The 185,417-nt window shown below is 66.5% G+C and carries 187 protein-coding genes, 6 tRNA genes and 4 pseudogenes; 157 read left to right on the forward strand and 40 right to left on the reverse strand.

Features of this window, described 5'->3' with window-relative positions; translation table 11 throughout:
• The 5 genes from QME70_07870 to QME70_07890 all read left to right on the forward strand — a co-directional run.
• The coding region (locus tag QME70_07870; protein MDI6894510.1) for a sugar ABC transporter substrate-binding protein at positions 1 to 975 on the forward strand (975 nt) is incomplete at its 5' end.
• A 41-nt stretch (positions 976 to 1,016) separates the two neighbouring features.
• Positions 1,017 to 2,531 carry a sugar ABC transporter ATP-binding protein gene (locus QME70_07875; protein ID MDI6894511.1) on the forward strand — a complete coding sequence of 505 codons (1,515 nt, stop codon included), beginning with the start codon at positions 1,017 to 1,019 and terminating at the stop codon, positions 2,529 to 2,531.
• Positions 2,528 to 3,517: an ABC transporter permease gene (locus QME70_07880; GenBank protein ID MDI6894512.1), complete on the forward strand. Its 990-nt coding sequence runs from the start codon at positions 2,528 to 2,530 to the stop codon at positions 3,515 to 3,517. The genes QME70_07875 and QME70_07880 overlap by 4 nt, the downstream gene beginning before the upstream one ends.
• A gap of 35 nt (positions 3,518 to 3,552) precedes the next feature.
• Entirely contained in the window at positions 3,553 to 4,455 is a 903-nt protein-coding gene (locus QME70_07885) for a glycyl-radical enzyme activating protein (protein MDI6894513.1), read from the forward strand.
• An 8-nt stretch (positions 4,456 to 4,463) separates the two neighbouring features.
• Positions 4,464 to 6,824: a glycyl radical protein gene (locus QME70_07890; GenBank protein MDI6894514.1), complete on the forward strand. Its 2,361-nt coding sequence runs from the start codon at positions 4,464 to 4,466 to the stop codon at positions 6,822 to 6,824.
• Between the two features lie 402 nt (positions 6,825 to 7,226).
• On the opposite strand, the gene QME70_07895 is transcribed toward QME70_07890, so the two are convergent.
• Positions 7,227 to 7,601 carry a CPBP family glutamic-type intramembrane protease gene (locus QME70_07895; protein ID MDI6894515.1) on the reverse strand — a complete coding sequence of 125 codons (375 nt, stop codon included), beginning with the start codon at positions 7,599 to 7,601 and terminating at the stop codon, positions 7,227 to 7,229.
• Between the two features lie 755 nt (positions 7,602 to 8,356).
• On the opposite strand from QME70_07895, the gene QME70_07900 reads away from it, so the two are divergent.
• The 7 genes and pseudogenes from QME70_07900 to QME70_07930 all read left to right on the forward strand — a co-directional run bounded on the left by QME70_07900 (position 8,357) and on the right by QME70_07930 (position 16,567).
• Positions 8,357 to 8,530: a hypothetical protein gene (locus tag QME70_07900; GenBank protein MDI6894516.1), complete on the forward strand. Its 174-nt coding sequence runs from the start codon at positions 8,357 to 8,359 to the stop codon at positions 8,528 to 8,530.
• A 454-nt stretch (positions 8,531 to 8,984) separates the two neighbouring features.
• A complete protein-coding gene (locus QME70_07905; GenBank protein ID MDI6894517.1) occupies positions 8,985 to 9,386 on the forward strand; it encodes a tyrosine-type recombinase/integrase in 402 nt (133 codons plus the stop codon).
• Between the two features lie 134 nt (positions 9,387 to 9,520).
• Positions 9,521 to 10,480, forward strand: coding sequence for a glycosidase (locus QME70_07910; protein ID MDI6894518.1), 960 nt, complete (start codon positions 9,521 to 9,523; stop codon positions 10,478 to 10,480).
• A 29-nt stretch (positions 10,481 to 10,509) separates the two neighbouring features.
• Positions 10,510 to 12,819 carry a glycosyltransferase family 4 protein gene (locus QME70_07915; GenBank protein MDI6894519.1) on the forward strand — a complete coding sequence of 770 codons (2,310 nt, stop codon included), beginning with the start codon at positions 10,510 to 10,512 and terminating at the stop codon, positions 12,817 to 12,819.
• 406 nt (positions 12,820 to 13,225) lie between these two features.
• A pseudogene (locus QME70_07920) lies at positions 13,226 to 13,333 on the forward strand (integrase).
• Between the two features lie 318 nt (positions 13,334 to 13,651).
• Complete coding sequence (locus QME70_07925; protein ID MDI6894520.1) at positions 13,652 to 13,939, forward strand: DUF2283 domain-containing protein; 288 nt, start codon at positions 13,652 to 13,654, stop codon at positions 13,937 to 13,939.
• Between the two features lie 510 nt (positions 13,940 to 14,449).
• Positions 14,450 to 16,567: a copper amine oxidase N-terminal domain-containing protein gene (locus QME70_07930; protein MDI6894521.1), complete on the forward strand. Its 2,118-nt coding sequence runs from the start codon at positions 14,450 to 14,452 to the stop codon at positions 16,565 to 16,567.
• A 401-nt stretch (positions 16,568 to 16,968) separates the two neighbouring features.
• On the opposite strand, the gene QME70_07935 is transcribed toward QME70_07930, so the two are convergent.
• On the reverse strand, positions 16,969 to 17,262 hold the full coding sequence (locus QME70_07935) for a hypothetical protein (protein MDI6894522.1): 294 nt from the start codon (positions 17,260 to 17,262) through the stop codon (positions 16,969 to 16,971).
• Positions 17,263 to 17,677: 415 nt separating this feature from the next.
• On the opposite strand from QME70_07935, the gene QME70_07940 reads away from it, so the two are divergent.
• From QME70_07940 to QME70_07985, 10 genes are all read left to right on the forward strand, one after another.
• Positions 17,678 to 17,866 (forward strand): hypothetical protein, encoded by a 189-nt coding sequence (locus QME70_07940; protein MDI6894523.1) that lies wholly within the window; start codon positions 17,678 to 17,680, stop codon positions 17,864 to 17,866.
• A 293-nt stretch (positions 17,867 to 18,159) separates the two neighbouring features.
• The gene (locus QME70_07945) at positions 18,160 to 19,353 is read left to right on the forward strand and encodes a hypothetical protein (GenBank protein ID MDI6894524.1); all 1,194 of its coding nucleotides are present in this window, start codon (positions 18,160 to 18,162) and stop codon (positions 19,351 to 19,353) included.
• A gap of 45 nt (positions 19,354 to 19,398) precedes the next feature.
• On the forward strand, positions 19,399 to 19,632 hold the full coding sequence (locus QME70_07950; protein ID MDI6894525.1) for a hypothetical protein: 234 nt from the start codon (positions 19,399 to 19,401) through the stop codon (positions 19,630 to 19,632).
• Positions 19,633 to 19,907: 275 nt separating this feature from the next.
• A complete protein-coding gene (locus QME70_07955; GenBank protein ID MDI6894526.1) occupies positions 19,908 to 21,278 on the forward strand; it encodes a hypothetical protein in 1,371 nt (456 codons plus the stop codon).
• Between the two features lie 64 nt (positions 21,279 to 21,342).
• A complete protein-coding gene (locus QME70_07960) occupies positions 21,343 to 22,770 on the forward strand; it encodes a PQQ-binding-like beta-propeller repeat protein (GenBank protein MDI6894527.1) in 1,428 nt (475 codons plus the stop codon).
• 126 nt (positions 22,771 to 22,896) lie between these two features.
• Complete coding sequence (locus QME70_07965) at positions 22,897 to 23,331, forward strand: hypothetical protein (protein MDI6894528.1); 435 nt, start codon at positions 22,897 to 22,899, stop codon at positions 23,329 to 23,331.
• 49 nt (positions 23,332 to 23,380) lie between these two features.
• On the forward strand, positions 23,381 to 24,184 hold the full coding sequence (locus QME70_07970) for a hypothetical protein (GenBank protein MDI6894529.1): 804 nt from the start codon (positions 23,381 to 23,383) through the stop codon (positions 24,182 to 24,184).
• A complete protein-coding gene (locus tag QME70_07975) occupies positions 24,181 to 24,327 on the forward strand; it encodes a hypothetical protein (GenBank protein ID MDI6894530.1) in 147 nt (48 codons plus the stop codon). The genes QME70_07970 and QME70_07975 overlap by 4 nt, the downstream gene beginning before the upstream one ends.
• Positions 24,328 to 24,607: 280 nt before the next feature.
• Positions 24,608 to 26,026 carry an HD domain-containing protein gene (locus QME70_07980; protein ID MDI6894531.1) on the forward strand — a complete coding sequence of 473 codons (1,419 nt, stop codon included), beginning with the start codon at positions 24,608 to 24,610 and terminating at the stop codon, positions 26,024 to 26,026.
• 690 nt (positions 26,027 to 26,716) lie between these two features.
• Entirely contained in the window at positions 26,717 to 27,358 is a 642-nt protein-coding gene (locus QME70_07985; protein ID MDI6894532.1) for a PilZ domain-containing protein, read from the forward strand.
• Here QME70_07985 and QME70_07990 read toward each other — a convergent pair.
• The 5 genes from QME70_07990 to QME70_08010 all read right to left on the reverse strand — a co-directional run bounded on the left by QME70_07990 (position 27,348) and on the right by QME70_08010 (position 33,377).
• Complete coding sequence (locus QME70_07990) at positions 27,348 to 29,657, reverse strand: PAS domain S-box protein (GenBank protein MDI6894533.1); 2,310 nt, start codon at positions 29,655 to 29,657, stop codon at positions 27,348 to 27,350. The genes QME70_07985 and QME70_07990 overlap by 11 nt on opposite strands.
• A 3-nt stretch (positions 29,658 to 29,660) precedes the next feature.
• Positions 29,661 to 30,752: an FIST C-terminal domain-containing protein gene (locus QME70_07995; protein MDI6894534.1), complete on the reverse strand. Its 1,092-nt coding sequence runs from the start codon at positions 30,750 to 30,752 to the stop codon at positions 29,661 to 29,663.
• A 468-nt stretch (positions 30,753 to 31,220) separates the two neighbouring features.
• The gene (locus QME70_08000) at positions 31,221 to 31,574 is read right to left on the reverse strand and encodes a DUF5615 family PIN-like protein (GenBank protein ID MDI6894535.1); all 354 of its coding nucleotides are present in this window, start codon (positions 31,572 to 31,574) and stop codon (positions 31,221 to 31,223) included.
• Entirely contained in the window at positions 31,574 to 31,861 is a 288-nt protein-coding gene (locus QME70_08005; protein MDI6894536.1) for a DUF433 domain-containing protein, read from the reverse strand. The genes QME70_08000 and QME70_08005 overlap by 1 nt, the downstream gene beginning before the upstream one ends.
• 346 nt (positions 31,862 to 32,207) lie before the next feature.
• Positions 32,208 to 33,377 (reverse strand): putative sulfate/molybdate transporter, encoded by a 1,170-nt coding sequence (locus QME70_08010; GenBank protein MDI6894537.1) that lies wholly within the window; start codon positions 33,375 to 33,377, stop codon positions 32,208 to 32,210.
• Between the two features lie 314 nt (positions 33,378 to 33,691).
• On the opposite strand from QME70_08010, the gene QME70_08015 reads away from it, so the two are divergent.
• From QME70_08015 to QME70_08040, 6 genes are read left to right on the forward strand one after another with little or no spacing between them, the layout of a single operon-like run.
• Complete coding sequence (locus QME70_08015) at positions 33,692 to 34,879, forward strand: aminotransferase class V-fold PLP-dependent enzyme (protein MDI6894538.1); 1,188 nt, start codon at positions 33,692 to 33,694, stop codon at positions 34,877 to 34,879.
• Complete coding sequence (locus tag QME70_08020; GenBank protein ID MDI6894539.1) at positions 34,851 to 35,018, forward strand: hypothetical protein; 168 nt, start codon at positions 34,851 to 34,853, stop codon at positions 35,016 to 35,018. Before QME70_08015 ends, QME70_08020 begins: the two co-directional genes overlap by 29 nt.
• Before the next feature lie 3 nt (positions 35,019 to 35,021).
• A complete protein-coding gene (locus tag QME70_08025) occupies positions 35,022 to 35,549 on the forward strand; it encodes a (Fe-S)-binding protein (protein ID MDI6894540.1) in 528 nt (175 codons plus the stop codon).
• Positions 35,533 to 36,336 carry a [Fe-Fe] hydrogenase large subunit C-terminal domain-containing protein gene (locus QME70_08030; GenBank protein ID MDI6894541.1) on the forward strand — a complete coding sequence of 268 codons (804 nt, stop codon included), beginning with the start codon at positions 35,533 to 35,535 and terminating at the stop codon, positions 36,334 to 36,336. The genes QME70_08025 and QME70_08030 overlap by 17 nt, the downstream gene beginning before the upstream one ends.
• A 21-nt stretch (positions 36,337 to 36,357) precedes the next feature.
• On the forward strand, positions 36,358 to 36,633 hold the full coding sequence (locus QME70_08035; protein MDI6894542.1) for a MoaD/ThiS family protein: 276 nt from the start codon (positions 36,358 to 36,360) through the stop codon (positions 36,631 to 36,633).
• 11 nt (positions 36,634 to 36,644) lie between these two features.
• Entirely contained in the window at positions 36,645 to 37,139 is a 495-nt protein-coding gene (locus QME70_08040) for a thioredoxin family protein (GenBank protein MDI6894543.1), read from the forward strand.
• A gap of 130 nt (positions 37,140 to 37,269) precedes the next feature.
• On the opposite strand, the pseudogene QME70_08045 reads toward QME70_08040, so the two are convergent.
• The 6 genes and pseudogenes from QME70_08045 to arsB form a co-directional block, all read right to left on the reverse strand.
• Positions 37,270 to 38,162: pseudogene (locus QME70_08045) on the reverse strand (permease).
• Between the two features lie 27 nt (positions 38,163 to 38,189).
• On the reverse strand, positions 38,190 to 38,375 hold the full coding sequence (locus QME70_08050; protein MDI6894544.1) for a hypothetical protein: 186 nt from the start codon (positions 38,373 to 38,375) through the stop codon (positions 38,190 to 38,192).
• Positions 38,344 to 38,748 (reverse strand): PadR family transcriptional regulator, encoded by a 405-nt coding sequence (locus QME70_08055; GenBank protein ID MDI6894545.1) that lies wholly within the window; start codon positions 38,746 to 38,748, stop codon positions 38,344 to 38,346. The genes QME70_08050 and QME70_08055 overlap by 32 nt, the downstream gene beginning before the upstream one ends.
• A 157-nt stretch (positions 38,749 to 38,905) precedes the next feature.
• Complete coding sequence (locus QME70_08060) at positions 38,906 to 39,595, reverse strand: cytochrome c biogenesis protein CcdA (protein ID MDI6894546.1); 690 nt, start codon at positions 39,593 to 39,595, stop codon at positions 38,906 to 38,908.
• A complete protein-coding gene (locus tag QME70_08065) occupies positions 39,596 to 39,964 on the reverse strand; it encodes a thioredoxin family protein (GenBank protein MDI6894547.1) in 369 nt (122 codons plus the stop codon).
• A 150-nt stretch (positions 39,965 to 40,114) separates the two neighbouring features.
• On the reverse strand, positions 40,115 to 41,185 hold the full coding sequence (gene arsB / locus QME70_08070) for an ACR3 family arsenite efflux transporter (protein MDI6894548.1): 1,071 nt from the start codon (positions 41,183 to 41,185) through the stop codon (positions 40,115 to 40,117).
• Positions 41,186 to 41,346: 161 nt separating this feature from the next.
• Here arsB and QME70_08075 point away from each other — a divergent pair, with 161 nt between their 5' ends.
• From QME70_08075 to QME70_08205, 27 genes are all read left to right on the forward strand, one after another.
• Positions 41,347 to 41,718 (forward strand): metalloregulator ArsR/SmtB family transcription factor, encoded by a 372-nt coding sequence (locus QME70_08075; protein ID MDI6894549.1) that lies wholly within the window; start codon positions 41,347 to 41,349, stop codon positions 41,716 to 41,718.
• Positions 41,719 to 41,759: 41 nt separating this feature from the next.
• Entirely contained in the window at positions 41,760 to 41,996 is a 237-nt protein-coding gene (locus QME70_08080) for a thioredoxin family protein (GenBank protein MDI6894550.1), read from the forward strand.
• Between the two features lie 109 nt (positions 41,997 to 42,105).
• Positions 42,106 to 43,260 carry a permease gene (locus QME70_08085; protein ID MDI6894551.1) on the forward strand — a complete coding sequence of 385 codons (1,155 nt, stop codon included), beginning with the start codon at positions 42,106 to 42,108 and terminating at the stop codon, positions 43,258 to 43,260.
• Positions 43,261 to 43,285: 25 nt separating this feature from the next.
• Positions 43,286 to 43,765, forward strand: coding sequence for a permease (locus tag QME70_08090; GenBank protein ID MDI6894552.1), 480 nt, complete (start codon positions 43,286 to 43,288; stop codon positions 43,763 to 43,765).
• Positions 43,762 to 44,286, forward strand: coding sequence for a permease (locus QME70_08095; GenBank protein MDI6894553.1), 525 nt, complete (start codon positions 43,762 to 43,764; stop codon positions 44,284 to 44,286). Before QME70_08090 ends, QME70_08095 begins: the two co-directional genes overlap by 4 nt.
• 84 nt (positions 44,287 to 44,370) lie before the next feature.
• Positions 44,371 to 44,847: a putative zinc-binding protein gene (locus QME70_08100; protein MDI6894554.1), complete on the forward strand. Its 477-nt coding sequence runs from the start codon at positions 44,371 to 44,373 to the stop codon at positions 44,845 to 44,847.
• Positions 44,847 to 45,665, forward strand: a complete 819-nt coding sequence (locus tag QME70_08105) for a DUF169 domain-containing protein (protein ID MDI6894555.1) — start codon at positions 44,847 to 44,849, stop codon at positions 45,663 to 45,665. The genes QME70_08100 and QME70_08105 overlap by 1 nt, the downstream gene beginning before the upstream one ends.
• A 125-nt stretch (positions 45,666 to 45,790) precedes the next feature.
• A complete protein-coding gene (locus QME70_08110) occupies positions 45,791 to 46,153 on the forward strand; it encodes a hypothetical protein (GenBank protein MDI6894556.1) in 363 nt (120 codons plus the stop codon).
• Entirely contained in the window at positions 46,153 to 47,103 is a 951-nt protein-coding gene (locus QME70_08115) for a (Fe-S)-binding protein (GenBank protein ID MDI6894557.1), read from the forward strand. Before QME70_08110 ends, QME70_08115 begins: the two co-directional genes overlap by 1 nt.
• A 144-nt stretch (positions 47,104 to 47,247) precedes the next feature.
• Positions 47,248 to 47,643: a helix-turn-helix transcriptional regulator gene (locus tag QME70_08120; GenBank protein ID MDI6894558.1), complete on the forward strand. Its 396-nt coding sequence runs from the start codon at positions 47,248 to 47,250 to the stop codon at positions 47,641 to 47,643.
• Positions 47,644 to 47,670: 27 nt separating this feature from the next.
• Positions 47,671 to 47,862, forward strand: coding sequence for a hypothetical protein (locus tag QME70_08125; protein MDI6894559.1), 192 nt, complete (start codon positions 47,671 to 47,673; stop codon positions 47,860 to 47,862).
• Between the two features lie 127 nt (positions 47,863 to 47,989).
• Positions 47,990 to 48,469 (forward strand): permease, encoded by a 480-nt coding sequence (locus QME70_08130; GenBank protein MDI6894560.1) that lies wholly within the window; start codon positions 47,990 to 47,992, stop codon positions 48,467 to 48,469.
• The gene (locus QME70_08135) at positions 48,466 to 49,041 is read left to right on the forward strand and encodes a permease (GenBank protein MDI6894561.1); all 576 of its coding nucleotides are present in this window, start codon (positions 48,466 to 48,468) and stop codon (positions 49,039 to 49,041) included. Before QME70_08130 ends, QME70_08135 begins: the two co-directional genes overlap by 4 nt.
• 33 nt (positions 49,042 to 49,074) lie before the next feature.
• On the forward strand, positions 49,075 to 49,389 hold the full coding sequence (locus tag QME70_08140; GenBank protein ID MDI6894562.1) for a cupin domain-containing protein: 315 nt from the start codon (positions 49,075 to 49,077) through the stop codon (positions 49,387 to 49,389).
• Between the two features lie 289 nt (positions 49,390 to 49,678).
• Positions 49,679 to 51,157 (forward strand): radical SAM protein, encoded by a 1,479-nt coding sequence (locus QME70_08145; GenBank protein ID MDI6894563.1) that lies wholly within the window; start codon positions 49,679 to 49,681, stop codon positions 51,155 to 51,157.
• A 57-nt stretch (positions 51,158 to 51,214) separates the two neighbouring features.
• A complete protein-coding gene (locus QME70_08150) occupies positions 51,215 to 52,300 on the forward strand; it encodes a DegV family protein (GenBank protein MDI6894564.1) in 1,086 nt (361 codons plus the stop codon).
• A gap of 119 nt (positions 52,301 to 52,419) precedes the next feature.
• Positions 52,420 to 54,177, forward strand: a complete 1,758-nt coding sequence (locus QME70_08155) for an aldehyde ferredoxin oxidoreductase C-terminal domain-containing protein (protein MDI6894565.1) — start codon at positions 52,420 to 52,422, stop codon at positions 54,175 to 54,177.
• 294 nt (positions 54,178 to 54,471) lie between these two features.
• Positions 54,472 to 55,671, forward strand: coding sequence for an SPASM domain-containing protein (locus QME70_08160; protein MDI6894566.1), 1,200 nt, complete (start codon positions 54,472 to 54,474; stop codon positions 55,669 to 55,671).
• An 81-nt stretch (positions 55,672 to 55,752) separates the two neighbouring features.
• The gene (locus tag QME70_08165; GenBank protein ID MDI6894567.1) at positions 55,753 to 56,523 is read left to right on the forward strand and encodes a prolipoprotein diacylglyceryl transferase; all 771 of its coding nucleotides are present in this window, start codon (positions 55,753 to 55,755) and stop codon (positions 56,521 to 56,523) included.
• 44 nt (positions 56,524 to 56,567) lie between these two features.
• Positions 56,568 to 57,527: a glycosidase gene (locus tag QME70_08170; protein MDI6894568.1), complete on the forward strand. Its 960-nt coding sequence runs from the start codon at positions 56,568 to 56,570 to the stop codon at positions 57,525 to 57,527.
• A gap of 47 nt (positions 57,528 to 57,574) precedes the next feature.
• A complete protein-coding gene (locus tag QME70_08175; protein MDI6894569.1) occupies positions 57,575 to 59,893 on the forward strand; it encodes a glycosyltransferase family 4 protein in 2,319 nt (772 codons plus the stop codon).
• Positions 59,894 to 59,993: 100 nt separating this feature from the next.
• On the forward strand, positions 59,994 to 60,386 hold the full coding sequence (locus QME70_08180) for an amidohydrolase family protein (GenBank protein MDI6894570.1): 393 nt from the start codon (positions 59,994 to 59,996) through the stop codon (positions 60,384 to 60,386).
• 354 nt (positions 60,387 to 60,740) lie between these two features.
• Complete coding sequence (locus QME70_08185) at positions 60,741 to 60,983, forward strand: hypothetical protein (protein ID MDI6894571.1); 243 nt, start codon at positions 60,741 to 60,743, stop codon at positions 60,981 to 60,983.
• Positions 60,984 to 61,078: 95 nt separating this feature from the next.
• Positions 61,079 to 61,759, forward strand: a complete 681-nt coding sequence (locus QME70_08190; protein MDI6894572.1) for a DUF6431 domain-containing protein — start codon at positions 61,079 to 61,081, stop codon at positions 61,757 to 61,759.
• Between the two features lie 229 nt (positions 61,760 to 61,988).
• The gene (locus QME70_08195; protein MDI6894573.1) at positions 61,989 to 63,575 is read left to right on the forward strand and encodes a Mu transposase C-terminal domain-containing protein; all 1,587 of its coding nucleotides are present in this window, start codon (positions 61,989 to 61,991) and stop codon (positions 63,573 to 63,575) included.
• Between the two features lie 5 nt (positions 63,576 to 63,580).
• Positions 63,581 to 64,381 (forward strand): AAA family ATPase, encoded by an 801-nt coding sequence (locus QME70_08200; protein ID MDI6894574.1) that lies wholly within the window; start codon positions 63,581 to 63,583, stop codon positions 64,379 to 64,381.
• A 321-nt stretch (positions 64,382 to 64,702) separates the two neighbouring features.
• Entirely contained in the window at positions 64,703 to 65,629 is a 927-nt protein-coding gene (locus tag QME70_08205) for a helix-turn-helix domain-containing protein (GenBank protein MDI6894575.1), read from the forward strand.
• Between the two features lie 12 nt (positions 65,630 to 65,641).
• Here QME70_08205 and QME70_08210 read toward each other — a convergent pair whose 3' ends face one another.
• Together QME70_08210 and QME70_08215 are read right to left on the reverse strand one after the other, a co-directional pair.
• Complete coding sequence (locus QME70_08210) at positions 65,642 to 65,980, reverse strand: ATP-binding protein (protein MDI6894576.1); 339 nt, start codon at positions 65,978 to 65,980, stop codon at positions 65,642 to 65,644.
• An 82-nt stretch (positions 65,981 to 66,062) separates the two neighbouring features.
• A pseudogene (locus tag QME70_08215) lies at positions 66,063 to 66,833 on the reverse strand (IS21 family transposase).
• A 331-nt stretch (positions 66,834 to 67,164) separates the two neighbouring features.
• On the opposite strand from QME70_08215, the gene QME70_08220 reads away from it, so the two are divergent.
• The 5 genes from QME70_08220 to eda all read left to right on the forward strand — a co-directional run bounded on the left by QME70_08220 (position 67,165) and on the right by eda (position 69,472).
• Positions 67,165 to 67,452: a hypothetical protein gene (locus tag QME70_08220; protein ID MDI6894577.1), complete on the forward strand. Its 288-nt coding sequence runs from the start codon at positions 67,165 to 67,167 to the stop codon at positions 67,450 to 67,452.
• A 50-nt stretch (positions 67,453 to 67,502) separates the two neighbouring features.
• The gene (locus QME70_08225) at positions 67,503 to 67,685 is read left to right on the forward strand and encodes a hypothetical protein (protein ID MDI6894578.1); all 183 of its coding nucleotides are present in this window, start codon (positions 67,503 to 67,505) and stop codon (positions 67,683 to 67,685) included.
• Positions 67,686 to 67,903: 218 nt separating this feature from the next.
• The gene (locus QME70_08230) at positions 67,904 to 68,134 is read left to right on the forward strand and encodes a type II toxin-antitoxin system HicB family antitoxin (GenBank protein ID MDI6894579.1); all 231 of its coding nucleotides are present in this window, start codon (positions 67,904 to 67,906) and stop codon (positions 68,132 to 68,134) included.
• A complete protein-coding gene (locus QME70_08235; GenBank protein ID MDI6894580.1) occupies positions 68,131 to 68,358 on the forward strand; it encodes a type II toxin-antitoxin system HicA family toxin in 228 nt (75 codons plus the stop codon). Before QME70_08230 ends, QME70_08235 begins: the two co-directional genes overlap by 4 nt.
• A gap of 463 nt (positions 68,359 to 68,821) precedes the next feature.
• Complete coding sequence (gene eda, locus QME70_08240) at positions 68,822 to 69,472, forward strand: bifunctional 4-hydroxy-2-oxoglutarate aldolase/2-dehydro-3-deoxy-phosphogluconate aldolase (protein ID MDI6894581.1); 651 nt, start codon at positions 68,822 to 68,824, stop codon at positions 69,470 to 69,472.
• Positions 69,473 to 69,587: 115 nt separating this feature from the next.
• Here the strand turns inward: eda and QME70_08245 are convergent, their stop codons facing one another.
• Positions 69,588 to 70,754 (reverse strand): FAD-binding oxidoreductase, encoded by a 1,167-nt coding sequence (locus QME70_08245; GenBank protein ID MDI6894582.1) that lies wholly within the window; start codon positions 70,752 to 70,754, stop codon positions 69,588 to 69,590.
• A 282-nt stretch (positions 70,755 to 71,036) separates the two neighbouring features.
• Between QME70_08245 and QME70_08250 the strand changes: the two genes are divergently transcribed.
• From QME70_08250 to QME70_08470, 45 genes are all read left to right on the forward strand, one after another.
• Entirely contained in the window at positions 71,037 to 72,017 is a 981-nt protein-coding gene (locus QME70_08250; protein MDI6894583.1) for an SDR family oxidoreductase, read from the forward strand.
• A 316-nt stretch (positions 72,018 to 72,333) separates the two neighbouring features.
• Positions 72,334 to 72,795, forward strand: a complete 462-nt coding sequence (rimP, locus tag QME70_08255) for a ribosome maturation factor RimP (GenBank protein ID MDI6894584.1) — start codon at positions 72,334 to 72,336, stop codon at positions 72,793 to 72,795.
• Positions 72,796 to 72,807: 12 nt separating this feature from the next.
• Positions 72,808 to 73,854, forward strand: a complete 1,047-nt coding sequence (gene nusA / locus QME70_08260; protein MDI6894585.1) for a transcription termination factor NusA — start codon at positions 72,808 to 72,810, stop codon at positions 73,852 to 73,854.
• 17 nt (positions 73,855 to 73,871) lie between these two features.
• On the forward strand, positions 73,872 to 74,147 hold the full coding sequence (locus QME70_08265; GenBank protein ID MDI6894586.1) for a YlxR family protein: 276 nt from the start codon (positions 73,872 to 73,874) through the stop codon (positions 74,145 to 74,147).
• A gap of 16 nt (positions 74,148 to 74,163) precedes the next feature.
• On the forward strand, positions 74,164 to 77,337 hold the full coding sequence (infB, locus tag QME70_08270) for a translation initiation factor IF-2 (GenBank protein ID MDI6894587.1): 3,174 nt from the start codon (positions 74,164 to 74,166) through the stop codon (positions 77,335 to 77,337).
• A 21-nt stretch (positions 77,338 to 77,358) separates the two neighbouring features.
• A complete protein-coding gene (locus QME70_08275; protein ID MDI6894588.1) occupies positions 77,359 to 77,637 on the forward strand; it encodes a DUF503 domain-containing protein in 279 nt (92 codons plus the stop codon).
• Between the two features lie 16 nt (positions 77,638 to 77,653).
• Positions 77,654 to 78,037 (forward strand): 30S ribosome-binding factor RbfA, encoded by a 384-nt coding sequence (rbfA, locus tag QME70_08280; protein MDI6894589.1) that lies wholly within the window; start codon positions 77,654 to 77,656, stop codon positions 78,035 to 78,037.
• Complete coding sequence (locus tag QME70_08285; GenBank protein ID MDI6894590.1) at positions 78,030 to 79,001, forward strand: bifunctional oligoribonuclease/PAP phosphatase NrnA; 972 nt, start codon at positions 78,030 to 78,032, stop codon at positions 78,999 to 79,001. Before rbfA ends, QME70_08285 begins: the two co-directional genes overlap by 8 nt.
• Entirely contained in the window at positions 78,998 to 79,804 is an 807-nt protein-coding gene (truB, locus tag QME70_08290; protein ID MDI6894591.1) for a tRNA pseudouridine(55) synthase TruB, read from the forward strand. Before QME70_08285 ends, truB begins: the two co-directional genes overlap by 4 nt.
• A gap of 45 nt (positions 79,805 to 79,849) precedes the next feature.
• Positions 79,850 to 80,893: a bifunctional riboflavin kinase/FAD synthetase gene (locus QME70_08295; protein ID MDI6894592.1), complete on the forward strand. Its 1,044-nt coding sequence runs from the start codon at positions 79,850 to 79,852 to the stop codon at positions 80,891 to 80,893.
• 73 nt (positions 80,894 to 80,966) lie between these two features.
• Positions 80,967 to 81,236 (forward strand): 30S ribosomal protein S15, encoded by a 270-nt coding sequence (gene rpsO / locus QME70_08300; GenBank protein MDI6894593.1) that lies wholly within the window; start codon positions 80,967 to 80,969, stop codon positions 81,234 to 81,236.
• Between the two features lie 139 nt (positions 81,237 to 81,375).
• The gene (gene pnp / locus QME70_08305; GenBank protein ID MDI6894594.1) at positions 81,376 to 83,583 is read left to right on the forward strand and encodes a polyribonucleotide nucleotidyltransferase; all 2,208 of its coding nucleotides are present in this window, start codon (positions 81,376 to 81,378) and stop codon (positions 83,581 to 83,583) included.
• 6 nt (positions 83,584 to 83,589) lie between these two features.
• A complete protein-coding gene (locus QME70_08310; GenBank protein MDI6894595.1) occupies positions 83,590 to 84,465 on the forward strand; it encodes a deoxyribonuclease IV in 876 nt (291 codons plus the stop codon).
• 15 nt (positions 84,466 to 84,480) lie between these two features.
• A complete protein-coding gene (locus tag QME70_08315; GenBank protein ID MDI6894596.1) occupies positions 84,481 to 84,933 on the forward strand; it encodes a dUTP diphosphatase in 453 nt (150 codons plus the stop codon).
• A gap of 196 nt (positions 84,934 to 85,129) precedes the next feature.
• Positions 85,130 to 85,321 carry a hypothetical protein gene (locus QME70_08320; protein MDI6894597.1) on the forward strand — a complete coding sequence of 64 codons (192 nt, stop codon included), beginning with the start codon at positions 85,130 to 85,132 and terminating at the stop codon, positions 85,319 to 85,321.
• A gap of 91 nt (positions 85,322 to 85,412) precedes the next feature.
• Positions 85,413 to 85,739 (forward strand): hypothetical protein, encoded by a 327-nt coding sequence (locus tag QME70_08325; GenBank protein ID MDI6894598.1) that lies wholly within the window; start codon positions 85,413 to 85,415, stop codon positions 85,737 to 85,739.
• Between the two features lie 173 nt (positions 85,740 to 85,912).
• On the forward strand, positions 85,913 to 86,383 hold the full coding sequence (locus QME70_08330) for a hypothetical protein (GenBank protein ID MDI6894599.1): 471 nt from the start codon (positions 85,913 to 85,915) through the stop codon (positions 86,381 to 86,383).
• A 301-nt stretch (positions 86,384 to 86,684) separates the two neighbouring features.
• Entirely contained in the window at positions 86,685 to 87,476 is a 792-nt protein-coding gene (lgt, locus tag QME70_08335; GenBank protein MDI6894600.1) for a prolipoprotein diacylglyceryl transferase, read from the forward strand.
• A gap of 41 nt (positions 87,477 to 87,517) precedes the next feature.
• Complete coding sequence (dpsA, locus tag QME70_08340) at positions 87,518 to 88,414, forward strand: dipicolinate synthase subunit DpsA (protein MDI6894601.1); 897 nt, start codon at positions 87,518 to 87,520, stop codon at positions 88,412 to 88,414.
• A 4-nt stretch (positions 88,415 to 88,418) separates the two neighbouring features.
• Positions 88,419 to 89,051: a dipicolinate synthase subunit B gene (locus tag QME70_08345; GenBank protein ID MDI6894602.1), complete on the forward strand. Its 633-nt coding sequence runs from the start codon at positions 88,419 to 88,421 to the stop codon at positions 89,049 to 89,051.
• A gap of 5 nt (positions 89,052 to 89,056) precedes the next feature.
• Positions 89,057 to 90,073, forward strand: coding sequence for an aspartate-semialdehyde dehydrogenase (locus tag QME70_08350; GenBank protein ID MDI6894603.1), 1,017 nt, complete (start codon positions 89,057 to 89,059; stop codon positions 90,071 to 90,073).
• Positions 90,074 to 90,113: 40 nt separating this feature from the next.
• Entirely contained in the window at positions 90,114 to 91,331 is a 1,218-nt protein-coding gene (gene dapG, locus QME70_08355; GenBank protein MDI6894604.1) for an aspartate kinase, read from the forward strand.
• Between the two features lie 99 nt (positions 91,332 to 91,430).
• Complete coding sequence (gene dapA, locus QME70_08360; GenBank protein MDI6894605.1) at positions 91,431 to 92,324, forward strand: 4-hydroxy-tetrahydrodipicolinate synthase; 894 nt, start codon at positions 91,431 to 91,433, stop codon at positions 92,322 to 92,324.
• 168 nt (positions 92,325 to 92,492) lie between these two features.
• Positions 92,493 to 94,163, forward strand: a complete 1,671-nt coding sequence (locus tag QME70_08365; protein ID MDI6894606.1) for a ribonuclease J — start codon at positions 92,493 to 92,495, stop codon at positions 94,161 to 94,163.
• 60 nt (positions 94,164 to 94,223) lie between these two features.
• On the forward strand, positions 94,224 to 94,421 hold the full coding sequence (locus tag QME70_08370; protein MDI6894607.1) for a DUF3006 domain-containing protein: 198 nt from the start codon (positions 94,224 to 94,226) through the stop codon (positions 94,419 to 94,421).
• Positions 94,422 to 94,451: 30 nt separating this feature from the next.
• On the forward strand, positions 94,452 to 95,444 hold the full coding sequence (locus QME70_08375) for a ComEC/Rec2 family competence protein (GenBank protein MDI6894608.1): 993 nt from the start codon (positions 94,452 to 94,454) through the stop codon (positions 95,442 to 95,444).
• Positions 95,445 to 95,903: 459 nt separating this feature from the next.
• A complete protein-coding gene (locus QME70_08380; protein MDI6894609.1) occupies positions 95,904 to 97,361 on the forward strand; it encodes a putative sulfate exporter family transporter in 1,458 nt (485 codons plus the stop codon).
• Positions 97,362 to 97,394: 33 nt separating this feature from the next.
• Positions 97,395 to 97,571 carry a hypothetical protein gene (locus tag QME70_08385; protein MDI6894610.1) on the forward strand — a complete coding sequence of 59 codons (177 nt, stop codon included), beginning with the start codon at positions 97,395 to 97,397 and terminating at the stop codon, positions 97,569 to 97,571.
• Positions 97,572 to 97,802: 231 nt separating this feature from the next.
• A complete protein-coding gene (locus QME70_08390) occupies positions 97,803 to 97,991 on the forward strand; it encodes a 4Fe-4S binding protein (GenBank protein MDI6894611.1) in 189 nt (62 codons plus the stop codon).
• A gap of 87 nt (positions 97,992 to 98,078) precedes the next feature.
• Positions 98,079 to 98,396 (forward strand): TusE/DsrC/DsvC family sulfur relay protein, encoded by a 318-nt coding sequence (locus tag QME70_08395; protein MDI6894612.1) that lies wholly within the window; start codon positions 98,079 to 98,081, stop codon positions 98,394 to 98,396.
• Positions 98,397 to 98,417: 21 nt separating this feature from the next.
• Positions 98,418 to 99,038, forward strand: a complete 621-nt coding sequence (locus tag QME70_08400; GenBank protein ID MDI6894613.1) for a hypothetical protein — start codon at positions 98,418 to 98,420, stop codon at positions 99,036 to 99,038.
• A gap of 16 nt (positions 99,039 to 99,054) precedes the next feature.
• Complete coding sequence (locus tag QME70_08405; protein MDI6894614.1) at positions 99,055 to 100,398, forward strand: (Fe-S)-binding protein; 1,344 nt, start codon at positions 99,055 to 99,057, stop codon at positions 100,396 to 100,398.
• A gap of 57 nt (positions 100,399 to 100,455) precedes the next feature.
• A complete protein-coding gene (locus QME70_08410; protein MDI6894615.1) occupies positions 100,456 to 102,138 on the forward strand; it encodes an FAD-dependent oxidoreductase in 1,683 nt (560 codons plus the stop codon).
• A gap of 90 nt (positions 102,139 to 102,228) precedes the next feature.
• The gene (locus tag QME70_08415; protein MDI6894616.1) at positions 102,229 to 102,492 is read left to right on the forward strand and encodes a TusE/DsrC/DsvC family sulfur relay protein; all 264 of its coding nucleotides are present in this window, start codon (positions 102,229 to 102,231) and stop codon (positions 102,490 to 102,492) included.
• Positions 102,453 to 104,390, forward strand: coding sequence for a hypothetical protein (locus tag QME70_08420; protein ID MDI6894617.1), 1,938 nt, complete (start codon positions 102,453 to 102,455; stop codon positions 104,388 to 104,390). Before QME70_08415 ends, QME70_08420 begins: the two co-directional genes overlap by 40 nt.
• A complete protein-coding gene (gene cobB / locus QME70_08425; protein ID MDI6894618.1) occupies positions 104,390 to 105,820 on the forward strand; it encodes a hydrogenobyrinic acid a,c-diamide synthase (glutamine-hydrolyzing) in 1,431 nt (476 codons plus the stop codon). Before QME70_08420 ends, cobB begins: the two co-directional genes overlap by 1 nt.
• Positions 105,811 to 106,839, forward strand: a complete 1,029-nt coding sequence (locus QME70_08430; GenBank protein ID MDI6894619.1) for a helix-turn-helix domain-containing protein — start codon at positions 105,811 to 105,813, stop codon at positions 106,837 to 106,839. The genes cobB and QME70_08430 overlap by 10 nt, the downstream gene beginning before the upstream one ends.
• A 12-nt stretch (positions 106,840 to 106,851) precedes the next feature.
• Complete coding sequence (gene hemA, locus QME70_08435) at positions 106,852 to 108,249, forward strand: glutamyl-tRNA reductase (protein ID MDI6894620.1); 1,398 nt, start codon at positions 106,852 to 106,854, stop codon at positions 108,247 to 108,249.
• Positions 108,242 to 108,967, forward strand: a complete 726-nt coding sequence (locus QME70_08440) for a bifunctional precorrin-2 dehydrogenase/sirohydrochlorin ferrochelatase (protein ID MDI6894621.1) — start codon at positions 108,242 to 108,244, stop codon at positions 108,965 to 108,967. Before hemA ends, QME70_08440 begins: the two co-directional genes overlap by 8 nt.
• Positions 108,968 to 108,973: 6 nt before the next feature.
• Positions 108,974 to 109,900 (forward strand): hydroxymethylbilane synthase, encoded by a 927-nt coding sequence (hemC, locus tag QME70_08445; protein ID MDI6894622.1) that lies wholly within the window; start codon positions 108,974 to 108,976, stop codon positions 109,898 to 109,900.
• Positions 109,901 to 109,906: 6 nt separating this feature from the next.
• A complete protein-coding gene (gene cobA / locus QME70_08450; protein ID MDI6894623.1) occupies positions 109,907 to 111,700 on the forward strand; it encodes a uroporphyrinogen-III C-methyltransferase in 1,794 nt (597 codons plus the stop codon).
• A gap of 41 nt (positions 111,701 to 111,741) precedes the next feature.
• On the forward strand, positions 111,742 to 112,716 hold the full coding sequence (gene hemB, locus QME70_08455; GenBank protein MDI6894624.1) for a porphobilinogen synthase: 975 nt from the start codon (positions 111,742 to 111,744) through the stop codon (positions 112,714 to 112,716).
• Positions 112,717 to 112,733: 17 nt separating this feature from the next.
• Complete coding sequence (hemL, locus tag QME70_08460; GenBank protein MDI6894625.1) at positions 112,734 to 114,017, forward strand: glutamate-1-semialdehyde 2,1-aminomutase; 1,284 nt, start codon at positions 112,734 to 112,736, stop codon at positions 114,015 to 114,017.
• 117 nt (positions 114,018 to 114,134) lie between these two features.
• Entirely contained in the window at positions 114,135 to 114,662 is a 528-nt protein-coding gene (locus QME70_08465; protein MDI6894626.1) for an OsmC family protein, read from the forward strand.
• Positions 114,653 to 115,066, forward strand: coding sequence for a Rid family detoxifying hydrolase (locus tag QME70_08470; protein MDI6894627.1), 414 nt, complete (start codon positions 114,653 to 114,655; stop codon positions 115,064 to 115,066). Before QME70_08465 ends, QME70_08470 begins: the two co-directional genes overlap by 10 nt.
• Positions 115,067 to 115,122: 56 nt before the next feature.
• Here QME70_08470 and QME70_08475 read toward each other — a convergent pair whose 3' ends face one another.
• From QME70_08475 to QME70_08495, 5 genes are all read right to left on the reverse strand, one after another.
• On the reverse strand, positions 115,123 to 116,082 hold the full coding sequence (locus QME70_08475) for a PIG-L family deacetylase (GenBank protein MDI6894628.1): 960 nt from the start codon (positions 116,080 to 116,082) through the stop codon (positions 115,123 to 115,125).
• Between the two features lie 54 nt (positions 116,083 to 116,136).
• On the reverse strand, positions 116,137 to 116,706 hold the full coding sequence (locus QME70_08480; protein ID MDI6894629.1) for a VTT domain-containing protein: 570 nt from the start codon (positions 116,704 to 116,706) through the stop codon (positions 116,137 to 116,139).
• The gene (locus QME70_08485; GenBank protein ID MDI6894630.1) at positions 116,703 to 117,455 is read right to left on the reverse strand and encodes a phosphatidylserine decarboxylase; all 753 of its coding nucleotides are present in this window, start codon (positions 117,453 to 117,455) and stop codon (positions 116,703 to 116,705) included. Before QME70_08485 ends, QME70_08480 begins: the two co-directional genes overlap by 4 nt.
• Positions 117,446 to 118,507: a hypothetical protein gene (locus QME70_08490; GenBank protein MDI6894631.1), complete on the reverse strand. Its 1,062-nt coding sequence runs from the start codon at positions 118,505 to 118,507 to the stop codon at positions 117,446 to 117,448. The genes QME70_08485 and QME70_08490 overlap by 10 nt, the downstream gene beginning before the upstream one ends.
• Before the next feature lie 130 nt (positions 118,508 to 118,637).
• Complete coding sequence (locus QME70_08495) at positions 118,638 to 120,080, reverse strand: amino acid permease (protein ID MDI6894632.1); 1,443 nt, start codon at positions 120,078 to 120,080, stop codon at positions 118,638 to 118,640.
• 362 nt (positions 120,081 to 120,442) lie between these two features.
• Here QME70_08495 and QME70_08500 point away from each other — a divergent pair, with 362 nt between their 5' ends.
• The 10 genes from QME70_08500 to QME70_08545 all read left to right on the forward strand — a co-directional run bounded on the left by QME70_08500 (position 120,443) and on the right by QME70_08545 (position 128,117).
• Positions 120,443 to 121,213, forward strand: a complete 771-nt coding sequence (locus tag QME70_08500; protein ID MDI6894633.1) for a hypothetical protein — start codon at positions 120,443 to 120,445, stop codon at positions 121,211 to 121,213.
• Entirely contained in the window at positions 121,210 to 122,190 is a 981-nt protein-coding gene (locus QME70_08505) for a Clp1/GlmU family protein (protein MDI6894634.1), read from the forward strand. The genes QME70_08500 and QME70_08505 overlap by 4 nt, the downstream gene beginning before the upstream one ends.
• Before the next feature lie 44 nt (positions 122,191 to 122,234).
• Positions 122,235 to 122,498 carry a NifU family protein gene (locus QME70_08510; GenBank protein MDI6894635.1) on the forward strand — a complete coding sequence of 88 codons (264 nt, stop codon included), beginning with the start codon at positions 122,235 to 122,237 and terminating at the stop codon, positions 122,496 to 122,498.
• 70 nt (positions 122,499 to 122,568) lie between these two features.
• Positions 122,569 to 123,447 carry a DMT family transporter gene (locus tag QME70_08515; GenBank protein ID MDI6894636.1) on the forward strand — a complete coding sequence of 293 codons (879 nt, stop codon included), beginning with the start codon at positions 122,569 to 122,571 and terminating at the stop codon, positions 123,445 to 123,447.
• A gap of 6 nt (positions 123,448 to 123,453) precedes the next feature.
• Entirely contained in the window at positions 123,454 to 124,188 is a 735-nt protein-coding gene (gene pxpB, locus QME70_08520; protein ID MDI6894637.1) for a 5-oxoprolinase subunit PxpB, read from the forward strand.
• The gene (locus tag QME70_08525) at positions 124,185 to 125,210 is read left to right on the forward strand and encodes a biotin-dependent carboxyltransferase family protein (GenBank protein ID MDI6894638.1); all 1,026 of its coding nucleotides are present in this window, start codon (positions 124,185 to 124,187) and stop codon (positions 125,208 to 125,210) included. Before pxpB ends, QME70_08525 begins: the two co-directional genes overlap by 4 nt.
• A gap of 20 nt (positions 125,211 to 125,230) precedes the next feature.
• Positions 125,231 to 125,653 carry a DNA-binding protein gene (locus tag QME70_08530; protein MDI6894639.1) on the forward strand — a complete coding sequence of 141 codons (423 nt, stop codon included), beginning with the start codon at positions 125,231 to 125,233 and terminating at the stop codon, positions 125,651 to 125,653.
• A 110-nt stretch (positions 125,654 to 125,763) separates the two neighbouring features.
• The gene (locus QME70_08535; GenBank protein ID MDI6894640.1) at positions 125,764 to 126,489 is read left to right on the forward strand and encodes a SagB/ThcOx family dehydrogenase; all 726 of its coding nucleotides are present in this window, start codon (positions 125,764 to 125,766) and stop codon (positions 126,487 to 126,489) included.
• 67 nt (positions 126,490 to 126,556) lie between these two features.
• The gene (locus QME70_08540) at positions 126,557 to 126,802 is read left to right on the forward strand and encodes a hypothetical protein (protein MDI6894641.1); all 246 of its coding nucleotides are present in this window, start codon (positions 126,557 to 126,559) and stop codon (positions 126,800 to 126,802) included.
• 22 nt (positions 126,803 to 126,824) lie between these two features.
• Positions 126,825 to 128,117: an MFS transporter gene (locus tag QME70_08545; protein MDI6894642.1), complete on the forward strand. Its 1,293-nt coding sequence runs from the start codon at positions 126,825 to 126,827 to the stop codon at positions 128,115 to 128,117.
• Here QME70_08545 and QME70_08550 read toward each other — a convergent pair.
• Entirely contained in the window at positions 128,114 to 129,010 is an 897-nt protein-coding gene (locus tag QME70_08550) for a peptidoglycan DD-metalloendopeptidase family protein (protein ID MDI6894643.1), read from the reverse strand. The two genes, QME70_08545 and QME70_08550, sit on opposite strands and share 4 nt — an antisense overlap.
• 315 nt (positions 129,011 to 129,325) lie before the next feature.
• On the opposite strand from QME70_08550, the gene QME70_08555 reads away from it, so the two are divergent.
• Complete coding sequence (locus tag QME70_08555) at positions 129,326 to 130,924, forward strand: DUF3794 domain-containing protein (protein MDI6894644.1); 1,599 nt, start codon at positions 129,326 to 129,328, stop codon at positions 130,922 to 130,924.
• A gap of 127 nt (positions 130,925 to 131,051) precedes the next feature.
• Here the strand turns inward: QME70_08555 and QME70_08560 are convergent, their stop codons facing one another.
• Positions 131,052 to 131,384, reverse strand: a complete 333-nt coding sequence (locus QME70_08560; protein ID MDI6894645.1) for a type III pantothenate kinase — start codon at positions 131,382 to 131,384, stop codon at positions 131,052 to 131,054.
• A gap of 158 nt (positions 131,385 to 131,542) precedes the next feature.
• On the opposite strand from QME70_08560, the gene QME70_08565 reads away from it, so the two are divergent.
• The 6 genes from QME70_08565 to QME70_08590 all read left to right on the forward strand — a co-directional run bounded on the left by QME70_08565 (position 131,543) and on the right by QME70_08590 (position 136,506).
• Entirely contained in the window at positions 131,543 to 131,737 is a 195-nt protein-coding gene (locus QME70_08565; GenBank protein ID MDI6894646.1) for a dihydropteroate synthase, read from the forward strand.
• Between the two features lie 77 nt (positions 131,738 to 131,814).
• Positions 131,815 to 132,684, forward strand: a complete 870-nt coding sequence (locus tag QME70_08570) for a DUF2520 domain-containing protein (GenBank protein ID MDI6894647.1) — start codon at positions 131,815 to 131,817, stop codon at positions 132,682 to 132,684.
• Between the two features lie 16 nt (positions 132,685 to 132,700).
• Positions 132,701 to 133,531: a 3-methyl-2-oxobutanoate hydroxymethyltransferase gene (gene panB / locus QME70_08575; protein ID MDI6894648.1), complete on the forward strand. Its 831-nt coding sequence runs from the start codon at positions 132,701 to 132,703 to the stop codon at positions 133,529 to 133,531.
• A gap of 21 nt (positions 133,532 to 133,552) precedes the next feature.
• On the forward strand, positions 133,553 to 134,398 hold the full coding sequence (gene panC / locus QME70_08580; GenBank protein MDI6894649.1) for a pantoate--beta-alanine ligase: 846 nt from the start codon (positions 133,553 to 133,555) through the stop codon (positions 134,396 to 134,398).
• Positions 134,399 to 134,475: 77 nt separating this feature from the next.
• Positions 134,476 to 135,468: a P1 family peptidase gene (locus QME70_08585; protein ID MDI6894650.1), complete on the forward strand. Its 993-nt coding sequence runs from the start codon at positions 134,476 to 134,478 to the stop codon at positions 135,466 to 135,468.
• 357 nt (positions 135,469 to 135,825) lie between these two features.
• On the forward strand, positions 135,826 to 136,506 hold the full coding sequence (locus QME70_08590; GenBank protein MDI6894651.1) for a CAP domain-containing protein: 681 nt from the start codon (positions 135,826 to 135,828) through the stop codon (positions 136,504 to 136,506).
• A 126-nt stretch (positions 136,507 to 136,632) separates the two neighbouring features.
• Here QME70_08590 and QME70_08595 read toward each other — a convergent pair whose 3' ends face one another.
• The 6 genes from QME70_08595 to QME70_08620 all read right to left on the reverse strand — a co-directional run bounded on the left by QME70_08595 (position 136,633) and on the right by QME70_08620 (position 142,465).
• Positions 136,633 to 136,902 carry an alpha/beta-type small acid-soluble spore protein gene (locus QME70_08595; GenBank protein MDI6894652.1) on the reverse strand — a complete coding sequence of 90 codons (270 nt, stop codon included), beginning with the start codon at positions 136,900 to 136,902 and terminating at the stop codon, positions 136,633 to 136,635.
• A 103-nt stretch (positions 136,903 to 137,005) separates the two neighbouring features.
• Positions 137,006 to 138,244, reverse strand: coding sequence for a divalent metal cation transporter (locus QME70_08600; GenBank protein ID MDI6894653.1), 1,239 nt, complete (start codon positions 138,242 to 138,244; stop codon positions 137,006 to 137,008).
• A 4-nt stretch (positions 138,245 to 138,248) separates the two neighbouring features.
• Positions 138,249 to 139,520, reverse strand: coding sequence for a CBS domain-containing protein (locus tag QME70_08605; protein MDI6894654.1), 1,272 nt, complete (start codon positions 139,518 to 139,520; stop codon positions 138,249 to 138,251).
• 73 nt (positions 139,521 to 139,593) lie between these two features.
• Positions 139,594 to 140,151 carry a GerMN domain-containing protein gene (locus QME70_08610; GenBank protein ID MDI6894655.1) on the reverse strand — a complete coding sequence of 186 codons (558 nt, stop codon included), beginning with the start codon at positions 140,149 to 140,151 and terminating at the stop codon, positions 139,594 to 139,596.
• A gap of 68 nt (positions 140,152 to 140,219) precedes the next feature.
• Positions 140,220 to 141,701 (reverse strand): ATP-binding protein, encoded by a 1,482-nt coding sequence (locus QME70_08615; GenBank protein ID MDI6894656.1) that lies wholly within the window; start codon positions 141,699 to 141,701, stop codon positions 140,220 to 140,222.
• The gene (locus QME70_08620; GenBank protein ID MDI6894657.1) at positions 141,698 to 142,465 is read right to left on the reverse strand and encodes a response regulator transcription factor; all 768 of its coding nucleotides are present in this window, start codon (positions 142,463 to 142,465) and stop codon (positions 141,698 to 141,700) included. Before QME70_08620 ends, QME70_08615 begins: the two co-directional genes overlap by 4 nt.
• 195 nt (positions 142,466 to 142,660) lie before the next feature.
• On the opposite strand from QME70_08620, the gene QME70_08625 reads away from it, so the two are divergent.
• From QME70_08625 to QME70_08635, 3 genes are all read left to right on the forward strand, one after another.
• A tRNA-Val gene (locus tag QME70_08625) sits at positions 142,661 to 142,735 on the forward strand.
• A 43-nt stretch (positions 142,736 to 142,778) separates the two neighbouring features.
• Positions 142,779 to 142,856: transfer RNA gene (locus QME70_08630), tRNA-Asp, on the forward strand.
• Between the two features lie 10 nt (positions 142,857 to 142,866).
• A tRNA-Phe gene (locus tag QME70_08635) sits at positions 142,867 to 142,942 on the forward strand.
• Between the two features lie 212 nt (positions 142,943 to 143,154).
• Here QME70_08635 and QME70_08640 read toward each other — a convergent pair.
• Positions 143,155 to 143,718 carry a DUF2284 domain-containing protein gene (locus QME70_08640; protein ID MDI6894658.1) on the reverse strand — a complete coding sequence of 188 codons (564 nt, stop codon included), beginning with the start codon at positions 143,716 to 143,718 and terminating at the stop codon, positions 143,155 to 143,157.
• Between the two features lie 203 nt (positions 143,719 to 143,921).
• Here QME70_08640 and QME70_08645 point away from each other — a divergent pair.
• From QME70_08645 to QME70_08665, 5 genes are all read left to right on the forward strand, one after another.
• Positions 143,922 to 143,996 (forward strand) — tRNA-Gly (locus tag QME70_08645).
• 10 nt (positions 143,997 to 144,006) lie between these two features.
• Positions 144,007 to 144,080: transfer RNA gene (locus QME70_08650), tRNA-Cys, on the forward strand.
• Between the two features lie 4 nt (positions 144,081 to 144,084).
• A tRNA-Val gene (locus tag QME70_08655) sits at positions 144,085 to 144,159 on the forward strand.
• A 165-nt stretch (positions 144,160 to 144,324) separates the two neighbouring features.
• Positions 144,325 to 145,170, forward strand: coding sequence for a putative sporulation protein YtxC (locus QME70_08660; protein MDI6894659.1), 846 nt, complete (start codon positions 144,325 to 144,327; stop codon positions 145,168 to 145,170).
• Positions 145,171 to 145,293: 123 nt separating this feature from the next.
• Positions 145,294 to 147,918, forward strand: a complete 2,625-nt coding sequence (locus QME70_08665) for a ComEC/Rec2 family competence protein (GenBank protein ID MDI6894660.1) — start codon at positions 145,294 to 145,296, stop codon at positions 147,916 to 147,918.
• On the opposite strand, the gene QME70_08670 is transcribed toward QME70_08665, so the two are convergent.
• Entirely contained in the window at positions 147,915 to 148,361 is a 447-nt protein-coding gene (locus QME70_08670) for a hypothetical protein (GenBank protein MDI6894661.1), read from the reverse strand. The two genes, QME70_08665 and QME70_08670, sit on opposite strands and share 4 nt — an antisense overlap.
• A 25-nt stretch (positions 148,362 to 148,386) precedes the next feature.
• On the reverse strand, positions 148,387 to 148,713 hold the full coding sequence (locus tag QME70_08675) for a YtrH family sporulation protein (protein ID MDI6894662.1): 327 nt from the start codon (positions 148,711 to 148,713) through the stop codon (positions 148,387 to 148,389).
• A gap of 116 nt (positions 148,714 to 148,829) precedes the next feature.
• On the opposite strand from QME70_08675, the gene QME70_08680 reads away from it, so the two are divergent.
• The 4 genes from QME70_08680 to QME70_08695 all read left to right on the forward strand — a co-directional run bounded on the left by QME70_08680 (position 148,830) and on the right by QME70_08695 (position 152,101).
• Positions 148,830 to 149,165: a LysR family transcriptional regulator gene (locus QME70_08680; GenBank protein MDI6894663.1), complete on the forward strand. Its 336-nt coding sequence runs from the start codon at positions 148,830 to 148,832 to the stop codon at positions 149,163 to 149,165.
• 138 nt (positions 149,166 to 149,303) lie between these two features.
• On the forward strand, positions 149,304 to 150,116 hold the full coding sequence (locus tag QME70_08685; GenBank protein MDI6894664.1) for an extracellular solute-binding protein: 813 nt from the start codon (positions 149,304 to 149,306) through the stop codon (positions 150,114 to 150,116).
• 135 nt (positions 150,117 to 150,251) lie between these two features.
• A complete protein-coding gene (locus QME70_08690; GenBank protein MDI6894665.1) occupies positions 150,252 to 150,944 on the forward strand; it encodes an ABC transporter permease in 693 nt (230 codons plus the stop codon).
• An 80-nt stretch (positions 150,945 to 151,024) separates the two neighbouring features.
• Positions 151,025 to 152,101: an ABC transporter ATP-binding protein gene (locus tag QME70_08695; protein ID MDI6894666.1), complete on the forward strand. Its 1,077-nt coding sequence runs from the start codon at positions 151,025 to 151,027 to the stop codon at positions 152,099 to 152,101.
• Here the strand turns inward: QME70_08695 and QME70_08700 are convergent.
• Positions 152,083 to 153,087 (reverse strand): GntR family transcriptional regulator, encoded by a 1,005-nt coding sequence (locus tag QME70_08700; GenBank protein MDI6894667.1) that lies wholly within the window; start codon positions 153,085 to 153,087, stop codon positions 152,083 to 152,085. The genes QME70_08695 and QME70_08700 overlap by 19 nt on opposite strands.
• An 81-nt stretch (positions 153,088 to 153,168) precedes the next feature.
• On the opposite strand from QME70_08700, the gene QME70_08705 reads away from it, so the two are divergent.
• The 3 genes from QME70_08705 to corA all read left to right on the forward strand — a co-directional run bounded on the left by QME70_08705 (position 153,169) and on the right by corA (position 157,612).
• Entirely contained in the window at positions 153,169 to 154,188 is a 1,020-nt protein-coding gene (locus tag QME70_08705) for a GerMN domain-containing protein (GenBank protein MDI6894668.1), read from the forward strand.
• Positions 154,189 to 154,745: 557 nt separating this feature from the next.
• Positions 154,746 to 156,647: a threonine--tRNA ligase gene (thrS, locus tag QME70_08710; protein ID MDI6894669.1), complete on the forward strand. Its 1,902-nt coding sequence runs from the start codon at positions 154,746 to 154,748 to the stop codon at positions 156,645 to 156,647.
• Complete coding sequence (gene corA, locus QME70_08715; protein ID MDI6894670.1) at positions 156,635 to 157,612, forward strand: magnesium/cobalt transporter CorA; 978 nt, start codon at positions 156,635 to 156,637, stop codon at positions 157,610 to 157,612. The genes thrS and corA overlap by 13 nt, the downstream gene beginning before the upstream one ends.
• An 88-nt stretch (positions 157,613 to 157,700) precedes the next feature.
• Here the strand turns inward: corA and QME70_08720 are convergent, their stop codons facing one another.
• From QME70_08720 to QME70_08735, 4 genes are all read right to left on the reverse strand, one after another.
• Complete coding sequence (locus QME70_08720) at positions 157,701 to 158,306, reverse strand: hypothetical protein (protein MDI6894671.1); 606 nt, start codon at positions 158,304 to 158,306, stop codon at positions 157,701 to 157,703.
• Positions 158,307 to 158,607: 301 nt separating this feature from the next.
• Positions 158,608 to 159,891, reverse strand: coding sequence for a sporulation integral membrane protein YlbJ (gene ylbJ / locus QME70_08725; protein ID MDI6894672.1), 1,284 nt, complete (start codon positions 159,889 to 159,891; stop codon positions 158,608 to 158,610).
• Positions 159,892 to 160,111: 220 nt separating this feature from the next.
• A complete protein-coding gene (locus QME70_08730; GenBank protein ID MDI6894673.1) occupies positions 160,112 to 160,759 on the reverse strand; it encodes a hypothetical protein in 648 nt (215 codons plus the stop codon).
• Positions 160,760 to 160,933: 174 nt separating this feature from the next.
• Positions 160,934 to 161,191, reverse strand: a complete 258-nt coding sequence (locus QME70_08735) for an AbrB/MazE/SpoVT family DNA-binding domain-containing protein (protein MDI6894674.1) — start codon at positions 161,189 to 161,191, stop codon at positions 160,934 to 160,936.
• Between the two features lie 370 nt (positions 161,192 to 161,561).
• On the opposite strand from QME70_08735, the gene QME70_08740 reads away from it, so the two are divergent.
• From QME70_08740 to QME70_08760, 5 genes and pseudogenes are all read left to right on the forward strand, one after another.
• On the forward strand, positions 161,562 to 161,750 hold the full coding sequence (locus tag QME70_08740; GenBank protein ID MDI6894675.1) for a hypothetical protein: 189 nt from the start codon (positions 161,562 to 161,564) through the stop codon (positions 161,748 to 161,750).
• Positions 161,751 to 161,909: 159 nt separating this feature from the next.
• Positions 161,910 to 162,557 carry a response regulator transcription factor gene (locus QME70_08745; protein MDI6894676.1) on the forward strand — a complete coding sequence of 216 codons (648 nt, stop codon included), beginning with the start codon at positions 161,910 to 161,912 and terminating at the stop codon, positions 162,555 to 162,557.
• A 405-nt stretch (positions 162,558 to 162,962) separates the two neighbouring features.
• Positions 162,963 to 164,235 (forward strand): annotated as a pseudogene (locus QME70_08750) (3-isopropylmalate dehydratase large subunit).
• 62 nt (positions 164,236 to 164,297) lie between these two features.
• Entirely contained in the window at positions 164,298 to 164,801 is a 504-nt protein-coding gene (locus tag QME70_08755) for a 3-isopropylmalate dehydratase small subunit (protein ID MDI6894677.1), read from the forward strand.
• Positions 164,802 to 164,826: 25 nt separating this feature from the next.
• Positions 164,827 to 165,594 (forward strand): MmgE/PrpD family protein, encoded by a 768-nt coding sequence (locus QME70_08760; protein ID MDI6894678.1) that lies wholly within the window; start codon positions 164,827 to 164,829, stop codon positions 165,592 to 165,594.
• A gap of 192 nt (positions 165,595 to 165,786) precedes the next feature.
• Here the strand turns inward: QME70_08760 and QME70_08765 are convergent, their stop codons facing one another.
• Positions 165,787 to 167,163: an MmgE/PrpD family protein gene (locus tag QME70_08765; GenBank protein MDI6894679.1), complete on the reverse strand. Its 1,377-nt coding sequence runs from the start codon at positions 167,161 to 167,163 to the stop codon at positions 165,787 to 165,789.
• Complete coding sequence (locus QME70_08770; protein MDI6894680.1) at positions 167,163 to 167,822, reverse strand: lactate utilization protein; 660 nt, start codon at positions 167,820 to 167,822, stop codon at positions 167,163 to 167,165. The genes QME70_08765 and QME70_08770 overlap by 1 nt, the downstream gene beginning before the upstream one ends.
• 191 nt (positions 167,823 to 168,013) lie before the next feature.
• On the opposite strand from QME70_08770, the gene purB reads away from it, so the two are divergent.
• From purB to QME70_08820, 10 genes are all read left to right on the forward strand, one after another.
• The gene (purB, locus tag QME70_08775; GenBank protein MDI6894681.1) at positions 168,014 to 169,393 is read left to right on the forward strand and encodes an adenylosuccinate lyase; all 1,380 of its coding nucleotides are present in this window, start codon (positions 168,014 to 168,016) and stop codon (positions 169,391 to 169,393) included.
• Between the two features lie 86 nt (positions 169,394 to 169,479).
• Positions 169,480 to 171,141, forward strand: a complete 1,662-nt coding sequence (locus QME70_08780; GenBank protein MDI6894682.1) for an ABC transporter substrate-binding protein — start codon at positions 169,480 to 169,482, stop codon at positions 171,139 to 171,141.
• A gap of 106 nt (positions 171,142 to 171,247) precedes the next feature.
• On the forward strand, positions 171,248 to 172,216 hold the full coding sequence (locus QME70_08785; protein MDI6894683.1) for an ABC transporter permease: 969 nt from the start codon (positions 171,248 to 171,250) through the stop codon (positions 172,214 to 172,216).
• A gap of 13 nt (positions 172,217 to 172,229) precedes the next feature.
• Positions 172,230 to 173,147, forward strand: a complete 918-nt coding sequence (locus tag QME70_08790) for an ABC transporter permease (protein MDI6894684.1) — start codon at positions 172,230 to 172,232, stop codon at positions 173,145 to 173,147.
• Positions 173,144 to 174,178, forward strand: coding sequence for an ABC transporter ATP-binding protein (locus QME70_08795; GenBank protein ID MDI6894685.1), 1,035 nt, complete (start codon positions 173,144 to 173,146; stop codon positions 174,176 to 174,178). The genes QME70_08790 and QME70_08795 overlap by 4 nt, the downstream gene beginning before the upstream one ends.
• Before the next feature lie 74 nt (positions 174,179 to 174,252).
• Entirely contained in the window at positions 174,253 to 175,236 is a 984-nt protein-coding gene (locus tag QME70_08800; protein ID MDI6894686.1) for an ABC transporter ATP-binding protein, read from the forward strand.
• Positions 175,237 to 175,263: 27 nt separating this feature from the next.
• Positions 175,264 to 176,664 (forward strand): M20/M25/M40 family metallo-hydrolase, encoded by a 1,401-nt coding sequence (locus QME70_08805; GenBank protein MDI6894687.1) that lies wholly within the window; start codon positions 175,264 to 175,266, stop codon positions 176,662 to 176,664.
• A 136-nt stretch (positions 176,665 to 176,800) separates the two neighbouring features.
• Positions 176,801 to 178,054, forward strand: coding sequence for a M20/M25/M40 family metallo-hydrolase (locus tag QME70_08810; protein ID MDI6894688.1), 1,254 nt, complete (start codon positions 176,801 to 176,803; stop codon positions 178,052 to 178,054).
• 8 nt (positions 178,055 to 178,062) lie between these two features.
• Positions 178,063 to 179,454, forward strand: a complete 1,392-nt coding sequence (locus QME70_08815; GenBank protein ID MDI6894689.1) for an MmgE/PrpD family protein — start codon at positions 178,063 to 178,065, stop codon at positions 179,452 to 179,454.
• Between the two features lie 91 nt (positions 179,455 to 179,545).
• Entirely contained in the window at positions 179,546 to 180,289 is a 744-nt protein-coding gene (locus tag QME70_08820) for a GntR family transcriptional regulator (protein ID MDI6894690.1), read from the forward strand.
• A gap of 694 nt (positions 180,290 to 180,983) precedes the next feature.
• Here the strand turns inward: QME70_08820 and QME70_08825 are convergent.
• Positions 180,984 to 181,256 carry a hypothetical protein gene (locus tag QME70_08825; protein ID MDI6894691.1) on the reverse strand — a complete coding sequence of 91 codons (273 nt, stop codon included), beginning with the start codon at positions 181,254 to 181,256 and terminating at the stop codon, positions 180,984 to 180,986.
• A gap of 544 nt (positions 181,257 to 181,800) precedes the next feature.
• On the opposite strand from QME70_08825, the gene QME70_08830 reads away from it, so the two are divergent.
• From QME70_08830 to QME70_08850, 5 genes are all read left to right on the forward strand, one after another.
• Complete coding sequence (locus QME70_08830) at positions 181,801 to 182,670, forward strand: tyrosine-type recombinase/integrase (protein ID MDI6894692.1); 870 nt, start codon at positions 181,801 to 181,803, stop codon at positions 182,668 to 182,670.
• Between the two features lie 306 nt (positions 182,671 to 182,976).
• Entirely contained in the window at positions 182,977 to 183,735 is a 759-nt protein-coding gene (locus tag QME70_08835) for a transcription termination/antitermination NusG family protein (protein MDI6894693.1), read from the forward strand.
• A 58-nt stretch (positions 183,736 to 183,793) separates the two neighbouring features.
• The gene (locus QME70_08840) at positions 183,794 to 184,717 is read left to right on the forward strand and encodes a DUF86 domain-containing protein (protein MDI6894694.1); all 924 of its coding nucleotides are present in this window, start codon (positions 183,794 to 183,796) and stop codon (positions 184,715 to 184,717) included.
• Positions 184,710 to 185,030 (forward strand): nucleotidyltransferase domain-containing protein, encoded by a 321-nt coding sequence (locus QME70_08845; GenBank protein ID MDI6894695.1) that lies wholly within the window; start codon positions 184,710 to 184,712, stop codon positions 185,028 to 185,030. The genes QME70_08840 and QME70_08845 overlap by 8 nt, the downstream gene beginning before the upstream one ends.
• A 95-nt stretch (positions 185,031 to 185,125) precedes the next feature.
• Positions 185,126 to 185,362, forward strand: coding sequence for a DUF433 domain-containing protein (locus QME70_08850; GenBank protein ID MDI6894696.1), 237 nt, complete (start codon positions 185,126 to 185,128; stop codon positions 185,360 to 185,362).
• Positions 185,363 to 185,417 lie beyond the last annotated feature (55 nt).

Below are 185,417 nucleotides of genomic sequence, written 5' to 3' on the forward strand. Positions count from 1 at the left end.
TGGGTTCTACTCTCGCCAGCGTTCCCACATGTGCCTCTCAACTGTCGAACTCGGGACCAGAAGCCCGTCCGTATCGCCATGTTCATCCTGGTGCGGGCCAACGCCTATGATCAGGCCCGCATCGACGGGGTGAACAGCAAGCTGAAGGAGTTCAACGCCGAGGTTGACTTTTTCTCGTGCGAGTTCAACACGCAAGAGCAGATCAACCAGATCCAGGACGCGATTACCGCGGGCAAGTACGACGCGTTCATCGTGCATCCTAACGACAGCAACGCGGTTGTGCCGGTGATCCAGGAGGCGCTGAAGAAGGGCATCGTCGTCATAGGGGCAGATGCGCCGATTGGCCCGGACACGCGGTCGCTGAAGCCGTATCCGCCTGGGGTCAAGTGTGTGGTAGGCCGGACCGGTTGGTCCACCGGCACCTGGCTGGGCAAGGCCGTGGTAAAGGCGTCCGAAGGTAAGAACCCCTGCAAGGTTGCCTACCTGATTGGGGCGCAGTCGCTCACCATTGACCAGGACCGCTACGAAGCTCTCAAGCAGGTCATCAAGGACTATCCCAACATCCAGATTGTTGCCTTCCAGGAGGCGCAGTACCGCCGGGATGTGGCCCGGGAGATCATGCAGAATGTCTTCCAGGCCCAACCGGACATCAACGTTGTGGTTTCCTCTGGCGATCAGATGACTCTGGGAGCGTATGACGCGGCCAAGGAAGCCGGCCTCGAGAAGAAGATCGCGTTCGTCGGTAACGGATGCAGCAAGGAGGGTTGGCAGGCCATAAAGGACGGGCAGCTGTCTGCCAGCTATGCCGACATTCCGTACACGCAGGGGCAGCTCCTGGTCGAGGTTGCCGCGAAAGCGGTACGCGGGGAGCCTGTGCCGGAATTCATCAATCTGGAAGACAGGCGACCTCCTCTTCCAGCGGAAGGTCCCATCATCACTCCCGAGAATCTGGACAAGTTTCAGCCGCAGTGGTAGGTACCAAGGTGACTTCTGCCGATGGGGATCCGTGACGCGACATGGGCAATCAGCCGATAGCGATCCTGCGGTCCATAAGTAAGCGATTTGACGGCGTCGAGGCACTCAGGGACGTTTCCCTTGCCATCGAGCGCGGGACAATCCACGCCCTGGTGGGCGAAAACGGGGCGGGCAAGTCGACGCTCGGGAAAATAATGGGCGGAGTGTATCGGCCTGACAGTGGTCAGATCCTGGTGGAGGGACGTCCCGTCGCTTATGGTTCACCGCGGGATGCGTTGGCGGACGGCATTGCCCTGATCTCGCAGGAGGTTGCGCTTGTCTCTCAGCGAACAGTGTTGGACAACGTTTTCCTGGGCATCGAGAGCATCCGGCGGGGGTTTGTGCAGAATGGTGAAATGCGTAAGCGGTACGAACAGTTGACAACTCACTCAGGGTTGTACATCCCTCCGGATGCTCTCGTGTCTTCCTTGCGCCTAGCTGAACAAAAGAAGGTGGAAATCCTTCGGGCTGTTGCGCGGGATGCCCGGCTGATTATCATGGATGAGCCCACGGCTGCTCTGTCCGCGGAGGAAACCCAGAGGCTGTTCTCCCTCATACGGAGGCTGAAGGCGATAGGCACCACCATTGTGTACGTGTCTCACTTCCTCGAAGAAGTACTCTCCCTCGCGGATACAGTGACCGTACTCCGCAACGGCCAGTGCATCAGGACCTCGCCGGTGAGCCAGGAGACACCGGAGAGCCTGGTTGAGTCAATGCTCGGCCGGTACGTCTCCCTCGGTTTTCCGGAGAAGATATACCCCGCGGCTAGAGCACCTGTTGCGCTGTCGGTAAATGGTTTGGACCGGAATGGGGCGTTCGCGGACATTTCTTTTGAGATCCGCGCGGGAGAGATCGTCGGGCTGGCTGGGCTGGTTGGCAGCGGCCGGTCGGAGGTGGCCCGAGCCATCTTCGGGGCGGATCGGCGGACCGCAGGAACGATCCGGGTTCGGGGGAAGGTTGTGAACCCACGCTCGCCCCGGGAAGCGATCGAGGCCGGTATTGCCTTGCTACCCGAAAGCCGGAAACTTCAAGGCCTCATCCTAAAGCTTCCGGTGGGGCACAATGTCTCGCTACCGTACCTTCGGCAAGTGGCGTGGGGGCCCTTTGTACGGTCGCATATTGAGCATCGACGGGTGGGGCAATTGCTCTCGGAACTGGATGTCAGGCCGGCAGATCCTCGGGTCGAAGCCAGATCACTGTCGGGTGGGAACCAGCAGAAGGTCCTCTTTGCAAAGTGGCTCTTCGGGCAGCCGTATGTATTGATAGCTGATGAGCCGACCGCGGGCGTGGACGTTGGTGCGAAGCGTGCAATATACCGACTAATCCATTCCCTCGGGCGCGAAGGGGTGGCCGTTTTGCTGATCTCCTCTGACCTGGCAGAGGTGCTTGGCCTCGCCCACCGGGTCCTCGCGATGCGTCGAGGCCGCATCGTTGGGGAGTTTTCAGGTTCCGAGCTAACGCAAGATGGGGTGATGCATGCGATCTTTGCCGCAGACCAGGGTGGTGCCGACGAATGACCAAAGCAGCGATGGATTGGGCGAGGGTGTGCGCAAGTAAGCGCGGGCTGTCAACGATCCGGACGATCCTGCGCAATTATGGCATTATCCTGGCGTTCGTCTCATTGTTCGTGGTTCTTTCTTTTTCAACTCCGGCGTTTCTAACTGTTAGGAACCTGCATAACATTGTGGACCAGTCAGCCGAGGTTGGTATTGTGGCTTGTGCGATGACTCTAGCAATCATTAGCGGCAACTTCGATCTTTCGGTAGGGGCCATCTTCGCCTTTGCGGGATGCTTAGCAGCGATGGTTGCCGCCAATGGGTACGTGGGGGCGGGGTTGATACTGGGCGTGCTGGCTGGTCTTCTGTTTGGGCTGATAAATGGCTCTATTATTGCGGGATTTCGTGCTCATTCGTTCATCGCTACCCTGGCTACGGGTTACATGATCCGGGGGTTGGCGATGATTCTGACGGGTGGCCGGCTGATCATAGTGGGCAGCCCGGCGTTCAAGACCCTCGGCCAAGGCAGTTTCATGGGTATCAAGTACCCCATCTTCGTGCTGCTTGTCTGGGTGGTGTTCACCTGGATGTTGCTTTCGAAGACCACGTTTGGACGGGCGGTTTATGCCATCGGCGGCAACGCTGAAGCCGCTCGCCTGTCCGGCATCCGGGTGGACCGGGTAAGGACTCTCATATTCGGGCTTAACGGCATCAGTGCTGCACTTGCAGGGCTCCTGACGGTGTCACGCATAAGCCAGGGTCAAGCGGATATCGGTTCGCTGGTGGATTTGCAGGCGATCTCGCGGGTGGTCATTGGTGGTACCAGCATCCTGGGGGGAGAAGGTGCTATCTGGCGCACCGTTTTCGGGGTCTTGTTAATGCGATTAATGGCCAACGGGTTCAATATCCTTAACGTTTCGCCGTTTTACCAGCGCGTGTTCGAAGGGGCAGTGATCCTCTTTGCCGTCGCCCTCGACACGCTGACCCGCTCCCGGCGTCAAAGCTAAGAGTGAAGACGCATGCAGCGGAGGTGGCCGCCCCGGTGGCGGGGGTAATCTTCGACATCATGAGGTATGCCATCCACGACGGGCCCGGAATTCGGACGGTGGTGTTTCTAAAGGGCTGTCCGATGAGTTGTTGGTGGTGCCATAACCCTGAAGGCCAGAGGCCTGGCCAGGAGATCATGTTGTGGGCGGGAAGGTGCATTGGTTGCGGCGAGTGCCTTAAGGTCTGCCGGCACGGAGCCATAATCAACCAGGGTGGTACCGTGCTGGCGGTTACCGAGAAGTGCACACTGTGTGGAGATTGCGTGACAGTTTGCCATGCCGGGGCGCGGACGATCGTGGGCAGGGAGGTCACTGCGGAGGAGGTCATGGCTGAGATCCGGAAGGACAGGGATTTCTACGAGGAATCGGGGGGCGGAGTAACCTTCTCAGGGGGTGAACCACTGGCACAGCCAGGTTTTCTAGAGCTTCTGCTGAAGAGGTGCAAAGAAGAAGAGTACCGCACGGCTGTCGAGACCACGGGGTTGGCCAAGCTGGAGGATCTTCTAAGGATAAGCGAGACGACCGACCTGTTCTTGTACGACCTGAAACTGATGGATGACAAAGAGCACAGGAAGTTCACGGGTACCTCCAACAGGGTGATACTCGACAACCTTAAGGCCTTATCACTCTATCACGAGAGCATCATAGTACGAGTTCCCATTATACCTGGGGTGACTGACAGCGAACATAACCTCCTCAGGCTGGGCGAGTTCCTGTCAGGCTTGAGGAGCGTGAGAGAGGTGCATTTGCTCCCGTATCACAGGCACGGCGCTGACAAGTACACGCGGCTGAGCAGGCGCTACAGTCTACCGGAAATGCGGCCGCCGGACGACGAAACGATGAACAGGATTGCGGAGAGGCTGAAGGCTGCTCACAAGAGGATCAAGATCGGGGGGTAGGCCTGATCATGAACGAGCGGGTTGCCATACTGAGGCGGCAGAGTCTGGATCTGAAGCCCTTCATAACCAGCGAGAGGGCCGAACTGGTGACGCGGTTTTATCGGGAGTATGGTGCAGCGGTTTCCGTTCCCGTCCGCCGGGCGCTGGCGTTCAGGTACCTAATGGAGAACAAGGCCATTTACATCGGGGAGGGAGAACTGATAGTAGGGGAGAGGGGTCCTGGCCCCAAGGCTACGCCTACGTATCCGGAACTCTGCTGCCACAGCCTGGAGGACCTCGAGATACTCAACTCCAGGGAGAAAGTACCCTTTGCGGTGAGTGCCGAAGTGAGGGGCGTGTACCGGGAGGAGATCATACCCTTCTGGAAGGGCAAGTCGATGCGGGACATGATATTCGCGGAGATGTCGGATGAGTGGAAGACCGCGTACGAGTGCGGCGTTTTCACCGAATTCATGGAGCAGAGGGCGCCTGGTCACACCGTCCTGGACGACAAGATCTACCGTAAGGGTTTCCTTGACTTCAAGAGAGATATCCAGGCCAGCCGCGACAGGCTGGACTACCTGAACGATCCCGAGGCGTATGTCAAGCGGGAAGAATTGAAGGCCATGGCGATATGTGCTGACGCGATCATCAGGTTCGCAGAGCGGCACGCCGAGAAAGCGAGGGAGTTGGCCGGAAAGGAAAGGGATCCCCACAGAAGGGAGGAACTGGAGCAGATCGCGGAGGTTTGCAGCCGCGTGCCTGCTTATCCCCCCAGGAGTTTCTGGGAGGCGTTGCAGGCGTACTGGTTCGTTCACCTGGGGGTTATCACCGAGCTGAACCCCTGGGATGCCTTCAACCCGGGGCGGCTCGACCAGCATCTTTATCCGTTCTACAAGAAGGGGCTTGAGGACGGCACGCTGACTGTGGAAAAGGCAAGGGAGTTGCTGCAGTGCTTCTGGATCAAGTTCAACAACCAACCTGCGCCACCCAAGGTCGGCGTAACTGCCGCGGAGAGCGCCACATACACGGATTTCGCCAACATCAACCTGGGTGGTCTCAAGCCCGATGGTTCCAACGGGGTTAACGAGCTCACGTATCTCCTTCTCGAAGTGATCGATGAGATGAGATTGGTACAGCCGAGCACGAACATCCAGCTGAGCAGGAAGAGCCCAGACCGGTTCCTCAAGGCAGCGTGCAGGGTGATCCGCAAGGGCTGGGGGCAGCCGTCGATATTCAACTGCGATGCGATCATCGAGGAACTTCTGCGCCAGGGCAAGTGCCTTGAGGATGCGCGGAACGGCGGTGCAAGTGGATGTGTCGAGACCGGTGCATTTGGGAAGGAAAGCTACATCCTCACCGGCTACTTCAATCTCGTGAAGATACTGGAGCTCGCTCTGCACAACGGTGTTGACTCGCGGACCGGGAAGCAGGCTGGTCCGAGGACAGGGGATGCCTGTCAATTCACGAGCTACGAGCAACTTTTCCACGCCTTCAGGGCCCAGCTCAGGTACTTCATAGACATCAAGATCAAAGGGAGCAACATCATTGAAAGGATGTTCGCTCACTACATGCCGGTGCCTTTCCTGTCCATTCTTATTGACGACTGCATCCAGAAGGGCAAAGACTACAACGATGGCGGGGCGCGTTACAACACCAACTACATCCAGGGGGTTGGTTTGGGAACGGCGACGGACAGCCTTTCCGCGATCAAGTATCACGTGTTCGACGAGAGAAACCTGACCATGAGCCAGTTGCTGGAGGTGCTGCAGGCGAACTTCTCGGGCGAGGAGAGAGTGCGACAGATGCTGCTTCACAGGACGCCCAGATACGGCAACGATGATGACTACGCCGATTCCGTCATGACTTCCATATTCAATGCGTTCTACGAAGCAGTGGATGGAAGGGGTAACACGAAGGGAGGGGTGTACCGAATAAACATGCTTCCGACCACGTGCCACGTGTACTTCGGTTCGGTCGTGGGAGCCACGCCGGACGGGAGAAAGGCCTGGCAACCGCTCTCCGAAGGCATTTCGCCCGTGCAGGGTGCCGACCGGCGCGGGCCCACGGCGGTCATCAAGTCTGCCGCCAAGATGGACCACGTGCGTACGGGTGGCACCCTGCTGAACCAGAAATTTACTCCCCAGATCGTCGAGGGTGATGAGGGAATTGACAGGCTGGCCAACTTGGTGCGGACCTATTTCCGGCTGGGCGGCCACCACATCCAGTTTAACGTGATTGGCGTGGAGACCCTGCGTGCTGCGCAGAAGGACCCGGAGAAGTACAGGCACCTCATCGTCCGTGTGGCGGGGTACAGCGATTACTTTTGCGACCTCAGCAAACCTCTCCAGGACGAGATCATAGCCCGGACGGAGCACAGCTCTTTTTGAGCCGAGGCGCTTTGGAAAATGGACTTGTCCTGGCATGCTGGGAGCAGGTGGTATGAGCTGAAGGAGACGAGGCTAGAGTGTTATCTTCTGCTGGTGGGGTACTGCTACTGGGTAGGGTTCTCCGGCCGGCGAAGCCGCTGGCGCAGCTAATTGCGGGCGAGTAGCCGGACATGCCTGTCTGTCCCCTACTGCTTTGCGCAGGGTGAGTTGATACTGGAGCCGGCGGTGGTGTGAAGTCCGCCGGTGGGGCGAGTACCCAGACCGGCTTTCGACAGTTTGTAGGAAGACATGAGGCGTAGATTGGCTTCGCTCAAAGGTTTCCGGGCTGGAAGTTTCTCCGCGTGTAACTACATTTGTCAGGTTTTCGGCTCCGCCAGGAGCACGAGCGGTGGTTCCTTCACGTTACCCGAGGCCTGGTGCACGAGCATCGGGGCCAGGAGGTTCCGGTCCGAAAGGTTGTATGGAGTCGATCACAAAGGACGCCGCCACCATCGAGACATAGCCGTGGAGCGATGGGTACACGTCGAAAGCTATGTTCATGGGCTGGTGCCAGAGCAACCAGTAGGAACCGACGACCAGGCTGGCCGGCTCCCGAGGGAGCCTTCTCTGGAGTTCGACCAGGGCAAATCCTCGCCATCCCGGCTCCTCAAGGAGCCGGCTCGTGAAAATCGCGGTCGCAAAGCGGATGGGGATGGTGATCACCAGCCACCATCCCAACTCGTCGGGGCCCGGCTTCAGGAGCTTGAGCGCCGTCTCATTCCCGTCAGCGAAGTTCATGAGGGTTCCGGCGCCGTGACAAGAGGGAACGCGAGGACGGAACCCGTGAGCCATCTGCTGCGGGCGTTCCTGATCCCGACCTGCCTGAACACATTCTCCAGTTTGAACTGGCCTTTGGAGAGTCTCTCGGTTACTGTTACGTACAGGGCCAGGAGGGGGCGAGGCAGCTCCCAGGGTCGAGAGGATTATGGTACGGAGCTGGTCGCCGCCATCATGAGAATCCAGGGCGCCCATGCCAGGGGGACGGTCAGGAGGAAGAGCAGTTTGTTTTTGAGCGGTCCCGGTGTGGTCACGAGAGTTGCCCCCCTTACCACTCGGCGAATGCACCCGGGGCTGTGTCGGCGGATGCACCGATCCGTTCCCCGCCGTGGGGGTGTGAAGGGCGGCGGCCAGATCCTCGGGACCGAGGCGGTGCTCGAAGAGGGCGAAGCGGTGTCGCCTGAGCAAGGCGGGTTTTCGCGGATGGCCCGCAAAAACGGCGAGCGGCACGCGCCCAGGAGGCCCACTTCGCAGAGGTTATCGCAGGAAACGGGCACGAAGGGGCAGGGCTCCACGCCGCCCTGGGAGTTGATGTGCAGGGAAGCACGCCCCGCCGCCGAGCAGCGGTTTCCCGGCCATACTCGTCGGGCAGGAGCTGCACCAGGACGATGGGCTCGCGCCGCCGGAGCTTCAGGACCGGCTGGCGGAATGCCTGCCGCCGAGCCTCGTCCAGCATCCAGTCCTCCCTCGGGTTCTCATCGCAGGGGACGTACTCGGTGAAGAAGCCGACCGAGCAACCGAGCAACATCATCCTGTCGACGAACTCGTCGCTCCGGAGGTGGGCGGTGTTGGCCGCTGTATCGGCCCGTCCGACGTTTGCAGCGGCGTCGTTTGGCGCGTCGTACTTCCAGCCTGTTGTCTCTGGCGCAATCCTTTCGGGAAGGAGGTGAAGCTCGTGGCGGTAGCTATCGCTGAGGACATCGACCGTGTTCTGGATGAATTCGCGGAAATGTGTCGGGCACGTGCGGCGATTCGCCGAGTGGTACGAGCAAAGCTCCGGACCTTTTGACCCGGCGGCGGTCACACCGCTTGACGTGGCTGAGCACAGGCGGTGGCTGCAAGGTCGCGGACACAAGGCCGCCACGGTGAATCTCGCCCGGGTAGCGCTGGCGAGGTTTTTCTCCTGGGCGGCTGGGGCTGGTTTGAGCTCTCTCAACCCCGCTGCCGGTGTGAAGAGGGTGCCCGAGCAGGTCCCGGGCCCCAGGTGGCTTGACCGCAGGGCGGTGGGCGCGCTGATGCGGGCGGTCATGGGGTACGGTACCGTGCGGGACCGGGTGTTGATCATGCTTTTGCTGCACACCGGCCTGCGCGTGAGCGCGGCCTGCGGGCTGCGGGTAGACGACCGTGGAGCTCAGGGAGCTGTCGCGCCGGGTGCGGGTAAGGCACGGCAAGGGCCGCAAGTACCGCGAGGTGCCGCTGAACGTGACCATCCGCAAGGTGCTCAAGGAGTACCTGGAGTCCGGCCATCCGGGTGGCGAGTGGCTGTTCCTGAACCGCTACGGGGAGCGGCTCAACGAGCGTTCCGCGGAGCGGGTGGTGCGGAAGTACGCCCGGCTCGCCGGCCTGGACCGGGTCACCGTGCATACGCTCAGGCACACGTTCTGCAAGATGCTGGTTGACGCTGGCGAGAGCCTGGACCGGGTGGCAGCGCTGGCGGGGCATGCGAGCCTGAACACGATGGCGCGGTATACGAGGCCGTCGTTCAGGGATCTTGAGAGGGCTGTCGGCCGGCTTGCCTGGGCATGATGTATCGACTGTGGGCAGCCGCCCCGTGCAGCGAACATCTGCGGGGCTGCCCCTGCTGCCAGCCCGGCAAGAGAGGAGGTGCCAGCCCGGCAGACGAAGTACTATTGAGAACCTTGATCGAGGAGGTTGCCGGGATGTCCGGCCCATGCCGGCTTGACTTTGACCCCACATCTTTGTTCCGAAGGTACGAGGGGAACCCCATTCTGACCCGGCACAACTGGCCCTACCCGGCAAATGCAGTCTTCAACCCCGGTGCCGTGGAATGTGGCAGTCAGACAGTCCTCCTGGCCCGGGTTGAAGATTTGAGGGGCTATTCCCACCTCACCGTTGCCAGGAGCCCGGACGGGAGGTCCGGCTGGGAGGTGTCCTCCCGGCCAACCCTCGAGCCGGATCCTTCCTATCAGGAAGAACGCTGGGGGATCGAGGACCCGCGGATAGTGTGGATGGACGAGCTGGAGGAATGTGCGGTGACCTGTGTGTCCTTCTCCAGGGGAGGCCCTGTGGTATCGCTATACACCACCAGGGACTTCGAGGAGTTCAGGCGATATGGGCCGCTTCTGCCGCCGGAGGACAAGGATGCTTCTCTCTTCCCAAGACGGGTTAACGGACGGTTCGTGCTGATACACCGGCCCATCATCAGGGGTGAAGCCCACATCTGGATAGCCTTTTCCCCGGACCTCAAGTACTGGGGGGACCACAGGGTCGTGATACCCGCCAGGCCGGGTTCCTGGGATGGCTCCAGGGTGGGCCTGGGTCCTCCCCCCATAGAGACGCGCCAGGGCTGGCTGGTGATGTACCACGGAGTGAGGGTGACGGCAGCAGGCAGCCTTTACCGGCTGGGCTTGGCCCTGCTGGATCTGGAGGAGCCCTGGAGGGTCCTCCGGAGGAGCGACGAGTGGGTATTCGGCCCCCGTTACAGTTACGAGCATGTGGGGGACGTGCCGGGTGTGACCTTCCCCACGGGGGCCATCGTTGACGAGACCACCAGGGAACTGAGGATATACTACGGGGCGGCCGACACCGCGATATGCCTGGCATCCGCCAATATAGACGAGGTGATGGAGTACATGAGGGGGTGTCCGTCCCCCGGGTAGACGGAGCGGCCAAGCGAGGAGGTAGAGCCATGACCAGAGCTCCCAGGGTGGCCATCGTGTCCACGTATCCTCCACGCCAGTGCGGTCTGGCCGTCTTCTCCCAGCACCTGTTCAACAGCCTTAGGGAGCTCGGGGGGGCCCGTGAGGTGGACGGCCAGCGCCTGCAGGTGGTAGCCATGGATCCCGGGCAGTACCACCGGGACTACGCTCCGGAGGTCCGCCTCCAGATCAGGGTACACCGTTGGACCGACTACCGCGAGGCCGCCGAGTTCCTGAACCTGTCTCCCGTGGATGTGGTTTCCCTCCAGCATGAGTATGGCATCTTCGGAGGGGAGGACGGAAACCTTGTCATCCACCTTCTGAAGGGCATGAAGAAGCCGGTGGTGACCACCCTCCACACGGTGTTAGAGCAGCCCACCCCGGGCCAGCGGGTCACGCTGAAAACCATCTGCGCCCTCTCCACTGCGGTGGTGGTGCAGGCCGGGAGGGCGGTCGACATGCTGGCAGACGTGTTCGATGTGCCCAGGGAGAAGATCGTCATGTTCCCCCACGGTGCCCCGGACGTACCCTTTCTGGATCCTGCCTTTTACAAGAAGTGCTGTGGAGCCGAAGGCCGCCGTGTCCTGCTCACCTTCGGGCTGATGAGTCCTAACAAGGGGATCGAGTACGCCATAGAGGCCGTGGCCCGCCTGGCTGAGGAGTTCCCCGACCTGCTCTACATCGTGCTGGGAGCCACTCACCCTGAGGTCAAAAAGCGCCACGGCGAGAGCTACCGCCTCTCCCTTGAGCTGCTGGTGAAGGAGAGGGGCCTCCAGAACAACGTGGTGTTCCATAATCGCTTTGTATCCGAAGAACAGCTCCTGGAGTTCCTGGTCTCCGCGGACATCTACCTCACCCCTTACCTGGGCAAGGAGCAGATCGTTTCGGGTACCCTGGCCTATGCGGTGGCCTGCGGTAAAGCGATTGTCTCCACCCCCTACTGGTACGCGGGGGAAATCCTGGCGGAGGGCCGGGGAGTCCTGGTCCCGTTCCGGGACCCCGCCGCCATGGCGGATGGCCTGAGGCCGCTCCTCTCAGACCATCTTCTGAGGGACAGGATGCGCAGCAAAGCCTACACCTTCGGCCGCAGAATGACCTGGCCGGTGGTGGCTGGATCATACATGGAGGCGTTCGTGGACGCCTTCCGGGCATACGGCCCTCAGGCGGCCGAGGCCCGTCGGTGGGCAAGAGCGACGTATCAGCCTACCCTTCCCGAAGTGAACCTGGGACACCTCAGGACCCTTACCGACGATGTGGGCCTCTTGCAGCACGCCTGCTACTCAACGCCCCATCGGTTCCATGGCTACTCCACGGATGACAACTCCCGGGCTCTCCTGGTGACCGGCATGAACTGGCAACTCATGGCCGATGAGAGTATCTGGCCGCTCCTCCGTACCTACACGGCCTTTGTGAACCACGCGGTGGATCCCGAGACGGGCAAGGTCAGGAACTTCATGTCGTATGACCGCAGGTGGCTGGAGGAGGCAGGTTCCGACGATTGCCACGGGCGGACCCTCTGGGCTCTGGGCCACTGCGTGAACCACATGCCCGTCGAGCCGCTGTTCAGGCTGGCGGCCAGGCTCTTCAACCGGGTTCGATCACCCGCGGCGGCCATGAGGTCACCCCGGGCCTCTGCCTACGTTGTATTGGGCTGCATCGAGTACCTCCGGCACTTTGCCGGCGACACCGAGGTCAGGACGCTGGCGATGAGCCAGGCCTCGTGGCTGGCCCACCTCCTGAGGGAGAACTCCACCGGGGACTGGACCTGGTTCGAGGACGCAGTGACATACGATAACGGGCGTCTTCCGCAAGCGTTGATCGTGGCGGGCTCACACCTGAAGGACGATGGCTTGCTAAGGGACGGGCTCAGGGCGCTGGACTGGCTTATCAACCTTCAGACAGACCCGGAGGACGGTCACATCTCGCTGGTGGGAACGGACGGATGGTGCCGCAGGGGACAGGAGCGCGCCCGGTTCGACCAGCAACCCGTTGAGATACCCGCCCTGATGGATGCGTGCTACGAAGCCCTCAGGGCGAGCGGGGAGAAGCGCTGGCTGGCTTCTATGGAGAACTGTTTCTCGTGGTTTCTGGGAAGGAACGACGTCCACAGTGCCCTGTGCGATCTCAGCACGGGCGGTTGCTTCGACGGCATCCACCACATGGGCGTCAACCAGAACCAGGGAGGGGAATCTGCCCTCTCGTGGCTGATGTCTCTTCACCGGATGCACCTTGTCCACAACGAGCAGACGCTGAAGGCCACGCCCGGTAAGGACGATGAGGTTGCGGCTACCACTCGCTGAACTTGATGCCCTATGGTTCGGGAATAGAAATCTCAAGTTGCAGCCTCGTCCCGTCCCACCGGGGAATTCGCCGCGCAATTCGGACCCGGCTCGAGTCCCTTTTGGGGGCAGTCCGGTCGCGGGCGTTGTCCGGACTGTCTTTCGGGTTTTATCACTAACTACGGGGACTGTGTGATGCCGGATCGGGCCGCGACCGGGTGCCAGTGGCTGTTCCCGGCACCCGCTCCGTGACATGAGGCTTTAGGCGCAATTTCTGGAGACACCGATGGTATCAAGCTTGTGAGAGCCCAAACTGAACATCGGCCTTGAAATGATGCGGGTTTGCAAGGACATTCTTCATTAGGGACCCCGCGTCGGTGGCGGAATTGGGATTTCATACGTGAAGATCCTGCACACCGGCCTGCGGGTGGACGACGTGGAGCTGCGGGAGCGTTCTGGTCGGGTGCGGGTGAGGCATGGGAAGGGTGGTAAGTACCGTGAGGTACCGCTGAACGTGACGGTACGGAAGGTCCTCTTCCTTGCTGTTAACAGGAGAAGCCGGGAACGCGATTTGTGAGGGCCCGAAGTGGGGAGTCGTCCGGTCATCCACAGAATCTACACAATCCGCAGGGTCAGGGGACGATGGTAGATGACGGGGTGCGGGGTGGTTCCCCGCGGTCCGTTGGTGGTATTGCTACGGCGTAGGCAGGGGGCGCGGGCGTGGGCTCGCTTGCTGCCACGCGACAATCCGCTCGGCTGGGTCGGTCGTGCTCTGTCGTGATGAGGAGGCGGCTTGCCCGTCTGGCGGATGTCGCTGCTCGGCCTCAGCAGCTTGACATAGGAGGAGCCTTGTGTGGCCGCTGCAGCAGAAGTGGTTTCGCTGGCCAAGGTCTTGGCCCGTGCAGCCACGCGTTTGGTGCGGGGAAATGAGGCTTTGGTGGCGAGGTACGACCGGGAGGCCGACGTGCTTTATGTGAGCGTCGGTGCGCAGGAGGAAGCCGGCGATGCGGAATTGACCGACGAAGACATTGTGCTCAGGCGGCGGGCGGGGAAGCTGGTCGGGTTTTCCCAGTCGTTTCGGGCTGGAGCCGGAGAAGTAGTCTCCTCCCGCCCCCAAGGGGCGGGAGGAGACTGCCTGTGACAATTCGTGCCCCGTTGTCCTTCTGTTTGCCATAAAGAATGCTTCTTAGCCGACGCTTCTCGGACTTGCCCCATGAAGTTGTCGGTCCTGCGGCATATCCGCGTGGAAAAACGTGAGCCGTTACCGGTATCCGAGTCTACCGTAACGTATACAGCGGGGCGGCGGGACCTAGACGTCAAGGTCGTGCGCCGGAAGGATGTAGGGTTTCTGCCCGCGAAGGAAAAAGGTGCCAGGTCGCTGGGCTTAATCGTGCGCAGCCGGCATACTGTTAAGGCGGTCCGTTTTTCAGGGCTCACTGGCGTCCCCGTCGGCCGAAGCTTTGGGTGGTGCGCTATTATCGTCATGAATCATCCGGAGAACGGTGCCCGGGCGATCAGCCTGGTGTGACGGAGGTGGGGAGGAGTGAGCCGGAAGAGTTCAATTGTGCGGTGGCTGCTGATTGGGGGCCTGGCGTGCTGGGCAGGCCTTTTTTCTGCGTTGGCTGGCCCGCAGCGGGTTCTGGCTGGCGCCGTGCCGACGCAGGCAATGGAAATCAGGTTCACCATCGGGGAGAGGCGGTATTTCGTTAACAGTGGAGAGCGGCTCATGGATGCCTCGCCGTTCGTCAAAGAAGACCGGACCTATGTGCCGGTTAGATATCTGGCTGAGCCTATGGGTGCTCTGGTGGAATGGGAGGGTACCCTGCAGCGTGTCACTCTTACGTTTCCTGGCAAGAGGGTGGAGCTTTTCATAGGCAGGCCCGTCGTGGTGGTGAATGGCGAAGAAAAGCCCATCCCGGTGGCCCCCCTGCTGAAGGAGGGCCGAACCTACCTGCCGGCAAGGTTTGTGGCCGAGGCGTTCGGGTACAAGGTGGATTGGGAACCCCGTACGCACACCGTTGTCATCTCAAGGGCGGACTGGGCCAACCCATACAGCCTCTGGGTTTTCGATCAACCACCGCTCGAGTACCTGAAGGAGGTGGGCGCCACTGGTACGGCCTGGTCGGTGTTCTTTTGGGGCCGCAATCCTGAAGATGAAGCTTACGTCCGGCAGCTCCATGGGGCTGGTTACCGCGTGCTCTCCAACCTCCCCAGTGACCAAGGCCCACAGTGGCTCAGCGAGGAAGGCTGGAAGGGACTTGACCCAGCGCTCATCGAGGCGGGAGCCTGCCGGAGAAACGATGGTTCTATCGTCTATTTCGACCTCGGCAGCGACAGAATAAGGTCTGCCTACATGGATCATAACAGCCCCGCCTGGCAAAACTACCTCGAGACCATGGTCAGGGAGCACATCGAGGGCGGCGCCGATGGCATCCTGATCGACGGGCTGCAGGGGCCGGCGGTAAGCGTTTTCTACGGGGGCAATTTCTCCCGGGATACCATGGCCGGTTTCAGAGATCATCTGGCCCGGAAATTCTCTCCGGACGTCCTCATGGCCAAATTCGGCATTGGCGACATCAACGACTTCGATTACGGGCGTTACCTAGCTGCCAAAGGGATCAAGTCCGCCTATGACGACCCCAACCCCGAGCTTCTCCAGGAGTATCTCCGTTTCATGTACGCCAGCCGCATCTCGTATCTCCAAAGACTGGTGGGGCAGGCCAAAGAGCAGGCAGGACCCAACCTGATGATCGCGGGCAACGCCTACCAGTTCGGCCCGAGCTACCAACCCATCCTGCCCCTCCTCGACCTCGTCGTCTCCGAGCTGCCCATGGGGACTTTACCGGAGGGAAAGCAGGCCGGCTTGTATCTTCTGGCCAAGTCCATCATCGGTCCCAAGCCTATGGTCGGGTTCCCGGATATTTACACCCTGGCAACCCTCTCCCCTCAAGACTACGGCCTGTGGCGTCACTGGCTGGCGGAAGCCCTCTCCTGCGGGGGGACCTTTATGGTGCCTCACAACGCCTTCACCATGGGCGGGGGCAGTTTCACCTTGCCGGCCGGAGAAATCGCCCCGTACACGCGTTTCTTGCGGGCGCACCCGGAGGTGTACACGGCGGAGGCCAAGAGTTTGGCCAGGGTGGCCGTGCTCTACGATCTGGGCTCGACCCTGTTTGACTGGAATGCCTGGCAAAGCTACCTGGACTTGACAAAGGCGATGCAGGAGCAGCACGTCCCTTACGATGTGTTATTCCTCGGCGATGGTGAGTTGGCTGCTGGGGGGGTGTCGGGGGAGGATCTGCAGCGGTATTCGGCCGTGGTGGTTCCTCCACTGCACAAGTGCCTTGCTGCCGGAGAAAGCCTCCCGGCTTATGCGTCTTCCGGTGGAAAGATCCTGCGGGTACAGCCCGGCACCATCGGCCAGGTCGGCCTGCTCTTGCGGCAGATGGGGGTTAACCCCGGGCTGGAGACCGATGCCCGGCCGTCCCTTGGCGTGTTCCCCTATGTTACACCCTGGGGCGGGGTTGTCCATCTCGTCAACTATGCCTACGACTATGCGCGACACGATTTTCAGCCCCAAACCAACATCACGCTGAAGGTGATGGTGCCTGCTGGTGCGGATGTTTCGGGGATGACCCTGAAGCTGATGACCCCCGACGGGAAAGATGGACCAACGGAGACAGTCCTGCCCTGGAAGCTCGAGGGTGGCACGATTGCCTTCACGGTGCCGGAGGTGCGCTGTTACGCGGTAGTGGCGCTTGGAAGGTAGCTGCGCGGCGCAGGTTAGGGTGTCCGTGCCGGGCAAAATTGTTGCCAGCTATGTGGGGGCTCAAGGCACCTTGTACGGCACTTCCAGGCGTTCGGTGACGGGAAGAGGGGGTCTGCGAACCGTATTAACGGCGGTGGCTAGCGTTGGTAACAACGGGCTGCCGTCCAGCGCAGTTACCATGGCTTCTTCTATTTGCAGAGCCCTCGACTGCGCCGCGAACACGCAGCCCAGCGGCACGGGTTCCGTGAAAACAATGTGAGGAGGGCGCGGCAATGGAACTAGCTTGGGTTCCAGTTGGTGCACCTTCATGCTCTCACTCTCCTTCCGCCGCCGGGAGGGCAAAGTGCTGCTGGCCGTGCAGGAATACCCCCACCACGCGGCTGCCATCCCGCTGCCTGATGTCAATGGGCCGTCCGTCCATCCGGTTGCCGAGGATGTTCTTCGCCCTGCGGTACCTGGGGTCGCCGTAGGCCAGAGCACGCTCGCAGGCCTGCGTCCGGGCGGTTGTGCAGGTCGGCGAAGTCCGTCTGCGTCTTGCCCGGGGGGACGCGCGGATGGGTCTTGACGATCTCCTCGCCCTTGAAAAAGAACTGCACCATGTTCTCCTTGATGCAGACCTGCAGTTGGGAACCGATCAGGCGCGAGGGGACCGAGTAGAAGGCCTTGGCCACGTGGCAGTGGGCATCCGGCGCCACCTTTGCAGGCCTGCCAGTGCTCGAAGATTTCCACGATTTCGCGCACAGTGAACTCCCCCGTGCCACCTCGGGCGCCTCCTGTCTGGGTGGGCTCCAAGGTGGCCAGGCTTTCAGCTGTGCGCCACATGTCCTCCGAGGTAGGTGAATTGTTTGACGTGGGGGTGGGTGAATTAATTGGCGTTTTCGGGGGTCAGGTGCGTGAATTACGTGACGCCCAACACCAATGCGTGTGCTACCGGTCGGGTTGGCTGTTGCGCACGGAGGAGGCACTTTCTACTCAGTGTGCGGGGGAGCATGCAACGGAGGCCTTCGGCCTGACGTCTTCTGTGCAGGTAGGTGCTGGTTGCGGTTGTCGGCGTACTCGGGTTGGGTGGGGGGCCGACAGGAACCAGTAGTGTTCGAGGGGGTAGGCCGCTTGGGTATCGACGTGGTGCTGGTGCATCCCGACTACACAGTAGTGGAGAGTTTGGTCCGGCCCGGGAAGTACCACGTAGAGGAAGGAGGGTGGTACGCGGAGGGCCTTGCCCGGCTGCGGCACCTCCTGCAGGTGCGCCTGCCCCGCCTCTACCGGCTACTCCGGGCCTTAAAGTGCAGCGTAGGCTGATCCCGGGTGTTCGGAGAGGGGGCGGCGATGCTCGGAAAAGGGGCCTGCCCGGTGGCCTGGAGTACCGGGTCAGGGTGCTCCAGGTGAAGGAGCGGGAGGGATAACCGGTGGGGATGGTGGCATTGCAGGGTCGTCACGAGAGATGGCGTAAAGCCGTGGTGCTCGGCGCGTTGGCCGTCCTGGGGGTATTGGCTGCCTCAGCAGCATCCCGTTTTCTGGCCCCTGCACTTCCGTATCCAATATGTGCGATGATAGCGGAGCAGCCAGGATACCCGCAGTACCGGATCAGCGGCTTGAACCAGGCAGAGATCGTGTTCGAATGGCTGGACCGGTCCGGGGGGTCACAGTTCCTCGCCGTGTTCACCCGCCAGCCGCGGTCCACCGTGGGGCCGATTTCGCCCTTGTCCCTCGGCGGGCTGGACCTGGCCCGCACCTACGGACGCGTAATATGCAGCTCCTTGCGTCCCGACGCCGGGGAGTTCTTGAACTCGCACCGGTTGCCCGGGCCCGCGGTCTATCGGCCCACGGACAAGTACGTCTCCCTTGGAGAAGTGCTCTCGCAGATGAAAAGGGAGCGATGGCAGGTGTCGCCGGCCGAAGGCTGGCGCCTGTACCGGAGAGATTCCAGCTCTGGCGGCCCGGCTGCGCCGTACGGCCGGAACGGTTCTCCGGCGCCGGAGGTGGTGGCCCGGAAGCTAGATGGTACCGAGGTGTTCTCCTGGCGCTGGAACGGCAGCTACTACCAGAGGCGGATTCACGGTGAGAGGGTAGGCGTGCAGGCAGTGGCCGTCCTCTTTGCGGACGAGGAGAGCGGACCCTTCGACTCCGGGAACTTCCCGGAAGGGGTTTTCGCGGGGGATCTGTCCAGGGCACTGCTCTACGTAGATGGCCGTGAGATCCCGGTAACCTGGTCGCGCAAGTTCTCCCAGCCGCTCTCCCTGGAGGAAGCCTCCCGTCCTGTGGCCGTTCCCCTTCCGCCGGGCCGGGTCTGGTTCCACATCGTGCGGCCGTATGCGGACTACACCGTGGAGCTGCACTGCCTACCCCCGGGATTCCGAGGCACCAGGGACTGTCCAGCCTGGCGGATCACGCGGGTCTGGGAGCTTGGTAACGGGCGGCGGCTCCTTGAGGAGAAAGAGTCCCCGGACAGTGTGGTTTACTGGTTGTGGGATCCAGCCGGACCCGCCCTCGAGGCGATAGTTGGGAACGACGACAACGCGCGCCTCCGGCGCGTGGAGGATAGCCGACTAGTGTTCTCCGCCAGGGGCGGGGGTGAGAGCGGGGCCCTCGAGTTCCCGTACGAAATCATCTACGACCTGGAGACCGGGAAGCGACACGAGCGTTCCCTGTACCTCCCCGTTTATCAGGAGGTAGTATTCGGAAAGCACGCATGGCCTCAGGTCCTCACCCGTGTGGTTTTCGAGGGCGATGGTGTTTCGTTCGAATTCCGGCCCAAGCCGGGTACGGTTCTGGCCGGCTTCCACTGACTCCCCGGCACGTCCAGCACTTACGACGATGAGCAGAAGGAGCTCGTGCTTACCTTCCGGGACGTGGCGTCCGGGCAGGGGGTCAAGCCGGGCCTTCCTCTTCGTCCCGCCGGGGGTTTGCTGCTGGAACATGTGGTGCTCAGGCCCATCGGAGACGACCTGGAGGCCAGGATAAAGGTGAAGCAGCAAGTGACCTGGAACGCAGAGATCCAATTGCTAGACGGTGACGGGTATGACAGCACGGTGCGATGCCGGCTGTCGTTTCGACCGGCTCACTAGCGTGTCCGATGTCTTCTGGGCCTGACGGGGGCGGGCGGCGAAGGGAGGAATGCTGTGTGCTCCGGGTTGCGCTGGTAGTGGCGATGGTTGCCTGCGTTGCGACGGTCTGCTCGTCGTGCCTTAGTGGGTGCGGGCCCGGTCCGGCTACCGGCCGGGAGCCGCCAGGAGGCAGCGAGCTAGGCGGGGGTGGGGCGCCTGGGCCTGGGCAGGCGCCGGGAGCGGGAGGGGGAGGCGGAGTTCCCGCGCGTGAGTGGACGCCCGGGGAGTCAGGCGTCGTGGAGGTGCGCACGGAGGCGAACGTGGCCACGGCCGGACCGTTCCGGCAACTGCTTGGTCTGAAGTGGGTGAACGAGCGCGAGTTCCTGGCGCTGGCGCGGCACCAGGGGGGCGAGTCCATCCTCCGGTTTTCATCCCAGTCCGGAGGTGCCTGGGAGGGCCGCGCGGTCCTGACCCTCAAGGAGGGTGTCACGCCGGAGCGTTTTTACATGTGGGCGCCCCTGGCAGGAGGCAAGTCGATCGTATTCACTTCGCTGCAGGACAGCGTGATGGGGCCTCTGTGGCGGTACGACACGGAACCCTCCGGTGCGGATGGGCGCGGGTTGTACAAGGTGGCCGAGCGGGCAAATGCGGTGTTCCGGATGTCGCCGGACGGCACAAGGGCTGTCCTTTACGACAACGATGGCGCCAGCGTGATGGATTTCCGCTCCGGGCAAAGGCTCAGGTTCCCCGAAGTTCCCGCCTACGAGTTCCCCTTCGTGGGGATCGGATCCAGCTGGTCCCCTGACAGTATTCACTACCTGTACCAGGTGGTCGAGGGCCAGGTGCAGCGGTGGTTCGGGGTGGTGAGGACGGATACGGGTGAGGCTGTGCGCAGGGTGGTCCCGGAGAAAGGGTGCGCGTTCGGGGCTGCCTGGTCGCCGGACGGGTCACGGGTGGCCTTCCTGGCCCTGGACGGCAAGGCTGATGCCTTTCTCGGTCCCGAGGATGAGCTGATTCCGCCTATCGCCCACAGGGTGGGAATCCTGGAGGTGAAGTCCGGCCGGGTGGAATACGTCAGCGTACCGGGGAAGCTGGTGTACGGCTTTCCGCTTTGGTCGCGTGGGGGTGACGCTTTGGCGTTCGGGGCGGGTACCGTGGAGGGTAACAGGAAGGGCGGTTTCAGTGTATCCTGCGAGGTGTATGTAGCCGAGGAGAGGGACGATAAGTGGATCGTCACCCGCGTTACCGGACCGGCCCAGGGGAACGGTGTGAAGCGTCCCCTGTCATGGGCTCCCGATGGTCGAGCCCTGGCGTTCTCCGCTCCTTGTCCTGATGATGAGTGCCTATTCTGGGTGGGTGTGACAAGGAAGACTGGTGGTGCCTGGTGCGCCCCGGTCATGCTCGGCGACGTCGACGAGGGGGTAGTCTGGCTTGGCAGTGACGCCCTTGCGGGGCGGGTTGTACTACCCGCCAGGGAGGCCCGTGCGGGTGAGATCCGGGTGTTTTCCCTCGATGGTGGGGTGGTCTCGGTCCTGGAGGCAGCGGGTGTCTTGCGTGCCGAGCTGGCCCTCTCGCCGGATGGCAGCTACCTGGCCTATACTGTAGAGACCCATGCTCCGGATGGGTCGGCGAGCGCGACATCGCTTAGGATACGGCGTACCAGATAGCAGAAGGTTTGCCATTCCCCTCTGGGCGGGGCACGGGTGCTGGTTCCCGGATCTGTGTTGCTTCGTGCTTTTCCTGGTAGCGGGCCTCGCGCTGGCGCTGGTTCTTTCCCCGCTCGGTGCCCGCCGGCTGGGAAGCCTGCAAGACCGTCGGGTGGGCTGCATTCTTGCCCTTTTCCTGGCCACGTTCTCCCTTGGCGTGGGCGTCGCGCTCGCACGTGCGTATCAAGCGCGGCCACCTGCCCCCGCCGGTCCGCGGCCGGAGGTCCTCTGGTCCCGGACGCCGTGGGAGGGGCTGTGGGCGTACCTGGCACCCCGTCCCTGGGCTCATGCCGGCTTCGCCCCGGCGGACCCGGCCGTGGATGGCGATGTGGTGGTATTCCTGGGCACGCCGGGGCAAGCGGACATCCTGGATTCCCGCGATGGAACGAGGATCTGGTCCGCCGCGGTGGAGCCTCCCCTGCGCCCGTTGCGGTCCGACACGGCCAGGAACATGTGGACGAGGCCCGTGGTTTCCGGCCGTCACGCCCTCCTGCGGCCGCAGGTAGGCACCCCGTTGCTGATCCTCGACTCGGGCTCCAGGAGGGTCCACCGGGTCGACCTCGGTGAGCCCGCGGTAGAGGTTCTCCCGGCCGAGGGCGGGGGGTTCTTCGTGCTCACCCCGGATCGGCTTTGTCTGCTGGATGGGAGAGGCGCGGTGGTATGGTCATACAGGCCGCAGGGGCCCGGTGCTCCCGAGGAGGAGATGGCAAGATTCTCGGTGAACGAGTTTTCGCCGCCCGGGCTTCAACGCCGTCTTGTGAGCACGCCCGCCGGGCTGGTGGGCATGAGTTCTGACTGGCTGTGCCTGTGCGACCCGCAAACAGGGGAAGCGAGGTGGCTCAAGTTCCCGAGGGGACGGTTCGCCGGCATGCAGGTTTCTCCTTCCGGGGACGTCGTTTACGTTGCCGAGGCCGGCTCGCAGGGACGGCGGATCATCGCGTATGACTCAAACGGTGCCCCGATGTGGTTCCGGGAGCTCCCTGCGGAGTGTTATGGCATGGTGTGGTCGGCAGCCCCGGACGGCCTCCTGGTCTGGGTGACGTTGCCGGGAGCAGGCGCCGCCGAGTACATAGGGCGGGACGGTCGGACCAGGTACCGGCTTCCCGTTCCGGAACGGGATCCCGTGACCGTACGGTACCTCGGGGGTGTGTTCCTCGTAGCGAGCCACAACGGGGTGAGTGCCTACCGGGCAGCCGATGGGCACCACCTGTGGACTATCACGGAGCCGCCGGGTTCCCGCTTGCCGGGGGGCTACCTCTACTACCTCGACTGGGCGGTGGTCGGGGCGGACCTCGTCATCCCACGCGCGGCGGGGCTCAGTGCGCACGACCTCCTGACCGGCTCCCTCAGGTGGGTGTACACGCCGCCGGGGGGTTTCTTTGGTATGGCAGCCGCGTCCGACGCGGTGTACGTCACCTCTGGCAGAGGGCTGTTCGCCTTGCGCTGCCGGTGAGGAAGGGCCTCTGGCAGTCTGCTCGGGGGAGGCCCGCGGTCCGGCGGCGAAGGGTGCCACCTGGTGGTGGTTCCCTGGCCTTCCCGGCGCCGGCCGCGGGCAATGAAGGTGTAGGGGTGATCTGCCTTGGGTTTCCTGGCACGAGGAACGCGGGCTACTGTGTGCCTTGCATTCCTTGCCGTCCTGCTTGCGGGCTGCTGGTGGTTAAGAGAGCAAGCGGCGGAAGCGCGCCCGCAGGCGGGTGAACTCGCATCCAGGGTGGCTGAACTGGAGGCGCAGTTGAGGTCCCTCAGGGAAGAACTGGCCGCCGAATGTTTGGGCCTGGTACCGGATGACGTCAACCTGAAGGAATATGCGGACCAACTGGAGCGGTCTGACGACGAGTTGCTCGAGTACTCGGTGCACGGGTATGAGATGATGGGCCGGGAGAATGCGGCGGTATATGTGAGCTACCGGGCGAGGTACCGCTCAAGCGGCCAGGTTTCGAGCTGTAAGCGGGAGCCGTGGTCTTGCATAAAGGAGAACGGGGTGTGGAAGGTGAGGTGGCTGCCGTGGCAGTGACGGTGGAAGTCGGGCACGTCGACACGCCGGGACGGCCGGGAGGGATTTCATGCGGCGCTGGAACACGTTTGCCGCCCACGTGCTGTTGATGCTTGCGGCGGGAGGGCTGGCTGTCCTCACGCTGGGGTTGCCGGTGGTTGTTTCGGCCGACCAGGCGAGCCTGGCATCGGTGTGCCTGGGGTGGCCGGTGTGGTTTGTGGTCCAGGACCAGAGCCAGTACACGCCGCCCGGAGAGCGATGGCGGACGCATTTCCTCTCCCCCTGGGAGTGTCCGTTCCAGGTGGTGTGGTGGCGCTTTCTGGTGTCGTGGGCGGCCGTGGCAGGCCTTCTCGAGATGGCGTGGCGCGCGGCAGTGTGGTGTGCCGGTGGCGGGCGGGGGGTGGCCGTGTGTGAGCGTGGGGAGGCTGGGGCTGTGGCGGGGCGGCGCAAAGGGATGTCTCGCTGGTACCTTGCCCTCGGCAGGGTTGCTGATTGCGGGTCTTTCGCGGGCTGGGATGGTGCTGCGGGACGGCAACTTGTTGACGGATTTGGGGTTTACCGTAGAAGAGGTGAAGGAGGGGGAGGAAGCGGGGGGAAGGTTTACGCGGCGGATGGGTTTGTGATCGAGGTGTATGGCAAGACGTACGAGAGGGCGGGGCGGGTTTGGGACCCGGATGGGGGGCGCTGGGTGCGGGGGTACAAAGTGGTGATCCTTTTGAACCTGGAAGAGGGCAGGGAGCGAATTGTGGGGGTAGCGATGGGGCCGGTGGGGACGGATGAGAGGGTGCTTCTTTGCGAGATTTTGGATGCCCTTTCTGAGCGGGTATGCTCTGTGCGGGAGATGTGCCCAAGCGGCGGATTTATGCTGCCATGACGGGACGCCAGTACGGAGCACTGATCGCTGCCATGGCTGAGCGCCGGGGGAGAGAGCAGGCGCTGCCCAGACTCGAACATTTCCTGGAGGAGGGGGTGCCGGTCAAGGAAGCGATTGAGCGGGTGAAGCGAAACCTCAACTGAACCAGAGGGGATTCCCTGGCCGACGCGTTGCCTCTGGCCTGATCCTCTGGCCACCTGCCCCGTTTTCTGGGGCTACTTTCGATACCTCTGGTTTTTGCAGGAGGGCTTGCCAACTGTTTGAGCGGGTGGTAGTATAAGGCGGCTGCGTTACCGGCACTGGCTCCCGGGGCTGTGGGTGCTCCGGGTGTTTGGGTTTGAGGGATAGAGCGGCTGATGGAGGACGGCAGGAGCTGTCCTCTTTGTTTGCGTGACCGCAGCGTGGCGGGGGGAGGTTTTTTTGTTGCCGGGTGGGTTGGACGTGTGGGAGGATGAGGTTTTGCGGGTTGTAGAGGCGGTGCACCGAGGACTTGAGGAGGCAGTGGGAGTACCGCTGCTCCTTGTGGACAGGCAGGGCAACGAAGTGGTGGGTACGGACCGCCTGCCCGAGCCGTGCCGTCTTTTGAGGAGCTGTACTGCTGGCGGCGGAGGCTGCCGGGAGTTCCTTGAGGGGCTGTCGTCGTACGTGGCGGGTTCGTTCAGGGAGGCCGCAGCCTACCGCTGTCCGGCGGGGGTTTTGTGCGCGGCGTGTGCCGTGGAGGTCAGCGGGCGGGCGCTCTGGGTGCTGGTTGGGCTGGGCGACCGGATTGGGATGCCGGCGGGGGGTGGTCTTGCGGTGAGGGCGGGGCGCCTCGTGCGGGCCGTGCGGGCGGTAGCGGGGGTAGCGGGTGCGGTGGCCAGGCTGGTGCTGTCCTCTGCGGTGCTGAGGCAGGCAGCGGTGGTTTCTGTTTCGGCGGATGCCGGCCTGGGGGTTGAGGCGACGTGCAGGCGCTTCGTGGAGGCGCTGGTGAACGAAGGGGGAGCAACCGGGGCAGCGGTGGTGAAGGTCTCCAACGGGGGTAGGCTGGTGGAGGTAGCCGCAAAAGGCGGGAGTGGGAGGCTTGCGCTGCGGGTGGCCCGCGCATCCCTCGATGGAAGGGAGCCGGTGCTTGCCGAGGAAGGTGGCTGCAGGGGGGCTGGGGTTCTCGTGCGGGTACGTGGCCGCCGGTTCGGGCTGGGCGTTGCCGTCCCGGCCGATGGAGTGGTGGAAGCTGCGAGGACGGCGTTTTCACTGGGAAAGGTGTTCGAGCTGGCCGTGGCCAACGCGGTGCTGCACGAGTCTGCCCGGAGCGCGCATGAGGGCACGGTCAGAGCGCTGGTGGCTGCTGTGGAAGCGCGGGACGTGTACACGCGAGGTCACTCCTTGCGGGTGGCGTCTCTGGCCAGGAAGTTGGCTGGCAGGCTGCAGGGGAACGTGGACTCGAAGGACGTCTACCTGGCCGGGCTGCTGCACGACGTGGGGAAGATAGGGTGGCCGGAATGGGTGCTGAGCAAGCCGGGGCAGCTGTCTCCGGAAGAGCGGGAGATGGTGCAGGGACATCCGGTCGTGGGAGCTGCGATCCTGAAGCGGGGCGGGTTGAGGCGGGCGGTCCTGCGTGCAGTCCGGCACCACCACGAAAACTGGGACGGCAGTGGGTACCCGGACGGCCTGAGGGGCCGGGAGATCCCTATGGCGGCGCGGCTGATCAGGGTTGCAGACGCGTACGACGCCATGTGTTCGGAGAGGCCGTACCGTCCGGCGCTGGCACGTGAGGCCGCCCTTCTCGAGCTGCGGAAGGGTGCGGGAAGGGAGTTTGATCCAGCTCTGGTGGCGGTGTTTGAGCGGGTGATGGGCGGCGGCTAGCGCCGAGGAGGGTGGCGCCGCATGCTGCCTCAGCGAGACCGACGGCGGGGTACAGGGCGTGCACCCAGGAAAAGCTGATCCACCACGCCTGTAAGGAGATCCACAGTGCGGCGGGCTGCGGTGCCGAGGGGCTGGGGGTTTTCAACGCAGGTACGGCCTCAGGTTCGCCGGGCAAGGGGGTGGGCCGGTTGGGCTGCCCGGAGACGCCAAACCCACCACCCGCCCTTCCGGGGCAACGCGGGTTCAAACCCAAACCCTTAGCCTCCTGGTTGAACCACGTGAATTACAGGGTTCAGTAGCTTCTTTGCTGCGCCTTACCCACAGCGGGGGTTGGGGTCGGAGAGGCCCGGCCACTCCCTCAGGCTGCACCACCTTGCGGTTAACTCCCGCAGCTCGGCAGGATTCTTTTCCTTGCGGCCTCCGAGCCGCCGGGCAGTCCTGGTCATGGTCGAAGTGGCACCGGACCGCGTCGCGCACGGCTTCCTTGAGTTCTGCGAGGGAGTCCGCCTCGGTGAAGATTGAGTAGCCAAGCGCACGCGCCTGGTAGCCGCCCTCGGGGGATACGCGGCCAAAAACGGGGACACCTCCGCCGCGTTGCGGAACGATGGCGGCGCTTTGCCTGCCTCCGGAGGGGTATAGGGCGTCCGGGCCGCCACCCGATATTTGAAGCGGAAAGGGTGGGTGGTGGCCGTGGATATACAGGAGCTGTACAGGCTGCACCTGGAGACCGGTTCGGGCGCGAGGGTGGAGGTGAGCAGCCGGGGTGGGGTGTGGGAAGGAAGGTGGGTGGTTTCGGATGGCGACTTCCAGGTATCCCTGGCGGCGGAACCGGCGGGCAACGCCGGCGAGAGCAGGGTGCCCGACCTGTTCCGGGCCGACCTGCGGGTGCATCTTGGGACCGGCATTCACTCCTTCCCTGCCCGGCTGCGGCGCCTGAAGGGCACGGTGTGGAGGGTTTCCCTCGCCGGCCCGGTGAAGGTCATGCAGAAGCGCCGGGCTGTCCGGCTGCCCGTTGACCTAGAGGTGCTGTGCCGGACCCGCGGGGAGGAGAAGGTGAGGGCGAAGGACGTAAGCCCGGGTGGGATACTGCTCCAGGGAGCGGGCGAACTGAAGGTGGGGGAAGAGTTAGAGCTTGCGTTTGCTGAAAAGCCGTGGTCGGAGCTGGGCCCGGTCAAGGGCGCGGTGGTGTGGACGCAGCGTGCGGGGGACGGCTGGACCTGCGGTGTTGACTTCCGGGAGCTGAGCTGGCAGCAGGAGCGGTTGCTCGTACACCTGGTGGCCAGGGGGCTGGCGAGCCGGGCGGCCCGCCAGGCCCGGCAGGTCAAGCCGTGACGGCGAGGAACTTCCGGACCAGTTCCGGGTCGAACTGCAGGCCCGCCATTCGGTGGAGTTCGTCGAGCGCCTCCCGGGGGCTGAGGGCCACGGGGCGGTAGGGCCGGGGGTTGGTCATGGCGTCGTAGGCGTCGACGACGGCCAGTATGCGGCAGGGAAGCGGTATTGCCGGCCCCTTGAGGCCCGCCGGGTATCCGGTCCCGTCCCAGCGTTCGTGGTGGTGCAGTATGTACTCGGCGACGGGCGCCAGCTCCGGCGTGGCCCGGGCGATGCGGTAGCCTATCTCCACGTGCTGTTGCATCAGCCTGCGCTCTTTGGCGGACAACCGGCCCGGCTTGAGCAGTACCCTGTCCGGCACCCCGATCTTCCCTATGTCGTGGACCAGCGCGAGGGTGGCCAGCGCAGGCTTGCGTGACTCGCTGAGGCCGCATGCTTCCGCCAGGCGGACGGCCAGGTCTTTGAGGCGCCTCGTGTGCTCCTCGCTTTCCAGGTCGCGTTCGGCCAGGGCCGAGAGCAGCGCCCGCACGAGGTGCCCCGGGGCACCCGACCCCGCGGCTGCCTTGCCGGTGTACATGGCGCGGTCCGCCGCCTTGAGGGCGTCTCCCAGGGGCTTGTCCGGCCACTCGGCCACGGCGGTGCCCACCGCCAGGGAGAGGGGCAGGTCTTCTTCCCGGATCGAGCTGTTGTATTCCCCGATGGCCTCATGGATGCGGCGGACGATGGCCTCGCCCTTGGGCTCGCATGTCCGGGGCAGGACGACGGCGAACTCGTCTCCCCCGATGCGCGCCACCAGGTCTCCCGGGCGGAAGCAGGCCCTGAGCACACCTGCCGCTGCCTGGAGCACCTGGTCCCCGCGGTCGTGCCCCAGCCTGTCGTTGATGGATTTCAGGCCGTTCACGTCCGCCACCATGACGACCATGGGGTACTGGGAGGGGTCGTCCTTCCAGGTCTGCAACTGCTGGTCGAAGAAAGCCCGGTTGTAAAGGCCCGTCAGCGCGTCGTGCGTGCTCAGGAACTCCATCTTCGCCTCGGCCAGCTTGCGTTCTGTGACGTCCATCAGGGACCCCAGCAGGCAGGGGCGGCCGTTGAGCTCGGCGCGGGTCCCCAGCACCTCGCAGGTGATGATGGTCCCGTCCCTGCGCAGGCCCCGGAAGGTGTAGCGGATTGACCCGGTTTCCCCGGCCAGCGTGCGCCTGAAGTTCTCCGCCACCGTTTCGCGGTCGTCCGGGTGGGTGAGGTCGAGCGGGCCGAGGCGGTCTATGATTTCCTCCGGAAGGTAGCCGAAGGTCGATGCCAGCGCGGGGTTCACGTAGCGGAACAGACCATCCTGGACCAGGTAGACGCCGACCAGGGTGTTTTCCGTCAGCAGGCGGTAGCGGGACTCCGATTCCCTGAGCTTTTGCTCGAGGGCCTTGCGTTCGGTCACGTCGATGACGATGCCCATGATGTGGGAGGTCTCGTTGCGGGCGCCGCTCAGGGTGGCGGTGACTTCGCCCCAGAACGTGCGGTCGTCCCGCCGCCTGAAGAGGATTTCGTGGCCCCTGACGGAGCCTTCGGCGAGGATGCGGTCGAGGAAGGCCCTGCGGTCGTCGGGGTTGGCGTAAAGGTCTGGCCAGGTGACCTCTCCCAGTTCGCGCCTGCTGTGGAAGCCGAACATGGCCAAAAACGCCGGGTTGGCGTCGAGGAACTGGCCGGCCAGCATGCTCCGGTATATACCCGCGTTGATGTGGTCGAGCACTTCGCGGTAGCGGGCTTCTGATCGGGCGAGGGCGTCCTCGGCACGCCGGCGGCCGCTGCGTTCCTCAGCCAGGCTTTCCTCGTACGCCAGGCAGGCCAGTGCCGCGGTGTGCACCCTGGGGGCGAGCCCCTCGAGGACTCCTGCCAGGTCCCTGGCGGCCCCGGTGCGGGAGAAGACGAGCTGCAGGACCAGCAGCCTTCCTACCGGGAACAGGAGAACCTCCTTTTCCTGGCCTGTCAGGTGGCCGCATGCGGCTTCGAATTCCGGGTCACCCTCAGCCTTCACGTCGGGCTGCCCCAGGGAGAGGACCTGGCGTACGGCACGCAGCGTGGCCTCCGGCGGGTGGGCCCTGTGCTGGCCCGGTCCGGCCGTCGCCGCCGGCTGCGGCTGCTTCCCCTCTCTGAGCAGCCAGGCTGTGCCCCGGTGAGCGCCCGATGCGCGGACCAGGGTCTTCAAGAGGTGCTCGAGCATCTGGTCGATGTCGAGGCTCTGCCCGATGGACAGGGCGATCTCGTAAGACAGCGAGAGGGCCCCCATGACCCTGACCAGGTCGGCGTCCACCCTTCATGCCACCCCCACGACCGTGGTCTTGTTGTAAAACTCCACGTAGCGGTCCCCCCGGGAGGCCACCTCTCCCAGGCTCAGGAACCCGAAGACGGGGATGCCAGGGGGAAGGGCGTCCCTTATGGCGCGGAGCTCGCGTTCCATGGCCTCTTCCAGGTACAGCACGCGGGAGATGCAGTCGATCACCAGCGCTGCCCTCGGCGGCGCGGCCGCGCGCCGGGCGTGGGCGAGGGTTGCCCGCCTGGCAGCCTCGCCCGCCGCTCTGACCAGATGATCGGGATCTCCCTTCATGAGCATCAGGACTGAGTTCTGGGGGACTTCGCCGACCAGGATCAGCGAGCCGTCTGGTTCGGTTCTGATGGGGTCCCTCACCACCACGCTGCCGTCAAGCCTGGCCATCCCCAGGGGAAAGCGCTTGGCGACGTCGAAGAAGTTGCCCTCGTGCAGGGTCTCTCCCGAGCAGCGCTCGATCGCCTGCCTGTACACCTCGAAAGCCGGTCTCCAGTTGAGCTCCTTCAGGCGGGTACCCTCGGCCCTGGTGGCGACGTAGGGTCCCTGGAATGCCTGCCAGCCGTGCTCGACCCCGACGGCCACGGTCTGGTCTGTGGCGGCCAGTATGGCTCCTCCGGCGAAGATGCCGTCGCGGGTGAACAGGCACGGTTCCCGGCGCAGGGTGAGCCTGCCTGCGCCGCCCCCGACGAACGTGGTCCCCGGGCCGCAGGAAGCGAACAGGCCGTGCAGGAAGTCGGATATATCGGCCGCCATGCCGTCGAGGAGGACGAGGAGCGTGGTGTTCTGCCCCTGCTCGAGCCGCGGTTCCCCCAGGCTACTGAACTGAAGAACGCGCACAGGGTCCGTGAACGCGCAGGCGACCGCCCCGCTCCTGTACCAGCGGTCGCCGAAGATGACCCCCGGGAAGACGCCTCCGAACACCTCGGCGTCGAGTTCCCGGAACAGAGGCGCCACCCGCTCGAACTCGAAGGGCGTCCCTTCAGCCACCATGACCATGATGCCCGGGGCGCCCCGGAACCCCGTCAGGAACTCCTCCCAGTCCACGTCGGGCCCCGGGCGCATGGCGGCTTGGGCAAACATGCAACCACCGCCTTCCTGCGTGTTCTCAGGTGCCCCGGGGCTGGAGGTACACGTGAGAGTGGTTAGGGGTGGAAGTGCCTGTGTGTCCGGGGCCGTGTGCAGGTATGTCTGTCGCTTCCCTGGATCGTCGTGTCGTGTGCGCTTGCCAAGTGGTATTTTCGCCCATGGGGCTGCAGTTCCTGCGGGGTGTCTTTGTGCTTTGGGCACGCCGTACATGGTATGGCAGCTAGTTCTCCCGAACTCAGTTCTCCCCACCTGCTGACGCGTGGTTCTGGATGGCCTCCGAGTCGGGGAGATGTTCCCTTGCCAGTTCAACGCGCTTTCTGGCGAGGCCGGCCCCTACCCGGTACTGGTGGTCCAGACCGCGACCCTTCCCGACCGTGGGCGGAACAGGGGTCCGCCAAGCGTGGTTAACGCCGTCGGCCAACGTCGGATAACAAAGGCGTGCTGCGTGGTTCCCGGACTTTGTTAGGTCCGAAAGCCAGTGAGCCACTGGATCCGGTCAGTAAACGGTTCACTTCCGATCTGGGCAAGCAGGCGCAGGGTTAACCTGAGGAGCTCCTTGAAGGGCATTTGGGGCGCAAGGGTGATCGCGGCGTGGGACGGGCGTGTGCGGGAGTATTCTTGCGCGAGGTGTATGTAATCGCGGACGTTATGCGTGAAAAGGACGCGGCCCTGGGACGTGGCGAAGTCGCCTTGCTGTGCGTCGGACCTGCCGATCATGCCGGCCTCTGCAGTGGTCAGGACATCGTACCCGCGATGGCGCAGTACTGCTGCCAGCAGTGGGCGGACGTCTTCGTCGAAGAGGCGGATGGTGGCCATCAGTTTCCTTCCTGCGAATCAGGGGCTGAAGGCACGGTACGTACGCACGTTTCCTGGTCGATTTCTTCCTTGTGATCGTAGTAGTACGAGAGGGCGTCGTACACCTGGGCCAGGGTCAGGTGGGGGAATTCGCGGACGAGTTCTTCGGGGGTCATTCCCTGCCGCAGGACGTAGAAGACTACCGAACTGACGGGGAATCGGGTGCCGCGTATGACCGGGCGGCCCCCGCAGCAACCGGGGACTCGGGTCACGTGGGGGTGGAGGACTTCAGGGCGGGGAAGAGCCAAGTCCGATCACCTCCCTGGTATTATACCAGGGCCTGCGCTCCCTGTTGCGCTGTTGCCGCTTCCGGGCAGCGCCGTTTGTTTTGGTCCACACAACGGGCATCGTGCGACGTGCATGGAAACCGTGGCCCTACCTGGGAGGACGGCCTCACCAACTTGATCTACCCAACCGTGAGAGGAGCACCACTCTTGGAACTCGTCCGGTTGGCCAAGACCCGGTGGTGTCGTTCTGGGAGACGCTGTCCAACCCTGGACGATCCCGCATGTGCGTGACGAAATACAGAGGTTGCTGGCTGCGTCGGCCGGTGTGCCGTGTGCGGTTAGGCGTGAGACGATGATATGGAGACAGTTAACAAGCTGGTGCCAGGTGCACCCACCGCCTCTTTGAGGCGTGCCAGAGGATAACGCCGACCAGGAAGGCGGTTCCCATGTTCCACATGGCCAGGGCAGTGGTGATGATGGCGAGAGGGAAGTCCCCGGCAGGCAGTTCCCAGATCTTGCTGGTTGCGGCCAGTTCGAGGCCGGAGAAGAAGAGGATCACACCCAAGACGCCGGCGGGGAACAATCTGAAGGCCACAGTTACGCCCTCACCGAAGAGAAGCGTAGCGGCCAGAAGGAGGCCTCCCAGGATCACCAGTGCGCCTCCCGTGCGGGCGCCGAACCGGACGTGGCCGGCCATTCCTCCCGCTCCGTGGCACATGGGGACCCCGCCGAAGAAGGGTGCCGCGAGGTTGATTATGCCGGTGGAAACTGCCACCTTCCGTACAGTGATGGGACGGTGCGGGAAAAGCTCGTTGTTCTCGGCGACTATCGCGATGATGGCGTTTCCCAGGGTCAGGGGAAGCTGGGGGAGGCCGAGGAGAAGGGTACCGGAGACGAAGTCGCTGAGGTGCAGCCGCGGGATCCCAAGATGCGGTAGGCGAAGGCCAATGCTTTGCGTGACCTGGGCGGCCAGGGCGGGATGGCGGGCCAGGCCGACGGCCAGACCCAGGATGAGCAGCGCGAACATGGCCGGCATCCGGCGGTTGGGGAGTAGCAGCAGAGCCGCCAGGAAGGCCGCCACGGCGACGACGGGGTCGGCATGCATGGTACTCAGGCCCTCGCGCATGAAGCTCAGGGCCAATCCGAGTACCATCCCCCTGACCACCGGCGGCCTGGCCAGTGCGGCGACCCTATCCACCGTGTTGGTAAGACCCAGGACCAGCCAGGTCAGGCCGGTGAACACTCCGGCTCCCCACACCATGGCCGGAGTGACGGAACCAAGTTGCATGGTGGAAGCGATTCCTATCGCTTTCATGGGCTGGATTGGTATTGGCGTCCGGTAGTACAGGCCGGCTACGATCTTGGCGAGGGCAAAGGCGAACAGCAAGCCTACCGGGTCCACCCGCAGCACGGTTACGTATGCCAGGACGAACGGCACCAGGGTACCCATGTCCCCGAACGCACCGGCCCATTCCATGCGGTCATAGCTGTTACCGCGCAGGCAACGAAGGAGGGTTCCTGCGGCCTTTCTTACCACAACCGGTCTTCCCCCGCCTTGAGTCGTGGAACTCTTTGGTGAGTGCTGCAGTGTACCACCCTCCTGGCGGCCAGGTGTTGGGATAAGCCAAGCTCCCGAAGTTGCCGCCTCGTCCTTGATGCCCAGGCTGGCCAGGCAGCTCTTCGCGGCGTCCGGGTCGGGGAAGTGTTTCTTCACCAGTTCCAGGTGTTCCTGTCTCGAGCGCGGTGCTGGTGCCGGTGGTCCTGGGAGCGACCCGCTGCGGTTGACCCCAGAGCGGCTGCGGTATATATTGCTTGTGGAGACTATTCCCCTTCCTTCCAGAGGTTTTGCTGGTGGAAATCTACCTGGACAATGCAGCTACGTCCTACCCCAAGCCTGAGTGCGTCTACCGGGCGGTGGAGGAGTTCATGCGGGGCGTGGGAGCGAGCGCCGGGCGCGGGGGCTACCGGCGCGCGCTGGAGGCCGACCGCGTAGTGTACGCTGCCCGCCGCGCCGTGAGCACGCTGTTGGGAGTCGAGGACCCGAAGAGGGTGGTATTCACCGCCAACGCCACTGCGTCTTTGAACCTGGCCCTGAAGGGGCTGCTCGGGGAAGGCGACGTGGTAATCACCAGCTCTTGGGAGCACAACGCCGTGTGGCGCACACTCAAGTGGCTCGAGAGAGCCCGGGGCGTCCAGGTGCGGGTGGTGCCTCCCGGTGGGGCGGGGCCCTTTGACCTCACCGTGTTCCGGGAGTGGCTGCGGGAGCGTCCGCGGTTGGTGGTCGTTACGGGTGCTTCGAACGTCACCGGCGTGCTGCTTCCCGTGCCCGAGATCGGCGAACTGTGCCGGGTTCAGGGGGTGCCGCTCCTCTTGGACGCCGCCCAGACGGCGGGCGCGGTCCCCGTCGACGTGGCGGAGTTGGGGGTGTGCCTCCTGGCCTTCACCGGCCACAAGGGGCTGCTGGGTCCCCAGGGCACCGGCGGGCTCTACATAGGGGAAGGAGTTGAGCCGGAGCCGCTCAAGCACGTGGGTACCGGCAGCGAGTCAGCGAGGGAAGACCAGCCCCGGAGCCTGCCCGACCGGTACGAGGCGGGCACCTTGAACGTCCCCGGCCTGGCGGGTTTGGGTGCTGGGGTGGAGTTCCTGCTCGAGCAGGGTGTGGAGCGGGTGGGCCGGCGGGAAGCGGAACTGGCAGCTCATCTGGCGGAAGGCCTGCGGAGCATCCCGGGGGTGGCGGTGTACGGCCACGACGGCGGGCCGCACGTGGGGGTGGTTTCCTTCAACGTGGAGGGGGTGCCCTGCGAAGAGGTGGCGTACGTGCTGGACCGGGTCTACGGGATCATGGTGCGGGCGGGGTTGCACTGCGCGCCGTGTGCCCACCGCGTGCTGGGTACGCTGGCCACGGGCACCGTGAGGGCTAGCTTCGGGTACTACAGCGGCGAATCGGATGTCAGTGCCCTGCTCGAGGCGGTGCGCGAGATCGCCGGGCGGGTGAGGGGGGGTGGGGGGCTTGGCCAAGGCCTTCGTGGTGGTGGGTGAGGAAGAACAGGTCTGGCTGCAGAGGATCTGCATAGACGCCGACGCCCGGGAGGCGCTGGAGTTCCTGCGCCGCGTAGTCCTGCCCCAGCTCAAGAAGGAAGTCCCGTGCATGCGGGGGAAGATCGGCACGGGGGAGTGAGGCGTGCTGCTGCGCAGCATAGACATCCTGTATATAGAACCGTGCACCGCGGAAGAGGGCAAGATCCGCCTGCGCGCGTCCCTGAGTGACGATGTGACGCCGGTGATGCCGTACCTGGGGAGCCTGTGGAGGGCGGCAGAGTACAACCCTGCCGGCCCCTCGGTGACGCTCAAGCGGGGGCCGAGGGTGATCGGGCTCCACCCCCGAGAGGTGACGGTTACCAAGCTGGAGAACACGACCGACGCGTGGGAGACGCTGGAGTGGCTCAGGAGCGCGATTAACGCCGCCTGGGAGAGGAGACACGAGCTGTCACCGGCCTGCCCGGACCGGCGGGCACCTGGCGCCCTGGAGGTGTGGAGGCTGCTGCCGCGCACCAACTGCCGGCGGTGCGGGGAGCTTACCTGCATGGCGTTCGCCGCGAGGCTGGTCATGGGGGAGCAGCGGCTCTCGGGCTGCCCCGCCCTGGGGGAGGCCGGGTACGCCTCCGCCCGGGAGGCCCTGGAGGAACTGGTGGGTGAGGGTGCGTGGTGAAGGGGCCCGGGGGAGGAGGGCCGTGGGGACCATGCCGCGAGCCGGATCCCGGGGGGCGGGAGCCTGGCGCCGGGTCGAGGAGATGCTGGCCGGGGACGGACCGGTGGTCGTGAGCCTGGCCCCCTCTTACGTGGCGGCGTTCGAGGCCTCTCCCGGGCAGGTGGTGGCGGCGCTGCGGTCGCTGGGTTTCCGGGTGGTGGAAGAGACCGCCTCGGTGCTGGGGGAGATGATCAGGCGGCGGGAGGAGATGGCGCGGGAGGCGGTCCCGGTCCTTTCGGGTTCGTGCCCGGTGGTAAGGCGCCTGATCGCCGGGGAGTTCCCGTGGCTGCTTCCCCGGGTCGAGCCGGCTTCCGCCATGGGGCTTCACCTCGCCCGGCTCAGGTACCGGTACCCGGGTGCGCGTGCGGTCTTCCTGGGGCCGTGCGAGGCCAAGCGCCTGCTGCCCGAGCCCGTGCAGCCGGACGCGGTGCTCACCTTCCGGGAAGTGGCGTCCTGGTGGTACGCCAGGGGAATCGACCCCGGGCGGTGCGAGCCCTCGGTGCCCGACCGCACGGCGGACGCCCTGGCCCGTATCTCGGTGGCCGTGGTTCACGCAAGTGGGCTGGAGGAATGCCGCCGGATGCTTTCCCGGGTCAGCGCCGGTCCCTGGGAGGGACTGCCCTACCTGGAGATCACCGCCTGCCCCGGCGGGTGCCTGAACGGGCCGGGGATGCCGCCGGCGGACGCAGGGGAGCGCCGGCAGAAGGCAGTGCAGTACGCCATGGAGGCGGAGTTGTGCCTCCGCTAAGCCGGCGGGAGGTGTGAGGTGTTGGCGGTAGCAAGGCTCAATGTCGAGCTGGGAGGGGGCCTCGGGCGGCTGGTGGGCAAGGAGAGCGTGGAAGTGGAGCTGGACCTTCCCGCGCGCAGGGAGGAGGTGATCTCCGCCCTGGCGGAGCAGGTACCGGAGTTGTCGCGCCTGCTGGGCACGGGGGAAGCGGCGAGGTCCCTGGTGGCCGTGAGCGTGGGGGGCGTGGTGCTGCGCGAAGGGCAGGAGGTCGGCCCCGGGGACTCCGTGTCGGTGTTCATGGCCTTTGCCGGAGGGTGAGGGGGGAGAGCGTGATACCGGGAGTGCGCCTGGTGGTGGTGGGGGGCGTGGAGGTGGGCCTCATCGGCCTGGACGAGGCCTTCGCGGAGCTCGAGGCGGCCGGGATCGTTGACCCCGAGGGACGCAAGGCTTTCCTGCTCTCCCGCGTCAAGGAGAAGAACTACGTGCCTGGGCGCAGGGAGGTGGCCTACGCGGAGGCGCTGCTCGAGGAGTACCTGGTGTGGAAGGGGGAGCGGCCGCCGCGGAAGAGTGCGGTCCCCAAGGTGAAGGTGCTGGGGCCGGGATGCCCCAACTGCCAGGCGCTGGAGCGCCTGGTGCTGGACGTCCTGGGCGAGCTGGGGGTGGGGGTTGACTTCGAGCACGTGCGCGACCCGCGGGAGATAGGGCGGTTCGGGGTGTTCGCCTCGCCCGCGCTGGCGGTGGGGGACCGCCTGCTCGTGTCGGGGCGGGTGCCGCGCCGGGAGGAACTGAAGAGGATGCTGCAGGAGGCCCTGGAGTCGCGCTGAGGGATCCTAACCCGGCACGTCCCGCAGCTACCGCGGCCCGGTACTGGCCTGTCTCTGGCGTCACACCTGACGGCGAAGGGTTCAGGGTACTACCGGCGCATCACCCGATGACACGGGCATCGGCAGAAGGTCAGCGCAGCGCCTCCAGCACCAGCCCGGTGGCCACCGCTACCAGGAAGACGGTGAGGGCGAAGGTCGCTACTGTTCTTTTCTTGAAGAGGGAACCCAGCAGGGCGAGCTCGGGGATGCTGGCCCCCGCCCCCCGATGAGCAGGGCGACCACAGCCCCCAGGCTCATGCCCTTGGAGGCGAGCACCGCCCCGATGGGGATGATAGTCTCGGCGCGGATGTACATGGGGACTCCGAGAGCAGCCGCCACCAGTATGGCGAAGGGATTGTGCGGTCCGGCCAGCCTGACGACGAGCTCCTGGGGCACGAATCCGTAGATGAACGCTCCGACCGCAGCGCCGACGAGGAGGTAGGGGAGCACCTGGCGGAACAGGCTCAGCGCGAACGCCAGGGCGGCGGCCAGGGCGCCGGGGGCAGGGCGCGACCCGGTCCCCTGCTCGTCGTCCCTCACGACCCTCACCCGCTTGACGTCGGCGGCGAGCCCCGCACGTTCCCAGAGGCGGCCCGAGATTACGCTGAGGGGGAAGACGAGGGCGGTGTAGGCGGCCGCGGTGGCCGGGCCCAGAATGGTGGCCATCATGGTGAGGATGACCGGGTTGAGGAGGGGTGAGGCGATGAGGAAGGCGCTGGCGGCGCCGAAGGGGACGCCCGCCCCCAGCATGCCCGCCAGGATGGGGATGGTGGAGCAGGAGCAGAAAGGCGTGACGGCTCCGAACGCCGCCGTGAGCACCGTGGCCACCCAGGCGTTCCTCCTGCCCAGGACGCTCTGGACCCTCTCGGGGGGAAGGAAGTGTGTGACGAGGCCCACCAGGAAGGTGACGGCGAGGAACAGTACCACCAGTTCGCCGGTGATGACGAGAAACCACCGGCCTGCCGCTGCCAGCGTGGATGTCATTTGTCGGGGCCCCCCGTCAGCGGAGTCTCAGCTGTCCTTCTCCTTCGGGTCGTCGGCCTGTCCGGCGCGCCCGGCGCCGGAGTCCTTCTGCTCCTTTGGCGCCTCCTCGGGTTCCTCGACGATGCGGACTCCGCAGCAGCAGGACCCGCCGCCGCCCAGGAGGCGCCGCCACAATCCTTGGTTACCCTTTGACTTCCCGGGCAAATCCGGCATCCACTTTCACCTCCACCGTCTCCCGTTCACCCTCGAGCGCCCGCTGCACGAGGGGTACCACCTCCGCCCAGGCCTGTGCCGCCGCCCGGTACGCCTGCTCCCCCCGCGGGGTGAGGCGGTACACCCGCCGCCGGCGCGCCCCGGTGAAGTCGGGCCGGCTTTCCAGGTAACCCTCCCGCTCCATCTCGTCCAGGAGGGGGTAGACCGTGGCCAGGGTGGGGGTGCAGCAACCGGAGGTCAGGGTGCTGAGCTCCCGTACCGCCGCGTAGGCGTGGCGGGGGGCGCGGTGGAGCACCATGAGGAGGAAGAACCGGGACAGGCCCAGGTTTATCTGGTGTTTCCAAAACTCCTTGCTGGTGAGCTCCGGCACCACAGCTTGCCCCCCGATATATAGGTATCCTACGCATCCCTTATACCACCGGCGACAGGGCATGTCAAGGCGGCTGCACAGTAGATGTACAGTAGAGACCGTCGTTGAGAGTGCCTGCAGGGTGCCGGGCGGCGGGGTTCTGCATGACGGCCGACACCGGCTATGCTGACCAGGCGTAGTAAAGGCCGAAGCCGATGAGCACTAAGCCGGCCGCCTTTTCGAGCCATGAGGTCCAGCGGGAGATGAGGGGCACCTGTTTTAGGGCTGCGGTGAAGGTGGCGGCCAGTGTGAGGGGCGCGCCCCTGCCCAATCCGTAGGCGAATAGCAGGCCGGTACCGAAGGCCAGCTTGCCCTGGGCCATGACAAGGGTGAGGATGGCTAGCAGGACCGGCGTTGCGCACTGGGAGCCGGCCACGCCGAGCACGAGGCCGAGGAAGAAAGCTCCCGCGAGGCCGCCGGCGGGGAAGCGCCTGAGCGAGCGCAATCCGACCGACGGCAGGGACACCTGCACTAGGCCGGCGAGGTGCAGGCCGGCGAGGATGCTGACGGCAGCCGCCAGGTAGTAGAGGACGGTTCGGGAAAAGCCCAGCAGGCCGCCCAGGGTGGCTGCGGCAACCCCCATCATGGTGAAAGTGACCGACGTGCCCAGGGTGAAGGAAACGCCCAGCCAGAACCCCTTCCACCCCGCCGCTTCGCGCTGCCCCGTGGTATACGCCACGAGGAGAGGGATGATGGAGAGGTTGCATGGACCCAGGCTGGTGACGAGGCCGCCGAAGAACGCGAGGGCGAAAGCAACGGCCGCATGGCCGCCGGTGAGGTGGGCAAGGTGGCGGGCCAGGGTGGCCTCCATCTAGCTGCCTCCCGCGAGTCGGGTCAGGGCAGCGCGCATCTCTTCAACAGGTATGACGCCGACAGCCCTGGCTACCACCTGTCCGGATTTATCGAGCAGGAACGTGGTGGGAATGAACTGAACGCCGTACTGCCGGACCAGATCCTCCTCCGTGCGGTCTTCCACGTTGACGGAGACGAACGCCACCCTGCCCTCGAACTCCGGGCGCAGGCGGTCAAACACTGCCTCCATCTCCTTGCACGGCTCGCAGTTGGAAGAGTGGAAGAGCAGCCATACCGGGAGGCCGCGCTGCCTGGCTGCGGCGAGCGCCGCCCGGGACGGACTGGATGGGCTTTCGGTTTCGCCCCGGTGAGCCAGCTGTTTTCCCACCACGATGGCGGTTAGGGCGAGGAGAAGGGCGAGCGGGACGAGGAGGCGTCCCGCTCTTGACCTGGCGAAGCTGCTGCCCGGCAGGTGGCATCACCCCTCTTACTTGGAAGCGGCTTCCCGGTGATCCCGGTGGGCACCCGAGGTGGCGCCTCACGAGCGCCACGCCGGGGTGACGTCCGGGCGGTAGTAGCGGCGGTGGAACGCGAGGGCCACGTTGACCAGCGCCAGCATCACCGGGACCTCTATGAGGGGACCGATGACGGCGGCGAAGGCCTGGCCGGAGTTGAGCCCGAACACCGCCACCGCCACCGCGATGGCCAGCTCGAAGTTGTTGCTGGCGGCGGTGAAGGAGAGGCTGGTCGTCTGCGGGTAGTTCACCCCGAGGCGCATGCTGAGGAAGAAAGACGCCAGGAACATGACGACGAAATAGACGATGAGGGGTATGGCTATCCTGACCACATCCAGGGGCAGCCTGACGATGTATCCGCCCTTGAGGGAGAACATGACCACGATGGTGAAGAGGAGGGCTATGAGGGCCAAGGGGCTAATGCGGGGGACGAACCGCTCCTCGTACCATTTCTCGCCCTTGAGGGGTGCGAGGATGGTCCTGGTGAGGAAGCCGGCCACGAAGGGGATGCCCAGGTAAATGGCAACGCTCTTCGCCACCTCGCCGATGGTGACGTGCACCACGGCACCTTTCAGTCCGAAGACGGTGGGGAGGATGGTAATGAACACGTAGCTATAGACCGAGTAGAAGAACACCTGGAAAAGGGAGTTGAATGCCACCAGGGCGGCGGCGTACTCGCTATCGCCCCGCGCCAGGGCGTTCCACACGATGACCATGGCGATGCAGCGGGCCAGGCCGATGAGGATGAGCCCCACCATGTATTCGGGGTAGTTGCGCAAAAAAGTGATGGCCAGGATGAACATCAGGATGGGGCCGATGATCCAGTTCTGGACGAGAGACAGGGCGAGCACCCGGGTGTTGCGGAACACCTTGCCCAGTTCACCGTACCTGACCTTGGCCAGGGGAGGGTACATCATGACGATGAGGCCGACGGCGATGGGGATAGAGGTGGTGCCGACTGACAGCCTGTCAAGCAGGTCAGCCACCCCGGGGAACACGTACCCCAACGCCACCCCGGCGGCCATGGCCAGGAGTATCCACAAGGTGAGCAGGCGGTCGAGCAGAGAGAGCCCGATGGTACGGTTCTCGGCCAACGGAGCTGCCACTCCTTTCCGAGTGTGCTTCTCCCGCCGGTCTGGCGGGCTATCACTCATTGAGCATATCTTCATCCTCTTCCTGTGTCAAGTGCTTGACAGGTTCCTCTCAGTAGAGTATCTTGAAGCTAAGCATATATTCCAAGATGGTGGTGGCTTCTGTGACGGAGGGTTTACTCGAGCAGATGGCGGCGGTGCTGAGAGCCCTGGGGCACCCGGCTAGGTTGCGGATCGTGGAGTTCCTGGTCGATGGCGACCTGTGCTCGGGGAGGGACTGCTCGGGGGAAAAGTGCGTCTGCGAGATCATCCCTGCCCTGGGCATGGAGCAATCGAGCGTGTCCAAGCACCTGGCCATCCTGCGGGACCGGGGTATCGTCAACTTCAGGCGGGAAGGGACGCGGACGTTTTACTCGCTTGCCGACCCCCGGGTGCTGGAGATACTCAGGCTGGCCCGGGAGGTGTGTATCGGCCACCTGAGCCGGGCGGAGAAGGTGCTTGCCGAGGCGCGGCGTGTTGACGGTAGCGGATTATGATGATATATTCATAACGCTAATCAAGGACAGGAGGTGCGGCGGTGAAGATCGAGGTTCTGGGACCGGGCTGCCAGAAGTGCCAGGCGCTGCTGAAGAACGTGACGGAGGCCCTGGCCGAGAGCGGCCGGGAGGCGGAGGTCGTGAAGGTCGAGGACGTGTTCGAGATCATGCAGCGGGGCGTCAACCACACCCCGGCCATAATCATCGACGGCGAGCTGAAGCTCCAGGGCCGGGTGGCCACGGTGCGGGAGATCACAGGCTGGATTACAGGAAAGTAAGGAGGTAATGGCCACCTGCGGGTGGCCTTTTACCGGCCCGCGATTATGAACGGTTTCTCATAGGGGAAAGAGGGCGGAGATCGTGGCAGAGTTACGCAAGTTCTTCTGGCTGCTCGGGGCATTCCTTGCCGCCTACTTCGTGCCGTTCGGGCACCCGCGGGTGTCAGGGGCCATCCTGGAAGCCTTCCACATGCTGCAGGAGTACGCGCGCCAGCACGTGCTCCTGTGCCTGGTGCCGGCCCTGTTCATCGCCGGGGCGATCGCGAACTTCGTGTCGCAGGCTTCGGTGATCAAGTACTTCAGCGGGCAGGCCAAAAAGTGGCTTTCGTACTCGGTGGCCTCGGTCTCGGGGACCATCCTGGCGGTATGCTCGTGCACGGTGCTGCCCTTGTTTGCGGGGATATACCAGCGGGGGGCGGGGCTGGGTCCTGCCATAGCGTTCCTTTACTCGGGGCCGGCCATCAACATCCTGGCCATCATCCTGACGGCCAGGGTGCTGGGGTGGAAGCTGGGGCTGGCGAGGGCGCTCGGTGCGGTGTTCTTTTCGGCGGTGATAGGGCTGATCATGGCGTACATTTACCGCCACGAGGAGAAGCAGCGCACGGAGGCGGTGTCGCAGCGGGTAGCGGAAGCGATGAGGCAGAAAGAGGCCCGGAGCGGGGCGCAGAACCTTTTGTACTTCGCGGCCATGGTCGGTATCCTGGTGTTCGCCAACTGGGGGAAGCCGGCGCAGCCGGTGGGGTTCTGGAACGCGGTGTTCGAGGTCAAGTGGTACATTACGGGAGCGCTCTTGGTCCTCCTCGCCTATATGCTGGCCAGGTGGTTCCGCCGGGCCGAGCTTTCTTCCTGGGTGAGCGCCACCTGGGGTTTTGCCGGGCAGATCATACCGCTTCTTTTTGCGGGTGTGCTGGCCGCGGGGGTTCTCATGGGCCGGCCGGGCACGGATGCCGGGCTGATTCCGTCGCGGTGGATCGAGGCTGCGGTGGGCGGCAACTCCCTGCGGGCGAACCTGCTTGCTTCGGTGGCCGGGGCGCTGATGTACTTCGCCACGTTGACGGAGGTGCCCATCCTGCAGGGGCTGTTAGGGTCGGGGATGGGGCAGGGTCCCGCCCTGGCCTTGCTTCTGGCGGGCCCGGCTCTTAGCCTGCCCAACATGCTGGTGATCCGCAGCGTGATCGGCACGAAGAAGATGCTGACGTACGTGGGCCTGGTGGCGGTGATGGCCACGCTCACGGGGATGATCTTCGGGGCGATAGTGGGCTAGCCCGGGTGAGCGGGAGGCGAGGCGGGTGGCGGAGATCGTGTACCTGGGCCTGGCCGGGGTGCTGCTTCTGGTTTCATGGAGGAAGGACCGGGGCACCACCCGGCGGGCACTGTCCATCACCCTGGCCACGTTCAAGAAGACCATGCCCTTCATCCTCCTCGTATTCGTGCTGATGGGCGTAGCTCAGGCTTACGTGCCACGTTCGGTCATCGCTGCCGTCCTGGGTGGTCACAGTGGACCCCTGGCCGTCCTCTACGGGGAGGCGGTGGGCTCGGTGGCCCTCATCCAGCCTTCTGCCGTTTTCCCCTTTGCCGGATATCTTCTGGCCAACGGGGCGAGCATAGGGGCCCTGGCGGGGTTCATCCTCACGGCCATACTGATCGGCGTCTCCACGCTGCCCATCGAGGTGAGCATGCTGGGGTTGCGGTTCACGGTGGCGAGGAACGTGCTGACGTTTGTGGCGGTCTTCCTGGTGGCGCTGGCGATGGGGGCGATCCTGTCATGAAGAAGCTTGACTCTTCCCTGGCCAGTCTGGTGGCGGCGGGCGTGCTGGCGGGATCGGTCTGGCTGGTTTCGCCGGCACGGGGCGCGGTGGTGGTGCATGTGGCCTGGAATGCTCTTGCCATCTCGTGGCTCATCATCCTGAGCGTGTTCGTTTACATCGGGCTCTTACAGGCCTGGGTGAAGCCGGCGGCCATGGCCAGGTGGCTGGGTAGGAGCTCGGGGGCGAAGGGATTTGCCCTGGCTTCCACGCTGGGCATATTCCTGGGCGGGTCGCTGGTGACGGTGTTCCCCCTGCTGGCAGCCTTGCGGCAGAAGGGGGCCAGGGTCGGTGTGCTGGCCGCGCTGGTGACGGCTTGGGGAGGGAAGGCTCCGCTGCTGCCGCTGGAAGGCCGGTTCCTGGGGTGGCAGTTCGCCCTGGTGCGCATGGTCATGGTGATGCTGATGGCAGCTCTTGTGGGGGTGGGAGTGGAAAGGCTTGTGGGAGAGCGGCAGGAAGGTGGCACCAGCAGCGTGCCCGGGTGACGCGCGAGATGCAGTCACCCAAGGGCAGACGGCCGGCAGGGGGACAGAGAAAGCAGTAGTTCTCACAGGGGAGGAGATAAGGAAATGACGCAGCCCATGGAATGGCAGCCCGGGATGGTCACGCACGAAAACGCGATCTTCGTGTGCTTCGGCGGCCTTTCGAACACGGGGTACATCACCGCCCTGGCGGGGATGGAAGCGGTGCGGAGGGTGGGTCTCAAGAAGGCGGCCATCTTCTGCCTGGCGGGACTTCCGGTGGAAGTGAAGATGGTGCTGGCCAAGGCGAAGGCGGCGAAAAAGATCATCACGGTGGATGGCTGTGCCAACAACTGCGCGAAGAAGCTGGTCGAGGCGGCGGGCTTTCCCATCACGAGGTCAATCACCCTGGCCGTGGACCTGGGGGTGAAGAAAGTGCCGCTGCACAGGGATCTGGACGGCGAGCCCAAGGATGTGATGGAGTACATCTCCCAGGAGGACGTGGCCAGGACGGTCGAGGCCATACTGGCAGCGATTGAAGGCGAGGAGCCTGCCGCGGCCTCCGCATCCGGGGGTGAAGCGTGATGCTGGCTGGGCCTGCCGGTGAACGCGCAGAGTGCGGGGGCGTCCTGCGGGATCTGTACGGCCACGTCATGTCTTCCCTGCGGCCGAAGACCTTTCCCTTCGGGGTCAAGCTTTACCGCAGCCTGGACGAGCGACCGCCTGGGCTTTTGTCCCCGCGGCACCCCATGAACGTGTGCCAGGTGACAGCTCTGGTCCGCTACTACGGGCGGTGCATGTACGCCACCTGGCAGGACATGGCGTGTGTGGTCGGCGCGGTGGCCCTGGGCATGATGGAGCCGCCGGAAAACATGCGGTCGGGGAAGATCGCCGAGATGCTGCACGCGGACCTCGATTCCGCGCGCCGCTTCACGGAACTGGTTCCGCGCATTCCGGCGGGGACTGTCAAGGCTTTTGCCGCGGCGCCGCTCGACCGGTTGACGTTTGAACCCGATATGGTGGTGATGTACGCGAACACGGCCCAAGCGGTGAGGGTGGTACAGGCCTATCTTTACCGGCGGGGAGGACGGGCGGCCTTCAGCACGGGTGGCGAATACAGCCTGTGTGCGGACATCATCGCGGAGACGTACACCAAGCACGACTTCGCTCTCGCCATCCCCTGTTTCGGGGACCGCAAGACGGCCCTGGCGCAGGACGAGGAGCTGACGGTGGCCTTCCCTGCCGACATGGCCCAGGAGATACTGGACGGCCTGGTGGGCACGGCGAAGACGGCTGCCTACCCGACGCCCGTGGACATAGGCTTTCCCCAGATGCCCGATTACACCCTGACGGATTGGGCGGTAGCCTTCCGTCGGGGGAAGGTGGGTTCCGGGCCCGGTTAGGGGGGAGGTTGCCGGGAGACCTCGGGGGGCAATCGGTCTTCAGTGGCGGGCGGGAGGCACGGCCAGTTGTGCCTCCCGGATCGCTATGGGGTCTGAGGTGCGCTGTGGCGGGAGGAGGCGATACCTTGCGGAGGCCGCGGGTCTTGCTGTGCGTGTGCCGGGGGTGTCCCGGTTTTGAGCGGGTCGATGCCTGGACCCTGGTTAATCGCCTTCGAGACAACCCTGACGTGGAATTCGCGGTGGCGCACCCCCAGCTTTGCGGTGACGATGGGCTGCGTTTCCTGGCCGACCTGGTTCGGCCGGCCGTCACGTACCTCGTGGGAGCGTGCGATCCCGCCCTGCAGCGCAAGATGTTGAAGGAAACCTTTACCGCTGCCGGTGTGAGCTTTGACGGGCAGGTGGTGCCCCTCGACCTGCGCAACATGACGACCGAAGAAGCTGCGGAGAAAGTGGCCGAGGCGGTGAGGGCGCTCAGGGCCGGACAATAGTGGCGGACCGGAAGGGGTACTGTGGACTGCTGGTTGAGGGGGGTACGTGCGGTGCTGGAGAAGTACTCGATCAGGATCGTCCTGCCGGAATGAATCCTGCCGCCCCCACCGTGAACGCCATCTTCGACCTGGAAGAGGACATATCGGAGTTGTTGCCGTACCTGAATGCGACGCTTCAGGGGTGCTTCTATGAACCTACCGGGCCTTATCTGAGGTTCATGAAGGAGGGCAAGGCTGTCACGCTGCATGCCCGGCAGGTTACCATCACGCGGCTGGAGGATGAAGAAGAAGCCCGGCGGGTCATGGAGTGGCTGGTGGAGGTTATCCGCAGCACGCATGCCAACCGTGACAGGATCCAGCCCAGCCACCGGCGGCGTGCTGAGTTGAAGGTGCTGGACGTTTACAGGCTGTTACCCCGGTCCAATTGCGGCCGCTGCGGCGAACCCGCCTGCCTGGCGTTTGCGGCGAAGGTGGCCTCAGGTGAGCGCGGGGCCCGTGACTGCCCGGTTCTCTGCGAGCCGGGAAATGAGGAAAGGCTTGCCCGGCTGGAAGAAGCGTTGGGCCAGGGGGAATGCTGGCCGGACCAAGGGGGAAAAGTGATGCATCCCGAGGAGTACAGGTACAGCAAGACGCACGAGTGGGCCAAGGTTGAGGGTGACCTGGTGCGGGTGGGCCGAGGCCCGGCTGGACTGGTCCGGGGCTGCCGGTCGCGACGGTGGAGCCTGAGGCGTGCCAGCAAACGGCGGAGCTGGCCCACAAAAGCGCCCGGGCTGGCCACGTGGTGCTTCGCGGGGTCGGGGGCGGGGTGGGGGCGTATGGCCATCACATCCCGCGTCGCGCCCGGCGTTCTGCATCGCTATACGCCCTGTGAGCTCGAGATCAACCGCGAGGCAGTGCACGTCATGGATAATCACCATGAGGGTGATCTGACACTTACTGGCAAGTCATAGGGTGGGACATGGTGCAGCGCTCCGGGGTGTTCCGCCGTAGTCACCGCGTCCTGGTGGGTTGCAGCAATGGTGTTGACGGCGGTGCCGGGACCGGGTATAATCGTGCTGATAAGTGTACATTGCACTTAGGAGGGTGAGCCACTGATGTGCGGCGAGCATGGCCGCGGTTTCCGCGCGGGCGCCTGCGGCTGTCATGACCGGCGGGGGGAGAGGTTCCTGGAAGCGTGGCTGCTTCTGCTTTTGAAGAGTGGCCCGTCCCATGGTTACCAGCTGGTGGAACGCCTGGGCCAGGTGCTGGGCGGAAGTGGGTTTCCGGACCCCGGTACGGTGTACAGGAACCTGCGGCGAATGGAGGAGGAAGGGCTGGTGAGTTCGAGCTGGGACCTCCAGGACAGCGGCCCGCCGCGCCGTCTGTATCGGCTGACCGAGCAGGGCGAGGAGTTGCTCCACGTGTGGGCTGCGAACGTGGAACATTACCGGGCCCGGCTTGACCGGTTCCTCGGGATGTACCGCGAGCTTGCGGGCGATTCCCGGGGCTAGGCCCGGTTCAAAAAGGAGGAGAGAGGTATGTGTGGTAGCAGGCAGCACGGCTGGCACGAGTTCGCCGGCGCCGGAGGGTGTTGTTGTGGCGGTGGCATGCGCCGCCGGTTCTTCAGCAAGGAAGAGCGGTTGGCCAGGTTGCGCGACTACCTGGAAGAGCTGAAAGCGGAAGCCCAGCAGGTGGAAAAAGTGATCCGCGAACTCGAGTCCGAAAAGTGAAAACCGGCCTCGAACTCACCGGCGGCATCCGGGCGGTCCTGGCGGCCGCCCGGAGCTTAATGCCGTTGGGTGCCGGGGTTGCCGTATTGCCACGGCAGGTTGGCGGCGGAGGGAGTGGAGTGGTAGCGTGGCGTTCAACCTGGCGCTGTATGCTGTGTCGGCAGTGGTGGTCCTTGTTTCCGCGCTGCGGGACCGGGGTAAGACACGCCAGGCGCTGGCCGTTGCCTGGCGTTCGTTTTGCCGGGTTGCCCCTTCCATGCTGGGCATCATGGGGCTCATCGGGCTGGTGCTGACTCTGACTCCGGCGAGCACGATAGTCACCCTGTTTAACAACCAGAACGTTTGGGGCATCTTGCTGGTTGCCGCCGTCGGGGCGGTGACGCTGATCCCCGGGATCATCGCCTATCCCCTAGCGGGTTCCCTGGTGCGCCAGGGAGCGGGGGTGGTGCCGATCGCGGCGTTCATGACCACTCTCATGATGGTCGGCGTGGTAACCGCTCCCCTGGAGAGCCACTATTTCGGCCGGCGTTTCGCGCTCCTCCGTAACGGCCTCAGTTTCATTGCCGCGTTGGCCATAGCGGCCGCCATGGGGGTGGTGCTGGGGTGAGCCCTGGCGGTCGATTGGGGACGAAGCTGGCGAGGCTGCGGCCGTACGCCCTCCTCATTCTCACGCTTGTGGGCGATCTGGCCCTGGGTGTGGTGAGGCCCGGGCTGGGGTGGCAGGCCGTGCGGACGTCCGCTTCTTACCTGTTGGAAATGCTGCTGGTGCTGCCCCCCATCTTCGTGCTGATCGGCATGCTGGAGGTGTGGGTTCCCCGGCAGACCATCGTGCGCAACGTGGGCCCCGGGTCCGGACTGCGCGGGCTGGCACTCTCTGTTTTGACCGGGTCTGCTGCTGCCGGGCCGCTCTACGGGGCCTTTCCCGTGGCCGAGTCTTTGCTCAGGAAGGGTTGTTCGGTATTCAACGCGTGCGTGCTGCTCTGCACCTGGGCGGCGGTGAAAATCCCCATGATCATGATGGAGGTGAAGTTCCTGGGCTGGCGGTTTTCCCTGGCCCGGCTGGCCTTCACGCTGCCGGCCATCGTGCTCATAAGCTGGCTGGTGGATCGCTTCACGCCTCGCCTGGGTGGGTTGTGCGGAGAAGACCGGCCTGGGGTGGGTCGGGAGATGCCGCGGTGACGTCCGGGGTGCGGGGTTAAGGAGGCAGGGGCAATGCACGTTGCCGACATACTGGCGGAAAGGGAATTCTCACCTCAAGACAAGGTGCGCAAGGAGATCTACCGTTCCGGAGCCGCCAAGGTCCTTTTGATCTGCTTTGAGTCCGGTCAGGCACTGGAACCCTGCGTCATGGGTGCCGAGGTAGTGTTCTACGTGGTAGAGGGAACCGGTCGCATCAGGGTGGAATCGACCACAGTGGACGTGCGCCAGGGTTCCCTCGTGGTCGTTCCTGCCGGGCTGGAGCGCCAGATCGAGGCGTGCTCCCCCATGGTGGTGCTGGCCCTGCAGGCCCTTGGCCAGGGGGGATAGGCTCTTACGCTCCTGCGGTGCGGGAAGCCTTGCGTTTGTGCCTGTGGGACTTACAGCACCGAATGACTGGTGCTCCACATGGTTACGAGGGTGCGGATTTGACCGGTTCCGCCGGGGGAACGCGGGGAGTTGGTAGACGGGGCGGCCGCTTCATGCTATAATTCGCATAAGGGCATGACCTGGCACCTGCTGTCGGCTCATTGCGTGGGGCATGGTGGGGTGGTCCGGCGTGTTCCGGCGAGGCGCCAGTGTGTGCCCGCAAGGACGGGGTGAAAGGGGATGGTGGGAGGTGGCGGTCGGAAGCGTGAGTTTGCGGGCCAAGCGGTATGCGGCCCGCCGGGCCATGGAGTGGCTGGTGGGGTACCTGCGGCGGGATCCGGAGCGGGCCGTCGACTCCATCCTCTCGTGGGGCAAGCGGCTGGCGGTGATGGAGGCGCACCGCCGCCAGGTAGAAGAGCTGGCGGTGACTTTGCGGGATAATCCCGCCATGATGCGGTTCGTGCGCCGGCTGGCGCTGGAGGTGCATCCCAACCAGCACCGGGGTGTGGTTTTCAACTGGTTCGTGAACAGCATCCTGCTCGGCCTCCCGGTCCAGTACGCCCTGGCGGAGAGGCTGGGTCACGGGGTTCCGCACTTCATCCTGGTGGACCCCACGGAGGCGTGCAACCTGCGGTGCGTGGGGTGTTGGGCGGGCGAGTACGCGCAGTACCACACCATGCCGTTTGAACTCCTGGACAGGATCGTGACGGAGGCGAAGGAGCTGGGGATATACTGGATAGTCCTGTCAGGCGGCGAACCGCTGCTGTACAAGCGTCTCTTCGAGCTGTTTGCCAGGCACCGCGATGTGGCCTTCATGGCTTTCACCAACGGCACCCTCATCGACGACCGGACGGCTGATCGGATCCTTGAGGTGGGCAACTTCGTGCCCTGCATCAGCCTGGAGGGGTTCCGGGAGAGCACGGATGGGCGCCGGGGTCCGGGTGTGTTTGACCGCATATCGGCGGCCATGGATCGGCTCAAGGAGCGGAAGCTGATCTTCGGGACGTCGGTAACCATCACGCGGCACAACGTCGAGGAGATCACATCCGATGGCTTCATCGACTGGGTCATAGACAAAGGTGCGTTCTTCGGCTGGAGCTTCCACTACATCCCGGTGGGCCGCGATCCCGACGTGGAGCTCATGGTGACGCCGGAGCAGCGGGAGTATCTGGTCTATCGAGTGAGGGAAATCAGAACTTCCAAGCCGTACCTCTGGGCTGATTTCTGGAACGACGGTTATCTCACGAACGGGTGCATTGCTGGTGGCCGCCGCTACTTCCACATTCTGGCCTCGGGGGAGGTTGAGCCCTGCGCTTTTGCCCACTTCTCGGTCGGGAACATAAAGGACCTGAGCCTGCGGGAAGTCCTGGCGAACCCCCTGTTCCGGGCCTACCAAAAGCGGCAGCCGTTCAACCCCAACCACCTGGCGCCCTGTCCCATAATTGACAACCCCCAGGCTCTGCGCGACATCGTGGCCGAATCGGGGGCGCGCCCGACGCACCCCGGTGCGGAGAGTGTGCTGCAGGGGCCGGTCGCTGCTTACCTCGACCGGCTGTCCCGGGAGTGGCGGGAGAGGGCCGAGGGGGTGCGGCGGCGCCTGGGGCTGGGTGATGTCCAGGTTGCGGCTTGCGAACTAGCGGTGCCGGAATCTGCTCACGGCGGGGAGGCCGGGCAGGAGGAAGGCCCAGTTGTGGCCGCGGGGCACGGGGTGGAAGGACCGGGAAGCTGAGCGCCCTGTCGTGCGCAAGGTGGGGAGGGTATCCCGGCGGGCGGGGGGTGGCCGTGGTTGGGCGGGGCGGGCCGGGTAGGGGTGGTCACCGATAGCTGCTCTGGTGTCTCTCCCGAGATGGCGCAGGCCCTGGGTATCGAGGTGGTTCCCCTCACGGTAATCTTCGGCGAGGAGGCCTTCCTGGACGGAGTGGATATCGATACTGCTGAGTTTTACGCGCGCATGGCGCGGGGGCCTGTGCTGCCGCGCACCTCGCAACCCTCGCCCGCCCGGTTCCTGGATGCCTTCTCGCGCCTAGCGGCTCAGGGGGCAAGCGGGGTGGTCGTGGTGACGGTGGCGGGTGCTCTGAGCGGTACTTACCAGTCGGCTTTGCGGGCAGCCGCGGACTTCTCCGGACTGCCGGTTGAGGTGGTGGATTCGGGCACCGCTTCGCTGGGGCAGATGTTCGCCGTGCTGGCGGCTGCCGAGGTTGCGCGCAAGGGGTCTGAAGTGGCGCAGGTGGTGCTCAGGGTGCGGGAAGTGGCGGGCAGGACTCGGCTGTATGGCGTGCTGGAAACCCTGGAGTACCTGCGGCTCGGGGGACGCATCGGTAGGGCCGCGGCGTGGACGGGCTCGCTCCTTCAGATCAAGCCCGTGCTGGCTCTTGGCAACGGGGACATCGTTCCGGTGGCCAGGCTGAGGACCAGGGCCCGGGCGGTGGAGTTCATGCTTTCCCGTGTGGAAGGGGACTTGCGTTCGGAGCCGGGTGGCACCTTGCGCATGGGTGTCGTGCACTCCGCCTGCCCTCGCGAGGCCGGTGAGCTGGCGGAAAAGGTAAGAGAGAGATTTGTGCCCGACGAACTGGTGGTATCGGAATTGACGCCGGTAATGGGTGCTCATGCCGGGCCGGGAGTGCTCGGGGTGGCCTTTTACCGCGACTGGTGCTGCGGGTCCGACTGGGAGTTACCGTCTGCCGGCGAGCGGCGGTGCCCTGCCGCGGTTCCCCAGGCGGGTGCCGGACGCGCCGTAACGCGGTGGCCCTGGGGCAGGCAGGAAAGTCCCTGTCGTTGGTCGAAGCAGTCGAATATAGGCATGGAAGCAACCGGGTCCGTTCGGGGCGTGGGTGCGGGGAGCTTGAGTAGGTGGCAGCGGGGGTGGGACTGAAAATACGGCGCTGTGTTCGAAGGTGGGTGCAGAGGCCGTTTCCTGGTGAGAGTCGGCGGGCCGATTTGTGTCGGGAGGCGAACTGACCCGGAGACCTGCAAGTGCAAGGAGGTGCCAGGATGCGCAAGCTGGTGAGGGTCAATATGACCCAGCGGACCGTGACTCTGGAGGATTTGCCCGAGAAGTACCGGTTCATGGGTGGGCGCTGGCTGACGTCGGCCCTGGTGGCCGATGAGGTGCCTCCCACGTGCCATCCCCTGGGGCCCAATAACCGGCTGGTGGTGGCCCCCGGCATGGTGACGGGGACGGCGGCTCCCAGTTCGGGGCGTGTGTCGGTGGGAGGCAAGTCTCCGCTCACCGGCGGCGTCAAAGAGTCGAATGCGGGCACGCCCGTAGCGCAGAGCCTTTCCAGGCTGGGAATCGCGGCTGTGCTGGTAGAAGGACAGCCCCGGGAGAAGGGGGCATTGTTTGTCCTCAGGCTGGGCAAGGGCGGAGGGGTACTTGAGCCGGCGGGGGACCTGGCGGGCCTGGGCATGTACGAGTTTGCTTCGCGTGTGCGGCAACGGTTTGGGGAGGTGGGCTTCATCGCCACCGGGCCAGCGGGTGAAAAGGGTATGGCCATGGCGGGGGTATGCTTCAACGACACCGAGTTTCGGCCGTCCCGCTATGCGGGCCGGGGCGGGCTGGGTGCCGTCATGGCGGCAAGGGGCCTGAAGGCCATCCTGGTGGACGATCAAGGTGCGCCGGGCGTTTCGCTTGCTAACCCGGATCTGTTCCGCCAGGGCCAGAGGAAACTCGCCGACGCCCTGCGCGAGCACCCCATCACCCGCCCGGGCGGCACTCTCAACTCCTTCGGCACGGCTGCCCTCATCAACGTGCTGAACGAGGCAGGAGGTCTGCCCACCCGGAACTTCAGTTCCGGCCGGTTCGAAGGAGCTGGGAGAATTGCCGGTGAGACCATCGCGGAAACGGTGAAGGCGCGGGGCGGGCAGGGCAGGATGGGGCACGGTTGCCACCCAGGGTGCGTGATCCAGTGCAGCAACATCTGGGCAAGGCCGGACGGGTCGGAGCACGTTTCCTGCCTGGAGTACGAATCGGTGTGGGCGCTGGGCGCCGATTGTGGTATAGACGACCTGGACGCCATAGCCGAGCTCATCTGGATCTGCAACGATAGCGGCCTTGACACCATCGAAGCGGGAGTCACGCTGGGGGTGGCCATGGAAGCGGGTCTGCTGCCTTTCGGCGATGCCAGGACGGCTGTGGAGTTACTGAAGGAATGCGGCCGGGGGACGCCGCTGGGGCGCATCCTGGGTAACGGAGCGGCCTTTGCGGGTCGGGGGTTCGGGGTCACCCGGGTGCCTGTGGTGAAGGGTCAGGGGATGCCGGCGTACGAACCCCGTGCGGTGAAGGGGATTGGCGTCACCTACATGACTTCCCCCATGGGCGCGGACCACACTGCCGGCTACACCGTGGCCCCTGAGATTCTCTCGGTGGGAGGCAAGGCAGACCCGCTGGCCGCCGGGGGCAAGGCCAAGCTTTCTGCCGATCTGCAGGCTGCCACCGCGTTCATCGACAGTACCGGATACTGCCTCTTCATCGCCTTTGCCGTCATGGACATTCCCAGCGGGTTCGAGGGCATGGTGGAGACCTGCAACGGCGTCCTGGGTACAGAGTGGACTGTGGCAGATGTGGCGGCCATTGGTGCCCGGATAGTGGCCATGGAACGGCGCTTCAACGAGGCGGCAGGGATTACCCGGGCCCAGGATCGCCCGCCTGAGTTCATGCGCTATGAACCCCTCCCGCCTCATAACCAGGTGTTCGATGTCTCCGACGAAGAGTTGGACCAGGTGGGAGTTCTGCTCGGGCAGGACAGGTGAGCCGGTCGCCTGGTGGGGTACGCCGAACAGGATGAAGCGGGTGGGGGGTTGCCGCTTAAGCGCAACCCCCCACCTCGGAGGGATTGGCTATGCCGCTGGTGAGGGTGCGGCTATATGCTTCCTTGAGGGAATACGCCCCGGAGGGTTTCCGGAGCGAGGGCTTCACCGTGCAGCTTCCCCCGGCGAGCACTGTGGCTGACCTTTACGCGCGGCTGGGCCTGCCTGAGGAACAGGTCAAGCAGGCGTTCGTGAACGGCAGGCGGGCGGAACCCGACAGGGTGCTGGAGGACGGGGATGAGGTGGGGGTGTTTCCACCCATCGCCGGGGGAAGCGGGGAGGAGCGGAGCTGGCGTGCTCGCCGAGCGGGTGTACAGGGAGGATATCGAAGGGGGAGTCCTGCTTCACCGCGCACGCCCGGATCTGCGCAGGCTGTACGTGGAGTTGACCAGCCGGTGCCGGGGCGGATGCGTAGCATGTGTGAGGAGATCGTGGGACGAGCCCGTGGGGGATATGTCCGTTGACCTGTTGCGCGAGGTCATTGCCGGGGCGGTCCGCGAGTCCCAGCTGGAACGGGTCCACTTCGGGGGCATCGGTGAGCCCTTCCTCCACCCGGGCGTCATGGAAGCCATTGCTCTCGTCAAAGGGGCAGGGTTGAAGGTCACCATCTCCACGAACGGATCTGATCTCAGGACGCTGGCGGGAGAGCTCGTCGCCATGCAGGTGGACGAGCTGGTCGTGTCCTGCGACAGCCCGGACCCCGGCCGGTACGGAGAGATCCGCGGCTCCTCGTTAGCTGCCTTGGAAGAAGGACTGGAGGCGCTGGGCCGGGCCAAGGCGCGAGCCGGCAGTGTTCTTCCTCGCCTGGTGCTGGAGTTTGTGGCCATGCGCGGCAACCTGGCGGACCTGCGTGACATGCCCCGCTTCGCGAGGCGCTGGGGAGCGGCGTCCCTGCTGGTGACCAACCTGCTTCCTTACACTCGTGCCATGGCCGGCGAGATTCTCTACACCGGTCCGAACGCACCCATGCGCCCCGCGGAAAGCGGCAGTCTGCGGCCTGATGCCTCCGCCCTGGTGTGGGCGGCTGCGGCCAGAGAGTGGTTCACCTGGGGCACGGTCGACCTTCCCCGCATGGCGTGGGGCGCGGCCCGCCGCTGCCGTTTCGTGGGGACTCAGGCGGCGGTGGTGGGCTGGGATGGCAAGGTGAGCTCGTGCATTCCCCTCTCGCACAATTACACCTTTTTCATCTTCGGCCAGCCCAAGTGTGTGCGGCGTTACACCCTGGGGGAGCTCGGGAGTCAGGATCTCTTGGCCATCTGGATGTCGGAAGAGTATGTGAAGTTCAGAAGCAGGGTGCGCCGTTACGATTTCCCCTCGTGCGTTGACTGTGCGCTGGGCGAGACCTGCGACTACCGGTCGGAGAACAGGGACTGCTGGGGAGGAGACCCTTCCTGCGCCGATTGCCTTTGGGCGCAGGACATCATCCGCTGTCCCTGAGCCCTGGCCTCGGCGCCCCACGGAGGCAGGACCACAGACCACAGGGCAGCGCAGGGGAGAGTTGGGGCGGGAGGGAAAGCAGTGCACCCCATAGCGTTTCGCGTAGGCGGCTTCGAGGTGTACACGTGGGGGATCCTGTTCGCGGCGGGCGTGCTGATCGGGGTCCTGGTGGCGGAGCGCAACGCCCGGCGCTTTGGTATGGCCCCGTACCTCTACCTGGAAGGTATCCCTTATGTGATCGTGGGGGCGATGGTGGGGGCGCGGCTGCTTTATGTGGCGGCGGAGTGGTCGTGGTACGCTGCCGACCCGCGGCGGCTGCTGTATTTTCGGGAGGGCGGGCTTTCCCTGTATGGGGGGCTTGCCGGCGGAGTGCTGGCGGCCTGGCTCGTCGCGCGGGCCCGAAAGGTGGGTGTGGCCCCGTACCTGGATGGGGGGAGCCCGGGCATCGCGCTGGCGACGGCCGTCAGCCGGGTGGGGTGCTTTCTGAATGGCTGCTGCTGGGGGGTCCTGACGGGTGGGACGTGGGGTGCAAGGACCCGGTTTGCTCCCGGTCTTCGCCACCCCGCTCAGCTGTATGAGGCGGCGCTGGACCTGGCCCTGTTCGCCGTGTTGTGGATGCTGGGGCCCCGGCTGGCGCGGCTGAAGGGCCATGTGTTCCTGGCGTATCTGGGTGGCTATTCGCTGATCCGCTTTGGAGTCGAGTTTGTCAGGGATGTGCCGCACATCGCGGGGTGGCTGACGGTGACGCAGCCGCTGGCGCTGGTTGTGGCCCTGGCGAGCTTTGGTCTGATGTGGTGGGGGAGGAAGAGGCAGCTTGATAGTTGCTGCTGGAAGGAGCCCGGCTCTGGGTAGCGGTGGTTGCTGGGGGAGACGCCTTGAATGAGGGGGTTGCCAGGATGTCCGGCCCGTGCCGACGTGACTTTGATCCCACCTCCCTGTTCCGGAGGTACGAGGGGAACCCCATTCTGACCCGGGAAGACTGGCCCTATCCGGCAAATGCGGTCTTCAACCCGGGTGCCGTGGAGTGTGGTGGCCAGACAGTCCTCCTGGCCCGGGTCGAAGACATGAGGGGCTATTCGCACCTCACCGTTGCCAGGAGCCCGGACGGGAGGTCTGGCTGGGAGGTGTCCTCGCGGCCGGCCCTTGAGCCGGACCCCTCCTGCCTGGAGGAGCGCTGGGGCATTGAGGACCCGCGGATAGTGTGGGTGGAGGAGCTGGGGGAGTATGCGGTGACCTGCGTGACCTTCTCCAGGGGAGGTCCCGTGGTCTCGTTGTACACCACCAGGGACTTTGTGGAGTTCAGGCGCCACGGGCCGCTTCTGCCGCCGGAGGACAAGGATGCCTCCCTCTTCCCGAGGCGGGTTGGCGGCCGGTTTGTGCTGATGCACCGGCCCATCATCAGGGGCGAAGCCCACATCTGGATGGCGTTTTCTCCCGATCTCAAGCACTGGGGGGACCACAGGATGGTGATACCCGCCAGGCCGGGTTCCTGGGACAGCTCGAGGGTGGGCCTGGGACCTCCTCCCATAGAAACGCCCCAGGGCTGGCTCGTGATGTACCACGGGGTGCGGGTGACGGCATCAGGCAGCCTTTACCGGGTAGGTCTTGCCCTGCTGGATCTGGACGAGCCCTGGAGGGTCATCCGGAGGAGCGAGGAGTGGGTATTCGGCCCCCGTTACAGGTATGAGCACGTGGGGGACGTGCCGGGCGTGACTTTCCCGACGGGGGCGATCGTTGACCAGAGCACGGGGGAACTGAGGATATATTACGGCGCGGCCGACACGGCCATATGTCTGGCCTTTGCTCACAAAGACGAGGTGCTCGAGTACATGAGTAGGTGTCGGTCCCCCGAGTAGACGGAGCGGTCGGGCCAGCAGGCAGGGCCGAGCGAGGAGGTGGGGCCATGACCAGAGTTCCCAGGGTGGCCATCGTGTCTACCTATCCCCCGCGTCAGTGCGGTCTGGCCGTGTTCTCCCAGAACCTGTTCAACAGCCTGAGAGCCCTGGGCGAGTTCGGGGAGGACCGCGAGGCGAACAACGCGCGCTTACAGGTAGTAGCCATGGAGCCCGGCCAGTACCACGGGGACTACCCTCCGGAGGTGCGCCTCCAGATCAGAGCGCACCGGTGGACCGACTACCGCGAGGCGGCCGAGTTCCTGAACCTGTCTTCTGTGGATGTGGTTTCCCTCCAGCATGAGTATGGCATCTTCGGGGGGGAGGACGGAAACCTTGTCCTCCACCTTCTGAAAGGCATGAAGAAGCCGGTGGTGACCACCCTTCACACGGTGCTGGAGCGCCCCACCCCGGGCCAACGCGCCACCCTGAAAGCCGTGTGCGCCCTCTCCACTGCGGTGGTGGCGCAGGCCGGGAAGGCCGTCGACATGCTGGTGGACGTGTTCGACGTGCCCAGAGGAAAGATCGTTATGATCCCCCACGGCGCCCCGGACGTACCGTTCCTGGACCCTGCCTTCTACAAGAAGTCCAGCGGAACCGAAGGCCGGCGCGTCTTGCTCACCTTCGGGCTGATGAGCCCCAACAAGGGGATCGAGTATGCCATAGAGGCCGTGGCCCGCCTGGTTGAGGAGTTCCCCGATCTGCTCTACGTCGTGCTGGGGGTCACCCACCCTGAGGTCAAGAAGCGCCACGGCGAGAGCTACCGCCTTTCCCTCGAGCGGCTGGTAAAAGAGAGAGGTCTCCAGGACAACGTGATGTTCCACAATCGCTTTGTATCCGAGCAACAGCTCCTGGAGTTTTTGGTGTCTGCCGACATCCACCTTACTCCCTACCTGGCCGAGGAGCAGATCGTTTCGGGCACCCTGGCCTATGCGGTGGCCTGCGGGAAAGCCGTTGTCTCCACCCCTTACTGGTACGCCCGGGAGGTCCTGGCGGAGGGCCGGGGAGTGCTGGTCCCCTTTCGGGACTCCGCCGCCATGGCGGACGGTTTAAGGGCGCTCCTCGCGGACCAGGTGCTACGGGATGGCATGCGCAGCAATGCCTACGCCTTCGGCCGCAGGATGACCTGGCCCGTCGTGGCCCGGTCGTACATGGAGGTGTTCGTGGACGCCTTCCGAGCATACGGCCCTCAGGCGGCCGAGGCCCGCCGGTGGGCGAAGGCGACGGATCACCCTGCCCTGCCCGAAGTGAACCTGGGACATCTGAGGACCCTCACCGACGACGTGGGTCTCTTACAGCACGCCTGCCACTCGACGCCCAACCGGTTCCACGGCTACTCCACGGACGACAATGCCCGGGCTTTGCTGGTGGCCTGCATGAACTGGCAACTTGTGGCCGATGAGAGTATCTGGCCGCTCGTTCATACGTACATGGCCTTCGTGAACCACGCGGTCGACCCTGAGACGGGCAGGGTCAGGAACTTCATGTCGTATGACCGCAGGTGGCTGGAGGAGGCAGGTTCCGACGATTGCCACGGGCGGACCCTCTGGGCCCTGGGCTACTGCGTGAACTACCTGCGCGTGGAGCCTTTGTTCAGGCTGGCACTGGGGCTCTTCAACCGCGTTCGCTCACCCGCGGCTGCCATCAGGTCACCCCGGGCCTCGGCCTACGTCGTCCTCGGTTGCGTCGAATATCTCCGGCACTTCGCTGGCGACACCGAAACCTGGACCCTGGCGGCCCACCAGGCCTCGTGGCTGGCGCAGCTCCTGAGGGAGAACTCCACCGCCGACTGGATCTGGTTCGAGGACGTGGTAACGTACGACAACGGGCGTCTTCCCCAAGCGTTGATCGCGGCGGGTTCATACCTGAGGGACGATAGCCTGCTGACGGGCGGGCTCAGGGCGCTGGACTGGCTCCTGGACCTTCAGACGGACCCGGAGGACGGCCACATCTCCCTGGTGGGGACAGACGGATGGTACCGCAGGGGGCGGCAGCGTGCCCGGTTCGACCAGCAGCCTGTCGAGATACCTGCCCTGATGGACGCCTGCTACGAAGCTCTTAGGGCCACCGGGGAGAAGCGCTGGCTGGCGGCCATGGAGAGATGCTTCTCGTGGTTTCTGGGGAGCAACGACGTCCACAGTACCCTGTGTGATCTCAGCACGGGCGGTTGCTTTGATGGCATCCACCACATGGGGGTCAATCAGAACCAGGGAGGGGAAGCTGTCGTCTCGTGGCTGATGTCCCTTCACCGCATGCACCTTGCCTGCAACGAGCAGACTGTGAAGGCCCCGGCCGGCGGGGACGATGAAGCTGCCTCTACCACTCCCTGAAGGATCGGGATTTCATGAACCTGTCGGGTTCCGCTGATCACCTCCTCCGGTCCCGCCCGGAGGGCTGAAGCCGCATGGCCAAGCCAGGAGTGGTTGGGGGGTGTCCCTGCCGGGCACGGCTTTATTGCCCGGGGAGCCGCACGCGCCGGCCTGTGACATGATCCGGGCGGGGGTGGCGGTGGCCCTGGCCACGGACTTCAACCCCGGCACCTGTCCCATCTCGTCCTTGCCTCTGGTCATGGGGCTGGCGTGTGCGGGGATGCGGATGGAGCCGGAGGAGGTTGTGGTGGCGGCGACTGTCAACGCCGCCCACGCGGCGGGTCGGGGTGAAGAGCTGGGCAGCCTGGAGGAGGGGAAGCAGGCGGACGTGGTGGTCTTTGCTGTGCCCGGCTACGGGCACGTTCCCTCCCGTATGGGAGGCGCCCCTGTCAGTCGGGTGGTGAAGCGGGGGAAGGTAGTGGTGGGGCGGGGCCGGCTGGTCGACGAGCGGTAAGGTTTTGCCGGCCGAGGCCAAAGACGTAACTCGGCTTGACACGTGGACAGCCATCGCAGAACGGGGCGTTGATGGTACAATCGGTGCAAAGGTGCCGGTGCGGGAGGTCGGTGGTTCACTGGTGCCGTGAGCCCGAGGGTGGAGTCTGACCGGAGCGCCCCCTGGGAGGCACCGACTGTGCCCGTGAGCACGCAAGGGAGAATCCAAGGGCTCCGGGGCGCTCCGCCGGCTCGAGGAGGGCGTTAGAGATGGCAGTGATGTACGAACGGTGCGCGGGCCTGGATGTCCCAAGAAGATGATCACCGCATGCCTTATCGTACCTGGCCCGGCAAGCCGAACAAAGAGACGCGGACCTTGCGGACGATGACCGGGGACATCCTCATGCTTTCGGACTGGCTCTCCCGGGCCGGGTGCACTCACGTGGCCATGGAGAGCACGGGGGTGTACTGTTCCGCCGAAAATCGAGATCACCCGCTCTTAGGCGGCAGCCTCCAGGTCCTTCAGTTCGACCTGATAGCCGAGCGATTCGAGCCGTTTCACCAGACGGCGGGAGACAGCATCGCGGTTTGTGTGCTGTCTCGCATTGATTTAGCCTGAAGGGGCTGGTTTGTCTCACATTGAGTTGGCCGAAGAGGAAAAACCTCTCGTTGAGGGGAATTGCCCCGCTGGGTTTCACCGAACCCAGAAAAGGCATGGCCTCTTGCCGACACACCACCCACGCAAGAGGCCTGCCTGCACCTGGTGGAACCCAGTCTGCATTGATCATCGTAACGAACCTGGGATCTGACGTCAACGAGTACATAAGTTGGTGGGAGCGGTACAGGGCCGGGGATGAGGAGGCCCGCCGGGCCCTGCCCAGAAAGTGCCCAAAGTGCAGGCACAGACTGCATAGCCACGGTTGGTACTGGCGCAAGATCGGCGTCCAGATCCACAGGCTACGCTGCCCCAGGTGCCGGAGAACCCACGCCGTGCTCCCGAGCTTCCTCGCTCCCCACCGGCCCTGCCTGATGGCCCTGGTCGACCGGGCATTCCGCCTCCGCCTGCAGCGATGCTCCTGGCGCCAGGTGGCCGACAACATCACAGAGGTTTCCCTCCCCACCCTGCAGCGCTGGCTACGCCGCATCCGCGACCTCGCGGAAACCGCGGTGGCCATACTCTCCCGGGATGCCCGCCGGCTTGACCCCGAACTCGACCTGGACACCCTCCTGCGCCCCTTCACGGGGGACCAACTGAAGCTGCTTGACGCCGCCATCGCCGCCTTCTACCTCGCCTGCCAGCGCCCAAGCCCCCACCTGGCATTCCCTACCGGCCAGCCCCTCGAGTTTGCCAACGTGCACCTCATCAACGCCGAACCCATCGGCGTCTGGTTCTGACCACCCCGGCAGGGGGAGCCCCGTCCCTTTCCCGCCCAGATGTTGCCGCCTGACCCAGTAAGCGGTTCGGACGGAAGACAGCGCCTGGGTCGGGGTGGTTCCCGTACCGGAACCAGGAAGACATTCGCCGTGCGGAAACCCCCCTTTGGGGCGCCCGTGTCCCACCAAACCTGAAGTTTTCGGCTACCGGCCCCCGGTGGTAGGCTCGGGACCGGGAGGCACCGGAGGGGTGGACGACGAGGAACGCAGGGTGGAAGTGGCCCTGTTCCGCTACGGTTGCATCGCGGAGCTCTTGCAGAGGAAGCTCCCCCGGGGCGAGCAGGCCCGCATCTTAGAGCGCCTGGCCGCCCAGGAGTGGGAGGGACCCGGCGGGGAGAAGGTGCGACTCTCCGTCTCCACGCTCAAATCCTGGCTGGCCCGCTACCGCAAGGGGGGCTTCGAGGCCTTGAAGCCCAAACCCCGGGAGGACCGGGGCAGGCCGCGGGCGCTGGACCCCGCCCTCATCGAGCGGGCCGCAAAGCTCAAGCGGGAGCTCCCCGCCCGCTCCGTCACCCAGGTCATCCGCATGCTTGAGGCATCCGGGGTAGCCAAAGGGTCAGTCTCCCGGGCCACCCTGCACCGGCACCTGCGCGCCCTGGGCCTCACCCGCAGGCAGCCGGGGTCGCGCCGGGTCTACCAGCGCTTCGAGCGGGAGGAGCCCGGGGAACTGTGGCAGATCGACCAGGCCGACGGCATCTTCCTCCCCGACCCCAGGCGGCCGGGGAAGTTCCGCAAGACCGTGTTGTTCCTCGTCATCGACGACCACAGCCGCTACTGCCCCCACGCCCAGTTCTACCCGGACGGCAAGATGCCGCGCCTTGAGCACTGCATGCGCCAGGCCCTGGCCAAGGCCGGCATCCCGCAGGCCATCTACGTGGACCGGGCCAGCATCCACGTCTCCCGGCACTTCCGCGCCGCCTGCGCCGCGCTGGGCATCCGGGTCATCCTGGGCCGCAGGAGGAATCCGGCCGCGCGCGGGAAGGTCGAACGGTTCAACCAGACCGCGCAGAACGAGGTCTACCCGGAGCTGCGCCTTTTGGTGGCCCGGGAAGAGGTCAAGACGGTGGAGGAGGCCAACGCCTACTTTTGGGCGTGGCTGGAGGAGGACTACCACCGAAGGCCCCACTCGGAGACGGGCGAGCCTCCCCGGGACCGCTACTTCCGCAAGCCGCCCCGACTGCCCGACCCCGTGGCCCTGGCCAACCTCTTCCTCACGCGGGAGACGCGCACGGTGCGGAAGGACGCCACCATCCGCATCGGGGGCAACCGCTACCAGGTGGACCCCGAACTCAGAGACCGGAAAAAGGTCGAGGTGCGCTACGACCCCTTCGACCTCACCCGGGTGGAGGTGTGGGTGGACGGCCGCTTCTACCAGGTGGCGGTCCCCCTGGTCCTCAACAAAACCTCCCTTTCCCGCAGCACGGAGACCGCCCCGGCACCCACCCAGCTCAGCATGAGCTACCTCAAGCTCCTGCGCGCCCAGCACGACCGCCGCCTCGCCGAGGAAGTCGAGCGCCTGCGCTTTTCCGACTTGCCCAAAAACCCGCTTCCCGGGGGCACGGGCGGAGTGGCCCCGTTCCTTGCCCTGCTGCACCTGGGCCTGGGCCGCGACCTCACCGAGGCCGAAACCCACGAGGCCCGCGAGTTCTGGGCCACCTACGGCCCCCTGGACCTGAAGCTCTGCCGGGAGGCCCTGGAACGGGCCTGCCGCGACCTGGGCACCGGGCGGCACATCTCGAGCTACCTTGAGGAAATCAGGAAACGGGCACGGAGGTGAGCACCGTGTACGAGAGCTTCTTCGGCTTCACCCGCACGCCATTTGGCCGGGACCTTCCCCCGGACCAGCTCTTTCCCTCCCAGGACCACCTGGAGGCGCTCGCCCGGCTGAACTGGGCCGTCATGCAGCGTGGCATGGCCCTCCTCACCGGGGACGTGGGCTCGGGCAAGTCCACCTGCCTGCGGGCCCTGCGCGCCGCCCTGGACCCCATCAGGTCACGCTGGCTGTATCTGCCCAACCCCCTCCTTCCCGCCCGCGGGCTGTACCGCCAGCTCCTCCTGGCCCTGGGGGTAGAGCCCCGGTATCACAAGTCGGACACCGTCAACCAGCTCGCCGGGACCCTGTGGTCGGTGTTCGAGCAGGGCAAGACCCCGGTGGTGGTCATCGACGACGCCCACCTCCTCCCGGAGGCTACCCTGCAGGAACTCAGGCTGCTCACCAACTTCGACATGGACAGCGCCTGCCCCATGGCGCTCATCCTCGTCGGCCAGACCCCCCTGCGGGACAGGCTCCGGCTCTCCTGCTACGACCACATCACCCAGCGGCTCACCGTGCGGTACCACATGCGCGGGCTCACCGCCCCGGAGACCAGGGAGTACATCGCCCACCACCTAAAGGCCGCCGGGCGTACCTCGCCCCTCTTCACACCGGAGGCCATCGAGGAAATCTTCCAGTACGCCCGCGGCATCCCCAGGCGGGTCAACCACGTGTGCGCCAATTCCCTGCTCGCCGCCTTCATCGAGCAGAAGGAGCTGGTCGACCAAAAGCTGGTACTACGGGTGATCCAGGACCTAAACGGCAACTGAACTCGGATCGGCAGCTGCCCTTCCCCTGGGGCAGCCTTCTTCGTGGCCCGAAAAAGTTATCTCAATCCGAGACAAGCCGGTCAAAACAATGTGAGACGGCACACCATGACCAGGGGGCCCGCTCTTACAGGAAAGAGCCTTCTGTCTGGCCTTTTGCGGTGCGCAAGGTGTGGCCGTAAGCTGCACGTCACCTATACGGGGGCCAATGGCAACGTGGTCCGCTATGCGTGCAACAGCGCATCAGTGAACCACGGTGCGGAACGGTGCATCTCCTTCGGGGGGCTAGCGGTTGACCGGGCCGTTGAACGTGAGTTACTGAAGGTGGTTGAACCTGCGGCGGTCCAGGCAGCCCTGGATGCGCTGGCCGAGCTCGAGGCCTCACGCGACGAAAGGCGCGCTGCCCTGGAACTTGCCTTGCGGCAGCCCCGGTATGAGGCGGACCGGGCACGGCGGCAGTACGATGCGGTGGAGCCGGAGAACCGCTTGGTGGCCTCAGAGCTTGAGCGACGCTGGAATGCGGCTCTTGAGGAAGTGAGGCGGCTCGAGGAAGAACTCTGCCGTCTGCTCCCATCGGATGCGAACCTGAGTGAGGACGAGCGAGAGGAACTTCTTTCCCTCTCCGAGGACCTGCAGAGCGTTTGGAACAATCCTCTTACAGACATGCGTACGAAGAAGCGCCTGGTGCGGACGGTGATCGAGGAGATCATCGCTGACGTGGACGAGGAGAGGGCTGTGGTAGAGTTGGTGATCCGCTGGGCGGGCGGGTACCATACCCGGCTCCTCGTAAAGAAGAACCGCACCGGCGAGCACCGCTTCCGGACGGACCGGAAAGCGGTCGAGGTGGTGCGCGAGTTGGCCAAGGTGACCCGTGACCGGGACATCGCGGCCATCCTGAACCGGCTGGGGATAAAAACGGGCAAGGGTAACACCTGGACCGAGGCCAGGGTGAGATCTCTCCGGAACGAGCACGGGATACCGGTGTTTACAGACGACGGAGAAAACCCAAAGTGGCTCACGATGAAGGATGCTGCCTCCCTCCTGGGGGTCAGCCCGACGTCAGTGCATCGGCTCATTCTGGAGGGAGTACTCCCCGCCAGGCAGGTAGTACCTTGCGCGCCCTGGATGATCGAAAAACACTCGTTGGAATCGGAAGCGGTTAGGCAGGCGGTGGCAGGCATCAAACAGGGCGGGAAACGTCCGCTACCACACCACCCCGATCAGCAAAAGCTAGATTTGAAGCCGATGTAGCGAGGTGGTGCATCATGTCGTGGGATCGGTTGGGCCCACGATTATGACCCCCTGGTGAGCCCGGATCCAATTGCCCGTGGCCAGGCTCCGCATGACCGCGCGGTCAAGGCCGCGGGGCACCTGGTAGTCGATGTCCTCCATGCACGCGGGCAGCCTCAGCTTGGCCGCCTTCAGCAACCTGGCCAGGCGCCGGTCCTGCCTGGAACTCCATTCGCGATCCACCAGCAGGCCGAAGCGCTCCTCGAAGGAAAGACCCTGCACGTCGGGTTCCTGTGCCTGGGCCAGGAAGGCCTCCGCCATCCCGTCAAGCCGCATCTCCCGCAGCCTGGCAACCGTCTGCTGGTCAAGCATGCGATGACCCCTCCCCGCTGTAGTACGAGGGGCCCCGCAGGTTGGGGTGCTCCCCAACCGCCCGAGCCTCCGGCGGGGACTCGAGCGGTAACCTGTCCAGCTTGTTCTCCAGGATCGACTTCACACTCCGGTAAGAGATGGCGCCGGTGGCCAGGGCCCTTCTTGAGGCGGCCTCCAGCCGCTCCTCGCCGTAGCGCTTGCCCAACCGCATGATCCCCAGGCAGGACCGGTAGCCCTGCTCGGGGTGGGGCTTGGACTCCATGATCCTCCGCACCAGCCGCCCCGTGTTCTCGCCCGCCTTCTCAGCCCATCGGACAAGGCGATCCGGGGTCCACTCGAGATGCTCCCGGTGGGAATGCGGGCGGTGCTCGGGATCGGTCACGAACTGCCCCTTGCGGTAGCTGCGCGGGTGGCTGGCCACGCGGCGCCCCTTGTGCAGGACCTCCACCGTGGTGGCCGTGTAGCGCACCTCCACCTGCTCCCTGATGAGCCCGTGAGGGACGCTGTAGTAATTGCCTTCCACCTCCACGTGGTAGTCGATGTTCACCCGGGCCTTCTTCCACTGGGCGAACTCGTACCTCTGCGGCGGCAGGGGTTTGAGGGCCGCCTTCTCCACCGTCTCGTACAGGGTGCGGCGGCTCCCCTCCATCTTCTGAAACGGCGCGTCGTTGAGCTTTTCGAGCAGTTCCCTGATCGCCTGGTTCACCTCCGCCAGGCTGAAGAAGGTGCGGTGGCGCAGGGCGGCCAGGATCCACCGCTCCACCACCTGCACCCCCGCCTCCACCTTGGCCCGGTCGCGGGGGTGCTTGGGCCGGGCGGGGATCACCACAGCCCCGTAGTGCTCCGCCATCTCAGCTTATCCCGACGTCAAGATAACAGGAGTTCGTCGAGTACTTTGGGTCGGACGTGGTGGTTGTGCCGCCGGGGGTGGTCGCCGAGACACTGGGGTCTTTCTTGGAGTGGTGGAACCTGCGGCTGCTCGAAGGGATGTCCGCTGAGGAGCGGCGGCGGGCCCTGGCGCAGGGGACTCGGCCCCGCACGAGGGTCCCGGAGGGATTGCTGGACTGCGAGACGGTGGGGATCGTGATGGATCCTGAGGAGGGATTGAACTTTTACGCCGAGTTGGCAGGTTCCTTGAGGTATTCGCCAAGCCGGAATCGTTCAGCGCCCAAGAGCGGCGCGACGTGGTGATGCGGTACCTCTGGAGCAACAGCATCTCGCCGCTGCCCTTCCGCAAGGTGGTGGAGAGGTATCCGGAGAATGCCCGGCTGGTGTTCGGTGAGATTTTCGGGAAGGACGCCTGGGACAACGAAAAGGACCTGGCTTCCCTGATGCGCAAGTACAAGGGGGTCTTTCTGAAGCGGAAGCCGCTGCCCGGCTTCATTCCGGTTGCCGCTGATGCCGTCGGCGGTGTAGCGGCCAAGCGGGTTCCGCCGTCCAGGCCTCGTCGGCGGGCAGGACCGCGGAGATGAAGAGCCGCGGAGACAGTGTGGGACTACCCGGAGGCACGGAGGTCAGGGGCGTGAACCCGGTCCTGCGCGTCCTCATAGAGGTGGTGGCGGAGGCCCAGATTAGGCGGCGCGATCCGCCCGAGGCGGAGGAGATCCTGGTTTCGCTGCTGGGCCCCGGTGGGGGTGCGAATGCGGAGACGAGGCAGGTGGCAGGGAAACTGTTGGCCGAGATCCGAAGCGGTACCACCGGCTAGTAATGTGATGACCCCGGGTGGGAGGGGTAAGCAGGGGAGGACCCCGAACTCTGGTGTGCCCGGGGTGGTGCCCTGTCTCCCGGGGGGAAGCTCCTGCGAAGAACCGCACTGTGCCAGGTAGGAGGCCATGGCAGCTCTCGGGCCGGCAGGTACTTGTTTGATGGGGCTCTCTTGAGCGCAGAAACCGGTGTGATACACTACGAGGTGAGGTGAGCCTTTTGAAGGCGAGGTTCAAGGTTCTGCTGGAATGGAACGAGGAAGGCGGAGGTTACACGGTAACGGTGCCAGCGTTGCCGGGGTGCTTGTCCGAGGGGGATACGGTTGAGGAAGCCCTTGGCAATATCCGGGAGGCGATTGAGGGGTATCTTGAAGCACTCAGGAAGCAGGGCAGAGCGGTACCTTCAGAAGACGTACGTCTCCTGATAGGCGAGGTGGAGGTTGCGGTATGACGAGGCTGCCCCGCGTCTCCGGCAAGGACGTGGTGCGAGCGTTACAGCGGGGCGGGTTCAGACTGGTGCACGTTCGTGGCAGTCACCACTACCTTGAGCCTCCAGGCGGAGGTTTGCTGGTTACTGTGCCAGTCCACGGTAGTCGGGTGCTGAAGCCCAAGACCATGAAGAGCATTTTGGATCAAGCCGGGCTGACGGCAGACGAACTGGCGAGGCTGCTTTGAGCGTTCATTTACCGACGTCCAGGGTGGTTGCGGCGTCGAGAATGAGCGGTCGGGCGGCCTGATAAGGCCATGACCTTGCGTCTGATAACGTTGCCGGCGTGTTCCCCTCCCTGGCGGGGAGGCTGGGGCGAGCCGGCTTCGAGCCGAGCGTTCTGGACAACTCCATGGCGGCACGCCCCTGCGCCTGCGGGGGCGTTCACTGTTGTTGGGGTGGAATACGGCCTCCGTGCGTGCAGATGCGCCACCGAAAGGAGGTGGGGCTGCACATTTGTACCACCGCGGGTAGGGATGTCCTTCAGCTCGGTCGCAGCAGGCGTGTCCATCGGGGTGTTGTCGCGCTGCGCTGTATTATGCAGGTTGGCTGAGGGCGGCGATTACCGCTCGATCGAGCGGTCCACGAAGAAATGAGGTAGGGTCGGTCAGCGCTGACTGGGGAGGGAATTGTTACTTGGGAAGGACAGAAGTGAGCGAACGTGTAGCGGCAGCCGGAATCATAGCCGTGTTGCGCCGAATCCCTGAGGAGTGCTTGCCTTCGGTCATCGAGGCCTTGGCCCTGGGGGGAGTGCGCATGTGCGAGATAACATGGGACGACGATCGGGCTCCCCGCCTGCTGGAGAAGGCGCTGGAGATCTCAAGCGCGGACTTTCTCTGGGGGATGGGAACCGTGACTGCGGTCAAACAGGCTCGCCGCGCCGTGGAGACTGGCGCGTGCTTCATCGTTTCGCCTGTCTTCGTCCCGGAAGTGGTTCATGCCTGCCTGGACATGGGCGTTACGTCCATTCCCGGTGCCTTTTCGCCCAGCGAGGTTCATGCTGCCTGGAAAACTGGCGGGGATTTGATCAAGGTTTTCCCTGCTTGCGTGCTGGGCCCCCGTTATTTCCACGAACTGCAGGGGCCCATGCCCGGTATCCCTTTGGTTGCCGTGGGGGGCGTAGATGTTTCGAATGCGGCAGCGTTCTTGCAAGCTGGCGCCCGGGCTGTGGCAGCCGGGGGCAAGCTTATCCCCCAAGATGCGGTTCGGCAGGGGCAATGGGAACGCATCACGGATACTGCAAGGCGGTTCGTCGCCGCCGTCCGGGAGGGAAAGGCTCTTGCTTGCAGTGGTGAGGGATAAAGCCCGTTGCATGATCTGCCGGAGATGGTCGGCCGTGACCCGAAGCGCACGCCTGCGAGGCGAACCGGACCGGGTAGGCCAGGAGCGGCGAGACCTTGGCGTGCAGCCGGGCCAATTATATGACCGCTTCTTCCACGATCAGTCTCCCGGTGGTGAACCTGGCCGGGCTCAGTTCGGAAAGGTCGACCGTGCGGTATTCACCCCATATGATTAGTTCGGCGAGACCCCTGCCGGCCGCCGGTCCCTGCATCAATCCGTGGCCGGAGAACCCGTTTATCAAGTAAAGCCCGGGTAGCTCCGGATGGCAGCCGATGATGGCGTTGTGGTCGATGGGGTTTTCGTCGTAAAGGCCGGCCCATCCGTTTTCCAGGCGGAGCGTATCGAAGCACGGCACCCTCGTGGCCAGGGCGGGCCATATCTCGTCCACGAATGCGGAGCGATCCCATGTCGCGTCGAAAGTCACGGTGTCGCTCGAAGTGGCGCCTCCGACGACGATGAGCCCTCCCGTCTCGCTGCGGAAGTGCACGCCTGTCATGTCCACCACCATGGGGAACTCACGCCCGGCGGCGGCCGGCACTCGACAAACGTACACCTGGCGGCGCCACGGCCGGACAGGCAGCTCCACCCCCGCCAGGCGAGCCAGTTCTCCCGCCCAAGCACCTGCTGCATTTACCACGGTGCGGGTGGCAATGGTGCGCACCGTCGTCCGCACTGACTTTGCGCCTGCCGCATCCCGCTCGATGGCGACCGCTTCCTCATATATGCACTCCGCGCCGAGGTGCCGTGCTTTTGCCTCGAACCCCTGGAGGACGGCGTAGGGGTCCAGGTATCCGTCTCGCGGGCAGAATGCGGCCCCCACCACTCCTTCGAGGTCCAGTTCGGGCACCAGTTCCTTTGCCTGTTGGGGAGTGAGCAGCGTGGCCTCTACGCCGAGGCGGGCCTGCAGTTCGTGACGCCGCAGGAATGCCGGCCAGGTCTTTTCGCTCGCGAGGAAAAGATATCCCCTCTGGCGGAGGCAGATGTCCGGCCGGCCGTCGGGCGTCTCCATGAGTTCAGCGAAGCTCTCGTAGAACGAGACCGAGTGGCGGACGATGCGGATGTTGATTTCGGTACCGAATTGCTGGCGAAAACCCCCTAACGCCAGGCAGGTAGAGGCGTGGCGGCGCAGGTGGTCCCGCTCCATGACCACCACGCGGCCCCGTAATCCGCCCACCAGCAGGTTGTAGGCGGTGCACCAGCCCATGATGCCGCCGCCCACGATTACGACGTCCGCAGTTTCCACCATAGCCCACTCCCTTCCCGGCTGCCCGCCCGGGGGTGAACGGCGGGTCGCATTTTCGCGTGACCGCGGATACCGGCCTGCAGGTTGGTTCGACAGCAGGTTCGTACGGTTCCTGCCGGCCTTCCCGGCAGCATGAGGTTCAATTGTGATGCAAGGTTATCCCTTGGCGCACCGCAGCATGCGCGCCCTGGTGCAAATCACTGGTTCTGCTTGGCGAAACGAGAGTGCCAGAGGTACAATGCTTACGCACCCTGCGGGGGACCGTCAAAGGGGGTTTGTTTGGTGGTTGTGGTCACGGGTGCCACGGGTCACATCGGCAACACGCTGGTGCGGGCTTTGCTGGCCAGGGGGGAGGAGGTGCGGTGTCTGGTCCTGCCCGGTGAGGACCTGCGCTCCCTGGAGGGATTGGACGTGGAGTTGAGCGAGGGGGATGTGCGGCACCGGGAGGTGTTGGACCGTGTTTTCCGCGGGGCCCGGGTCGTGTACCACCTGGCCTCGGTCATTGCCCTTCTGCCCCGATACGCCCGTGTCCTGTATGAGGTCAACGTGCGGGGCACGTGCAACGTCGTGCAAGCATGTCTGGCGTGCGGAGTGGAGCGGCTGGTCTACACCAGCTCCATACATGCCCTGGCGGAACCGCCCGAGGGGGTGACCATCGACGAGAGCGCGCCGCCTGATCCGGACCGGATACCTTCGCATTACGGGAAGTCGAAGGCCCTGGCCACACGGGAAGTCCTGGAGGGGATCAAGAGGGGCCTGGATGCCGTGGTGGTGAGTCCCACGGGTGTCATCGGGCCGTACGATTTCCGGCCTTCGGATATGGGCCGGCTGATCCTCGACTTCATGAGACGGCGACTGTGGGCGTACGTGGAGGGTGCCTATGACTTCGTAGACGTACGGGACGTGGCCGAGGGCCACCTGGCAGCCTGCGCGCAGGGGGGCCGGGGAGAGAACTACATCCTCTCGGGGGAGCGCATCACGGTGCGGCAGATGATGGAGTGGCTGGCGGAGATAACGGGGGTACCGGCGCCGCGGCTGTGTCTTCCAACCTGGGGCGCCCGAGTGGTGGCGGACGTTTCTTCCCTGTGGGCGGCGGTGATAGGAGGAGGGCTGCGGATCACCCGGGAGTCGCTCTACGTGTTGAGCAGTAACTCTCACGTCTCGCACGCCAAGGCCACGCGGGAGTTGGGGTACCGCCCGCGTCCGCTCCGGGAGAGCCTGGCTGACACGGTGGACTGGTTTCGCGAGGCAGGACGGGCGTAGACAGCATCACCCCGAGACCGGCCCGAGAGATTGGGTACGGGGCGGGCTTTCCAAACGGGGGTTCCCGGTGTGCAGCACTGGGCGCGGTGTGGGCAGGGGCGGTGTGGGCTGGTTGCGGGGGCCGGGCGGATGTGCTATACTGCCAGTGGTGTAGTGCGGTCGCCTGGGCGCCGATGGATCTCCGGGCGCTGCTGAGTGGGTTTCACGACCCACTCTTTGCGCGTATCGGCGCAGGTGCCCAAAGCGGGTAGGTCGGGGGTCGGCCGCTCCTGCGGCAGGCCCAGTTTTTTGGGGGGCCTGAGCGGAGGTGAGCGGCGTGAAGCGAGGGGAGCTGGAGGCTGAGGTGGCAGGCATGGCCCGCCAGGTCGCGGCCCCCATGGGGCTGTCCGTGGTGGATGTGGAGTTTTCCCCGCGGGGGAGACGGTCGCTGCTGCGGGTGATCCTGGATAGGCCCGGGGGTATCCTGCTCGACGAGTGCGCGCGGGTGAGCGAGGAGCTGAGCCACATGCTGGACGCGGCCGACCTCATCCCGGGGACCTACGTCCTCGAGGTGTCTTCGCCCGGGCTGGACCGGGTGCTGCGCCGGGATGAGGAGTTCGCCATCTTCCGGGGGCGCCGGGTGGCCGTGCACACCTACGCACCGGTGCAGGGGCAGAAGCGCCTGGAAGGCACGCTCCTGGGCCTGGAGGAAGACGGGGTTCATCTGGAAATGGACGGACAGGAGGTGCTGGTCCCCCGCCAGCAGGTAGCCAGGGTGCACCTGGTGGCAGAGATCTGAGGAGGGCCCGATGTGAACGGTGAACTGGTGACTGCGCTTGAGCAACTCGAGAGAGAACGTGGGGTTCCCAAGGAAAAGCTGACCGAGGCCATAGAGGCGGCTCTCATCTCCGCTTACCGGCGGAACTTCGGCGCCGGGCAAAACGTAAGGGTGGAAGTGGATCCCCGTACCGGGGCTATCAGGGTTTTTGCCCGCCGTCAGGTGGTGGAAGACGTGGCCGACCCCCGCCAGGAAGTAGCCCTGGAGGAGGCTCGCGCCAGCGATCCCGCCTACGGGGTGGGCGACGTCATTGAGCACGAGGTGACTCCCCGCGAGTTCGGCCGCATCGCTGCCCAGACCGCCAAGCAGGTGGTGCTGCAGAAGATCAGAGAGGCGGAGCGGGGGCTGATTTACGAGGAGTTTGCCAGCCGCGAGGGCGACATCGTGACGGGCATCGTGCACCGGCACGAGTACCGCAACGTGATGATCGACCTCGGGCGTACCGAGGGCATGTTGCCCCCTTCGGAGCAGATACCGGGAGAGGTTTACCGCCAGGGCGACCGGCTCAAGTGCTACGTACTGGAAGTGCGCAAGACCACCAGGGGGCCCCAGATCATCCTTTCCCGCACCCACCCCGGTCTGCTGAAGAGGTTGTTCGAGCTGGAGGTTCCCGAGATCCACGACGGCATCGTGGACATCAAGGGAATGGCGCGGGAGCCCGGCTCCCGCTCCAAGGTGGCCGTGTACACCCGTGACCCGGACGTCGACGCCATCGGTGCCTGCGTGGGGCCCAAGGGCATGCGGGTGCAGGCCATCGTCAATGAGCTGAAGGGGGAGAAGCTGGACATCATCCGCTGGGACGTGGACCCGGAGATTTACGTGGCCAATGCCCTCAGCCCGGCCCGGGCCATCCGGGTGTACTGCGATGAAGAGACGCGGGTGGCGCGCGTCATCGTCCCCGACTTCCAGCTTTCCCTTGCCATCGGCCGCGAGGGGCAGAACGCCCGCCTGGCCGCCAAGCTCACCGGGTGGAAGGTGGACATCAAGGGCGAGTCCCAGGCTCAGGGGGTGAGCGAGTGAAGCGCCGCCACGTCCCCATGCGCATGTGCGTGGGTTGCCAGGAGATGAAGCCGAAGCGGGATATGGTGCGCATAGTACGCACCCCCGAAGGCGAGGTGCTGGTGGATCCCACGGGCAAGAAGTCGGGGCGGGGGGTGTACGTCTGCCCCGACCACGGGTGTGTGGAGAAGGCGGTGAAGACCAGGAGGTTGGAGAAGGCCCTGGGCAGAGAGATGTCCCCGGAGGTGCTGGAGACCGTGCGCCTGAAGGTGCGCGAGAGCCCCGGTGCCGCTTCAGGATGCCTGCCCCATTGATTTCGGAGGTGTGTGGATGCGAGTTTATGAGCTGGCCAAACAACTGAATGTGGATTCCAAGATAATCCTGAATGTCCTCCAACATCTGGATATAGACGCCCGCAATCACATGAGCACCATGGATGAAGCCACCACTCAGCTGGTGACGGACATCATCGAGGGTCGCGTGCCCCTTGAGCGCAAGGATAGGCCCAGGCCCAAGGCACCCAAGCCCAAACCGGGACCGCGGGTGGTGGCGGCTCCCCCGCCCCCCGAGCCCAAAGTGGTGGCGGTGGGTCCCCAGCGGGGCAGGGGCAGGCGCGCAGGGCGCCCCGCCGATGAAGGCGCGGCTCCTGCGGGCGGGCAGTGGGAGATTGCGCCGGGAGCGGCCGTCCGTCCTGTCTTTCGTCAGGCCCCGGCGGCAACCGCTCCCGCGGTCCCGCCCACCGGCGTTCGCCCGTTGCAGGGCACGGCACCGCGGCCTGCGGCGGGACCGGTCGCCAGACCGGCGGGAGCGCCGGCCGGACCGGCTGCGCCTGCCGCCCCCGCCCCTAAGGTGGGGGCAGCGCAGGCCCCGGCTGCGAGGGCACCGGAGACTGCAGCCCCTGGTCGGCCCGTCGAAGCTCCCGCCCGTGCCGCCGAACCGGCGGCGCCCGCGGAGACAGGAGCACGGCCTGCGGCAGAGGCCCCCACCCGGCCTGCGGCGGAGACGCCGGCGCGTCCTGCGGCGGAGGCACCAGCTCGGCCCCGGGCAGAGACAGCGGCTCGACCTGCGGCCAAAGCCCCGGCGGCGGGGACGGTACCTGCTCGCGAAGAGGCGGCGCGGCCGGCCGAGGCGAGGGTGGCTCCTGCGGAGCGGGCGGCGCCGGGCGAGACGCCAGCGCGTGCCGTTCCCGAGCGCCAGCCGGATGCCGTGGTGCGGCCGGTCGCTCCCTCGTGGCGGCAGGGTGCCGGTACCCCGGTGCGCACGCGGGAAGGGGAGCGGAGGCCGTACGAGCGGGCTCCCGAAAGGCGTGAAGGTGGACCTGCACCGGCCTGGGGTCGCCCCGGGGCTGCTCCAGGTCGTCCGGGTGGTGCTCCAGGTCGTCCGGGTGGTGCTCCAGGTCGCCCTGGCGGTGGGCCTGGTTGGGCCGGAGGAGGACCCGGCCGGCCGGGAGGTCCGGGCCGTCCGGGAGCAGGTCCGGGCCGGCCGGGAGCAGGTCCGGGCCGGCCGGGCGGGATGGGTCGTCCCGGGGCAGGGCCGGGCCGGCCCGGCGGGGGGATGCGGCCCGGATACCGGGGGGCGCCGGCTCCCGCTGTGGCCCCGGGCAAGCCTGCGGCCAAGCCGGGGAAGAAGGCGCCTCCGCGCCGGGTGGAGCCCTGGCAACGCCAGGAGGAAGAAGAAGGCGTACGCCGTCTCAGTCATTATCGCCGCCCCGCGCCGGCCCGGGTGGAGCGCCGGCCGGTGGTGGCCAGGAAGGTGACCGTACGCGGTCCTCTTACCGTCAAGGATCTGGCTGAGAAGCTGAACGTACCGGCGGCAGACGTGATCAAGAAGCTGCTGGGGATGGGTGTGCTGGCCACCATCAACCAGGAGCTGGACCGCGAAACCGCCATGATCGTGGCCACCGAGTTCGGAGCCGAGGTCAAGGAGCCCGAAGTCACCCAGGAGCAGCTCCTGGTGGAAGATCGGCAAGTAGAAGAACCCGAGGACGAGGCCCTGCTCAGGCCCCGTCCTCCCGTGGTCACGGTGATGGGCCACGTGGACCACGGTAAGACGTCCCTCCTGGACGCCATCCGCCACACCCGCGTCACGGATCAAGAGGCCGGTGGGATCACCCAGCACATCGGCGCCTACACGGTGGAGTGGAGCGACCGCCGGGTGGTATTCGTCGACACCCCCGGCCACGAGGCCTTCACCGCCATGCGCGCGCGGGGGGCTAAGGTGACCGATATCGCCGTGCTGGTGGTGGCGGCCGACGACGGCGTCATGCCTCAGACGGTGGAAGCCATCAGTCACGCCCGGGCGGCCGGAGTGCCCATCGTGGTGGCCATCAACAAGATCGACCGGGGCGACGCCCGCCCCGACCGGGTGAAGCAGCAGCTCTCCGAGCATGGTCTCATCCCGGAGGACTGGGGCGGGGACACGGTGATGGTCCCCGTGTCTGCCCGTACCGGCGAGAACCTGGAACGGCTGCTCGAGATGATCCTGCTGGTGGCGGACATGCAGGAAGTCAAGGCCAACCCCGACCGTCCCGCCCGCGGCACCATCATCGAAGCCAAGCTGGACCGGGGCCGGGGACCGGTGGGCACGGTCATCGTGCAGGCAGGTACCCTGCGCGCCGGTGACGCCTTCGTGGCGGGACTGACCTGGGGCAAGGTTAGGGCCATGAGCGACGACCGGGGACGGCAGGTCAAGGAGGCCGGACCGTCCATGCCGGTAGAGGTGATCGGCTTCGAGGAGGTGCCCCTGGCGGGGGACATCCTGCGGGTGGTACCGGACGAGCACATGGCCCGCAGCGTGGCGGAGCAGCGCCAGCTGCGCCACCGCACGGAGGAGCAGCAGGCGCGCCGGGTGGGCCTGGAAGACTTCATGCGCCAGGCGAAGGCGGGCGAGGTACGGGAGCTGCGTCTGGTGATCAAGGCTGACGTGCAGGGCTCTGTGGAGGCCCTGCGCCAGGCTCTCGGGAAGCTGGAGCATCCCGAGGTACGGGTGGTAATCCTGCACGAGGGCGTGGGGGCCATCTCCGAGTCGGATATCATGCTGGCCTTCGCCTCCGGTGCCATCGTGATCGGGTTCAACGTCCGTCCGGATGTGAATGCCCGCCGGGCGGCCGAGCAGGTAGGCGTGGAGGTCCGCACCTACCGCATCATATATGAACTGCTGGACGAAGTGCGGGCAGCCATGCGGGGTCTGCTCAAGCCCACCCTGCGGGAGGTGTCCCTGGGCCGGGCCCAGGTGCGGGCTACCTTCCACGTGCCCAGGGTGGGGAACGTAGCCGGGTGTTACGTCACCGAAGGCAAGGTGCTGCGCGGTGCCCAGGTGCGGGTGGTGCGCGACGGCACCGTGGTGCACGAGGGCCGCATCGACTCCCTCAGGCGCTTCAAGGAAGACGCCCGCGAGGTTCCCGCCGGCATGGAGTGCGGCATCTTCATCGAGCGCTTCCAGGACGTCAAGGAAGGGGACGAGCTGGAAGTGTATACGGTCGAAGAGGTCCGTCCCGAGCTGTAACCGGCGCGGGGGTGAGGGGTTGTGGTGGTGGGAGTGGTCCGCCTGGAGTTGGCCCTGCCCGGGAACGGCTGCCTGAAGGACAAGCGCCGGGTTATTAAGAGCCTGGTGGACCGGCTGCGACACCGCTTCAACGTCTCGGTGGCCGAGGTCGACCACCAGGATGCCCATCGGCGGGCCACGGTGGCCGTGGCCTGCGTTTCCGGAGACCGCACCGTGTGCGGTCAGATCCTGGATGCCGTGGTGCGGTTCGCGGACGCCTCGGGTGCCCTGGTGCAGGACTACGAGGTGGAATTCTACTAGACGGAGGGTCGCAGGGGTGGGCGGTACGCGGCAGGAAAGGGTGGCTGAAGCCCTGCGGGAGGAAATCTCCTCGCTCCTTTCCGAGCTGAAGGATCCCCGGGTGGGGTTTGCTTCCATTACCCGCGTGGAGGTCTCCAGCGACCTCCGCCATGCCCGCGTCTATGTCTCCGTTCTGGGGGACGAGGCAGGGAAGAAGGCGACCATGGAGGGACTGCACAGTGCCACCGGGTTCATCCGCTCGGAGGTGGGACGCCGGGTGAGACTGTTCCGGACTCCGGAGATTTCCTTCCACCTGGACGAGTCCCTGGAGAAGGGGGCCCGGGTGCTGAAGCTTATCGCCGAGGTGGAGCGGTCCCGCTCCGGAGACGCAACCGGCGGCGGGGCGCGAGAGCATGGCTAGGGTGGGAGCCGCCTCCGAGGCGGCGCGGGCCCTGACTGCGGGGCGGCGTTTTCTCCTGCCCCTGCATCTGGCTCCGGACGGAGACAGCGCGGGATCGGTGCTGGCGCTGGCCCTCATCCTGGATCGCCTGGGCGCCGAGGCGGTGGTGACGTGGGAGCGCGACCCCCTTCCTCGCCCGTACGCTTTCCTGCCCGGGTCCGACCGGGTGATCCCCTTCGACAGGGTGCAGGGGGATTTCTCGGCGGCGGTGTTCCTGGACATGACTGACTCCGGGCGGGCGGGAGAGAAGACCTGCGGCTTCGTGCGAGATCTGCTCCTGGTGAACGTGGATCACCATCCCACCAATACCGGGTTCGGCGCGGTGCGTTTTCTCGATCCGGAGGCGCCCGCGGTGGGGGAGATGATCATTGCCGTCGCCGACTGCCTGGGGGTACCCCTCGACGGGGAGATAGCCACCTGCCTCTACGTGGCCCTGATGACCGATACCGGATCCTTCCAGTACGACAATGCCACCCCGCGGGCCTTCCGGGCGGCCGCCCGTCTGGTGGAGGCGGGGGCCATCCCCGCGGAAACCGCCCGGCGCGTGTACGAGAGCCGGTCTCGGGCCTCCCTGCAGATCCTTCACCTGGCCCTGGGGACGCTGGCCGTGGAATCCGGGGGCAGGGTCGCCCACGTCACCCTCACCCGCGATATGATGGAGCGCGCCGGTGCCGCGGTGGCCGACACCGACGGCCTCATCAACTACCCCCGTTCCCTGGAAGGGGTGGAGGTGGCCATCCTCTTCCGCGAGGAGGAAGATGGGCGGGTCAAGGTGGGTTTCCGTTCCCGCCATGTGGATGTGGGGGAGCTGGCGGCCTCCCTGGGCGGAGGCGGCCACGCCCGGGCGTCCGGCTGCCTGCTGGAGGGTCCCGTGGAAGCGGCCCGCGACCGGGTGCTCTCCCGGCTGAGGAGCGTGCTGGGATGAGCCGACCCCACGGGCAGGCAGCGGCTGGCCAGGGAGAGGCAACAGCCCGCCGGGGGGAACCGCCGGCCGGCGTCATCAACGTGCTCAAGCCTCCGGGGATGACCTCCCACGACGTGGTGGCCTGCCTGCGCCGCTGGCTGGGGGTGAAGGCCGGCCACGGGGGGACGCTGGATCCCGGAGCGGCGGGAGTCCTGGTGGTGGCTCTGGGAAGAGCCACCAGGCTGCTGCGCTTTCTCCTGGAGGGGACCAAGGAATACCGGGCCGAGGTGATCCTCGGTGCCCGTACCGCCACCGGGGATGCGGCCGCTCCCGAGGAGGAGGGCGGGGATGCCTCCTGCCTCACCCGGGAGCGGGTGGAGGAGGCGGTGCAGGCTCTCACCGGGGAGCTGGAGCAGGTCCCCCCCATGACCTCCGCCCTGAAGCACGCGGGTGAGCCGCTGTACCGGCTGGCCCGCCGGGGCGAGGAAGTCCCCCGCAGGGCGCGCCCGGTGACGGTGTTTTCCGCCCGGGTGGTGGAGTTCCACCCGGCGCGACGGGCCCGCCTTCTGGTGGACCTGGTCTGCTCTCACGGAACCTACGTGCGCACCTGGGCTCAGGACCTGGGCAATGCCCTCGGTGTGGGCGGCTACGTGGGATTCCTGGTGCGCACGCGGGTCGGCCCGTTTCGCCTTGAGGGTGCCCGCACGCTGGAGGAGATCCGCGCCCGGCCTGAGGAGGCAATCGAGCCCATGGCGCGGGTGGTGGAACACGTCGGAGCCGACCGGGGGAGCGGGGCAGGCGCGTCAGGAGGGACTGGCGGGTGAAGTTGGGCGGCTGGGGGCGCGAAGGCGCCAAGGGGTGGTCCGGGCGTGGAGCGGCGTGAGTTCTCTCTGGCCGACCCCCTGTGCGGGCGGGGGGAGCTGGCGGTGGCGGTGGGCACCTTCGACGGGGTGCACCTGGGGCATCAGCGGTTGATTCGCCGGCTGGTGGAGGAGGCGGGGCAGCGGGGGCTGCCCGCGGCGGTCCTCACCTTCGAGCCGCACCCTCTCGAGGTGCTGCGGCCCGGGAACGGGCCCGGGCGGTTGACCCTACCCGAAGAGAAGGCCGCCCTTCTCGCCACCCTGGGAGTGGACATACTCCTGGTGATGAGGTTTGATGGGGCTCTCGCCGGGATGGAACCGGCAGAGTTCTGCCGCCGGGTGCTGGAGGGCATGTTGCAGGCCCGCCGGGTGTGGGTGGGATTCAGCTTCACCTTCGGGCGGGAAGGCAGGGGTAATCCCGCCGGCCTGCGGCGTTGGGGGGAGGAGCGGGGGGTGGAGGTCGGGGTCCTGCCCCCCGTGCGGGTGGGCGGCCGGACGGTCTCTTCCACCGCCATCCGCGAGGCGGTGACCCGCGGGGCGGTGGGCCGGGCCCGCCTGATGCTGGGACGCCCTTACCAGGTGGCGGGGGTGGTGGTGCCGGGCGAGGGACGGGGGCGGGTGCTGGGGTATCCCACCGCCAACGTGGAATGCCATCCCGGTAAGGTGATGCCCGCCCCGGGCGTGTACGCTGCGCGCGTCCGCTGCCCGAAAGGTTCCCCAGCCGGGCTGGCCGGGTACCTGCCCGGGGTGGCCAACTTCGGTTGCCGTCCCACCTTCGGGGGCGGGGAACCGCGCCTTGAGGTGCACCTGCCCGGGGCCGGTGGGGACCTGTACGGCAGCCCCATCGAGGTGGCCTTCTGGCGGCGCCTGCGGGGAGAAAAGCGCTTCCCCGACGGGGCTGCCCTGGCCCGTCAGCTGGAGGCGGACACCCGGCGGGCCCTGGCCATGCTGGGTGAGTCGACGCCGCGCGGCGCGGGCTGCGTTGACCGGCGCGGGACGGCGGATGCGTGCGTTTACACCGGTGGGACGGTGTGCTACAATCGACGCGGTTGAACCCGCACGCGGCGGCGCGCTCCTCCGGCGGCCGGCTGGGTGCGGGGGATCGGCGGGGAAGGAGGAAGGTACGGTGGCCCTGGCGCGGGAGAAGAAGCAGTCCATAATATCGGAGTACCGCCGGCACGACAAGGACACGGGCTCTCCGGAAGTGCAGATCGCCCTGCTCACCAAACGTATTTCGGAGCTTACCGAACACCTCAGGCAGCACCGGCACGACTATCACAGCCGGCGCGGCCTGCTCAAGATGGTGGGGCACAGGCGCAACCTGCTCAGGTACCTGAGGGAAATGGACATCGAACGATACCGGGCCCTGGTGGAAAGACTGGGGATCCGTGGTTGAAGGTGCGGGCGGGAGGCCCGCCCTTCGTTTGCAGTGCCCCCGGAGGGAGACTCCGGGGAAGGGAGGAATCGTATTGAGCGAAGCTGCCGTTGAGCACACAGACACGAGGTGGGAGCCGGAGGGCTTCCGCTGTTTTGAGATGGAGTTCGGCGGCCGTCTCCTGCACCTGGAAGTGGGGAAGATGGCCAGGCAGGCGGGGGGCGCCTGCCTGGTGCGGTACGGGGATACCGCCGTGCTGGTGACCGCCACCGCCTCCGCCGAGCCGCGGGAAGGGGTGGATTTCCTGCCCCTCACCGTGGACTACGAGGAGCGCCTCTACGCGGTGGGGCGCATCCCGGGCAGCTGGCACCGCCGGGAGGGGCGTCCCAGCACGCGGGCCATCCTGAGCGGGCGCCTCATCGACCGTCCCATCCGGCCCTTGTTCCCGGAGGGGTTGCGCCACGACGTGCAGGTAATCGTCACCGTGCTGTCCGTGGATCACGATCACTCGCCGGAAGTCTGCGGCCTGCTGGGTGCCTCGGCCGCCCTCACGGTTTCGGACATCCCCTGGAACGGCCCGGTAGGCGGCTGTGAGGTGGGGCTGGCCGAAGGGCGGGTGGTAATAAACCCCAATCAGGACCAGCATGCCGCTTCTCCGCTGGGTCTGGTGGTGGCCGGCACCGAGGAAGCGGTGATCATGGTGGAGGCGGGTGCGCGCGAGGTGCCCGAAGAGGACATCCTGCGCGCCATCGCCGCCGGCCATGAGGAGTGCCGGAAGGTGTGCCGCTTCATCGCCGATCTGGCCCGGAAGGTGGGCAAACCCAAGCGGGAGTTTCCCCTGTTCCTCCCCGATCCCGAGCTCGAGCGCAAGGTCAGGGAGTTCGCCACCCCCCTGGTGAGGGAGCTCCTGGGGTATGCCGACAAGACCGAACGCGAGCAGGCCAGCGCCGAGCTGGAGGCGCGGGTGGTGGAGCACTTCCTGCCCGAGTATCCGGAAGGCGCTCCCCAGATCGCCGTCGTCCTCAAGAAGATCCTGAAGGAAGAGATGCGTCGCCAGGTGATCGAGCACGGGATCAGGCCCGACGGCCGTCATCCCGACGAGATCAGGCCCGTGTGGTGTCAGGTGGGGTTGCTGCCCCGGGCGCACGGCTCCGGGCTGTTCACGCGGGGGCAGACCCAGGTGCTCACCGTTGCCACCCTGGGGGCGGTAGGGGACGTGCAGCTCCTGGATGACACCGGCGAGGAAGAAGAAAAGCGCTACATGCACCATTACAACTTCCCGCCTTACTCCACCGGCGAAACCCGCCCCTTGCGCGGCCCTGGCCGGCGGGAAATCGGGCACGGCGCCCTGGCAGAGAGGGCGCTGGAGGGGGTCATCCCCTCGGAAGAGGCGTTCCCCTATACCCTGCGCGTGGTGTCGGAGGTGCTGGAATCCAACGGATCTACCTCCATGGCTTCCGTGTGCGGCAGCACCCTGGCCCTCATGGATGCCGGGGTGCCCATTTCCGCCCCGGTGAGCGGGGTGGCCATGGGTCTGGTCAAGGAAGGCGACCGGGTGGTAGTCCTGAGCGACATCCAGGGCATGGAGGATGCCCTGGGGGATATGGACTTCAAGGTGGCGGGGACCACGAAGGGGATCACCGCCCTGCAGATGGACATCAAGATCGCCGGGGTGACCGTCGACATCCTGCGCCGCGCCCTGGGGCAGGCCCGGCAGGGGCGTCTGCACATCCTGGACCGCATGCTGCAGGTGCTGCCTGCGCCCCGTCCGGAGCTGAGTCGCTGGGCGCCGCGCATCCTGAGCATCACCATCCATCCCGACCACATCCGGGACGTGATCGGGCCGGGCGGCAAGACCATCAACCGCATCATCACGGAGACGGGAACCAAGATCGACGTGGAATCGGACGGCCGGGTGTTCATCGCCGGTCCGTCCGAGGGTGCGGAGAAAGCGCTGGAGATCATCCGGGGTCTGACCGCCGAACCGGAGGTGGGGCACATCTACCGGGGCAAGGTCACCCGCATCATGAACTTCGGTGCCTTCGTGGAAATCCTGCCCGGCAGGGAGGGGCTGGTGCACATCTCCGAGCTCTCCGACCGGCGGGTGAACCGGGTGGAAGACGTCGTGAATGTGGGCGACGAGGTCGAGGTGAAGCTGACCGAGATCGACCGCATGGGGCGCCTCAACCTCTCCCGCCGCCAGGTGCTGCTGGCGGAGCAGGCCCGGCCCGGGGGCAACGAGCGTCGCGAGGGGCCTCCCGATCACCACCGGGGAGGCGCCGGGCGTCCGGGCCCGCACCGGGGAGGTGCGCAGGGGGCGGGAGCCGCTGCCCGGGGACGCGATGGACCCGACCGGGAGAGGCGGTGAGACCCGGTGCCCGTGCGCCTGGGAGCCCACCTCTCCATCGCGGGAGGCTGGCATCAGCTCATCGCCGATGCCGTCTCCCTCGGGTGCGAAACGGTGCAGGTGTTCTCCCGCAGTCCCCGGGGGGGCAAGGCCCGGCCCCTGGGGGAGGCGGAGGTGGCCGTGCTGAGGGAGGGGCTGGCGGGGGCGACCATCGCCCCCCTCATCGTACATACTCCGTATCTGGTGAACATAGGGGCGGCGGATGAATCCAGGTGGGAATACGCGATCCAGGTGCTGGCCGAGGACCTGGAGCGGGCGGCCCTGCTGGGGGCGCCCTGGGTGGTGGTACACATGGGCCACGCCCGCGAGCTGTCCCCGGAGGAGGGCCTGCGGCGGTGTGCCCGGGCTCTCGATCGGGCCCGGGAACGGGCCGGGGAGGCCGGCGCCGGGGTCACGGTGCTGCTGGAGAACACGGCCGGTGGGCTGGGCGAGAGCGTGGAGGGTCTGGCCTGGGTCATATCCCACTCGGAGCACCCCGATGGCCTGGGGCTGTGCCTGGACACCTGCCACGCCTTTGCGGCCGGGTACGACCTGCGTGCTGCCGCCGGCCAGGAGGTGTTCCTCGGGAAAGTGCGCGAGCTGGTGCGGTCCGAGCGGGTGAAGGCGTGGCACTTCAACGATTCCGCAGGCGCGTGCGGGTCTCACCTCGACCGGCACCAGCACCTGGGCGAGGGGCAGCTGGGGCGGGAGGCATTCGCGTTACTGCTTGGGCAGCAGGAGGTAAGGGGGCGGCCGGTCATCCTGGAGACCCCCGTCAAGACTCCGGAAGGGTACCGGCCCGACCTCGCCGTGCTGCGGGAATTGCGGGATCGGGCGGCGGGCGAAGCTCCCGCGCCCGCGTGATGGTGTTTGGGGCCGGTGGGGAGCGTGGGGCGCCGCTTCGAGATTGTTTCCGCATACCGGACCCGGGGGGTGGAGTTGCCCCGGCGGAGCACGCCCGGGTCGGCCGGATATGACCTGGCGGCGGCCGAGGATACCGTAGTGCCCCCGGGAGGGGTGGCCCTGGTGCCCACCGGGGTGAAGGTGTACCTGCCCCCGGGCGAGTTCCTGGCCCTGTACATAAGGTCCAGCCTGGCGGTGCAGCGGGGGTTGAGCCTGGCCAATGGGGTGGCAGTCATCGACGCCGATTACGCCGACAACCCCGCCAACGAGGGACACATCCTGCTTGCCCTGTGCAACCGCGGCCCGGAGCCGGTCACGGTGCGCAGGGGGGAGCGGGTGGCCCAGGGCATCTTCCAGCCTTACGGCCTCACGGACGACGACCGGCCGGGACCGCCCCGGCAGGGAGGGTTGGGCAGCACGGGCCGCTAGGCGCGTCTGGCGGCACCGCCCCGCGCCGGCAACGGCAGCAGCAGGCCCGGCCCGGCGCCGGTGCCGGGAGGCCGGCGTGGCCTGTCGAAATCTCGGGTTACGTGTCGACAAGTTTCTGAGCAGAATCCGCTGGTTCCCGCTATAATGGGGGTAATCAGACATCCCCTGCCCGGTCCCCACTGCAGGGGGAGAGTAGTTGCCGGGGGAAAAGAGCGAAGAAGACCTGCTGCGCGAGCTAGAGGAGTTGCGGCGGGAACTGTACCGGGTGACCGGAGGCACGCCCGGGCTTGAGGAAGAGGACCGCGAGCTGGCCGAGCGGATCAGTACCAGGCTGGATCGTCTGGTGGTCGAGGTGGTCAGGCGGCGCAAGACAGGGGGGCAACCCTGAACAAACCACGGGGACCGGGCCGGGGATATTGTATCGCCCGGGCGGCATAAGCGTTTGTGGTGAGAGCATATACAGTTAACCGGGGACAGGTTTGGACTGGTATCTCGTGGCAGTGGGGAGCACCGGCCTGCTGGTGCTCCTCTCCATCGCTCACAGGGTGAGGTTGATCCGCATGGCCCGCCAGCAGGAAGAGGCGGTGCCGCCGGTAAGTTCCCCGGTGGCGGAGGCGGTCAAGCAACTGGTGGGGGTGGCCGGGGGAGTGTACGTGGCCCTGGTGAGCCTGGCCGCCTTTCTGCGCCTGCCCGCCCAGCAGACGGTGGAGCTGTTCGGCATTACCTTCGATCCCGTCGCCCTGGCTGCCCTGATCATCGCCATCCTGCAGCCTTTCTTTGTACCCGGCGTCTCGCCTCGCCCGTAGGCGGCGCAAGACCCCGTCGTGCCGGCGGCGTCGCGCCCGCAGGGCCCGGTCGCCGCTGCGGCGTTACGCCTGCGGGCGTGCGTAAGACCGGGTGGCCGATGCGGCATACTACCATCTGCAGCGGGGCAGGCCGGTGGCCTGCGCCGGATGGCAGAAAGGGGGTAGGAAGCGGCATGGCCAAGACGGTGATCGGGGTATTCCGGAACCGGCCCGATGCCGACCGGGCGGTGGAAGAGCTCCGCCAGAAGGGATTTGGGCGCGAGATTTCGGTGATCACCCGGGGCGAAGGGCAGCGGGGTGCCGGTGAGGGCACGGTGGCCGAGGGGGTGGTCACGGGCGGGACCCTGGGGGGTCTGGCCGGGCTGCTGGCCGGGGCAGGAGCCCTGGCCATCCCGGGAGTGGGACCCATCCTGGCGGCGGGACCCATCGCCGGGGCCCTCACGGGGGCAGCCACGGGAGGTCTGGCCGGGGGCCTGATCGACTGGGGCATCCCCGAGGAGCGAGGGCGGTTCTACGAGCAGAAGGTACGGGAAGGCAACCTGGTGGCCATGGTGAAGAGCTCCGATCAGAAGGTGAACGAGGCCGCCGACATCATGCGGCGCCACGGCGCCCAGGACGTGGAGACCCACGTGGCCAGGGGCTGACCCGCGGGTCGCGCCCTGCGACGGGCACCCGGGCACGGCGATCTGCACGGGGTGCCCGGGCAGGCGGTCTCGCGCGACGAGCCATGCCGGGGGCGCTCCGCGACGGGCGGGGGAGGGGATATCCTTCCCCCGCCCGTCCTTGACCTTGCCCCGCTCATCCCTTCCCTGCCCCGGCTGCTCTGACCCAAAGCGGGCCTCGCCGCAGCAGGACCGGGCGCGGGCGGCGGGAGGCACCGCCGCAGCAGGACTGGCGGGGCAAAAGGCGAATACCGGGGGGTAGCCGTGGGAAAGGGGGAAGCGTGTGCATCCCATCGCTTTCAGCATCCGGGGATTTGAGATTCACATCTGGGGCGTTCTGTTCGCCCTGGGGTTCGGGCTGGCCATCTTAGTCGGCGAGTTGAACGCGCGCCGCGTGGGGCTACCCCCCTGGCTGTATGTGGAGTCCTCCCTGTACATCGCGGTGGCGGCCATCCTGGGCGCCCGGCTCCTCTACGTCGCCCTGGAGTGGGGGCACTACGCCGGGCAGCCCTGGCGCATGCTGAATACGCGCGAGGGTGGACTCTCCCTCTACGGAGGTCTGACAGGCGGGGTGCTGGCCGTCTGGTTGTTCACCCGCCTGCGCCGGATTCCCACCGGCCGCTTTCTGGACGGGGGTGCCCCCGCCATTGCCCTGGGCACGGCCATCACCCGCGTGGGGTGCTTCCTGGAGGGGTGCTGCTGGGGGGTCCCCACCGGGGGAGCCTGGGGGTTCCTCACCCGCTTCGCGCCCGGGCTGCGCCATCCCGCCCAGCTTTACGAGATGGTGCTGGACCTGGTGCTGTTCGCCGTGCTGTGGTACCTGGCCCCCCGTCTCGTCCGCCTGCCCGGCCAGCTCTTCCTGTTGTATGTGGCCGGTTACTCGGCCATCCGGTTCGGGGTCGAGTTCTTGAGGGATGTACCTCACCTGTGGGGCTGGGTAACGGTGACCCAGCCTGCTGCTCTGCTGGCGGTAGCGGGGAGTCTGGGGCTGGCGTGGTACCGCCGGCGGCGCTGGCGTCCCGGTTCACCCGACACCGGGGTCGGCGGGGTCACGGGAGGCGGGGGAGTCACATAACCTGTAGTGAGTATATCGGCCACCAGCAGGGGATGAGCGTGGTGCGGGGAGTGCAGGTGGCAGTGCTGGGCGGGGATCGCCGGGAGGCAGAGGCAGCCCGCCATCTGGCCGCGCGGGGGGCCCGGGTGCGCGTGTGGGGGCAACCTTCCGGCCGCCCGGCAGGGGATGTCCAGGCGGTGGCGCGGGCCGAGGAGGCCCTGGCGGGGGCGCGGGTGGTGGTGGGACCGGTGCGGGGAACTGACGGCCACGGCCGCATCTGGTCGGAAGCCGGCCCCCTGGAGCTGGACGAGACAGCCTGGGGGGCGCTGGACCCGGAAACCCTGTTTCTGATCGGGGTGGGCGATGCCACCCTGCGGGAGCGGGTTGCCTCCCGGGGGGCCCGCCTGGAGGAGTACCGGGAGCGCGACGACTTCGCCATCTGGAACTCGGTACCCACGGCGGAAGGAGCCCTGTTCATGGCGCTGAAGGAGCTGGACGTCACCCTGCACGGCTCTTCCTGCCTGGTGCTGGGACTGGGGCGCACGGGGACCACCCTGGCCCGGCTGCTGTGCGCCCTGGGGGCGCGGGTAACGGTGGTGGCGAGGAGGTCCGCCCAGCTGGCCCGGGCCGAGGAGATGGGGTGCGGCGGCGTGCCGCTGGGAGCCCTGGAAGAGGCGGTGGCGGACGCCGATGTGGTTTTCAACACCATACCCGCTCCCGTGCTCCACGCCGGCGTCCTGCGGCGGGCGCCGGCCGGGTGCGTGATCATCGACCTGGCCTCTGCCCCCGGGGGCACGGACTTCGCCTGCGCGGCTGCTCGGGGCCTGCGGGCCACCCTGGCACCGGGCCTGCCGGGCGTCAAGGCTCCGGTTACCGCCGGGCGCATCCTGGGGCGGGTGGTGGAGGAGGTCTGGCGGGAGGCCCGGGAAGCACCGGGAAACACCGCCCACGGGGGGTGATGAGGTGACGCTGACTGGTAAACGGGTGGGATGGGGAATCACGGGTTCCCTCTGCAACCTCCACCGCGTCTGGCCCCAGTTCGAAAAGCTGGTGGCAGCGGGGGCGGAAGTGGTGCCCGTGGTTTCCCGGGTGGTGCAGACGACCGACAGCCGGTTCGGCGCGGCGGCCGAAATCATGGACCGCATTCGGGCCATCGCCGGGCGGGAGCCCATCCGGACCATCGCCGAGGCGGAAACTCTGGGTCCGGCTCAGCCCGTCGACATCATGGTGGTGGTGCCCTGCACCGGCAACACCATGGCCCGCATCGCAAATGCCATCACGGACGGACCGGTCACCATGGCGGTCAAGGCCACCCTGCGTAACGGGAGGCCGGTCCTGCTGGCCATCAGCACCAACGATGCCCTGGGGCTCAATGCCCGCAACCTGGGCACTCTGCTCGCGGCGCGGGGCATCTTTTTCGTTCCCTTCGGTCAGGACAATCCCTGGGGAAAGCCCACCTCGCTGGACGCCGATCTGGAACTCCTGCTGCCAGCGATGGAGGAGGCCCTGCAGGGCAGGCAGATCCAGCCCCTGCTGGTGACCCGTCACAGGGGCGGCCCCCCGGGGGCGGTGCCATATGCCAGGGAGGGGGAGTAGACGAGTTGGGTTGGCGTGTGGGCGTACTGGGAGCGACTGGTGCGGTGGGGCGGGAGGTGGTGCGCCTGCTGGAGAAGCGCCGCTTCCCCGTCGATGGGCTGCGGCTGTGGGCCAGTCACCGCTCGGCCGGCGAGCATCTGGTGTTCCGGGGTGAGAAGGTGGGGGTGGAGGACCTGGCTACTTCCCCGGTGGAGGATGTGGATTTCCTTTTCTCCGCAGTGGGGGACCAGGTGGCCCGGGAAATGGTGCCGGCGGCCCGGCGGGCGGGGGCGGTGGTGATCGACAAGTCGGCCGCCTTCCGCCTGAACCCGGAGGTCCCCCTGGTGGTGCCCGAGGTCAACCCGGGTGATTTGGAGGATCACCGGGGAATCGTGGCCAGCCCCAACTGTTCGACCATCCAGCTGGTGGTGGCCCTGGCCCCGCTGGAGAGGGAGGTAGGACTGGAAAAGGTGGTGGTGAGCACCTACCAGTCGGTGTCGGGCACGGGACGGGAGGCGGTGGAGGAGCTGCGGGAGCAGGCCCGGGTGGTGCTGGAGGGGGGTACCCCCCAGCCCCGCATCTATCCCCTCCCCATCGCTTTCAACCTCTTGCCTCACATCGACGCCTTCGACGATTCGGGTTACTGCCGGGAGGAGTTGAAGCTGGTCCGGGAGACCAGGAAGATACTGCACCTGCCCGGCCTGGCCCTCACCGCCACGGTGGCGCGGGTTCCCGTGGTGGTGGGTCACGCTGAGGCGGTGTGGGTGCGCACCGCCAGGCCGTTGGAGGCGGGCCGGGTGCGCGAGATCCTGGCCGCGGCTCCGGGTGTGATCGTGAGGGACGAGCCGGCCCGCTGCGTGTACCCCACCCCCCGCGATGCCGCGGGGCAGGATGCGGTTATGGTGGGGCGCATCCGGGCGGACCTGGATGACCCTCACGGCATATGGATGTGGGTGGTGGCCGACAATCTGCGCAAGGGGGCGGCCACCAACGCCGTGCAGATAGCTGAGTTGCTGGCGGGGTCGGGGTCGGGGACCCCCTGAGTCCTGACTCCGCCCCGCGCTGGTGGAGGCATGGGTGGCGGTGCGTATCCTGGTGCAGAAGTTCGGAGGGACCTCGGTGGCCACGCCCGCGGGCCGGGAGCGGGTGGGTGAGCACGTGCAGCGGGCCCTGGAGGGCGGGTTCAGCCCCTGCGTGGTGGTCTCCGCCCTGGGGCGCTATCCGGAGCCCTACGCCACCGATTCCCTGATCCAGCTGGCCACGTCGGCGGGCGGGCGGGTCTCCCCCCGGGACATGGACCTCATCATGTCCTGCGGGGAGACCATCGCCACCGTGGTGGTCACCGCCTGCCTGGCCGCGCGGGGGATCGATGCCTGCGCCCTCAGCGGCGCCCAGGCCGGCATCGTCACCGACGGCGCCTTCGGCCAGGCGGAAGTGGTGCGGGTGGAGCCCATGCGTATCCTGCGGCTCCTGCAGGAGCGGCGGGTGCCGGTGGTGGCGGGGTTCCAGGGGGTCACCGAGGCGGGAGAGATCACCACCCTGGGACGTGGGGGCTCCGACACCACCGCCGCCGTGCTGGGCGCCGCCCTGCAGGCGGAGGCGGTGGAGATATACACGGACGTGGACGGGGTGAAAACCGCCGATCCCCGCCTGGTGCCGGGGGCGCGCACCCTGGGCGTGGTGACCTACGACGAGGTGGCCCAGATGGGCCACGAAGGAGCGAAGGTGGTGCATCCCCGCGCGGTGGAGATCGCCATGCGGTCAGGGGTGCCCATGCGCATCCGGGACACTTTCTCCGATTCACCCGGCACCCTGGTGACCTTCACCTTCGCGCGCCAGGGGTGGTCCCAGGTGCGGGACGGCCGGGTGATCACCGCCGTCACCCACATCCCGGCGGTGGCCCGGCTGCGGGTTCCCAACCCGCCGCCCGGGCCCGATGGCGCGGTGCAGGTATTCCGGTCCCTGGCCCGGGAAGGCATCAGCGTGGACATGATCCAGGTGGGGCCGGGCCACTGCGCCTTCATTGTGGGGGAAGAGGTGGCGGAGCGAGCGGCCCGCATACTGAGAGATCAGGAGCTGGAAGTCGAGATACGGGAGGGGTGTGCCAAGGTATCGGTGGTGGGGTCGCGCATGCGCGGCCTGCCCGGGGTGATGGCCAACGTGGCCGAAGCCCTGTGCGGGGCAGGAGTGGAGATCCTGCAGACGGCGGACTCGCATGTGACCATTTCCTGCCTGATCCGGCAGGAGGACCTGGAGAAGGCCGTGCGCGCTCTTCACCACCAGTTCGGGCTGGACGGCTAGCCCGCGCCCTTGCGGTCGCGGAGGCCCGGCCCGCTTCCGTCGGTCCGGGTGACCCGGCGCGCGGGCGCGAGAGCCGGACCCGTAGGAGGTGCACACCTGATGAGGGAGCCTGTGTTCGGGCGGGTGGTCAGCGCCATGGTGACGCCTTTCACCCGGCAGTGGGAGTTGGATGCCCCGCGGGCGGCGGAACTGGCCCGGCGCCTGGTGGATATGGGGTCCGACGGCCTGGTGGTGACGGGCACCACCGGGGAGTCCCCGGTGCTGGCCACAGAGGAGAAGGTGAAGCTCTGGGAGGCGGTGGTGGAGGCGGTGGGCGACCGTGTCCCGGTGGTGGCGGGCACGGGGACCAACTGCACGCGGGACTCCATGCGCCTGACCCGGCTGGCCGAGAAAGCCGGGGTGAAGGGGGTGATGCTGGTCACCCCGTACTACAACAAGCCTCCCGCCGAGGGATTGTACCACCATTTCCGGGCCGTGGCCGAGTCTACCTCCCTGCCCATCATCCTCTACAACGTGCCCGGCCGCACCGGGGTGAACATGACTCCCGGCACGGCGGCCCGCCTGGCCGAGATCCCCAACATCGTCGCCCTCAAGGAGGCCTCGGGCAATCTGGACCAGGTGACCGAGATCCTGCGCGTGGTCCCCCCGGGGTTTGCCGTGTACAGCGGAGACGATTCGCTCACCCTGCCCATGCTGGCGGTGGGGGCGGTGGGAGTGGTGAGCGTGGCCTCCCACCTGGTGGCGGGCGAGATCCGCAGCATGATCGGGGCCTGGCGGGAGGGCCGGGTGGAGGAGGCGGCGCGGATTCACAGGCGGCTTTTCCCGCTCTTCCGGGCCATGTTCATCACCACCAACCCGGTGCCCGTCAAGGCCGCCCTGCGGCTGGCCGGGTTCGACGTGGGGCCGGTGCGGCCGCCCCTGTGCGACGCCAGCGCCGGAGAAGAAGCCAGTCTGGCCGAGGTCATGCGGCAGCTGGAGTTGCTTGCGTCATGAGCACGGCGCGGATATAATAGGGACGGCGAGAGAAAGGTTCCGGTTCGGCACGGCCGGACCGTTTTTGTGGGATTTTGGGAATGTCGACCGGGCGTGGCCGGGCGCACGGCGGGCCCATGGTGGGGTTTTGCAGTTTTTCAAAGGGGCATCTGGAGGTGGTACTTTTTCATGGTGAGGAAAGCAGCCCGCCCCACCCTGCGCATCGTCCCCCTGGGAGGCCTGGGGGAAATCGGAAAGAACATGACCGTGATCGAATGCGGCGATGACATGTTGGTCATCGACTGCGGGCTGGCGTTCCCCGAGGAGGAGATGCTGGGGGTGGACATCGTCATCCCCGACATCTCCTACCTGCAGGAAAACGTGGACCGGGTGCGGGCGGTGGTGCTCACCCATGGTCACGAGGACCACGTGGGGGCCATCCCCTACCTGCTCCCCCACCTGGCCGTCCCCTTCTACGGTACTCCCCTCACCCTGGGGCTGGTGCGGGGGAAGCTGGTGGAGACGGGCATGGCCGAGCGGTTCGACGGCCGGGCCCTGCAGGCCGGGGAGAAAGCGGAGATCGGCTGCTTCGAGGTGGAGTTCTTCCGCGTCACCCACTCCGTTCCCGACGCGGTGGGGCTGGCCATCCGTACCCCTGCCGGGCTGGTGGTGCACACCAGCGACTTCAAGTTCGATCAGACGCCCGTGGACGGGCGGGTCTCCGACATCGGGCGCCTGGGGGAGCTGGGCCAGGAGGGGGTGCTGGTCCTGCTGAGCGACTCGACGGGGGGGGAGCGCCCCGGCTTCACCCCTTCGGAGAAGTCGGTGGGCAGGACCCTGCAGGAGATCCTCCGGGGTACCCGCTCCCGGGTGCTGGTGGCCTCCTTCGCCACCCACCTGCACCGCATCCAGCAGGTGATCACCGCCTCCTACCAGCAGGGCCGCTACGTGGGCGTGATCGGACGCAGCATGGAGGATACCGTCCAGGTGGCCATGACCCTGGGGTACCTGGACGTGCCCGAGGGCATGATGCTGGACATCGAAGAGCTGGAGGGCCTGCCCCCCGAGAAGGTGACCATCCTCACCACCGGGAGCCAGGGCGAGCCCATGTCGGCCCTCACCCGTATGGCGGTGGGGGAGCACAAGCGGGTGAACATCAACCCCGGCGACACGGTGATCATCGCCGCTTCCCCCGTGCCCGGCAACGAGAAGATGGTGGCCCGCACCATCGACAACCTCTACCGCCGGGGGGCGCGAGTGATATACGGGCCGGACGCGGGGGTGCACGTCTCCGGGCACGGCAGCCAGGAGGAGCTCAAGATCATGCTCAACCTGCTGCGGCCCCGCTTCTTCGTGCCCGTGCACGGCGAATACCGGCACCTGGTTCATCACGCCGCCCTGGCCGAATCGGTGGGTATCCCCCGCCGGAACATCCTGGTGGGCGACAACGGGTCTGTGTTCGAGTTCAGCCGGGACGTAGCCGCCATCACCGGGCGGGTCGACTCCGGCATCCTGATGGTGGACGGCCTGGGAGTGGGCGACGTCGGCAGCGTGGTGCTCAAGGACCGCAGGCAGCTGGCCGAAGATGGCATCGTGGTGGTGGTCATCGCCGTGGACCAGGAGAGCGGGGACCTGGCCTCCGGCCCCGAGGTGGTGACCCGCGGATTCGTGTACGTGCGGGAGTCCGAGGCTTTGCTCGACGAGGTGCGCGCCATCGCGCGGGATGCCCTGGCCCGGCGCAGCAACCATCGCCCGGACTGGCCCGTGCTCAAGAACACCATCCGCGAGACCCTCTCCAGGGAGCTGTTCGAGCGCACCGGCCGCCGTCCCATGATTCTCCCCATCGTCATGGAAGTCTGACCTCGCCGCGGTAGGATTCTGGAGGCGTTGTAGCAATAAGATGGGAGGGGTGAGCCCGGCGTGCTGATCGTGGACCGCTTCGAAGGCGAGTGGGCCGTGCTGGAGTGGGCGGGGCAGACCTTCTCCGTGCCGCGCGGCCTGCTGCCTCACAGCGCCAGAGAAGGTGACTCCCTGCGCTGGCGCATGGAGGTGGACCGGGAGGCGACGGCCGGGAGGCGCCGGCGCATAAGGAGCCTGCTGGATCGGCTTGAGCGGTAGGGCTGATCGCAGCGAGCCAGGAGGCGGTTGGTGTCGATCAAGGGGCACGCGCGGCTGAACATGCGGCTACAGGCCCGGGCTGCCTTGCTTGCCGTCCTGCTCCTGGCGCTCCTCGGGGGGGCGGTCGGGTGCCGGCACGAACCGGCCGGCCCGAGCGCGACTCCCGGTCCCGGACAGGGTGGCGCGGGAGCGGGCGAGGCGGCGTGGCGACCGGGATGGACGGCCGTGCACTTCATCGATGTGGGGCAGGGAGACAGCATCCTCGTCCAGTTTCCTTCCGGGTTCACCATGCTCATCGACGGAGGCAGCCGCGAGGCCGGTCCCCGCGTGGTGGCTTACATACGGTCCCAGGGTGTGGAGCGCCTCGACGCCCTGGTGGTGACCCACGGGCACGAAGATCACGTGGGGGGACTGCGCGCCGTGGTCGGTTCTTTCCCCGTGGGGCGGGCGTACCTTTATCCGGGGGAACACACCACCGCCTCCTTCGAGTCACTGCTGCGGGCTCTCCTCCGGGAGAAAGTCCCGGCGACCAGGGCCCGGGCGGGTGTGGTGATCCGGGACGAAGGCGGAGAGGCCGATCTACCGGCGGGTAGCGGGCGTGAGGCGGTGCCCGCCCGCGCGGTGGCGGTGGGCCCGGTGAAGGAGTACGAGGGGGAAAACGATGCCTCCCTGGTGGTGAGGCAGGAGGTGGGCAGGGTGGCCTTCCTCTTCACCGGGGATGCCGGTGGCCAGGCAGAGAAGGACATGCTGGCTGCCAGGGCGGAGGTCGGTGCCGACGTGCTCAAGGTGGCGCACCACGGCAGTGCCTCGTCGACGGGGGAGGCTTTCCTGCGGGCGGTGCGGCCGCGCTGGGCCGTCATCAGCGTGGGGGCGCAGAATCCCTTCGGGCATCCGGCCTCCTCGGTGCTGCACAGGCTCTCCCGGGCCGGCGTGACGGTTTACCGCACGGACCGCGAGGGTACGGTGGTGTTTTTCACCGACGGCCGTCAGACCTGGATAACCAGCGAGCGCAGCGGCCCCTGATTTCACTGGCGCTAAGTCTTCCCCGGGAAGCCGCGCAGGGCGCGAGTGGCGGGCCGGGGCGACAGCGCAAGCTCTTGTTAATACAAGTACAAGGAAATTGCAATGGGCTGGTAATAACGCGGCAAGCAGGAGTGGGGGAGGCGATGTCGAATACTTAGTGTAGGCGAACAGAGTCTCTGCATAGAGATGGTCGCCTTGTATTGGGGAGGATTTGTGAAGCGGTTCACGAGAGAAGGAAGGAGGTGAAGGCGCACAGCGGGTGGCACGTCGCGCAGCTGGTAACTCGTGTCTCTCGGAGAACTGGGAGGAGGTGGGACACGGAGACCGGAATACCGGTTCCGGGCGGCAGACGGGCAGCAGCTGGAAAGGCAGGTATGGAGGGAAAGAGACATTCCGGGCGGGGGGAATGAATCGCTCTCGCCGGAGGCATGGTAGCCGGGTTCGGAAAGGGGGAGGAAAATGTCGGCGACAACAAAGAGGCCCTCGCTGGTCAAGACGGAAGACTGGTGGGCAGTATGGTTGGGCCTCTTCATCTTCGTGCTCGGACTCCTAAAGATCGGCGGCGCCGACGTCATCGGCTGGGCTGTCAAGACCAATATTTGGCTGGACATCTCCAAGGCCCTGTCGCCTGTCTCCGCGGCGTACAAGGGCTTGCCCGGCGTGGTGTCGCTGCTCCTCACGTACGTGTTCCTCCTGGTGATTACGAGCATCGGTGTGGCCGTCATGGGTGGCAAGGTGGGGAAGTATGCCGTTGGCTTCACCATCATCTTCTGGATCACCTACCTGTGCTGGATGCTCGGTAGCTACGCTTATATTGCGGCTACCCCGGACCAGCTGGCCAAGTTGAAAATCCCCTGGTCCCTGCATCTAACGGGTGAGTCCGGTTTCATCATCGCCCTGGCTGCTGGGTTGATCCTGGGCAACTTTGCCCCCGGGTTCACCAGGTTCGTCCAGGAAGCCGTGAAGCCGGAGTGGTTTATCAAGACAGCTATCGTGATCCTGGGCGCGACCATTGGGCTGAAGGCCCTGCAGTCCACGGGGCTGGCCGGGCAGGTGGTGTTCCGGGGGTTCTGCGCCATCATCGAGGCATACCTGATCTACTGGCCCCTGGTGTACCTGGTGGCCCGGAAGTACTTCAAGTTCACGCCGGAATGGGCGGCGCCCCTGGCCTCCGGTATCTCCATCTGTGGTGTGTCGGCGGCCATCGCCACCGGCGGGGCCATCAAGGCCAGGCCGGTGGTCCCCATCATCGTGTCCTCGCTGGTCATCATCTTCGCGGTGATAGAGCTGATCATTCTGCCGTTCGCGGCCCAGGCGTGGCTGTATCACCAGCCCATGGTATCGGGTGCCTGGATGGGCCTGGCGGTCAAGACCGACGGTGCCGCTGCGGCCAGCGGTGCCATGGTGGACGCGCTGATCAGGGGTAAGGCGGCCACGGCCCTCGGGGTGCAGTGGCAGGAGGGCTGGATGCTGATGGCCGCCACCACGGTGAAGGTGTTCATCGACATCTTCATAGCGATCTGGGCGTTCATCCTGGCGATCATCTGGGCTTACAAGATCGATCGGCGGCCGGGGGAAAGGGTGAGCGCGTCTATCATCTGGGAGCGCTTCCCCAAGTTCGTTCTGGGGTACGCTGGCACCTTCCTGGCCGTGTTGCTCATCGGACAGGGGCTCACGGGCGGTGCCGTGAAGGCGCTCGGCGCCGGCGTCGGGCAGGCGGACGCTTTCCGGGGCATCTTCTTCTGCCTCACCTTCTTTACCATCGGGCTGGTCTCCAACTTCAGGAAACTCAGGGAAGAGGGTATGGGCAGGCTGGCACTGGTATACCTGATCTGCCTGTTCGGGTTCATCATCTGGATCGGGCTGGGCATCTCCTTCATCTTCTTCCACGGCATCACCCCGCCGGTCATCAAATAGCGGTGGCTGCTGTGAGAAGGGAGGTCATCAGGCATGACATCTGAACAAAAGGGCGGAAGCGGACCCCAGGCCGGGGTGCCGGAGCAGGAAGAGTGGTTCGACCTGCTGCCGGTGGAGAAGAAGCTGATCGCCTGGAGTCTGGGCCTGGGTGCGGCGCTGCTGGCGCTGTTGGTCTGGATGAGCTACTGTGTGATCCCGGTGCCTCACTAGACGGTAGAGGTTGCTGGCTCACGGACGGGTGGGCGTACGGACGCCGGGGTTTCCTGGGTCCTGTCGCCCACCCGGACCTGTTGAAATGACGCAGGAAATGATCAAGCCGGTCGCGAATACTTAGCGGGAGCGAATGCCGGCCGGCTGGTGAGCGCTTTCGCTAAGCGAGCCCCCGATGGGGTGCGGACTGGGTTCGGGCCGGGGGAGCAGGGAAGGGAAGTGGTGACGGCAGTGTACCTGGTCAACGTGGACAAGGACAAGTGCGAGGGATGCGGCCAGTGCGTGGAAGTGTGCCCGGCCTTGATTCTGGTGTTGGAGGATGGTAAAGTCGGGGTCACGGGGAACCCTGACGATTGCCTGGGTTGCCGTTCCTGCGAGGCGGTCTGCGAGCAGGCGGCCATCGTGGTGCAGGAGCTCTGAGCAGGGTGCTGCGGCGCTTCGGGCCGCAGCCGCCGGTCTCCCCGTCGGCCCGCGCCCGGGTCGGATAAGTGAATGGAGGTGTGAGGAGTGCCGGAGATCCAGTACAAAGACAAGAAGATCGAGGTAGACGAGGACGGGTTCATCCAGGACCCCGACCTGTGGAACCAGGATCTGGCTGGCTTCCTGGCGCAGGTGGAAGGCATAGAGAACATGACGGAGGACCACTGGAAGGTGGTCAACTTCCTGCGCGACTACTACCTGGAGTTCGGCATCGCTCCCATGATACGCAAGCTGTGCAAGGAGACGGGGTTCACGCTCAAGTACATTTACGAGCTGTTCCCCAGCGGACCGGCCAAGGGGGCGTGCAAGATCGCCGGCCTGCCCAAGCCTACCGGCTGCGTGTGACGGGCGGGGGTGGATATAGGGTTGCTTTCCATCGTGGAGAACGAAGTGCAGATCGTGGCCCTGACCCTGTTCGCGCTGCTGTACGCGCTCAAGCTGCGGTGGCTGCTTTCCCGTCCCACGGTGCGAGATTTCGCCCATCCCAAAGGCAGCGAAGGACCCGGGGTGGCGGCCGCCTTCTCCATCATGTTTCGTCCCTGGGCGATGCCCAGCACCCGCCAGCACTGGCTGCGCTGGCTGGAGTTCGGCCTCCTGCACCTGGGGGTGGGGACGGCCATCGGGTACAGCTTCCTGATCCCCTACGTGGACGGCATACTGCAATGGCCGGGCACCCGGGTCGCCGTAGTGGCGGTGGCCGCCGGTTTCGGGGCCGGTGTGGTCCGGCTGGCAAGGAGGGTGTCGCGAGCCGACGTGCGGGTGATAAGCTCGCCGGACGACTACTTCTCCCTGGCGGTGGTGGATCTGTTCCTCCTGCTGGGGGTACTTGCCCTCCTGGACCTGTATTGGGGGCGGTTGCTCTTCTTCAGCCTCACCGCCCTGTTGCTGGTGTATGTCCCCACCAGCAAGATTTCTCACTACCTGTACTGGCCCTTCGCCCGCGTATTCTACGGGGCTTACTTCGGTCGCCGGGCCGTGGTGCAGTAGGGAAGGGAGATGCCGGTTGAGCGGTCGCTTGAGCGAAGCCGCGCCCCCTGCGGTGGTGAGCCCGGAAGGCGCGGCCGGCGGCGGGCTGGATCTGGCCCGCGCCCGGGAGCTGTTCGAAAAGAAGATCACCAGGCAGCTGGTCACCTACTTCCACGCCTGCGCCCACTGCGGGTTGTGCAATGACACCTGCCACTACTACCTGGCCACCGGGGACCCCCGCATGGTCCCGGCTTACAAGGCGGACCGGTTCCGCAGGGTGTACAAGCGGTACCACGACTGGCTGGGCCGCCTGGCCCCCCGCTGGGTGGGTGCGGAGGAACTGTCCGAGGCGGTGCTCCTCGACCTGGCGGACAACGTCTTCGGAGCGTGCACCATGTGCCGGCGCTGCACCGTCAACTGCCCCATGGGCGTGGACATGGGGTTGCTTGCCCGCGCCGCCCGCGGCATGCTGGATACCCTGGGGCTGACACCGAAAGGGCTCAAGGCCACGGTGGATGTGCACCTTCGCACCCGTAACAACATGGGCATCAGCGAAGAGGACTTCGCGGACACCATCGAGTGGCTGGGGGAGCAACTGCAGGACGAGGTGGGCGATTCCCGGGCCCGCATACCCCTCAACAAGAAGGGGGCCCGCATGCTGTACACCCTGAACCCGCGGGAGCCCAAGTACTTCCCCCTGACCATCCTGGCGGCGGCCAAGATCATGTACGCTGCCGGCGAGGACTGGACGCTGAGCACGAACTACTGGGACGTCACCAACTACGCCCTGTTCTCGGGCAACGACGAGGCGGCCCGCACCATCGCTGGATGGCTGCGGGACGAGGCCGTCAACCTGGGAGTGCAGGAAGTGGTGATGGCGGAGTGCGGGCACGGTTACCGGTCGTTCCGCTGGGAAGGCCCCAACTGGCTGCGGGGCAGCTATCCCTTCCGGGTGCGTGGGTTTGTAGAGCTGATGGCCGGGTATGTCAGGGACGGTCGCATACGCCTGGACCCGGCCCGGAACGGTAAGCCGGTCACCTACCACGATCCCTGCAACCAGGCCCGCAGCGGCGGGGTCATCCAGGAGCCGCGGTACATCCTGCACCGGGCCGTGGCGGACTTCCGGGAGATGAACCCCCACGGGGCCCAGAACTTCTGCTGCGGGGGCGGCGGGGGCATGCTTTCCATGACCGAGTTTGCCGAACGCCGTATCCGGGCGGGAAAGGTGAAGGCCGACCAGATCCGCGCTACCGGTGCGGAAGTGGTGGCGACCTCGTGCCACAACTGCCTGGACCAGATCACGGAACTGAATAAGCACTACAAGCTGGGCGTCAGGATCTGCAACCTCTGCGAGGTGGTGGCGGAGGCCCTGGTGCTCTGAGGGCGGCGCCCTGGTATCGCAAGGGGGCCGGTCTCCCTCGGGTGAGGAGGGCACGGGGTGGGAACCAGGCGCATCGTGGTAATCGGAGGGGTGGCGGCGGGGCCCAAAGCGGCAGCCCGCGCCCGCCGGGTCGATCCCGAGGCCGAGATAACCCTGCTGGAGAGGGGCTCGCTCATTTCTTACGGCAGTTGCGGCCTGCCCCTGTACCTGGCCGGCCTGGTGGCACTCGAATCCCTGCGATCTACCCCGGCCGGGGTGCTGCGGGACGAGGATTTCTTCTGGCGGGAGAAGCGGGTGCGGGTTCTCACCGGCACCGGGGCGGAGGAGATCGATCCTGCCCGCCATGTGGTGTGGGCCCGGTCGGGCGGCGAGCGCTTCGCCATCGGGTACGATAGCCTGGTGCTGGCCACGGGAGCGGTGCCGGTGATGCCGCCCGTGATCGGTCTCGATGAGGAGGGGGTGTTCCGCCTCCACCGGCCCGAAGAGGCCGAGGCGCTCCGGCGTGCCCTGGCGCCGCGCCGGCGGGCCGTGGTGGTGGGCGGGGGTTTGGTGGGACTGGAGGTAGCCGATGCTCTGGCTACCCGGCGCCTGCAGGTTACCGTGTGCGAGGCGGGCGAGCACCTTCTCCCCGGGCTGCTGGACACGGACATGGCCCGGGTGCTGGAGACTCACCTGGGCGGTCAGGGCCTGACCGTGGTGACCGGCCAGCCGGTGACTGCCATCCGGCGGAGCAACGGGGGGCTCCGGGTGGAGGCCCCGGACTGGAAAGGAGAGGCCGACCTGGTGGTGGTGGCCTGCGGGGTCAGGCCGGAGGTGAGTCTGGCCGCCCGCGCCGGCCTGGAGATTGGCCCCACCGGGGCCATCGCCGTGGACGGGCGCCAGGCCACCGGGGTCCCTGATATCTTTGCCGCCGGCGACTGCTGCCAGGCCACCCATCTGGTGACGGGTGAGAAGACCTGGCTTCCCCTGGCCTCCACCGCGAACAAGCAGGGCCGGGTGGCGGGCACCAATGCCGCCGGAGGCGAGGAGCACTTCCCCGGGGTAGTGGGGACGGCCGTCCTGCAGGTGGCCGAGAGCAACGTGGCTCGCACCGGCCTGGGCGAGGGGGAAGCGCTCCGGATGGGGTACCAGGCGGTGGGGGCCGTGGTGGCTGGTTTCGATGCCGCTCACTACTATCCCATGCACGCTCCCCTGGCCCTGAAGGTGGTGGCCGATGCCCGGGACGGGCGGCTGCTGGGCGCCCAGGCGGTCGGCCCGGGGGAGGCGGTGAAGCGTGTAGACGTGCTGGCCACCGCCATATCCTGCGGTGCCACTCTGGACCGGGTTGCCCACCTGGACCTGGGGTATGCCCCTCCTTTCGCCACCGCCCTGGACATCTGCCTGTCGACGCTGAACCAGCTACGAAACCGGCTTGACGGCCTGGCGCGCCCCGTGGCGGCCACCGAGCTGAAGGCGCTCTTGGGTGCGCCCCGGCCGCCGCTGGTGCTGGACGTGCGTACGCCGGCGGAGTACGAGGGACGGCGGCTGCCGTACCCGGCTCTCCACGTCCCCCTGGCCCAGTTGAGGGACCGGCTGGATGAAGTGCGGGCGGCGCGGGCGCCCGGCCAGGAGATCGTGGCCGTGTGCGAGATGGGAGTGAGGGGATTCGAAGCTCAGCGCCTGCTGGATGCCGCGGGCCTGGGCCCGGCCCGTTACCTGGAGGGGGGAATATGGGCCTGGCCGTATGGCCTGCAAAGCTGAGGGAAGCCGGGGAGGCCTTGCGGGAAGGAGGAGGCGACCCTTCCGGCGAAACTATTGTCCGGAACAGTTCGGCGGGGCGAGGGGTGGACGGTGACCCACGACGGGAGAAGGACCGGCTCGCGAGGAGGCGGTCCCTCATCGGAAGGCGGCCTGCGCTCCGGGTTGGGCGCCGAGCAGCAGGCCGTGGTGGATTTTGCCCTCGAGTATTACCGGCGTCACGGACACACCCCGAACCTCCGTACCCTGGTCAACGAGATGGGGCTGGACAGGAAGCGGGTATACGTGCTTTTCCCCGGAAATCCCGTGCGACGGATATGCCAGATCACGGGTCTCCCCATGCCTCCGGAGTGCTGAAGTACCCCCGCCCGGCAGGGGAGCTGTCCCGCTCTCGCTATCCTATCGACGTCTACCGCATGGCCGGACGGTGTGACAGGTCTCTTTTTGGGCCGGAAGATCCCGACGTGATTCTCCCCCTTCCCGCCGGCATGGGGCAGCGCCTCGCCCGGGAGCCGGTAGCCTGGCCCTGGTCGGTGTACCTGCGGGTGCTCCCCCCGGTGGGGGGCTGGATGTCTGCCGATCTCCTGGAGGCGCTGGCCGACCTGGTCGAGCGCCGGGGGATGGGGCTGATGCACCTGGCCTGCGGAGGCACGCTGGAGATCTACACCACCCCCGAGGAAGCCCTGTCCCTGGTGCAGGACCTGAACGGGCTGGGCCTGGACGTGGGCTCCACCGGGGATGACCTGCGCTGCCTGGTGGCGTGCGCGGGTCCGGCGCGGTGCGACGAGGCCCTGGTGGATGCCCCCGCCATCGCCACCTACCTGGGAAGGCGCTTCCTGGACGAGCAGCAATATCCCGCCCTGCCCCGCAAGTGCAAGCCGGCGGTGGCGGGGTGTCCTCGCGACTGCGTGCGTGCGGGACACCACGACCTGGCCTTCATGGGGGTGGAGCGTCCCGGGTGGGGGCGGGGCCTGGTGATGATGGTGGGGGGCAAGTACGGCCGCCGCTCCGGCCGCGGTCCCCGGCCCGCCGAGGTGCTGGTGCCCTTCGTGCCCCTCTCTGGGGACGATTACACGGCGGTGGGTGACCTGTGCCAGCGCTTCCTGGACGTGTGGTCACGCCTGGCTGGGAACCGGGAGCGGGCGGGCGACTTCGTGGCCAGGATGGGGCAGGAGCGCATCTGCCGGGAGATGGGGCTCGACCCGGCGATGCCGTTGAGTGATGCTGGCGCCGCTCAGCCCCGGCGCGTGGCTGTCGATGCGGCGACGGGCGTTTCATGGCAAGCGGGCCTCGCCGCGGGAGCTGGCGTCGGCCGGGAGGTTGCGGAGGCCTGGAAAGACGGTGGCCCGGCCGAGGCCGCGGGCGCCTGGGAAGGCGGCGGCCCCGCGGAGGTGGTGCTTCCCGCCGGGATAATGCCCGACTTCCGCGGACAGCTTCCCCCCTTCCTGCGGGAACGCTACGGGAGGTGGGTGATGCACGACTACCCGTTGCCGGGGGTCCTCCGTCATGGGGCCGCGGACGGTAGCCAGTGCTGGACGGTGCGCTTTCACCTCCCACCCGGGGGGATGCTTTCTGCTGAGTCCCTGCGCCTGCTGGCCCGCTGGATCAGGGAGTACGCCCTGGTAGGGCGGCGCACCAGCCGGGAGGGTTTCGAGCTGGTGGGCGTGGACCCCGCCCGCGTGGCCGACCTCACGGCCCGGGTGCACGGGGCCGGCTTCCTTCCCGGGGGGACGGGGCGCGGGTTGCGGCAGGTCAAGGCGTGCGTCGGGTACCTGCACTGCCAGAATGCCCTGGTGGACTCCCCCGCGCTGGCCGGGGTGCTGGGGGACGCCCTGCTGGAGGTCGCCGCCGGAGGAATTCCGGCCGGGCTGCGGGTTTCCGTGGCCGGGTGTCCCAACGATTGCGGGGGCGCACGCGGGGCGGACCTGGGTCTGGTGGGGTGTTCGCGGGGAGGAGTGCGTGTCCTGGCGGGAGCCAGGGCGGGGTTGCGGCCCCGCCTGGCCGGCAGCTGCGGAGCGCTGCGCGCGCGGCCTCCTGAGTACGCCGAGGTGGTGGCTCACGTATTGGACCTGGTGGGGCGCTGGCGGGAGGGGGCACAGCCGGGGGACAGGCTGGGCGATTGGCTGGCGCGCGGCGGTGCTTGCCTCGACGGCAGGTGGCGACCACCGGCGGGTGAACGTGCTGATCAAGGGTGGCTGGCTCGCGGGGAGGCCGCCCCCGGTGGCGGCAGGGGGCGGGGAGGGGGAGAGGCGTGATGGCCGGGCCGCGGGGCCTCGTGCTGGCGGCGCCGCACGGGAGGTCCGGCAAGACCACCGTGGCCATGGGGGTGTGCGCCGCCCTGGCCGGCCGGGGGCTGCGGGTGCAGCCCTTCAAGAAAGGCCCCGATTTCATCGATCCCGGCTGGCTCACCCTGGCCGCCGGGCGATCCTGCCGGAACCTGGACCTGTTCATGCTGGGTGACGAGGTCACCCGCCGGAGCTTCCTCGGTGCCTGCCGGGGTGCCGACCTGGCCCTGGTGGAGGGGGCCATGGGATTGTTCGACGGGCTGGACCCGGCGGGCTCCAACAGCACCGCTCAACTCGCACGGCTGCTGGGGCTTCCCGTAGTCCTCCTGGTGGACGTGACCCGCATGACCCGCACCGCCGCGGCGGTGGTGCGGGGGCTGGTGGGCTTCGAAGAAGGTATTGACTTCCGGGGCGTGATCCTCAACCGGGTGGGCACTTCCCGGCAGGAACGCCTGGTGCGGCAGGCCGTGGAGCAATACTCCGGGCTGCCCGTGCTGGGAGCCATCCCCCGCTGGCAGGGGGCAGCCGTGCCCGACCGTCACCTGGGGCTGATACCCGCGGGGGAGCGGTTGAGCGGGACTCGGCTGGCCGCCGAGGAGGCCATAGCCGAGGCGGCCCGGGCCGTGCAGGCTGGCGTCGACCTGGACCGTCTGCTGGAGGCGGGTGCCCCCATCGCCGCCCCCTATCATGCAGACGGAGGGGAAGGGTTCGCCGGGGAGAGGTCCGGTCGGGAGGAGGAAGAACCCGTCTCCATCGGGGTGGTGCGGGACCGGGTCTTCAGCTTCTACTACCCCGACAATCTGGAGGCCCTGGAGCGGGCGGGCGCCCGCCTGGTGCCCATCGATTCCCTGCAGGATTCCCGGTTGCCCCTGGTGGCCGCCCTTTACATCGGTGGAGGTTTCCCCGAAGTGTTTGCCCACGAGCTGGAGCAAAACCTTCCTCTACGTCTCTCCTTGCGGGAAGCTATTGCCGAGGGATTGCCCGTGTACGCCGAATGCGGCGGGCTGATGTACCTGTGCCGGTCCATCGCCTGGGAGGGGCAGGGGCACGAGATGGTGGGGGCCCTGCCCTTCGATGTGGAGATGGCCACTTCCCCGCGCGGTCACGGGTACGTGGAGGCGGAGGTGGTGGGCGAAAACCCCTACTTCCCGCGGGGGGCGGTCATACGGGGCCACGAGTTCCACCACTCCCTGCCCACCAGGGTGCCGGCGGAGAACATGGTCTTCCGCCTGGGGCGGGGGACGGGGTGGGGGCACGGGTGCGACGGACTCATGTGGGGCAGCGTCTTTGCGTCTTACCTGCACGTGCACGCCCTGGCCTGCCCGGGGTGGGCCCCGGCCCTGGTCCGGGAGGCGCGCAGGTTCGACCGCGAGCGGAGAGGGGTCAGAACATGGCGGTAGGTCCGCGCCTGCGCTACTGGCGGCAGCAACGGGGGGTATCCGTGGAGGATCTGGCGGATCGCCTCACCATTGCGCCCGATTGCCTGGGGGAGGTGGAGGAGGGCCGGCGGCGCATGGCCATGGCCGCCTGGCAGGAGGCGGCTGACTTCCTCCAGGTGCCCCTGGAGGAGCTCCTGCGGGACGGTCCCCTGCCTGACCCGGCGTCGCCTGCCGGGGGATCGGCTGCCCCAGGGTCACCGGCCGCGGAATGGCCGGTCGCGGAGGCCGGCCCGGGCGCGGGTGGTGAGCCTGAAAAAGCGGGTAGGTGCGACACGGGCGGTCACGTGAAGCTGCGTGTGGGCAACACCGTGCGCACCCTTCGGGAGCAGAAGGGGATAACGGTAACGGATCTGGCCCGCGCCACCGGGTTGTCGCCGGCCCACATTTCCGAGATCGAGCGGGGTCGCACTGCTCCCTCCATCCGGACGCTGGAGAAGCTGGCGCGGGCCCTGGGGGTGTCAGCGGGAGTGCTGGTGAGGTCGGTGGGTGCCAACGGTGTGGGAGAGAAACTGCGCCGGTTGCGGGAGCGGCTGGGGCTCACCCAGAAGGGGGTGGCGGAGAAAGCCGGCGTCTCTTACGGCCTGATCGGCCAGATCGAGTCGGGCCGCACCCAGTCTTCGGTTACCACCCTGAGCCTGCTGGCCGAGGCGCTGGGAGTCTCTCCGTGTTACTTCCTCATGGATGAAGAGGAAGTCCTGGAGCTTACCCGCTCCCTGTCTCCCGAGGTGGCGGAGCTGCTCTCCCAGCCCCGGGTGAGGGAGTTCCTGGCCCGGGTGGCCGGGCTCAACCGGTCTGCCTTTGACCTGGTTATGGCCGTGGTCGACGTGCTCATGGCCCGCCTGCCCCGCCAGGAAGAGGGTCCGGCCGAACCGCTACGCGAGCTGGGCGACCTGCTGCGGGATATGGGTCCGGAGGAGCGGAGGTTCCTGGTGGAGTCCGCCCGGTTCCTGGTTTCCCGCAGGACCCGGGAGGCCGGTTGAGGTGAGCACGGCGTGCTCGAGGTAGCGGGAGTCAGCTGCCATACCGCGCCCCTTGCCCTGCGGGAGAAGCTGGCGGTCTGCGCCGAGGAGTACCCGCGGCTGCTGCGCGAGCTGGCTGTCTCCCCCGCGGTGGGGGAGGCGGCCATCCTGGCCACCTGCAACCGCACCGAAGTGTATCTGGTGCGCCACCGGGCTCGTTTGGGGGCCGGGCCGGTGAGCGACGGGGCGGGTGGAGGTGGCCCCTGTTCCGGTGTGGCCTGGCAGTTTTTCGTGGGCCGGGGCCTGGGAGCAGGGGAAGAGCAGCTTCTCTACCGCAAGGAAGGAGAAACCTGCGTCCGCCACCTGTTCTCGGTGGCGTGCGGGCTGGACTCGCCCGTGCTCGGGGAGACCCAGGTGCTGGGGCAGGTGAGGGAGGCATTGACCCGCGCCCGGGAAGCGGGCACGGCCGGGCCGGTGCTGAACGCGCTATTTGAGCGGGCGGTGGCGACTGCCGGCCTGGTGCATTCCCGGACCGGGTTGGGGAGCCATGCCTGCTCTGCCAGCAGCGCGGCCGTGGAGGCCATTTCCGCCGAGCTGGGCGGCCTGGGGGGTTGCCGCGTCCTCCTGGTGGGTGCCGGGAAGATGGCCGAGCTGGCAGGACGGGCACTCCGAGGACGGGGTGCGGAGGTGTGGGTGACCAGCCGCAACCTGGGCCGGGCAGCCGCCGTGGCCCACAGGCACGGCCTGACGGCGGTGCCCTGGACGGAACTGGAGGAGCGGCTGGGGCAGGCCGATGCCGTGATCTCGGGCACCGGAGCTCCCCATCTCATCCTGGGAAGGGAGCGCGTGGCCCGCGCTCTGGCGGTCCGGCGCGAGCGGCAATGCTCGCGAGAGGGTTCCGCGTCCACTTCCGCGTCCCGGCCGGCCGGGGGCGCCCGGCTGGTGGTGGCCGACCTGGCCATGCCCCGCGATGTGGACCCGGACGTGGCCGGGCTGCCCGGTGTCCGTCTCTTCGACCTGGACGAGCTGCAGGCGCGGGCCCGCGCCAACCTGGAGCATCGCAGGGCCCTGGCGGGGGAGGCCCAGGGCATCATAGAAGGGGAGGTGGCTCGCTTCCAGAGATGGCTGGCCGCCCGGCAGGCCGTCGCCCTCATCCGGGCCGTGCGCGGCCGGTACCAGGCGATGGCCCGCAGGGAAGTGGAATGGGCCCTGGCCCGGATGGGTCCCCTCACCCTGGAGCAACGCCGGGTGCTGGAGGAGATGGTGCAGCGCTTAGTGAATAAAGGGTTGCACGGACCCATTAAAGCCATGGGCCGCGGGGCGGGCGACCGGGAGGGAGAATGGCGATTGGCGGTGCTGGCGGAGGCCTTGCTGGCTCCGGGGACCCGCGAAGCCCGCGGCGTCGCCTGCCGGGGGCGGACCGGTGAGTGAGGATTATCTGGCGTTAATGCTCCATACCCGGGGCCGGCGCTGCCTGGTGGTGGGCGGGGGAGAAGTCGCCCGGCGCAAGGTGGAAGACGCCCTGCATGCCGGTCTGGCCGTGGTGGTGGTCGCCCCCCGGGTGGTGCCTGCGTTACGCGATCTGGCCCGGCTCGGGCGGATCACGTGGGAAGAGCGGGTTTTTCATCCCGCCGACGTGCGGGGAATGTTCCTTACATTCGCCGCTGCCACCCCCGAGGTCAACGACCAGGCGTGCCAGGCCGCGCGCCAGGCCGGGGTGCTGGTCAACGTGGTGGATCATCCCGAGATGTCCGATTTCATCTCTCCTGCCGTCCTGCAGCGCGGTCCCGTCACGGTGGCAGTGAGCACGGGCGGTGCCAGCCCCGCTCTGGCCGCCCGCATCCGGGACCGCGTGGCGACCGTGGTGGACGAAGAGACGGGCGAGTGGGCGACCCTGCTGGCCCGTTTCCGCCGGCGGGTGCAGGAAGCGGTTGCCGAGGCCGGGGTGCGGCATGAGCTCTTGCGCCGGGCGGCGGAGCTGGAAGGCGAGGCCGCCATCGCCCGCGGTGAAAGGACTGCCGTCGAAAGGCTGCTTGATTCGTGGCTGGAGCCCTACCGGCCCGCCTCCCGGCACCCCGGTGGGGGCGCTTCGGGAGAGGAACGCGAAGACGGTGGGGGCGGCGGTCCCGCCCGGCAGAGCGCGAGGTGATAGGCGGTGGATGAGATCGTCCTGGCCACCCGGGGGAGCGCCCTCGCCCTGGCTCAGGCCCAGTGGGTGGGAGCCGCCCTTCAGGCCGTCCGGCCCGGACTTTCCATCCGGATGCTCATCGTCCACACCCGCGGGGATCGCATCTCAACCGGTGCCCTGGCGGAGGGGCCCGGGGCGGCCGCGGCCGGCACCGGCGAGTTCGTACGCGAGGTACAGCAGGCGGTACTGGCCGGGGAGGCCCACGCGGCCGTCCACAGCCTCAAGGATCTCCCCCTGCGGGGCCCGGAGGGCCTGGTGACGGCGGCCGTCCCCGCCCGCGGCGACGTGCGGGAGGCGCTGGTTTCCCCGGGGGCGCGGCTGGAGGACCTCCCGGCGGGAGCGCGGGTGGGCACTTCCAGCCCTCGTCGGCGCGCCTTCCTGCGCCATCTCCGCCCCGACCTGGCGGTGCTGGAGATGAGGGGCAACCTGGACACCAGGTTGCGGAGGCTGGAGGCGGGGGTCTGCGACGCCCTGGTGGTGGCGGCGGCGGGATTGGGGCGACTGGGGATGACCGATCGCGTCACCCAGTACTTCCTTCCGGAAGTGTTTCTTCCCGCTCCCGGCCAGGGAGCCCTGGCCGTGGAGGCACGGGCCGACGATACTGTGGCGCGGGAGCTGATGGCGCGCATCGACGATCCCCGCACCCGGCAGGCGGTTTGGGCCGAACGGGCCATGCTGGAGTCCCTGGGGGGAGGATGCCGGGTGCCCGTGGGTGCCTGGGCCAGGCGGGAGGAGGGCGAGCTGGTCCTCACGGGAGCTTACGCGCCCGGGGGAGAGGGGCTGGCGCGGGTAACCCTGCGCATTGCGACCGGTCCCGGGGACCTGGAGGCGGCCCGCGGGCTGGGCGAGCGGGCGGGCGGACAGCTCCTGGCCCTGGCCAGAAGGGGCGGATAGCCGGACATGGAACAGCACGATGGCGGGCGCCTGCGCGGGCAGCGCCGCGAGGAGCACGTAAGGAGCAGGCCGGGCGAGGTCTGGCTGGTGGGAGCGGGCCCCGGCGACCCGGGGCTCCTCACCATCAGGGGCAGAGAGACCCTGGAGCGCGCCCAGGTGGTGGTCCACGACCGCCTGGCGAACCCGGATCTTCTGCGCCTGGCCCCGCGGGCCAGATTCATCGACGTAGGGAAGAGCCCTGATGGCCGGGGGTACCGCCAGGAGGAGATCAACCGGCTCCTGGTCGATCTGGCCCGGGAAGGAAACCTGGTGGTGCGCCTGAAAGGGGGGGATCCTTTCATTTTCGGCCGGGGTGGCGAGGAAGCCCTGGCCCTGGTTTCGGCCGGCATTCCCTTCCGGGTCATCCCCGGGGTTACGGCGGCCTCGGGGTGTGCGGCCTGGGCGGGAGTACCTCTCACCCACCGCGGCCTGGCCTCCTCGCTGGCGCTGGTCACCGGGCACGAGGACCCCGGCAAGGCACCCCAGGTGGATTGGCGAAAGCTGGCGACGGCCACCGATACCCTGGTGGTGTACATGGGGGTGGGTCGGCTCAACGAGATTGTGGAAGGGCTGCTGGCGGGCGGGCGGAGAGCGGAGGAACCCGCCCTGCTGGTGCAGCATGGCACCCGGGCGACCCAGAAGGTGGTGCGGGGGACCCTGGCGGATCTTCCCGCCCGCGCCCGGGAGGAGGGTGTCGAGCCTCCGGCCCTGCTGGTGGTCGGTGAGGTGGCCACGCTCCGGGACAGGCTGGCGTGGTACGAGGGGTTGTCTCTTTCCGGCTGCCGCGTGGCCCTCACCCGGCCCCGCGTTGCCTTCGCTGAGGCAGTTGCGGATGCCTTCGCTGAGGCGGTCCCGGCCGCATGGGACCTGGCGGAGTGGCGGCTCGCTGGGGCGGAGGTGGAGGTGTACCACGTCCTGCGCCTGGAACCACCCCGGGACCCGGCGGAGTTGCAGCAGGGGGCCCGGCAGGCCGGGCGCTTCCGGTGGGTCCTGTTCACCAGCGCCCCGGGGGTGGAGGCTTTCTTCCGTGCCCTCGGTCAGCAGGGAGCGGACGCCCGGGTCCTGGCCGGCTGCCGGGTGGGGGCGGTGGGGCCCGGCACGGCAGGTGCCCTGGAGCGTCACGGCGTCCGGCCCGACCTGCTACCCCAGCCCTACACGGTGGATGCCCTGGTGCGGGAGGTTTGCCGGGAACTTGCCCCCGGCGACCGCGTCCTCCTTCCCCGCAGCGACCTGGCTCCTTCTCAGGCCGGACCCCTGCTCCGGGCGGGGGCAGCGGAAGTGCGCGAGGTGGTGGCCTACCGCACCCTCCCCGATCCCGAGGAGGCGGAGCGCCTGGCCCGGGACATGGAGGCCGGTCGGGTGGACGCGCTGGTGCTTACCAGCGCCTCTGCAGCCCGAGCAGCGGCGGAAGCGGCCCAGGCGGCAGCAGAAGGCACCCGAGGGGCAGGAGGAGCCGTCCGAGCGGCGGCAGGAGGCGCCGGAGGGCCGACGGGAGCGGGAGTGGCGGGCGCCGGCCGGGAGCCGGCAGGAGAGGGGGCGGGCGACGTGGAACCACCCCTGGCGGAGGGGGCGGCTGCGCCGGTGGCCGGGCTGCCGCTGGTGGTGGCAATCGGGCCGGTGACCGCGCGGGCCTGCCGGGAGGCGGGTTGGCGCGTGGCAGCGGAAGCGGCCACCCACGACCGGGCGGGGTTGTTGCAGGCGGTGATCCAGGCCTGGCGACGCCACCGCTCGGCGTGCCGAGTAGCTGTGACCCCGGAGTAGCTGTGACCCCGGAGTAGCTGGGAAGAGGTGAAGCGAGAGTGCTGGGCCGATTTCCGGTGCGGAGGCCGCGCAGGCTGAGGCAGAGTGAGGGCCTGCGCGAGATGGTGCGGGAAACCGCCCTTTCTGCCTCGGATCTGATCTATCCCATGTTTGCCGTGGCAGGGCAGGGCGTGCGGCAGGAGGTTCCTTCCCTGCCCGGGGTGTATCGCCTGTCTCCCGATTTGCTGGTGGAGGAGGCGGCCGCGTGCCACCGCCTGGGCGTGCCCGCCGTCTTGCTGTTCGGCCTGCCCCAGCACAAGGATCCCCAGGGATCGGAGGCGTGGGACGACGAAGGGGCGGTGCAGCAGGCCGTGCGCCTGGTGCGTGAGAAGGTGCCCGGCCTGGTGGTGATCACGGACCTGTGCCTGTGTGGGTACACCGACCACGGCCACTGCGGTGTGCTGGTTGACCAGAATGTGGACAACGATGGTACCCTCGACCTCCTGGCCAGGGTGGCCCTTTCCCACGCCCGGGCCGGCGCCCACCTGGTGGCACCTTCGGACATGATGGACGGGCGGGTGGGGGCCATCCGCCGCACCCTGGACGAAGCCGGTCTCACCGAGGTGGGCATCCTGTCGTACGCGGCCAAGTATGCCTCTGCCTTCTACGGCCCCTTCCGCGAGGCGGCCGATTCGGCCCCCTCCTTCGGGGACCGTCGGGGCTACCAGATGGATCCCGCCAACGCCCGTGAGGCCCTGGTCGAGGTGGAGCTCGATCTGGAGGAAGGGGCCGACATGGTGATGGTCAAGCCGGCTCTGGCCTACCTGGACGTGATCCGCCTGGTGCGGGAGCATTTCCCCGTGCCCCTGGCGGCGTACAACGTGAGCGGCGAGTATGCCATGGTGAAGGCGGCCGCCCGCAACGGCTGGGTGGACGAGCAGAGGGTGGTGATGGAGATCCTCACCGCCATCCGGCGGGCGGGAGCCGACCTCATCATCACCTACCACGCCCCCCAGGTGGCCCGGTGGCTGCGCTGAACTGGAGGTGAACCTCTTTGCAGCTTGATCGGTCGCGGGCACTCATGGAGAAGGCACGTACCCTCATGCCGGGAGGGGTGAACAGCCCGGTGCGCAGCTTCCGGGGGGTGGGGGGCACCCCGTTCTTCGTGGCGCGCGGGCAGGGCGCGCACCTGTGGGACACCGACGGCAACCGCTACATCGACTACGTGTGTTCCTGGGGTCCCCTGATCCTGGGGCACGCCCACCCGGAGGTGGTGGAGGCGCTGGCCCGGGCCCTGGAGCGGGGAACGAGCTACGGGGCCCCCACGGAGCTGGAAGTGGAGCTGGCTGAGGTGGTCACGCGGGCCATGCCGGGCCTGGAGATGGTGCGCATGGTCAACTCCGGGACGGAGGCCTGCATGAGTGCCATCCGCCTGGCCCGTGCCTTTACCGGCCGCCCCCGCATCATCAAGTTCGCCGGCTGCTATCACGGGCACGCCGATCCCCTGCTGGCCCGCGCCGGTTCCGGGGTGGCCACCCTGGGGCTGCCCGACAGCCCCGGTGTGCCGGAGGGAACCGTGGCCGATACCGTCGTGCTCCCCTATAACGACCCGGAGGCGGTGGCCGCCGCCTTCGCCGCCCACGGCGACCGGGTGGCGGCCGTCATCGTGGAACCGGTGGCGGGGAACATGGGGGTGGTGCCGCCCGCGCCGGGGTTCCTCGAGGGCCTGCGCGAGATCACCCGTAAGCACGGTGCCCTCCTCATCTTCGACGAAGTGATCACCGGGTTCCGGGTCGGCTACGGGGGTGCCCAGGCCCTTTACGGGATCATCCCCGATCTCACCTGCTTCGGCAAGATCATCGGGGGAGGGCTCCCCGTGGGGGCGTACGGGGGCAGGCGCGACATCATGGAGATGGTGGCTCCGGCGGGGCCGGTATACCAGGCGGGCACCCTCTCGGGGAACCCCCTGGCCATGACGGCGGGCCTGGCCACCCTGCGGGTGCTGTCCCGGCCCGGTACCTACGACCAGCTCGAACGGGCGGGGGCGACTCTGGAGGTCGGGCTGCTGGACGCTGCCCGGGAAGCCGGGGTTCCCGTGTGCTGCCAGCGGATGGGCTCTCTGCTCACCCTCTTCTTCCAGGAGGGTCCGGTCCGCTGCTGGGAGGACGCCGCCCACAGCGACACGGGCCGCTACGGGCGCTTCTTCCACGCCCTGCTGGAGTGGGGAGTTTACTTCCCACCCTCCCAGTTCGAGGCGTGCTTCCTGTCCCTGGCCCACGGCCAGGGAGAGCTGGAGAGAACCGTGGCCGCCGCCCGCGAAGCCTTGCGGGGGGTCTGAGGCCAGCCGGGCCGCCCGCTCGCGCCGTCCCCGTGCATGCGCGGGATTGCGCGGGCGCCGATGCGAGATGTGGCGAGATTGCGCGGGCAGGAATGTGAGGTACGAGGAGGCACGAGGATGGCGGAGGCGGCAAGGAAACAGATCGTCCTGGAATGGCTGGGCGGCCTGGGCATGGTGGCCCGCAACGAGGCGGGGCGGGCCATCCTGGTGGGCACTCCGCCTCCCGAGCGGGCCGGGGAAATTCTGGCGGGCCTGGACGTGCCGCATTCCGGGCTTGCTCCCATGGAGCTGGTGCTGGTGGCCCTGGGCGGGTGCACCGGCCTGGACGTCATCTCCATCCTGGAAAAGATGCGACAGCGGGTGGAAACCTTCACCGTGGTGGCGGAGGGGGAACGGGCGACCGAGCATCCCAAGGTCTATATCACCGCACGTGTTACCTATCGCCTGGCGGGAGAGATCGAGCCCGCCAACGCCCGCCGGGCGGCAGAGTTATCCATCCAGCGTTACTGCTCGGTGGGGGCCATGCTCACCCGGGCGGTGCCGGTCACCTACGCACTCGAGGTCAACGGTGAGCTGACGGACCTGGGTACCCGCGGCCCCGACCCGAGGAAAACGGAGGGAGGTTCTGGTTCGGGATGCCGGTAAGGAAAGTGGTAGCGACGAAGGAAGCGCCGGTACCGGTGGGACCGTATTCCCAGGCCGTCATAACCGCCGACAAGGTTTTCACCGCCGGGCAGCTGGGCATTGACCCCGCCACCGGCAAGCTGGTGGGCGAGGGGGTAGAGGAGCAGACCAGGCAGAGCTTGCGGAACCTGCAGGCGGTCCTGACCGCGGCGGGGACCTCCCTGGAGAACACGGTCAAGGTGACCGTGTTCCTCACCGACATGGCGGCCTTCCCGCTCATGAACCGGGTCTACGCGGAGTTCTTCCCGAAGGATCCTCCCGCCCGCACCTGCATCGGAGTGGCGGCCCTGCCCATGGGAGCCGCAGCGGAAATCGAAGCGGTGGCTGTCCTGCCCGCCCGGGGCATTTCGAGGGGCCCTGCCTAGCGATTCAGATGCCGGCGGTGATGTTCCATCTGCAGCGCTCAGGCTCGGGGGGTGCTTCAGGGGGAGGTGGGGGTGAAAGTCTCGGCGGGGCCGAGGAAGGAAGCGAGGAAAAGGTCGCTCCAGATGGCGCGCTGGGTCACATAGGCCGCCAGGGCGTAGCGCTTGGCGGCGCGCTCCGCGGGGGCAAGGGCCAGGCATTCGGCCTCCGCGGGTTTCTCTACTGCAGCGGGCAGCCCCAGATACTGCTCCAGCACCCGGGAGCGGGCACGGGGGTGCACGAGGTAGGTGAGGAGCCGGGGCGGTGGGCCCGAGGTTTCTTCCGAGTACACGCCGGCAAGGACGTCACGCGTCAGGTAGTGGGCGGCCCGGTGGTCGGGATGCCCGTCCTGGGCGCTGGGGAAAAGGATCAGGGTGGGCCGGAAATCCGCTATGACAGTGCGCAGCTGCTGCTCCAGTTGCTGCCGGGTGTATTGCGCGCCGGGGCGCAGGCACTCCTGGTAGGGAACCGAGCTCGCGCCCGTGAAGCGGGACTGAGTGCTCCCCAAGAGCAGCAGGCGCACCAGACCCCGGTCGGGGAAACCGAGGAACACCACCTCTCGCGGGTCCATGCCCAGTCGCGCTGCCGCCTGCCGGGCTTCCATCATGCGGATGGAGCCGAAGCGCAGGAGGTCCTTGCGTGACAGGGTGGGGCGGCGGAAGTATTCGCGGGCGGCCAGGGAGTACCCATCCCCATTGGTGAGCACCACCACCCGGACCCGGCCCTCCCGGGAGAGGACGCGCTGGATGAGCCCGGCTGCCGCCAGAGTCTCGTCGTCGGGATGGGGTGCCACCACCAGAAGGCGTTCCCCCCATCCCACCTGGAGCTGGGGCTTCTCCCGGGCCAGCACGTCTGCGGGCCAGGCGGTCAGCCCGAGCCGCACCGCCATCCAGGCAGCCAGCACCAGCCCCGCGATGGCCAGGGCGCGGCGCCTGCGCGGGTGCGGCGGCGGCACCGGTGCCAGGGGCAGCTGCGTCATTCTCCTGCTCCTTGCGGTCAGCCTCACTTCTCTCATCCTCGCTGCCGTGCGATTTCACTTCCTGCCCAGGCAGCGCAAGGTGCCTATGCCCAGGGCTATGCTGCCCGCCACGGCCAGCACCCCCCACGCCAGGTGGCCCTGCACAGCCTGGCGCACCCAGGGCGCGAACTTCCACCCCAGGTACTGCCAGAGCAGGCAGTAGGTGAATGACCCCAGGGATCCCACCAGGGCGTAGATCCCCAGGGGCATGCGCATGGCGCCTGCACCCAGCAGGGCGGCGGGGCGGATGAACCCCACCCAGCGGGCGGAGAAAGTGGTGAGGGCGCCGTAGCGGTGGAACCAGCCCTCGGCCCGCTCCATGGCCACCCGGTTGACTCCCAGGAGCCGCCCCAGCCCCGATCCCGCCCGCAGGCCTTCGCCCGCCAGGCAGCCGGCCCCGTAGGCCAGCAGCCCGCCCGCCGCGTTGCCGGCGGTGGCGGCCAGCACCGACCCCCAGAAGGAGTTGAGGCCGAGGGCAATGTAGTGACCGCTCACCAGGCAGATGAGTTCGGCCGGGACGGGCAGGCTCGTCCCCTCGAGGGCGAACCCGACGAACAATGCCAGGTAGGTCAGGGAAGGGGTCATGGTCGCCCCTCCCGGCGGGCGATCACGCTGAGGGCGCCGTATACCTGCATCCCCGGCCTCACGACGACGTGGACCTGAGGGTCGGGCATGATGACGTCCACCTGCGACCCCCGGCTGATGAAGGAGAGCTTCTGCCCCGCCCTCACTACCTGGCCGGATTGCACGAAGCAGCGGATCTTGTTGACGAAGCGGTCGGCGATTTCCACCAGCCAGAGGTCCCCTTCCGCCCCCCGTGCATCCGCTCGTTCCGCCGGGCGGTTGGTGCCCTCCATCCAGAGGCGCAGGGTGAGGCGTTCGTTCTCCAGGTGGTGGCGCTTTCCCAGCAGGTCCACGGCCCGGTGCAGCCAGGTGAGGCGGATGTACTCCCACATGTCCACCATGGGCCAGTTGCGGGCGGCCGTGTGGTGGGAGACCTCGTCCACCCGGCCGAAGGCCGGGGCGTACACGTAGTGCACGTCGAGGGGCGACATGTAGATGCCCACCACCCATCCGCTGCGGGGAGGATCGGCGGAGTGCGTGATCTCGGGAAGGGGGATGGGTCTCCCCAGCTTGAACGACCATACGGCGCCTTCCTCGATGGGGCGTACGTAGATCACCTTGCCGTCGGCGGGGGCGAGGACGGCGGCGGGGTCTGCAGGCGGCACCCGCACGGGGTCGCGGAAGAACCACACCCACCGCAGGTAGGCATACGCGGCCGCCAGGGTGACAGCGCCAGCGGCTATCCAGAAGGTGAGCGGGTTCAGGACCATTCTCTCCACGCCTTCCAGACGGTATAGGGTAGCCGGGGAAGGTAGTAACCCAGGAAGCCGGCGAAAGCACCCAAGACGAGGGGTGCGTGCCTCCCGTCCCAGGCAGGGGTACCTGCCCACTGCCGGTAGGCGGCATCGAGCGTAACATACGTGGCCGCAGGCCCTTTCTCCTGCAGCAGCACAGCCGTAGCATCGGCCGGTGTGTGCGCGACCCACTGCGTAGCGAAGCCCGCGAGTTCCTGAAGCTCGCTGACCAGTTCCTCCATCCCGCCGACCTCCCCGCGCAGGGGGGCGACCTCCCCGCCCCGGGGGGCCATTTCGCCTCGCAGGCGGGCCGCCTCTTCGCGCAGGCAGTTATAGCGGACGCGGGCGGCGCCTTCATCACCCCGGTCCGCCGGTGTCTGCCCGGCCCCCAGCCCGAGCAGCCGGTGCATACACTCCAGCACTTCGGCCAGCCGGCCCAGGTCGGGGGAAGGATCGAAGGCGCGCACCTCGATGGTGCCCAGGCGCCGCGACCAGATGAGATCCTGGAAGCGGTAGGCGGGATCGGGGCGCAGCGGCCCCAGGGCGTAGGAGTGAACCCAGCGGAACGACTGCCCGAAGCGTCGCCCCCCGGCATGGGGGGCATGGGCGAGGGCCAGGGCAAAGGCGGGCAGGTAGCGCACCAGGCGCCGGTAGGCGAGGTGCCTGTCCACCCCGCTGATGTGGAGGTGTAGCCCGCAGGTATTGGTAGCTTCGGCGGTGTCGGGCAGGTTGCCGATGGGGGAGATCAACCCCTGGCTCGCGCGGGCCAGGTCGCGGCGGCGCGTGGCCAGGTCCTGTACCAGCCCGGCGATGCTGTCGTGCCTTTCCGTGGAGATCTCGATTCCGCTCATCAAGCCATGCCGCAGGTCCTTACCCCGGCTGAAGTTGGACGCCGAATGGGTGTAGTACGTGCGCGGGTCGCGCCACAGCAGGCGGGCCAGATAGTAGAGTGACCTCACCGTGGGCCGATCCGGCTCCAGGATGAACACTTCCTCCTCGATGCCGTAGACGGGATTGCTCGTGGCCACGCCGTCATCTTACATCCGTCGCGCTGTTTTTGCACTCCCCCCTGACAGCACCGAACGGGATAGTGGCAGTGTGCGTGCAAAACACGATGTAGCTTGCTATATCGCTGGGGTCACCCTCGGGAAGAGACCCTCAATCTCGTCCGTCCACAGATCCAGGATCGCGGTCATGGGGCACGTGTCTGGAGGAGTCAGGCCCGGGTGCAGGCTCTGCGGCCGTCTCCATGGCCGGCGCCGGGCGGGGGACGGGATGTGCTGCGGGCACCGGCTGGCGGGCGAGCCTGCTGTTGTATACGGAATACGTGGAGTAGATGGTGAGGCCGGCGGCCAACCACACCCCGAAGCGCACCCAGGTGAGCACGGGGAGGTTGGCCATCAGGTAAAGGCAGAACATAGCGGCCAGGGCGGGGAACCAGGGCACCCAGGGTACCCGGAAGGGACGGGGCAGGTCGGGCCGCGTGCGGCGGAGGGCGATCACGCCGGCGGACACCAGCACGAAGGCGGCCAGGGTGCCGATATTGGCCAGTTCCGCCACCGTCCCGATGGGGAGTAGGGAGGCCATGAGGGCGACGGCACCGCCGGTGAGGAAAATGGAGACGGTGGGAGTACCCCGGCCACGTGCCACACGGGCGAAGAGGGGTGGCAGCAAGCCGTCGCCGGCCATGGCGAAGAAGATGCGGCTCTGGGCGAAGATGTTGACCACGAGCACGCTGGTGAGCCCGGCCAGGGCCCCCACCGAGACCGCCGCCGAGGCCCAGCGGTAGCCTGCCGCCGCGAGAGCGGTGGCCACCGGGGAAGCGGTGTCCAGGTGGGGGTAGGGGAGGATGCCGGTGAGGATGGCCGCCACCACCAGGTAGAGGGTGGTGGCGATTCCCAGGGAGGCCAGGATGCCGATGGGCAGGTCGCGGGCGGGCCGGCGCACTTCTTCGGCTGCGGTGGAAACGGCATCGAAGCCGATGTAGGCGAAGAACACGATGGCGGCCGCACGCACTATCCCGGCTACCCCGTATGGGGCAAAGGGTATCCAGTGTACCGGGTTCACCTTGCCCGCCCCGAGGGCGATGAAGAGGGCCAGGGCGACCAGCTTGGCGGCCACCACCACCAGGTTGAAGGTGGCGCTCTCCCGCGTGCCCAGCACCAGCAGGGCGGTGACGCCCATCACCACCAGGAGCGCGGGCAGGTGGAGCAGGCCCCCTTCCCAGGGACCCGCGGTGAGGGCGTGGGGGAGCGGCGCCCCCAGGTTGGCCAGCAGCGAGGTCAGGTAAGAGGCCCAGCCGATGGCCACGGCGCTGGCGGCGACCGTGTACTCCAGGATCAGGTCCCAGCCGATGATCCAGGCGGGGAGTTCCCCCAGGGCAGAGTAGGCGTAGGTGTAGGCGCTTCCCGCCACCGGCACCATGGAGGCCAGCTCCGCGTATACGAAGGCTGTGAGGGTGGCGGCCAGGCCCGATATGACGAAGGAGATCACCACCGCCGGGCCGGCAAAACGGGCGGCGGCTACCCCGGTGAGCACGAAAATGCCGGTCCCGATGATACCGCCCAGCCCCAGGAAGGTGAGATCCCAAGGCCCCAGCACCCGGCGCAGTCCCCTGTCGGGTGGCCTGGTTATGGGGCGGGTGCGGAACCAGGCGCGGAACCGGGTGCGCGCAATGTCTCCCCGCATGGCAACCCTAGTTTGCGCGCCCCGTCACGCTTTATGGCACCATCGAGGCTTCAATCGCGGCGCTTTCATCCCGCTGGTGAGCAGGAAAGGGGAGGCGGTGATGGCGAATTGCCGGGGAGGTTGGAGGGCTGGGATTGCTTTCCGACCCCACCCACGCCCGCATGGTGGCCGGATTTCTGGATCTGTGCGGCGAGGGTGCCCTGATCCTGGATGCGGCCTGTGGCACCGGCAAGTACTGAGAGATGGTAACACTCACTGATGGGAGGGAGGAGCGGGTGAAGGCTAAGGCGCTGGTGTGCCTGACGCCGTCGGAGTCGCGCCGGTTGATCGCCAAAGGGGTGGCGGCCCTGCCCGAGGTCAGGCACGCCCTGGCCCACGGCCGGGTGGTCATCGCCGTGGGCACCACCAACACCTATGTGGCGGAGGAGATCCTGGGCGAGCCCATGCCGCGGGGACCGTATGTAGCCGGCTTCGTGGGTCCGCAGGGACTGTGGGAGACGCCTCCCGAGATCCGCCTGCACCCCGTGGTGCTCATCCGGGGGGAGAAGGCGGACAGGCGCCCGCGTGAGGTGCTGGAGGAGTTCGAGGCGGGCGACGTTTTCATCAAGGGGGCCAATGCGGTGGACCCGGGCCGACTGGCCGGCATCTTCCTGGGCGGCGCCAGCGGGGGGACCATCGGCCTGGCCATCGGCTACCTGGCGGCCCGGGGTGCCCACCTGGTGGTGCCGGTGGGGCTGGAGAAGCTGGTGCCCTCGGTGGCGGAGGCGGCGGGGCGCATGGGTTCCTCGGCCGTGGAGATGGCCACGGGCGAGCCGGTGGGGCTGATGCCCCTGGTGGGAGCCCGGGTGGTCACGGAGATCGAGGCCCTGGCGGTGCTGGCGGGGGTGGGGGCCACTCACGTGGGGAGCGGCGGCGTGGGCGGTGCCGAGGGTACGGTGACCCTGCTCCTGGAAGGTGAGCGGGACCGGGTGGAGGCGGCCTTCTCCCTGGTGAAGTCGGTGAGAGGGGAGCCGCCCTTCCCGCTGCCGCCCGCGCGCGAGCGATGAGCTGGGCGCGGGAGTGGAGCCGGGCCTGTGCGCAGGTGGTGGCATCCCCCGGGGCAGTGCTCCTGGTGGGGGCACCCGATACGGGGAAGAGCACCCTGGCCACCTGGCTGGTCAACGCCTGCCTGCAGGCGGGACACCGGGTGGCGGTGGTGGACGCCGACGTGGGGCAGTCGGACGTGGGCCCGCCCGGTACGGTTGGGCTGGGCTATCCGGGGCAGCCCATCGAGCACCTGGATCAGGTGCCCGCTTCTGCCCTGGCCTTCGTAGGAGCCACTTCCCCGGCCCGGTCTCCCGCCCACCACGTGGTGGCCACGGCGTCCATGGTGGGGCGGGCGCGCCGGGAGGGCGCGGCGGTGGTGGTCGTGGATACCACCGGCACCGTCTCCGGGCGATTGGGGCATATGCTGAAGGAGCTCAAGATGGCGGCCATCTCCCCCGAGTGGGTGGTGGCCCTGGAACGGGAAGACGAGCTGGCCCCCATCCTGCGGGGATTGCGCGGCCGGACGCAACCGCGCCTGCTGCGGGTGCCGCCTTCCGGCCGGGCGCGCGAGCGGTGCCGGGAGGAGCGGCGGGCCAACCGGGAGCGGCTGCTGGGCTGCTACCTGCAGGATGCGGCGCCGCTGGACATCTCCCTGACGGAGTTGGGCGTGGTCAATTCCTTCTGGGAAAAGGACGTGCGTGAGGAGGTGCCGGAGCGGGAGTGGCAGAACCTGTGGGTCGGCTTGACGGACGATCGCGGCGAGGTGCTGGCCGCTGGCACCATCCTGGAGGCGTCGTACGCCGGGGATCGCCTGCGGGTGCTCACCCCATGGAAGGAGGCGCGGGCGGTGCGGGGGATCATCGTGGGGTCCATGCGGGTGACGTCCGACGGCCGCGAAGCAGGCAGCGTTGTATCAGGCGCGCGCGACGGCCGGCCTCGGGGGGGCGGGCCTGGGGACGGCGGCGGTCGGGATGGCGGCCCACGGGGTGGCGGTTGACGTCGTTTGCCAAAGGGGATATAAAGAGGCGAGGAGGTGCGCCTTTGCAGGACAGGGCAGCACAGGAAAAGGCTGAGCAGCAGGGGCCGGAGCAGGGCAGGGTGGAAGCCGTGCTGAATCGCGTGCGCCCCATGCTCCAGGCAGATGGCGGTGACGTGGAACTGGTCGGCATCGCGGGCGGAGTGGTCAAGGTGCGCCTCAAGGGGACCTGCGGCGGGTGCCCGTTCGCAGCCATGACCATCAAGAATGGGATCGAGGCCGCCCTCAAAGCGGAGATCCCGGAGGTGAAGGCGGTCCAGGCAGTGTAGCATCCCGGTGACCCGGGCCGTTCAGGGAGTGTAGTGCCCGGGTGATGAAGGGGGGAACACCCCGATCACGATGCACCCGTCACCGTACGCCGTCCTGGGTGCGGCGGTGGTTTCCGTTTCGTTTAGTTCCCTGTTCATCCGGCTCAGTTCAGCCCCCCCCCTGGCCATAGCGGCATATCGCATGGGCTTCACCACCCTCATCCTGGCCGCCCTCCTCGTGCGTTTCGACCGGGGTGCGCTGAGTCGCCTGAGCGGAAAAGAGCTGGCCTGGTGCTTCGCTTCCGGCTCCTTTCTGGCCCTTCACTTTGCCACCTGGATCACCTCGCTCTTTTACACCACGGTGGCCAGTTCCACGGTACTGGTGTCCCTGCAGCCCCTCTTCGTCATGGCGGGATCTCACTTTCTGTACCGCGAGAGGGTGCCGCCCCTGGGCCTGGCGGCTGCGGGCCTGGCCATCGCCGGGAGCGCCCTGATCGGGGGAGGAGACGTGCGGGCGGGGGGCGCCTCTCTGTGGGGTGACGTGCTGGCGTTCACGGGTGCCGCCATGGTGGCCGGGTACGTACTCATCGGGCGCCGCCTGCGCCAGAAGCTGAGCCTCCTCGGGTATACCGTCCCCGTGTACGGGGTTTGCAGCCTGCTCCTGTTCCTCATGTCCGCTTTGAACGGACAGCGCCTCACCGGCTTTCCCGGCAGGGACTGGCTGCTCTTTCTGGCCCTGGCCGTGGTGCCCACCATCGGCGGTCACACCCTGTACAACTACTGCCTCCGCTACCTGCCCGCCCACGTGGTGTCCGTCGCCAGCCTGGGCGAACCCGTGGGGGCGTCTCTGCTGGTGCTGGCCCTTCTGGGCGAGGTGCCGGCCGTCACCACGATGCTGGGGGGCGTACTGGTCCTGGGCGGCATCGCCTGGTTCCTTATCCTGACCGCCCCGCCGGTCCCCCGGAGGTGAGCACCCATGCCTGTTAAGCCTCGCTATCTTGTGGCCGGAGACAGCAGCCTGGTGGTGGAGCTGGGGGAGGGTATCGATCCCGCCGTCAACCGGCGCGTCCAGAGTCTGGCCCGGGTGATCAGGGAGCGGGGCCCCGCCGGCGTGGTGGAGGTGGTTCCCGCCTACCGTTCGCTGCTGGTCTACTATCGGCCCTGGGAGCTTCCTCTCCACGCCCTGCTGGGGTGGCTGGCCCGCCTGGAGGTGTGGGAAGTCGATCCGGGGCCGTCCCGCCTGGTGCGCATGCCGGTGGTATACGGGGAGGAGTTCGGCCCCGACCTGGAGGAGATCGCCCGCTTTGCCCGCATATCCCCCCAGGAAGTGGCGGCCATCCATGCCGGCCGGGATTATATGGTGTACTGCCTGGGGTTTGCCCCCGGCTTTCCCTTCCTGGGCAAGGTGGCTCCCGAGATCGCCATCCCCCGGCTGGCCACCCCCCGCACCCGGGTGCCGGCCGGGTCGGTGGGGATTGCCGGGGAGCAAACCGGCATCTATCCCTCGGAAAGCCCGGGGGGCTGGCGCCTGGTGGGGCGTACCCCCCTGCCTCTATTTGCTCCCCACCGCGACCCGCCCACCCTCCTCCAGCCCGGCGACCGCGTGCGCTTTTTGCCCATAACCGCCGAGGAGTTTCGGGATTGGCAGGAGCGGGCCCGGCGTGAGGGCGTGGAAACGGTGTGGCCGGAAGTGGTGGGGGAGAGGGGATGAAGGCACCGTTGATCAGGGTCATGGAGGGGGGACTGCTCACCACCGTGCAGGACCTGGGGCGTCCCGGCTACCAGGCGCTGGGGGTTTCCCCGGCGGGCGCGGTGGACGAGTACGCCTTGCGCATGGCCAACTGGGCGGTGGGCAACCCTGCCGGTGCGGCAGCGCTGGAGATAACCCTCATCGGTCCCCGGCTCTCGTTCACCGCGGAGACGCTCATTGCCATCGCGGGCGCGGACCTGGGCCCCGTCGTCGACGGCGAGCCGATCCCCATGTGGACGGCCGTCCCCGTGCGAGCGGGGAGCGTGCTGGCCTTTACCGGGGGCGACTGCGGCTGCCGGGCTTACCTGGCGGTGGCGGGAGGCATCGATGTTCCCCCCGCGCTGGGCTCCCGGTCCACAGACCTGCTGGGACGGTTCGGAGGGCTGGAAGGGAGGGTGCTGCGGGCGGGGGACGAGCTCCCGGTGGGCGAGCCCGGGAGCGCGGGTCCCCGTCCCGTCCCCCCGGAGCTGGTGCCCGTGTATCCGGAGCACCTGCTTGCCCGGGTGGTGCTGGGTCCCCAGGAGGATCACTTCACTTCTGAGGGCGTGCGCGTCTTCCTGGGGTCGTCTTACCAGGTGACTCCCCGATCGGACCGGGTGGGACTGCGCCTGGAGGGCCCCGTCATCAGGCACCGGGGGAGGGCGGACGTGGTTTCCGACGGGATGCCGGCGGGGGCGGTGCAGGTGCCCCAGGACGGGCGCCCCCTGGTGGTGCTGGCCAACCGCCAGACGGTGGGCGGCTACCCCAAGATCGCCACCGTGGTCTCCACCGATGTCTGGCGCCTGGGGCAGCTGCGGCCGGGCAACCGGGTATCATTCCACGCCGTGGCGCCCGAGGAGGCCCACCGCCTGGCCATCCGTTTCTGGCAGCTCTGGGACGAGGAGCAGCTGGCGCAAAGAGTGCGGGGCCACACCACCAGGTGGTCCCTCACCATCTCGGGTGTGCGGTATTCCCTCTCCCTGGAGGAATCCCAGGAGGAATAATAGGGAGGTCGATGGGGTTGATGGTGCGCGAGTTCGGGCCTGGTCGCTGCCTGATGGGGCGCCTGGCTCCCGGGGACGACGTCCTGGTGGCGCTGGAATCCCTGGTCAGGGAGCGGAACATAAGGTCGGGGCAGGTTCATTTCCTCGGCGCCCTCCGGCGGGGGGCCCTGGGGTATTACGATCAGAATGCGCGCCAGTACCGGACCATTGCTCTCGACCGGCACCTGGAAATCGCGGCGGGGGCGGGAAATATATCCCTCCGCGACGGCCAGCCCATGGTGCACGCCCACGTGGTGCTCTCCGACGAGGAGGGTCGGTGCTGGGGAGGTCACCTGGTACCGGGCAACGTGGTGTTCGCCTGCGAGTTCACCATCCTGGTGCTGGAGGGCGAACCCTGGTCCCGTCACCCGGACGACTTCACCGGCCTTACCCTCTGGGGCTGAAAGCGGGGGGTTCGTCTGCCGGCGAGAAGTGCCCGGTGGTGGTGCGGACCATCAAGGGCAGCCCGGATGGGGCCGGAGCGGACCAACCCAAGAGGATGGAGGTAGATGGCATGGAGACGGGGACACCGGCAGGATGGCAGATGCAGCAGGTATCCAGCTACCACCGGGGGCAAAGCTTCCCGGGGCGGAGGGGTGAGAGGCCGGCGCCATTCCGGGAGTTTCCGGACCGCCTGGCTCTGGTGGAGCTTCCTGCCCCCGCCGCCACCGGGGGACCGGGTATCTGGCAGGTGATGGCGACCCGGCGCACCGGACGATCCTACCGGCCGGACGCCATGACCCCGGGCGAGGTTTCCCAGCTGGTGTGGGCGGCCCAGGGCATTACGGGCAAAGACATGCGCCTGCGTGCGGTCCCCTCGGCGGGGGCCCTGCACCCCTTCGAACTGTTCCTGGTGGTGAACCGGGTGAGCGGCCTGGAACCGGGCCTCTACCACTACCACGTACCAACCGGGTCACTGGAGCTGCTCCGGCGCGGGGAGCTGGGGACGGCCCTGGCGCGGGCCGCCCTCGACCAGGACATGATGGCCCGGGCCGCCCTCAACGTGGCCCTGGCCGCGGTGGTGGCCCGCGCCACCTGGCGTTACCACGAGCGGGCCTGGCGGTACATGTATCTGGACGCCGGCCACATCGTGCAGAACCTGGCCCTGGCCTCCACCGCCCTGGGGCTGGGCCTTTGCCCCATCGGCGCCTACTACGACGACGAAGTGGACCGGCTGTTCGGCCTGGACGGCGAGCGGGAAACCGTCATGTACATGGCTTCCATCGGGCGGCTGCCCTGAACCCCTCCCTCCGGGGCGGGGTTCGTTGGGCGGCGGGCGGGATATACTGGTCGGGGAGGTGATGCCCGTGGGCAGGACTCCCCGGCCTCCCCGCTGGGAAGGCGAGGACAAGGCGGGCGACCTGGGGCAGGATCCCGAGTTGCAGGCGGAAGTCTATGAGGAGCAGGCCTCGCGGCAGCCCCAGTTGATTCCTTTCCTGTTTGCCTGGACCCAGCCCGACGAGATCAAGGATCGGTCGGATTACCTTGCCCGGCTTGTGCGCCGCCGGGCAAAGCCAGGAGGAATCCGGCCCGGCGAAGAGAATCCCCGCTAGTGTGAGCAGGGTTATCGCTCGCTTGCGGCAGAGACTGCAGCTCCTTTGGCTGGCGGACCAGATCCCGGATGGCGTCATCCGGCAGAATGCCCACAACAGCCTGGCGGATGGGGCCTTTTTTGCGGCGGCGCAGGGCCTCACCAATCCTTTCCTGGGCCCCTTTGTCATTGCCCTGGGTGGGTCGGACGTCCACGTGGGACTGGTGACCGCCGCGCCCGCCCTGGGCGGGCTGGTGGGCCAGCTGCCTGCGGTGTGGCTCACCGAGCGGTCTCCGGCCCGCATGCCCGTGGTGCTGGCCTACACCCTGGCCCACCGCCTGTTCTTTCTGTTCTTTGCCGCTCTGCCTTTCCTGGAGGGGATGCCGCGGGCCTGGCTGCTGGTGATCGGCCTGGGGCTGGCCATGGTCCCCGCCACCGTGACCAACACCGCCTGGACCACCCTCATGGGCGATCTGTTCCCCGGGCGGCTGCGGGCCCAGATATTTGCCGACCGCAACGTCTGGGTGGCTCTGGCCACCCTGGCCGGTAGCGCTATGGCCGGTCCCCTCCTGGACGCCCTCCCGCCACGGTGGAACTGGTGGGCCCTTTTCCTGCTGGCCTTCGGGTGCCTGATGGGTTCTTACGTCTTCCTGGCCCGGTTGCGGGAAGGTGCGCCCGCGGGCCCGGTCCGTGACGCGGCAGCGGGGCGCGCTCGGGCGGGCCCGCGGGGGTACGCGGACATCCTGCGCAACCGGGAGTTCCTGTCCTTCCTGGTCCCGGTGGCAGTGTTTTACGGCGGCATGATGCTGGCCGCGCCCATGTATCCCATCATCTATGTGCGCAAGCTGCACCTGGCCAACAGCTGGATTGCCTCTTTCTCGCTCCTGTCGGGGATCTGCTCCGTTGCCACTTACCGGTACTGGGGGCGGGCGTGCGTGCGGTGGGGAAGCCGGTACGTCTTCGCCCTGGCGGCTGCCGCCCACGTCACCTTCCCCATGGGGTACGCCCTGGCGGGGTCCCCCTATGTCCTGCTCTTCTGGTCGGCAGTGGGTGGCATATTCGGGGCCGCCTTCAACCTGGCCCTTTTCAACCTGCTCCTGGATGTTTCTGCGGGCGAGGGGCGCCCTCGCTATGTGGGGGCATACAACCTGGCCATCAACGGGACCACCCTGCTCTTTCCCATGCTGGGGGTGGCCGCATACATGGCCTGGGGCCTGTATGTGGCCATGGGGATTTCCACTGCGGGCAGGTTGCTGGGGACCGCCCTGCTGGCTCGCGGGGCGCGCCCCGCCCGTACGGCGATTCCGGGCCGGGGGGCCGGCGTTCCCCTCGCCTAGCGGGGGAAGGACGTGAGCCACGGCCGCAGCCCCACCAGGGACATGGGGTCCACCGGGGTGAACCCCACCGTGGCAGACCAGTGCAGGTGAGGACCGGTGGAAAACCCGGTGCTGCCCACCCAGCCCACCACCTGGCCCCGGGAGACCTGATCGCCCGCTTTCACCGCCATCCGGCTCAGGTGGGAGTAGGAAGAGAAGAGAAAGAGCCCGTGGTCCACGATTACCGTGTTACCGGCAGCATGCAGGCCGCCGGCGAAAACCACCTGACCGCTGTTGATGGCCCCCACCGGGGTGCCCGCGGGAGCCGCCAGGTCTACCCCGGAGTGCCTGCCCACCTCCCGCCCGTTGATGTAGCGGACCTGCCCGTACGCCGTGCTGACGGGCGCATCCAGGGGCATCTCGAACTCCCCTTCCCACAGGGGTAGGGGGGCGGAGCTGCTCTTGGCCTTCCTCACCTTCTCCTGGTCTTCCCTCAGCTTCTCGGCCGAACGTACCTCCAGTTGGGACGGGGTGGCGTGGATGCGGGACGCCGGGAACTGGCGGGCCCGCAGCTTCACCGTGCCCGTCACCCGCTCGGGGGCCCCCGGACCCTCCAGCCATGCTGCCACAGGAGCCTCGCCCGCAGCCTGGGTCACGGGCACCGCCAGGAGGGCTGCCAGGCGGTTGCCCACGGGGAACATGGGCTGCTTCCGTCCGAACGCTTCCAGGGTGGCGCGGGGGAGCGGGCCCCCCAAGACCCACAGGGTGGCCAGACCTGCCTCGCCCGGAGCCAGGTCCCCCGGCTCCACCACCAGCACGAACTGAGGGGAGGCGGGCGGAGGCGAGAAGGGGAGGGGCCGGGTGCAGCCCGCGCCCGCCAGGCAGATCACCGCCAGCGGGCACAGGATCAGCACCGCCGGCAAGACCCGTCTTCCCAGAAGACCTGCTCTGCCCCTGGTGCCGCGAGGCAACCTTGACTCCCCCCACCGTCGCCGCCGCACCCGGGTGGGCGCCGCCGCCCCACCGGGTGCGCGCCGCCGCCACCGCACCGGGCCGGGGGCGTCGCCACCCGGCCGGGTTCACGCCTTAATATGTTGGCGCCCGTTATGGTGAATACCTTCGCCCCGGTCGTGGCACTTCTCACCACCGGAGCGGCCTCCGGCATATATTATGGTAGCCCAGGGGTATCTGTGGCCTGAGAGATTTCCCGGAGGAAAGGAGGTTCAGAAGTGAGCCAGATAAGGCAGCAGCTCATCGTTACCCGGGAGCCGCTTCGCCTGGAAGAGGTGGTGGCGGAGGGGTCCACCCAGCAGAACGTGCTGGGCACCATCGTGGTCCCGCCTCAGAAGCCCAATGTGACCCAGGTCATCGACAGCATGGGCCAGGTGACCATAACCAAGGTGACCACGGTCCCCAATAAGGTGCTGGTGGAGGGGATCCTGTCCGTCAAGGCGATCTACGAGGCGGCCGTACCGGCCCAGACGGTGCATGTGGTGCACGGTGACATCGCCTTCACCGCCTTCGTGGAGTTGCCCGGTGTGGAACCCGACATGGTCGCCCAGGTGACGGCGGACATCGAGCACCTGGCGGTGGATGTGGGGGCCGACGGGCGGACCCTGGAGGTGGTGGCCATCCTGCGCCTGACCGCCCGGGTGGTGCGCACCGTGGAGCTGGAGGTGGTTACCGAGGTCACCGGGGTGGAGGGCCTGCAGGTGCAGCGGGAAGCCATCCGCACCGAAGTCACGGTGGGGGAGGGCGAACGGCAGGCGGTGGTGCAGAGCACCATCCCCGTGCCGCCTCAGAAGCCCTCCGTAGCCCAGGTGATCGACTTCCTGGCCGCGGCCCGCATCACCGAGGTGCGCCCGCTGCCCAACAAGGTGATCATCGAGGGTGAAATCGACATCAAGATCATCTACGAGGCGGCGGTACCCACCCAGACAGTGCACGTCCTGCACGCAAGCATCCCGTTCCACCAGTTTGTGGAGGTACCCGGTGCCCAGCCCGGCATGATGGTGGTGGCGAACGTCAGCATCGAGCACGCCACCTTCGACGTGGGGCCGGAGGGCCGGAGCATCGTGGCCCGCATCATCCTCATGGTGCGTGCCCGGGTCACCCGCACCCAGACCATCAACGTGGTGGTGAGCGTGACCGGCGTGCCGGGGCTGCAGGTGGAGTTCGCCACCATCAGGGTGGTGGAGGCGCGCGGGCAGGGTACCACCCAGTCCATCGTGCGCGAGGTCATCGACATCCCCGAGACCAAGCCCGATGCGGTGCAGATCCTGGACATCCGCACCGTAGCCCGCACCCGCCGGATCATCGTGGTGCCGCGCAAGGTGATCATCGAGGGTACCCTGCAGGAGAAGATCATGTACGAGGGGCGCACCTACGACCAGGCGGTGCACGTGGTCGAACACACGACCGACTTCAGCGACTTCGTGGTGATTCCGGAGGCGGCGCCCGGCATGAGGGCCGAGGCCACCTTCCGGGTGGAGTTCGCCACCGGCGACGTGGGCACGGGCGACCCCATCTCGGTGCAGAAGGTCATCGTGATCACCGCCGTCGTCCTGGAGACCAGGGAGATCCGGGTGGTCACCAACGTGACTCTGGCGCCCGCGCCGGCGGAGTGTGTGGGAACCGTCACGGGCTCGGGGGTCAACGTGCGGGCCGGCCCGGGCACCCAGTATGCCATCCTCACTCAACTGGAGATGGGTACCCAGGTCGCCGTGCTGGGCGTGCAGGAAGGCTGGGCTCGGGTAAGGCTGGCCGACGGTCGGGAAGGGTTTATCTCCACCCAGTTCGTGGAGGCACCCTGCATTCCCAGGGGGTGACCTCGAGCGTCCGGCAGCCTGGGGGCGGCCAGAGGCCGCCCCTTCCGTTTTCGCGCGTGCGCGCCGTTGCGCTCGCAGAGCCGCCGCCCGCCTGCGCCGTACAGGGCGTGGGCGGCCACCCCGTTGGCTAGGCGGTCCGGTCCCACTTCGCCCGGGGTTTGGTAGTCCACCTCCATCCCCGTGGGCGCGTGGCTGTCCAGGACCAGAGGTGCGCGGCCCACCCAGCGGCCTCGGCGGTCACCAGGGCTCCCGTGAGGGTGGGAACCACCGACGCCACCACGGCGTCGGTGCATCCCTCCGGAGGCAACTGCCCGGCACCGGTTGCCCGCTCGAGGAGAAGGCGGAATTCGTCGGTGGTCTGGTGCCGGCCGGTGGTGGTGCGCCAGTGAAAGAGAAGCTCGTGCTGCCGGTAGACCCCCCACACGATATGGATGTTCCCCATGTCCACAGTCAGCAGCACGGGTGACCCCCCGTTGACCCGGCGCCTGGCCAGCTCGTACAGTAGCACGTCGGTCGGCGGGGGTGCAAGATGGCCGCAGGGCAGGGTAGGAGGAATGCACGCGCTGCGGCACGAAACCACGGAGAAGGCCCTGGCTGCGGTCGAGGAAATGAGGGAGGATGGAGGCGGAGGGACCGGATATCCCGGACGTGGGCGGGGAGTCGACCCGTCCGGGGGCGGTTGCGGTCACCGAGGAGGAGGCGAGGCGGGTCTTTCCGGTGCTGGAGCACCTGGTGCGGGAGGTAAAGACACCGCTTTCCATCGATACCTGCAAGGCGTCCATCGGTGAGAGGGCCCTGGAGATGGAGGTTTAGATCGTCAACGACGTGTGGGGGTTGAAGGCCGACCCCGATATGGCCCGGGTGGTTGCCGGGAGGAGGAGGGGCCCCAGGTGGAGTTAAGCGTCGGCATTATCGGGGCGGGCACCGTAGGGACCGCGGTGGCCACCATCCTGAAGGCCAAGGGGTACCCGATGGCCGGGGTGGTGAATAGAAGCCGGGAAAAAGCGGAGCGGTTGGCTTCCTTGATCAACGCTCCGGTTTTTGATAGAGCTGCCGATCTGGCCCGCCGCGCGGAGGTCGTCTTCATTACCACCAACGACGGAGCTATCGCCCTGGTGGCGGAAGAAATAGCTAAAGAAGGCGGTTTTCGCCCGGGGCAAGCCGTGATTCACACGAGCGGCGCCTTAAGCAGCGAGGCGCTGCGGCCGGCGGCGGAAAAGGGGGCGTTGACCCTTTCGGTGCATCCGCTACAGTCGTTTGCCACCAGCGAACAGGCAGTAAAAGTCCTCCCCGGGTCGATCTTCAGTATCGAGGGGGATGCGGCGGGTTTGCCTTTGGCGCAGAAAATAGTTGAGGATTTGGGCGGCCGGTGTTTCCCCATCCGGCAGGAGTCGAAGCCGCTTTACCACGCCGGGGCCTGCGTGGCTTCCAACTATCTGGTAACACTGATCAGCAAGGCGGTAGACCTTTTGGCCTTGAGCGGGATTCCCCAAGAGATGTGCCTGCCGGCGCTGCTGCCGCTGTTGGAGGGGACGCTACACAACATCAAGCAAGTCGGTATTCCTCAGGCGTTAACGGGGCCAATAGCCCGCGGCGATATATCAACGATTGGCAAGCATTTAGCGCACATAGGGGAGGTGGATGCCGAGTTAGCCTCGTTTTATCGCATCCTGGGCATGAGCACGGTGGCGGTGGCGGTGAAGAAGGGCGGTATTTCCGAGGAGAAAGCGGAGGATCTGCGGCGGATTTTGCAACCATAGGAGGAGGTGAAGTCCTTTGGCACGAGCGACAACAGTCTCTTTAAAGGAAAAGAAGCGGAATGGCCAGAAAATCACCATGCTTACGGCTTACGACTATCCGACCGCCCGGGCCATGGACGAAATAGGGATCGATATAATCCTGGTCGGAGATTCCCTGGGGATGGTGGTACTGGGATACGAGAATACCGTGTTCGTGACCATGGAAGAGATGCTGCACCATACCAGGCCAGTGGTTCGGGGCGCCAAAAACACCATGGTGGTAGCAGACATGCCCTTCCTTACGTATCACTTTTCCGTAGAAGACGCTCTGCGTAACGCGGGACGGTTCATCCAGGAGGCGGGAGCTCAGGCGGTCAAGCTGGAAGGGGGCAAGGAGAGGGTGCCAGTGGTTAAGGCGATGGTTGACGCTGGGATCCCGGTGCTAGGGCACATCGGACTTACGCCCCAATCGATTCATCAGCTAGGGGGCCACCGGGTGCAAGGCAAGGACCTGGAGACGGCGAAGAAGCTGATCTCCGACGCGAAGGCGCTTGAGGAGGCGGGGTGTTTCGCCATCGTGCTCGAGTGCGTTCCCGCTCCGCTGGCGGAGAGGATTACCAAGGAGCTAAGCATTCCCACCATCGGCATCGGCGCCGGGGCGGGATGCGACGGGCAGGTGCTGGTTAGCCACGACCTGCTGGGATTGTTCGCGGGCCACGCGGCCAAGTTCGTGCGGCAGTATGCTCAGATCGGACAGATCATGCGCGAGGCCTTCAAAGCTTATAAGGAAGATGTGGAAGCCGGGAGATTTCCCGCTGCCGAACATTGTTACGGGCTTAGCGATGATGTTTTGAGCAAGCTCTCTTAATCTACCCAAGGTGGCAAAAGGGTGGAAATTATCAAGGATATTCAAACCATGAGGGAGTTTGTCCGGCAGCAGCGGCAGGCGGGCAAACGGATAGGGTTCGTGCCCACCATGGGATACCTGCACGACGGACACCTGAGTTTGGTGCGCGTCGCCCAGGAGGCTGCCGATACCGTAGTGATGAGCATATTCGTTAACCCCCTGCAGTTCGGGGTGGGAGAGGATTACGGTGAGTACCCCCGCGACCTGACCCGGGACGCCCGGCTAGCCGAGGAGGCGGGAGTAGCGGCTGTTTTCGCTCCTTCCGTGGCGGAGATGTACCCGGCGGGCTATGCCACTTTCGTGGAGGTGGAGAAACTCACCGAGGGTTTGTGCGGCGCCTCCCGGCCTGGACATTTTCGGGGGGTGACCACCGTGGTAACCAAGCTGCTTAATATCGTGCAGCCCGACGTGGCGGTTTTTGGGCAAAAAGACGCGCAGCAGGCGGCGGTCATCCAGCGCATGGTACGGGATCTAAATATGCCGGTCCAGATCATCGTGGCACCCATCGTGCGAGAGGCCGACGGGTTGGCTATGAGCTCCCGCAACGTGTATCTCAATGAGGAGCAGCGGCGGGCGAGTCTCGTGCTGTTCAAGTCGTTGCAGATGGCCCAGGAGCGGATCGCGGCCGGGGACCGGAACGCAGCCAGCCTGAGACAGGCGATGGTGGAGTTTGTTGAAGCGGAGCCCTTGGCTGAAATCGATTACGTGGAGATTGTCAACGCGGAGAGCTTACAACCGGTGGAGGACATTGCTGGACGGGTGCTGATCGCCCTGGCGGTGAGGTTCGGGAGTACCCGCCTCATCGATAACGCGGTGGTGGAGGTGTAATCGCTTCGTGTTCCGCGCTGCTGGGGGGGCCTACACCTGGGTTCTCCGGCCCCCGTGGTGACGGGGAGGTGAGGGACCTGAACCTGGCCGGCAACATATGCGATGTGCCCGGGCTCATGGTCGGGCATGCCCACGACCTGGTGGCGCTGACGGGATGTACGGTGGTGCTCTACCCGCCCGGTGCGGTGGCCGGTGTGGACGTGCGCGGCTCGGCTCCCGGGACCCGCGAGACGGACCTCCTGTCCCCCATCAACCTGGTGGACCGGGTGCACGCCGTACTGCTGGGGGGAGGGAGTGCCTTCGGGCTGGACGCGGCGGCGGGGGTGATGCGCTGGCTGGAGGAGAGAGGATACGGCTTCGACGCGGGGGTGGCCCGGGTGCCCATCGTGCCGGGGGCCGTCCTCTTCGACCTCACCATCGGAGATCCCCGGGTGAGGCCGGATGCGGAGATGGGATACCGGGCGTGCGAGAACGCCCGGCCGGGCCCCGGCCCCGTCCCGGAGGGAAACGTGGGGGCGGGGGCGGGCGCCACGGTGGGCAAGCTGCTCGGTCCCTGGCAGGCCACCAAGAGCGGCATCGGGTCCGCCAGCCTGCGCGTGGGGCGGAACGTGGTGGTAGGGGCCATCGTGGCCGTGAATGCCCTCGGCGACGTGCTGGACCCGGAGACCGGGCAGATCCTGGCGGGCACCAGGAGTCCCGAGGGAGGCTGGGCCGGCACCGCGCGTCTCCTCCTGGAGCAGGCGGACGGGCGGTCGCCCGGATTCTCCCCCAATACCACCGTCGGAGTGGTGGCCACCAACGCCGCCCTGGATAAGGCGCAGGCCACCAAGGTTGCCCAGATGGCCCACGACGGGTTGGCCCGGTGCATATCCCCCGTGCACACCATGCTGGACGGCGACACCATCTTTGCCCTTTCCTGCGGCGACGGGTCTGTCCGGGGCGACCTCAGCGCCATCGGTACCGCGGCCGCCCGCGCGGTGGCGGAAGCGGTGCGGCGGGCGGTGCTCATGGCGGAGGCCGCGGGGGGCCTGCCCGCCAGCCCCTTCGCCCGCCGGGGGAGCGGCGGTTGACGGGGCGAGAGCCTTTCGCAGAAAGACGGGAATGCTGTGGACGTCTCGAAGGCCACCGCGCAGGTGGTATCGCGCAATCTGGGCTATCTCCCCCGGCGGAACCCGGCCCCCGAAGCCTGATCTGGTTCCCGGCAGTCCCATGTGCCGGCCCCCGCCGGATTGAGGAGCTTGGGAGATTGCTCCAACTCCGGCTCTCTGCTTCCTTCCGAGCGAGACACTGGCTGAGGAGGAGAAACCTTCCCCACAACCCGGCACACCGCCGTTCCTCACCTCCTGCCGGGTTATGGCGGGCTTGCATCTTTTCATCCAGCGCAGGTAACATCTATGTACCAATCCGCCGGAAGGGAGATGTAATTCATGGACTCGCCCAGCCCGAAGGGAACCAGGCTCGCGGCCATGCTGCTCCTGGCGGCCTTTCTCGTGGTGTCCTGCGCCTGGCCGGTGGCGGCCGGTCCTTTCTTCTCCGCCGGGACGCCGGGAAGCTACTCGCCCGCCTCGTGGGCCGACGTATCAAGGCACGTTACATACAGCGGCCGGGGCATCCTGATCCTGCGGCCGCTGCCCCGGCCCGCCCCGCAGCCAGCGCCGTCGCCCGCCCCCGCCCCGTCCCCGCTGCAGCCCGCTCCTGCGCCGTCGCCGGGCGCCGGGGGAGTCCTGACTGCGGACGAGCAGCGCATGGTCGACCTCATCAATATGGAGCGGAGCCGGGTGGGGCTGCCTGCCCTGCAGGTGAACCCCGTCCTGGTGAAGCTGGCCCGGCTTAAGTCCGAAGACATGGTGGCGAAGGGATACTTCGGCCACATGTCCCCCACGTACGGGTCGCCCTTTGCCATGATGGACCGGGCCGGGGTGAAATACCGTTATGCGGGTGAAAACCTGGCCGGGGCTCCCACGGTGGAGATGGCTCACCGGGCCCTCATGAACAGCCCTGGTCACCGGGCCAACATCCTGAGCCCGCATTTCACCCACGTGGGAATCGGTATTGCCCGGGGTGGACCATACGGGTACATGTACACTCAGATGTTCACCGGGCAGTAAGGATCAATATCGGGACGGCCCCCGCACCGCGCGGGGGCCGTCGTCCCCTGTCACCCCGCTGTTAACCTCGCAGTCGGGCGCATGTTTCCCGATCGGCGGGGCGCACTTCGCTTGGGCCGGGCGACCTCAGGGTCGTGCCTCACCGCGACCGGGCCCGCGGGCCCACGCCGGTGGAGCCTGGGTTCCCCCCTGGGCGAGGGTTTGCTCGGCCATCTGGATCATGCTGCGCACCATCTGGCCACCCACGGCGCCGCACTGGCGGGCGGGAATGTCACCCCAGTAGTCGTCAGCCGGGGGGTTCACGCCGATCTGCGACGCCACCTGGTACTTGAAGCTATCCAGGGCTCTTTGCGCCTCGCGCACCAGGGCGCGGTTGGTTTTCTGGCCACGTGCCATGGGCTCACCTCCACCACTAGGTTGTGGAGGGGGTGAATCCCTCATACGAGCACGGCGCTCGTGCAGCGTGGAAATCGCTGCATCGCGGGCGGATATGGCTGCATCAGGGCAGGATGATGGTCGAGAGCAGCAGGACCACCGTGAGCGCGATCAGCAAGCCGGCCGCCGCCCAGGAAACGGTGTTGCTCAGGCGGCTGTTGGCGTGCCGGCCCATAAGGCGGCGGTCCGAAGCCAGCTTCAGCATCAGGATGAGGATGAGGGGTAGAAGGATGCCGTTGACGGTCTGGGCCAGGAGCATGGTGTGCACCAGGTTGATCCCCGGCACCAGCACGGTGGCAGCGCCCAGGATGAGGAGGGCGGTGTACAGGCCGATGAACACGGGCGCCTGGGAGAAGCGCCGTCCCACCGTCGATTCCCAGCCGAATCCCTCGGCCACGGCATGGGCCGTGGAAAGGGGAACCACCGAGGCGCCCATGGCGGAAGCGTTGAGCAATCCCACGGCGAAGAGGAGGGCGGCGTACCTGCCCGCCACGGGTGCCAGGGCGGCGGCGGCTTCCGCGGCCGTCTCGATCATGATGCCGCGCGGGTAGAGCAGCACCGCGCAGCTCACGATGATGAAAAACGATACCGTGTCGGTCATCACCGCCCCCAGGTAGGTGTCCAGACGGGCATATCCCACCTGGCCCGCGGTCAACCCCTTGTCGGAAACCAGAGCCTGCTGATAGAAGGGCATCCAGGGGGTGATGGTGGTACCGATAGTGGCGATGAGCAGGGTGAGGAAGCCGGGCTCGGGGTACAGGCGGGGGACCACCAGGGCGTGCATGACCGTGCCCCAGTGGGGCCGGGCGAGGAGGCCCGAGATGACGTAGGTCAGGTACACCAGGGACAGGAGCAGGAACACTCTCTCAATGGCCCGGTACGAGCCCCGCGACACCAGCAACCATACCAGAAAAGCTACGGCCGGCACTGAGAGGTACCGGCTTACCCCCAGGATCTCCGAGGCCGCGGCTACCCCGGCGAAGTTGGATACGGTGACAGCGAAGTTTCCCGCGAAGAGCAGGGAGAGGGCCAGCACGCTGGTGCGCAGGCCGAACTTCTCCCGCACCAGGGTGGCCAGGCCCTTGCCGGTAACGGCGCCCATGCGGGCGGATGTCTCCTGGACCATGGCCAGCAGTATGGTGACGGGGATGAGGAGCCACAGGAGGTCCGTACCGTAGCGGGCTCCCGCCACCGAGTAGGTGGTGAGGCCGCCGGCGTCGTTGTCCACGTTGCCGGTGATGATGCCGGGACCCATAACGGCGAGGAAGAGAAGGATTCTGCGCCACATGCTGCGTCCACGCACCCCGTCACCTCCTTGTAAAGATCTGCCTCTGCCAACCGCCTCGCTCCAGGGCGACATCCATGACGTCGTCGATGGTGATGATCCCCTTCAGGCGGTTCTGGTCGTCGACCACGGGAAGGGCCAGGAAATCGTACCGGGCCATGACATCCACCACCGTCTCCTGGTCGGCGTCCAGGGGAACGCTGATCACCTGCGGGGTCATGATGTCCACCAGGCGCCGCTCGGGCGCGACCACGATGAGGTCCCTCAGGGAGAGCACTCCCGCCAGATGTCCTTCCGGGTCGACCACGTAGAGGTAGTATATGGTTTCCGCGTCCGGAGCCAGGCGCCGGAGGAGGGCGATGGTGTCTTCCGCCGTCAGGTTCTGGTCGAGGGCGATGTACTCGGTGGTCATGAGGCCGCCCGCGGTGGTTTCCGGGTAGTGGAGCAGCTCGTCCACGTCCCGGCGCTCTTCTTCTTCCATTGATTCCAGGTAGGTACGGGCGCTTTCCGCCGGCAGGTCTCCCAGCAGGTCGGCGGCGTCGTCGGGAGACATCTCCTCCAGGATGTCGGAGGCGCGCTCCGCGCCCAGCACTTCCAGCAGGGCCTTGCGGGTGCCGGGGTCGTCCACCTCGGCCAGCGCTTCGGCGGCGGCGGCCGTGTCCATGGCCTGAAACAGGGCCGCCACCCGCTCCCGATCCAGCTCGTCGATGATGTCGGCCAGGTCGGCGGGCCGCAGCCGCCGCAGCTTCTCCCAGGGCACGGCGAGCTTGAGGGGATCGCCCGGGCGCCCCAGGGGCTCGATCAGGCTCCAGGGCAGGATGCGGGGACGACGCCACGCCCGCACCACGACGGCGGCGGCCCGCGCCAGCCCCGGTCCACCCAGGCGACGCAGGAACCCGGCGGGGCTGATGTCCACCCCCATGATGCGGAAGGTGCCCTCCGCCCAGCGCAGCTGGATGTCGTTGCCCCGGATGACCTTGCGCCCCCGCAGGTCGATCACCTGCTGGTCCATCACGTCCTCGCCCAGCAGTATGTACTCGGGCTTCTCCCGGTACATCCGCATGGACCTGGCCGGCCGGGGTACCGTCAGCTGGCGTGGCGCGTAGAGCAGCTCCCCCTGGGCGATCCAGAAGGATCCCCCTTCTTTGCCCCGCACCAGGTAGCCGCGCACCAGGCCCGACTCGTCGCCCTGCAGGGCCACCAGGTCGCGCAGGCGGCCCAGCACCTGGCCCTCGGGCGCCCGGACGGGCTGGCCCAGCAGCTCGCTCAGGAAAAGGAGGCTGCCCGGCTCCACGTGCCGCCCCCCCAGCTTCGCATGGTTCCGCAGGGAGCCTAGCACCGCCGGGCAGCCCTGTCAAGCCAGATCTCTACTTCCCGATCAGGTCCTGCCATCGCTCGACCGGCCGGGTGAGGTCGAGGTGGCCCAGGGTTTCCAGGCGCTCTCCCTCCACCAGGAACACCACCGCCCTCACCCCTTCCAGCTCGGTGAGGGAGTTGACGATGGAGAATACCGTCATCATCTCACCGGCGCTGCCGCCCCAGTGTTTGGTCTGGAACTCCTTGTTGAAGTTGACGTAGGCCACACCCTTTTCCACCTTGACCGATGAGACCAGCCGCGCCTCTCTTGGGATGGTGATGCCGAGCCCCGGGGTGGTGGGGCCCTTGATCAGCTCCTGGATCACCAGGTCGGGCAGGGGAGCGTTACCCCGGGGAACCTCGCGCACTTCCGGCACCACGTACTGGGCCTGGGAGTCGGCGAAATACAGGGTTAGCTTCACCATCTGATCGGGCGGCGGAGAGGGGTTCACCTTGGGCGTCTCTCCCGCCCCTCCCGCCCGGGCCCCGGTGAGGGTGCACCCGGAGACGAAGACAGGCGAAGCCACCAGCGCCAGGACCAGCATCGCGCCTGCAATCTTCCGCAGCATGTGCTCACCTCCGGAAGGAAGCGTACCAGCGAGCCTTTTCGGGCAGACGGCGAATTGTTGCCGGCCTGTTAACCCTTTGCTACAAATTGGAGGACGTCTGGCCCGGTGCCGTTCCGGGATAGCCCCGGCCCGCTGGTGGCCGGCCCGAGCGGTATGATCACCGTGAAGGTGGTGCCGCGGCCCGGCGTGCTTCTCACGGTGATCTCGCCCCCGTGCAGTCTCACCAGGCGGTCGGCGATGGCCAGGCCCAGGCCGCTGCCACCGGTGCGGCGGGCGCGGGCGGGGTCGACGCGGTAGAAGCGCTGGAAGATGAAGGGCAGCCGATCCGGCGGGATGCCTTCGCCGGTGTCCGCCACTTCCAGGACGGCCCGGTCTCCCGTGCGGGCCACCCGCACGGTCACCGTTCCACCGGGGGGAGTGTGTTTCACGGCGTTTTCCAGGAGGTTGCCGAGCACGCGATAGATGGCCTCCTCGTCCACCGGTGCTTCCGCGCGTGCTGCGGCGACCTCCAGGCGCAGGTCGAGCTCCTTCTGCCGGGCGAGGGGGGCCACCATGTCGAGGGCATCGCGGGCCAGGGAGGCCAGGTCTGCGGCGGCCGGATGCACGTGTTCGCCGCTTTCCAGGCGATGGTCCAGGCGGGCCAGCTCCAGCAGGTCTTCCGTCAGCTGTTGCATGCGATCGACCTGGCCCAGGATCTCTGCCGCCACCTCGCGGCAGGTTTGCGGAGGGACGTCTTCCCCCTGGGCCAGGGGTTCGGCCAGGGCGCGCAGGGCTGCCAGGGGGGTGCGCAGCTCGTGGGAGGCATCGGCCACGAATCCTCTCCGGGTTTGATCCAGGCGCTGCAGGTCATCCGCCATGCGGTCCAAGGCATGCCCCAACCGGGCGATCTCGTCCTTTCCCCGCAGGCCGGCCCGATGACTCCAGTGACCCCGGGCCAGCTCGCCCGCCGCCCGGTGCAGGGTGCCCAGGGGGTGCGTGATCAGCCGGGCGAGGAGGAAGCTGGCCGCCGCCCCCAGGAGGAGTGCGGCGGCGGTGATGAGGCCGAGGTGGGCGGCGAAGCTGCGCAGCCTGGCGTACACCGGTGCCAGGGAAGCGGAGAGGAAGGCAGCCCCCGCCGGCGGGCGGCCGGCGGAAGTGGCCACCGGCACCGCCGTGTACATCACCCAGCCCAGGTCGGAGAAGTGATGCACGGCCGCCATCTGCTTCCCCTGCAGGGCCTCCCGGACTTCGGCCCCCGGCAGGGGTTTCCCTTCCAGGGCGGGGTCGCCGTACGAATCCACCACCACGGTGCCCGCGTTGTCCAGGTAGAGCAGGCGTCCTCCCGCCTGGGCGCCGAATTCCCGGGCCAGGTAGCGCAGGTAGGGATCGTGCCCTGCCAGATAGGAACCGGCGGTGCTGGCGGCGATGTTGGCGTGCGTGAGGTAGTACACCCGTCGCTCTTGCAGGTAGGCCGACTCCAGGGTGATCAGGGTGAAGATGTCCAGGATGGCGAGCACCAGGGCCAGCAATCCCACCTGGCTGGCCAGGATGCGTCCCCTTATGCTCCTCAAGGGCCCCGCCCCCCGACGGGCCCTGGCTCACCCTGTGTACCGTCCTGTCTACCGTCCTGTGTACCGTCCTGTGTTGCGGGGCGGTAGCAGAAGTAGTAGCCTTTCCCCCAGCTGGTGTGGAGGTAGGCGGGGCGCGACTGATCGGGCTCGATCTTCTCCCGGATGCGCCGCACGTGCACGTCGACGGCGCGCTGACCCCCGTAGAAATCATAGCCCCAGACCGCCTGCAGGATCTGCTCCCGGCTGAATACCTGCTCCGGATGAGATGCCAGATGGGCGAGGATGTCGAACTCCTTGGGCGTGAGGGGAACGGGCTTTCCCGCCAGCGTCACCAGGCGGCGGGGGATGGAGATCTCCAGATCGCCGGCGCGGATGGCGTCGCGCCTGTCTTCCTTCTCGCGGGCCACCCGGCGTAGGATGGCTCTCATGCGGGCGATCAGCTCTCTGGTGTTGAAAGGCTTCACCACGTAGTCATCGGCACCCAGCTCCAGTCCCACGATGACGTCGACGTCGTCGGTGCGCGCCGTGAGCATGATGATGGGAACGCTGGACTGCTGCCGGATCTGACGGCACACCTCGAAGCCGTCCATGCCCGGCAGCATCACATCCAGGATCACCAGATCGGGGGCTTGCTCCCGGGCCATGCTCAGCCCGGTGGGGCCGTCGGAGGCCGCGTTCACCCGGTAGCCGGCCTGCTTCAGGCTGAGGGACAGGCCCTTGACCAGCGCCTCTTCATCTTCAACCAGAAGGACCAGTTCGTTCACACGTACAGGTTAACACGGCCCGCCTGGCCCCGCAACCGCCCGCCCCGTCGCTCCCACGGGCGGTCCGCGGCAGGTTGTGCTATCATGGGAAAGTGCCCAGCCGTGGCTGTTCATCGCCGTCACCGATGCCGTAGGTGGCGGGCTGCTGTTCAAGACAGGGGCTTCGTGGTACAATAGGTGATGGAGTTTCGTGGCGGGCGGTTAGCTCAGCGGAAGAGCACGCGCCTTACAAGCGCGGGGCCACAGGTTCGATCCCTGTACCGCCCACCACTGCTTGCAAATCGGGCGAATTTCGATTATCATGATGTGGCGCGGAGGCGTGGTGTAGCTGGTTTAACACACCTGCCTGTCACGCAGGAGATCGCGGGTTCGAATCCCGTCGCTTCCGCCATCTCTTTTGTGGCGCGGTAGCTCAGCTGGTAGAGCAACGGACTGAAAATCCGTGGGTCGCCGGTTCAACTCCGGCCTGCGCCACCAGAAAAGCCAACAGCGCCGGATAGCATGAAATACCTGGTGGTCCTCGAAAAAGCCAGGGGCAAGAACCTGGAAGCGCTGGCCGAGGAAGGTTTGCCAGCCCCAGAACCTGCCGCCCGCGCAGAGTATGTGGCCGTGTGCTGAGCGCAGGGCAAGGTTTCGCCCGGAGCTTTGCGCTCAGTCCCGCAATCATGCAACCCGAGATGTAACCGGGTTTACAGCAGGACGATGCCCGTCCACCGGACGGAGTCGCGGACGGGGAATGCGAGTTCCATGCCTGCCCGGTGTGCTGTGCGCACCAGGTCGATGCCCAGGGCCTCCGCGGCCGGGCGCGGCTGGAACGGTTGCGGGCACATGTTGCCGCTCTTCTGCCCCACGCAGGTGGGACACAGGCGGCAGTGGCCTCCGGCCAGCCCGCAGGCGAGGGGAAATCCCAGTTCCAGGGCCCGAGCCTCCAGGGATGCCACCAGTCGGTAAAGCTCGCGGGCGAACTCGTCTGCCTGACGCATGCGGTCTTCCCGGTTGCCGTTCAACTCCCCGGAAACGACTACCAGGACTGCGGCGCGGTATCGGCGCAGCGACCGCGCGAACTCTTCGGGAGATGGGACTGCGGGCGGGCACACCAGGTTGTGACCGTAGTGCGGGCAAAGGGGAACCTGGCACTTGAGGCGCACGCGCGGATCCACCGCCACCTGGCGCGCCGGGATGACGGCGGCTGCGGCGGCCCCGCGGCCCATGGCCAGGCTGACCAGCTCAGAGGCGGCTTTCCAGGCGTGCACGGCTTCTCACCGTAGTTTCCCTTTCGGCAGCGCCTCCTGCCGGCCCTGCCGGTCCGTGACGCCGTGGTGGGGGCTGCGCTGGGCGACGCCGCGGGGGCGCCGCCGCGCGGGCGACGCCGGCGCGGCAGCTTGACGGAAGCCGGTCGCGGATATAAAATGATAGGCGCGCATCCTTCGCGCATGCTTGACAATGAGGTTTGCGAGCGGAAGTAGCTCAGCGGTAGAGCATCGCCTTGCCAAGGCGGGGGCCGCGGGTTCAAATCCCGTCTTCCGCTCCAGGTTTTTCGGGGCGACGTAGCCAAGGGGCAAGGCAGGGGTCTGCAAAACCCCGATCCCCGGTTCGAATCCGGGCGTCGCCTCCACGGTGGGCGGCTAGCTCAGTGGGAGAGCACCGATCTGACGCGTCGGGGGTCACAGGTTCAATCCCTGTGCCGCCCACCACTGCAGGATCAGGAGGGAGCCGGCATTGGTGCCGGCTCCTCTCATCGTTGGGAAAATAGGCGAGTATACAGGTCAGAGGGCCACTGCATAATATCGTGGCGCCGGGCGGTGAAGTCCGAGCGTCGGGCGATAAAGTCCAAGACGACCCGGCTCCGGAGGAGGACCGTGCTCACCATAGCGGCATCTGCCAACGTGGAGCGCCTGCGCGAGCGGCTCGACCACGGTCTGCGAGAGCTGGAGCGCCAGGGTGTCCGGGTGGTGCGCAGGGAGCAGATCCGTGGACCGTACACCTTCGTTTCCGTGGCCGTGCAGGCGGCGCCCGCCCGTCCCGAGGCGGGCTGGGGATGGCAGGACATGCTGCGCCGCCAGCTGGCGGCCGTCCTGTGCGAGGTGATCATTTCTGATTTCCGCCAGTTTCTGCTGGAGCGCATCGTGACCAGCCGCTACCCGCAGCTGGGCGTGCGGGAAAGGCAGACCGTGGTGGAGTATGCCGAGCGGTCCCTGGCGGACGCCGCCGCCCGGGATGCTTTCCGCCGCCGGGTCCTCGTGCGCCTGCTGGAGTATCTGCGGGACAACCGGCAGCTGATCCTGGAGGGGTTCATCACCTTCCGGCTCAAGGAGTACGTGGAGCACCTGGAAGAAGCGGTGGAGAGGGCCATCGATGAGATCCTCCTGGAAAAAGAGTACCAGGAGTTCGTGCGCCTCCTGCAATGTTTCGTGGCGGCGCAGGAGCCCCGGCTGCCGGAGGTCCATGTGATCTGCCGGGCGTCCGGGCTGGTACTGGAGGACGGCGAGCGTCACACGCTGTCGCTGCAGGTGCCGCCCTCGCTGCAGGGCGGCATCCGCCCGGAAGACCTGGTGGTTTCGGGGCTGGTCAGCCTGGCGCCAGCCCGGGTGGTAGTCCACGGCAGCCCCGCCACCACCGATGACCGGGCCGTGGTAGACGCGGTAAGGAGCATCTTCGCAGGGCGCACCACCACCTGCCCGGGGTGCCCCCGGTGCTGTCCCTAGGGTGATGCTGTCCCGGGAGCGCACTACCGTTTGACAGGGATTGGGAAACATGGCGTCGAATGATGGCATTCGATGACAGGAATGCCACTTACTGTCTTGGGCCCGGCCTGGTTGGCTGGGATGATGGCGGCCCGCTGGACGTGGGGCCAGGCTGCCTCCCTGCCGGTGTGGGGCCTGGTTGCCACCCTGGCGGTGGCAGGAAGCTGGTGGCTGAGGGCAAGGAGCGAGGGCCGGGGGCGCCGCCGTCCTGCCCGAGATGGGGTTGGGCTCCGGCGGGGGGGAGGACTGGCGACGGGCGGATTCCTGGTCGCCGCGTTTTTCGTGGGGGGGTGGTACTACCTGGGGTGGCGGGTAAGCCTGGCCGCCGAGATTGCGCCCTACGCCGGGAAGCCGCACGAATGGTGGGGTACGGTGATCCGGGAGCCCGTGGTGCGGGACGGCCGCCTGGAGATGGTGGTCCGGCTCACCCGGGCGACGGTCCTGGTACGGGTGGCGGGCTGGGGCGGGGAGTCTCCGGGAGACCCGGCCGGCAGCGAGAGTCTTCCTCAGGCTTCGGGAGGGCAGGGCCGGCCTCTTCCCGCCGTGGGGCATCTGGTGTCCGTGTACGGCACCGCCGCCTACCCCTCGTCCCCGCGCAATCCAGGCGAGTTCGAGTACGCCGGTTGGCTGCGGGCCCAGGGGATGGGGGCGGTCATTCGCGCTTTCGGTCCGGAGGCCGTGCAGATCCGCGGGAAGGGCAGGCTGGGGCTTGCCGCCCGGGCGGCGGCCTGGCTGCGCTCTCGCTTCCTCGGTGCGCTGCGCAGCTATCTGCCCGGGGTCGAGGGAGCGGTGGTGGAGGGGATGGTGCTGGGCATCCGGTCGGGATTGCCTCCCGATGTGGAGGATTCGTTCCGCCGCTCCGGCCTGGTTCATCTCCTGGCCGTGAGTGGTTCCAACGTCGCCCTGGTGGCCGGCGTCATGAGGTCGTTGTTGGGGTGGGCGGGGGCCCGGCCCGCCCTGGCGGGGTCGCTGGTGGGGACGTGGGTGTTCGCGGCCGCTGCCTCGGGTGGGGCATCCGTGGGGCGGGCGGCCGTAATGGCGACGGTCATGTTGCTGGGCAGGTTGCTGGGGCGCCCGAGCCACCCCCTGAACAGCCTGGCGGTGGCGGTAGTCGTACTGACCGTGCTCAACCCTTCCGCCTGGGAAGACCCCGGGTTCTGGCTTTCCGTGGCAGCCACGGCCGGAATCCTGGGGATCTCGGGCGGCCCCTCGGTCCGGTCGCCGGGGGCCGGCGGCCGCTCTGGCGGGGCGCGGCTGCTCGTCGGGCTGGTGCGGGGCGGGAGGGAAGTCCTGGCGGTCACCTGTGCCGCCCAGGCGGCCGTACTGCCCGTATCCCTCTACTACTTTCAGCAGGTGTCCCTGGTGGCACCCCTGAGCAATGTGCTGGTGTTCCCCTTCACGGGGGCGATCACGGTGGGTGGCATGGCATCTGCCGCGCTGGCCTCCGTCCACGGGGGACTGGCGGTGGCATTTGCGCCCCTGGGAATGCTGGTGCGGGCGGTAGTGAGTCTGGCACGTTTTTGGAGTGAGTTTCCGGGGGCGGCGGCGACTCTGCCGGCGCCCCGCTGGCCCCACCTGCTGGCCTACTATCTCGCTTTGGCCTGGGTGCTGGGCTGGCTGAAGTGGTCCCTCCTCCCCAGGCACGGTCCCTGGACGCGGCCCCGGCTGGTCCTGGCCGTGCTGGTGGGGGTGGTTGCCCTGGCCACGTCGGTGGCAACCGCACCGCCCCGGCACGTCCTGCAGGCGGTGTTCTTTTCGGTCGGGCAGGGAGACGCCATACTGCTGTGGCGCCCCGGAGGACCCGCCATGCTGGTGGATTGCGGCCCGGCCGGCGAGAGCTACGATGCCGGCGCGGCGACGGTGGTCCCCTACCTGAAACGGTTCGGGATCAGGCGCCTGGACCTGCTCGTGCTCACCCACGGCCACGACGACCACACCGGGGGCGCGCAGGCCGTGCTGAGCGCTGTCCCCGTGGGTGAAGTGTGGCTGGGGCCGGGTGCGGTTGTCCCCACCGGCACCGGGGGGCACGGGTCACCTTCCGTGCGGGCGCCTGCGGCGGGACACCGGATGGCGCTGGCCCCGGGATGGGAGGTCACCGTCCTCCACCCGCCCGCGCCGGCCGCCGGTCCGTCCGGGGGGACCGCCACTTCCGCGCACGCGGCACCGCCTGCCGGGTCCGAAGGAGGGGAGGGCGAGAAGGACGGGCAGAACGACGCTTCCCTCGTGCTGCTCGTCCGATACGGGCAGGTGAGCATCTTGCTGGCAGCTGACCTGGAGAAGGAGGGCGAGGCCCTGTTCCTGCGGGAGGGAGCCCGGTTTTGCCCCGAAGGAGTGGACCTGTTCAAGGTCCCTCACCACGGCAGCAGCACGTCGTGCAGCGCGGCCTTGCTGGCCAGGGTCCGTCCCCGGTTTGCCGTGGTCCAGGTAGGACCCAACCCCTTCGGCCATCCCGCTCAGGCCACGCTGCGGCATCTGGAAGAAGCGGGGGTACGGGTGTGGCGCACGGACCGCGACGGCGCCGTGGTGGCCCGCACCGACGGGCGAAGCCTCACCGTCCACGCCATGCTCGCGCAGCAGAGCAGCCGGGTTGCCTTCGAACCCGGGAGCGCGCGGGTTGGGCTGAACCCGTGCACGTCGCCCTCGAGCGAGGAAGGGCAGCGGCCGGCGATCCCGGACACGGGCGGGAGGCGGGACCTGCCCTGGGGCTAGCGTTCGAGAGGGGACGCCCGCAGGTAGTACGCCACCTTCTCGGAAGCCAGGACGGCATCGACGAGCAGCACGTACTCTCGCTCGCCGGCGACCACCCGCCTGCCGTGCAGCAGGTTGTGGAGCAGGAAGGGATCCAGCTGACGCACCGGTCTCCCTACCAGATGGCGGGTCAGTTCCGAGGCCTGGCGGGTGATGACCAGCCGGGCCTCGAGATCGGAGCAGAGGACCAGGCAGTCGACCTCTTTGACCACCAGCTGCTCGGGTTCTGCCCGGGCCAGGCTCTGGGCGCGAGCCTTTTCCTCCTCCAGTTCCTGGCGCGCGGCTTCCAGTTCGAGGGTGACCTCGCGGAGGCGGGAGGCGAAGAAGGGCACCGCCAGCCAGGCTCCGGCACATACCCCCAGCAGGAAGGCGGCCACAGCGCGCACCAGGGCGCGGCCGATCACGTTGTTTCCCTCCAGCGCGCCCGGCTCATTCGCCCGCCACGCCGCGCAGTAGCAGGTAGCCCAGGTGGGCTCCGGAGAAGGCGGCCAGGAGGTAGATGAGCTGGCGGACCATGGGGCCCACCTCTCCGCCCAGTATGCCGGCTTCCAGGCTCTGAAAGGTGGCGAACGTCCCCCCCAGGGCCGTCACCATGCCCCAGATCTTCAGCCTGGCGGCGATGTGAGCCAGTGAACGCACGGGGTGGGGCTCGACAAGGGCCATGCCCAGGTAGCCCGATACGCTACCGCCGAGGACCACGCCCAGGGCGAGGAAGAAGGCTTCCGCCAGTTGGGCGGCGAACTGCTGCACCAGCATCCCCGGTATACTTCTACCTGAACCCGGGCCGGGGTATTACGCAGGCGGAGCCCGGTACGGCGGCGCCCCGGCCAACGGGGCGCGGGCACCACCTCACGAGGGCGGGCGGTGGGAATATGAGGGCACGGGCCAAAGTGTGGCTGGAAGACGGGGGCAGGATGGTTTTCGGCGAGGGTGCCTGTCAGCTGCTGGCGGGCATCAGGCGGTACGGTTCCATCAGCCGGGCGGCGGAGGACCTGCACATGTCCTACCGGCTGGCCTGGGGGGTGATCAGGAAGCTGGAGGGCCGCCTGGGAGAGCGGCTGGTGACCAGCCGGGTGGGCGGGGAAGAGGGTGGCGGCACCGTGCTCACCCCCAGAGGGGAGATTCTGCTCGGGCGCTTTGAGGAGTTGCAGCGCCGCGTGGACGGGTTTGCCGGGGCCGCCTTCCGGGAAATATTCGGCAGCGGATAGCTGCCGGCAGGAACTGAGGGGGGCGGGCGCGAATAGGAGTGCGGTATGTTCACTCAAGCACAGCGGGGGTGGTAGGGGGTGTCGCAGTCAACACAAAGCAGGGCCCTCTCCCTCCGGGTGGCGGCAGCGGCAGCGGCCTTGCTGGTGTTGCTGGTGGCGGGGGTGGCGTGTTCTCAGCCCCGCAAGGAGGTGATCCTGGCCACCACCACCAGCACCCAGGACAGCGGGTTGCTGGACGTGCTCGTGCCCCGGTTTGAAGAGAAGACCGGGTACAAAGTAAAGGTGATCGCAGTGGGCACCGGCCAGGCCCTCACCATGGCGAAGCAGGGGAATGCGGACGTGGTGCTGGCGCACGCCCCGGCTGCGGAAAAGGAAGTGGTGGTGCAGGGATACTGCGTGGACCGACGCCTGGTCATGCACAACGATTTCATCATCGTGGGGCCGCCTTCGGACCCTGCCGGCATCAAGGGGAAGAAGAAGGCGGCAGAAGCCCTGCAGGCCGTGGCGCAGAGCCGTTCTCCCTTTGTCTCGCGCGGCGACGATTCGGGCACCCACAAGATGGAGCTTTCTCTCTGGAACAAGGTGGGGTTGACCCCGACCCCCGGGGACTGGTACATCCAGTCGGGTTCGGGCATGGGCGTCACCCTGAACGTGGCGTCGGAGAAGGCCGGCTATACCCTCACCGACCGGGCCACCTACCTGGCCTTGCGCAAAAACCTCCACCTTGACATCATGGTGGAGGGCGATGCCGTGCTCCTCAACATATACCACGTCATGCTGGTGAACCCGCAGAAGTTCCCCAAGATCAACCAGAAAGGTGCCAGAGCCTTCGCCGACTTCATGGTCTCCCCCGAGAGCCAGAAGCTCATCGGCCAGTTCGGGGTGGACAGGTTCGGCCAGCCCCTTTTCTTCCCGGACGCCGGTAAGAGCGAGGAGGAGCTGGGTGGTTAGGATGACGCCCGGCTGGAGGCGCCCGGCGGTCAGGATGACGCCCGGCTGGAGGCGCCCGGCGGTCAGGATGACGCCCCCCGGCTGGGTTGCCGTAAGCGACTGCGGGGCGGAGGAGCGCGGTTGGGGGGTGAGAACCTGCCCCTGATATGGGACGGGCTGCGCACGGCCCTGGAACTGCTGGCGCGACTGGATCGGGAAGTGCTGGCGGTCTCGGGGCTCACCCTGCGGGTGTCGGGGCTGGCCACCGGACTGGCCCTGGCCCTGGGCCTCGTCACCGGTGCCGCCCTGGCCCTGGGCCGTTTCCCCGGCCGGCGCTTTCTGCAGAGCCTGATCAATGCCGGGATGGGACTGCCGCCCGTGGTGGTGGGGCTGGGGGTGAGCCTGCTGCTGTGGCGCAGCGGGCCCCTGGGGTGGTTGCATCTCATGTACACGCCCACGGCCATGGTGGTGGCCCAGTTCGTCATTGCCTACCCGGTGATGGCGGGGTTGAGCGGGGCCGCACTGCAGCAGGTGGGTCCCGCCTTCCGCCTGCAGGTGGAGGCCATGGGAGCCAGCCGCACCCAGCTGCTCTCTGCCATGCTCTGGGAAGCGCGCTACGGGGTGCTGGGTGCGGTCATCGCCAGCTTCGGCAGCGTGATCTCGGAGGTGGGCGCCTCCATGATGGTGGGGGGCAACGTGGTGGGTCAGACCCGGGTCCTCACCACCGCGATCGTCCTGGAGGTGAACCGGGGCCAGTTCGACACCGCCATCGCGCTCAGCCTCATCCTCCTGGGGCTGACATATGGTGCCGCCGGCATCCTGACGCTGCTACAGCAGCGCAAGCATTGAGGTGAGGTGCTGCACCGGGGCGTGGTCGGCGGGGTGGCAGGACACAGGAAGCGGCAGCGCGGGCGTTGAGGTGAGTCATGGTGGCAGTGCTGGAAGCCAGCGGTTTGGAGGTGTGCAAGGGAGGGCGCCGCGTCCTGGCCATCGAGCACCTGGCGGTCGCCGAGGGGGAGGTGCTGGGCGTGGTCGGCCCCAACGGGGCGGGTAAGACCACCCTGCTCATGGTGATGGCCGGTCTGGAGCCCGGTTTCCGGGGCAGGCTGGCCGTCCGGGGTTCCCCCCTTGACCCCCGCCGCTTGCTCGCCCACCGGCGCAGTCTGGGAGTGGTGTTCCAGGACCCCCAGGTCCTGGATGCCACCGCACTGGCCAACGTGATGGCCCCGCTCCGTTACCGGGGCGTGCCTCCGGCAGAAGCGCGGCGGAGGGCTTACCTGTGGCTGGAGCGCGTGGGCATCGGGCATCTCGCCCGGCGGCCCGCCCGGGTGCTGTCTGGCGGGGAACGCCAGCGCCTGGCCCTGGCCCGGGCCCTGGTCACCGAGCCCCGGATACTATTGCTCGATGAGCCCTTTTCCTCTCTCGACGCGCCCACCCGAGCGCTGCTCATCGCGGACCTGCGGCGGTTGCTTGCTGAACTCAGGATCACCGCCGTGATGGTGAGCCACGACTTCACCGAGATGCTGCTTCTGGCCCGGCGGGTAGCCATGATGATAGGAGGAGAGGTCCGCCAGACGGGTGAGCCGCGAGAAGTGTTCTCCCACCCCGCCGACCCGGAGGTGGCGCGCCTGGTGGGTATGGAAAACATATGGCCGGCCGAGGTGGTGGCTGGCCCGCAAGGGTCGCGGGTGAGGGTGGAAGGGCTGGAGCTGAAGATGATCGGGGACCGGTCACCCGGTTCTGTGTACCTGGGCCTTCGCCCCGAGGCGGTGGTGCTGGCCGCCGACGGCCGCGCCTGCGAGGATTGCTCCGGCTCCTGGTTCCCCGGCAGGGTCAGGGCCGTGGTCCCCTACGGACCCCTGGTACGGGTGGAGCTGGCCGAGCCCCTTCCCCTGGTGGCCCTCATCCCCCCCGCCCGGGCCGTGGACGCGAGCCCGGGGGATCGGGTGCGGGTGTTCATCCCGGCGGACAGCCTGCACGTGTTTGACTACTCGCCCGGCAACTGACAGGTGGCGGCCGCTTCCCGGGCCGGTACCGAGAAGTGCTGGGCCAGGATGTGGAGGGAACCCGGGTCCACCCGGTCGTACAGAGGATATACCTCCCGGCCCCGCAGCCGCTCCCCAAGGGGGCGCAGGCAGGGGACGGTGCACACGATGACGGATGCCTCGCGGGCGAGGGCGTCCAGGCCGGCGGTGTCGCCCAGCAGGCAGGACGTCACCCTCACGCCGGGGGTCACCAGCTTTACCACAATGGAGCTGAAGCTGGGCAGCGTCTCCGGGTCGCGGCACACACACCCCACGGTGGCACCGGCCGGCACCTGCGAGAGTCTGTTCAGCGTGGAGGCTGAAGTCGCCAGCACCAGTCCCAGGATGGGAAGTCCCAGGTGACCCAGGGCATCGCGTACCTCCCGGTAGTGGAAGTAGGTGGTGGCGATGCCTGCGTAACGGTCCCGGTGCCGCGCCAGCCGGTCCCTCTCCTGGGCCAGGCGACCGGTGAGGACCTTTTCCACCCGCAACCCGAGGGCGGAGCGGATGTCCTGCCCCAGCAACTCCAGCTGGGTTTCGTCGCATTCCACGAATAGGAGAGTGAGGGAGCGGTAGTCGGTACGGTAGCGGGCCAGCAGCCTCTCCATCAGCTCCCGCAGTTGCTCCGGAGAGTACCCGGCCTCCATGGCCGAGCGCATGGCCCGTTCCACCGCCTGCTCGGCGGTGTGGGTGCCGGTGTGGGGGTGCTGGTCGGGGCTGACCACGGTGGTGCCGTAGCCGCGCCTGGAGACTAGCAGGCCGCTCTGCTGCAGCTCGCGGTACGCGGTCTTCACTGTGTTCAGGCTGATCCCCAGGGCCTGGGCCAGTTCCCTTATGGGAGGCAGGAGCGACCCGGGCGGCATTTCGCCGGAAGAGATGCTCCAGCGGATGTTCTCGCATAGCTGCACGTTGAGGGGAACGTTGCTGTGCTGGTCTAGCTTCCAGGTGGTGGGAATACTGATTTTCACGGTGAGGTAACCCTCCTTCCAACCCGGTTGTTTCTTTGTGACACGTACTAATTCCTCTTTTTTGAGCCGGAGGTGGTACAAATGGTCCTAACAAGGGGCCTGCCGGGGCTTGTGGTTGTCGTGTTCTGCAGCCTGCTGGTGCTGGCCGGCTGTCTGGCGGGGGAGAAGGCGCCGCCCCCGGGCACGGTGGTCTCGCCCCCTCCACCGGCGGGTCCGGAGCCCGCCGCCGCCCCCCTGCCGGTGGCCGTCTTCCTGGCCCGGGAGGGCAAGCTGGAAGCCGTCTTCCGCTCCCTGCCCGTTTCCCCGGAGGAGGGTCCCCGGGCCGCCCTGGAGGCCCTCGTTGGCGGCCCTACCTCGTTTGAAACGCGGCAGGGTTTCGCAGCGGTGCTGCCCCCTTCCACGGCCGTCCGGGGGGTCACCGTGGCGGACGGCGTGGCGACGGCGGACTTCAGCCGCGAGATCGTCACCCGGTCGGGGGACGTGGGCGGGGGCTCCCTTTCTGAGTCTCTGGCCCTGCACGCCATCTACCTGACTCTGGCCCAGTTCCCGGACGTGGAGCGGGTCAAGGTCCTGGTGGAGGGGCAGAGCGAGGGCACCGTGGACGGCCGCTCCATCAAGGATTTCTGGGGACACCTGGGGTTGCCCGAGTACCTGGAGGGAGCGGTCCCCGTGCTCAGGGTGGCGGAGCGGCAAGAGGTGGGAGACCAGGAGGTGGCCCGGCAGGCCGGGGGGCTGCGCCTCAAGTCGCTCCACTGGTGGGCCCACCCCACCCTGTTCCGGGTGGTGTTCGCGCTTGAAGGTGCAGGCGGTACCGGCCTGGGGGGCATCCCCGCCGCCCAGGCCTCCTGCTCCAGCGCCCGCCGCACCCTGTTCCTCGCCATCCCGGCAGTAAAAGAGGCTGCTGTTCCGGACCTGGCAGCGGGGCAGACCGTGGAGGTCAACGACTGGCGGGTGGAAAAGCTGGTCTGGGAGAAGGCCAGCCCCTGCTCCTTCCGGCTGGCCCTGCACGCCGGCCACAGCTACGGGTGGCGGCTGTGGGGTCTGACCGACCCCGCCCGCATCGTCCTCGACGTCTACGCCACCGGCCCCGCACCCCGCTGAACTCTCTGACCTCCGCTGCCACGAACCGCGATGTGGCACGTGGTGCGGCCCCCGCCGGCGCAGCAACTCTGACCTGCGCCGCCGGGCGGGGGGCTCCGCGCGGTTGACAGGGTCTCCGCCTCCACCTATAATGGCCCTAAGCACAGGCGATGAGGCGGACGCGTAGGCCTGTCCGTCCCGCCAGAGAGAGGGCGCCGGCGGCTGAGAGCGCCTTCGGGTCAGGGGCAGGCCGGAGACCACCGCCGAGCTGCGGGCGGAAACCCGGGCGGCCGTTGCGGCGCCGGGGAGTATGCCCGGCCGGGTGAGCCCGTTAATGCTCCAGAGCGGACCGCCTGCGGTACTGGCGCCGGGGTGGTCAAGAAGGGTGGAACCGCGGAGAAAGCCCCCGTCCCTTGACGGGGGTTTTCCTTTTGCGGGAGCGCCGGTCGGCCGGGGCGCGCGGATGAGGGAAGGCGGGGCGAGCCCCGGCGGCAGCGACGCGCGTGAGGGAAGGCAGGGCGGGCACCGGCCCGGCGGGCGGTGCCGGGGCGACGGCCCAAAAGGGGGAGGGGTTGCAATTGCCGAGCGCGTTGGAAATCCTCAGGTCACAGGGAAGAGAGGGGGAGGCGGGCCCCCGCGGGATCGTGGCCGCCAGGTGGCAGGGCGAGGTGGTGGACCTCGCCAGGGAGCTGCCGGAAGGGGCGCAGCCCGAGTTCGTCACCTTTGCCGATGTGGAGGGGCGGGACGTCTACCGGCATACGGCCGCTCACGTGCTGGCCCAGGCGGTGAAGCGGCTGTTCTCGGAAGCGCGCCTGGGCATCGGACCGGCCATCGCAGACGGGTTCTACTACGACTTTGACGTCCCCCGGCCTTTTACTCCGGAGGACCTGGGCCGCATCGAGGAGGAGGCCCGCGCCATCATCGCCGCCGATTACCCGGTCCGCAGGCGGGAGGTCACCCGGGAAGAGGCGCGCCAGTTCTTCGCTTCCCGGGGCGAGACGTACAAGGTGGAGCTCATCGACGAGTTTCCCGAGGATGCTCCCATCTCCCTTTACCAGCAGGGGGAGTTCACCGACCTGTGCGCCGGCCCCCACCTCCCCTCCACGGGGTGGCTGGTGGCGTTCAGGGTGCTCCATGCCGCCGGGGCATACTGGCGGGGGGACGAGCGCAATCCCATGCTGCAGCGCATTTACGGCACTGCTTTCCCCACGCAGGAAGAGATGGACCGGCACCTCTATCGCCTCGACGAGGCCCGCCGGAGAGACCACCGCCGGCTGGGGCGGGAGCTCGACCTGTTCAGCATCCACGACGAGGCCGGGGCCGGGCTGGTCTTCTGGCATCCCCGGGGCGGGGTGGTGCGCCAGATCATCGAGGACTTCTGGCGGGCGGAACACCGGCGCCGGGGGTATGACATCGTCTTCACGCCCCATGTGGCTCGCCTGGACCTGTGGAAGATCAGCGGCCACTGGGACTGGTACCGGGAGAACATGTACTCCCCCATGGACGTGGAGGGGGTGGAGTACCTGCTCAAGCCCATGAACTGCCCCTTCCACATCCTGATGTACCGGTCCCAGACCCGCTCCTACCGGGACCTCCCCCTGCGCTGGGCCGAGCTGGGCACGGTGTACCGCTACGAGCGGTCCGGCGTCCTGCACGGCCTGCTGCGGGTGCGGGGATTCACCCAGGACGACGCCCACGTCTTCTGCCGCCCCGACCAGCTGGAGGAGGAACTGGTGGGGGTGCTTGACCTGGCCCGGTATATGGTGGAGTCCTTCGGCTTCGAGGACTACGAGATCATGCTCTCGGTGCGCGACCCGGCCGGCAAGCAGAAGTACATCGGGTCGGACGAGGTGTGGGATGCGGCGGAGAAGGCCCTGCTGGCCGCCCTGGCCCGGAAGGAGCTGGCGTACGTGGTGGGCGAGGGAGAGGCCAAGTTCTACGGGCCCGCCATCGACATCACCATCAAGGACGCCCTGGGCCGGGGCTGGCAGGGTCCCACCATCCAGGTGGACTTCAACCTGCCCGAGCGCTTCGACCTCACCTACATGGGTGAAGATAACCGCGAGCACCGGCCGGTTATGATCCATCGCACCGTACTGGGTTCCATGGAGAGGTTCCTGGGCAGCCTGATCGAGCACTACGCCGGTGCCTTCCCCACCTGGCTGGCCCCCGTGCAGGCCCGCGTGATCCCGGTGGCCGATCGGCATGTTTCTTACGGCCGCCGGGTGGTCCACGACCTCCAGCGTGCGGGCATACGGGCAGAGGGGGACTGGCGCAACGAGAAGGTGTCCTACAAGATCCGGGCCGCCCAGCTGGAGAAGCTCCCCTACATGCTGGTGGTGGGGGATCGAGAAGAGGCGTCTTCCCAGGTGGCCGTGCGCCATCGCAGCGAGGGGGACCTGGGTCCGATGTCCCTGGAGACTTTCCTGGCCAGGATGCGGGAGGAATGTGCCGGGAGGGGAGTGCCATGGCCCGCCTGATCCTCAGCACCCGGTCGGGCCGGGAGGCGCTGTCGCCCGGGGACGCCGAGGCCGCCCTGCGTGCTGCCCTGGGCAGAGGAGAGAGCTTCTGGCTGGACGTCCATGAGCCCGGATCCGACCAGCTGGGGATGCTGGAGCGGGTGCTGGGGCTGCACCCCCTGGCCGCGACCGAGGTGAAGCGTCCCAGCCAGCTGCCCCGGGTCGAGGTATATCCGGACTACACCGTGCTGGTGTTCCACGCCGTGGAGGTCGATCGGGAAGGCCGTATCCCCGTGCACCGCGCCGAGGTGGATTGCATCCTGGGGTCCCGCTTCCTGGTCACCGTCCACGTGCGCGAGGTCAGCATCCTGGGAGAGATGCAGCGGCTGCTGGCAGGCGGGGCCCCCTTCCCCGCCACCCCGGACCTGCTCCTGGCGGGTATTATCGATCTGCTGGTGAAGCAACTGTATGATGCCCTGGACTACCTGGCGGACCGCATTGCTGCTCTGGAAGAAAGGGTGATCTCGGGGCGCCTGCGCAATCCCATGCCGGAGGTGACCGCCATTCGCCGCGCCCTGGTGCGGCTGCGGCACGGTCTGGGCCCGGAGGAGCAGGCCATCTCCGACCTGGCCGGGTTGTCGAACCTGGTGGGCGAGGGAGCAAGGGTCGCCATGCGACAGGCGGTGGACCTGCTGCGGCGCATGTGGGACGGGGTGGAGGTGGAGAGGGATCTGGTCGACAACGTGGTGCAGGTCTACCTGGCGCTGCGCACCGACCGGCTCAACGTCATCATGCAGCGCCTGACCCTCATCACCACCATCTTCATGCCCCTCACCCTGATCGCCGGCATTTACGGCATGAACTTCCACCACATGCCCGAGCTGGCATGGAGGTACGGATATCCGGCCACCTTGCTCCTGATGGTGATCACGGGATATGGTATGTACCGCTGGTTCCGGGCCCGGGGCTGGTTCGGCGAACCTTAGTCTCGGTACGGTGCAGCGCAAATAACTCAATATCGCCCCGGGTGGGCGCCAGCCCCACTCAGGGCGTTCAGCGGATCAGGATAGCCGGCTATAGCGCTCCCACAAGCTTCAGGATGCCCAGGATGGCAACCAGTTGCCCCAGCCAGAATCCGAACATCCACTTGATGAGGGAGACCTGGCTCCTGTACATCAGTGCGTGCATTTCGGTGCGCAGGCTGGCGAAGCCGTCGTGCATCTGCGTGCGGAGGGCGGTGTCTGCCTCCTGCATGTCTGCGCGCAGGCTGGCGAAGCCGTCGTGCATTTCCTCACGCAGCGCTGTGTCTGCCTGCTGCATCTGCGTGCGGAGGGCGGTGTCTGCCTCCTGCATCTCTGCGCGCAGGCTGGCGAAGCCCTCGTGCATCTGCGTGCGGAGGGCGGTGTCTGCCTCCTGCATCTCTGCGCGCAGCGAGGAGGAACCATCCCGCATCTCCATGCGCAGTTGGGCGATTTCCCTGGCAAGCCGTTCACTCAGCGCGGAGATATCCTGGGCCACCTTAGCACCCAGGTTGTTCACCGCCGTTTCCACACTGGCGCGAAATTCCCTGACCTCGTGGGCTCCCAACTGGTTCAGAAGGTCCACGAGAGCTTCGGCGCCATCTTCGCCGAGGTGTTCCCGGAGAACCTTGGGTACCACGATGAACGGGATCGCCGCCACCTCCACACCCCCCAATTTACCATACTGTTCGTGCTCTGACCAGGCCAGGCGGTCGAGCCCGGCCATTGCGCACATGGTCGCAATGAAGCGGACCCGCAGCCGTACACACCGGCCTGGGGTTACCTGGCAGCAATGGCACACAGACCCATTATACTATCTTTGTGGCGGGCCTGTCAACGTGTGCCTGATCCTGTCGGATCGGTGCACGTGCTGTCGTTACGCACGCAGGAGCAGGGGCCAGATGGGGCTTGCGCCGGCGCTGGCCACACCCGGATCGGGTTGTGCCATGTAAGCGAAGCTTTCAGATGCGGAAGCCGGTCAGCCGTATGCGCGAGAGGAGGATGGCCAGCAGGGCCGCCGCCAGCACGATGGCGGCGATACCACTGGCGCCACACAGGAGCGCAGCCCCCAGGCGGAGGCTCACCAGGCCGGGCCACGGGTTCCCTCCTGCGGCTGTGGTGAGCGCGGCCATGACGGGCGTCACCAGCCGGGAGGTGAGCATGCCCAGAGGTCCCAGCAGCACCGCGGTGAAGAGAGCGGAGTAGCCCGCGTGCAGCACCCGGGCGGCAACGAACGGGGTCATGCGCACGTCGGATCCCGCCATCACGCTGACCACCTGGGCATGCACCGACAGGCCGCTCCAGGCGATGATGGCCGAGGCCACGATGGCCCGCTGGGCGAGGGGGGCGGGGGCGCTGCTGGTGGCCATCGCCCCCAGGTCGATTTCGAACAGGCCCCGCAGGAGGCCATCGGCCAGGCTGGGGTCCAGGTGCACTACCGTTAGGAGCACCCGCAACGGGGCGGCTATGATCGCGACCGCCCCCAGGGCGTGCAGGACCTGGATCAGTACCGAGAACAGCATGATGAAACCGCATATCATCAGCAGGGTCTTGACCGATTCGTTCACCGCGTCGCTCAGGATACGACCGAAGGGGCGACCGTCCTCCCGGCGGGCACGGATGAGGGCGCGGGCCGCCCGCACCAGCAGATTACGATGGCGGGTTCCCGTGTTGCCGGCGGCGAGGGGGCCTCCCGCCACGTGGTTCATCCCCAGGGCCGGGCTGGAGGGGGCGGACCGGCGGTAGAAGCGGAAGGTGAGGCCCACGCAAAAGGCGCCCAGGTAGTGGGCCAGGGCGAGCACCGCACCCAGCCCGGGGAGGTGAAACATTCCCACAGCGACTGCCCCGAACATGAACAGGGGGTCGGCAGTGTTGGTGAATGCCAGCAGGCGTTCCGCCTCCGCCTGGTTGCACAGACCCTGCTTGCGGAACTTGGCCGTTATCACGGCGTCCATGGGATATCCTGCCGCCAGACCCATGGACATGACAAATGCCCCCGCCCCGGGGACGTTGAACAGGGGGCGCATGAGGGGCTCAAAGATGACGCCCAGGAAGTGCACCACCCCCAGGGCCAGCATGACTTCCGACAGCACAAAAAAGGGCAGGAGCGAGGGGAAGACGATTTCCCAGAAGATCTTCATGCCCGCCAGGGCAGCCTGGAAGGCTTCTTCCGAATAGACGATGAGCGCTGCCACCAGAAGCAGCGCCACCATTCCCGACATGACGTGCACCCAGTTGCGGGGCAACGATCAGCACCTCTCCCGTCCCCTCGCCTGCAGCAGAGGGGAGGCTACCATTTGGTGCCCCGCTTCATGCTATGAGCCCTTTCGGTGAGCTATACGCTGGCGCGAAGGCGCGGGACCGCAGTGCAGGACGCCTGGACCAGGCCCAGTTCAACGCGCAGCTGGTGGAGTTTTCCTCTTCGGCGGCAGACCTGTTGAGGAATTGCGCCGCAGCGGCGGCATTTCACCGTCCCCGCTTGAGGACGGCCAGAGCGCAGATGATGAGACCGGGCAGGGCGAATCCCTTGCGGTTGAGCCAGTCGGTGGCAGTCCTCCGGCCCAGCGTCGTCCCGGCGGCCAGCAGGAGCGGGCAGGCGAGGGCGACCGTGGGGATGACCTCCATGGGGAAGCCCAGCATCCCGGTGCCGAAGCCGGCGGCGAAGGCGTCCAGCCCGAGGACCAGCCCCAGGAGGGCTGATTCGCCGGGGTCCAGGTGTCCGGACCTGTTCAGGTCGGCCCGGGTGGGGTCGTGGAGGACCTGGACCAGGATGCCCAGGGGGCGCAGCCGGAAGATGGCCACGGGCCGGCCGGGTGATTCCCGGGCGAGGATTCCGAGGTACTGCCGCCATCCCCGGTGTATCTGCCAGAGGCCCACGCCAAGGAGTGCCATCCTGCCCAGGGCCGCTCCCAGGGCAAGGGTCCCGGGTCCGAGCAGGGACGTGCCCGCGAGCATGGAGATGGTCATCAGGCCCCCGGTGGAGGTGGCCAGCACCAGGTAAGCGGACAGGGGAAATCTTATCCGGCGCATTCCGTAAGCGATTCCCGTTCCCAGGCTGTCCAGGCTGAGGGCTATGGCGAGCAGGATGGCTGGTATGGAAATCGTGAGGAGCACCCCGAAGCCAGTCTATGGCGGCCGCCGCCGGGGGTGTGCCGGCCCGCGCCGCTGCGGGGGTGGGCGGCCCGGGCCGCGGAACACGCGGGGCCGGGAAGGCGGGCCGGCTTGAAGGCTTGCTGGGGCCGGTCGCCCCGATGGGGCGCACCTCGGCCAGGGCAGCTCGCGCGGTTTCTACGCGTGTGGGAGCGGGAAGGTGAGGGCGCGCATACAGTGGCGACACACCTTCCGCCCCCGGAAGGCGATCAGGGCCTGCGTGCCGCGGCAGAATACGCAGCCGGGCTCGTGCTTGCGGAGGGAGAGCGTACCGCCGTCCACATGGAACTCGAGGAGGTCGCCGGCGGCGATATCCATGGTGCGGAGGAGCTCCCGCGGGAGCACCAGTCTCCCCAGGTGGTCCAGCCGGCGTACGATAGCACCAGTCGAACTGATGGTCATCACCCTTTCCGGTGATCTCCGCTTTGGAGGCGGTCTTGGGAAATCATACCTCTTTCGACACCGTCCGTCAAGATCCTGCCAATGACTTACTGGCGTGCAAGTAGATGGTACGACGGACGAGTGGTAAGACGGTACGGCACGGGCGTCCGACAGGGCTGGCGGAGCAGGAAAAGGAGGGGAGGCTGCAGAAGTAAGCCCACCCACAGAGAGATTCCCAAGCTGGAGCCATGAACGGGACCCACCGTGTGGTCACCCGGGGTTTCCGGGAGCAAAGGTGAAACCGGCCAGCGACGGCCGGTTTCGTGCTTCTCGAGGGGAACGCGAGAGCTGCGCCAGGAAGAGAAGAGCGTGCGGAGGTGGCACCATGGACGCCGGTTCTCTCATGGTGGTGGTTCTCGGCGTGGGGGCGGGCCTGGCCATGGCGGTGCTGGCCGTGGCGACGGTGTGGTTCGTACGAGGCTGGCGATTTCGCGTTTTGCGCTACCGGTGGCGGCGATTCATGCGCAGGAACCGTCCCGGCACCGCCCTCCGCTCGCGCTGGGAGCGCGCCTAGAGGCTAGCCCGGGAGAAGACGGGCGGCAGGAACCGGGTGGGCGGCGGTATTTGTGTTATTATCAGGTCGGTACGAAAGGGCTCCTTGCGGTATGAGCAGCATCGACACCAGGGGGCTGGTGCGGTTATCTACGATGAATACGAGAGGACTCTTTATGTCATGAAGGTTCTGCTGGCTGCGACCGCCGATGTGTATAGAGAAGCCCTGTGTGCCTCACTGGGTGAGGCCGGCGCCGAGGTCGGGGTGTGTGACCTGGCCCTGGCGGCGGTGGAGGAGCTGGCCGGGAGCCTCCGTCCAGATGTGGCGGTCCTTAGCCTGCCGGCCCCCGAACCGGCCCATGTCGATCTCGTGCGGAGTGCCTGCGGGGCAGCGGGTGGCTGCCCCGTCCTCGTCCTGGGGGCGCTTGCCCCCAGGACGGACATCGCCGGGATGCTGGCCTGCGGCGCCGCCGGATACATACTCACCTCGGCCACGGTGGACGAGGTGGTAAGGGCCGTCGCCGCCCTGGCGCTGGCGGGTCCCTCTCCCGATCACATCCGGGAAGCCACGGCCCGCTTCCGGCCCGCGGCGCTGCCGGGCGCATTCCCCGACCTGACCGAGAGGCAGACCGTCATCCTGGAGATGGTCAGCCGGGGCCTGGGGTACCGGCAGATAGGCAAGAGGATGATGGTCAGTCACTGGGTGGTCAAGGCCGAGATAGGGAAGGTGCTGAAGCTGGTGGGAGCCCGCAACCGGGCCGAACTGGTGGCTCTGGCCCACAGGGCGGGCCTCCTATCCCGGAGCGGGTCCGCGACTGGCGCCGAATGAGGGGATACATAGAAGGGTATTAGTTCGGTTATTCCTTGAGCCACGACAGCTCTTTTGTGGTGCTGGTGCCGTGCAGGAATTCCGCGTTTGACGTTGAACGACGTTATATTGATATAGCATCTCACATTCGGGCAATGGCAACTGTGGTGGAGGAAGAGGAACGAGGGTGCCATTGCGGACGAAGGCGTTTGAGGTGGGCGGGAGTCTCAGAGAAGTTCGGAGTTCAATCTCCTCGCCGCGGAGCGATTAGAGCAGACCCGGTGTGGCGGGGAGCAGCCGGGCGCGGGGTCAGAACGTACAAGACACCTACCCTGGCGAGGCACGTCGGGGGATGGGTGTCTCCCGGGAGCTGGCACTGCTTGGCGCGGTTGGGTGGTGATTGGCCCAATACTGGGTGAGATAGACATGGAGGAGGACGACCTGATGGCGGGTCAGACGCTGGTCGAAAAGGTGCTCAGCCGCAAGACGGGAAGGCCTGTTCGTGCGGGAAACGTGGTAGTCGCGCCCGTCGACTGCTGCCTGGTTCACGACGGCACGGGAGTGCTTACCTTCCGTGAACTGCGGGAAATCATGGGAGAGCCGAGGGTTCGTGTTCGCACCCTGGTTTTCCTCGATCATGCTTTCCCGGGCCCCAGGCACGAACTCGCGACCGATCATGTTGAACTGCGCAGGTTTGCACGCCAGGCGGGGGTGGAGATCCGCGAAGGTCAGGGAGTCTGTCACCAGGTGATGGCCGAAGAGGTGGTACGCCCTGGTGATGTCGTGGTGGGAGCCGACTCCCACACCTGCATGGGGGGGGGCCCTGGGGGCTTTTGCCACGGGAATGGGGTCCACCGATGTGGCGGTTGCTATGGCCCTCGGGAAGACTTGGTTTAGGGTCCCCGAGACTACCAGGGTTGAGGTCCGGGGGGAATGGCCCCTCCGCGTGGGGCCAAAAGACCTCGCCCTCTGGCTTATCGGCCAACTGGGGGCAGAAGGCGCAAGCTACCAGGCTCTCGAGTTCGGTGGGCCGGCGATAGAAGCTCTGGATGTGGATGGCCGCATGACGATCTGCAACATGGCCGTTGAAGCGGGGGCTAAAACCGGAATCGTTGCATCGGACGAACAGACCCGGAGTTTCCTGGCGGAAATGGGAAGGTCCGTCGAATGGGTGCCGCTTGCGCCGGACGCTGACGCTCTTTACAGCCGGGTGATCGAGGTCGACGTCACGGACCTCGCTCCCCAGGTTGCCCTGCCCGGTGCGGTGGATCGGGTGAGGCCGCTCACCGAGGTCGGGGGCCAGCGGGTAGATCAGGTCTACCTCGGTTCGTGCACCAACGCCCGCCTCAGCGACCTGGCCGTGGCTGCGCAGTTGCTGGCCGGGCGCCGCATACATGAAAGCGTTCGGATGCTGGTGGTGCCTGCCTCGAGGCGCGTGTGGATGCACGCGTTGGAGGCAGGGTACATCCGGATCTTCCTGGAGGCCGGGGCGGTGGTTTGCCCTGCCACCTGCGGGGCGTGCTCGGGAGTACACATGGGCGTGCTCGGTGATGGGGAGGTATGCTTCAGCACCGCTAACCGCAACTTCAGGGGACGCATGGGCAGCCCGCGCAGTCATGTCTACCTGGGTTCCCCTGCTGCCGCCGCTGCCGCCGCCCTAGTGGGGGAGATCAGCGATCCGAGGGAGGTGCAAGCGTGACACGTGAAGAGGCGGTGGCGGGAGGTCGTGGAATGACGGAGGCGCAAGCGGGTTTCTCGAATGTGCTAAAGGGCAGGGTGTGGCGAGTGGGGGACGACATCTCCACAGATCTCATTGCTCCGGGAAGGTACTTTCACCTCCGTTCAAACCTGCCGGAACTGGCACGGCATCTCCTCGAAGATGTCAATCCTGATCTTGTGAACCGCATAGTCCCTGGAGACATACTGGTGGCCGGCCGCAACTTCGGGATCGGTTCGAGCCGCGAGCACGCACCTCGCATCATTAAGACGAGCGGAATCGCGGCAGTGGTGGCGGACTCTTTCTCGCGCCTGTTCTTCCGAAACGCCATCAACGTCGGCCTGCCTGCGGTGGTGTGCGATACAGCTGGCATCGAGGAGGGAGACGTCCTAGAAATCAACCTTGGGCTCGGTGTCCTGACGGATTCCGCCCGTGGTATCGTACGCAACATTCCCCCTCTACCTCCGGTGATGCTGGAGATTCTCGCCCAAGGGGGTCTCGTGCCGTATGTGAAAAGGCGCGGTGACCTGGCAATCGACGGGGACTGAGTAACCCAACCGGTAGCGGGAGGTCATGAATGTGACGTGCGCTGAACGATTGGCCCAATTCGTTGTTCAAACCACCCTTGAGGGTGTCCCAGCGCGCGTTAGGAGGCAGGCCAGGTTGAGCCTGCTCGATACCATAGGGGCCATGCTCTCTGCCTGGGAAGAACCCAGCACTGGCATTGCGGTGTCGTTGGTCCGGCGGCAGGGAGGGCATCCCGAGAGCACAATCATGGTGGCCGGGGATCGCGTCCCGGCGCTGGAGGCGGCTTTTTGCCACGGTATGATGGCTCATGCCAACGAGATGGACAACCACACCAACCACCGCAGGTCGCTCAACCATCCTGGGGTTACTGTTATACCTCCCGCTCTGGCGGTGGGGGATAAGGTGCGTTCCCGTGGGGCCGATGCTTTGCTGGCGATCATACTGGGGTATGAGGTTTCTGGTCGGCTGAGCCTGGCAGTGGAGCCCGGCTGGTTCAACTATAGGCGCGGCTTTCACGAAACGGCCATCTGCGGGGTATTTGGAGCCTGCGCCGCGGCTGGGAAGCTGATGGGGCTCGACGCCGAACACCTGGCGACGGGGTTCGGGATCTGCGGGAGCATGGCTGCCGGGTCGTACGAGTTCAAGTCGTCGGGCGCCTGGACCAAGCGGCTTCACGCGGCGCATGCCAGCCGCTCAGGAGTTTTGGCGGCGTATCTGGCAGCCGAGGGGTTCAGCGGACCCCACACTGTTCTGGAAGGGAAAGCGGGCTTCTACCATTGTTACGCAGTATCTGTCTGGGCATCGAGACACTGACAGACATATCGCAACTGCTTGATTGCACCGTGGTACCGGGAGCGAGGTGTGGGCGATGACCACGAACTGGCAGGTTGGTAGACCTCACGGCCAGCCGCACTCTCAGCTTTTCCCCCCTGCCCACGCTGATGGCCAGCATCCTGGAAGCCGGAGGACTTGTACCGTTTCTCTTGACGTCAGGCGGGGAAGCGGTCAAGCGGTGGCCTCTGGGCGGCAGAGTTCCAGGATCCGGGTGATGTCGTCCAATTCGTCGAGTCGCATTACGTAGCGGTATATGAGGTCGGGTGCTTCCCCGGGGAGCGGGGCTGTCGTCCTGGAGCTAACGAGGTGGCGAAATTTCCGTACCAGCTCAGCATCGCCGAGAGGATTTGCCGAAGTACCGGATGCGTGTTCCGTGCGGTGTACGTATGTCTTGCCCCCCCTCGTGCGCACGGTGATCTCTGCCTGGTCTTGCCGAAGTAGTTCGCTGGGTGCGACGCTAACCCGGGCCCTCAGATCAGCAGCGTCGCTCGCCAGCACCCTCTCGGTAGTGAAGGATTGGGGCCCAACGATGCCGTCTAGCAGCGCCACCGCCACGCAGTGATGGACTGAGAACTTCCCCTCGAGGCCGGTCTGGGGCGCTGGCTTTCCAGTGAGTTCGAGGACAAGAGGGTGACACTTCAAGTAGATGTCGGTGATACTGTCGGCAGAAACTGCGTCCGTGCGTAGGAGTTCCCGTACGGCCAGGGCTGAGTCGATCGCCGCGTGGGTCACGACGCCGCACGGGTACGGTTTGAACCCCAGGTTCATGATCTCCCATTCTGTCCCCCAGCCGGCCAGGAGAGCCGATAAGTTGAACCGGTCAGAGAAGACGGCGCAAAACCCGCGGGGCGCCTCCAGTGCGACCGGGGAGCTGGTGAATCCCTGCCGAGCGAGGAGTGCTGCCAGGAGGCCGTTCTGAGCGGCTCTTCCAGCATGGAATGGCTTGCTCATGGTACCGAACATCTCGCGTAGGCCGGCGGCCTGGGTGGCCGCAATCCCCAGGGCATTTGTCGTCTCATCCAGGTCGAGACGGAGAAGCCGCGCGGCAGCTGCTGCAGCCCCTAGCGTGCCGGCAGTGCCGGTCACGTGCCAGCCACGGTCGTAGTGAGAGGGACATATGGCGCGGGCTACCCGTGCCGCCGTTTCGTAGCCGACCAGGAAAGCCGCTGCAACGTCGGAACCAGTCGAGTGGAGATGCTCCCCGAGGGCTAACGCGCAGGCCAGGGTGGGCGTGTAGCCGTGCAGAATGGTGGGCAGGTGAGTGTCATCAAAATCGAGGATGTGAGCCATCGTCCCGTTCACGAGGGCGGCCCAGAGCATATCAGTTCGTTCCATTCGTCCCAGGATGGTTGCCTGCGGTGCAGTGGCCACCTCCCGACTAACGGCCAGCAGGCTTTGCACCGCCACGTGGTGTGAGGCGCCCAGCGCCACTCCCAGGAAATCCAGGACACACTGACGAACCCGGTGTCTCACCGCCGCAGGTGCCTGGGCCAGTTCGACCGATCTCAGGGCTGCGGCCATTTGCCGGGTAAAACCTTTATGCTCCATCAATATCCCAGCCTTTCTCCGACAATTATCACGTGGAAATCCGCGCTGGCGCGGGGGCGTGCTTCGATGATGGTGGTGACCCGGCACTGGCGGGTGGGAGGCAAACACCCTGTGCACCGAGCCGTTTTAGCGCATGGGGTATTTACCTCCTTACGGTGGTACAGCATGGGCGCGGCTACGTTTTTCGCCCGCCATAGGCCGCATTCGAGATTCGGCACCAGCTTGTTGATCCCGGCCACCACGATGACCCTTCGGGGCCCGAAAATCATGGGACTCACCCTGGTGCCGCTTCCGTCGACGTTCACGAGCGTACCGTCCACCGTGAGCGCGTTAGTGCTGCAAAGAAACACGTCGGCAGTGAGGCGCCTGCGAGCCGCTTCGTTCGCCTGCTCGACGTTGTCAAAGGGCTGCCAGCCGTCTTCCACCCGGTGGCCTCGCTCCCGCAGGGCCTGCGGCAGGCCCATCTCGCGGATGGTGACTGAACCACCGAGCGCCACGGCGCTATCGGGCGGCACCAGAGAGAGCACCAGCTCCTTCGCAGCTGCCACGTCTCGCGAGTAATGGGGCTGGAACTCGTTTTTTCGCAAAGCTTCCAGGCACCTCTGCACCTGGGATTCCACGAACCACTCCCGGGGTGCGTTGTACTGATCTGTCTGCATTTCCGTTCCCCCTCCCGATGCGGGGCTGACGTGACTGTACACCGCCCCAAGTTCCCCCCATTCCACCCCTCCAGGGATGCCTTTCGTAGAGTTCCGAAGGAGGAATTGTGGCGTCCGCGTCGAAATGCGATATTGATATAACATAGCCCACAGGTAATAGCAACTGTGGCAGGTAGCAAGGAGGAAGCCCGGTGAAGCACACGTACGTTCTTTTGCAGAATGCCTATGGGACGCCGGAGATGCGGAAGGTGTGGACGGAAGAGAACGTGGTGCAGAAATGGCTAGATGTTGAGGTGGCTCTTACGCGCGCGAACGCCGAGGTAGGCATTATCCCGCGGGAGGCCAGCGACGAAATATGCGCGAAGAGTACCGTTAAGCACCTGACGCCTGAGATGATCGGGCGCTTCAAGGCCGACGCCGGTCACCTGATTGTATCCTTCATAAAGGCGTTCGCGGACATGTGCGGGCCTGCCGGTGAGTACTATCACGTTGGTCCCACGACCCAGGACATACTGGACACCGGTTTGACACTGCAAATCAAGGAAGCCTATCAGCTGCTGCTCAACGATCTTTACCGGCTCGAAGGCGTGCTGGTTAATTTGGCCCAGAAGCATCGGGATACCGTCATGATGGGCCGTACTCACGGCCAGCACGCAGTTCCCGTCACGTTTGGGTTCAAGGTGGCTGTTTGGGCCACGGAGATCCGGGACCACATTGAGCGGCTGAAGGAGCTCTCCAAGCGACTGTTCGTCGCGAATGTATCGGCGGCGTGCGGGACCATGAATACGTTCACCTACCTCGTGGGCGCTGAGAAGGCTCGCTGGATACAGAAGCGTGTTGCGGAGGAACTCGGTCTGGGCTGCCCGGTTGCGGACACCCACCAGCGGACGGACCGTTTTGCCGAGTTCGTCAATACGCTGGCGCTGTTGGTTTCAACGCTGGGCGAGATGGGTCTTGAGATCCGTGACTTGCAGCGGACCGAGGTCCAGGAGGTCGAGGAGCCCTTCGATTCCGACAAGCAGTACTCATCAAGCACCATGCCCAACAAACGCAATCCGGAACCCAGCGAGTGGCAGGAGGGCCTGGCGAAGATCGCGCGCGCTAACGCTGCTGCCTTGATGGATATCCAGATGCAGCACGAGCGGGATGCCACCAGGATGGCAGTGGAGTTTTCGTGCATCCCGGAGACCTGCCTGGTTGCCCACGCTGCGGTCAAGCAGGCCATCAGGATATTCAGCGGGTTGAGGGTGAATGCGGAGAGGATGCGGCAGAATCTATACGCGCAAAAGGATATCTCGATGGCGGAGCTGGTCATGTTGAAGCTGTACCAGAAGACTGGAAAGAAGGTCACCGCTCATCGCATGGTACACGACATCTCGATGAAGGCATTCGAAACGGGGAAGTCCCTCAAAGAGGTTATGACGGAGGCTCCGGAATTCGCCGGCCTCCTGAGTCCCGAGGAGGTGGAAGAGATCACTAATCCTGAGACGTACTACGGGAATGCTCCTCAGCAGGTAGACGAGGTGGTAGCTTTCCTCAGAGGGAAGAGGCTCAGTGAGGGCATAGAGTAGTCTTACCTCTGAGCCTGGATGCTGCCTCGGGTCCCCAGCAGTTCGTGTTGGCAGTCTGCGCGCCGGAACGCCAAGGGGGTGAAAGGATGAAGAGGAAGAATAGGGGGGTCGCGCTCGTAGTCGCGCTGCTGCTTTCAACATCGCTGGTCACAGGCTGCGGCCCAAGCCAAACCAAGTCGCTTGATCCGAGCCGAATGGTGAAGACGATCGAGATCTGGACCATGACACCGGAGTACTCCCAAGATCGCTACGAAGCTGCGCTGATGATCGCCGACTGGTGGAAGCAGTTGGGGTTGGATATCCAGGTCAAACCTATGGAGCAGGCCGTAGTCTCGAAGCAGACGCGTACGCCTCCGTGGGACTTCGACACGTTCATGCTGGAGTGGGCTGGCTCCCCCGAGCGAATAGACCCTCAGCTGTTCATCTACCAGATCTTCCACTCGTCCCAGGACGTGGAGGGCGGGAACAATCGTTCAGGTTACAGGAGTCCCAAGTTTGATGATGTGGCTGCAGCTCAGATGCAGGAAACCGACCTGGAGAAGAGGCGGGAGTACGTCCTTAAGGCTCAGGAGCTGCTCGCGGAAGACGTCCCGGTCATTACCCTGTACTTCCGGAACATGCGTCAGGCATACAACCACGAACGGTTCTCGGGCATCGTTGAGATGCCCGGGGTCGGCATCAACAATATATGGACACTCTTGCAGGCCGAGCCGAAGACTGCTGACCGGGTGCTCAGGATCGCGCACCGTCAGGATTGCGATAACCTCAACCCGATGGCGTCGTTCATCATAACGGACTGGCAGATCCTGTACCTGATATACGATACGCTGGTCAGGATCGGTCCAGACGGGAAACCGGTACCCTCGGCGGCCAGCTCCTGGGAGTTCAAGTCTCCCACTGTGCTTCAAGTGCAGCTGAAGGAAGGACTTAAGTTCCACGACGGTAAGGCCCTGACGGCCGAAGACGTCAAGTTCACGTTCGAGTACGCGCTCAAGTGGGGGATGCCGAAGGTAGCCGGCTTCGTGAAACCAGTGAAGGCCGTAAGGGTCATCGGGAACAACGTCCTGGAAATTGAGACCTCCCGACCCACTGGCTCGCTCGTCACGGGAACCCTTGCCGCTGTGCCCATCCTCCCCAAGCATGTCTGGGAAGGGTTGCTTGAACGGGAGAAGATTGCGAAGCCTGCGGACTGGGAAAACGTGCGCCCGGTGGGCAGCGGCCCCTTTAAGTTCAAGTACTGGCGCAGGGGCGAGGAGATCAGCCTGGAGACCTTCAAGGAGTATCACACTCCGGCGAAGATTGACGGCATCCTCCAAACCGTCTACCCCAGCCCCGACGCTGTGCTGGGTGCCATGGAACTGGGCAAGGCGGATCTCACCAACCAGGAGCTGGCCCCGATCCACGCCGACAAGGCAGCGCAAATCAAGCATCTCACTGTGACGGAAACGCCTGGTATTGGCTGGGCGTATATCGGACTGAACATGCGGCGCGAGCCCTTCAGTGATCCCGTTTTCCGGCAAGCCCTGGCTCACGCGACCAACTGCGCCGAGCTGGTGGAAGTGCTGCTTGACGGGCACGGAGTCCCTGGAGGGGCCGGCCGTGTGATAAGCCCGGCCAATGCGTTCTGGCACAACCCGAATGTCAAGCAACACGAGTTCAGTATCGATCTGGCCCGTAAACTGCTCGCGGATGCGGGTTACGAATGGGACAAGGAGGGTCGGCTGTATTACCCTGCCGCGCGCAAATAGGGATGGGAGCGTTGCGGCGCTGGGCTAGCGTTTCGTGGTGCACCCCGGGGTGCACCACGAAACGCGGGGTGAGTTCTGGACTAGCGGTCAGTGGGAGGGCCTAGGGATGTGGCGCTTTTTCCTGCGGCGCGTGGGCTATACGATCATCGCGCTGTATTTGCTGGTGACCGCTATATTCTTCCTGTTCAGGTTACTGCCTGCTGACCCGACCGCGACGATTGTCGATCCTGCCATGCCACCCGAGACTATCGCCGCATTGCGCGAGACCTTCGGTCTCGACCAGCCTCCCCACGTACAGTATTTCATGTACATGCGGAACATGTTGCGGGGGGACTTCGGCAGTTCGTTCTATTACCGGCGGCCGGCGTTTGACGTCCTGCGGGATAAAGTAGCCAACACGCTCGTCCTGGCTGCGGCCGCCCTGATCGTCTCGTATGGCATCGGTGTGCTATTGGGGGCGCTGCTCGCGTGGTGGCGCGGACGCGGTGTCGAAATCGCGGGGATCGTACTCTCCCTATTCTTTCGGTCCGCTCCTGAGTTTTGGATTGCCATGCTGGCGGTAATGCTGTTCTCCTACCATTTGGGCTGGTTGCCTCATGCCGGGATAGCTTCACCGGGTTCACAGGTCTATGGGCTTGCCCGGTTCTTCACCCTGGACTTCCTCCGGCATCTTGCCCTGCCCCTGTTGGTCAGCAGCCTCTACCAGCTGGCTAACCCGCTCCTCCTGATGCGCAACACCATGCTCGATGTCATGGGCGAGGACTTCGTGGACATGGCACGGGCCAAGGGGTTGCCCCCCAAAGACGTGATTTACAGGCATGCGGCCAGGAACGCCCTGCTCCCGGTCGTCACGGCCCTGGCACTGTATATCGGGCGTGCTGTCGGAGGGATGGTGGTGATTGAGTACGTATTCGGTTGGCCGGGGCTCGGACGGGAAATCCTGCTCGCGGCAAACCGGTACGACTATCCGGTGGCACAGGCGGCCTTCACCCTGATAGCTGCTCTGGTTTCTGTCATGAACCTGGTTGCCGATCTGGTTTACAGCTACCTGGACCCCAGAATCGCTTACAAATGAGGTGGGCTGACAAGTGCGTCCCCGGCAGACGGCCTCCCGGGTAAATGTCGTTAAGGCGCAAGTGGAGGTGGCCAGGTCCTTCTTCCGCCTCGTGTGGCGCGACTCGCTCGGGCGGATCGGTTTGGTGATCTTGGGTTGCTTCCTCATAATCGCCTTGTGTGCGCCATACGTGGTTCCGTATGATCCCATGGAGATGATCAGGAAGCCCGGCGGTTCACTGGCTCGTCTCCTGCCCCCCTCACGGGAGCACTTGTTTGGCACGACTGACATGGCCAGGGACCTGTTCAGCCAAGTCATCATGGGGACCAGGGTGGCCCTCCTGGTCGGCTTGCTCGCTGCCGTTATGGTTGGGGCGGTGGGCGTTACGGCCGGGCTCGTTGCCGGGTACTACGGGGGGTGGATCGATAACCTTCTCATGCGGCTGGTGGACATGCTCTACGGTATACCCCTGATTCCCTTCGTCGTAATCCTGTCCGCGCTCGTGAGACCCAGCCTGGGGAACATGGTGCTGGCAATGTCGCTTCTCAGCTGGCGTAGTGTTGCGCGGGTTGTCAGATCGCAGACACTGAGCGTGAGCCAGCGCCCATTCGTGAAAGCTGCAAGAGTTGCCGGCGCCAGCGACTTCCGCATCATGTTTGTGCACGTAGCACCTAACGTGCTCCCTGTGGCCCTTGTGGAAATGTCCTTCATCGTAGGGTGGGCTATCGTTACCGAGGCGAGTGTCTCGTTCGTGGGGTTCGGTGACCCAGCGGTGGTAAGCTGGGGGAAGATCCTCCATCAGGCCTTCATCACAGGGGCCATGCGGACGGCCTGGTGGTGGGTTCTGCCTCCCGGCATTGCGATCGTCCTCCTTGTCATATCCGTTTTCTTCCTGGCCAGAACCCTTGAGGAGCTGGTTAATCCCCGGCTCAGGAGGCAGAAGCAACGTTGAGCGGGAGCGTGCTGGAACTCAGGGAGCTTAGCGTGGTGTACGGGACGGAGCGTGGGGCTTTGCACGCGGTAGAACGCGTGTCTTTGGATGTGCAGCCGGGAATGCGCCTGGGCATAGTTGGTGAGAGCGGTTGTGGCAAGTCGACCCTCATGCGGGCGGTGCTTCGGCTCTTGCCCCCTAATGGGCGGATAGTATCAGGGCAAGTTCTTTTTAAGGGACGGAACGTCGCCACGATGACGGAGCATGAGTTCCGAAAGCTTCGGTGGAAGGAACTCGCGTTGATTCCCCAGAGCGCCATGAACGCGCTTGACCCCGTTTACACAGTTGGGGATCAGGTGGCGGAGGCAATACGGGTGCACACGCGTGCGAGCAGGTCGGTTGCCTACGAGCAGGTCAGGGAGTTGTTCCGCATTGTGGGTATAGACGAGAGGCGCATGCGGGCTTACCCGCACCAGCTGAGCGGGGGCATGCGACAGAGGGTCATGATTGCCATGGCTCTCGCACTCGGACCGAGCCTCATAGTGGCTGACGAGCCCACGACCGCCCTGGACGTGTTGGTTCAGAAGCGAATCATCACGCGCCTGGTGGACCTCGTTAAAGAGCGGAACGGCGCCATGATTCTCGTCACGCACGATATGGGGGTTGTGGCGGAAGTCGCCACACACGTGGCAATCATGTACGCAGGGCGTGTGGCCGAGTACGGGGATTTGAGAGACATTTACAAACAACCATATCACCCGTACACCCTGGGGTTGCTCAATGCTTTTCCCAGCCTTGAGGACGGTGCGCGTGACCTGGTTTCCATACCCGGGGCGCCCCCGGACTTGGTGGAACCGCCTCGCGGTTGCCGTTTCGCGCCGCGTTGCCCCTTCCGCGCGCAGGATCCGTGCCTTCACCGGGAGCCGGAGACTCAGCAGGTCGGTCCGGGCCACTATGTTGCCTGCCACTTCACCGAAAAGCATCTCGAATTCCGCCGAACTGCTTCTGTGCCCGACACCTGGAAGGTGCGTGTGAATGGTGTTATCGGCTAGTGCGGTGGCTGGGGGCGTTCGCAGTGTCTAGCGTGGGAGGACGCCCGGGAGTCTCGGTGGAGGGGGTTTCCCGTGTGGATCAGGTTTGTGAACGGGTAGTTGTTGTTGAGGACCTGAGGAAGTGGTACACCCCGGGCGCGAGATTTGCGGGCGCACACGGTCGTCGTTTGATATACGCAGTGGATGGCATCAGCTTCTTCGTGCAGAGGGGTGAGATCCTGGGGCTCGCCGGAGAGAGTGGTTCGGGCAAAACGACGACGGGCGAGTTGATAGCGCGCTTGCAGGATCCGACCTCCGGCAAGATCTTGGTGCAGGGAGTGGACTTGGCCAGGCTGGCGGGTTCCCGCCTGAGGGCCTTCAGGCGCTCGGTCCAGATGATATTCCAGGATCCCTACGAGACTCTTAGCCCGCGTTTCACGGTGTTGGCGTCCGTATCCGAACCCCTTATAGTACACGGCGTCCGAAACGGGGAGGAAAGGCTCGACAAGGTGGTGCATGCGCTGGAACTCGCCCAATTGCGCCCAGGGCAGAAATACATCGGGAGGTTTCCTCACGAGCTCAGCGGGGGCGAGCGACAGCGGGTTGCCATCGCGAGGGCCATAGTACTGAATCCGAGCCTGCTCATTGCGGACGAGCCCGTGTCCATGCTGGATGTCTCTATCAGAGCAGGTATCCTGAACCTGTTGAGGGGACTAAGGAACCAGCTTGGGCTGTCGATTCTCTATATTTCCCATGACCTGTCCACGATCAGATACATCTGTGACAGAACCATGATCATGTACCGCGGGCGACTGGTCGAGTTGGGACCTACGCCCACGGTCATGAGGCAACCCTTACATCCATACACGAGGGCGCTCCTCGCAGCGGTACCCATACCTGACCCCGATGCCAAACGTACGGTCATCGAACTCAAGGAGGCGAGCCAACCGCCTCTTGGGGAGGGGTGCAATTTCGCGCCCAGATGCCCGAGGCGGCAGCCCAGGTGCGACGAGGCTCGTCCAGAGCTGGTGGACAGTGGGGGTGGCCACCTGGTAGCGTGTCACTCAGTTGCTGGGTAGGCGGAGGTTTGAGGGAGGACCGATGCCATGACCAGAGGACTCGAAGAAGCGTTCCGCTACGTTGATGACTCACAGGAGAGATTCATCGCTGACCTGGTAGAGCTGTGCCGGCAGCCAAGCGTCTCGACCTCGGGCGAAGGCATGGCCGAAATGCCTGAAGCCCTTACGCGGATGTTGGGTCGTTACGGCTTTTCAGTGCGGGTTATCCCTACGGGGGGCTATCCCATCGTCTACGGCGAAATCGACGTGGGAGCTGATCGGACACTCCTGTGTTACAAGCACTACGATGTACAGCCTCCCGACCCCCTTCACCAGTGGGATTCTCCACCTTTCGAGCCGACCCTGCGGGATGGGAAGCTGTACGCAAGAGGAGTGGCGGACGTCAAGGGCGGAATTGCGTCCTTTCTGCACGCCGTTGACGCGCTGAGGCAAGGGGTAGGAAGCATCGGCGTCAACCTCAAATTCCTAATCGAGGGAGAGGAGGAAGTCGCCAGCCGGCACCTTGAGGAGGCGGTCCTCGGTAACAAGGACCTGTTTTCGGCGGACGTATGTATCTGGGAGAACGCCTTTAAGGATCACCAGGATCGCCCCATGATCCGGATCGGAAACAAGGGCATGTGTTACTTGGAGCTACGGGCCAGGAACCTTCGCATAGACCACCACTCGCGGTGGGCTGCGGTTCTGCCGAGCAGCGCCTGGGACCTGGTCTGGGCGCTTTCCTCGCTAAAGGACAGGCAGGAGCACGTGTTGGTAGACGGCTTCTACGACGGGGTCAGGCCCGTTACGCCAGACGAACAGCGGGTCCTGGAGAGCCTGGCAATGGACGCCGAGCCCCTAAAGCGCGAAAGCGGGGCGTCCCATCTGCTGAACGGTGCAGAGGGCGGGCGCCTGGCTGAGATGCTTTACACCCGTCCTACCTGCAACATAGCGGGGATGGTCGCCGGTTACACCGGGGAAGGTTCCAAGACCGTGTTGCCTGCCGAGGCAGTTGCTAAGCTGGATTTGCGTCTGGTACCGGACCAGGACCCGGTGGATATTTACAACAAGGTCAAGAGGCACCTGGAGGAGCGTGGTTTCGCGGGCATCGAAGTCAGGATGCTAAGCGCTACCTGGCCATCCAAAACACCTGTTTCTCATCCATTCGTGCAACTGGTACTGAAAGCGGGCGAAATGGCTTATGGGGTACAGCCAGTCGTCGAGATAACGTCCGCGGGCTCTGGCCCGCGCTACGTGTTCTCGCAGTGGACCGACATGCCCATGGTCGCCCTGGGAGTTGGATACGCAGGTTCGCAAAACCATGCCCCCAACGAGAACATCCGCATCAAGGATTACCTGGAGGGGGTCAAACATCTGGCGGCGACGTTGTACCTTTACTCTCGCGCCCTCACACCTCATGGTGAGGTCCGGGACTCCGAGACAGGAGGGTGAGCATCGGTTGGACACCCTACAGGCGGACGAACTGGTGGCCCGGTGGGTGACCGATAACAGAGATCGTCTGTTGACTGAGTTCAGGACCTTGTGCCAGCAGCCTGCAGTGTCAGGTGACGGGCGCGGAATTCACGAAATGGCAGAGTTACTGCTAGAGTTCCTACGGGCCAAGGGGTTCGTGGCACGGGTGCTTGAGGGTCCGGGGAACCCGGTGATATACGCGGAGGCGACGGGGACTCACGATTGTACCTTACTTATGTACGGGCACTATGACGTGCAGCCACCAGAGCCGATCAGTGAGTGGTGCTATCCTCCCTTCGGTGCGGTGGTGCAGGATGGTAAGCTCTACGGACGGGGTGTGAGCGATCACCGGGGCAGCATGATATCGCGCATCCATGCGGTTGAGGCGCTGATGGCCCTCGGGCTGCTCCGTACCACTGTGAAAATGATCCTCGAAGGTGAGGAGGAAATCGGCAGCCCGAATCTGGCGGAGACCGTGCTCAGGCATCGCGATTTGCTGAGCGCCGGTGCTTGCCTCTACCCGGGTGGATTTCGGGGGGCAGATGACAGGCCTACCATCAGTTGCGGCGGCAAAGGCGTATGTACGGTGCGGCTATCCGCCAAGGGTCTGGCAGGTGAGGTTCACTCACGCGAAGCCACATCGGTGCCCAACCCCGCGTGGCGGCTGATCTGGCTGCTCGCGAAGATCCGTGGTGAAGATGGCCAGGTAGGGGTGCCCGGGTTTCTCCGGTCCGTGCGCCAGCCCGATGAACTCGATGCAATGTTCATTTCCCGGATTCCTCCGGCGTTTCCTTACGCGCCGAGTTCCGGTAGGGCGCAGGCGGGGTCCACAGGGGCGTTGGTCGCGCACCACCTGTTTAGCCCCACATGCACCATTACACGGGTTGAAGCCGGGGCGCCGGGGGAAGGCCGTAAGAGCGCAATCCCCTCCCGCGCAACAGCGGATCTGGAGTTTCGCTTGGTCCCGGACCAGGATGCTGAGGCCGTGTTTCGCGCGCTCATGCAGTACGTGGCGGACGTTGGCTACGACGACGTCGAGGTGGTACTCCTGGCGTCAAGGAACCCTGCCAGGACGGCGATGACGGCGGGAATCGTACCGGTAGCGGTGGAGGCCGCGAAGGCGGTGTATGGGAAGGAACCCATCCTGTCACCGTTGTTTCCGGGTTCCGGGCCCTGGGAGGTCTTCATTAAGGGGTTGGGCATACCGACTATCGCGGATACGGGAGTAAGCTATCATGGTTCGTCCCACCATGCGCCGAATGAGCATGTCAGGATCGACGACTACCTGCTTGGGATTCGGAACATTGCAGCCGTATTGCTCAGGTTCGATTCCGGCAGTCGGCAACACACGGATTGGGGTGGGAGATGATGGCGGGAGTGACTGTGGAGCTGGCACGATTTGTGGCCAGTTTGCGCTTCTCTGACCTGCCACAGTCCGCCATCGAGAAAGCCAGACTGTGTGTCATGGATGCCATGGGATGTGCCCTCGCGGGTAGCAGGACCGCCGAGGTGGGGGCGATGATGCGCGCACTCGAGCGCTATGACAGGTGGCCGCCTGGCGAGGGCCGGGACCTTCCTGCGAGAGCTGCCATCTGGGGGACGGCCGCGGGCGCTACCGTGTTTACCGCTGTGCTTCTGAACGGGACCATGACCCATGCCCTGGAGTTTGATGACTCCCTCCGTTTCGCCAAGGTGCATCCTGGCGCCGTCGTCATACCGGCCGCCCTTAGCTTGGGAGAAATCGTGCACGTTGACGGGAAGACGCTCATCACTGCCGTTGCCGCTGGCTACGAAGTGATGGCCAGGGTGGGGGCGGCGCTAGATCCTAAGCAACATCGACTGCGCGGCTGGCACGCCACGTCGACGACCGGCACGCTGGGAGCGGCAGCCGCGGCATCGGTCATATTGGATCTCGATGAGCGTCGGGTCGCCTATGCGCTGGGTCATGCGGGAACTCAGTCGGGCGGCCTGTGGGCCTTCCTGGCCGATGGAGCCATGAGTAAGAAGTTTCACCCCGGTCGAGCTGCCTCGAGCGGCGTACTATCGGCGATCTTGGCGGCTGAGGATCTGCGAGGTGCAACGCAGATCCTCGAAGCTGCGGACGGTGGGTTTCTCCGCGCCTTTTCTGACCGATATTCTGAGGAACCGGTCATCCGCGATCTTGGGACGGGCTACGCCATTGAACGGGTGACCTTCAAGCCGTATCCGTGTTGCCGCACGATACATCCCGCGGTAGAGGCTGTTCTGAGCATACGCAGGCAGTATGGAGTGGAACCCGGGATGGTGGACGAGATCAGAATCCTTACTTACGAGGTAGCAAAGGTGCAGAACGGTCACCCCGGAATGCCCAAGACTGTGACCGATGCACAGTTCAGTATGGCTTACTGTGTCGCAGCAGCCCTGGTCGCCGGGGACCTGCAACTCCCCCAGTTCGATGCCGGAGCGTTATCCGACCCACGCATAGCCCGGCTGGTTGAAAAGGTCCATGTGGAGGTAGCACCACAGTTCGAAGCCATGTACCCCGCCAGGTGGCCCGCCTCCGCTGCCATCAAGCTCAGGAACGGAAAGACATACGAGGCGCTAGTAGAGACATGCCTGGGCGACCCCGAGAAGCCGTTGACCGCGGAGCACATGAAGCGCAAGTTCTCAGGTATGGCGGAGGCGATACCACGGTTTGGGACGGCCAGGTTCTTAGACGCCGTTGAAAAGCTAGAGGAAGCGCACGATGTGTCGGACATCGTCCGGTTAGTGACGGGTGATTGGCGGTAATTCCTCCAGGGCTTGCCGTAGTCGGACCGTGAAGGTACGATAAGGGAGGTTGCACCGTAAGTAACGTGGACCGCGATGGAGGCGTGGCCGGGTGATACCGGATAAGAACAGTGTTGTGCCTCTCTACCACCAGATCAAGGAGGGCTTGCGCGAGGAGATCGAGGCTGGCCTCTATCAGCCCGGTGATCTACTGCCGCCTGAGCACGAGTTATGTAAGAGGTACGGCGTTAGCAGAATCACCGTGCGTCAGGCCGTACTCGACCTGGCCCGTGAAGGACTGGTAGACAGAAAGCGCGGGAAGGGCACTTTCGTTTGCCAGCCGAAGATTCAGCAAGACCTGCTTGGGTTTTACGATTTCACCCGCCAGCTGGAAGCCACCGGGAGAGAGCAGACCGTACGGGTGCTAAGTGTGGAGAGGGTAGAGTCAGAGGCTGTTGCCACATGGTTGGGGTTGCCCAGGGATGAGCCGTTGGTGAGGATCATGAGACTGCGCATCGTCGACGACGAGCCTCTCATACTTGAGAAGACATTCGTGTCGGCTCGTCGGTTCCCCGGAATAGAGCGTGAGGACTTTTCTTCAACGCCAGTATACTATCGCATGATCACAGAAAGGTTCGGGGTGGCGCTAGGGAGAGCTGTCAAGTTCCTCGAACCGGTTCTGGTGGATGCCTACGCATCGGCTTTCCTGGGGGTTAAGAAGGGCAGTCCGGGCTTGCTCGTTGTTCGGGTCACCTACGCCGTGGACGGTACGCCCGTTGTGGTCACAAAGTGGCTGGTGCGCGGCGACCGCTGCCGCCACTACGTCGAGGTTGGGCCCCATCCGCGGCAGATATAGGTGTCCACGGTATCCGGGTAGACGCCACCAGCTCCGACGACAGTCGTGGGGTCGAAGAGGTTCCCGCCAGGTGAGAAGGGGACCGGGCACCCGGTCCCCGCCCCACCGTCGGTCCGCTACAGCTTGAGCCCGAATAGCTGGCTCAAGATGAACACGGTGAAACATGCGCATGCACGTCGTTCCCCAGATGACGAAGACGATGAGCAACGCATGGTAAACGCGGCGAATGTCCTCTCTGGCCCACTTCCTGACCCTTTCAGACCCCCACCAGAGCATGTCCGTGACCTGGCGGCAGACCAGATCCACGTTGCTGAGGGCAGTACTGAACAGTACCCAGAACCCGATCAGAAGTGCCAGGGCCCACCCCGCCGGCCCCATGAGCTTCGCGAACGTCTCCCCCTGGTACGCCACGACACCCCACTGAGGAAGGGCCGTCCCCCTGGGGATCAATCCCACTGCCAGTGGGGAGGGCAAGAACATGCCGGGCATGCCGCCCAGCCAGAATATGCCCCACTGGTCAATGCTGAGCAGCTTGAGCCACGCTCTCCAGCGCCCAACGTTCTCGGCAGTAGGGGAAGCGAACATACCGTTGGGGGAGACCCTTACCATCTTACCTCCTACGACTGCAGGAATGTAGCCCACCTTGTGTCCCATGCCGAACCCTTTGTCCCTGTACCAGTTGGTAATGGCGTTGTTACCGAAGCATCTCCAGATTGAGGAACGTCTGCAGAGTCGCCGAAACGGTGGTGATCCACAGCAGCGCCAATCCCCACTTCACGAACACCGACGGCCCGATCAACCACTCCCCGCTACCGATGGAACCTCCCAGCGCGATCACGCTCGGGCCGATGATGGCCAGGATGGCCCTCCTTCTCAGGGGCGGTGGTTCGGGCATATCGACCACCTGGAACGGAGGACCCAACCCTCCCGGCCTGACTTCGCCGCCATTGCTCACCCGGCTTGCCATCCGTTATCCCCCCGTCTCTGAGTGATGGGCGTGGGAACACGCATACGCTCCCTCTGCCTTTCCAGAAGCATCCACAGCCCACCGAGATAGCGCCGCTGAGCTCGCCTACGCCGGCCGACTCCCGCCCCAAAGGAAGCCCTCCGCGCCGCTCAGTCCCTTGCTACCGACACCGGGTCAGTACATCCCCCCACCCGCCAAGCGTTGCGCAATGTGAAACCAACTCCCGATTGCTCCCGGGCGGCCCAGCTTCTTACCCAGGATTCGCCAAGTTTCCCCAGGGATTGACATCGCTCGCCTCATGGTGTAATGTGGAAAGGCGCGCCGGTGAGGACAGGTCCGCGCCGCCGCGGACCGCCGGGCGCCAGGCGAGGGGTGACGCCAGCACGCGCGCTGGGCACCTTACCGTCGATTGGGGGTGGAACGGTGTCTGAGGCCCCGTTTATCGCCCTGCCCAGGCCACTTCGTGAGCGCCTGGAGATGCACGAGGCCATCGCTGTCAGGTTTGCCTTTGCCCGCTGACGGGGCGGGGGCGGTTACCATTCGCATGCGGGATTCACTTCTGGACGATTACGCTGCCTTCTTGCGGGCCCGCGGGCTGGCCGAGCAGAGCGTGCGCTGCTACCTGGGTCAGACCAGGGCCTTCGTGGCGTGGTACGAGAGGGAGCGGGGTCCCTTCCGGGTGGATTCGGTGGCCCGGCTGGACGTGGCGGACTACCGCCGGCACCTGCAGGACGCCGGGCGCAAGCCGGCCACGGTGAACCTGGTCCTGGTGGTGTTGACCTCCTTCTTCAACTGGGCGGTCGGGGAAGGGCTGGCGCCCGCGAACCCGGCGGTGGGGGTGAAGCGCGTCCCCGAGCAGGTCCCGGGACCGCGCTGGCTGGACCGGGAGGCGGTGCGGGCGCTGCTGGCGGCCGTTTCCACCCATGGGCCGCTCCGCGACCGGGTGCTCATCTCGGTCATGCTGCACACGGGGCTGCGGGTGAGCGAGGTCTGCGGCCTCAGGCCGGATGACCTGGAGCTGCGGGATCACACCGGCCGCCTGCGGGTGAGGCGCGGCAAGGGGGGAAAGTACCGGGAGGTCCCCCTCAACTCTGCCGTGCGCCGGGTGCTGCAGGAGTACCTGGCTTCTCATCCGGGAGGCCCCTGGCTCTTTTTCAGCCGGCAGCGCACGCGGCTCTCGGTCCGTTCGGCCGAGCGCATCGTCTCCCGCTACGCCCGACTGGCCGGGCTGGAGGGGGTGACCGCCCACGCCCTCCGGCACACCTTCTGCAAGATGCTGGTGGACGCGGGAGAGAGCCTGGACCGGGTGGCTACCCTGGCCGGGCACGCCAACCTGACCACTACCGCGCGCTACACCAGGCCGTCCATGACGGACCTGGAGCGGGCCGTGGGCAAGCTCACGTGGGATCTGTGAGCCGGGACCGGTTCAGCCGGGGTCGGGCGGGGTCGAGGGGAGGAGGCGCCACGCGAAAAATGGGCGCCGAAGTCATTGGGAGGCAGGGCATTGCAGTTTCCCCTTTTGAGCACACCCTGTGCGGGAGGAGTTCGGACACGCCTGTAGAAGCATCAAACGCTAGAGCGCCGCCGGTTTCCGGGCCCGCGCCCATGCGAAAAAGCCCGGGAAACGGCGGAGCATTGCTTGTGCGGAGGCGAGGACCGGTCAGGCGGGGCCTCAAGCCGCCACGCGTGGCAGGTGTGGCACGCAGGTCGGGGGTGGGGCGTGCAGTACACGGTCGGGTCTGCCGATCCCCAGCAGTGGGTAAGTCCTGACTCCATCGGAGCCATCATCCGATATCAGGGGAAGGCCTGCCGTCTCCTGGGCATGTACTTCGGGGGCGACCCCGATCTCCAGGACGGGTCCCAGCGCCTGCACCAGTGGCTGATCCTGGAGGATGTGGCGGGCGAGTACCCGTCGTGGTATGCGGTGCAGACCAGGCCCCACAAGGAATCCGCGGTGGAAGCCACCCTGGATGGCGAAGGGGTCATGGTGCTGCTCCCCCGCTTCGTGTATCAGGACGCGCCGGGGGCGACGGGGGGGCAGAAGCGCCGGCGGGGCCGCCCGCGCAAGGACCCCGCCGCCCCCCGCGACCGGGTCGAGCCCATGTTCCCCGGCTACCTCTTCGTACAACTTAGCCCCTCCGAGCAGGAAAAGTGGCAGTTGGTCCGCCGCAACCCCTGGGTGTTGCGGGTTCTGGGCACCGGCGCGGAGGCGGTGCCCGTCCCCGACGAGGCCATCGACATCATCCTGGAGAAGTCCTTTGGCTCGGGCATCGTGGTGTTCCGGGACGGCCGTCCCGCCTGGCGCGAGCTGGAGGCGGGGGCGCGGGTGGAGATCACCGAGGAGCCCTTCCGGGGCCTGGTGGGCATTCTGGAGAAGCCGACTTCAGGACGCCGGCGGGTGCGGGTGCTCCTGCAGCTCATGGGGCAGGAGGTCCCCGTGGAGGTGGACGCCGGCTCCCTAAAGCCCGTCGACATGTGAACGGGTGCTGCCATGACACGTAGGTACCAGGTCAGAGCATGAGGTACAATACTTCGGGATGGCACAAACGGTACTGCGGGCGGAAGAGCTGCTGAGTGACCGAGGCAGGGTCACCGGGGTATGTGAGGCGGCCGGTGCCCGGTTCGCGTTTCTTTTCGGGTCCGTGATCGACACGACACCAGGGAGGGCGCCGCGCGACGTCGACGTCGCCGTCAGCTTTCACGATTACGACTTTTGGACCTATCTTGAACTCAGGGAGCAACTCAGCCGCGCCCTGGGGATTTCAGAGGACCGGCTGGACCTGGTGGTGCTCGACCGCGTGAACCCGCGCATCGAGCTGGAGGCGGTGCTGACCGGTGTTCCCATGTTCGTAGCCGACCCGGGTGCTCTCGACGAGTTCGCCGTAGACGCCCTTTTTGCGTACGACGATTTCCTCCGGTTTCGCCGCGAACTGCACGAGTCCCTCTGGAAGCGCATCGAGGGGGGATTGTCGGTGGCCGGGCGCCAACTGAATCGGGATCGGGTGGAGACCTACCTGTCCCGAATGGATGAGGCGGTGGGGCGCCTTACGGTTCTAAGGAAACGGTTCACATCCTACGAGGAGTTCGAGGCGGACGCGGACACCAGGGAACTGGTGGTGCATCACCTGCGCATCGCCCTGGAATGCGTCCTTGACGTATGCCGTCACTTCCTGGCCACAAAGGGTGTGAGCCTGTCCGAACTCGACACCACGAACCTCATTGAACTGGCGGGCGACCGGGGACTGCTCGACGTGGCCTTCGCCCGCAAGATCCGCGGCATGGCCGGCATGAGGAACGCCATCGTCGGCGTATACTGGAGGCTCGACTACCAGGCGATTTACGAGACCGTCACGCAGAAGCTCGGCGACTTCGACGAGTTTGCCCGGCAGGTGAAGCGGTACCTCGCGAGCGAGGATGCCAGCGCCTTAGGGCCCGTCAAGGGGCTGGTACACCGTGGATAGCGCGATTCAGTCTTTGCTGAGGGAGTTCGCCGGGGAATTGCGGACCACCTACGGGAGCCGCCTTCGTGGGGTCTATTTGTTCGGGTCATACGCACGGGGTGAGGCAGACCCGGAGTCGGACGTGGATGTCCTTGTCGTGCTGGACCATATCGAGAGATATGGGCTGGAGATTGACCGAACGGGGGCATTTACTGCCGAATTGGCCCTAAAGTATGGGGTAAGCATCAGTCGGGTCTTCGTTTCCCACCAGGAGTGGAGCCGGGGCGAGAGTGCCTTCCTGGCCAACGTGAAGGAGGAGGCAGTGCCTGCGTGAGGGAGGAGCGCGTGGGGGCCGGGAGTGTCGTGCTATAATGGGTGTGGACCGACTTGGGTCTGAGGGAACGGTGCACTGCGAGGGGAGCAACTTCCGTGGATAAGCTTGACCGCATCACAGTTGATCCCAATATCTGCCTGGGTCAGCCTACGATCCGGGGCATGCGGATTACCGTGAGTGTCATCCTGAAGATGCTGGCCAGCGGCAAGTCGATCAATGACGTGTTGCAAGCCTATCCCGAGCTGGAAGAAGAGGACGTCAAACAGGCGATAAAGTACGCGGCATGGGTGTTGTCTGATCAGATCCAGATGGTACCAAGCGCGGGAACATGAGTAAGCGTCAAATAGCGCCCACCTCCGAGAACGCCCGAGGTGAACATCACCAGAA

The sequence above is a fragment of the Bacillota bacterium genome, from assembly GCA_030019365.1.
Taxonomy (GTDB): Bacteria; Bacillota; Sulfobacillia; order JACIYH01; family JACIYH01; genus JACIYH01.

What these genes read in the sequence shown, in the direction of transcription:
- QME70_08610 (MDI6894655.1), bottom strand. Translation starts at nt 140,151, where the DNA reads ATGCTGCGGAAGATTGCAGGCGCGATGCTGGTCCTGGCGCTGGTGGCT.
- QME70_08430 (MDI6894619.1), top strand. Translation starts at nt 105,811, where the DNA reads ATGGCGGTAGGTCCGCGCCTGCGCTACTGGCGGCAGCAACGGGGGGTA.
- QME70_08770 (MDI6894680.1), bottom strand. Translation starts at nt 167,822, where the DNA reads ATGCAGACAGATCAGTACAACGCACCCCGGGAGTGGTTCGTGGAATCC.
- QME70_08675 (MDI6894662.1), bottom strand. Translation starts at nt 148,713, where the DNA reads ATGCTGGTGCAGCAGTTCGCCGCCCAACTGGCGGAAGCCTTCTTCCTC.
- QME70_08505 (MDI6894634.1), top strand. Translation starts at nt 121,210, where the DNA reads ATGAGCTGGGCGCGGGAGTGGAGCCGGGCCTGTGCGCAGGTGGTGGCA.
- QME70_08190 (MDI6894572.1), top strand. Translation starts at nt 61,079, where the DNA reads ATGGCCTCTTGCCGACACACCACCCACGCAAGAGGCCTGCCTGCACCT.
- QME70_08745 (MDI6894676.1), top strand. Translation starts at nt 161,910, where the DNA reads ATGAAGGTTCTGCTGGCTGCGACCGCCGATGTGTATAGAGAAGCCCTG.
- QME70_08365 (MDI6894606.1), top strand. Translation starts at nt 92,493, where the DNA reads ATGGTGAGGAAAGCAGCCCGCCCCACCCTGCGCATCGTCCCCCTGGGA.
- QME70_07880 (MDI6894512.1), top strand. Translation starts at nt 2,528, where the DNA reads ATGACCAAAGCAGCGATGGATTGGGCGAGGGTGTGCGCAAGTAAGCGC.
- QME70_07910 (MDI6894518.1), top strand. Translation starts at nt 9,521, where the DNA reads ATGTCCGGCCCATGCCGGCTTGACTTTGACCCCACATCTTTGTTCCGA.
- QME70_08475 (MDI6894628.1), bottom strand. Translation starts at nt 116,082, where the DNA reads ATGACGCAGCTGCCCCTGGCACCGGTGCCGCCGCCGCACCCGCGCAGG.
- QME70_08780 (MDI6894682.1), top strand. Translation starts at nt 169,480, where the DNA reads ATGAAGAGGAAGAATAGGGGGGTCGCGCTCGTAGTCGCGCTGCTGCTT.
- QME70_08485 (MDI6894630.1), bottom strand. Translation starts at nt 117,455, where the DNA reads ATGGTCCTGAACCCGCTCACCTTCTGGATAGCCGCTGGCGCTGTCACC.
- QME70_08515 (MDI6894636.1), top strand. Translation starts at nt 122,569, where the DNA reads ATGCACCCGTCACCGTACGCCGTCCTGGGTGCGGCGGTGGTTTCCGTT.
- QME70_08665 (MDI6894660.1), top strand. Translation starts at nt 145,294, where the DNA reads ATGGCGGCCCGCTGGACGTGGGGCCAGGCTGCCTCCCTGCCGGTGTGG.
- QME70_08465 (MDI6894626.1), top strand. Translation starts at nt 114,135, where the DNA reads ATGGCGGAGGCGGCAAGGAAACAGATCGTCCTGGAATGGCTGGGCGGC.
- QME70_08060 (MDI6894546.1), bottom strand. Translation starts at nt 39,595, where the DNA reads ATGGAGGCCACCCTGGCCCGCCACCTTGCCCACCTCACCGGCGGCCAT.
- QME70_08595 (MDI6894652.1), bottom strand. Translation starts at nt 136,902, where the DNA reads ATGGCACGTGGCCAGAAAACCAACCGCGCCCTGGTGCGCGAGGCGCAA.
- infB (MDI6894587.1), top strand. Translation starts at nt 74,164, where the DNA reads ATGCGAGTTTATGAGCTGGCCAAACAACTGAATGTGGATTCCAAGATA.
- cobA (MDI6894623.1), top strand. Translation starts at nt 109,907, where the DNA reads ATGGAACAGCACGATGGCGGGCGCCTGCGCGGGCAGCGCCGCGAGGAG.
- QME70_08530 (MDI6894639.1), top strand. Translation starts at nt 125,231, where the DNA reads ATGGTGCGCGAGTTCGGGCCTGGTCGCTGCCTGATGGGGCGCCTGGCT.
- QME70_08285 (MDI6894590.1), top strand. Translation starts at nt 78,030, where the DNA reads ATGGCTAGGGTGGGAGCCGCCTCCGAGGCGGCGCGGGCCCTGACTGCG.
- QME70_07970 (MDI6894529.1), top strand. Translation starts at nt 23,381, where the DNA reads ATGCGGCGCTGGAACACGTTTGCCGCCCACGTGCTGTTGATGCTTGCG.
- QME70_07875 (MDI6894511.1), top strand. Translation starts at nt 1,017, where the DNA reads ATGGGCAATCAGCCGATAGCGATCCTGCGGTCCATAAGTAAGCGATTT.
- truB (MDI6894591.1), top strand. Translation starts at nt 78,998, where the DNA reads ATGAGCCGACCCCACGGGCAGGCAGCGGCTGGCCAGGGAGAGGCAACA.
- QME70_08525 (MDI6894638.1), top strand. Translation starts at nt 124,185, where the DNA reads ATGAAGGCACCGTTGATCAGGGTCATGGAGGGGGGACTGCTCACCACC.
- QME70_07995 (MDI6894534.1), bottom strand. Translation starts at nt 30,752, where the DNA reads ATGTTTGCCCAAGCCGCCATGCGCCCGGGGCCCGACGTGGACTGGGAG.
- QME70_08535 (MDI6894640.1), top strand. Translation starts at nt 125,764, where the DNA reads ATGGAGACGGGGACACCGGCAGGATGGCAGATGCAGCAGGTATCCAGC.
- QME70_08095 (MDI6894553.1), top strand. Translation starts at nt 43,762, where the DNA reads ATGAAGAAGCTTGACTCTTCCCTGGCCAGTCTGGTGGCGGCGGGCGTG.
- QME70_08840 (MDI6894694.1), top strand. Translation starts at nt 183,794, where the DNA reads ATGGCACAAACGGTACTGCGGGCGGAAGAGCTGCTGAGTGACCGAGGC.
- QME70_08210 (MDI6894576.1), bottom strand. Translation starts at nt 65,980, where the DNA reads ATGCTTGACCAGCAGACGGTTGCCAGGCTGCGGGAGATGCGGCTTGAC.
- QME70_07975 (MDI6894530.1), top strand. Translation starts at nt 24,181, where the DNA reads ATGACGGGACGCCAGTACGGAGCACTGATCGCTGCCATGGCTGAGCGC.
- QME70_08330 (MDI6894599.1), top strand. Translation starts at nt 85,913, where the DNA reads ATGGCCAAGACGGTGATCGGGGTATTCCGGAACCGGCCCGATGCCGAC.
- QME70_08050 (MDI6894544.1), bottom strand. Translation starts at nt 38,375, where the DNA reads ATGCCGGATTTGCCCGGGAAGTCAAAGGGTAACCAAGGATTGTGGCGG.
- QME70_08765 (MDI6894679.1), bottom strand. Translation starts at nt 167,163, where the DNA reads ATGGAGCATAAAGGTTTTACCCGGCAAATGGCCGCAGCCCTGAGATCG.
- QME70_08385 (MDI6894610.1), top strand. Translation starts at nt 97,395, where the DNA reads ATGACATCTGAACAAAAGGGCGGAAGCGGACCCCAGGCCGGGGTGCCG.
- QME70_07915 (MDI6894519.1), top strand. Translation starts at nt 10,510, where the DNA reads ATGACCAGAGCTCCCAGGGTGGCCATCGTGTCCACGTATCCTCCACGC.
- QME70_08105 (MDI6894555.1), top strand. Translation starts at nt 44,847, where the DNA reads ATGCTGGCTGGGCCTGCCGGTGAACGCGCAGAGTGCGGGGGCGTCCTG.
- QME70_08265 (MDI6894586.1), top strand. Translation starts at nt 73,872, where the DNA reads ATGCGCATGTGCGTGGGTTGCCAGGAGATGAAGCCGAAGCGGGATATG.
- QME70_08235 (MDI6894580.1), top strand. Translation starts at nt 68,131, where the DNA reads ATGACGAGGCTGCCCCGCGTCTCCGGCAAGGACGTGGTGCGAGCGTTA.
- QME70_08155 (MDI6894565.1), top strand. Translation starts at nt 52,420, where the DNA reads ATGCGCAAGCTGGTGAGGGTCAATATGACCCAGCGGACCGTGACTCTG.
- QME70_08380 (MDI6894609.1), top strand. Translation starts at nt 95,904, where the DNA reads ATGTCGGCGACAACAAAGAGGCCCTCGCTGGTCAAGACGGAAGACTGG.
- QME70_08175 (MDI6894569.1), top strand. Translation starts at nt 57,575, where the DNA reads ATGACCAGAGTTCCCAGGGTGGCCATCGTGTCTACCTATCCCCCGCGT.
- QME70_08760 (MDI6894678.1), top strand. Translation starts at nt 164,827, where the DNA reads ATGAATGTGACGTGCGCTGAACGATTGGCCCAATTCGTTGTTCAAACC.
- pnp (MDI6894594.1), top strand. Translation starts at nt 81,376, where the DNA reads ATGGAGTTCGGCGGCCGTCTCCTGCACCTGGAAGTGGGGAAGATGGCC.
- cobB (MDI6894618.1), top strand. Translation starts at nt 104,390, where the DNA reads ATGGCCGGGCCGCGGGGCCTCGTGCTGGCGGCGCCGCACGGGAGGTCC.
- QME70_08170 (MDI6894568.1), top strand. Translation starts at nt 56,568, where the DNA reads ATGTCCGGCCCGTGCCGACGTGACTTTGATCCCACCTCCCTGTTCCGG.
- QME70_08480 (MDI6894629.1), bottom strand. Translation starts at nt 116,706, where the DNA reads ATGACCCCTTCCCTGACCTACCTGGCATTGTTCGTCGGGTTCGCCCTC.
- QME70_08125 (MDI6894559.1), top strand. Translation starts at nt 47,671, where the DNA reads ATGTGTGGTAGCAGGCAGCACGGCTGGCACGAGTTCGCCGGCGCCGGA.
- QME70_08140 (MDI6894562.1), top strand. Translation starts at nt 49,075, where the DNA reads ATGCACGTTGCCGACATACTGGCGGAAAGGGAATTCTCACCTCAAGAC.
- QME70_08740 (MDI6894675.1), top strand. Translation starts at nt 161,562, where the DNA reads ATGGACGCCGGTTCTCTCATGGTGGTGGTTCTCGGCGTGGGGGCGGGC.
- QME70_08420 (MDI6894617.1), top strand. Translation starts at nt 102,453, where the DNA reads ATGCCAGATCACGGGTCTCCCCATGCCTCCGGAGTGCTGAAGTACCCC.
- pxpB (MDI6894637.1), top strand. Translation starts at nt 123,454, where the DNA reads ATGCCTGTTAAGCCTCGCTATCTTGTGGCCGGAGACAGCAGCCTGGTG.
- dapA (MDI6894605.1), top strand. Translation starts at nt 91,431, where the DNA reads ATGAGGGAGCCTGTGTTCGGGCGGGTGGTCAGCGCCATGGTGACGCCT.
- QME70_08000 (MDI6894535.1), bottom strand. Translation starts at nt 31,574, where the DNA reads ATGGCCACCATCCGCCTCTTCGACGAAGACGTCCGCCCACTGCTGGCA.
- QME70_08830 (MDI6894692.1), top strand. Translation starts at nt 181,801, where the DNA reads ATGCGGGATTCACTTCTGGACGATTACGCTGCCTTCTTGCGGGCCCGC.
- QME70_08810 (MDI6894688.1), top strand. Translation starts at nt 176,801, where the DNA reads ATGGCAGAGTTACTGCTAGAGTTCCTACGGGCCAAGGGGTTCGTGGCA.
- QME70_08470 (MDI6894627.1), top strand. Translation starts at nt 114,653, where the DNA reads ATGCCGGTAAGGAAAGTGGTAGCGACGAAGGAAGCGCCGGTACCGGTG.
- QME70_08785 (MDI6894683.1), top strand. Translation starts at nt 171,248, where the DNA reads ATGTGGCGCTTTTTCCTGCGGCGCGTGGGCTATACGATCATCGCGCTG.
- QME70_08120 (MDI6894558.1), top strand. Translation starts at nt 47,248, where the DNA reads ATGTGCGGCGAGCATGGCCGCGGTTTCCGCGCGGGCGCCTGCGGCTGT.
- QME70_08680 (MDI6894663.1), top strand. Translation starts at nt 148,830, where the DNA reads ATGAGGGCACGGGCCAAAGTGTGGCTGGAAGACGGGGGCAGGATGGTT.
- QME70_08590 (MDI6894651.1), top strand. Translation starts at nt 135,826, where the DNA reads ATGGACTCGCCCAGCCCGAAGGGAACCAGGCTCGCGGCCATGCTGCTC.
- QME70_07895 (MDI6894515.1), bottom strand. Translation starts at nt 7,601, where the DNA reads ATGAACTTCGCTGACGGGAATGAGACGGCGCTCAAGCTCCTGAAGCCG.
- QME70_08805 (MDI6894687.1), top strand. Translation starts at nt 175,264, where the DNA reads ATGACCAGAGGACTCGAAGAAGCGTTCCGCTACGTTGATGACTCACAG.
- QME70_07890 (MDI6894514.1), top strand. Translation starts at nt 4,464, where the DNA reads ATGAACGAGCGGGTTGCCATACTGAGGCGGCAGAGTCTGGATCTGAAG.
- QME70_08825 (MDI6894691.1), bottom strand. Translation starts at nt 181,256, where the DNA reads ATGGCAAGCCGGGTGAGCAATGGCGGCGAAGTCAGGCCGGGAGGGTTG.
- QME70_08705 (MDI6894668.1), top strand. Translation starts at nt 153,169, where the DNA reads ATGGTCCTAACAAGGGGCCTGCCGGGGCTTGTGGTTGTCGTGTTCTGC.
- QME70_08100 (MDI6894554.1), top strand. Translation starts at nt 44,371, where the DNA reads ATGACGCAGCCCATGGAATGGCAGCCCGGGATGGTCACGCACGAAAAC.
- corA (MDI6894670.1), top strand. Translation starts at nt 156,635, where the DNA reads ATGGCCCGCCTGATCCTCAGCACCCGGTCGGGCCGGGAGGCGCTGTCG.
- QME70_08565 (MDI6894646.1), top strand. Translation starts at nt 131,543, where the DNA reads ATGGAGGCGGAGGGACCGGATATCCCGGACGTGGGCGGGGAGTCGACC.
- QME70_08160 (MDI6894566.1), top strand. Translation starts at nt 54,472, where the DNA reads ATGAGGTGGGGGTGTTTCCACCCATCGCCGGGGGAAGCGGGGAGGAGC.